Below are 228,607 nucleotides of genomic sequence, written 5' to 3'. Positions count from 1 at the left end.
GCACGACATGGAAGATCGGCTGGCCGCTGCCGGCGCGCAGCGGCGCGCCGTCGGGTCCGGGGTATTCGGCGGCGCCGATGAAGGTCACCTTCTGCTGGGCGTGGTCGGCCCGGGTCTGCTCCAGGATCAGTTCGTAGCGCTCCGGCTGCAGCCACAGCCGCTGCCGCGACTTGCGCACGAAGCGCTCGACCCGTTCGCGCTCGCCCTGGTCGGCCCACACCGCCGCGCTGCCCGGCTCGACCACGTAGGGGATGTAGCGGTCGGGCCGGCGCGCCTTGCGCCCTTCCATCTCCCACAGCTGCGAGCGGGTCAGCCGCAGCGGACGTTGCAGCCGGTAGCGTTCGGACAGCACCCGGTTCACGTCGATCGGGGGAAGCTCGAAACGGGTGTTGCGCGGGTCGTTCCAGGCCTGCGCGAAGACGGGTTCGTGGTCCACGTTCGGGTATGCAATGCTCATGACGTCGCTCCGGGGGAAGGGTTCGCAAACCGCCGCGCCCGGATCCGTTGCGGATCGCCGCGGGCGGCGGATGCGCTCACGGTATGACCTCAAGCTAAGTCGAGGTCAATGCGCGAACAGGCGAACGCACAGTTCCAGATCGGCAACTGCCGTTGCGACAACTGAACGATGCTTGCGCGCGCGTGCAAACCCCTCGCGCCGATCGGCCGGGCGCTAGGCCCCGGTCTGCCGGTGCGGCGCGCGCACCGGCTTGGATTCGGGCGACTTGTCCTGGCGCAGGAAGATCGACAGCACCACGATCGACAGCACTGCGAGGAATTCGCTCTGCCAGTTCTGGAACGATTCGAACCAGAAATCGGAACTGCCCAGGTGCTCGCTCAGCTCGACCGGCGCGCGCCCCTGCAGCCGGCGCTCGTCGTTGTGGTGGCGCCAGCTGCCGTAACCGTGCAGCACGAACGAGCCCAGGAACAGCAGCAAGAACGCGGCCGTCAGCGAGTGCGAATACAGCCGCCGCCACAGCCCGCCGCGGCGCACCGGCCACGGCGCCGGGCCGGGGTCGATGTGCTCGGGCCGCGGCTCGAACGGGCGCGACTCGGCCGAGCCCAGCTGGCGCAGCCACACCGTCAGCAGCACGTACATGCCCATCTGCAGGAATTCGCTTTCCCAGTTCTCGAACGTGGCCGAGATGAAGTGGCCGCTGTCGAGATAGGCCCGCAACGTCAGCGGCGCCTGGCCTTCGCGCACGATTTCCTCGTTCCACGCGGCCTGGCCGGTCAGCACCTGGCCGACCAGGAACGCCAGGAAGATCGCGCTCAGCACCAGGCTCAGGCCGTTGCGTCGCCAGAAGGACGGTTCGCCTCGCATCGCTGCTTGCATCGCACTGCGCGCTCCGTGAACAGGATCGCGAGCACGATCCGCCGGCCGGCGTTAGCGCGATGTTCACGCCGGCGTTCACTCGCGCTGAATCGTGCGCGTTCTACGTTGCCCGCACGCCAGCAATCGACACCGGAGGACACGATGGCCAGCAAGCGGCACGACCGCGCCCAGTTGAACGAACTGCTCTACCAGGCGCTGGAAACCGAAAAAGGCGGCATCCGCATCTACCAGACCGCGCTGGAATGCGCGGTCAACCGAGACCTGCGCGAGGAATGGCAGGGCTACCTGGACGAAACCCGCCGCCACCACGAGATCCTGACCGGCGTGCTCGCCGAACTGGGCCTGGACCCGCAGGCGGCGTCGCCGGGCCGCGAAGTCGTCGCCCACATCGGCGCGTCGCTGGTGAAGGCGATGCAGATGGCGCTCGAGGCCGGCGATGCGCAGGCCGCCGAGTTGGTCGCGGCCGAGTGCGTGGTGCTGGCCGAGACCAAGGACCACCAGAACTGGGAACTGATCGGCCATGTCGCCAAGAACACCAGCGGCAAGGAAGCCGCGACGCTGATGGAGGCCTACGAACAGGTCGAGAAGGAAGAGGATCACCACCTCTACCACACCCAGGGTTGGGGCCGCGAACTGTGGATCGCCAGCCTCGGCTTCAAGGCGGTGCTGCCGCCGCCGGAAGAGATCAAGCACGTCGAGACCGCGATCGGCGCGTCGCGCGCCGAGCAAGCGCGCGAGCAGATGTTGAAGAAGAACTGAGCCGACATGGCCACCCGCGCCGACCCGTTCCCCTCGCACATCCAAGCGCGCACGCATGTCGAGGCCGGCGCCGGCCTCGACATGCCCGCACGCGCCGGCGAGCGGCCGCCGGCCGCGCGCAGCGGCGCCGGGCGCGGCATCGCCGCATGGGTCCGGCGCAAGCCGGCGCACGCCTTCGCCCTGGCCGTGGCCGCGGGCTGGCTGTTGGGCAAGATCAGCCGCGTCGCCCAGGGCCGGCGGCCGCGCTAGGCCGTCGCGCGGCGCGGCCGGCGCGTCGCCTCACGGCTGCATGTGTTCGCCGACGACGACCACGATCCGGTCCGGCACCAACGGGTCGTTGGCGTAGACCCGGACCAGCGATTGGGTCCGCCGCGTCACCACCGCCGCGAAGGTCTCCAGCAATACCGAGGTGACCACCACTGCGCGGTTGGGCGTGGTCAATCGCCGCGTACACACCAGTTCGCCCGGACGGGCCACGAACTCGTCGCTGACCAGCAGGCGCACCGGCAGGCCGTTGGCGGTGGCGTTGCGGATCGCGATGCAGGCGTCGGTGACCTGGATCGGCAGCTTGCCGCTCAAGGGCGGCAGGTTCAACGCGCCGGAGTCGCACACGAGCAGGACCGGGTTGTACTGGGTGATCCGGGCGAAGACCTTCATGCAGCGGAGCATCGTTCCCTGGTCGGCGGGGCCCGTATCTGACCATTGCGCGGGCGCGTCGGCCAGCGAAGCGCGAGGACAAGCTGAACCAGTCAGCTTGGTGGCGAGAACTCGAACGCAACGGCGCGTTCGCGCGTCCGTCCCGGCCGCGGGAAACGGCATCGCGCGAGGGCGCCGCAGCGCCGCCCTCGCCTGCCGTTGGCGCCAGCGCATCGGCCGATGCCGGCCGCATCGCCCGGCCGACGCGCGGCCGATCCGGCGCGGCGCACGTCGGCATCCGCAGCGCGGCCACGCGTGTACGCGCGGGCAACATCGCCTGCGCTAGCGTCGCCGGAATGTCCAGCGCACTGCGCCCCGACGATCCGCTGATCCTGCGCCCGCAAGGGCTGTATTGCGCGGCCGGCGATTTCTACATCGATCCGCTGCAGCCGGTCGCGCGCGCGCTGATCACCCACGGCCACGGCGACCACGCCCGCGCCGGCATGGGCCGATACCACACCAGCGCCGCCGGCCTGCCGGTGCTGCGCTGGCGGCTGGGCGAGCGAGGCTACGTCGCCCACGACTACGGCGAGCCTTTCGACCTGGGCGCGGCGCGCATATCGCTGCATCCGGCCGGGCACGTGCTCGGTTCGGCCCAGGTGCGCATCGAGGTCGGCGGCCGGGTGTGGGTGGTGTCGGGCGACTACAAGCGCCAGCCCGATCCCACCTGCGCGCCGTTCCAGCCGGTGCGCTGCGATGTCTTCGTCACCGAAGCCACCTTCGCCCTGCCGGTCTACCGCTGGCCGGACACCGCCGCGGAGGTGGCGCAGATCGAGCGATGGCGGCAGCGCTGCGGCGAACGCGGCGAAGCGGCCGTGCTGTTCTGCTACGCGCTGGGCAAGGCGCAACGCCTGCTCGCCGAACTGCGCGCGTTCGGCGAACGGCCGGTGTTCGTGCACGGCGCGATCGAGGCCGGGGTGCGGGTCTACCGCGAGGCCGGCGTGGCGATGGTCGAGACCCGTCCGCTCGAGGACGGCCGCGACGCGCACGCCGGCGAACTGGTGCTGGCGCCGCCCTCGGCGCTGGGCTCGGCGTGGATGCGGCGCTTGCGCCGGGCCCAGACCGCGCTGGCCTCGGGCTGGATGCGCGTGCGCGGCAACCGCCGCCGGCGCAACGTCGACCGCGGCTTCGTGATCTCCGACCACGCCGACTGGCCCGCGCTGCTGGCCAGCATCGACGACAGCGGCGCCGGCCGCGTGCTCGCCACCCACGGCCGCAGCGAGGCGCTGGTGCGGGCCTTGCGCGAACGCGGACTCGATGCGCACTCGCTGCCGGCGCCGCAGGCGTCCTCCGAACCGCCCGCGTCCACGGCCCCGCCGGACGGCGACGCATGAAGGCCTTCGCCGCGCTGTACCGCGAACTCGACCGCACCACCGCGACCTCGGACAAACGCGCCGCGCTGATCGCCTATTTCCAGGCCGCGCCGCCGCGCGACCTGGCCTGGGCGCTGTGGCTGCTGTCGGGCGGCAAGCTCGCCAGCATCGCCAATCAGCGCGAGCTGCGCGAATGGATCGCGCAGGAATCCGGGCTGCCGGATTGGCTGGTCGGCGAGTGCTACGACGAAGTCGGCGACCTCGCCGAAACCTTGAACCTGCTGCTGCCCGAACCCGCGGCGCCGACGCCGGAGCGGCCGCTGCACGAATGGATCGAACGGCACCTGGCGCCGGTCGCCAAGGGCGCGCCGCAACTGCGTCGCGAGGCGGTGCTGGCCGGCTGGCGCGGGCTGCCGTCCGCGCAGCGCTTCGTGTTCGACAAACTGCTGACCGGCGCGCTGCGCGTGGGCGTGTCGCAACGCGCGGTGCAGCAGGCGCTGGCGGCGTGGTCGGGGGTGGACATCGCCCTGATCGCCCAGCGCATGCTCGGCGCGTGGACGCCGTCGCCGCAATTCGTCGAACGCCTGCTGTCGGCGCAGGCGCAGGCCAGCGATCGCGAGCAACCCTACCCGTTCTTCCTCGCCTCGCCGCTGGAACACCCGCCGGACGCCCTGGGCGCGGCCGGCGAGTGGCTGCTGGAATGGAAATGGGACGGCATCCGCCTGCAGCTGATCCGCCGGCGCGGCGCGGTCGCGCTGTGGTCGCGCGGCGAGGAACGCCTGGACGGGCGCTTTCCCGAGATCGAAGCGGCGGCGCGGCAACTGCCGCGCGATTGCGTGCTCGACGGCGAACTGCTGGCCTGGCGCGCGGACGAGCCGGCGCCGCTGCCGTTCGCGGCGCTGCAGACGCGCATCCAGCGGCGCAAGCCCGGGCCCAAGAGCCTGGCGCAGGCGCCCGCGCGCATGCAGGTCTACGACCTGCTCGAACTCGACGGCGAAGACTGGCGCGAACGGCCGCTGCAGCAGCGCCGCGACGCGCTCGCCGAGCTGCTCGCGGCGCAGCCCGGGGCGCCATCGGTGCTGGCGCTGTCGCCGCAGCTCGCGGCGGACGACTGGGCCCAGGCTTCGGCGCAGCGCGCGACCTCGCGCGGACGCGGCGTGGAAGGCCTGATGCTCAAGCGCCGCGATTCGCCGTACCGGGTCGGCCGCCGCCGCGGCGACTGGTGGAAATGGAAGATCGATCCGCTCAGCATCGATGCGGTGCTGATCTACGCCCAGGCCGGGCACGGCCGCCGCAGCACGCTCTACACCGACTACACCTTCGGCCTGTGGCGCGAGGGCGAACTGGTGCCGGTGGCCAAGGCATATTCGGGCCTGGACGATGCCGAAATCCTGGAACTGGACCGCTGGGTCCGCGCCCATACCCTGGAGCGTTTCGGCCCGGTGCGCGCGGTGGCGCCGGTACAGGTGTTCGAGCTCGGTTTCGAAGCGGTCAACCGCTCGACCCGGCACAAGTCCGGGGTCGCCGTGCGCTTTCCACGCATCCTGCGCTGGCGGCGCGACAAACCCGCGGCGCAGGCCGACACCCTGCAAGCGCTGGAATCGCTGGCGCGCTGAGCGCGCGGCGGCGCTCAGCCGGCGTTCGCGTGTTCGGCGCAGAGTTCGCGAAAGCGCAGCGCATCGGCCACCGCATGGCCGGCGGCGGTGTTGTCGAAGATGCACCAGCTCTGCGCGCCGGATTCGCCGACGCGTGCGCGCACCGCTTCGGCCAGGGCGCGCAGGCGGGTTTCGCCATATTCGCTGTAATAGGTGCGCGGCGAGCCGTGCCAGCGCCAGTAGCGCACCCGGCCGTGCGGCGAAGGTTCGGCCGCGGCGGCCAGCGGCAGCGCCGGGTCGACGCCGGCGCGCTGCACGCCGTAGCGCTGCAATACCGCGTCGGCGCGTGGATGGAACCAACTGCGATGGCGCGGCTCGCACACCACCGGCGTCCGGCTGCGCCGGGCCAGCATGGCGAAGAAACGCGCGGCCACGGCGGCGTCGAACCGCAGGCTCGGCGGCAACTGCACCAACAGCGCGCCGAGCGTGTCGCCCAGCCCGCCGGCCTGGCCGAGGAATTCGTCGAGCATCGGCCCGGCGCCGCACAGCCCGGCTTCGTGGGTGATGGCGCGCGGCAGCTTGACGCTGAAAGCGAAGCCCGCCGGCACGCTGTCGGCCCAGCGCTCGTACGTGGCGCGGCGGTGCGGGCGGTAGAACGAGGAATTGATCTCGACCGCATCCAGCCGGCTGGCATAGGCTGCCAGCACGCTGGCGCCCGCGCCGAAGCGCGCGCGCTGCGCGGCCGGCAGCGACCAGCCGGCGCAGCCGATGCGGATGCGCTCGGCCGCTGCCGGCGGCGCGGCGCGGTCGCCGGGCTCGGGCTGCGCCATCGGTTGCGGATTCGACGGGAACGGATTCGACGGGAGCGGATTCGAGCTGTGCGGGTCGGAAGCGTGCATGGCTTCGATGGTCCCGGCGCGCGCATGGCACCGGCGTGAACGCATCCTTCGCCAACGTTCACGCGCCGTGGCGCCGCGCTTAACGCGATCTTGCCCAAGCTGCGGCGACCGCCACCGCCATGGAGATCGCCATGCAGCACCAGCGCCTGCGTTTCGGCCGCGGCTTCCGCGTCGCGCTGCGAGTGCGGCGCGTGCAGGCCGCGCAAATGACCCTCGCGCCCGGCGCCAGCGAGGGCGGGCCCGACAATCGCCATCGCGGCGCCGAGCAATGGCTGTATGTCGTCGCCGGCAGCGGCCTGGCCATCGTCGAGGGCCGCCGCCAGCGGCTCGCGCCCGGCAGCCTGCTGGTGATCGAGCGCGGCGAGCGGCACGAGATCCGCAACACCGGCCGCACCGCGTTGAAGACGCTCAATCTGTACTCGCCGCCGGCCTACGACGACGACGGCGAACCGCTGGGGCCGGGCAAGCGCTGAGCCCGCGGCGGCGCGGCGCGAAGTTCAGTACGCCGGTGCGCGGTGCCAGCGCCAGGCGCTGGCGATGATGTCCTCGATCGCGCCGTGCCGCGGCGTCCAGCCCAGGCGCTCGCGCGCCGCGGCGCTGGACGCGACCAGCACCGCCGGGTCGCCTTCGCGGCGCGGCGCCACCCGGTAGTCGATCTCGCGGCCGGTCACCCGCGCCGCGGCGCGCACGATCTGCAGCACGCTGAAGCCGGTGCCGTTGCCGAGGTTGAAGCAGTGCGCGCCGGCGTTGGCGTCCATCCAGTCCAGGGCGCGCACGTGCGCGTCGGCCAGGTCGAGCACGTGCACGTAGTCGCGCACGCAGGTGCCGTCGGCGGTGTCGTAGTCGTCGCCGAACACCTGCAGCGGCGCGCCCTGCCCCAGCGCCGCGCGCAGCACGTTCGGGATCAGGTGGGTCTCCGGCGTGTGCGACTCGCCGATGCCGGCCTCGGCCGCGGCGCCGGCGGCGTTGAAGTAGCGCAGCGACACCGAACGCAGGCCGTAGGCGCGCGCGGCATCGGCGAGGATGCGCTCGACCATCAGCTTGCTGGCGCCGTAGGGATTGATCGGCGCGGTCGGGTGGTCTTCGTCGATGCGCGGCGCCTGCGGCCGGCCGAACACCGCGGCCGAGGACGAGAACACCAGCCGGCCGACGCCGTGCGCGCGCATCGCGCGCAGCAGGTTGAGGCTGCCGGCGACGTTGTTGAGGTAATAGTCGTAAGGCTCGGCCACCGACTCGCCGACCAGCGAGCGCGCGCAGAAGTGCATCACCGCGTCGACCGGTTCGGCGAACGCCGCCTCCAGGCTGGCCGGATCGAGCAGGTCCGCGTCGATCCAGCGGCCCCAGCGCAAGGCCTGGCGATGGCCGGTGCTGAGGTTGTCGAGCACGCTGACGCGCACGCCGCGTTGGGCCAGCGCATAAGCCGCATGCGCGCCGACGTAACCGGCGCCGCCGCAGACCAGCACGTGCGGCGAATGCGTACGCGGCGCAGCGGCGACGAAGCCCTTGCGGTCTACCGTCCGTGGTGAAGGCAACGTCAAGAAAATCCCCGCTAACTGAAGCCGTTCGGCATTCGCGCCGGGCGATGCTTGTGGCTGCGCGGCATTGCATGGGAGTATGCGTCACGCACCGTTTTGTGATGCAAATCACTTTAATCGCGCCATATTTCTGAATGAACCGACTGAACAAGGACGCGCGTCGGCATTGCGGCGACGACGGCACGAGCCTGCGCGCCCGGCCCGCCGCAACGCAGCCCAGGGACCGGGCATGCTGATCCGCCAGACCGCGCTGTACCTGCCGGCGCAATTGCTCGGGCCGCTGGCGCAACTGGCGGCGATCGTGCTGTGGACGCACTGGCTGGATCCGGGCGAGTTCGGCGCCTTCACCCTGGCGCTGGCCGCGCAGGAAGCGATCTATCTGCTGTTCCTGGCGTTCTGGTCGTACTACCTGTTGCGCTTCCTGCCCGGCGCCGACGCGCCGGCGCGCGAGCGCATGGATACGTTCGAGAGCTGGGTGTTGCTGGCCAACCTCGCGCTGCAGGCGGCGGCGCTGGGGCTGGTGCTGCGCTACCTCGCCGGCACGCCGCCGGGCGCGGCCGCGTTCGCGGTGCTGTTCGCCTTCGCCTTCACCCGCTCGTACTGCACCCATCTCGCCGAACGGGCCAAGGCCGGCAACGACATCCTCGCCTACACCGCGCTGCAATGCGGCGGCCCGATCGGCGGGCTGGCGCTGGGCTGGCTGTGGGCGCACCTGACCCGCGACGGCGCGGCGCGGATCGGCCCGCTGCAGGTGCTCGGCGCCTATGCGATCGCGCAGGCCGCCTCGCTGCTGTTCGCGCTGCTGCGGCTGCCGCTGCGCTGGCGCCTGCGGCGCGCGGATCGCGGCCTGTTGCGCGCGGTCGCGCTGTACGGATTGCCGCTGGCCTTGAGCGGCGCGCTGGCGTGGGTGCCCGGCAACGGCATCCGCTTCGTGGTCGAACACGGGCTCGGCCTGGCCGCGGTCGGCCTGTTCGCCGCCGGCTGGACCCTGGGCCAGCGCGCCTGCGCGTTCGCCGCGATGCTGGTGACCGCCGCCGCCTTCCCGATCGCCCTGCGCCTGGAAGCCAGCGGCGAACGCGGCCGCGCGCTGCAGCAACTGGCCGACAACGGCGCGCTGCTGTGCGCGGTGCTGCTGCCGAGCGCGGCCGGCTTGATCGCGCTGTCGGCGCCGTTGTCGCAACTGGCGGTGTCGGCGCCGTACGTGGCCGACACCCTGGTCATCCTGCCCATCGCCACCCTCGCCGGGCTGGTCAAGAACCTGCGCAGCCATTTCGCCAACCAGGCCTTCCTGCTCGCGCGTAAGACCGGCTGGACGCTCGCCATCGACGCGCTGGAGACCGCGCTGTTCCTGATCGGCGCCGCGCTCGGCCTGCGCGCGCTCGGGCTCGCCGGCGCCGCCTGGGGCGCGCTGGCGGCGGTGAGCGTCGGCGCCGCGCTGTCGTTCTTCGTCGCCGTGCGCCGCCTGGACATGCCGCTGCCGTCCGCGCACCTGGCGCGCATCGTGCTGGCCAGCGCGGCGATGTCGGCGGCGCTGGCGCTGTTGCCGCCGCTCGCCGGCTGGCCCGCGCTGGCCCTGGCCACCGCGTTCGGCGGCGCCGTCTACGCCGGCGTGCTGGCGCTGTGCTACCGCGGCCATCTGCGCGAACTGCGCGGCCGTATCCCTTTCCTGTCCCGATGACTTCGCCATGGATCGCATCGCCCCCGGCGCGCTGAGCGCCTTGACTCCGCAATCGCCGGCGCAGTGGCAAACCGCGCCGCTGCTGTTCCAGCACCGCCTGCACGCCGATCCGCGTTTCGCCAAGGACGCGATCGCCGGCCTGATCGACCGCTATCCGCGCCGCGGCTATTCCATCGTGCACATGGGCGAGCAAGGCGCCGGCGGCCGGCGGGTGTGGCGCGAAGGCGACTTCGGCGGGCTCGACGGCGCGCGCGTGCTCGACGCGATCGAGCGCGGCCGCCTGTGGCTCAACCTGCGCGACGGACACGAGCACGACGCCGACCTCGACGCGGCCATGCGCGGCGTGTTCGCCGAGGCCGGCGCGCTGGCGCCGCCGGTGTCGAGCTACGGCCACCGCCTGGGCGTGCTGGTGTCCTCGCCGGGCGCGCAGGTGTACTACCACGCCGACCTGCCCGGCCAGGGGCTGCTGCAGCTGCACGGCCGCAAGCGCATCTACATCTATCCGCCGCGGCTGCCGTTCCTGAGCGAGCAGGGCCTGGAGAACATCGCCCTGAGCCAGCTCGAAGTCGGCCTGGAATACCGCCCGGAGTTCGACCGCGACGCGCAGGTGTTCGACCTGGAACCGGGCCAGGGCCTGTTCTGGCCGCTGAACTCGCCGCACCGGATCGAGAACCACGACAGCCTCAACGTGTCGATGACGCTGGAGTACTGGACCCAGCAGATACGCCGCAGCCAGATGATCAACGTGGCCAACGGCATCCTGCGCAACCACTACGGCGTCGCGCCGCGCTCGCGCCGGCTCGGCGGCCCCGCGTTCTACGCCAAGGCCGCGCTGCAGTCGCTGTGGCGCCGCAGCGGCCGCCTCGACGGCTTGCGCCGTGCCGCGCGGCCGATCGATTTCCGGCTCGATCCCGACCGCCCCGGCGCGATCCTCGACCTCGGCGCGCCCACGCCGCGCGACGGCCGGGACGCATGAACCGGGCCGACGACTACCAGGTGACCATCGAGCGCGAACTCGCGCCGGCGCTGGCGCGTTGGCGCGGCTGGGAACGCGACGGCGCCGCGGTCGGCCTGTTCCAGCGCGAACATTGGCTGCGCGCCTGGTACGCGACGCTGGGCGCGCAGGCCGGACGCGAGCCGCTGCTGGCCAGCATCGAGCGCCGCGCCGACGGCCGCGCGCTGCTGGCGCTGCCGCTGGTGCGCGAGCGTCGCGGCGGCCTGCGCTGCATCGCCTTCGCCGACGCCGGCGTCAGCGACTACGCCGCGCCGATCTGCGCGCCCGACTGCCCCGCCGACCCGGCCGCGGTGCGGGCGATGTTCGCCGCGCTGCGCCGCGCCCTGCCGGGCGCCGACCTGTGGTCGCTGGAGAAGATGCCCGCGCGCATCGGCGAACGCGACAATCCGCTGCTGCAGCTGCCGGGCACGCGCGCCAGCGCCTTGTTCGGCAACCCGGTGACCGTCGGCGAGGATTTCGAGGCCTGGCGCTTCAGCCGCGAGAAGACCCACCGCAAGGAACTGGAGCGCTCCTGGCGGGTGTTCTCGCGCCATCCGCAGGCGCGCTGGGAGCGGATCGAAGACCCGGCCCAGGCGCTGCCGGTCATGGACGCGCTGGAAGCGCTGCAGCGCGAGGCGATCCGCGGCAAGGGCTGGGCCTATCTGCTGGACGAGCCGGGCTACCGCGCGTTCTATCGCGAACTGATCGCGCAGGGACTGGCCGGCGGCGAAACCGTGCTGACCGCTTTGCGGGCCGGCGAGGAAGTCGTCGCCGCCCTGCTCGGCCTGCGCCGCGGCGACGAGTACGCGATGATCCGGATCGGCAACGCCGCCGGCGAATGGCGCAACTGCTCGCCCGGCCGGCTGGTGATCGAGCGCACCATGGCCGCGCTGCACGCGCAGGGCGTGCGCCGTTTCGATTTCACCATCGGCGACTACGCCTACAAGCGCGGCTTCCAGCCCGAGCGCCTGGACCTGTTCGATTCGACCGTGGCGCTGTCGTGGAAGGGGCGGCCGCACAGCCTGCGCGCCGGGCTGCGGCATCGCGCGCGCGCCTGGCTGGCGGACCGGCCGGAGCTGAAGCGGCGCCTGTCGGCGCTGCGCGCGCGCGCCGACGACGCCGGCTAGCGGCGCTCAGCCGCGCGCGTCGCCGCCGTCCAGCAGCCGCTCGAACAACTGCAGGTAGCGTTCGGCGCTGCGTTCGACGGTGAACTGCAGGGCGTGCTCGCGCGCGGCGGCCAGCACCTGCGGGTCGGCGTGGCGCACCTGGCGTTCGATCGCCTCGGCCAGCGCGCCGGGATCGTCCGGCGGCACCAGCAGGCCGTAGCGCCCGCCGGCCAGCACTTCGCGCGGCCCCACCGGGCAATCGGTGCTGACCACCGGCGCGCCGCAGGCCATCGCCTCGACCAGCACGTTGCCGAAGCCCTCGAATTGCGAGGCCAGCGCGAACACCCGCGCGCGCCGCATGTAGGCGTAGGGGTTGTCGCGCTGGCCGAGCAGGCGTACCACCCGGCCCAGGCCGAGCTCGTCGATCAGCGCCTGCAGCGCGGCGCGCTGCGGGCCCTCGCCGACGATCGCCAGGCGCAGCCGCATCGGCGTGCGCAGGCGGGCGAAGGCGCGGATCAGCCCGGCGAAGTTCTTTTCCTCGCTCAGGCGTCCGACCGAGAGGATCACCGGCGCGCCGTCGGCGCCGTAGCCGTCCTCGGCCACCGGCGCCTCGGCGCGCTCGCGCCAGTCCTGCGCCAGCACCGGGTTGGCGATGACGTGCAGGCGCCGGCGCTGCCGCGGGTGCAGGTGCGCGGCGATGTCCTCGCGCACGCCCTCGGACACCGCGACGATGGCGTCGGCGCAGCGGTACGCCCACGGCATCAGCGCCACGGTCGCGCGGTAGCGGCGCGAGCGGTCGAGCCGGCGCATCGAGGCGATCGGCGCGTGCTCGGTCAGCACCGTGCGCACGCCGGTGCCGCGCGCGGCCAGCGCGGCGACGATGTTGCTGTGGGTCAGCGCCGAGACCAGCACGTCGGGCCGGCGCTGGCGCAGCAACTGCGCCAGCCGGCGCGGCACCGCCAGGGTGCGGTCGGCGTCGAGCGACAGCAGTTCGATGTCGCCGGCCAGCGCCCGCGATGCCGGGTCGGCGCGATGCACCGCCAGCGCCACCGCGACGCCGCGCGCCTGCAGCCCTTGCGCCAGGCGCAGGATCGAGATCTCGGCGCCGCCGAGCTTGAGCTGCGGCAGGTACAGCAGCACCGAGCGCACCGCGCCCGCGCGCCCGGCCGCGACGGCGCTCAAACGCCCACCGGCTGCGCCGCCTCGTAGCGGCGCCGCAACTTGCGCCCGAGCTCACGCAGGTTGAACACATAGCGCTTGCCGTCGACCAGGGTGCGCCCGCCCCAGGCCGAGACGGTGTGCAGCCCGTGCGGGTTGCGTCCGCGCGGATCGGGCCGGCAATGCGCCACGACGTCCTCGCGATAACGCTGCGGCGTGCACAGCCGCACCCGGTTCAGCGCGACCGCCTGGCCGTAGCCGCCGGTGCAGTCCTGCGCCGGGCGGTACAGCGCGCCGTCGTGGACGAACGGCGTGCCGGCCGGGCGCGAGCTGCGGTGGTCGAGCTTGACCGGATGGCGCGCATGCCGCCGCCACGGGCCGTGCAAGTCGTCGGCGTAGCTCAGGCACAGATTGTCGAACGCGCCCCACGACAGATCGGTGTAGGCCAGCCAGAAGCGGCCCTCCCAGACGAACAGGCTGGCGTCGGCGGCGGCCACGTCTTCGAGCAAGGTGGCGACGAAGCGCCACTGGCCGTGCGCGTCGATCTCGTACAACTCGCAGCAGCGGCGCTGCGCGGTCTCCGGAATCGCATAGGCGCGCCCGGCGTGCTCGAACACATACGGATAGGAGACGTGGCCGGGCCGCTGCGGCCCGGCCGGGTGCGCCTGGGCGACCGTATCGTCGGCGTCCAGGCGCAGCAGTTCGAGCCGGCCGACGCCGTCGCGGTAATCGTAGGTTTCGCAGTACAGCAGGCGGTCCTCGCCCGGCAGGCCGAACGGATCGGCGCGGTACTGCTGCGCATCGCGCCCGCCCAGCCAGCGGATGCGCTCGGCGAAGCGGCCCTCGAGCATGCGTTCGATCGGCGCGTCGACCACGCCGATCATCCAGCTTTCGCTGAGCCACTGGCTGCGCCAGCGGCGCAGCTGCGAACGCCAGCGCCCGCGCAGGCCGGCCACGGCGCGGCGCCAGCGCGGCCGCGGCGCCTGCGGCGCGAACGCGTCGGCCGCCGGTTCGCCGCCGTGGGCGAGTTCGAGCAGGCCGGCGGCCAGCAGGTACAGCAGCCCCAGGTAGGCGCGGCCGAGCGCGCGCGGATAATGCGGGTCGGCGTAATAACGCATGGTTTCCACCGCGGTCGCGCCGTCGCGCACCAGCGCCAGCTCGCCGCCGCCGCCGGACACGATCGAGGCGTGCACCGCGTACGGCGCGGCCAGGTGCAGGCCCTGCGCATCCAGCGGCTGCCACACGCCGAAGCGGCTGCGCGCGCGCCACGGCCCGGGATCGGCGATCCCGGCCAGGTCGATCACCGCATCCCAGGCGCCGGCCGCATCGGCCAAGGCGGCCGCATCGTTCTCGTCGTCGACGCGCAGCTCCTGCAGCTCCGGATGCGATCCGGCCCAGCGCCGCCACTGCGCGTCGTCCTCGCGCCGCGCCGCGCGCACCCGCACGACGTCGCAGGCCACGCCGGGCAGCCCGGCCAGCGCCAGCGCGGCGCGTTCCTGCCAGACCCGGCTGCGCCCGGCCGGCAGCAGGACCGCCGCGCGCACCGGCGCGGCGGCACGGTCACAGTCGCTCGTGCAAGGCATGCGGAAGATGCGAACGGTATTTGTTGAGGACGGTGCCGATCACCCGCGCGTCGACCGCGGCCAGTTCGTCGAGCAGTTTGCGCACCAGCGCGGCGCGGGTGGCCTCGGCCTCGACCACCACCACCACGCCGGACGCGTGCCTGGCCGCGGCCAGCGCATACGGCGCCTGCGCGTCGACCACCACTTCGTCGAAGTCGCGCGCCAGCGCCTGCCACGCCGCGGCCTCGTCCAGCGCCGCGTAGTTGTCGCGGAACTCGCGCTGCGGGTCGGTCAGCCGGGCCAGCACCAGGCCCGGCGCGGCCGGCGCGCCGACCTGCGGAAAACCGGCGACCTCGCCCTGCGCATCGTCGGACAGCAGCAGCACCCGGCGCCTGCGCAGCTGCGCCGACGCGGCGGCGTAGCTGTGCGCCAGCGCGGTCGCGCCCTCGCCCGCGCGCGCGGCGACGAACTGGACGATGCGGCCGTCGCCGCCGCCGGCGCTGGCGTCGAGCCGCTGCACCAGTTGGGTCATGCGCGCCTCGTCGATGCCGAACAGGGCCGGCGTATCGGCTTTCATGGTCGATGCCTCGAGCAGGGGCGCGCGGCCGGCGGCCGGCGGCGGCGGATCCGCGGCCAGGCGCAGCGCGCGCGCGATGAAGACGACGCCGCCGAGCAGGTAGCGCCGCCACAGCCGGCGCGGCTCGCGGCCGAGCCGGTACAACCATTCCAGGCGCGCGCGCCGCATCCACGCGGGCGCGCGGGCGACGCGGCCGGCGATGAAATCGGCGATCGCGCCGCCGTTGACGATCAGCAGCCGGTGTCCGGCCTGCCGCGCCCACTGCGCCAGTTCCGCGGCGACGCGTTCCTGCCGCGGCATGCCCATGGCCAGCACGACCAGCTCCGGGCGTTCGCGCGCGACCGCTTCGAGGTAGGCCGCGGCGTCGCCGAAGCCGTCCAGGGCGCAGGCCACCTGGATGCCGTAGTCCTCGCCCAGGCGCTGCGCGGCGCGCTGCAGGTACGGTTCGCGGGTCCCGATCAACACCGCGCGGCGTCCGCCGAAGGCGGCCAGCAGCTGCGGAATCAGGTCGGTGCCGTTGGCGTTGAGGCCCGGATCGCGCGCCAGCAGGCGCAGGCAGGCGGCGACGCCGACACCGTCGCGCAGCAGCACGTCGCTGCGGCGCAGGTCCTCGGCGAAGGCCGGATCGGTCCAGGCCAGGTTGAAGGCGTGCTGGTTGAAGAACGACAGCACGGTCGGGGCGACCGGATCGGCGAGCCGCTGCAGCAAGGCGCGATGCTGCTGCGCATCGCGGACGATGCGCAGCCGGCCGAGCAGTTCCAGCAGCCGCCGCGGCGGCGCATCGCGCGAGGGCGCGGCGGCGCTCATCGCTGCGCCTCCTGCAGCACTTCCTCGTACACCGCCGCGACCTGGCGCGCCATCGCCACGTCCGAATAACGCTCGCGCTGGCGCTGCAGGCCGCGAGCGGCCAACGTTGCGGCGCGCTCGGGATCGTCCATCAGCGCGGCGATGGCGGCCGCCATCGCGGTCGCGTTGCCCGCCGGCACCAGCGCGCCGGCGCGGCCGTCGGCGAGGACTTCGGGGATGCCTTCGTTGGCGGTCGCCACCACCGGCAGCCCCCGCGCCAGCGCTTCGATCAGCACCATCGGCAGGCCTTCGCCGTACAGGCTCGGCAGCGCGAACAGGTCGATCCTGCCCAGTTCGGCCGCGACCTCGCGGGTGAAGCCGGTCCAGTGGATCAGCTCGGCCACGCCGCGTGCCTGCGCATGCGCCAGCACCTGTTCGCGATAGGCCGGGCTCTCGAAACCGCCGACCGCGCGCAGGCTCACGTCCCTGCCCTGCGCGCGCAATTGCGCCAGCGCGTCGATCAGGACTTCCACGCCCTTGCGCGGCCGGAACAGCGCGACCATGCCCAGCGTCCAGGTCCCGTCCGGCTCGATCCACGGCCGCGGCGCCGGGTTCACCGGCACCCCGTTGGGCACGACCCGCACCACTTCGTCGTCGTAGCCGAGCCCGCGCAGGTAGTGCGCGGTGCCGTGCGAGACCGCCACCAGGCGCGCGGCGCGGGCCGCGCCGAAGCGCTGGATCGCGCTGTTGACGCGGTTGCGCAGCGCGTTCTCGGTGTCTTGGTCGGTGCGGCTGTGGACGTGGTGCAGCAGCGGCCGGCGCGCGCGCCGCGCGGCGAAGCGGCCGACCAGCAGCGAGCGCACGGTGTGGGTGTGCAGCAGGTCGTAGCCGCCGCGTTCGAGCAGCTCGGCGACCCGGCGCACCGGCCCCAGGTCCAGGCGCGAGCGCATCGGCACCACCACCACGCGGCTGTCGCGGGCGCTGCGTTCGCGTTCGAACGCGCCGGGCTTGAGGCAGGCGAAGTCCACGTCCCAGCCGAACCGCGGCAACTGCTGGGCGAGCAGGTCCTGCACCCGTTCGGCGCCGGCGTAGTGTTCGCCGTTGATCAGGTGCAGCGCGCGGCGCGGCTGCGGCGGCAGCAATTCCCAGCCGCGGTGGGCGCTGGTGACGGAGGCTCGGGTCATGCGGTCGCTCCAGTGCGCATGGCGATGCGGCGCGGCGGCGCCGGCCGCGGTTGCGGCGACGGCAGGCGCCGGCCGCGGTAAGCGCGCACGCAGCACAGCAGCGCGAACAACAAGGTCAGCGCGCTGGTCTTGGACGCCAGCGAGTTGGTGGTGGACGCGGTGGCCAGGAACACCAGCAGCGCCCAGCGCGCGCCGCCGCCGGCGCGGCGCCACAGCCAATACAATCCGCAGCCCAGCCCGGCGGCGAAGGCGAGGAAACCGAACGCGCCCAGCTGCAGCAGCATGAACAGCCAGAAGTTCTCGATCGCCTCCAGGTTCTGCGACAGGCCGATGCGCAGCGACAGTTCCTGGATCTGTTGCGGGGGAATGCCGAACAGCAGGTCGAAGCCGTCGAGATGGTCGAACACCTCGAAGATGCGCAGCCGCACCGCGGCGCTGTCGTCCAGGTACAGGCCCTGGAAGATGCGCGCGCCCAGGCCGCTCTTCCACACCGCCGCGGCGGCGACCGGCAGGGCGATCAACGCCGCCAGCGACGCGCCGACGATGTGCAGGTAGCCGTAGCGGCCCGCGCGCAGGCCTTCGCGCGCGCGCAGCGCGGCCCACGCCGCCAGCGCCGCGACGCTGAGCAGGAAGCTGGCGCGCCCGCCGAACGCCAGCAGCGCCAGCACCAGCAAGGCGCACAGCGCCCAGCGCCGGCGCGGCGGCATCGGCAGGTCCAGCGCGGCCAGCAGGGCGATGCCGGTCAACATCGCGTTCTCCAGCGGATGGCCGTGCAGCGCGGTGGCGCGGAACTTGTCCTCGATCACCGCCACGCCGCCGGCCACGGTGTACGGCACCAGGTGCCGCTGCAACGCCGCTTCGGCCAGGCCGATCGCGGCGTTGACCGCGACCGCGGCCAGCAGCAGGCGCAACAGCCGGCGCAGGTCCGCCTCGTCCAGCGCGACCAGCACCAGCGCCATCGCCGCCGGCATCATCAGCGTGTCGATGAAGAACGCCGAACCCGACGGCCCGTGGCGCAGCAGCGAGTAGGCGAAGATCAGCGCCATCGCCGTCAGGTAAGCGGCGAGCAGCGGCTGCGCGCGCAACCGGCGCAGCGCTTCGACCAGCGGATTGCCGCAGGCCGCCAGCGAACACGCCAGCGCCAGCAGCAGCGGGTAGTCGCCCGGATGCAGCTTGAACCAGAACGCGCCGTAGGGCGCGTCGTAGGGAATGCCGAGCACCGTCAGCAGCGCCGGCGACAGCGCCAGGTAGGCGATCAGCGCCAGCCCCGCCAGCGCGGCCGCGGCGCGTTGCAAGCCGGGCTGGGGCCGGGCCGCGGGGTTCATCGCGCGCCCTGCCTGGGTTCGCGCGTAGCCGGTTCGCCGCGCTGGCGCGCTGCGGCCGGGCTGCCCTGCCCCCGCGCGCCCTGCCCGTGCGCGTCCAGGCCGAGCGCGCGCAGCGCCGCCGGCTCCAGCGCCCCGCGCGGCGCGCCGCTGGTGTTGCTGTTCGCGGTCAGGCCGAAGTCGTCGGCGTAGTTCCACACCGACCAGCCCCAGCCTTCGGCCTCGGCCAGCGCGCGCACGTCGCCGATCCAGCGATAGCGCGAGGCCGGGTCCACGCCCTCGCGGATCGTCCCGAACTCGCCGCAGTGCACCCGCACCTTGTGCCGCGCGGCCCACTCGCGCAGCGGCTTCCATTGCGCGGCGATGCGTTCGCGGTCCCAGCCGTCGCGGAAGTAATCGGCGATCTCCGCGCGCGCGCGGTCGCGGCCGACCCCGCCGTCGGTGTGCGGCAAGCGCGCCTGCGCGGCCTTGGCCGGGTAGCGCACGCTGCGCCAGTGCCCGGCGGTGGTCCACTCGTCGCCGCGCATCCAGCTCGCGCCCTGGTGGGTGAACACGTACGGCAGGTAGTAATGGAAGCTGTAGACCAGCTTGTCGTCGTCGAGCGGCGCCAGTTCGACCAGCCCTTCCAGGCTGCCGCCCTTGCGGCCGCTGACGATCAGCACGCGCTCGCGGTCGACGCCGCGCACCGCCGCGACCAGGCGCTGCTGGTAGCGGCTCCAGGCCAGGCCGCCGGTCCAGCCGTAGAAGCCGGGCTCGTTGTACAGCTCGAACGCTACCCGCTGCGCCGGCAGCGCTTTCCATTTCGTCGCCAGCGCTTTCCACAACGCGACATAGCCGTCGGCCCATTCGCCGCCGCGCTCGATCGCCTGCTTGGTCTGCTCGCGCGGATGCAGGTCCACGATCGCGTCCAGCCCGGCCGCGAGCGTCGCGTCGATGGCCGCGCGCAGGCGCGCATCGTCCAGCGTAGGCCCGCGCTGCGGCGACCAGCCCAGGCTCACCGGATCGACCGGAATACGCACGTGGTCGAAACCGGCCGCGCGCAGCGCGCGCAGTTCCGCCGCGCTCACCGGCGCGCCGGCGCTGGCTTCGAACCAGCGGCTCAACGCCACCCCGCGGCGCAACGGCAGCGCCTGCGCGACGGCGCCGGCCAGCAGCCACAGCGCCAGCACGGCGCCCAACCCGAGTCCGCGGCGGCGCATCGCCCTCAACCCGGCACCTGCGGCAAGCTCGCCAGCACCGGCAGGCCGAACGCGCGTTCCAGCTGCTCGGGCGACTGGAAGCTGCTGCGCAGCGCTTGGCTGAGGAAGGCCGTCAGCAAGGCCGCGGCGATGCTCAGGCACAGGCCGATGGCCAGGATCGGCAGGCGCGCGCTCTTGGCCTTGAGCGGCCAGCTGGCGGCCTGCAACACGCTGACCGTGGTGCGCTGCTTCTGCTCGCGCGCCTCGGTGATGCGCGCGGCCTCGAGCTTGCGCGCGTAGTTGCCGTAGCTGTCCTCCAGCAGTTTCTGCTCGCGGCTCAGCGCGGACAGCTCGATCTGCTGCCGGCTCAGTTCGTCGGCGCGCCGGCGCAGCTGCTGCAGCTTGTCCTGCAGCGCCTTGCGGCTGCCGGCCAGCGCCGATTCGTCCGAGCGCGCGCGCAGCAGGTCCAGTTCGGCGGCCTCGCGCACCGGGTTGCGGCCGGTGCGCACCGTGGTCGGCGGCGCCTTGCGCTGGTCGCGGATGAACGCCTCGGCGGTGGCCACGTCGTTGCCGGCGTTGACCACCAGCGGGTTGCCGTCGACGTAGCGCGAGCGCAGCCCCTGCTCTTTCAACCGCAGTTCCAACAACTGCCGCGGCACCTGCGGGTCGCCCAGGCTTTCGCTGAACTGCACCAGGTTGGCCGGGGTCGCCTTGGCCAGCCGGGTCAGGGTCTTGGCCCGCTCGCTGGCGGTGCGCGCCTGCTGGTCGGTGTCGTTGAGGCGCGATTCCAGCTCGTTGCCCTGCTGCAGCAACAGGCCGATCTGCTGGCCGTAGTCGACGATGCCGTGGGCGCGCTTGAACCGGCTCAGGTCCTGCTCGGCGCGTTGCAGGCGCCGGTCGACCGCGCCGACCTGGCCTTCGAGGAACCGCACCTGGCCGTCGGAGAACACCGCCGCGCGGCGCGCCAGGTAGGTCTGCAGCAAGGTGCGCAGCGCGGCCTGGGCCAGGGCCGGGTCGCGGTGCGAGAAACCGATCTGGATCACCGTCGCGCCCTTGAGCAGTTGCGCGTCCAGGCCCTGGCGGAAACGCTCCACCGCCTGGTCGAGCTTGGGCCGGCCCGGATCCTCGCGCTGGCGGGCGATGTCGGGGTACAGCCGGCCCAGGCCGACATGCCGCACCACCTCGGCGATCAGGTCGCGGCTGGCCAGGATCTGGGTCTCGGCGCTGAGCGCCTCGGTGCGGTCGAACATCAGCGGCATGGCGCCGCTGCTGCTGCCGTCGGTGTTGTCGGCGACGTACACGTACTCGTGGCCCAGCCGCACCAGCACGCTGGCCTCGGACTGGTAGCGCGCGGTCGGCAGCAATGCGGCCAGCAGGGTCAGGCCGAAGCACAGCGCGAACGCGGCGGCGATGCGGCGCTTGTCGCGGAAGCCGATCTCCAGCCATTCGCGCAGCGCCGACACGGGCGACGGCGCGGGCATGGGCCGGGCGGCGGGATCGAAGTCCTGGTCCATTCAATCGCCCCGGCGGTTGTTGTCGTTGAGGTCGTAGGAGAACCCCACGTTGACCGGCAGGTTGCGGCGCACGTATTGGTCGATCCACTTGTTGACCCGCGAGATCCGCGACGGCACCGCCAGCACCACGTCGAAGGGCTGCAGCGGCGGATCGTTGCCGTCGTCGGCGCCGCGGCGCGCCTGCGAGGCGGCGTCGACGCGGATCACCCGGGTGGCGCCGGACTCGTCGCGGCGCAGGATCGCCACCCGATTGAGCGCGGCGCGGTCGGTCGGGCCCTGGGCCACGATCAGCGCGCGCATCACCGTCAGCCCCGGCAGCAGCGGCTGCGCGCCGGGCCGGCCGACTTCGCCGCCGACGAACACCTGCTGGCGGGCGAAGCCCTTCTCCACCTCCACCGACACTTCCGGATAGCGCAGGCTGCCGGCGTAGGCGCGCTTGAGCGCGTCGGCCAGCTGCTGCGGGGTCTGCCCGGCGGCGCGGACCTCGCCGACCAGTTGCAGGTGGATGCGGCCGTCGGGCCGCACGGTGGCGGTCTCGTTGAGCTCGGGCGCGTAGAAGAACTTGAGCGCGAGTTCGTCGCCGGCGGCGATGCGGTACTCGGCGCCGGCGGCCGCCGCGGCCGGCGCGGGCGCCTGGGCGAATGCCGGCGCCGCGATCGGGCCCAGCAGGCACAACGCCGCCAGCAACAGCGACCGGGCCAACGCGGCCGGCCATCGCCGCACCGGCGCCGCGGCCGCGCCGTGTCCGTCCTGGGCAGGGCGGACCGGCCGCCTCCTGCGAACCCCGTGGCTCATCGCTGCGTCCCGCCTCGCTTGGCTAATGAAAAAGATCGCGCAACGCCCTGATTCACAAGGCGTCCGATACCTTCCAGGCATACCTGCCCGGTGTCGGCGGCGCGATCAAATATGAGATTTAGATCACAGTTTATCGGTTGCCGGCGCGGCCGCTCCGTCGTCGCGCACGCATCGCCGGCGCGACCGCTGAACCGCCTGAATGCGTCCGCGTCCGAGCCCCACAGGCCCGACCCGACCGGCCCCGGCCGGCGCCGGCCCGGCGCGCACGCGCTGGCGGCGCGCCGGTTCAATACGCCGCCTGCGCCGACAGCACCGCCGGCAGCGTGCGCAGCAGGATCGACAGGTCCAGCCATAGCGACCAGTTCTCGATGTATTCCAGGTCGTACTCGACCCGGCGCTGGATCTTCTCGATCGTGTCGGTCTCGCCGCGATAGCCGTTGACCTGGGCCAGCCCGGTGATGCCCGGCTTGACCCGGTGGCGCGCCACGTACTCCTGCACCGCGTCCTCGAACAGCACGTTGGCAGCCTTGGTCGCGGTCGCGTGCGGGCGCGGGCCGACCAGCGACATGCTGCCGGCGAGCACGTTGAACAGCTGCGGCAGCTCGTCCAGGCTGGTCTTGCGGATGAAACGCCCGACCCGGGTCACCCGCGGGTCGGTGCGCGCGGTCTGCTGCGCGGCGTGCTCGTCGCGCAGGTGGTGGTGCATCGAGCGGAACTTGAACACCTCGATCAGACGCTGGTTGTAGCCATAGCGCTTCTGCCGGAACAGCACCGGCCCGGGCGAATCCAGCTTCACCGCCAGCGCGATCAAGGCCATCAGCGGCGCCAGCGCCAGCAGCGCCAGCGCCGACAGGACCAGATCCTCGGCGCGCTTGAGCACCGGCGCCCAGCCCTGCAGCGGCGGCTCGGCGATCACGAACATCGGCACCCCGGCCACCGGCACCAGCTTGCGGTGGGCGAAATGGAAGCTGCCCATGTCCGGCACCAGCAGCACCTGCACCGGCAGGCGGCGCAGGCGCTGGGCCAGGTCCTCGTTGCGCCCGCGCGCCTGCGCCGGCAGCGCCACCAGCACCTGGTCGACGCCGCCGTCGCGGATCAGCCGCTCCAGGTCGTCGATGTCGCCCAGCCGCGGCAGCGAGGACGGCGGCGGTTCGCTGAGCCGGTGGGTGCGGCGGTCGTCGATGTAGCCGACCAGGCCGGAGACGACGTCGGCGCGATGGTGGATCTGCTCGGCCAGGCGCAGCGCGTTGTCGGTCATCCCCAGGATCACCGAGCGCTGGATGAAGGCGCCCTGGCGGATCCGCCGCTGGAACAGCCACAGCATCACCAGCCGCCCGCCCACGAACAGCACGAAGCTCAGCGCGAACCACAGCGCCAGCGAGCCGTCCGGCAGCGGCCGCAGGAACCGGAACAGCAGGTGCAGGGTCATCACCAGCCCGAACGCGGCGCCCCAGGCCAGCAGGGTGCGGCGGATCAGCAGGCGGCTGCCGAACATGTCGTGGCCGTACAGGCCGAAGCTGTGGAACACCAGCACGCACAGCGCCCCGGCCAGGGCCGACAGCGCCAGGTAGTGCTCGCTGGCGCGCAGCGGGCCGGCCTGCAGGGCGTGCAGCGCCAGCGCGCCGGCCGCGAACACGATCAGGAAATGCGCCAGCCGGGCCAGCGCAACGATATTGCGCAAGGCCGAAGGACGAGCGAACGCGAACAGCGCACTGGAGAACCCCGACCTCATGGATGCCTTGCCTACCGTCCCTAGCGCGCGATCGGGAAAAATGTGATTGAAGTCACATCAAGGCTGGGTGAGTTTTGGTGAGCGAAAGTGAAGCCGATGAACACCGGCAGGTCGGTGCTGCGAGCACATGTGGCACCCAATGGCGCGCCCGGCTGCATATGAAGTGCGTCACGACGCCGCACCCGGCCGGCAGCCGACGCCGCACGTGCGGCCGCGCGGCGCGGCGCCCGCGGGGCTTGGCCCCCAAGCCTGCCCGTCCGCCACGGCCCACGCCCACGGTCGTCGCGCAAGCCAACCCGGCCGCCCGCGCCGCGACCGGCCCGGCCCGTCGCCGAGCGCGGCCGGCGGGCCGCCGGCCGGCACGAAGTCTCACCCGCCCACGGCCGATTCGCCGGTACCGAGGGCGCAAACCGCCACCGATTCCCGGTAGCGACAATTGTGAGTCCAGGGGCTTTTACATATGCTCTGTTTTACTCAAATAACCACATTGCGGGTCTAGTTGGACCGAGCGCGGCAGCACTGGATCGAACCTGGCCGGACAGGGGACGCCGGCACTGCCCGCCGCGGCACCGGGACGCGTGCCGCAGGGCGCGCCGCGCCGCGGCCGCCCGGTCCGGGCCCGTGCCGTTGCGCCGCCTCCGTCCCATCCGTGCATGTCCGTTCCATGCATGCCGTACCGATACCCGCTGCCCCGATGCCCGTTCCGCCGATGACTGTCTGCGCCCGCGCGCCGGCGTCCCGCACCGCGCGCCCGCGCCGCACCGCCGCGGGCGCTGCGCGCCGGCGGCCGACGGCCTCCCCAGAGAACCGACCATGATCAACCTCTCCATTCGCCAACGGATCCTGCTGAGCCTGGCCGTGACCTTCGGCGTGCTCGCGCTGATGGGCGGCATCGCCTGGCAGCGCCTGCTGCACATCGAGACCGAGGAAGCGGCGCTGCGCGACGACTCCATCCCCGGCACCTACGCGGCCTCGAAGATGCAGTCCTCGTGGATGACCTACCACGCCAACGTGCGCGCGATGACCATCGCCGGCGGCGACGACCTCGCCCGCCTGGAGGAACTGGTGCGCACCCGCCGCAGCCAGTTCGAGGCCGCGTCCGTGGATTACGACCGCACCATCCGCCGCGCCGACGACCGCGCCCAGTTCGCCGAACTGATGCGTCAGGCCCAGGCCGCGTTCGCGCTGCAGACCGAACTCTCGCGGCTGGCGCGCGAGCGCTCGCCGGCGCTGGCCACGGCCTGGCGCGAGCGCGCCGCGCCGGTGTTCGAGCGCAACAACGCCGCGCTCGACAAGATGCTCGACTACAACCGCCGCTACTCCTCCGAATCGGTGGCGCGCATCGACGAGGCGATCGCCGCGGCCAAGACCGGAATCGCGGTCTCGTTCTTCATCGCCGTGGTCCTGTCCGGCCTGGTCGGCTTCTTCCTGTGGCGCGCCATCACCGTGCCGCTGCGGCAGCTGTCCGGCGCGGTCCAGACCCTGGCCAAGGGCGACTTCAGCAAGCGCCTGGCGCTGGGCCGCAACGACGAGTTCGGCACCCTCGGCCAGGGCTACGACCGCATGACCGACGACCTGTCGGAGCTGGTCGGCCAGGTCCAGTCCTCCGGCATCCAGGTCAATTCCTCGATCAACGAGATCACCGCCACCCTGCGCGAACAGCAGGCCTCGGCCGCGCAGATCGCCGCCACCACCACCGAGATCGGCGCGACCTCGCGCGAGATCGCCGCCACCTCCAAGGAACTGGTGCGGACCATGGACACCGTCGCCGCCGCGGCCGAGCAGACCTCGTCGCTGGCCGGCAACGGCCAGGCCGGGCTGTCGGAGATGGAGCAATCGATGCGGCGCATGATCGAGGCCACCGCCGCGATCAGCGCCAAGCTGTCGGTGCTGGCCGACAAGGCCAACAACATCAGCCAGGTCGTCACCACCATCACCAAGGTCGCCGACCAGACCAACCTGCTCTCGCTCAACGCCGCGATCGAGGCCGAGAAGGCCGGCGAATACGGCCGCGGCTTCTCGGTGGTCGCCAACGAGATCCGCCGCCTCGCCGACCAGACCGCGGTCGCCACGCTCGACATCGAGCAGATGGTGCGCGAGATCCAGTCGGCGGTCTCCGCCGGCGTGATGGGCATGGACAAGTTCTCCGAGGAGGTGCGCCGCGGCACCCACGACGTCCAGCAGGTCGGCGGCCAGCTGTCGCAGGTGATCGACAACGTGCAGGCGATGGTGCCGCGCTTCGAGGCGGTCAACGAAGGCGTGCAGGCGCAGTCGGCCGGCGCCGAGCAGATCAACCTGGCGCTGAGCCAGCTCAGCGAGGCCGCCCAGCAGACGGTGGAAGCGCTGCGCCAGTCCAACCAGGCCATCGACGAACTGCACCACGTCAGCGCCGGACTGCGCGACGGCGTGGTCAAGTTCAAGCTGCTGGCCTGAGCCGGCGGAGCCGCGCGCGTGCTGTTCCTGGTCTTCCAGCTCGATGCCGAACGCTACGCGATCGACGCGGCGACGGTGGCGGCGGTGTTGCCGCAGGTCGAGCTGCGGCGGCTGCCGCAGGCGCACCCCGCGGTGGCCGGCGTGTTCGACTACCGCGGCGAGGTGGTGCCCTTGATCGACCTGTGCCGGCTGGCGCTGGCGCGCCCGGCGCGCGCGGCGATGAGCACGCGCATCGTGCTGGTGGATTACCGCGACCGCGCCGGCCAGCCGCGCCGGCTCGGCCTGCTGGCCGAGCGCGTGCTCGACACCGCGCGCCTGGAGCCGCAGGCCTTCGCCCCCAGCGGCGTGGACCAGCCGCAGGCGCGTTACCTCGGCCCGGTCGCGCGCGACGCGCACGGCCTGCTGCAATGGATCGGCGTGCGCGAACTGCTGCCCGACGACGTCCACGAGCTGTTGTTCCAACAGGCGGCGCAGGCCTGATGGACGCCGCCGCCTTCAAACGCTGGCTCAAGACCACGATGGGCCTGGACGCCGAAGCGGTCGGCCCGGGCGTGATCGAACGCGCCATCGCCGGACGCATGCGCGCGGTCGCCGCCGCCGACGCCGACGCCTATTGGCGGCGGTTGCAGGCGCAGCCGCTGGAGCAACAGGAACTGATCGAAGCGGTGGTGGTGCCGGAGACCTGGTTCTTCCGCGGCGTGGAAGCCTTCGACGCGCTGGCGCGCGCGTTCGCGCCGCGCCTGGGCGAGCCCGGCGCCGCGCCGGTGCGGCTGCTGAGCCTGCCGTGCTCGACCGGCGAGGAACCCTACACCCTGGCGATGGCCCTGCTCGACGCCGGCTGGCCGCCGCAGCGCCTGCGCATCGACGCCTACGACATCAGCGAGCGCGCCCTGGCCAAGGCCGGGCACGCGGTGTACGGCGCCAACTCGTTCCGCGGCGGCGACCTGCGCTACCGCGAACGCCACTTCCGCGCGCTCGGCCACGGCCGCTGGCAGCTGTCCGACGCGGTGCGCGGCTGCGTGCGCTTGCACCGCGCCAACGTGCTCGACATCGATTTCCTGCCCGACGCGGCCAGCTTCGATGCGGTGTTCTGCCGCAACCTGCTGATCTATTTCGACCAGGACACCCAGGTGCGCACGGTCGGCGTGCTGGCGCGCGCGCTCGCCGCCGACGGCCTGCTGTTCGTCGGCGCGGCCGAGACCGGCCTGCTGCTGTCGCTGGGCTACGCCTCGGCGCAGATCCCGATGGCCGCCGCGTTCCGCAACCAACGCGGCGCGCCCGCACCGCCGCCGGCGACGCCCTCGCCCTGGCGCGCGCCGGCGCTGGCGCCGCTGCCCGCAGCCGCCGCGCGTGCGCGCCCGTTCGCCGCCGCCGCGCTGGCGGCGCGGCCTGCGCCGACCGCGCCCGCCGCGGCCGCCGCGCCCGCGCAGGCCGCCGACGACTCGCTGCAACAGGCCCGCCGCCTCGCCGACAACGGCGACTTCGCCCAGGCCGAGCGGCTGTGCCAGGCGCACCTGCGCGCGCACGGCCCCAACGCCGAAGCGCTGTGCCTGCTCGGCGTGATCTACGGCGCCGACGGCGCCGACGCCCGCGCCGAAGACGCCTTTCGCAAGGCGCTGTACCTGCAACCCGACCACGCGGAAAGCCTGATGCACCTGGCCTTGCTGCTCGATTCCAAAGGCGACGCGGCCGGCGCCCGGCTGATGCGCCAGCGCGCCGCGCGCCATCGCGGCAGGAACGCCTGAGATGAGCGCGTCCGACATCCGCGATGCGGCAAACGGCGACGAACCCGTCCGTGGCGGTGCGGCCGGCTCGGCCGTCGCCCGCCTGCTGGAACGCACGCCGGCGCGCGAAGACCTCGTCGCGGCCGCCGCGCGGCTGGCCGCGGGCGCGACGCCGCAGCGCGGCGACGACGCCAGCGCCTTCGTGTTCCGCCTCGGCGAGGAATGGCTGGGCCTGGCCACCGCGCTGGTCGACGAAGTGCTGGAACTGCGCCCGGTCCACCGCCTACCGCACCGGCGCGACGCCGCGCTGCGCGGCCTGGTCAACGTGCGCGGCCGCCTGACCGTGTGCGTGGCGCTGCCGGCGCTGCTGCAGACCGGCCCGGCCCCGGCCGCGCGCGGCGGCGCGCGCCGGCTGGTGGTGCTGGCCGCGCCGGAAGGCGCGCTCGCGTTCGAAGCCGACGAAGTCCACGGCAGCCTGCGCTACCCGCTCGAAGACGTGCGCGCGGTGCCGTCCACCGTCGCCCACGCGGTCGCGCGCTTCGCCACCGGCGTGCTGCCCTGGGGCGAGCGCCGCATCGGCCTGCTCGACGCCGACCTGCTGCTGCACGCGCTGGACCGGCGGATTTCATGAGCGAGGACCGCATGAGCCACGACTCGCTGCGCGATCGCTCGCTGCACGACCTGTTCCGGATGGAGGCCGAGGCCCAGCGCCAGGTGCTGACCGAAGGCCTGCTCGCGCTGGAGCGCAACCCGACCGCGGCGGCGACGCTCGAAGAGTGCATGCGCGCGGCGCATTCGCTCAAGGGCGCGGCGCGCATCGTCGGCCTCGGCGCGGCGGTCGCGGTCGCCCATTCGATGGAAGATTGCCTGGTCGAGGCCCAACACGACCGCCTGCACCTGCACCGCGCGATCATCGACGTGCTGCTGCGCGGCGTCGACCTGCTCGGCCGCATCGGCGACACCCCGGCCGAGGCCGCCGCGGCCTGGGCCAGCGAAGAGATCGAGCCGGTGCTGGAGTTCCGCGCCGCGCTCGACGCCGCGCTGGCCGCGCCCGCGCCGGCGGCCGAGGCGCTGGAGCCGGCCGGCGAAGCCGCGCCGGCCGACGCCGGCGACGAAGCCGAAGAACGCGTGCTGCGCATCGCCGCGCGCAACCTGCACCGCATGCTCGGCCTGGCCAGCGAGGCGCTGGTGGAATCGCGCTGGCTCGACCCCTACATCCGCTCGCTGGCGCGGGTAAAGGAACTGCAACGGCGCTCGGCGCTGGCGCTGGACCAACTGGCCGAACGCAACGCCGGCCTCGCCGCCGAGCCGGCCTCGGCCGAACTGCTGGCGCGCGCCCAGGCCGACCTCGCCGAAGGCCAGCGCCTGCTCGGCGAACGCGTGGCCGCGCTGGACGCGTTCGACCGGCGCCTGGCCGGCGTCGCCCACGGCCTCTACGACGAAGCCCTGGCCAGCCACATGCGCCCGTTCGCCGACGGCACCCGCGGCTTCAAGCGCATGGTCCGCGACCTCGCCCGCGAATTGGGCAAGGAAGCGCGGCTGGAGATCGTCGGCAACCGCACCCCGGTCGACCGCGACGTGCTGTCGCGGCTGGAAGCGCCGCTGGGCCACCTGCTGCGCAACGCGGTCGATCACGGCATCGAGGCGCCGGCGCAGCGGCTGGCGCGCGGCAAGCCGGCCGAGGGCGAGATCCGACTGGAAGCGCGCCACGTCTCCGGCCGCCTGGAAATCCGCATCGGCGACGACGGCCAGGGCATCGACGCCGAACGCATCCGCCGCGCGGTGATCGCGCGCGGGCTGGCCGACGCCGACACCGCGGCGCGCTTCGATCACGAGGAACTGCTGGAATTCCTGTTCCTGCCCGGCTTCACCCTGCGCGAGACCGTCACCGAGATCTCCGGCCGCGGCGTCGGCCTGGACGCGGTGCAGAACATGGCCAAGCAGCTGCACGGCAACGTGCGGGTGTTCTCGCAACCCGACCAGGGCACCCGCTTCCAGCTGCAACTGCCGCTGACCACCTCAGTGCTGCGCGCGCTGTCGGTCGACATCGGCGGCGAGGCCTACGCCTTCCCGCTCGCGCGCATCGTCGCCACCGCGCTGGTCTCGCGCGAACAGGTGCGCTCGCTGGAAGGCCGCCAATACTTCGAACTGGGCGGCCGCGAGATCGGCCTGGTCGCCGCGCAACAGGTGCTGGAAGGCAACGACAGCGCCGCGGCCGGCGCGCAATTGCCGGTGGTGGTGATCGGCGGCGCCCACGGCGAACACCTCTACGGCCTGGCGGTGGACCGCTTCGGTTCGGTGATCGAACTGGTGGTGCAGCCGCTGGACCCGCGCCTGGGCAAGGTCAAGGACATCGCCGCCGGCGCCCTGCTCGACGACGGCACGCCGGTGCTGATCGTCGACATCGACGACCTGCTGCGCTCGATCGAGCGCCTGGTCGCGGCCGGCCACCTCGCCCAGGTCCGCCACGAAGACAGCGCCGGCGCCGCCGAGCGCAAGCGCGTGCTGGTGGTCGACGATTCGCTGACCGTACGCGAGCTGCAACGCAAGCTGATCGAAGCCGGCGGCTACGCGGTGGAAGTCGCGGTCGACGGCATGGACGGCTGGAACGCGGTGCGGCTGGGCCGCTTCGACCTGGTGGTCACCGACATCGACATGCCGCGCATGGACGGCATCGAGCTGGTCGAGCTGATCAAGAAAGACCCGCGCCTGCGCGAGCTGCCGGTGATGATCGTGTCCTACAAGGACCGCGAGGAAGACCGCCGCCGCGGCCTCGACGCCGGCGCCGACTTCTACCTGAGCAAGGCCGGCTTCGACGAGGACGCGCTGATGCAGGCGGTGGTCGACCTGATCGGAGCGCCGCTGGAATGAACCACGCACTACCGCGGCCGTGCGCCGCCCCAAGGACCGCGCAGTGAGGATCGGCATCGTCAACGACCTGGGCATCGCCACCGAGGCGCTGCGGCGCGTGCTCGCGCGGCGCCCGGATTTCCGCGTGGCCTGGGCCGCCGCCAGCGGCGAGGACGCGGTCGCGCACTGCGCGCGCGACACCCCCGACCTGGTGCTGATGGACCTGGTCATGCCCGGCATGAACGGCGTGGAAGCCACCCGCCGGATCATGGCCGCCAGCCCGTGCCCGATCCTGGTGGTGACCGTCAGCGTCGGCGCCAACGCGGCGATGGTGTTCGAAGCGATGGGCCACGGCGCGCTCGACGCCACCGACATGCCCTCGCTCGGCGGCGAGGAGAACGGCGGCGCCGACAAGCTGCTGGCCAAGATCGACCTGATCGGCCGCCTGACCGCGGCGCCGCAACGGCCGCTGCCGGCGCACGCGCCGGCGTCGGGTTCCGCGCACAAGCTGCTGGCGATCGGCGCCTCCGCCGGCGGCCCGTCGGCGGTCGCGCGGTTGCTGGAAGGCCTGCCGGCGGACTTCGCCGGCGCGGTCGCGGTGATCCAGCACATCGACGAAAAATTCGCCCCCGGCATGGCCGACTGGCTCGGCCGCTATTCGCGCCTGCCGGTGCGCATCGCCCAGACCGGCGACACCCTGCAGCCCGGCCGGGTGCTGCTGGCGGCGACCAACGACCATCTGTCGCTGCGCGCCGACGCGCGCCTGGAGTACGTGCGCGAACCCGCGCAACTTCCCTACCGCCCCTCGGTCGACGTGTTCTACAAGAGCGTCGCCGACCACTGGCGCGGCCCCATCGTCGGCGTGCTGCTGACCGGCATGGGCCGCGACGGCGCCGCCGGCCTGCGCCTGCTGCGCGACCAAGGCCACCACACCATCGCCCAGGACCGCGCCACCAGCGCGGTCTACGGCATGCCCAAGGCCGCCGCCGAACTCGATGCCGCGGTCGAGATCCTGCCGCTGGACCGCATCGCCGCGCGCGTGCGCGACCTATTCGCCCGGACCCAGAGCGCTTCCCCATGAGCGAACCCACCTTCCCCACTCCCAGCGACCTGCCCGCGCACCTGCGCCAACACCGATTGGTGGTGCTGCTGGTCGACGACCAGCCGATCATCGGCGAGGCCGTGCGCCGCGCCCTGGCCAGCGAGAGCGACATCGAGTTCCACTACTGCGCCCAGGCCCTGGATGCGGTCGCCGCCGCCGAAGCGCTGCAGCCGAACGTGATCATGCAGGACCTGGTCATGCCCGGCGTCGACGGCATGACCTTGCTGCACCACTACCGCATCCACCCCAAGCTCAAGAACGTGCCGGTGATCGTGCTGTCGAGCAAAGAGGACGCACTGGTCAAGAGCCAGGCCTTCTCCACCGGCGCCACCGATTATCTGGTCAAGCTGCCCGACTCGATCGAACTGATCGCGCGGGTGCGCCACCACGCCCGCGCCTACCTCAACCAGATCCAGCGCGACGAGGCCTATCGCGTGCTCAGCGAGCACCAAAAGCGCCTGCTCGAACTCAACGAGACCCTGCGCCGGCTCAGCGACGTCGACGGCCTGACCGGGCTCAACAACCGCCGCTACCTCGACTCCTACCTGGAGAACGAATGGCGGCGCGCGGTGCGCCAGGGCGACGACTTCTCGGTGCTGATGCTCGATGTCGACAACTTCAAGCGCTACAACGACTACTACGGCCACCTCGCCGGCGACGAAGTGCTCAAGGACGTGGCCACGGTGATGCGCCAGCACGCGCTGCGCCCGGCCGACCTGACCGCGCGCTACGGCGGCGAAGAGTTCACCGTGGTGCTGCCGGCGACCTCGGCCGAAGGCGCGCTGCGCATCGCCGAACGCATTTGCGACGGCGTGCGCGAACTCGCCCTGCCGCACCGCGCCGCGCCGCAGGAAACCGTGACCATCAGCGTCGGCGCCGCCACCGCCTCGCCCGCGCTCGGCGACAGCCACGCCTCGCTGCTGCGCGCCGCCGACATGGCGCTGTACGAGGCCAAGCGCGGCGGCAAGGATCGCGCGGTGTATCGGGCGTATCTGCGCGGCGAAGAATGAAACGCAGGCCCGTCCGGCCGACCCCACAGACACCCAGGAAACGCAGATGGCCACAATCATTACGGACAAAGACATTCTCTCAGCGTTCCACGCCTCCGATCCGCGCCTGTGGCTGCGCGAGCACGTGGCCGGACTGACCCGGCGCGCGTGCTACTACTACGAAGCGCCGATCTCGCAGTCCGACGACACGATCATCAGGCACATGGTGCTGATCACTCATGCCGACCCCTTCGCGCCAACCGCCCACTCCAAGGTGGAGATCAGTTCCTCGGACGTGACGGGCGGTCTCAGCTTCTCGTTGTTCCGTCGGGAATACGACGTGGAGATTTCCCCTGCCGAGGAATCCGTGCAGCGTGGTACGTGGTCGCGGCTGGACGATGCGATGATCAAGAAGGCCCACGACATCGCCCAAGCGGCCAGCGATTACCGGCCTGAGGCGCGCAGCCTCAGCTAGCCCGCCCGCATGCGGATCGCCTTCGACATCGACGGCACCCTGACCCCGCTCGGCGCCGGCCAGTTTCCCGCCGCGCCGCTGCCGTTCCCGCTGCGCCTGCTGTGGCGCGAACCGCTGCGCGAAGGCGCGGCCGCGCTGATGCGCGAACTGCAGGCGCAAGGCCACGAAGTCTGGGTCTACACCTCCTCGCTGCGCTCGCCGGCCTACCTGCGCCTGTGGCTGCGCTGCGCCGGCATCCGCCTGGCCGGCGTGGTCAACGGCGACGCCCATGCGCAAGCGCTGCGCGGCCGCGCTGTCGCGCCGTCCAAGTTTCCGCCCGCGTTCGGCATCGATGTGCTGGTGGACGATGCGGCCGGCGTGGCGATGGAGGGCGAGGCGCATGGGTTTCGCGTGGTGTTGGTGGACCCCGCAGACCAGGCCTGGGCCGACAAGGTCCGCGCCGCATGCCGGGCGGCGCCGGCGCGCTGAGCGTCGCGCCCAGCGATCTGTTTCGACGCCTTCAGCGGCTGGCTTGCGCGACGCCTTGTCGCTATGCCCCACGCCTGGCCCGAAGCCGCCGGCCGTCCCAACCATTGAGACACCCGCATGCTCTAGTGCGCGCCACCGCGCGGCCGAACCGATACCGCAGCGCACTCGCCCCCTCGCCACCGCGGCTTGCCCGAGCGCAAGCCTTAAGACCGCCACGCCATGCCCTCTATCGACCCCGCGCTCGTTCTCGCCTGGCAGACCGCGCACTGCATCGCCCGCAACGCCCCCGCGCCCGTCCCCGACCGCGGCGGCTGGCGCGTGGACACGCATTCGGACAAGGAAACCAAGCGCTGGTTGTTCGCCCGACCCTGCGACGGGCTGCGCGAAATCGCTGAGGAAATTACGGCGCCGCTGCATTACCTGAAACTGGCCGGCACCGCGGAAGAACTGCGCAGCGCACTGCCGCCGCGCTGGGAAATCCAGCCGGCGAACTACTTCATGATCGCGACCGCGGCCGCGACCGGCCCCCGGCCGTTGCCGCCGGGCTACACGCTGGAACTGCATCGAGCCGGTGCCGTCGTTCGAGCCTGCATCCTCGCCCCGACCGGCGAACTGGCCGCGAGCGGAAACGCCGCGCAGACCGCAGACGCCTTCGTCTACGACCGGATCGAAACCGCCGCCGACCACCGGCGCAAGGGCCTGGGCCTTTCGGTGATGGCCGCCCTGAGCGCTGCGAAACAGTCCGCCGCGACCCCGCAACTGTTGGTCGCGACGGATGAGGGCCGCAGCCTGTACGCGCGCCTGGGCTGGACCGTGCTCGGGCCGTTCGCCGCGGCGGTCATTCCGACCGTCGAGTAAGGCTCGACGGGCGTGCGAACGCTGCTCTTTCCGGTTCCTGCGGAAGCTCCGCTCGGGCCTAAGGCCAGAGCGTGCGGCTCAGGTCGCGCGAGGCCTTCGTCGAGCCACCCTTGCGGGCGTTGAGGATGCCGGTGACATGGATCGTGCGCAGGAACGCCGTCTCCTTGCTGTTCTTGAGCTTTTGGTTGCGCTCAAGCGCCGCGGCGATCAGCCACCGTTCCAGAAAGTCCAGCGCATGGATGCGGCCCACACCTTTCGGCCGCTTGCGGAGCTTTCCGGACGGAGTGCGCAGCGGGAGGAAGAACAGGACGGGACTGCCCTTCGCATCCAGCACCGTGTTGTATTTCTCGCGATTGGAGGGATTCAGCGCCTCTGCCGCCAACGGCCGCTTGCACGCCTGCCCCACATACCACGGCATCAGCCCCTTGCCGGTCTGCTTGGCGAACACGTAGCAACCGCAAGCCTCCGACAACCCCTCTTCCTTGCTTTCCAGCTCCTCGATCAGCTCTTTTATCGAATCCGCGGTAATCAACCGCTTCTTGCCGTGCCGGCTGAGCTTGATCGGGCCAATGACGCCGAAGTCCATGTTTCCCCCTGTTCGATTGGAATTCCATTCCGCAGGCGCTCTGATCCCCTGCGATGAGAAGAGTAACCAGAAAGGCGGGGCCGGCGCAGCGTGCCGCGCCGCGACAATTCGTTCGGCCCCGGGGATGCGGCCGTTCGGCGCCCTTAAGCCGCCCCGCCCCCTATCGAGCAGTGACCGGCCCGGTCGGCCGCGCAAACCGCGCGGCCGCTCGCCTCGACGCTCAGGCGCCCGCGATGCGCGAGACCATATCCAACGCAACGGCCTCGGCCGTACGAATCCCATCCACACCAGCCGACAAAATGCCGCCCGCGTAACCCGCGCCCTCGCCCGCCGGAAACAGGCCGCGGGTGTTGAGGCTATGGCCGTCCTCGCCGCGGGTGATGCGCACCGGCGAGGAGGTGCGGGTCTCGACCCCGGTCAGCACCGCGTCGCGCATCGCGAAGCCGCGGATCTGCTTGTCGAACGCCGGCAGCGCTTCGCGGATCGCGGCGATCGCGTACTCGGGCAGCGACGGGGCCAGGTCGCCCAGGCGCACACCGGGCTTGTAGGAGGGCTGCACCGTGCCGAATCCGCTCGACGCCTGGCCCTTGAGGAAATCGCCGACCAACTGCCCCGGCGCCTCGTACTCGCCGCCGCCGAGCTCGAACGCGCGCGCTTCCCAGTACCGTTGCAGCTCGATGCCGGCGAGCGGGCCCTCGCCGTAGGGCGCGAAATCCTCCGGCGTGATGCCGCAGACGATCGCTGCATTGGCGTTGCGCTCGTTGCGCGAATACTGGCTCATGCCGTTGGTGACCACCCGCCCCGGCTCGCTGGCCGCGGCGACCACGGTGCCGCCCGGGCACATGCAGAAGCTGTACACCGAACGGCCGTTGCGGCAGTGGTGGACCAGCTTGTAATCGGCCGCGCCGAGCAGCGCATGTCCGGCCTGCGTGCCGAACCGCGCGGTGTCGATCAGCGACTGCGGATGCTCGATGCGGAAGCCGATCGAGAACGGCTTGGCTTCGACGAACACGCCGCGCGCATGCAGCATCGCGAACGTGTCGCGCGCGCTGTGGCCCAGCGCCAGGACCACGTGATCGGCGCGCAGCTGCTCGCCGCTGTCCAGCGTCACCCCGCGCACATGCCGCACGCCGTCGCCGTCGGTTTCGACCAGCAGATCGTCGACGCGGTGGCTGAAGCGGATTTCGCCGCCCAGCGACTCGATGGTGGCGCGCATCTCCTCAACCATCGACACCAGCCGGAAGGTGCCGATGTGCGGCTTGCTGACGTAAGCGATCTCCTCCGGCGCGCCGGCGCGGACGAACTCGTCGATCACCTTGCGCCCGTAGTGCTTCGGGTCGCTGATCTGGCTCCACAGCTTGCCGTCGGAGAACGTGCCCGCCCCGCCCTCGCCGAACTGCACGTTCGATTCCGGGTTCAGCGTCTTCTTGCGCCACAGCCCCCAGGTGTCCTTGGTCCGCTCGCGCACGGCCTTGCCGCGCTCCAGGATGATCGGCTTAAAGCCCATCTGCGCGAGCACCAGGCCCGCGAACAGGCCGCACGGCCCCATGCCGATGACGAGCGGACGCAGCGGCAACTCGCTCGGCGCGCGCGCTACGAATTTGTAACTCGTGTCCGGCGTGCGCATCACCTTGCCACCGTCGCCGGCCTTCGCGAACTCCGCGGCCTCGGCGTCCAGCTGCAGGCGCCGCAGGATGTCGGCCTCGCGCGGGGTATCCACATCGACCGAATAGATCAGCACGATCGCGCCGCGCCGGCGCGCGTCGTAGCTGCGCTTGGCGATGGTGTAACCAGTCAATTCATCGGCGGCGATGCCCAGCCGCGCCACGATCGCCTCGCGCAGCGCCGCCTCGGGGTGGTCCAACGGCAATTTGAGGTCGGTCAGTCGAAGCATGCGATACATCCGATGGCGCGGTCGGGCGCCGTGTCTGGGGAACGGGGGAACACGCGGCCGGCGCAGGAACGCGGCCGGTTTGCGGGGGGACCGGGGCATTGTAAGAGTTCGGGGCCGCGGACCGAACCTCCCCGCCGGGCCAACGGGCGGTTTAAACCCTCGCCCCGCCCGGCACATCCACCCACCGGGCTGGCTGCGGGCATCGCCCGGCCAGGGTCGGACATCACCTCATCGGCGGATACGCCACAGGGAACTGCATGCTGCTTAAGAAGCCCCACGCCGCCGCGATCGTCGCCGCGGCACTACTGTCGTTCCCGTGTCTGGCCCTTGCGGCCACCACGCTGCAAGACGCCAACCGACAGGCCCGCAAGTACGTGCAGCAAACCATGGCGCAACAGCGCATCCCGGGCCTGCAACTCGCCGTCGTCAAGGATGGCCGGGTCGTTTTGTCGGAGAGCTACGGCTACGCCAACGTCGAAAACAAAGTGCCGGCGACGCCCAAGACCCTGTTCCCGATCAACTCCGCGACCAAATCCTTCACCGGCGTCGCCCTGATGCAACTCGCGCAGGCCGGGCACGTGGACCCCGACGCCCCGGCCTCGCGCTACCTCGACGACCTGCCCGCCGCCTGGCGGCCGATCCGCGTGCGCCAACTGCTCGGCCACACCTCCGGCCTGCCCGACATCGTCGACCAACGCGGGCTGATCGGCGGCGGCAACGAAGCCGCCGCATGGAACGCCGTCAAGGCCCTGCCCCTGGACGCCCCCATCGGCGAGCGCTTCGCCTACAACCAGACCAACTACGGCCTGCTGGCGCAGATCATCGTCAAACAGACCGGCATGCCCTACGAGCAATACCTCGCGCAGCGCCAGTTCGCCGTGGTGGGCATGCCGCTGACCACCTTCGGCGACAGCTACGACCTCGTGCCCAACGCCGCGACCATCTACAGCCACACCCCGCGCGGCACCCTGGCCAAGAACGACAGCGACCGCCTGTCGCGCTGGATCTACGACATGCCCTACAGCCTGTGGGCCGGCGGCGGCATCCAGACCACGGCCGAAGAGCTGTCGCACTGGCTCATCGCCGTGTCGAACGGCCGCCTGATCCCCAAGGACGCCGTGCAACGCATGTGGACGCCGGAGAAGTTGAACGACGGCAGCGACAGCGCCTGGGGCGCCGGCTGGCCGGTGCTGCAGGCCGCGCCGCCGCGGCAAGTGGCCGGCATCGGCGGCGCCCGTGCGGCCTTCATCGTCTATCCGGACGACGGCTTGGCTATCGTGGTGTTGACCAATCTTGCGGGGGCGAATCCGCAGCGATTCATTCCGAAGATCGCCGAGTTCTACGTATCGCCGGGGCCTGCTGCCAAGCGATAACTCGACCGCGGCCTGGGCTCGCGCCCGCGACACGCGCCGGCCCGGTCGCAAGGCGTGCGGGGCCGCGAACGAGGCTTCATGGCTTGCGCGCAAGCCGCCGAGACCCGGCCGCAACACTTCGCGGACCGGCCGCAGCCTATTCGGCTTGCGTGCAACGCTCAGCTTGTTGCGTTCGCAAGCCAAAATGCCTCGTGCGCGAGGCGTTTTGCTCCAAACGTAAAGCACCGAGCCTTGCGCGCAAGCCAGAAGGCTCGCGCGCAAGGCGATTGGCGTTGCGAACGCAAGGAATGAACCGTGGCGCGCAAGTCTTCGCGGCCCAAGCGCGAAGCAAATTGGCTTGCGGCCGGGATACGCAGGATTGCGGCCCGGCCGGCGCGGCTCGCGACCGAGGGAAATTGGCTCAACCGCCAAGCAGATTGCTTTGCGCGCAACGCTTTTCGGCTTGCGCGCAAGGCATTTTGGCTTGCGGTTGGCGCTTCTCGGGCCGTAACCGGGCTCCAGCGGCCCGTTTCCGGGGCTTGGCGACCGGTTGACGCCCTGACGTCGCCAAACCGGGACCTCGCGCCCTCAGTGCAGGCGCCTCGCCCCCGCCGCCCCGGCGGCCTCATCCCCCGTGGGCGTCCAGACACAGGCCTCCATGACCGGGTCCAGGCGCCGGGCCAGCGCCTGGAAGACCTCGCGCAACAAACGGTGATCCTGCCCGGCCGGGTAGCCGATTTCGATCAACACCTCGGGCTGCAGGGTTCGCACGATGCCCTGCAGTTCCTGCTGGAAGGCGGAGAGGGCTTTGAACGCCTCAACGGGCATCACCACTCCCTCCTGCGGAGGCGTGAGATCGGGCTTGCGGGGCATACGCGGTACTCCTGTCCTTGGCGGGGAACCCGCCGGACGCGGACGCGCCGGCGGGGTGTCGGGAGGCTCTAAACCGCACACAGACGGCGGGCGTATTCCCCTTGCGGGTGTTGTATTAGCCGCCCTCCCGACGCAGGTACACGCGTCGCCATGCCTAGACGTCAGGCACGAAAAACCCACCAATGACGGGGTGGGTGCCGCTGTGTGGGGAGTTTAGAGGCTCCGTGCACGCAAATTTGCAGGCATTCTCTATGAGTGTCAATCAGACATGTCCGACTTCAAGGCTTTATTACGTTTACAAGCATTCAAAGAGTTGCCCCCTGCAATTGGTGCACACATGTCGATTCCGAAAGTACAGGTATTCGTAGATGGCGAGAACCTTGTCATGAGATATCAAGCTCTATTGGAGGCTGGGCGGAAACCTCGGAAGGGGGTAGTCCACATCAAAGATGCCTTTGTATGGCATCCGGGCCTTACGACTTGGTCATGCATGGACATACAGCGAGTCACCTATTACACCAGCACTACTGGAGACCAGACAAAACTAAGGGAACTGAAAACCAAAATTGCCAGCACTAGTTTCGAGTTCGAACACGAATTCGACCATCAAATCCCCAAAGGTTCCGCGCAGATCCTCCCGCGCGTCTATCACAAGCCATCCAAAAGCCGGAAAACAAGAAATGTCGACATTAACATCGTGATAGATATGATGCGAGCAGCCCATACAAATAGTGTTGAACTTCTACTCTTGTACAGCGGGGATGGCGATTACATACCTGTCATTGAAGAGTGTATGCGGCAAGGTAAAATAGTATGGTGCTGCTCATTCTCCTCCGGACTCAACCCAGACTTATCCTCTGCCGTAGACCTTTATGAGTTTCTTGACGAAACTTTCTTTGTCAAAGAGAAGCAGAACGCATAGCCATCAACCCAGACCAAATTCACCTCTACCTTTCGACCTCACAGCCCACTAAAAATCCATCAAGATGATTTCATCTGCAAACCAACCCTCATCACTGACATAGCTAAAGCCCCGATTTGATCCGCACCCATCTAGGCTTCCATCGTGTCGCGACACAGCTCGACTCAGACTTTAGACCACAAACATAGAATCGAGATCCTTACATGCCCCCTCCCCAACTTACTCTCACTGGCAATGTGTACCCCGCGAAAGACATGCTTGCCTCTACAGGAGACGTCGCGGTTCTCCCTGGCGCAGGCAGAACTGCCTTTATAGATGCAACTGTTTTTGATGGCAGCTCTTGGCGGGCGTTGGATCTATCCAGCTTTGGCTTCTCTAAATCACACCGGAGTTTTGGAAGCCCAAGTGAAATTGGACCACTGATGCGTCGAATTGAACAGTCAATCGCGGGGTGCAAAGGTGCGACCGTTCACTACGAAGTTCCCGCCGGCGGAAGAAATAGAAAATACGTCTACCGATGAAATTATTTTGCATCAAATAGCCGCGACTTCTTTTAGAACATGAGCCACCCCATCAACTCATTGATAATGGCACTGCTCGACAGCACAACTCAATTCAGGCATCGGCTATTTCTCGGCAAGTTTTTCATGCTGATTAGCTAAGAAACTATCACTTACCCCTAACTCTGATAACAAAAACGAAACCACCCCACACCCCGGATGCAACCGATTCAACCCATGAATCGCCCCCGCCAGCCCGGTCATCAACCCCGGCGTAAACGCTCGCCGGGTAATCCCGCCGACGATCCCATGCTCCTCAATCGCCGACACCACCTGCGCGGTCGCTTCTTCGAGGTCGGCCGCGCACTCGTCCGGATCGAGCTTCGCCCCACGCGCCAACAACTCCCATAACGAAAAATCGCCATGGCACAGGGTATGGGTGAATCCCCACTGCCCCCGCGACACCGCCACCGCGCGGCGCATATCTCGTAACGCAGCGGCGTCGCCAGTGCGGGCATAGAGATCGGCCGCGGCAAGCCCAATGCCAACGCCGCCGTTGCACCAAGTCGGAAAGTTGATCGTGTTGACCATACGCACATCGCGCCAGTTGCCGACGGCGGCGTCATACATCGAATCCTGAAACGCGAAAGCGCCGTCGGCGAGCGCTCGCCAGCGCTGGCGGTCTTCGGCCCTACCGGCGTCGCTCAGCGCCAGGCGCGCCAGGGCCCAGCCGATGCCGTAGGCGCCGTGGGCGAAGCCGCCAATGGGGTCGTCGTAGCCCGGAAGGCGCCAGTAGACCAAGCCGTGTTCGTCGCGTTGGGCCAGGGTTTCCAGGCGTTCGCCGGCGCGCGCGGCCAGGGCCAGCCAGCGCGGGTCGCCGCTGGCGCGGGCGAGTTCGATCAGCGGGACGATGGCGCCGCTGCTGCCGTCGGACAGGTCCAGGCTCGGGTCGCTGTCGAAGCCTTTGCGTTCCAGGGTTTCGGCGCTCTTTACGGCGTTGGCGAGCAGTTGCGGGCGGTCGAGCAGGCCGTGCAGAACCAACCACGCCCAGATGCGGCTGCCGTCGCCGCTGAGGCCGCCGACCGTCGGCGGGGTGTCGACTTCGGTCAGGGTGTGGAAGGAGTGGATCGCGCCTTCCAGCGCTTCGTCGAGGCCGGCGACGGGGTCGGCGCGGCCGGCGTGCACTTCGTGGCGGTAGCCGGCCAGGGCGACGGCGATGCCGCCGAGGCCGAAGTAGGCGTCGCCGCCGAGCGGTTGTACGTGCCAGCCGGAGCCGCCGAAGCTTTCCGGCGAGATCCAGGTCACCGAGCCGTCGTCGCCGCGCACGGACACGCGTAGCAGGCGTTCGACGATGTCGGCGGCGAGCGCGCGCCGGCGTGGTTCGAGGTTGTCGCGGCGGACGTTGCGGGCGTAATGCGAGCGGCTGTCGCGTTCGCCGGGGCCGTCGGCGCCGCTGTTGAGCTGGGTCACCACCAGCGAGCTGCGGATGGTCATGTCTTCCAGTTCGATCCGCATCCGGCGCCAGCCGTCGAGGGTCTGGGCGATGCGCGCGGCGCTCAGCGGGGCGACGAACAGCGGGATGTCGCCGTGGCGCAGGTCGTCGATTTCGCTGGCGATCTGTTCGGGCGTCGGCGGCGGGCCGCCGGCGCTGGCCGCGAACAGTTTGCGCGCGCGTTCGATGGCCTTGTCTTCTTCGTGCAGCGAGGCCGGGTGCCAGAGCATGCGCCCGACTTCGACGTAGAGCTGGGTGGTGCGGCGCACGTCGCGCACCTGGCAGCCTTCGAACGCGGACAGCCACTGCGCGAGGCGGCCGTCGGCGTCGAGCTCGCGCAGGCGCTGCGAGGCTTCGAGGAAGCCGTCGCTGATCTCGTCCCAGTAACGCGACACCTCGGGGTTCGGGCTGGGATGGTTCTGCGAGATGTCCATCGATGTCTCGACCATCTGCACGCGCGCGTCGGTGGTGCCGTCGCCGACGATCACCGGGACCTGCAGCTGCGGCTGTTCGCCCGGCAGCGAGCCGGCGGCGGACAGGTCGGCCTGGCCGGCGCCCATCACCCGCGAGCGGAACGGGACGATGCCGGTGCGCAGCACCGAGTTCTGGATCAGGTCCTGGGCGCGGTCGTAGGCCTGGCCGAAGCGCGAGGCCGCGGCCGGGCGTTCCGGGGCGAACAGGCTTTCGACGTCGACCACCACCGGCACCGGGCCGGCGGCGATCAGGTTTTCCAGGTGGATGTCGGTACCGCCGAGCAGGCGCAGCAGCGCCAGCCAGTGGCCGAGACCGCGGTAGAAGTTGCGCAGTTCGGCCTCGCCGTCGCAGTAACGGTGTTGCACGAACGCGGCCCAGCCGTAGTCGCCGCGGTCGAGCACGGCGGGCACGCGGATGCGGCCGTCGTGTTCGAACACTTGGCCGAGGAAGCCGTCGGTAATCGCATCGATGACCAGCGAGCGCGGCTTGTACATCGCCTGCCCGCCTTCGAACGCGAGCTTGGCCACGGTCTGGCCGCCGGCGTGCAGGTCGCCCTCGCCGAGCTTGATCGACAGCAGCCGGCCGGGCGCGCGGCCGATCAGCGCCGCGAGCGCGTCGCGGTCGGCGTGGATGCGCGCGGCCAGGGTCGCGATGGCGGCGCCTTGCTGGCGCAGCGAGCGTTGCAGGCGCTGCGACAGCGGCGGGTAGCGCTGTTCGACGGTCTGCGCGAACTGCGGGCTCAGCGCCTTGGCGACGAACTGGGCGAAGCGGCCGGGTTCGTCGGCGGCGGTGAGTTCGCCCAGGTGCTTGGCGGCGTGCAGTTCCAGCAGCAGCACGCGGTTGAGCTTGAGCCGCGCGCTGGCGTAGAAGGCGTGCGCGCCGGCGGCGCGGATCAGTTCGGTTTCGCGCGGATCGAGGTCGCCGCAACGCGCGGCGAGTTCGGCGTCGAGCGCGGCGCGCGCGGCGGCGGTGAAGTGGTCGATGATCGGGCCGAAGCCCTCCTGAATCTCGGGTTCGGCCATCGTGTCGACGATCCTTGGCAGACGGTATGGAAGATTGCGGTTGGTGCGGTGCGCGCGACACGCATCGCCGCGGCGCGTCGTGAACGCGGCGCGGTGTCGGTGAATGTCGGATTCGCAGCGGATGCGGCGGCGTGGCGGGTTCGGGCGCGAAGCGAGCTCGTCGCCGAGGCGGCGCCGAAACGACGCGCAGCCCGCGAAGGCTGCGCGCCGAAACTAGCGACCGGCGGGGACGAACCGTCGGATCAGACCGGACCCCAGCCGGTTCCGATCCGGCTTACATGCAGCAGTAGCAGCGGCCGGTCGGGCAGGTCGAGATCGAGGTGGAGTGGGTGATCGGCGCGCGCGCCGCGTCTTCGACCGCGTTCTCGCCTTCCAGGTAGAGCGGGCCGGCCGGGTTGTCGAAGCCCATGACCGTTTCGGCGCCGGTGAGCCAGCCCGACACCAGATCGTTGCTTTGCATTGCTGTTCCTCCCTGAGTACTGGATGTCGCCCAGACAGCGGTGTCGCATGCATCGAAATCCGCCGTGCCAGGCCTCGATTTCAAGCGTCGTGGCCGCTGTGCCGCGGGCGCCCCGCACGGGCGGGACTACTGCGAACGACCACCGCCCGACTCTAGACAGCGCTCTCGATGGCTGTCAAATGCATATCGGCACACGCCGGTCACGATCTTCATCGCGAGCCGCGGCGCGCGGCCGGTAGTACCAATAGGCTATCGGCGCGGCCGCCGGCTGCGCCTACAACTGCGCTGTCGCGATCACCCGCCGGAGACGCCGCCCGATGAAAACCGCGCTCGCCTGGACTTGCGCCGTCGCTGTGTTCCTCGCGCTCGCGGCGGGACCTGCGCGCGCCGCGCCGCCGGCGCCCGAAGTTGTCCCGTTGTGGCCGGCCGACCGATGGCCATCGCCGGTGCGCGGCCCCGAGCGCACCGGACGCGACGGCAGCGCCAGCGGCGCGGTGTCGAACATTTCGCAGCCGCGCATGGAGATCTACCGCCCCGAACGCCCCAACGGCAGCGCCGCGGTGATCTTCGGCGGCGGCGGCTATTTCCGCATCCAGATCGGCGGCGCGGCGCGGCCGACCGCGCTGTGGCTGCAGTCCATCGGCGTGACCGCGGCGGTGGTGTATTACCGCCTGCCCGGCGACGGCTGGAGCCCGGTGTCGCCGTTCCAGGACGGACAGCGGGCGGTGCGGCTGATGCGGGCGCGCGCGGCGGAGCTGGGCGTGGACCCGCAGCGTATCGGCGTCGTCGGGTTCTCGGCCGGCGGCAATCTTGCCGGCATCACCGGCACCCGCTTCGACGCGCCGCTGTACCCGCCGCTGGACGCGGCCGACCGCGAATCCGCGCGGCCGGACTTCCTGGCGATGATCTATCCGGTGGTGTCGCTGAAGCCGCCGCTGGACACCACGCGTTCGCGCCGCGAACTCGGCAAACAGGCCGACGCGGTCGAGGCGTATTCGGTCGAAGCGCACGTGCGCCGCGACATGCCGCCGGTGTTCCTGGCCCAGGCGGCGGACGACCCGATCGCCGACATCGGCCACAGCCTGGCGATGTTCCAGGCGACGCGCGCCATCGGCGTGCCGGTGGAACTGCACGCATTCGAGCGCGGCGGCCACAGTTGGGGACTGGGCGCGCCGGGGACGCTGGTCGCGCAGTGGCCGCGCTTGTTCGCGCACTGGGCGCGCAGCCATGGCTTCTTCGGTGCGGCGGCCGCTGCGCCCGCGCAAGACCACGCCACGAAACCGAAGCCGGCCGCGCGCCGCGACGACGCGGACGGGGACTGACACCGCACCACACCGCCATCGGCGCGCCGCGGTGACGGCGGCGCGCCGCGATCCTGGGGAGGCATCGCCATGAACCACACCGACCGGGCCGCGTTCGCGCTGGCCCTGAGCCTGGCTGCGTACGCCGCGCCTGCGTGCGCCGCCGATGCCGCAGGCCGCGGCAGCGCCGACACCACCGACGACGCGGACCTGCGCGCGCTGGTGCGGCAGCAGGCCGAGCAGATCCGCGAACTGAGCCGGCGCCTGTCGGACCTCGAACGCCGCCCGCCCGCGGCTGCGGCCGCGGCCGATCCGGTCCAGGCGCAGGTCGCCGCCGCCGTCGCCGATACCCGCGACGACGAGCTGGCGATATTGCAGGCGCAAGTCGCGCAGCAAGCGGCGACCGGCCGCGGCAGCGGCGACGGCGCGCGCATGAACTGGCGCAAGGGCGCGCCGGAATTCGCCAGCGGCGACGGCCGGATGACGTTCCGCCCGCGCGGCCGCCTGTTGCTCGACCAGACCTTCACCCGCGGCTCCGCGTTCGCCGCGCGCAACCTGTCCGGCAGCGACCTGGCCAGCGCGCGCCTGGGCGCGGAAGGCGAATTCGGGCCGCTGGGTTACAAGGTCGAGGCCGACTTCGCCGGCAACGAAGTCACGCTCAAGGACGCTTACCTGTCCTACGACACCCGCCTGGGCGGGCACGCGGTCGAGTTCTATCTCGGCAACAAGCTCAAGGACCGCAGCCTCGACGGCGCCACCAGCGGCGTCGCCACCCCGTTTATGGAACGCAACGCGGTGGCCTCGGTCGGCGGCATGCAGAGCGGTTACTTCGGCCTGGGCCTGAGCGCCAAGGTGTTCGGCGACGGCTGGCACGCCAGCCTGGCGGTGACCGGCGACGACGTCGGCAATGCGGGCGATACCAGCGACACCGTCGCCTACCTCGCCCGCGCGCACTGGAACCCGCTCAGGGGTGGCGACGGTTTCGTCCATCTCGGCGGTTGGTATTGGTACGAGAAACTCGGCGCCGACGTCGCCAGCATCAACAAGACCTCGCCGGTCGCGCTGGGCTGGAACGATCAGGTGCGGGTCTCGGCCAGCAGCATCGCCAACGTCGACAACGACCGCGCCTGGGGCGCGGAACTCGGCGCGGTCTACCGCAGCGGCTGGCTGTTCGGCGAACGCACGCTGCGCACGATCGAGTCCGATACAGTCGGCGAGGTGCGGCACAAGGCCAGTTCGGTCTACGCCGGCTGGCTGTTGACCGGCGAGAAACCCGGCTTCAGCCGCCGCTCGGGCGTGTGGACCGCGACGCGCGTGCTGCAGCCGGTCGACCAGGGCGGCATCGGCGCGTTCGAACTGGCGCTGCGCTACGACCGCTACGACTTCACCGACGCCGCCCGCGGCGGCGACGGCGATGCCTGGACGCTGGGCCTGAACTGGTATCTCAACGACTGGTCGCGGCTGATGCTCAACTACGTGTTCTGGAAGACCGACAACAAGGTCGGCGCGTTCCAGGGCCCGGATTCGGGCCGCACCCTCGGCCTGCGCGCGCAGGTCGCGTTCTAGCGCGGCCGGCGCTCAGGACGGCGGCGCGGCGCGGCCGGCGGTCGCCTGCACCGGCTCGGACACCCGCAGGATCCGCTGCAACTCGCGCGCTTCCTCCAGCGGCGGCCGGCCGAACATGCGCTTGAACTCGCGGTTGAACTGCGACGCGCTCTCGTAGCCGACTCGGCGCGCCGCGTCGGCCGCGGCGCAGCCGTTGCGGATCATCAGCAGGCGCGCCTGATGCAGGCGCATGGCCTTGATGTACTGGATCGGCGAGGCGGCGGTGACCGCCTTGAAGCGCGCATGGAAGGCCGGCACGCTCATGCTCGCTTCGCCGGCGAGGCTGGCGACGTCGAGCTTGCGGTCGTACTGGTCGTGGATGCGCCGCAGCGCGCGGGCGATGCGGCCGAAATGGCCGCCCTGCGCCATCGCCGCGCGCAGGCTGCCGCCCTGTTCGCCAGTCAGCGCCAGGAACGCGATCTCGCGCGCGATCGCCGGCGCCAGCAGCGCGCTTTCGGCCGGATCGCACAGCGCTTCGAGCAGGCGCACGGCGGCGTCGCTCATGCGCTCGTCCATCGGCGAGGCCACCATCGTCGCCGGCGGCACCTCGCTGTCGGGGCGCATCCGGTCCAGCGACAACGCCAGTTCGGCGATCGCGGCCGGGTCGATGCGCAGGGCGATGCCGAACATCGGTTCGTCGGCGCTGGCCTCGGTCTCGGTCTCGAACGGCAGCGGCACCGCCAGCGCGAGGTAATGCTGGGCGTCGTAGACGTAAGCGCGGTCGTTGTGGAACGCGCGCTTGCGGCCCTGCACCACGATCACGATGCTCGGCTCGTACAGCGCCGGGGTGCGCTGCACCGGCCGCTCGCAGCGCATCAGGCTGACCGCGTCCAGGCGCGAGCGGGTGTAGCCCTCGCCGGGCGCGAGCCGGGCGACGAGTTCGACCATGCGCGCGCGGCGCGCGGCGTCATCGGGTGCGGACATGGCGGTCGGGAGGTTATGCGGAACAGGCAAGGACTATAGCGCCGCCGCACCGGCCGGCGCGGGGCGCCGGCGCCGGCTCGATAGGAATGGGCAAGGACCGGCCAGGATCGGGTCTTAGCCCGCCCTCGCCCGCTGCCTAGCATGTGCGTCACCGCAGCGCTGCTGCCTCCCCCGCAGGACTTTCGCCATGAATTCCATTACCGCCACCCCGAAAACCATACTCGTCACCGGCGCCAGCAGCGGCATCGGCGAGGCCACCGCACGCGAACTGGCCCGGCGCGGCCACCGCGTCGTGGTCGGCGCCCGCCGCGGCGAGCGCCTGGACGCGCTGTGCCGCGAGCTCGCTGGCGCGGGCGCCCAGGTCGCCTGGCGCGAACTCGACGTGACCCGCCCGGAAGACATGCAGGCCCTCGTCGCCTTCGCCGAGGAACGCTTCGGCCCGGTCGAGGTGCTGGTCAACAACGCCGGCATCATGCCGCTGTCGCCGCTGCGCGCGCTCAAGATCGACGAGTGGGACCGCATGCTCGACGTCAACGTGCGCGGCGTGCTGCACGGCATCGCCGCGGTGTTGCCGGGCATGGAAGCCCGCGGCCGCGGCCAGATCGTCAACGTGTCCTCGATTGGCGGCCACGCGGTGTGGCCCAACGCCGCGGTGTATTGCGCGACCAAGTACGCGGTGCGGGCGATCTCCGACGGCCTGCGCCAGGAGACCGACACGATCCGCGTCACCATCGTCTCGCCAGGCGTGGTCGAGTCGGAACTGGCCGACACCATCACCGACGCCGGCGCGCGCGAGGCGATGAAGGCCTTCCGCGAGGTCGCCCTGCCCGCGCAGGCCATCGCCGACACGGTGGCCTATGCGGTCGAGCAGCCCGCGCACGTGGACGTCAGCGAGCTGATCGTGCGTCCGACCGCGAGCCCGTACTGACCGCCGCCGCTCAGCGCAGGCCGAACAGCCGCCGCGCGTTGCCGATCCGGATCTTCTCCTTCTCCTGATCGGTCAGGTCCAGGCGGTCGAGCGCATCGACCGCCTTGGCCAGCGGCAGCTGCGGATAGTCCGAGCCCAGCAGCACTTGGCCGATGCCGACGTTGCGCAGGGTCCAGACGAACTCCTTCTCGACCGGCGAATCGGCCATCAGCACCGCGGTGGCGGAAATGTCGAAGAAGATGTTGTCGGCGAAGAAGTCGTCGGCGGTGCGCGCCAGCGCCAGTATGTTCCAGAAGCGGAAGTTCATGCCGCCGATATGGGCGAAGATGAAGCGGGTCTTGGGCGCCTGGATGGCTACGTTGAACAGGCGCTCGCTGTCGCCGGGCAGGATGTTGGCGTTGTCGAACAGCACCACCACGCCCAGTTCGCCGGCCTTGCGCACCAACGGCAGCACGCGCGGGTCGGCGGCGTCGAATTGCTGCGTATGCGGATGCAGCTTGAGCACCTTGACCCCGAGGCCGGCGACGCGCGCCAGTTCGTCGAGCGCGGCCTGGCCGTCGTAGGGGTGCACGGTCGCCACCGCCAGCATTTCCGGGTGCTTGGCGGCGAGCGCGAGATGGGCGTCGTTGGCGCGGCGGATCGCCTCGGGATCGCCTTGCAGCGCCTGGTGCGGGCCGCCGAACCACATGCCGGCGAAACCGGCCAGTTTCAGCTTGGCGTCGGCGACTTCGCTCTCGTAGGTCTTGAGCGAGGCCTCGCCTTCGCGCAGATGGACGTGGACGTCGAACACCGGCTGCGGCGCCGACGGCTGCGCGGCGGCGGCGGCGAACGACGCGGCGGCGAGCGACAACGGGAGGATGGCGAGTAGACGGCGCATCGGTTCGGTTCCTGCCTGCGTGGGCGCACAGGATAGCGGCTGCGCGCCCTCGCCGCCGCTTGCGTGGCCGGCCGGCGGCGCTTTGCGCGTAAAGCCTCACGTCGATGGCCGCGCCGGACCGCATGCGCGCGCCGCCCGGCGCCGCGCGCGCCGTCAACGGGAGCAACCTCATGGGCTTCACCCTCGAAGAGAAGACGCTGAAAAGCGGCGAAACCGTCACCCTGGTGCATTGGGAAGACCTGTCGCCTACCCGCCACGGCAAGGCCCTGCAGGAGCGCGACTGGGACGGCAGCGGCAACCGCAAGGGCTTGAGCTTCTACGACTCCACCTCCGAGTACATGCACAACAGCTGGGCCAGCGAGCACATGGCGCCGCAGGGCGCGACCTTGCCCGGCAAGGGCTCGCTGATGCTCTATCACCACGCCCAGACCGGCACCTGGCACAGCGCCGACGCGCTCGACATCGACCACGTCGCGCAGTGGAAGGACCACTTCGTCGAACGCGGGGTGAAAAGCCAGGCCGAGGCGATGATGGCCTACAACGACGTCGACAACCTGCGCCTGCTGCCGGCGCCGGTGAACCGCGCGCGCGACGCCGCGTTCCGCGTGCTGGATACGCACGGCGCGGATTCGCCGGAATGGAAGCAGTGGGTCGAGGACCGCTTCGCGTTCGATCCCAAGACCAACCGGCCCGGTTTCGATCCGGACGTGGACGGCAGCGTGCGCAAGCGCACCACCATGGAGCAGCCGTGGAAGCCCGAGGACGGCCGCACGGGCCTGAGCTTCGATGCGGCGGTGCTGGGCAAGTGGTACCAGGCCAAGCTGCAGGAGTGCTATGCCGGCGAAGTTGAAGTGCGCCATCCGGACACCGGCGACAAGAGCAAGGTGCCGCTGTTCTTCTGCCAGGCCTCGGGCCAGCTGTGCACCCGCGACGCCTTCGACATCGACCACGAGATTCCGTTCGAACTGCTGGGCCCGGAGATGGCCAAGCACGCCGGGCGCGGCGGCCTGAGCAAGGCCGATGCGCTGGACGGCTACAACGACACCAGCAACCTGCGACTGGTCGCGCGCGGGGTCAACAGCTCGCACGATTTCGAGGTCCAGGCCTCCGGCGAGTACCGCGACGAGAAGATCGCGCCGGAAAAGCGCGGCGAGTTCAACCGCTTCCTCGGCGAGGACGGCGGCCTGCTGTCGCCGCAACTCAAGCAGCAGTTGCGCGAACTCGGCCGCAACTATCCTTCGCCGCAACAGCTCATGAGCGACTTCGGCCAGCCCGGCTACGGCCCCTACACCCAGGCGCTGGGCAAGCTGGAGCAAACCGGCTTCGGCCAGGCGATGACCTCGCAGGAGCGCAGCAACGTCGCCGGCACCCTGGCGGTGGCCGCGACCCACTATCGCCTCACCATCGACCACGTCGCCCAAAGCGACGACGGCAGCCGGGTGTTCGCGATCCAGGGCGATCCGAAGAACAATCAGTTCGTCTGGGCCGATGCGCAGGGCGCCAAGCAGCAATCGCTGGCCCAGAGCACGATCGACCTGAACCGGCTGGTGCACGAACAAGGCAATCCGTCGGGGCCGCAACTCAACCAGCACCGCAACGCGACGATGCAATAGCCCCGCCGCGGCGCCCGCGTCCGCGCGGGCGCCGCGCGCGAACGCGGTCTGGCCGCCGGATCGCGCGAACTGCGAAACCCTGCGCAGGGTCGGCGCCGCCGCGCGGCTGGACGCGGCGCGCGCGGCGTGGCTATCATTCCCGCGCCTGAGTACGCACCGTGTCCGTCACGCAAAGGGCCCCTTGTCACCGAGGAGCCGCCCATGCGTACTCGATCTCCGCCCGCCTCGCCCGCGCCCGATCCATCCGCGCCGGCGCCAGAGCCAGCCTGCGCCACCGAACACACCGCCGCGCGCGACGCCCTCGCGCAGTGGCGCGAACTCACCCGCCAGGCCAACGCCGCGTTCGACCGGCGCCAGCTCGCCCATGCCCAGCGCCTGTACCGGCACGCCCTGCGCATCGTCGATGCGCCGGCCTGGCGTGCGGCGCTCGCCGCTGCGCCCGACGAATTGCTCGCCGCGCGCGTGGTGTCGCACCACAACCTCGCCGAAACCCATCGCCGCCAGCGCGATCCCGAGCGCGCGCGCGAACAGCTGTGCCTGGCGCACGAGGCGCTGACCGGCATCGCCTGCGACCTGCGCGCCGGCGACGCGGTGCGGCGCTGCGCGCTGCGCCATCTCGGCCGCACCCGCCTGGCCCTGCTCGACTGGCAGAGCGCGCGCGGCGTCTGCGCCCGCACCCAGGTCGCCTTGCGCGAGAGCGCGGCGGCGCTGGCGCGCAGCGAAGCCGGCCTCGCCGCGCACTGATCTCCCTCACCCCCACGGATACCGACCATGCCGCACCAGCTTCCCGCCCTGCCCTACGCCTACGACGCGCTGGAACCGCACATCGACGCGCAGACCATGGAGATCCACCACAGCCGCCACCACCAGACCTACATCGCCAACCTCAATGCCGCGGTGCAAGGCGGCCAGTACCAGGACGTGCCGGCCGAGACCTTGATCGCCGACATCGACGCCCTGCCCGAAGCGCTGCGCCTGCCGGTGCGCAACAACGGCGGCGGCCACGCCAACCACAGCCTGTTCTGGACGGTGATGGCGCCGCCCGAGCGCGGCGGCGGCGGCGCGCCCGACGGCGCGTTGGCGCAGGCGATCGATGCGCAACTGGGCGGGCTGCAAGCGTTCAAGGACGCCTTCACCAAGGCCGCGCTGACCCGCTTCGGCAGCGGCTGGGCGTGGCTGACGGTCGATGCCGGCGGACGCCTGGCGGTGGAAAGCAGCGGCAACCAGGACAGCCCGCTGATGCGCGGGATCGGCTCCGGCGCCACCCCGATCCTCGGCCTGGACGTGTGGGAGCACGCCTATTACCTGAAGTACCAGAACCGGCGCCCGGACTACATCGCCGCGTTCTACAACGTGGTGCATTGGCCGGAAGTGGCGAGACGTCATGCCGCGGCGCAGCGCTGAGCACGGGCGCGCCGCGGCCGATCGCGACGGCCCGCGCCGGCTGAGCCCGGCGCAGTGGTGCGGCGTGGCGATCCTGGCGCTGGGCGCGGCGGCGATGCTGTCGGACCTGTGGCGCTGGCTGGGCAGCGCGCCGGCGGTGCGCGAGGCCTTCGTCGGCGGCTCGGTCGCCGCCGCCGCGACCGCGCTGGGCGCGTTGCCGGTGTGGTTCTCGCAGCGCCTGTCCGAACGCACCCAGGACACCCTGTTCGGCTTCGGCGCCGGGGTGATGCTGGCCGCGTGCGCGTTCTCGCTGATCATCCCCGGCCTCGCCGCGGCGCAGACGACGACCTGGTTCGGCGGCGGCGAGCGCGGCGCCAGCCTGGTGATCGGCGCGGCGGTGCTGCTGGGCGGCGCGGCCTTGATGCTGGTCGACCGGCTGGTCCCGCACGAGCACTTCATCAAGGGCCGCGAAGGCCAGGCGCCGGGCACCTTGCGCCGGACCTGGCTGTTCGTGTTCGCCGTCGCCCTGCACAACCTGCCCGAGGGCCTGGCCATCGGCGTGGGCTACGCCGGCAACGAGGGCGCGGTGCGGGCCAACGCGCTGGCCATCGGCATCGCCATCCAGGACGTGCCCGAAGGCCTGGTGGTGGCGGTGGCGTTGCTGGCGGCCGGCTACGGACGCGGGCTGGCGGTGTTCATCGGCGCGGCCAGCGGCCTGGTCGAACCGGTCGGGGCAGTGCTCGGCGCGGCCGTGGTCGGGCACTCGCAGGCGTTGCTGCCGTGGGGCCTGGGCTTCGCCGCCGGCGCGATGCTGTTCGTGATCAGCCACGAGATCATTCCCGAGTCGCACCGCAAGGGCCATGAGCGCTTCGCCACCGCCGGGCTGATGCTCGGATTCGTGCTGATGATGGTGCTCGATACCGCGCTGGGGTGAGGCCGGCGGGGCCGCAGGCGTGGGTGCGATGCGGCCTGCGCGCAGGCATGCGCCGGTGCTCCCAGGCCGCCGCCGGGCGCTCCCGGCGCGGCCGCCGAAGCGCTTTCTCCACGCATCTTCCGTGCATGTTTTGCGTATTTATCGCGAGGATCGGGCTGCCATGTCCGGATAGTCGCCGCAATCTCGATTAGCTTGGGAAAGCACACCGGACGTGACGTAAAGCGTTGATTTAGATCACGCCTATGCCGCCCAAAGTGCTCCCCCTGAGCATAAAAATTGAGCCGACCGACTACTTTGGACCGCACCAGAAACAGTGCCGCGGCGCACGCCGCGGCCCGCGAGGCTCCCCTGCACGGCGCGGACGACGGCGCGCCGGACCCGCGAGAACCCACATCGGCAGGCCCCCGGCCGCCCGCGGCGGCGGCCTGCCCGCAAGCAGCGCCGCCGCCCGGCGCTGCCCACCCGGACGACCCCGACGCCGAGGCGCTCACCGAACTGCTGGCCCACGCCCAGGGCGGCGCCCCGCAGGCCTGGGACCGCATCTACGCCGCGGTCTACCGGGAACTGCACATGCTGGCCCGGCACCAGATCCGCCGGCACTGGGCCGGCCCGGAGCGCTCGCCGACCTCGCTGCTCAGCCGCACCTGGCTGCGCTTGAACCAGAGCGGCATGGCCTACAAGAACCGCCGGCACCTGATCGCGATCCTGGTGCGGGCGATGCGCTTCGCCCTGATCGACGAAGCGCGCCGGACCTTCTCCACCCGCCGCCAGCGCGGCGAGCGCGAGCCGCTGGTCAGCTACGAGCCCGACCCCGACGCGGCCTACGACTCGGGCATCGCCGAGCTGCTGGCCATCCACCAGGGCCTGGACACGCTCGGCGAACACGAGCCGCGGCTGGCGCAGGTGGTGGAGATGCGTTACTTCGGCGGCCTCAGCGACGCCGAGATCGCCGACGCGCTCGGCGTTACCACCCGCACCGTGCACCGCGACTGGGTGCGCGCGCGCGCGTTCCTGTCCAGCGCGCTCGGCGCGGCCGCGGCCGGCGACGGCTGAGCGGCGCAGGCCGATGCCGTCCGCCGCCAGGCCGCCCGACACGATGCCGGAGCGCGCGCGCCGATGAGCGAGATCCGGTTGCGCGCGCTGGCGCTGTTCGACCGCTACCTGGATCTGTCCGAAGCCGGGCGCAGCGGCCTGCGCACGGACCTGGCCCGGCGCGACCCGGACCTGCTGGCGGCGCTGACCGCCCTGGCCGAGGCGGCGCAGGCGCCCAGCCCGCTGGACGTCCCGGCGCTGGACGCCCTCGCGCGCCGGCGGCCGCGCGATTGGCCGGCCGCGGCCGCGGACGGGCCGGCCGCCGACCCGCGCATCGGCGCCCAGCTCGGCCCCTGGCGCATCGTCGAGGTGATCGCCGAAGGCGGCATGGGCACGGTCTACGAGGCCCGCCGCGCCGACGGCCATTACCAGCAGCGCGTGGCGCTCAAGTGCGTGCGCGCGAAACTGCGCTCGCCGGTGCTGGTCGAGGCGTTCCTGGCCGAACGCGGCCACCTCGCCGCGCTCGACCATCCCGGCATCGCGGTGCTGATCGACGGCGGCGTCGAGGCCGACGGCCAGCCCTGGTTCGCGATGCGCCTGGTCGAGGGCACCGCCATCGACCTGTGGTGCGACGCGCGCGACATCGACACCGCCGGCCGCGTGCGCCTGCTGCTGCAGGCCTGCGAAGCGGTCGCCTACGCGCATGCGCGCGGGGTGCTGCACCGCGACCTCAAGCCCGCCAACCTGCTGGTCAACGACGACGGCCGCGTGCACCTGGTCGACTTCGGCATCGCCTCGGCCTTCACCGGCGAGCGCGCGAGCGCGCCGCAGATCGCGTTCTCGCGCGACTACGCCGCGCCGGAACTGCTGGCCGGCGGCGGCCACGGCGCGACCGGCGACGTCTACGCCATGGGCATGCTGATGCACCGGTTGCTGTGCGGCGCGCTGCCGGCGTCCGCCGCACGGCCGTGGCCGGGCGCCGTCGATGCCGCGGCCGCCGCGCGATCGCCAGGCGACCGGCGACCCGGGCGCGGACCGCTGTCGCGGCTGGCGCTCGCCGCCAGCGCGCAGCGCGCGCGCCTGCACGGCGAGCGCGACCCGGCGGCGCTGGCGCGCCGGCTCGCCGGCGACCTCGACGCGATCGCGCGCAAGGCGGTCGCCTCGCGGCCGGAATGCCGCTACCCGAGCATGCGCGAGTTCGCCGACGACCTGCGCCGCTGGCTGCAGCTGCGGCCGGTCCACGCCCAGCGCAGCGGCGGCCGATTCGCGGCCGGCCTGTACCGGGCCTGCACGTTCCTGCGCCGCCACCGCTCGGCCGCGGCGCTGGCGACGCCCTTGCTGCTGGCGCTGGCGCTCGCCGCCGGCGCCTGGTCGTGGCAGCAGCACCGGCGCGCCGAGGAAGCCCGCGCCGCCGAAGCGGTCGGGCAGTTGTTCGCCTCCACCCTCGGCACCGCCACCCTGGCGGGCCTGGGCAGCGCGCCGTTCTCGTCCGAACGCCTGTTGCAACACACCGAAGCGCAACTGCGCGAGCTGCGCCTGCACCGGCATCCGGCGCTGTACGCGCGCAGCCTGGCGACGCTGGCGCGCAGCCGCGCGGTGATCGGCGACTACGACCGCGCCCAGGCGCTGGCCGAGCAAGCGCGCCAGGCCCTGGGCGAGACCGTCGACGAAAGCGGCTACGTCGCCGCCACCCGCCTGTCCTTGCTCAACACCATGGCCCGCTACGCCCAGGCCGCGGCGCTGGCGCGGCAATCGCTGCGGCGCCCGCACCGGCGCGAAGACGCCGACGAGCGCGCGGCGCTGATGGCGCAGCTGGCGACCGCGCAATGGGGCATGGGCGAGGTGTATCCGGCGCTGGACACGCTCGGCGCCGCGCTGTCGCAGGTGCGGGCGCTGGGGCCGGCGCACGACGAACTGCAGGCGCAGATGCTGATCCAGCGCAGCGGCCTGCGCGCCCAGCTCTACCGTTATCCCGGCGCCGACGACGACGCGCGGCGCGCGATCGCGCTGGCCGAAGGGCGCAATCCGATCCTGGCCGACGACGGCCGCCAGCAACTGCTCGACGTGCTGCTGACCCGCGGCGGCCAGGTCGACGTCGCCATCGCCAAACGCCTGCTCGCCGGCCGCCGGCGCAGCCTCGGCGAGCGCCATCCCAAGACCGGCATGGCCTGGATCATGCTGGGATCGGCCGAATACGCCGGCGGCCGGATCGTCAGCGCCAAGGCGCGCAACGCGACCGGCCGCGAGCTGATCCTCGCCGCCTACGGCCGCGACCACCCGGCCTACGCGCGCGCGCTGACCCTGCAGTCGTACATCGACAGCCGCGATTCGCGCGACAACCTCGCCGCCCTGCGCGAGGCGCTGGCGATCTACCGGCGCACGCTCGGGCCGGCCCACGACAGCACCCTGGGCGCCAAGCAGCGCCTGGCCGCGCGCCTGAGCGACCTGCCGCACGCGCAGCAACGCAGCGGCGACTTCGCCGAGATCGTCGCGCTGCACCGCGACAACCTGCGGCTCAAGCGCCGCGCCAACCTGCCCACGCCATGGGAAGACCTGTACCTGGGCCGGGCGTGGATGCGTTCCGGCGGCCGCGCCGGCCTGGCCCGCGCCGAACCGCTGCTGCGCTCCAGCCGGCTGCAGGCGCAACGCTACTTCGCACGCGAGGACCGCTACAGCCTGCTGGCCCAGGACACCTGGGCCAGTTTCCTTTACCTCAACGGCGACAAGGCCCGCGCCGCCGGCGAGTTCGCGCGCATTCTCGAACGACAGCTCGACCGCCGCTCCTACGTCAGCGTGGTGCTGGTGCACTCCGCGCTGCTGCACCGCGCGGCCTACGCGCTGGAGAACTGCGACCGGCGCCAGGCCAGGGAACTGCTCGAACGCGCCTACGCCTACGACCTGCGGCGCATGGGCGCGGCCAACTTCCTGACCCAGGACGCGCGCACCTACCTCGACAGCCTGCGCCGGCACGGCGTGCTGCTCAACCAGGACCGTTCGTCCCTGCTCCACCCCGCGCTGGCCGCGACCAACGCCGTCGCGCGGCGCTGCCCGCGACGGGCCCCGGCCGCTTCCGCGCACCGCCCGCGCTAGAGCAGTTCCAGCAGCGGCCGCGGCCGCGCCACCGCATAGCCCTGCGCGTACTCGATGCCGGCCCGGCGCAGCAGCTCCAGGCTGCGCTCGTCCTCGACCTGCTCGGCGATCGCGGCGCAGCCCATGCTGCGGCAGATGCGGCCGATCGACTCGACGATGGTCTGGCCGACCGCGCTGCCGGCCATCCTGCGCACCAGCCCGCCGTCGATCTTGACGCTGTCGACCTCGAACTGGCCCAGGCACGCGAACGAGCCCACGCCCTTGCCGAAATCGTCGAGGCTGACCCGGCAACCGGCGCGGCGCGCGACCGCGGCGAACCGCGCCGCGCTGGCCAGGTCCTGGGCCAGCGCGGCTTCGCCGATCTCGAAATGGATACGGCCGCAGGCCACGCCCGAGGCCGCCAGTTCCTGCTGCAGGAACGGCCACAGCGCCGGGTCGCGCAGCGAGGCGACGGACAGGTTCAGGCGGATCGAGACATCGCCGGCCTCGCGCAGCCGCGGGCCATGGCCGCGCAGCGCGGCGCGGATCACCCAGCGGTCGATGCCGCCCATCAGGTCGTAGGCCTGGGCGGCGGGAATGAACACCTCCGGCTCGATCAGTTCGCCGCCTTCGCCGATCATCCGCACCAGGATTTCCAGTTGCCGCCCGTCGTCGCCGTCGCCGCCAGCGCCGCCGATGCGGCGGATCTCCTGCGCGAACAGGCAGAAACGGTCGGCCTCGATGGCGTTGCGCAGGCCCGCGGCGATCCGCACGGCGCTGTCGTGGGCGCGGCCGCCGTCGCCGGGCGCGTAGACCGAAACCCGGTTGCGCCCGCCGGCCTTGGCCGCGTAGCAGGCCAGGTCGGCGCGGTCGATGGCTTCGGCCGGCGCCAGCGGTTGCGGCCCGAGCTGCACCAGCCCGATGCTGGCGCCGACGTAGTACGCCTTGCCGTCCCAGACGAAGCGCATGCGCTCCATCTCCTGGCAGATCTGGCGGGCGATGTGTTCGCCGCTGCCGATCGCGCAATCCAGCAGCACCAGCGCGAACTCGTCGCCGCCGATGCGCGCGACGGTGTCGTGGGCGCGGCTCTTGCGCCGCAGCAGCGCGGCCACTTCGCGCAACAGCGCGTCGCCGGCGGAATGGCCGGCGCCGTCGTTGACCAGCTTGAAGCGGTCCAGGTCGACGAAGCACAGGGTATGCGCGCGGCCTTCCTGGTCGGCCGAGGCGATGGCGCGGCGCAAGTCGCGTTCGAACGCGACCCGGTTCGCCAGGCCGGTCAGGCCGTCGTGGCTGGCCGAGTGCTCCAGCGCCTGGCGCAGCCGGCGCGCCTGGGTGACGTCCTGGAACGCGAGCACCGCGCCTTCGACCGCGCCGTCGGCGGCGCGCATCGGCGAGACGCAGTGGCGGATGTGCCGGTGCCGGCCGCCGCGCTCCAGCAACGCCGCCTCGCCGTCCGCCGGCTCGCCCTCTTGCCGGCGCAGGCACGCGTGCACCGGATGCGGCGCGACCGCGCCGGCTTCGTCGCTCAGCGCCAACACCTGCGCGACCGGCGCGCCCATCGCCTCGCCCGAGGACCAGCCGGTCATGCGCTCGGCGGCCGGATTGAGGAACAGCACGCACGCGCGTTCGTCGGTGGCGACCACGCCGTCGCCGATGGCGTGCACGATCGCGCGCCAACGCTGCGCCTGCGCGGCCAGCGCCTGCCGGCGCGCGGCCTCGGCGCTGACGTCCCAGCCCAGGCCGACGATCTGCGCGACGTCGCCGGCACCGTCGCGGACCGCGCGCACCGCGCAGCGCAGCCGCCGCGGCGCGCGGCCCGGCTCGATGCGCAGGCGGAATTCCAGTTCGATCCGGCCATGCCGGCGCAGGCCGCGGCCGAGCCGCTCCAGCACCGCGGCGGTATCGTCGGGGTGGATGCGCGCGGCCCAGCCCGCCAACGTGCCGTCGTAGCTGCCCGGGGCGAGATCGTGCAGGCGGTGCATCTGCGCGTCCCATTCGCAGCGGTGATCGCGCAGGTCGAAGCTGAAGACGCCGGCGCCGGCGGCCTCCACCGCGGCCTGCAGGCGCCGCTGGCGCGCCCGTTCGCGCCGCTGGCTGCGCTGGCGCGCGTCGATGTCCGCGCATACCGCCAGCACCCGCAGCGCGCTGCCGTCGGCGGCGCGTTCGACCGCGCGGCCGCGCGCGTGGACCCAGCGCCAGCCGCCGTCGGCGGTGCGCAGCCGGTGTTCCAGCGAAAACGTCGCCGTCGCGCCGCGCAGGTGCCGCTGCAACCCGGCCCAGCAACCCGCCAGGTCGCTGCCGTGGACGCGTCCCAGCCAGTGGCCGATGCCGCCGGCGACGGCCGCGTCGGGCTCGCCGAGCATGGCGCTCCAGCGCGGCGAATAACGCACCTCGCCGGTGCGCAGGTCCCAGTCCCAGGCGCCGTCGCCGATGCCGTCGAACGCCTGCGGCCAGCGCTGCGCCGGCTCGCCGGCGGCGTGCGCGCGCGCCGCCGGCGCGGTTTCGGATTCGGGTTCGGGTTCGGGACTCAACGCCGCCGCCAGCCGGGCGGTCGCGGCCGCAGGGCCGCCGCGCGTGCAGCTTCGCGGCGGGCGGCGCGGGCCCGCGCCGGCGCTGCGCCCGCTTGAATCGCCGATCGGTGGAACCGCCATGACAGCATTGCGCGAGAGGAAGGTCTTTGCCTTTGCAATCGACCGGCCGGCCCGCGCGCAGACATGCGCCGCGCGCCGCCCCTGCGCCCTGCCCGCCGACGCCGGCCCGCACCGCCTGCGCGGCGCGGATCGGCGCCGCGGCGCGGAAACGACGAAGCCGCCCGGCGGCGCCGGACGGCTTCGTCGCGAGCGGATCCGCCGCGGCCTTACATGACGCAGCCGGCGACCACCTTGTACTTGTTGGTCACCTGCCCGTAGCCGGTGTCGCCGCAGCTGGCGGGCTGGCGCACGCCGACGGTGTTGCCGGCGGCATCGTAGTAGATGGTCGAGCAGAAACAGCCCTGGGTCTGAGTGGCCGCGCCGGTGCCGGCGGACGCCGCCAACAGCGCGCCCAACACGATCAGCTTGAGTCGTTGCATCGCAATCCTCCCTACGGCTCGCGGCGGTTCGCCGCGCGGGAACCTTACAACGCGATCGTCGGCGCAGCCGCGCGAGGCGGCATCGCGAGCGCGGGAAAATGCAACGAAGTTTCGAATGCGCGACCGCGGCGCAGATGAACTGTGCGCGCGGTCATGCGGCCGGCGGTTCGGCGTCCGGACTCGGACCGACCGAGCCACGCGCCCCGCACTTGCGCGGGAACCGGCGGGTCTGGGATGGTCGCGGCACCGCGCTCCCAACCCGGACTCCCGCCATGCCCGCTCCCCAGGCCGACGCCAGGCTCGTCGAAATCAGGACCTACCGGCTCAAGCCCGGGCATGCCGCCCGCTTCGAAGCGGCGATGGCGCAGGCGCTGCCGATGGTGCGCGCCAGCGGCATGGACGTGATCGCGTTCGGCCGCAGCGATCACGAACACGAGAGCTATTACCTCATCCGCGCCTACGCCGACCGCGCGCAACTGGACGCGCAACAGCAGGCGTTCTATTCCTCCGCGGCCTGGCGCCAGGGCCCGCGCCAGGGCTTGGTCGACTGCCTGCAGGATTACCTCAACACCCTGCTGTGGCTGGCGCCGGGCAGCATCGAGGATCTGCGCGCGCGCAACGGCCTGTAGCCGCCGCGGGCGAACACAACCCAGTGTCGATGGCGCGACCGCGGCGCGGCGCGACCGCGCGCGATCAGGCGTCCTCGCCGCACCGCCGCAGGCGCCGGTTGCGCATCATTGCGCAGCCTCCGGCAACGGCGGCAGCACCGGATGGAAATCCGGATACGGCGGCGTCGGCGGAAACGCTTGCGGCGGTCGCTCGCGCAACTGCTGCATCAGGTGCTGCACCGCGCGCTCGAGCTGCGGATCGCCGCCGGCGCGGGCCTCGCGCGGGGTGTCGTCGATCTCGATGTCCGGCGCGACCCCGCGGTTCTCTACCTCCCAACTGCCCTGCAACCCGCCCAGCGCCAGGCGCGGCGAGGTGACCGTGCTGCCGTCGATCATCGCCGGATAACCGTAGATGCCGACCAGCCCGCCCCAGGTACGCTTGCCGATCAGCGGCCCCAGGCTCAGGCGCTTGAAGTACCACGGCAGCGCGTCGCCGCCGGAGCCGGATAGCTCGTTGATCAGCATCGCCTTGGGCCCGGGCATCGCCTGCATCGGCGACAGCGAGGGCTCTCCCTCGCGGGTCACCACCAGGGTCATCGGCTTGCGCGCAAGATAGTCGACGATGTAGTCGGCGAGCATGCCGCCGCGGTTGTAGCGCGCGTCGATCACCGCGCCGAGCTTGTCGGTCTGGGCGAAGAAATAACGATTGAAGCTGGCGTAGCCGGCTTCGGCGGTGTCGGGCAGGTGCACGTAGGCGAGCTTGCCGCCGCTGAGCCGCTCGACCTTGCGCCGGTTGTCTTCGATCCACGCCAAGCGGCGCAAGCCCTGCTCGTCCTTGACCGGCACCACCGCGACCTCGCGCGCGCCGGCGCCGGACGCGTCGGCGGACACGCGCAGGACCGTGCGCTTGCCCGCGGTCTCTTCGAACCAGGCGTACAGGTCGTCGCTGGCGCGCAACTCGCGCCCGTTCACCGCCAGCAGATGGTCGCCGACGCGCACGCCCACGCCCGGCGCGGTCAGCGGCGCGCGCAGTTCCGGGTTCCAGTTCTCGCCGTCGTAGATGTGGGCGAAGCGGTAGCGTCCCGCGGCGATGTCGTAGTCGGCGCCGAGCAGGCCGACGCCGGCGCGGGCGTCGTCGGCGTCGCGCAGCGGAATCACGTACATGTGCCCGACCGAGAGATAGCTCAGCATGCGCCGGAACAGCACGTCCAGGTCGTGGCGGCTGCCGATGCCGGCCAGGAACGGCTCGAAATGGCGCTGCGCCGCGGCCAGGTCGAGGCCGTGATAACCGGGGTCGTAGAAATAATCGCGCTGCAGCCGCCAGGCCTCGCGGTACATCTGCGCCCATTCCTGGCGCGGGTCCACCCGCAGCGAGATCGCATCGACGCCGATCCGGCCCTCGCCCGGCTTGGGCGCCGCGTCGGTCGCGGCGATGAACCAGTCCTTGTCGCGCCGGTACAGCATCCTGCCGCCGTCGAAGGACAGCCTGAAGCTGGCGACGTCCGCCAGCAGCTCGTCGGTCTTGCGCGTGGCCAGGACGAACTTTTGCACCTTCACCGGCAGCTTGACGAAATCGTCCTCGATCCCGGGCAGCACCGACGGCGCCTGCTGCAGGAACAATTCGCCGCTCTTGCCCGCGCTCATGCCCACGTAGTTCGCCGCCGCCAGCGGCAGCGCCAGGGTGCGCTGGCCGATGCCGTCGAAGTCGATGCGCATCGGCGCCGCCTTCGCATCGGCCTTCGCATCGGCGGCGGGCGCCGCGGCGGCCGGCTCTTCGTCGCTTTGCGGCGCCAGCGGCGAAGGCAGGTCGCGGCGCAACACCGCCACGTACACCGCGCGCGTCACCGGATGCGCCAGGCTGCTCATATCCAGCCAGCCCGGGGTCAGGCCCAGGTCGGTGCTGGCGGCGAAGTACAGATGACGGCCGTCGCGGTCGAATTGCGGATAACGGCAATCGCTCGCGCCGTCGGTGATCCGCACCGACTTGCGCGTGGCCAGCGAGTACACGAACACCGCGTTCAAGTGATTCGGCAACTGCCGGGTGTAGGCGATCCAACGGCTGTCCGGCGACCACGCCACGTCCATCGACGGCAGCGGCGTGTCGAAGCGATCGCGGTCGATCCTGACCGGCGTCGGCGCGGCCAGGTCCAGCAGCCACAGGTTCAGGCGCTTGTCGCGATAGGCGATGCGGCGGCTGTCGGGCGACCATTGCGGCGAATGGAAGAACGACGGCGGCTGGCCCAGGGCGAACACCCGCGGCGCGGCCAGCCTGTCCTGGTCGCGCACGTGCAGCGCGTACTCGCCGGACGCATCGGAAAAATACGCGACCGATTTGCCGTCCGGCGACCACGCCGGATCGCGCTCGGCCGCGCCGGGCGTGGCGGTGAGATTGCGCGGATCGCCCTTGGACGCCGGCACGGTGACGATGTCGCCGCGCGCCTCGAACGCCGCGCGCGCGCCGGTCGGCGACAGCGCGGCGTTGAGGATGCGCTTGCCGCCCTTCTCGAAGTACGGCTGCAGGCGCGCGCCGTCGTCGACCACCCGCAGCGGCACGCGCCGGCTGCGGCGGCTGGCCGGGTCGAACAGATGGATCGCGCCCATCTGCGAATAGACGATCGCGCCCGGCCCGGCGGACGCCGAATCGATCTGGAAGCCGGTGTTGTCCAGCGCCCGCGTCACCTGCCCGGTGTGGGTGTCGTAGGCGTACAGCGTGCTCGGGCCGTCGCGGTCGGAGAGGAAATAGACCGTGTCGCCGACCCACATCGGGTTGCGGTCGGTGGCATCCTCGTGCGGGATGCGCACGATCGACGAGTCGGCCAGGGCGGCGATCCAGATCGGCGCGGTCTGGCCGCCGCGGTAGCCGTTCCAGTCCGGCTGCGATTGGTATTGGGGCTCATAGGCGATGCGGGCGGCATCGGGCGAATACGCGCCGCCCTCGGCGCGCGAAAGCGGCAGCGCCTGCTGCGGGCCGCCGTCGACGGACACGGTATAGAGCCGGCCGGTGCCGTTGGCCGAGTCGCGGCGCGAAACGAACAGCACGCGGCTGCCGTCCGGCGTCCAGCCGACCACCGCGTCGTCGCCGGGATGCGCGGTCAGGCGCTTGGGCTCGCCGCCTTCGCTGGCGATCACGTAGACATCCAGATTGCCGTCGCGCACCGCGCTGTAGGCGATGCGGCGGCCGTCGGGCGAGAAGCGCGGGCCGCTGGCGCGCGCCCGCCGCCACGGCCCGCCGTCGCGCAGGTCGGTGCGCACCAGCAGGCGCGCATCGCCGCCGGCGCGGTCGGCGATCCACAGATCGTCGGCATAGACGAAGGCGATCCGGTCCTGCGAGACGGTCGGCGCCTGCAGCAGCAACGGCGGCGGCGCGGCGGCGCCCGCGACGAACGCGACGCACAGCAGCGAACCGGCCAGCAGCCGCGCGGCGCCGGTCCGCACGCGCACCGGAAGCGGGCGCGGCCGCGGCGGACAGGCCGGGCCGAAGGCGGGACTGCGCATGCGTATGCTCCGTATCCTTGGGATCCCAACCCGCCATATAGCAGCCGCCGCTGGGGCGCGGCCCCTGCCGGAAGTAGCAGCAGCGCCTGCCAGAAGCAGCAGCGGACCGGGCCGAAAGTAGCAGCGGGCCACGAGCGCGCGGTGAGCGCCCGCCCGCGGACCTTGCCGGATCGGCCGGCAACCGCCGCGCGCGGCGGCGTGGGTTGGGAGCCTGGGCGCGGACGACGTCCTGATGGGTATGTCCCCCTTTTCGCCGCCGACGCGGCGCCCTGCCCGACCCTCGCCATGGCCGCCCACGACTTCGCCGACGACGCCCCCGACCTGCCGCGCAGCCAGCGCCTGAAAGCCGCGACCCGCACCACCCACGATCGGCTCGACCGCCGCATCATGGCCGGCGACATCTTCGCCAGCCGCGAGCGCTACGCCCGTTTCGTACGCGTGCAGTACCGCTTCCATCGCGATATCGACGCGCTGTACGCGCACCCGGCCCTGGACGAGCTGCTGCCCGACCTCGCCGGCCGCCGGCGCCTGGATCAGATCGCGCTGGACTTGCACGACCTCGGCCAGGCCCTGCCCGCGCCCGCGCAGGCCGAGGCAACGCAGCGCGCGCGCGCCGCCCTGCCGCTGGCGCAGGCGCTGGGCTGGCTGTACGTCGCCGAAGGCTCCAACCTCGGCGGCAGCGTGCTGTACAAACTGGCGGCGAAGCTGGGACTGGACCGCGCCTTCGGCGCCCGCCACCTCGCCGCGCACCCCGACGGCGTGGCCCGGCACTGGCGCGAGTTCACCGCCGCGCTGGATTCGGCGACGCTGAGCGCAGCGCAGGAGCGCGAACTGGTCGCCGGCGCCGAAGCCGCGTTCGCCAGCGTGCGCGGCCATGTCGAGGACGAATTGGCGTGAGCGCGCCCGCGCGCGGCGGCGGGCGGACGGCGCCGGGCTGATGCGCTGGCTGTGGTTCGGGCTGGGCTGGCTGATGGTCGCGCTGGGCGTGATCGGCGCGCTGTTGCCGGTGATGCCGACCACGATCTTCCTGATCCTCGCGGTGGCCTGCTTCGCCCGCAGTTCGCCGAAGTTCGAACGGCGCCTGCTGGAACACCCGCGCTACGGCCCGGCGCTGCGGCTGTGGCGCGAACAAGGCGCGGTCTCGCGCCGCGGCAAATGTTTCGCCAGCGCCGGCATGGCGCTGGGCTTCGCGCTGTTCTGCTGGGGCGCGCACCCGTCGCGGACGCTGCTGCTGGCGGTCGGCCTGGGCTTCGCCGCGAGCGCGGCGTATGTGCTGTCGCGGCCGGCGCCGCGCGCGGCAAGCCCGAACCCGCTGGATTGATGCGGGTCCGCGCCGCGGACGGCGCGCTACTGGTTCTTGAAATACACCGCCGACACCGCCGCCAGCCTGCCGGCGGCATCGAAGGAAAAACGCATCACCACCGAGCGCGCGGCCGGATCGAGCATGGCCCGGCCGCGGTCGTCGCGCACCACCAGCGTATCGGCCGAATCCTCGACGATCCTGGCGCCGGGCGAGGCCTCGAACACGCCGGCGACCGTCGCCCGGTCGCTGCCCAGCGGCAGGTGTCTGCGCACGATCGCGGCGACGTCGCGCTGTTCGAACTGCGCCGGTTGCGGCGACGCGTGGATCTCGTCGAGCATCCGCGCGATGTCGGCCGGCGCGGCCGCGGCGCGAGCCGGCGCGCCATCGCGCGGGCCCGCCGCCACGGCGGACGCCGGCGACGAGGCCGCGGCGGCCAGTGCCAGGGCCATCGCCGCGGCGGCGAATCCTGCCTGGGTCGGAAACATGCGCGCCTCCAGCGGTCCTTCGAATCCCGGGCGCGGCCGTTCGCCGCTCAAGCCCGCTGTCGCTGCGCGGCCGCGGCGATGCCGCCGACCGCGCCGGCGGCTCACAAATCCGGCACCCAGACGAAGCTCTCGCCCTGCGCCTTGATCCGGCCCAGCCCCGGGAACGGGAAATGCACGGCGTACACGTGCAGGTTGCCGTCGGCGATGCGCTTGAGCAGCGCGTAGCGGCTGGCCTCGGCCTTGGCCGCGTCGCCGTCGAACTGGATCGTCCACTGCGGGCGCTGCACCGAAACGATCGAGCTGTGCGCGGAATCGCCGATGTACAGCAGGCGTTCCTGGCCCGAGGCGATCTCGTAGGCGCTGTGGCCCGGCGTGTGCCCGTCCACCGCGACCGCCTTGACCGTGCCCGGCACCAGTTCGGCGTTCGGCGCGAACGCCTGCACCTTCGGCGCGATCGCGGCGACGAGCGTGGCGTTGTCCTTATTCGCCTGCAGCCAGGCCCACTCCGGCGCGGACAGGTGGATGGTCGCATTCGGGAACGCCAGCGCGCCCGCAGGCGTCAGCAGGCCGCCGATGTGGTCGGGATGGGCGTGGGAGATGAAGATGTCGGTGACCTGGCCCGGCTCGCTGCCGCTGGCCCGCAGCGCGTCCTGCAGGCGTCCGGCGCGGGCGAAGGAGGCGTTGCCGGCGCCGGTGTCGAACAGCAGCGTGCGTTCGCCGCTGCGCACCAACAACGGCTGGATGCTCAGGTGCACCGCGTCGGTCGGCTGGCCGTTGGCGCTGAGCAGCGCCGCCACCTCGGCCGGCGGGCGGCCGACGGCGAAGGTCTTGCCGTCGTTGGCGACGTCGATGTCGCCGTCCTTGAGCGCCGCGGCCGAGAGCTGGCCGATCTTGAACGCCACGAACGCCTTGCCGGCTTCGGGCTGCGCCGAAGCGGCGGAGGCGGCATCGGCCGCATGCGTTTGGGCGGGCGCGGCGGCCGCGGGCGCTTCGGCGGATGCGGCGCCCGCCGCAGCGTCGGCTTGCGGGCGCGAACAGGCCGCGAGCGCCGCGCTGGCGAGCGCGGCGGCGATGAGCAGGGACAGCGAGTGGCGGGTCATGGGGGTTCCGGTGTGCGTAGGCGGCCGGCGGTTGCCGGATGCACAGGCGCGCTGCGGGGGCGGCGCCGGGTCCGGCGAGCTTATGCCCGGGCGCGGCAGGCAACAAGCCGGCGCCCGTCCTGCCTCGGTGTTGCATCCGCGAGGTCGCCGAAGCGGCGGATCAATGCGGCTCGACCTGCCCGGCCTCGCAGGCTCGCGCCGGATCGCCCGCCATCGCCAGCGCCGCCGCGCGCACCGAGGCGCGCAGCATCGGGCCGTGGCCCAGTTCGGCGAATTCGCGATAGCAGGCGTGCAGCCCCGGCTTGGCGTGCAAGCGCAGCGCCAGTTGTTGCGCGGCATCGGCCGGCACCGCGGCGATGCGGGCGCGGTGCGCGGCCACGCGCGGATCGTGGTTGCCCGCGCCGTCGTTGCCGGCGTCGGGACTGCGCGGCTGGCGCTCGCGTCCGCCCTGCATGATCGCCACGCTCGCCGGGCGCGGCAGTTCGGCCTGCAGGAACCGCCGCTCCGGCTCGCCGAGTTCGCGGCCGTTGTCCCACCACAGCGACGGGCTGGCCGGGAACCACTGCGCGAACGCATCGGCGCGGGTATAGAGCAGATCGAGCACGAACAGGCCGCCGAGCGAATGTCCCCACAGCGCCTCGCGCGCGCGGTCGATGCGGACGCGGCGGCGCACCTGCGGCCCGATGCGTTCGACCAGCGCCGCCGCGAACGCGGCCGCGCCGCCGCCGCGCGGCCCCTGCCCCAGGCCGTCGTCGACCGCGCTGGGGGTGTAGTCGCGGGTGCGCGCGGCGCCGTCGATGCGCAGTTCGTTGTCGTAGCCGACGAACACCAGCACCGGCGCCCGCCCGCGCGCGAGTTGCGCCAGCAGCGGCGCGTCGAACTCCATCAGCGCGGCATTGCCGTCGAGCATGTACAGCGCCGCGAATCCGTCCCGGCCGGCGCGCTGGCGCGGAATGCCGAGCTGGATGCGCCAGTGCCGCTGGCCGTCGGCGGAGGCGACCACGAAGCGCTCGAAGCGATAGTGCGGCGACGGCGCGTCGGCCACGGTCGCGCCGATGCGCTGGTTCGGATCGGGCTGCGCGACCGCCGTCGGCGCGGCCAGGCACAGTGCGAGCGCGGCGATGCCGGCCAACGCGCGCAGGCTTGCGCGAAAACGACGCACCGATACAGGTTCGGGGAAAGGCATGGCGGACTCGCTTACGAAGACGGAACCGGCGCGCCCTCGCGCGCCGACCAGATGCTGTCGGCATGCCCGCGCTGCATGCGCCGGCGCGTGCGCAGCGCGATCAGCGCGAACGCCGGCACCGCGGCCAGCGCGGCGCAGTCGATCACCACGCCGGCGCCGGCATGGTTCCAGGCGCCGCCGAGGCCGCAGACGCCGGCCAGGCTCGACAGCGGGATCGCCAGGGTCAGCGCCGCGCACAGCCACGCCAGCTCGACCGCAGAGCGTGCCGCGCCGCGCGCGAACGCCCAGGCCACCGCGGCGACGAAGACCGCGTAGTAGATGCCTTCGTGCCACGCCGCCAGATCGCCGACCCGGCCCGGCAGCCACTTGGTCGCCGCGAGCGTGGCCGAAATGCCCGCCACGCAGCCCAAGCTCACCCCGACGGTGAGCGCGCCGAGCGCGCGCGAGGCGCGCGTCTGCACCGCCGCGCCCTGGCCGCGGTCCTTCTTGCGCCGCGATTCGATCCACAGCAGGTTGCCGGTGTAGAACAGCATCGCGCCGGCCAGGCCCAGCAGCAGATACATCCAGCGCACGCTGTTGCCGCCGAAGCTGCCGAAGTGAAGCATGAAGAAGGTATTCACTGCCGAATCCCAGCCGCCGAGGTGGCCCGGCAGGTCGTGCGGATCGACCTGCCCGGTGTAGGGGTCCAGGTGGGTCGAGGCATAGGTGCGCGCGCGGGTGCCGTAACGCGTGTCCAGGCCGGTCACCTGCGCTTCCAGGCGGCCGTCGCGCTGCTCGAACCCGAAACCGAACACGCGAAAGCCGGGCAGTTGCGCGTTGACCCGCCGCAGCAGTTCCTGCGCAGGCAGCGGCGTCGCGCCGGGCGCCGGCGGCGGCGCGGCTTCTTCGCGGCCCCACTGGATGCCCTGCGGGTAAATCGCTTTGTCCTGCGCGTCGTAGAACTCGTCGTGGAAGGCGAACACCACGCAGGTCAGCGCCATGATCAGGTGGAACGGCAGGCTGACGATGCCCAGCGCGTTGTGCACGTCCAGCCACAGGCGCTTGATGTTCTTGCCGATGCGCAGCGCGAACAGGTCCTTGAGCAGGGTCGGCAGCAGCACGATCAGTCCCGAGACCAGAGCCAGCGCGTACAGCAGCGACACCGCGCCCATGATCCAGCGCGCGGCCGGATCGGGCAGCGGCAGGCCGACCTTCTGGTGCAGGGTGTCGATCAACTGCGCCACCGGCGCCTTGGCCAGGCGCTGGGTCTGCAGTTCGCCGTCTGGACCGAAGCTGGCGCCGTGGTCGACGAATTCGCGGCGGCGCGCGCCGGGCTCGCGCCAGATCACCCGCGCGGGCTGGTCGGCCGCGGTCTCGACCATCACCAGATAGTGTTTGGCCGCCTGCGGATGCGCGGCGATGGTCGCCGCGACCAGTTCGTCCGCGCGCGCCAGCGGCACCGGCGGCGCCAGCGCGGCCGGCGGCGTGGCCCAGCGCTCCAGCGGCTTCTCGAACATGGTGATCGCGCCGCCGTAGAACGCCACGAACAGCATCAGGCCGGCGACGATGCCGACCCAGATGTGCACGTCCTTGTAGACCTTGACGATGTCGCTGCGGATCTTCATCGCGCCTGCCCGCCTTAGCCCGCCTGCGCCCGCAGCGCGGCCAGCGCGGCGAACGCGAGCGCGTTGGCCGCGCCCAGCCACAGCCACGCGCGCAGGCTGCTGCGGAACAGGAACACCAGCGAGAACACCGCGCACCACAGCGGCGCGACCAGCCACATCACGAACTGGATCTTGCCGCCGCCTCCGCCGTCGATGCCGTCCGGGCCGAGCCAGGCGAACCATCCCGACAGCGCCAGGGCCAGCCCGAAACCCAGGATCAGCCCGGCCGAGCCCTTGCCCAGCCAGTGCCGGCTCTGCAGGCGCTCGCCTCTCACCGCGCCGCCTCGCGGCGACGCGCGCGCCACGCGCCGAGGAACGGCGCCAGCGTCGCCACCAGCATCAGCACGGTCAGCCACATCGCCACCGCCGCGGCCGCGCCCATCGCCGGCCACAGCAACGCCAGCGACAACGCTGCGCACGCGGCGCCGGGCCACACGCGCAACGGCGCGGGGCGCCAAAGTTGCTGCGGCGATGCGAGATACAGCAACCACGCGCCGACGACGCCGAACGCCATCGCCGGCGCCGCCCACCACGGATTCATCGCGCCGCCCCCTGTAGGAGCGGCGCGAGCCGCGACGCGGTAAGGACAGGCGCCGAGGAAATGCACGCGGGCGGCCGTGCCATCCGTCCTGCGCCGCAGGTTTCGCCGCGAACGGACGCTCTGCGGTCGCGGCTTGCGCCGCTCCTACAGAGGGCAACCGCAACGTTCGCGGCGAAACCGGTCACCAGCTCAACCGCACGCTGGCGACCACGGTGCGGCCGGTGCCGTAGTAGCACGAGGCGACGCTGCCGCAGGTGGAGATGTAGGTCTTGTCGCTGAGGTTGCCGATGTTGATCGCGAACTGGGTCGCCGGGCCCGTGCCGGTATCGACGCGGTAGCGGATCGCGGCGTCGAACACGGTATAGGACGCGATGCGGTAGAGGTTGGCGCTGTCGCCGTAGCTTTCGCCGTTGTAGCGCACGCCCGCGGCCAGGCCCAGGCCTTCCAGCGCGCCGGCGTGGAAGGTGTAGTCCAGCCACGCGGTCGCGGTCCATTCCGGCACCTGCGCCAATTGCTTGCCGCGCAGTTCCGGCGCGCCCTTGGTCACTTCCGAATCCATGCGCGAGGCCGCGCCGATCACGCTGAAGCCTTCCAGCGGGGTCACCCGCGCTTCCAGCTCCAGCCCGCGCACGCGGCCTTCGCCGCTCTGCGCCTGGCAGCGCAGCGCGCCGCTGGCGCCGCAGTTGACGTGGCTCGGGTCGGGATCGTCGACCAGGATGTTCTCCTGGCGCAGGTCGTAGGCCGACAGCGTGATCAGGCCGTCGAAGCCCGACGGCTGGAACTTCACCCCGCCCTCCCACTGCTTGCCGGTGATCGGGTCGAACGGCGTGCGGGTGTAGCTCTGGTTGATGTCGGTGGTGGCCGGCTGGAACGACTCGGCGTAGCTCAGGTACGGCGACCAGCCGCCGGGCGCGGCGTAGAGCACGCCGGCGCGGCCGGTGAAGGCGTCGTTCTTCAAGCGCGTGCGCACCCACGGCGTGACGACGCCGGTGGCGACGGTTCGGGTCGCGGTGGCGGTGTCGTCGTCGGTGCGGTCGTAGCGGCCGCCGAGCAGCACGCGCCAGTTGCCGAACGCCATCTGGTCCTGCAAGTAGGCGCCGGTCTGCTCGTTGGTGCCGCGCGACAGCCCGACCGAACGCACCACCGGGGTGTAGCCGGTGTAGACCGGATGGAAGATGTCGATCGGCGCCGGGTTGCTCATCGCGCCGCGGCCGCCGACCCAATCGGCCTTCTGCCAGTCCACGCCGAACAGCAGCGTGTGCGCGACCGCGCCGGTGACGAACTTGCCCTGGATGCGGGTGTCGACGGTATCGCCGTCGGAGTCGCCGTCGCCGTAGGTGGCGCGGCGATTCTGGGTGCGGCCGTCCGCGCTCAGCGCGCCGAGGGTGATCACGCCGCGATACAGCGAATCGACGTGGGTGCGGCGCGCGCTCTGGCTCAGGGTCCAGTTCTCGTCGAAGCTGTGCTCGAACAGCCAGCCCGCGGTCCAGATGGTGCGGTCGTAGGTGTTCCAGCCCGGCTCGCCGATGAAGGTGGTGTTCTTCATCCGGCCGTAGCGGGTCGGGCGCAGGGTGCCGTCCATCGGCAGGAACTGGTAGGTCGAGCCGCCGTCGTCCTTCTGGTACAGGCCGAGCAGAGTCAGGCGGGTGCGCTCGGCGATCTGCCAGGTGTAACTGGGCGCGAGGAACCAGTGCTTCTGCTCGGTGTGCTTGATCTGGGTGTCGCCGTCGCGGTACAGGCCGACCAGGCGCACCAGGTGGGCGTCGTCGTCGGTCCCGGTGCCGACGTCGAAGGCCGCGCTGTACTGGCCGTGGCCGTCCAGGCCCAGCTGCAGCGCCTGCTGCTGGCCCGGCGTCGGCGTCTTGCTGACCTGGTTGACCATGCCACCGGGGGCGACCTGGCCGTACATCACCGCCGACGGGCCCTTGAGCACCTCCACCCGCTCCAGGTTCCAGGTGTCGAACATGGTCCGGTTCCACTGCCCGCCCTGCGGCGCGCGCAGGCCGTCGAGGGTGACGTTGTTGCTCCAGCTGCCGGCGTCGTAGCCGCGGATGCGGAAGTCGTCGACGCGGTTGTCGATGCCGCTGCTCTCCAGCGACACGCCGGCGACGTAGCGCATGGCGTCGTTGAGGCTCTGCACGCCGCGGGCGTCGAGTTCCTCGCGCGCGATCACCGCGATCGACTGCGGCGTCTGCGCGATCGACGCGTCGGTCTTGGTCGCGCCCTGGGAATGGGTGGCGGTGCGGTAGGCGTTGACCCGCACGGTGTCGAGGGTCTGCGCGTCGGCAGCCTCCGCCGGCGCGGCGGCGGATTCGGCGTCGCCCGCGTGCGCGGCGACCGGCAGCAGCAGCGCCAGGGCGAGGGAAAGGGAAAGCGGAGAGCGCGCGAAAGCGCGCAGAGATCCTTCTGCGTACACGAGAGTCGGCCCGATGGAATCGTTTGGCTGACTGCAGGTGCAGCGGCTGACGCGGCACATCATAGCAAATGAGAACGGATCGCAATAGCAGGCCCGGCCCGGAGCCGTGCCGGCATTTCGACGGCTGCGCATCTGCGCGAGCGAAAGACGCAAATCGCGGCGGCCGTTTCCGGTTTCTTGCTGCCGCGTTGACGCGCCACCCCGTATCAAAGACCCATGACCTCCTCCCCGCCCGCCGATCCCGACGCCCGCGGCGCCGGCCTGCGCTACGTCGACGACGACGAGCCCGGTTTCAGCCGCCGCCGCGCCGGCCGCGGCTTCGCCTACCGCGACGCGCGCGGGCGTCCGCTGCGCGCGCCGCGCCAGCTCGAGCGCATCCGCGCGCTGGCGATCCCGCCGGCCTACACCGAGGTGTGGATCTGCGCCGATCCGCGCGGCCACCTGCAAGCCACCGGCCGCGATGCGCGCGGGCGCAAGCAGTACCGCTATCACCCGCGCTGGCGCGCGTTGCGCGATCGCGGCAAGTTCGACCGCACCGTCGCCTTCGCCGCCGCCCTGCCCGCGCTGCGCCGGCGGGTGCGCGCCGACCTCGCCCAATCCGGGCTGCCGCGGACCAAGGTGCTGGCGATCGTGGTGGCGGTGATGGCGCACACGCTGGTGCGGGTCGGCAACGACGAATACCAGCGCAGCAACGGCTCGTTCGGCCTGACCACGCTGCGCAAGCGCCATCTGCAGCTGCTGCGCGGCGGCCGCGCGCAGCTGGCGTTCCGCGGCAAGGGCGGACTGCGCCAGCAGATAGCGCTCGACGACGCGCGGCTGGTGCGGCTGGTGCGCCGTTGCCGGCAACTGCCGGGCCAGGCGTTGTTCCAGTACATCGACGAGGACGGCGGCCGCCAGGCGGTGGACTCCGGCGACGTCAACGATTACCTGCGCGAGGCGATGGGGGCGGACTTCACCGCCAAGGACTTCCGCACCTGGGGCGCGACCGCGGCCGCGTTCCGCCGCTTCGCCCTGACCGAGCTGCCGCCGCCGCGGCGCGACGGCCGCCGCAACGAACGCGCGATCGCGCGGATCGAGAACCAGGCCGTGGCCGAAGTCGCGCAGTTGCTGCGCAATACCCCGGCGATCTGCCGCAAGTCCTACATCCACCCCGCGGTGCTCGAAGGCTGGCGCGAAGGCCGGCTGGCGTTGCCGGCGCGCAGGCCGTCGAGCGGCCGGCAATGGGAAAGCGCCGCGCTGGCGTTCCTGCGCAAGCGCCGGCGCTGAGGCTCAGCGTGGGTCCGATCCGGACCCTGATCGAGATTCGGATTCGGATTCGGCCGCAATCTTGGACTTGAGACCGGGTCCGCGCTCGGCGCGCTTGAGCGCAACCAGCACCAACAGGGTCAACGCGGTCGCCGCCAGCGCCAGCACGTGGTAACGCAATCCGGCGCAGGCGCCGATCACCGCCGCCATCAGCAGGGAGGCGGCGGTGGTGATGCCGGCGATGTCGCGACCGCCGCGCCAGGCGAAGATGGTGCCGGCGCCGATGAACGACACCCCCGCCACCACCGCCTCGACCAGGCGCATCGGGTCCATGTTGACCAGGAACGGCGCGCGAAAGCGCGGATCGTTCAGCGCCAGCAGGCCCATGCCGATCAGCAGCGAGGACGCGCCGGCCACCAGCATGTGGGTGCGGAATCCCGCGGGCCGGTTCTTCAACTCGCGTTCGAATCCGATCGCGCCGCCGAGCAGCATCGCATAGGCCGCACCGCCGACCACCCACAGTTGCTCGTTCCAGTCCATGCGTCGGTTCCTTTCGGTCCTTTTCATTACGTGTAACCGGCGACGCGTAATCCGCCGGTGATGCGCGCCGCCCGTGCAGCCAAGTCGATGCGCGGTAAACAACGCGTTAGCGCGCGGTGAGCGCGAGGCGATTGCGTCCGCGCCGTCCTCACCCGCAGGTCACGGCTGTTTAATGGCGAGGCCGCGATAGTCGGGTCAACCGATGCGCGCAGCGTCGGCCTACCTTCCCCATCGTCATCCAGGAGACGGCAATGACCGACAAGAAGACCGAGCACAGCCTCAACGACCTGATCCAGATCGCCCGCGACGGCGAGCATTTCTATTCCGAAGCGGCCAAGAAGGTCGGCGACACCGAACTGGCCGGCGCGTTCCTGCGCATGTCCACCGCCAAGGGCGCGATCGTGTCCCAGCTCAGCGCCGAAGTCGCCGCCGCCGGCGGCAAGCCGGCCGAGAGCGGCACCTTCGTCGGCACCATGCAGGAAGTCTACGGCCGCGTGCGCGCCGCGCTCGGCGACACCCGCTACGGCTACGTGGCCGAGTTGGAGGAATCCGAGGATCGCCTGCTCAAGGCGTTCAACGAGGTCCAGGGCGATCCCAACGTCGCGCCGTCCGCGCGCGCGGCGGTGGAACGGCTGATGCCGCAGGTACGCGAGAGCCACCGCGAGATGAGCCAGCGCAAGCACGCGATGAAGCACTGATCCCTGGCGCATCGCGCCAGGCGGGACGACGAGGACGCCGGCTTCGCAGCCGGCGTTCTCGTTCATGGGTTCGCTCGGCGCGGCTGCGCCGCGATCGCGGGTTTGCGCGCGTGCCTTGGCGCGGCCGCGACTTGCCTGGCCGCTACAACCAGCGTCGCAACAGTGCGGTGGCGACCTGCGGCCGCTCCATCGTCGGCAGGTGCCCGCATTGGGCGATGCGTTCGAGCACCGAGCCGGCGATGCCGCGGTGCATCTCCTCGGCCGCGGCCGGCGGCGTCAGCCGGTCGTCCTCGCCCACCGCGACCAGGGTCGGCACGTCGATGGACGCCAGCAGCGGGCGCGAATCCGGCCGTTCCAGGATCGCGATCTGCTGGCGCCGGTACGCCTGTGCGCCGACCCGCTGCGCCATCGCCCGGACCTCGGCGCCGACCGGCCCATCGACATGCTGCGCATGCACCAGGCTCGGCAACAGCTGTTGGGTGACGCCGGCGAAACGGCCGCGATCGAGCAGGCGCAGGCCGGCGCGGCGCTGCATCGCCCGCAGCGGCGAATCCGGGGCGGCGCTGGTATCGAACAAGGCCAGCCGGCTCACGCGTTGGGGCTGTTGCCGCAGGATCTCGAAGGCGACGTAGCCGCCCATCGACAGGCCGGCCAGGGCGAAGCGCGGCGGCGCCTGCGCCAGCACCCGCGCGGCCATGCCGGCGACGCTGTCGTCCTGAGTCAGGTCGGGCACCTGGATGTCGGCGAGGTCGGCCAGGCCGCGGATCTGCTCGCGCCACAGGCGCTCGTCGCACAGCAATCCCGGCAGCAACAGCAAGGCGGGCTTGTCGCTCATGCGCGCGGCTCCGGCGGCGCCGCGCCGCGGTCCACCTGCAAGGCCAGCACGACGCCCGCCGCGGCCAGGCTCGCGGTCAAGGCCACTTCGCCGCCCCAGCCGCCGTGCTGCCAGGCCCAGCCGCCGAGCGCGCCGGTGATGCTGGAACCGAAGTAGTAGAACAGCAGGTACAGCGACGAGGCATGGCCCTTGTCGCTGCGCGCCAGCCGCCCGACCCAGGCGCTGGCGACCGAGTGGCCGACGAAATAGCCGAAGGTGATCAGGCTGATGCCGACCACGATCGCCGCCAGCGATTGCGCCAGGGTCGCCAGCGCGCCCACCGCCATCAGCGCCAGCCCCGCCGCCAACGGCCAGCGCCCGCCGAAGCGGTCGGCCAGGCGCCCGGCCAGCGGCGAAGCGAACATGCCAAATACATAGGTCAGGAAGATCAGGCTGATCTGCGCCGGGCCCAGGTCGTAGGGCGCGCCGGCGAGACGGAAACCGACATAGTTGAACAAGGCCACGAACACGCTGGTCAGCACGAAGCCGATCGCGAACAGCCGCAGCAGCCCCGGATGGCGCAGGTGCGCGGCCCACGCGCGCAGGTGGCGCTGCAGCACGAAGCCGGGCTGCGGCGCGAACCGGCGCGACGGCGGCAGCAGCGCGGCGAAGCCGAACGCCGCCATCAGGCCGGTGCCGCCGATGATCGCCATCGCCGTGCGCCAGTCGCCGATCTCCACCAGCAGGCCCATGCCGACCCGCCCCATCATTCCGCCGAACGCGGTGCCGGCCACGTACAGGCCCATCGCGCCGCTGAGATGGCGCAGGTCCATTTCCTCGGCCAGGTAGGCCATCGCCACCGCCGGCACGCCGCCGAGCAAGGCGCCTTCGGCCAACCGCGCCAGCAGCAGCCAGGGCCAGCTCGGCGCGACCGCGGCCAGCAGGTTGCAGGCCGCGGCCAGCGCCATCGAGCCGAACATCAACCGGCGCCGCGAGACCTGTTGCGACAGCGCGCCGGCGGCGAAGATCGCCAGCGCCAGCGCGGCGGTGCTCAGCGACAGCGCCAGCGAGGCCGAAGCCGGGCTCAGGCGGAAGTCGCGGGCGAACTCCGGCAGCAACGGCTGCACGCAGTACAGCAGCGAGAAGGTCGAGCAGCCGGCCAGGAACAGAGCCAGGTTGGCGCGGCGATAGGCCGCGGTGCCGCGCTCCAGGCCGCGTTCGGACGGTGCGGCGGCGGCCAGGGCGGAAGCAGCGTTCATGGCGCCAGCATGGCGCCGCCGATTTCATTCGTCCAATATATGAAACGATAGCCATCCATATCTTTTAAGGATAACGGCGGCACGCCGCGCCGATCCGGAGGCCGCCATGGAGCTGCGCCACATCCGCTACTTCCTCGCCGTCGCCGAGGAAGCCAACTTCACCCGCGCCGCGCAGCGCCTGGGCATCGCCCAACCGCCGCTGAGCCAGCAAATCCGCGACCTCGAGAACGAGATCGGCGCGCGCCTGTTCCACCGCGTGCCGCATGGGGCCGAGCTCACCGAAGCCGGCCGCGCCTTCCGCGAGCGCGTGCGCAGCCTGCCCGAGCAGGCCGGCGCGGCGGTGCGCCAGGCCCAGCGCGCCGCCCGCGGCGAGACCGGCGCGCTGCGCCTGGGCTTCACCTCCTCGGCCATCCTCACCCCGCTCACCACCCAGGCCATCCGCGAGTTCCGCCGCCGTTATGCCGAGGTCGAGCTGACCCTGGAAGAGAGCAACAGCGCGCATCTGTCGGCCAAGCTGCGCGACGGCAGCCTCGACCTCGCCTTCCTGCGCCACGACGGCAGCGAGAACGAGGGCGTGCTGCTGCACGCGCTGCTGGAGGAACCGATGATCGCGGCGCTGCCGCTCGGCCATGCCGCGGTGCGCGACGGCCGGCGCAAATCGGTGCGGTTGGAGGAACTGCGCGACGACGCGCTGATCCTGACCCCGCGCAACGTCGGCCCGACCCTGCACGAAGCCATCCTCGGCGCCTGCCGCCGCGCCGGTTTCGAGCCGCGCATCGGCCAGCACGCGCCGCAGTTGGCCTCGTCGCTGGCGCTGGTGGCGGCCGAACTGGGCGTGGCGATCGTGCCCGAGGCGATGCGCCGCTTCGCCCTGCCCGGCATCGTTTACCGCGACATCGCCGGGTTGCAGCCGATCGCGCGGCTGGCGCTGGCGCAGTTGCCGGAGCTGGATTCGGCGCCGGCGCGCAACTTCGTCGAACTGGTGCGCCGGTTGCCGCGCTGAGCCGGCCTTGCCGCGGCGGCCTGGCCGAACCTGCCGCGCCGCAACGCCGTTGCGCGCAGCGGATCGCCGCGCCGGCGCTGCGTTCGCGCGCGCAAGTCAGCCCGGCGCGTCCTCGGCGGCCACGTCGATCGCCTCGCCGATCGCGTAGAAGTGCCCGCCGGCGATGTAGTGCAGGCTGCGCAATGCGGGATCGGCGTGCTCGAAGCGCCAGTGCCCGTCGGCGAACGCGCGCGGATCGGACCAGGCGCCGACGATCTCGCCGATGAACAGATCGTAGGTGTCCTGGTTGTGCGGTTCGCGAATCAGCCGGCAGGCCATCCACGCCGAGCAACCGGCCACGAACGGCAAATCGTGGCCGTCGATGGCGAACAGGCCGACGCCGGCGCGGGCCAGCTTGTCGGGCTCGTCCGAGCCACTGTGGGTGCCGACGCGGTGGGTCATCGCCGCCTGCGCCGCGGTCGGCACCTGCACCGCGAACGCGCCGCTGCGCTCGATCAGGCCGCGCGTGCGGGTGGCCTTGTCGATCACCACGGTCAGCTTGGGCGGGTCGTAGTCCAGCGCGCAGGCCCAGGCCGCGGCCATAACGTTGTCGACGCCGCCGTGGCGGGCCGAGACCAGCACGGTCGGGCCGTGGTTGATCAGGCGCGAGGCCTTGGCCAGGGCGACCGGTGCGAGGATGGGGGACATGCGGGCTCCGCGTTGGCTGTCGGACGGATCGGGCCGGCGCGCGCCGGACCACGCAGGATCGGAGCGGCGCGCGCTCAAATCAAGCGTTCGGAGCCGATCGCGTGCACGCCGGGCGCCGCGCCCAGCGCCGCATCGAGCAAGGCCTGGGCGATGCGCGGGGCGGGATTGATCCGCCAGCGCCGCGGCAGCGCCGGCCCGAGCGCGCGCAGCAGCACGGTCGCGGCGGCCTCGCCGGGACGCGACTGCTGCCGCTCGCCGCCGATCAGCCCCGGGCGCACATAGGTCAGCGAGTCGAAGCCGACGCCGGCCAGCGCCTGCTCCAGCTCGCCCTTGACCCGGTTGTAGAACACGCGCGAGCCGGCGTCGGCGCCGAGCGCGGAATTGAGCGCATAGGCGCGCGCGCCGGCGCGGTGCGCGGCGCGCGCGAGCGCCAGCGGGTAATCGAAGTCGACCTTGCGGAAGGCCTCGCGCGAACCGGCCGCGCGCATCGTGGTGCCGAGCGCGCAGACCACCGCATCGACCCGCCACCACGGCGCATCGGCCGGCAACGCGTCCCAGTCCACCTGCGGCGCCTGCAGCCGCGGATGCGGCGGCAACGCGCTGCGCGTCGGCGCGATCACCTGCTCGATCGCCGGATCGGCTAGCGCCAGCCGCAGCGCATGGCGTCCGACCAATCCGGTCGCGCCGGCCAGCAGCAGTTTCATCGGTGTCCTCCTGCGCCCGTCGCAACGCGTGCGCGCGCCGATCATCGCAGAATCGCCGGCGCGCGCGCGGCCTGCCGCCGGATCGCCGCGTGCGCGTCACCTCGCGTGAACGCCGCGGCGGTTTAGCTGGCCGCTCCCCCCTTCGTTCGCTACGCCATGGATCTCAAAAGCGGCTATCCGTTCTGGGCGATCCGCAACGGCCTGATGCACGCCTTCCCGCGCCTGGGCGAGGACCTGGACTGCGAGGTCGCGGTGATCGGCGGCGGCATCAGCGGCGCGCTGATCGCCGACGAGTTGGCCGCGCACGGCCACGACGTGGCGGTGCTGGAGCAACGCGACATCGCCTGGGGCAGCACCGCGGCCAGCACCGCCTTGCTGCAGTACGAGATCGACACCCACCTGGTCGAGCTCAGCCGCAGGTACGGCGAGCGCCGCGCGGCGCTGGCGTACCGCGCCTGCGCCGCGGCGGTGGAGCGGCTGGGCGAGGTCGCCGCGGGCTTGCGCGAGGTCGACTTCCGCCGCCAGCGCAGCCTCTACTACGCCAGCCGCGCCGGCCACGTACCGCTGTTGCGCGAGGAAGCCGCGCTGCGCGCGCGCCACGGGCTGAAACTGCGCTGGCTCGAAGCGGACGAACTGGCCGCGGACTACGGCCTGCGCGCGCCCGGCGCGATCCTCAGCGACTGCGCCGCCGCGGTCGATCCCTACCGGATGACCTCGCGCCTGCTCGCGCGCCTGCGCCGGCGCGGCGCCGGCGTCTACGACCGCACCCGCGTCCAGGCGCTGCACGCGACCTCGCGCAAGGTCGAGCTGCGCACCGCCGAGGGCCTGCGCGTGCGCGCCGACCGCGTCGTCGTCGCCGCCGGCTATGCCGGCCAGCACTGGATCGACCAGCGCCTGGCGCGCAACCGCAGCAGCTATGCGTTCGTCACCGATCCGCTCGATCCGGACGAGCTGCAGGCCTTGCGCCAGACCCTGGTGTGGGAATCCGCGCGGCCGTATCTGTACCTGCGCAGCACCGGCGACGGACGCCTGGTGGTCGGCGGTTGCGACGACGCCATCGACCTGCCGGCGCGGCGCGACCGCCGCGTGCAATCGCGCGCGCAGCGCCTGGTCCGGCAGGTGCAGCAGCGTTTCCCGCGCCTGCGCCTGCAGCCGGCCTTCGCCTGGGCCGGCACCTTCGCCGAGACCGCCGACGGCCTGCCCTGGTTCGGCCCGCACCCGCAGCACGGCCCGCGCGTGCTGTTCGCGATGGCCTACGGCGGCAACGGCATCACCTACAGCATGATCGGCGCGCAGTTGCTGCGGGCGCGGATCGAGCGGCGCGCGCATCCGCTGGCGCGACTGTTCTCGTTCGAGCGGCCGATCGACTGAGGCTGCGCGGCGGCGGTTGCGATCAGTCGCCGCATGAACACAGGTTGACTCGTTCATCTTCGACTGAGACGATAATCACAGCGAGCAACAAGGGGCTTTCGCAGTTCTCACGCCAGCGGCACCGACTTCCGACCGGAAGCCGGCAACTCCACCGTGAGAACTCGATGAATCGCCTGACCCTGGCCATCGGCCTGGCCCTGTCGGCTGGATCGCTGCACGCCGAAGAACGCTCCGCCGCCGCTCCGCCCTCCGCTACCGCCGACGCATCCGCCGCCGCGGCGCCGTCGATCTACACCTACGACCCGCTCAAGGTCATCGGCCAGCGCCTGTTCCCGTACCAGGAAGGCATGACCATGGACCGCCGCTACATCGACGAGCAGATCCGCGGCAACGGCGACATCGGCACCTTGCTGCGGATCAACCCCAGCGTGCAGTTCGACGAAACCGCGACGACCTCGCGCAACATGGGCGAGATCCGCCCGGCCGACATCAGCATCAACGGCGGCCTGTACTACCAGAACGCGTTCGTGCTCGACGGCGCCGGCTTCAACAACGACACCGCGCCCGGCGGCTCGACCCTGCCGGCGAGCATCATCGACGTCCCCAGCCACACCCAGGGCATCGCCCTGGACGCCAGCCAGATCGGCACGCTGACCGTCTACGACAGCAACGTGCCGGCCTCCTACGGCGGCTTCAACGGCGGCGTGGTCGAGGCCGAGAGCCGGCGCGCGCGCGACGCGTTCTCCGGCAGCGTGGTCATGCGCATGCAGCGCTCGGTCTGGAACGAGATGCACATCGCCGCGCCGGCGCAGCAGAACTTCGAGGAGTCCTCGACCGAATCGCTGCAGCCGCGCTACGACAAGTACCAACTGCGCGCCACCCTGGAAGGCCGCACCCGCAACGGCCTGGGCCTGTCGGGCACGGTGTCGCGGCTGCGCTCGGTGATCCCGTTGCGCGGCTATACCTCCGGCCGCAACAGCGCCAGCGACGAGAACGAAAAAGAGCAGGTGCGCGAGAACACCAGCGCCAGCCTGCGCGCGGACTGGAGCGACGGCGAAGGCCTGGAGCTGAGCGCCAGCGTCAACTACGCGCCCACCGACGAGCGCTATTTCATCGTCAACGCCAAGGACGGCTACTACGACCTGGAACAGGGCGGCCCGGTCGCCAGCCTGCGGGTCAATTACCAGCGCGGCGACTGGACCTGGCGCAACACCCTGAGCTACAGCGACCTGGACAGCTCGCGCCGCAGCCAGACCGACTATTGGAAGTCCTGGGCGCGCTCGAGCGAGATGGACTGGGGCGTGACCACGCTCAGCGGCGAAGGCAGCTGGGGCAACATCGACCAGCGCAACCGCAACCTCGGCTACAAGCTGATGCTCGACCGCGAGCCGGCGCGGCTGGGCCGCAGCGAGCACCGCCTGCAATTCGGCCTGGAGTACCGCGACCGCAGCGCCGACTACCACCGCCTCAACGACCACTACAGCTACCTCAGCCCGGCCGCCATCACCACTTGCACCGCGCGCGACGGCACCCTGGACCGCGACGGCTGCTCGCTGGCGCCGGTGGACGCCACCGGCAGCGGCGTGATCAAGGGCCGCGGCCAGTACTTCACCCGCCGCAACGTCTATCGCGAGGGCGCATTCAGCGTCGACAACCGCGAGTGGGCGCTGTTCGCCCAGGACGACATCCGCCTGGGCCGCTGGAGCCTGCGTCCGGGCGTGCGCGTGGACGGCGACAGCCTGATGGGCCGCACCACCGTCGCCCCGCGCCTGGCGACCTCCTGGGACGTGTTCGGCGACCGCGACACCCTGCTCACCGCCGGCGTCAACCGCTACTACGGCCGCAACCTGTTCGCCTACAAACTGCGCGAGGGCCGCGAACGCCTGCAGCTGGAACAGCGGCGCGGCGCCGACCTGGTCTGGCGCGACGTGCGCACCTCGCCCGCCGATTACCGCTTCGACCGCTTGCGCGTGCCCTACAGCGACGAACTGGCGCTGGGCTGGAACCAGCGCTGGGCCGGATTGGACCTGAGCCTGAAGTACGTGCGCCGCGAGAACCGCGACGAAGTGCTGCGCGAGACCGTGCTCAACCTCGACGACAGCGGCTTCTACGACACCCGCGTCAACCGCTATACCAACCGCGGCCGCAGCCGCAGCCAGACCTACACCGCCAGCGCGTCGCCGACCCGGCCGCTGCGCTGGGGCAGCGTGACCACCACCGCCGAGGCCGCGCTGGACTACACCGACGTGCGCCGCAACTACAGCGACTACGAAACCGCCTACACCGAAGCCCTCGAGGACTGGGTGCGCTACCAGGGCAAGCTGCTGCGCGCCAACGAACTGCCGGCGACCTCGTTCAACCGGCCGTGGAGCGCGCGCCTGGCCAGCCAGACCCGGTTCGAATCGATCGGGCTGCTGTGGAGCAACTTCCTGCGCTACCGCAGCGGCTACCGCGGGCGCCAGTCGCTCGGCCGCGAAGTGTTCGAGGGCAAGAGCATCTCGGTGCTCGACGAAGTCGCCTATCCCGACACCTGGACCTGGGACAGCAGCGTGGAATGGACCCTGCGCCTGCCGCACGAACAACAGGCCTACGCGCGGGTGGAGGCGCAGAACCTCACCAACCGCTCCAACCTGATCAGCAGCGCGACCGCCACCACCACCGTGTACGAACCCGGACGCTCGTACTGGCTGGAACTGGGCTACCGGTTCTGAGCGCGATGCGCAGCAAGCGTTGGCTGGCGAACCTGGCGGTGGCGGCGGCGTCCGCGCTGCTGTTCGCCGCCGCGTTCGCCGGCCTGCTGTGGGCCGGCGCGAGCGCGGCACAAACCACGCCGACCGGCGAGGCCGCCGACCTCGATCTCGATCTGTGCCGCCGGCGCCTGGACGCCGGCGGCGCGCAGATCGACCGCGACTGCCTGCGCCGCGTCTACGCCCTGCCGATCGAACAATGGCCGCGGCCGCTGACCGATCCGGGCGCGCGCTGGTCGGAGCTGGCGCCGTTGCCCCGGCAGGCGCCGCACCCGCCCGGCGATCCGCCGGACCCGGCCCGGATCGCGCTGGGCAAGCGCTTGTTCGAGGACCCGCGCCTGTCCGGCTCGGGCCAGATCGCCTGCGCCAACTGCCACGATTCCGAACTGGGCTGGGGCGACGGCCGCAGCGTGCCGTTCGGCCACGACCGCCAGCGCGGCCGCCGCAACGCGCCGTCGGTGGCGATGAGCGGCTTCGCCGCCCACCTGTTCTGGGACGGGCGCGCGTCCACGCTGGAACAACAGGTGCTGCATCCGCTGACCGATCCGCGCGAGATGGCCGCGCGCCCGGCCGCGGCGCTGCGCGCCCTGCGCCGCGACGAGAGCTACCGCCGCGACTACGCGCAGGCCTTCGGTTCGCCCGGCATCGACCTGGCCCGCACCGCCCGGGCGCTGGCCAGCTTCCAGCGCAGCCTGGTGCCGCGCTTCAACCGTTTCGACCGTTTCCTGGAAGGCGACCGCCGCGCGCTTGACGACCGGCAACTGTGGGGGCTGCACCTGTTCCGCACCCGCGCGCGCTGCATGAACTGCCACAGCGGCGCGACCCTCAGCGACGACGGCTTCCACAACCTCGGCCTGCATTTCTACGGGCGCAAGCTGCAGGACCTGGGCCGCTACGAAGTCACCGCCGACCCGGCCGACGCCGGCAAGTTCAAGACGCCCTCGCTGCGCAACGTCGCCAAGACCGGGCCGTGGATGCACAACGGCCGTTTCGCCACGCTGCGCGGCGTGGTCAATCTCTACAACGCCGGGATGCCGCGCCCGCAACCCACGCCGCAGCAGGTCGGCGACCCGTTGTTCCCGCAGCCCGACCCGCTGTTGCATCCGCTGGATCTGCATCGCACCGAACTCGAAGCGATCACCGCGTTCCTGGAAACCCTGTAGCGCGCCGGTGCGGTCGCCGCAGCCCGCAAATCAGAGATAGCGACCATCGCGGCAAAGCCTGCGTTGCGATAGTGCGCAACCGGTTGCGGCCTGCCCGCGCTTTCACGCAGCCATGACGGTGCTGGGATCATCTACGGGGGGCCGTTCGCGCGCGCCGACCCAGGCGCGCCGCGAGCGGCCGCCCCCTCCCCCGCGCGTGCCACGCTCATGAAGAAATTCCGCAAAACCCTGTTGCTGCTGGTCGTCGCGCTCGCCGTCGGCGGCGGCCTGTTCCTGTACTGGCCGCTGTGGCAACGCTCGGTGCCCGCGGCCGCGAACGACAAGCCGGTCGATGTGGTTCTGGTCGGCGCCGGCATCATGAGCGTGACCCTGGCCACCTACCTGCAGGAGCTGCAGCCGGATTGGACGCTGCAGATGTACGAGCGCCGCGACGGCGTGGCCGAGGAAAGCTCCGACGGTTGGAACAACGCCGGCACCGGCCATTCGGGCTTCGCCGAACTCAACTACACCCCGCAGCTGCCCGACGGCAGCGTCGAGACCAAGCGCGCGGTGGAGATCGCCGAACAATTCGAGGTCGCGCGCCAGTTCTGGTCGCACCAGGTGCGCGAAGGCCGGCTCGGCGCGCCGGGCGAGTTCATCAACGCGACCCCGCACATGAGCTTCGTCTGGGGCGAGGACAACATCGACTACCTGCGCAAGCGCCGCGACGCGCTGGTCAAGAACCCGCTGTTCTACGGCATGCAGTTCTCCGACGACGCGGCCCAGATCAAGGCCTGGGCGCCGCTGCTGATGGAAGGCCGCGACCCCAAGCAGCACGTCGCCGCCACCTACATGCCGCTGGGCACCGACGTCAATTTCGGCGTGATCACCCGCCAGCTGACCCAGGGCCTGCAGCGCAGCCCGAACTTCGGCCTGAGCCTCGGCCACGAAGTCACCGCGCTGCGCCGCAACGCCGACAAGACCTGGAACGTCACCGTCAAGGACCTCAAGTCCGGCAAGGAAAACACGGTCAAGAGCCGCTTCGTGTTCATCGGCGCCGGCGGCGCCGCGCTCAAGCTGCTGCAGCTGTCGGGCATCGCCGAAGCGGAAAACTACGCCGGCTTCCCGGTCGGCGGCCAGTTCCTGGCCTTCACCGCGCCGGCCATCGCCGACCGCCATCGGGTCAAGGCCTACGGCATGGCCGAGACCGGTTCGCCGCCGATGTCGGTGCCGCACCTGGACGCGCGCAAGCTCGACGGCAAGCCGGTGATCCTGTTCGGCCCGTTCGCGCTGTACAGCACCAAGTTCCTCAAGCACGGTTCCTGGTTCGACCTGTATTCCTCGGTCAACCACGACAACGTCGGCGAGATGCTCAGCGTCGGCTCGGAGAACCTGGACCTGGTGAAGTACCTGATGAGCCAGGCGCAGTTGAACGACGACGACCGCCACGCCGAGCTGTTGAAGTATTTCCCCACCGCCAAGCGCAGCGACTGGACCCTGGTCACCGCCGGCCAGCGCGTGCAGGTGATCAAGCGCGATCCGGTCAAGGGCCCGGTGCTGCAGTTCGGCACCGAGATCGTCATCGACCAGGACCGCAGCATCGCCGCGCTGCTCGGCGCCTCGCCGGGCGCTTCGACCTCGCCGCCGATCATGCTCGACCTGATGGCCAAGGCCTTCCCGCAACAGGTCGCCGGCGGCTGGGGCGAGAAGCTCAAGCAGATCGTGCCCTCGTATGGGCGCAAGCTCAACGACAGCGCGGCGCTGACCAACGAGATCCGGCGCATGACCAGCCAGACCCTGCAACTGCCGTACCTGGAGGTGCCGGTCGACGGCGTCCCGCCGGGCTTGCCGCCGCCGGCCGTCGCGCCGCCCGTGCCGGTGCCCGCAAACAAGAACCAGAACGCCGAACTGCAGGCGATGTGAAACCCGCCCCGGTGCGGCGTCTGCGGCTCGCCCAAGCCCCGCGCCGCCGATTCGACCGGTTCGCGCAACAAACCTGTTCGCCGCACGGGCTATGCCCGCCACCGCCGCCGGCCTAGCCTGATGCCGCCCCTGCCTGGAGTTTTGCCATGTCCGCCTTCCCTACCCTGCGCCTGCTGCTCGCACTCGGCGTCGTCGCCGCTCTCGGCGGCCCCGCGGCGGCGGCCGCGCCGCTGCGCATCGAGGTCTACAACCCCGGCGAGAAAGGCGTGTTCCCGGTGTCGTCGGAACTGGTGATCGGCGAGCGCGAAGCGCTGTTGATCGACGCCCAGTTCCAGCGCGCCGACGCGCAGGCGCTGGTCGAGAAGATCCGCGCCACCGGCAAGAAGCTCACCGCCGTCTACATCAGCCAGAGCGATCCGGACTATTACTTCGGCCTGGACGTGATCCGCGACGCGTTCCCCGACGCGCGCATCCTCGCCACGCCGCAGACGGTGGCGGCGATCCGCAAGACCATGGACGGCAAGCTCGCGTACTGGGGACCGGTGCTCAAGGACAACGCGCCCAAGCGCCTGGTCGCGCCCGAACCGCTGCACGGCGATACGCTGACGCTGGAAGGCCGCACGCTCAAGATCGAAGGCCTGCGCGGCCCCGACCCGGCGCGCACCTACCTGTGGATTCCCTCGCTCAAGACCGTCGCCGGCGGCGTGGTGGTGTCCAGCGGCGGCCACGTGTTCATGGCCGACACCGCCACCGCCGCTTCGCGCGCGGCCTGGTTGCAGACCCTGCGCGGCATCCGCGCGCTCAAGCCGGCCAAGGTGATCCCCGGCCACTTCCTCGGCCCGATGCCCAAGGGCCTGGACGCGGTCGACTTCACCGCCGCGTATGTCGAACGCTTCGAGCGCGAGGCGGCCAAGGCCAGCGATTCCAAGCAGTTGATCGCGGCGATGCAGGCCGCCTACCCCAAGCTCGGCGAGGCCGCGTCGCTGGAACTCAGCGCCAAGGTGGTCAAGGGCGAGATGCAGTGGCCGGCGCCGCAGCCTTGAACGACGGCGCCGTCGGCATCGACTCGAAACGGCCGCAGGTTCGGCGGCGCTGATCCGCCGGCAGCGGCAGGCCGCGATCCCGCTGCGGCGCGTCGCCGAAACGCGCGCCCAGCAAGCCCAGGGTCGCCGCGGGTATCGCCCGCGCACAATCTCTTTGCCCAATCCATCGACAGACGACGGCCGCCGGGTTTTGCCGGCCGCCGTCGCAACCCGCGCCTGCGTCCCGTCACTACGATCCGGACGGCGCGATGGAACGCCAGCGCATCGCTCCTGCAACCCGAGGCCATCGCACCGAGGTCCGAATTTCCCTCGCAGACCCTGAGACAGGGGTATGAAACCGCTAGCGTTCGCCGTCGTTCTATCGATGCCGCTGTTGTCGCTGTCGACCTCGGCCCTCGCGCAGGCCCGGTCCCCCGCATCCGTCGCGACCGTGCAAGGCCCGGTGAGCTGGACCGACGCTCAAGGCCAGCGCCTCACCGCCGTGCAGACGTTGATCCGCCGCAACGACGGTTCGTTGATCTACCGCTACGCAGACCAGTCGCCCGCGGCCAAACGCTATCACCAGCAGTTGTGCAAGCTCAGCGGCGGCGCGCCGTCCCATGCCGACGCCGTCGTCGGCAGCGTCGACGCCATCGGCAGCGTCGGCTGCGCGATGCCCGCGCGCGCGCCGGCACGCGGCGGCACGATCGTGGACGGCGTGTTCCTGCCGAACCCGAACCCGCCGGCCGAGGCCAGCAGCGGCGCGGCCAAGGCCGGCACGTCGCGTCCGGACTTCGTCTATGCCCACGCGCCGATAGGCGCGGCGCCGGCCGGACAGAACTTTCCCGCGGTCGGCGGCGGCGGCTACTACAGCCAGGCCGGCGGCACGGGTTCGCTGAAGGTCTCGCTCGACAACGATCGCTGCACGCTGGAGCAATCCCAGGCCGTCGCGCCGGGCGAGGACACGGCCGCGACCCTGGTGGTCGTGTGCATCGAAAACGCCGTGCGCACCCTGCCCACATACACCCGCGCCTGCCTCAACGGCACCTGCGTGACCGAGCGCGGCTCCATCGACGTGGTCGACATAAGCCGTTGATGCCGCCCGCCGTGCCCCGGCGCGGACGGCTGCTTCAGCGGCGGCAACCGCACAGGCGGCAACGCGGCGCGGCCTGCAGCGCAGGCTCGCCGCGGACTTTGCCGAATCCCGCCTCCGCCCGGGTTCGCGACCGGCGCACGCAACGCCGCGCACCGCAGTCACGCTTGCGCGCGGCCGGCGGCTGTTACGGTCGGGCGGCATCGTGCGCGCGCTCGACGACGACGGGCGGCGATGCGGACAGCACGTCCTCCCCCAGCCCCAAAAGGAGACAGGGCCATGAAAACGCTCGCATTCGCTACGCTCGTGATGTTCCCGCTGTTCGCCGCGGCCCAGGCCGGCGCGGCGCCCTCCGCCGCGCCGTTGCAACGCGATGTGCGCTGGATCGACGCGCACGATCGCAGTCTCGTCGCGACCCAGCTCCTGACCCGCCGCGGCGACGGCGCGCTGGTCTACCGTTACGACCGCCAAGCCACGCCGGCCCGGCGCTACCACGAACGCATGTGCGAACTCGTCGGCGGCGCGCCGGCGGCCGGCGAAACCGTCCTCGGCAGCGCGGACGCCGCCGGCAGCCTGGCCTGCACCCTGCCGGCGGCCGCGGCCGGCACGCCCGGCGTCATCGTCGACGGCCTGTTCCATCCCAGCCCGCGGCCGCCGGCGAACGCCGCCGCCCAAGCCGGACACGCGGCGCGCGCCGACGCCTCCGACGACTTCGCCCATGCCGCCGCGCCCGGCGGCGCCGCGCCGCGCGGAGAAAACTTCCAGGCCGTGGGCGGCGCCGGCTATTCCAGCGAAACCGGCGGCACCGGTTCGGCCAAGACCTCGCTCGACAACGATCGCTGCACGATCGAACAGACCACGCCGGTCCCCGCCGGCGGGAGCGAATCGGTGATCCTGCTGGTCACGTGCATCGAGCAGAACGTGCGCGCCTTGCCGACCTACACCCGCGCCTGCATGAATACCACCTGCGTGACCGAAACCGGCTTCATCGACGTGCTCGACCTTTCGCCGCCGACGCGCTGATCGCGCCGCACCGGCGGCGCGGGCGCGTCCCGCGCCGCCGGTGTGCGCTCAGAACCGGTACGTCACCGACACCCGCACGCTGCGCGGTTCGCCCCAGGTGTAGGTGCTGTAGACGTCGAAGATCGTGTAGTAGCGCTTGTCGAGCAGGTTGTCGAGGTTGAGCGACGCGGAAACCTTTTCGTCGAAGCGATAGGCGAGCATCGCATCGAGCAGCCAGTACGGCCGGGTGCGATGCTCGAGGGTGCCGCCGCCGGGCGCGCCGACCGGGCCGAAGCTGCTGCTCTGCCAGCGCGCGCCGCCGCCGACGGTCAGGCCGTCGAGCGCGCCGTCGAAGCGGTAGCTGCTGTGCGCGCTGAACTGGTCTTCCGGCTCCAGCGTGGACACCTTGGCGCCGTTCTGGCGCGCGAGCTTGTGCGCATAGCCGGCCTGGATCTGCCAGCCCGGCCGCAACTCGCCGGACAGCTCCAGTTCGTAGCCTTGCGTGCGCACGCCCTGCAGGGCGCGATAGGCGTCGCCGCCGGCGGGGGTCTTGCCGCCGCTGGGCACCGGGTAGTTGTCCTGGTCCAGGCGGAACACCGCGGCACTGGCGTTGAGCCGGCCGTCGAAGAACTCGCCTTTCAGGCCCACCTCGTAGTTCTCGCCTTCGCGCGGGTCGAGCGCGCGGCCGCGCTCGTCCTGCTCGGCCTGCGGCTTGAAGATGGTGCCGTAGCTGGCGTAGGCCGACAGATAGCCATTGAGGTCGTAGACCGCGCCGGCGTACGGCACCACCACCCCGCTCTCGTCGATGCCGTAGGTCTTGTAGTTGGCGATGCGGCTGCCGAGGATCAGCTTGAACGGATCGGCCAGGTCGAAGCGGCCGACCACGTAGGCGCCGCTCTCGCGGGTCACCTGGTCGTTGTCGAAGCCGTGTTGCCAGGCCGGTTCGGGAATGTCGCCGTTCCAGCGCCGGTAGTCGGCGACCTGTTGCGGATAGTCGGCCGGAGCGAAATAGCCGGTGCCGGTCCAGTGCTTGCGCGAAACGCTGGCGCCGACCACCACCTCGTGTTCGCGCCCGAACCAGCCGAAGCGGCCGCTGAGGTAGGCGTCGGCTGCGTTGGCGACGGTCTCGCCGACGTACTTGCCCAGCCACAGCGACACGCCGCTGCCGTCGCGCGGGTCCGGGTGGCCGGCGGCGGCGGCGCCGAGCGCGGCGTCGTAGCCGTTGACCTGATGGTTGAGCTGCAGCTTGGCGACCCAGCCGTCGCCGAAGCGGTGCTCCAACGTGGCGAAACCGGTGCGGGTGTACTGGCGCCAACGGCTCCAGTCGGCGCCGTTGTTGAACGAGCGCGGCACCCGGTAGAACCCGCCGTCGGCATCGAGCAAGGGAATGCCGCCCCAGCTGGAGCCGCGCGGGTCGCTGTTCTGGTAATCGGCGCCGAGCGTGAGCAGGCTGTCGTCGCTCAGATCGGCCTCGAGGATGCCGTACAGCACCTCGGTGCTGCGCTGGTAGCGCTCGCCGTAGCCGTGCTTGTCCTGGCGCACCGCCACCGCCCGCCCGCGCACCCGCCCGCTTTCGCTGAGCGGGCCGGACACGTCGAGCTCGCCGCGGTATTCGTCCCACAAGCCCGCGCCCAGGCCGAGCTGGCCCTTGAACGCACGCGTGGGTTTCTTGCGGATCAGGTTGATGGTCGCGCCGGGATCGCCGACGCCGGTCAGCAGGCCGGTCGCGCCCTTGAGCACTTCGATGCGGTCGTAGATCGCGGTGTCGCTGAGCGTGTTGCCGGCCGAGAACGCCGAATCGCGCTGCATCGGGATGCCGTCGTACTGGAAGTTCTGGATCGCGAAGCCGCGCGCGTAATACTCGGTGCGCTCGCTGTCGTAGGTGACGATGCTGATGCCGGGGGTGACGCGCATGACGTCGTCGATGCCGGTCAGGCCGAAGTCGTCCATCTCCTGGCGGCCGATCACGCTGATCGACTGCGGCGTCTGCCGCGGCGTCAGCACCAGCCGGGTCGCGGTGGCGATGGTGCCCGGCGTGTAGGAGCCGCTGCCTTCGGTGAGGCTGCCGAGCTGGTTGGATTTGACTTCGACCGTATCGAGGTCGGTCGGATCGGGCCGGCGCGCATCGCGCGCGCGGTTGGCGGCCGTGTCCTGGGCGCGGACGGCGACGGGCGCGGCGAGCGCGAGCGCGCCGGCCAGGGCGGCGGCGAGCGCAGTGCACGGCAGGCCGCGCGCATGCGGCGGGAACACGGGGGCAAGGGGGGATTCGACGTGCACGGCGAGCGCTTCCGGCAGAGGGAGGAGGACTCCTCTGGCGGCGGCTTGAGGCGGACGAGGCGCGCGGCGGGGCCGGCGCGGGCGATCAGTATAGGCCAGCGCCGGCGCGATTCGGCCGTGTCGCGACCGAAGGCGCCGGGCCGGCAAGGACAACGGTGTTTACGGCGGGAATCCGCCGTTGCCGACGCGGCCATCCGTTCGAAGAGCGTGGGGCCTGAAGGCCTTACCACTGGGCCTCACCACTCGGCGGTATCGCCCGATCGCAGGGCATCGGGCTTGACCGCCCGCCCTCCCGCCCAGCCGCCGAGCATTGCCCGCCGACTAGCGCGCGGCGGGCTTGACCGCCTTGCGGATCTCGCCGGCGACCTTCCTGGCGATCACGCCGGGTTCGCTGAGGCCCGGCCCGGAGTAGTCGAACGCCTGCACCACCCACGCGGTCTGGGTCCCGGCGGCGAGGCAGTACGCCACCAGCGAGCGGCCTTCCTGGCGCGGTCCGGACACGTGCAGGGTCAGGGTCTTCTGGTCCTGGTTGGCGCGCACGGCGTAACCCAGCGCGGCCGCGCCGCGGCCGATCGCCGCATTGCAGGCCTGCACGCTCAGTTGCGCCGCCGGCACCCGGTCGACGTCGTAGCCCAGGCTGAAATCCGCGGCCGCGCCGCTCACCGGCAGGGCCAGGCCGATGCACACGACCGATACGCTGGCGATTTTCATGCTCACCTCGTTGCTGGTTGCGGGGAAGTCGTCGCGATGCGCCGTGGATCGACGGCGCCGGGGCTCACGTCCGCACGAAGATCTCGACCCGGCGGTTGAGCTGGCGCCCGCCCGGATTGTCCTGGCCGCCGATCTCGTTCGGCGCCACCGGCCGCGCTTCGCCGTAGCCCTTGGCCGTGGCCTGCTGCGCCGCGCCGCGCTCGCGCAAGGCCGCCACCACCGCCTGCGCACGCCGGTCCGACAGCGCCTGGTTGTAGTCGTCGCTGCCCTTGGCGTCGGTGTGGCCGCCGACTTCCATGCCCGCGCTGCGCACGTCCTTGAGCGCGGCGGCCAGCGTATCGAGCACCTTGGCCGCATCGCTGCGGATGTCGGACTTGTCGAAGTCGAACAGCACCCGGTCGTTGAGGGTGATCAGGTAACCGCAGGGCGCGCCGGGCGGCGCGAACTTCTTCATCGGCGGGAACCGGCCGGCCGGCGCGACCTTCGGCAACGGCGGCAGCTTGACCGCCTGCGCCGGCGCGCCGATGCGGCCGGTGCCGTCGCCGTTGACCACCACCAGGCCGAGCGGGCCGTTCCAGGTGCCGCTGCCGTCGCTGTCGATCTTCACCAGCCCCTGCGGCCCGTTCCAGCTGCCGCTGCCGTCGCCGTTGTTGCGGATCAGGCCGCTGTCGCCGTTCCAGGTGCCGCCACCCTTGCCGTCCAGGGTGATGACGCCGGCCGGGCCGTTGTAGGACCCCGAGCCGTCGGCCTCCACCCGCACCAGCGCGCCGCCCTCGCCGTCTTCGTCGCCGCCATCGCCGTTGATGCTGCCGCTGCCGTCGGCGTTGACCGTGATCAGGCCGCCTTCGTAGTTGGCGGTGCCGCTGCCGTCGGCGGCGATCTTGAAGATGCCTTGATCGCCGTTGCGGCTGACATTGCCCTGCGCATCGACGCTGGTGATGCCGGCGTCGTTCAACAACGCGCCGTCGGTGCTGCAGCGCGCGGGCGAGACGCTGACGCCGGCGATGGGATCGAGCACCGGCGCCATCGCCGATTCCAGCGCGCGCTGCGCCGGCGACACGCCGAGGATTTCCGGAACCACGATCACCGGGATCGCCGGAAACTGCGCGGCGATCGCATCGGCTTGTTTCTGCGCGTCGGTGTCGGTGTCGGCGTCGGCCGCATCGTGCGCGGACGCCGGCGCGGACGCGGCCGGTTCGCCGGCGGGCGCCGCGGCGGATCCGGGCGGCGCGTCGCCGCGGCCGCAGCCGCCGGCCGCGGCGATCAGCAAAGCGAGAGGAAGAATGCGGGAAGCAAGAACGCAGGGACGCACGAGAGCTCCTTATCCATAGGCGACGACAGACATCCATGACCGCGACGCGGCGACGCGATCGACAGACCGCGGCGCCCCCCCTGCGCGCCCGACGCCGACACTTGTACCCGATGCCGGCGACGAGGAAAAGACCGCCGCGCCGAATCCGTTCGCGCGTTCGTTCAGCGTTCGCCTGCTCGCTGCGTGCGGATCCGCTACGCCGCCAGGCGTTCGTCGCTGGGCCCGAAGAACTCGTAGTGCACGCGTTCGTCCGCCACGCCGGCGCGCGCCAGCGCCGGCACCAGCGCGCGCAGGAACGGGCGCGGCCCGCACAGATAAATGTCGGCCTCCAGCAACGGCACGTTGGCGCGCAGCCAGTCGGTATCGATCAGGCCCTCGCGCTGGTGGCTGCGGCCGAGCGCGTCGCCGGCGCCGGGTTGCGCGTAGAACGTATCGACGCGGATGCCGCCGTGGGCCTGCGCCAGCGCGCGCACGTGCGCGGCCATCGCGTGGCTGGCGCCGTCGGCGGTGCCGTGCACGTAGTGCGCCTGCAGTTGCGGATGCCGCGCGGCGATGGCTTCGAGCATGCTCACCATCGGGGTCAGGCCGACGCCGCCGGACAGCAGCACCACCGGCCGCGGCGGCGCGTCGGGCAGGAAGAAATCGCCGGCCGGCGGCGTCAGCTCGATGCGCTCGCCGATGCCCATCGCATCGTGCAGGTGGCGCGAACCGCCGTGGCCGTGCGCCTCGCGCTTGACCGTGATGCGGTAGGCCTCGCGATTGGGCCCGCACGAAATCGAGTAGTTGCGCTTGATCCGGCCCTGCCCCGGCACCGGGTAGCGCAGGGTCAGGTATTGGCCGGGCCGGTGCGCGATCACCGCGCCGCCGTCGACCGGACGCAGTTCGAACGAGGCGATCGGCGCGGCGGCGGCGGCGTTCTCGATCCGCTTGCCGGCGACGACGAACTCGCGCCAGCCGCTCCAGCCGCCGACCGCCTGCGCCAGTTCGCCGCGCAGTTCGGCTTCGCGCTGCTTGAGCAGGTCGGCCAGCCGCCAGTAGGCCTCGCCCCACGCCGCCAGCACCTGCGGCGTGGCGGCGTCGCCGAGCACTTCCTGGATCGCGCCGAGCAAGGCGCGGGCCACGAACGGATAGTGCTCGGGCAGGATGTGGTAGCCGACGTGCTTCTGGGCGATGCGCTCCAGCGCCGCCGACAGCGCGCCGAGGTCGTCGATGTGCTGCGCGTAGGCCAGGATCGCGCCGGCCAGCGCATGCGCCTGGGGGTTGTCGCCGCCCTGGTTGGCGTGGTTGAACAGCGCGGCGATGCGCTCGTCCTGGAACAGCCGGCGGTACATCGCGGTGGTGACGGCGGGGCCGTGCGCGGCCAGCGCGGGCACGGTGGCGCGGACGACGGCCACGGTGGCCTCGCTCAACGGGGTGCTCATGGTTCGGATTCCTTGGCTTGGAAAAGATTCGGGCGGCGCGCTCAGGCCTGCGCCAGCAGGCGCTGCAGGTGCGCGCCGATGCGGCCGGCGCGTTCTTGCACGGCGGCGGCCTGGGCCGGCGGCAGCAGTTCGTCGCTGCAGCGCGTCCACAGCGCCAGCCAGCGCGCGAACAGTTCAGGGCGGATGCGGCCGGCGTGATCGAGGTGCGACTGCGCCGGATTGCCGCGGTAGCGGCCGCTGCCGAGCATCAGCGAGGTCCAGAAATCGACCAGCCGGCGCTCGTGCTCGTCCCAGTCGCGGACCGCGGCGGCGAACACCGGGCCGAGCTCGGCGTCGGCGCGCACCGCCGTGTAGAAACGCCGGACCAACGCCGCCAGGGCGGCCTCGTCCAGTCCTTCGAAGCTGCGCATCGCGCGCCCCTCCCGCCGTTCGGCTTAAACATTCATCACGAATGCATGATATTGCGCGCCGCTAAAACATGCAAAGAAAATGACTGTTATCATGCTGCGACCGGTTGCCGCACCCCGCCGCGCCGTCCGCCGACGACACTGTGCCGATGAAGCTGAGCCTGTACACCGACTATTCCCTGCGCGTGCTGATCCACCTGGGCACCCACGCCGGCGAGTTGGTCTCCATCGCCCAGGTCGCCCAGGCCTACGGCATTTCCCACAGCCACCTGACCAAGGTGGTGCAGGACCTGGCCGCGGCCGGGTTCGTCGAGAGCGTGCGCGGACGCAACGGCGGCATCCGCCTGGGCCGGCCGGCCGAACGCATCGGCCTGGGCGAGGTGGTGCGGCATACCGAAGCGCATTTCGATCTGGTCGACTGCGGCGACTGCCTGATCGCGCCGGCCTGCGGCCTGCCGCCGATCCTCGGCCGGGCGATGCGCGCGTTCTTCGAGGTGCTCGACGGATACACGGTGGCGGATCTGCTGGGCAAGCAGCGTTCGCTGCAGCGGTTGTTCGCTGAGGCGGGGTGAGCGCGGGCGGCGTTTCGATGGTGGGGCTTCTGCCGTAGCCGCGGGTTCGCGGTCGCGGCTTGCGCCGCTCCTACAAGCGGCGGCGAGCAGTTTCATATCCGACTGTAGGAGCGGCGCAAGCCGCGACCGCGAAAACGCGCCAACGCCGCACGCCCGAAGCCGAGCCGCCGCCCAGCCGCGCAACGAGTCCGCATCCAGCGGCTCCGTAGCCGGCTGAACACCAGAAGTGCCGATACGCCACGGCGTCCTACGCCAACCGGCACGCCCACGGCATGAACCAAAACCGTCACTGCGTCGCGAAACACACACGCGGCACGTCTTTTGTCACGCATCCGTTCCCTGGACGTGGAATTTTTGTCCCGCCTCCCGCCCCTGATCGGATTACCCGCCATGCAACCGGTTGCCCGCTTCGCCACCGCGCTCGCGCTCGCCCTCGCCGCCCCGGCCGCCTTCGCCGCGACCTGCACCAGCGCCCACAACGATCAGTACCCCAGCGGCCGCAAGCCGGTGCTGAGCAACGCCGACCTCAACCAGCAGACCGTGTCGATCTGCTACCAGGACTACAACCTGTACGCGTCCAAGGTCACCGGCACCAACCTGTGGTCGGCCCAGCATCTGACCCGGGCCAAGGTGATCGGCGCCGAGTCGATCAGCCGCATCGACTCCAGCTTCTTCAGCGAGCCGGGCTTTCCGACCAAGCACGCCAGCTACACCAACAGCGGCTACGACCGCGGCCACATGATGCCGGCCGGCGACGCCTCGACCACGCCGGCGCAGAAGGAGACCTTCTCGGTCGCCAACATCGTCCCGCAGACCGGCAAGCTCAACCGCGGCAGCTGGGCCAAGATCGAGAACATCGTGCGCACCGTGGCCAAGGAGTGGGACGCGGCCTACATCGTCACCGGCCCGGACTTCGACAACATGGACACCACCATCGCCAGCGGCGCGGTGGTGGTGCCGACCCAGACCTGGAAGGCGGTGTACGTGCCCTCGGCCGGCGTCGCCGGCGCCTACTGGTGCGTCAACAGCACCGCCCCGACCTGCTCGCTGATCTCGCTCAACGAGCTCAAGCGCCGCGCGTTCGTCGATCCGTTCCCGAGCCTGGGCGCGGCGCTGCGCGCGCAGAGCGCCTCGGATTGGACCGACATCCTGGTCCTGCCCTGAACCCAGGCCGGGCGCCGCGCGCGCCCATTGCGGCCCCTCGTGCGCCGCCCGCGCGGCGCGCAGCGATGCTGCGCGACCGGCCGGCGCCGAGGGGCCCGTCCAGGACGCATTAACGTCCTGAGCCATCGGGCGTCCGTGACCTGCGCGCAGGCTCGGGCGGATGCGGCCGCGCGCCGCCGCTGCCGGCGGCGGTCAGGCCTTGCCGGCCTGGGCCAGGCGATAGGCCACCAGCGCGTTAGCATGGCCGTGGCCGAGGCCGTGCGCGCGCTTGAGTTCGGCCACCAGATCCATGTGCTTGCGCGCGCCGAGGCCGTCGATCAGCGCGAACCAGTGCGCGACCGGCTTGCCGTAGGTCTTCTCGATCGAGGGGAAATAAGAGGCCGGGCCCTTGACCTTGTCGGCGGCGGCCGGCGCCTTCGCGCGAGCCGGCTTGGCGGCCGCAGCGGGCTTCGCGGCCGCGGGCTTGGCCTTGGCGGTCTTGGCGACAGCGGCCTTGGCGACGGCCGGCTTGGCCGGCGCGGTCTTGCCGGCCGCGGACGCGGCGCCGGCCGAGGCCTTCTTCGCTACGGTCTTGGCCGCAGCCGGCTTCTTCGCCGCAGTTTGCTTCGTCGCAGGTTTCTTCGCCGCGGTCTTCGCGGCGACGGTCTTGGATCGGCTGGCGGTGGCCATGCGCATCTCTCCGGGAGGAAGGCCGATAGTGCGGCAAGCGCGGCGCCGATGGACGTGACAAATGTGAGTTCGAAGCGCGCTTGCGCACGGCCAGGGCGAGAAGACGCCGATCCGGCCCGCCGCCTGCGCACCGCGCCCGGCAGCAGCAGCAGCAGCGGCGCGCCCCCCGGCGCAGGGCACGCGGCGCGGCGACGTAGCGCCGCCCTCACGGCGGCGCGGCGTCGACGATGTCGAAGCTCAGGCTGGTGAACGCCGTTTCGAAGTCGACCTCGGCGCCGGCCGGCAGCGGCTGGGTCCAGATCGCGTTCAACAGCCAGGTGCCGGCGCCCGGCACGGCGAACTCGGCGCGGCCCTGGGCATCGGTACGACGCTGCTCCAGCGGCCGGGCGTCGTCTTCCAGCCGGGTCAGCTTGACCAGCGCGCCGGCCAGCGGCCGTCCCTGCCACAGCACCCGCAGCGGCAGCCGCGGTGCGCGCGCCTGCGGGTCGGCGTCGAGCACGATCTCCAGCGGCAGCCCCAGCGGCTGCGCCAGCAGCGCGGCGACGCCGGCCGCGGCCGCGGACGCGCCCGCGCGCACCAGCGCCTTGCTGTGGCGGCTGTAGCGCTCCGAGCCGTCGGCATCGCTTCGCCCCTGCGCGCTGCGCGCCTGCAGCGCCGGGGTCAGGCCCTCGGCGCGCAGGTAGTCGTTGAAACGCGGCGCCGGCAAGCGGCTCTGCGCGCCGGCGTCGGTGTCCAGCGCCAGCAGCCAGGCGCCCGCGGGCAGCGCGAAGCGGGCGTCGGCCGCGGCCTGCGGGTCCGGCCGCAGTTGCGCGCGCAGGTCCAGGCGGCGGCCGTCGGCGGCGAACGCCTGCAAACGCTGGATGCGACGCAGGGCGATCGCCGAACGCTGGCGGTCGCGGCCGTGGCCGACCTGCAGCGTCAGCGCGATGCCGTCGTGCCCGGCCGGGCGGTAACGGTCGGGCTGGATCCAGAAATCGTGCGCGGCGGCCGGCGCCGACGACGCCGCCAGCAGCGTCCACGCGAGAATGCTCCTGTACGTCATCGCAGGCTCCTATTGCAGGTGATCGGGAACATCGCCGGCCAATGCCGGCGCCGCCGACAGCGCCAGCAGCGCCACGGCCAGCAGCCAGCTGGCCGCGACCTTGATCGCGACGGCCGCGCCGCGCGCGACCAGCCAATGCGCGGGCGCGGCCAGCGCGAGCAGCAGCGGCGACCACGCCGGCGCGGCCGCGGTCGACGCCGCCGCAGGCAAGCACACCGCCGCTGCGGCGCTGGCGCCCGCAGTGCGGCAGGCCCGCCGCGGCTCACGGCGAATACCCCGCCGCGTCCGCCGGGGCCAGGAACGGGAAGCGATCGACCGACGGCGTTTTCTCGTCGCGCTGCAAACCGTCGCTGACGCCGTCGACGCTGGCGTCCACCAGCAGCGAGCGGTAGACGTTGATCGCCGCCTGCAACGGCGTGCGCCCGCCGCAATCGCCGCGATCCGCGCGGCGGCCCGCGGCCTGGGCCAGCTCCACCGCGAACGGGCGCTGGCAACGGCGCCGGCGGCTGTCGACCCACAGGCGGTCGTCGGCGAGCAACCGCGCCAGCGCGCGATAGCGCCGGGCCGGTTCGGACGCGGCCAGCAAGGCGTTGCCGCAGCGGCCATCGAAGGCGTCGTATAGCGCCAGCCCGCGCTCGATCTGCGGCGCGAACTCGGCGCCGTCGGCCGGCGCGCCGGCGTTGTAGCGCTCCTTGAGCCGGTCGCTGGCCTCTTCGCCGTCGAGCGTGCCGAGCAGCGCGTTGCCGGTCAGCACGCGCCCGGCGCGGTCGATGCGGCGCTCGGAAGATTCCACCGCCGCCCACACCGCCAACAGCGGGCCGCCGCGGTCGACCGCCTTGCGCTCGATCTGCACCACCAGCGCGGCCGGCGTCCAGCCGGCGAGGAAGTTGCGCGCCGGGTCGCCGTCGGTGTGGCGCCATTGTTCGGCGATGGCCCGCACGGTGGCCGGTTCGAAGCGGGCGCAGCGCGCGGCGTCGAGCGGCGCGCCGGCAGCCAGCGCCGCGGCGGCGACCTGGTAGGCGGCGCGGGTGCCGCGCACGTTGTTGTAGAACGGGTCGTCGCGCAGGCCGGCGAACACCCGCAGGCGATGGCGCTCGCCCCACAGCCCGGCCTCGCCGCGGGCGTCGCCGCGCGCCGCGTCGATCCCGTCGGCGCTGCATTCGACGCGCTCGGCGGCGGGGACGCGGCAGACGATCTCGACGCTGGCGTCGGCGCCGCCGAAGCGGCGCGCGCTGTCGATCCGGAACACGTAGCGCAAGCGGTCGGAGAAGCCGTGGCCGACCACGGTCATCGCCAGGTTCAGGCGGCGCCCGTCGGGCTGCATCCAGGCGTAGAGATCGCCGATGTCGGCGCGCGGGTCGGCGATGACGGTGGGCGAATCCAGGTGGTCGGACGCGCGCGCCGGCGCCGGCAAGGCGGCCAGCATCAGGGGCAGCGCCAACGCCAGCCGGCGCGGCGGACGGTACGAAACGGCAGTGCGGGCGGACATGCGGGCGGCGCCTGGCGAAGGAGGCGCCAGTACAGCGGCGCGGCGGCGGCCGCGCTGTCGGAATCTTTAGCGATGCGCGGCACCGGCTGGCCGCCCGCGCACGCGGTCGAAATCGCCGCCAGCGCACAGCCGCCGGCGCGGCCGATGCCGCATGATGTCGCCTCTCCCCTGTCCCGGCGCCCGCATGCCGCATCTGCGCGATCTGTCCTTGTCCGCCGTCGTCGCCGGATTCGTCGCGGTGCTGGTCGGTTTCACCAGTTCGGCCGCGATCGTGTTCTCCGCCGCCCAGGCCAGCGGCGCCGACGAGGCCGAGATCGCTTCGTGGATGTGGGCGCTCGGGCTCGGCATGGCCGCCACCTGCATCGGCCTGTCGCTGCGCTACAAGGTCCCGGTGGTCACCGCCTGGTCCACGCCCGGCGCGGCGATGCTGATCACCGGCGCGGCCGGGCTGCCGCTGGCCGAGGCGATCGGCGCGTTCGTGATCAGCGCCGCGCTGACCGTCGCGCTGGGCTTCAGCGGCTGGCTCGAACGGGCGCTGGCGCGGCTGCCGGCGAGCCTGGCCGCGGGCATGCTGGCCGGGGTGCTGCTGCGTTTCGGGCTCAACGTGTTCACTTCGATGCAGCACAGCTTCGCCCTGGTGTTGGCGATGCTGCTGGGCTTCCTGCTGGCGCGGCGCTGGCTGCCGCGCTATGCGGTGCTGGTCGCGCTCGCGGTCGGCATCGCGGTGGCGGCGCTGCAGGGCGGGCTGCACCTGGACAAGCTGCAACTGGCGGTGGCGTTGCCGGTGTGGACCACGCCTCGGTTCTCGCTCGCCGCCACCGTCGGCGTCGCCATTCCGTTGTTCGTGGTGACCATGGCCTCGCAGAACGTGCCCGGGATCGCGATCCTGCGCGCGCACGGCTACCGCGACACGCCGGCCTCGCCGCTGATCGGCTGGACCGGCCTGGCCAACCTGCTGCTCGCCCCGTTCGGCGCGTTCGCGCTGTGCCTGGCGGCGATCACCGCCGCGATCTGCATGGGCGAGGACGCGCACGAAGATCCGCGCAAGCGCTACTTCGCCTCGGTCGCGGCCGGCGGGTTCTACCTGCTCACCGGCGTGTTCGGCGCGACCGTGGCGGCCGCGTTCGCGGCGTTCCCGCAGGCGCTGGTGCTGGCCATCGCCGGCATCGCCCTGCTCGCCACCATCGGCAACGCCCTGGCCGCGGCGCTGGCCGACCCGCAGGAACGCGATCCGGCGCTGATCACCTTCCTGGTCACCGCCTCGGGCTTCACCGCGTTGCAGATCGGCTCGGTGTTCTGGGGCATGGTCGCCGGGGTGGTCGCCACGCTGGTGCTGCGGCTGCGCAAGCCGCGGGCGGCGGCGGACGCGGTGCGCTGAGGCGGTTGTGGCGAGGCTGCGGCCGCGTCGAAACGCCATCGGACCGGATCGGAAAGCGTAGGGCCTGGAGGACGTCCCACAGGTTGTCGTGGCGTTTGTGGCGGGGGCTTCAGTCCCGACGCTGTCGGGTCCGCTCGCCGCCAAGCCGCATCGCCGCGCAGCGGCAAACATCGGGCCCGCCCCCTTGCGCTGGCGCGCCCGTCCGGCGGGTATGCTCGGCCCCACCCCACCACGGAAACCCGCCGCATGGATGCCCGCCGCGAACCGCTGCCGGACCCGGCCCGCCTGCGCGCCCTGCTCAGCCCCAGCGTGATCGTGAGCCTGGCGCTGGCGCTGACCGCCGCGGTCCTGGCCCTGGCCTATCTGTTCCAGGCGCGCGCACCGGCCGCGCGCGGCGCCGCGCCCGCGCATACCGTGCCCGGCCGCGCCGGCGCGCCGGCCGGCAGCGCCGCGGCGCTGCCGGCACCGGTGCCCGAACCGGTCGAGTTCCGCTGCGTCGACGGCCTGCGCGTGCGCAAGCAAGGCAGCAGCTACACCGGCGACGGCCGCTGCTGAGCCGCCCGCGCCGCGCCGCCGCCGGCCCGCGCTGTGGGTCGGCCGCGCCCGCGCCGCCGCACGCGCGCAGGACGCGGCACGCCCGCCATGACGCCGCCGCCGCTTTGGGCTAGCGTAGGCGGCCTGTTCCTTCCGCCCCCGGATCGCCGCTTCGATGCGCATCGCCGACGCCAGCTACGGTTCCAACGAAGACGGCCTGATCTGGGGCTATCGCTTCGTCCCGGGCCAGCCGGCGCAGCCGATCAGCACCGACGCGGTCGCCGCCTTCCTCGCCGCGCCCGCCGACGGCGACGGCCGCGGCTTCCTGTGGCTGCACTTCTCCCTGTCCAACACCGGCAGCGAACGCTACCTGCGCCGCGCGCTGCGGATGCCCGACGCGTTCTACGACAGCCTGCGCAGCGAGGTCGGCTCGACCCGGCTGGAGCTGGACGACAACGCGCTGATCGCGGTGGTCCACGACGTGCTGTTCGATTCCAGCTTCGACGCCTCCGAGGTCGGCACCACCAGCCTGTGCATCGGCCCGCGCCTGCTGGTCAGCGCGCGGCTGCGCCCGTTGCGCTCGGTCGACCAGCTGCGCGCGGCGGTGCGCTCGGGCCAGGTGTTCCGCTCGCCGGTGGAGCTGCTGGCCCACCTGCTGCGCGACCAGGCCAGCGTGCTCGGCGAGATCCTGCGCAAGTGCACCGTGCAGGTCGACCGGATCGAGGACCGCCTGCTCGACAACCGCATCGCCACCGACCGCAAGCAGCTCGGCGCGCTGCGCCGCAGCCTGGTGCGCCTGCAGCGGCTGCTGGCGCCGGAGCCGACCGCGCTGTTCCGGCTGCTCAACCGCCCGCCGGACTGGATCGGCCGCGACGACATCGGCGACCTGCAACAGGCCGCCGAAGAGTTCTCCACCGCGATCGGCGACTCCGCCGCGCTGGTCGAGCGGGTCAAGCTGATCCAGGAAGAACTGGCGGCGCTGGTCAACGAGCAGACCGGGCGCACCCTGTTCGTGCTGACCGTGGTCACCGTAGTGGCCCTGCCGATCAACCTGGTCGCCGGCCTGTTCGGCATGAACGTCGGCGGCATCCCGCTGGCCGACAACCCGCACGGCTTCCTCAGCGTGGTGATCGGGCTGTGCGTGCTGACCGCGGTCCTGGCCTACGCCGCGTTCGGCCGCCGCCGCGACTGACATCACATCCCGCGCGCAGCTGAATGCGCGCGCCGATCACGCACTGCGCCCTTGCATCACAAATCCCGCGGTCCGCCCCGCAGGCCGCGGGCGGCTTTGGTATAGAGGAGCGGCAGCCGCCGGGAGGGCGCAGGCCCGCAACGGTCCGCTGCGCTGAGGCACGAAGGAACAACCCATCGACCATTGGAGGGAGCACACCATGAAGAAGACCATCGATATGCCGCTGATCGTGAAGAGCGGCGTGCGTCTGATCGAGCCGACCTCGACCCTGGAAGCCCACGACGTCCAGCCGGAAATCACCGCCGACGAACTGGATTTCCTGGAAGCGCACGCCAAGTAAGCCGCAACAGCGCGACCGGCGCAGGCCGGCGCGGCGACGGCATGCAGGCGCGCCTGCGTGCCGTCGCACCGCCGCCGCGGGCCGGGCGCGCGGCGAATCCAGCGCGAGGGAGAGCGCAACCGATGATTCCCCTGGAACGAGAACGCAGCCTCGATGAGGCCGAGCGCGCGCTGCGCGACTTCCTCGACGCGCAAGGCTGGCGCGCGGACGTGCAGCGCGTCGGCGCGCCGTTCGCGGCGACGATCTGCTCGCTCTACGACCAGGCCGACGGGCGCCTGCTCGGCAACGGCTTCGGCAAGGGCGAGGCGGACCCGGCGCGGGTCGGCGCGCTGTTCGAAGCGGTCGAACACCTGTTCACCGGCAAGGCGCCCGCGCACGCGGTGCTGAGCCTGCGCAGCGGCGCCGACTGCCTGGCCGATCCGCTGCTGGCGGCGCTGCCGTTCCGCGCCGCCTTCGCCCAGCAGCCCGAGCGCCGGCTCGCCTGCCGCCGCTACCGCGCCTTCGCCGCGGGCGAACCGGATGCGACCTTGCCGCTGTTCCTGTCCTACCCCACCTATCTCGACTGGCGTCCGCCGCAGGACGATTTCGACTATGCCAGCGCCCTGCGCTTCGGCTCCAACAACGGCACCGCGATCGGCAGCAGCCTGGCCGAGGCCGCGGTGCACGCGATCGGCGAACTGATCGAGCGCGACGCCTGGTCGCTGTTCCTGACCGCGCATTTCCTCGGCGATCCGGCCGCCCACGGCTACCTGCTGGCGCCGGACGAACTGCCGGCGCCGCTGGCCCGGCGCCTGGGCGAGGCCGAGGCGCAGCTGCAGCGCCGGATCGCCCTGATCGACGCCACCAGCGACCTCGGCGTGCCCTGCTTCATCGCCACCGCGACCGACCTGCCCGACGGCGAGTCGATCCATCCCTGCGGCTACGGCGCCTCGCTGTACCCCGAACACGCGGCCATGCGCGCGATCACCGAACTGGTGCAGGCGCTGGAACTGCCGCGCCTGCAGCCGCGGCTCGCCGGCTATTCGCAGGCGGTGCTGGGCGCCTTGTCGGATTATCCGAAGCTGCGCGACTGCGCGGTGTTCGCGCTCGACCGCGCGCGCCTGCGCCGCCGCCGCTGGGACTTCCAGACGCCGCCGCCGCTGCCGCCGGCCGCGTTGCTGGAACGGCTGACCGCGCGCCTGCGCGCGCGCGGCATCGACCTGCACTACGCGATCAACCACGACGAACCCGGACGTTTCTGCGTGGTCAACGTGGTGTCGCTGGCGCTGGAGCGGTTCTTCCTGGTCTGCTCCGGCATCGTCATGGCGCCGGGCCAGCGCGGGCGCGAGTTGCTGGCCGGGCGCCTGCCGGTGCCGGGCAGCGCCGCGGCGCCGGACTGCGAGGCGTCGTTGGCGCTGGCGTGAAGCCGGCACGACAAGCCCGCCTGCGGGGCTGTTGTGGGAGGGGCGTCAGCCCCGACGCTTTTGTGTCCGCGCTCGGCGACCGGATCGAAAAGCGTCGGGGCTGAAGCCCCTCCCACAACGGCCTAGCCGCGCTGCGCATCCGTCGCGGCCCGCCCGCAACCACGACATCGCCAACTGCGCTCAGCGCGCGAACTCGATCACCGCGTTGGACTCGGGCAACTCGTTGCGGCGCTGCGCCGCGACGTCGTCGGCGCGCGCCTGCCACGGACGCTCGCCGAGCCCCGCCGCGCCGGGGTAATGCCCGAGCAGGCCGAACGCCTCGAAGGCATAGCCCACGCCTTCGCCGGCCAATGGCGCGGGCGCGTCGGCGACGTGGAAATGCAGGTGCGGCCCGGTCGAGTCGCCGGTGAAGCCGAGTTCGCCGATGACCTGGCCGCGGCGCACGCGTTCGCCGGCACGCACGCTCAGGCTGCCGGGCCGCAGGTGTTCGTACACCGCATAGCGGCCGTCGGCGAGCGCCAGCGCCACGTAGTTGCCGGGCGCCCGGTCGAAATCGTGGCGCGGATGCGCGGACACGCGCGCGCTCTCGCCGATGCCGTCGCGCGCCGCGGCGACCACCGCATCGGCCACCGCCAGCACCGGCTCGCCGTAGCCCAGCGCGTTGGCGGCGAGGTCGGCGTCGCCGCGCGCGGTGCGGCCTTGCGCGTCGACGCGGACGAAGTCGATGGCGTAGCGGCCGGGCAGGCGCGCGCGGCCGTCGAGGGCGTAGAACACCCGCCGGTGCCCGCGCGGCCAGTGCGGCGCGTACACCGCCGCCCACGGCCCGCCGCGCAGCGGCGCCGCCAACGGCAGCGCGGCCGCCGGCCGCGGCGCCACCTGCCCGCCTTCCACTTGGCCGCCTTCCACCTGCGCGCCTTCTGCACGGCCGGTATCGGCCGGGCCTGGCGCGGCGGCGGCGCTGGAAAACTCGACCCGATGGCGCAGCGCCTTCGGCATCGGCGCCGGCAGGTCCAGTTCCAGGAACACGACGGCGCGCTGGCCGGGCTGCAGCGCATCGCCCAGCGCCGCGTCGCGCGCGCCGACGATGCGGCCGCGCGCGGCCAGCGCCTCGCCGCGCCAGCCCGCCAGCACCGCGCCGCTGCCCGCGTCGAGCACGCTCACCGCCTGCAGCCGCAGCGGCGCGGCGCCGAAATTGGTCAGGTGCAGTTCGTACAGCAGGCGCTGGCGCCCTTCCACCACGACCGCGGCCGGGACCTGCGGTACCGCCAGGTCGAGCGTGTCCACCGGTGCGGCGCGCGCGGGCGCGGCGGCGAGGACCAACGCGGCCCAGATCAGGGCGGAAGCGAACGGGCGAGGCAACATGCGTAGGGTCCAGGCCGGGCGCGGATCGGCGAGGCAGCTTCCGCCAGCGCGGCCGTCGGCGTCCCCTGCCGATTGTCATCCGCGCGCGCGGCGGTCCGCATTCGCGCTGCGCGCGGGCGGTCCGGACGCCGCGCGCAACGCTCGTTGCGCAGCGCTCGGCGCCCGCCGCTGCGCAACCCGACAACGTCGCCGGGCGCACCGCCCGGCCTCGGCCCGAAGCGCCGCGCGCGCAGCGTTCGTTGCCCAGCGATCGGCGCCGCCGCGACGGAATCCGGCCGCGACTCCGGCCACCCGCGGCCGCCCTCGCGGCGCTTCGCCGCAACGCCGGCGAAAGCGCGAACGCCGTCGTGCGATCCGGCCCTGCGGCGCGCTTGCGTTCCCCGCGCGCATCGCGAATGATCGCCTTCCCGCGGCCAGGGAGGCCGCTTCCGCTGTGCGCCCGACATGGACCGTCGCCACCTCCGCGTCCCACCCGGCCTCGCCCGCCCGCTCGCCGCCGCGCTGGCCTGCATCGCCGCGCTCGCCGCGTGCAAGCCCAGCGTGTCCGAGCGCCAGGTGCGCGAAGACTTCGCCACCTTGCAGGCAACCGGCACGGTTCCGGGCAAGGCCCGGCTGCAGCGCATCGAGTTCACCGACGGCTGGAGCGACGGCGCCGACTTCGAAGTCTATTTCTGCCTGCCCGCGAGCGACGGCCCCGGCCGCGGCTGCGAGCAGCGCAACATCGGCTTGTCGTACCAGCAGCGCGAAGGCCGTTGGCGTTTGTTTTCGGTGCAGGCCGAGCAAGCGGTCGAGTAGCCCCGAGCTGCCGCGCCCCTTCGCCGGCCGCGCCGGCCTGCGACGCAGGCACCAGCCGCGCTTGGGCGCCGTCGTGCCGAACGAGCTGACCTCCCGCACGCCGCACGGACCGCCGCGTCTTGCGCCACCGCGCCGGGATCGAGAACCGAACGCACCGCAGGTCCCGGCCGCATGCCGCCGTTGGCGGCATCGCCGCGCCGCTTGAGTGCATGCGACAAGTGTCGTATGTTGGCGACACAACCTCCACACCCATCTGCCGCCATGCCGCCACGTCCGTCCAACGCCGAACTGGAACTGCTCAAATGCCTGTGGCGGCAACAGCCGCTGAGCGCGCGCGAACTGCACAACGCGGTCGGCGAGCAACTGCAGTGGTCGTACTCCTCGACCCGCAAGACGCTCGAACGCATGCTCGAGAAGGGCCTGGTCGCCAGCGCCGACCACCACGGCCTGATGGTGTTCCGCGCCGCGGTCGCCAAGCTGCCGACCCTGGCCGCGCTCAGCGCCGACTTCGCCCGGCGGGTGCTGGAGATCGACGGGCCGCTGCCGGTGCAGGCCTTCGCCGACAGCCGCCTGCTCGACCAGGGCGAACTCGAACAACTCGAAGCGATGCTGCGCGACGCCGACCCGGAGCGGCCGCGATGAGCGCGGCGGACGTCGCGTTCTGGCTGGCGCAGGCCGGCGCGCAGGTGCTCGCCGGCGCGCTGGCGTGGTTCGTGGGCGGCGCCGCGCACCGGCGCCTGCGCATTTCCCACGCCGCGTTCGGCTACTGGCTGGCGCTGTGGCTGCTGGCGCTCGCGCCGAGCGTCGCCGCATCGGTCTGGCACGCCAGCGGCGCCGCCGCACCGGCGTGGCCGTTGCCGTCCGGCCTGCCGTTGCCGCGGCTGGACGCGTTCGCCGCCGACGCCGCGCCGGCGCACGCGGCCGAGGCCGTCGCGACGCAACCGGTCGTGGACCTGGCTGGCGCTTTGCTCGCGCTCTACCTCGCCGGCGTCGCCTGCAGCCTGGCGCGCTGGCTGCGCGGCGGCGTCGCGCTGCGCGGGCTGTTGCGCGCCGCGCGCGACGCCGGCGAGCGCCTGCCCGGCGCGCACAGCCGGCGCGAACTGCAGGCGCTGCGCGCGCGCGGCGTGCAGGTGGTGTTGAGCCGCGAGGCCGCCACCGCCTTCGCCGTGGGCTGGCCGCGCCGCCGCGTGGTCGTGCCCGAGGCGCTGGCCGCGCACCTGGACGACGCGCAGCTCGCGCTGGTGCTGCGCCACGAAGCCGCGCACCTGCGCCGCCTGGACCCGGAACGCGACGCGCTGATGCGGCTCGCGCAGGCGGCGCTGTGGTTCAACCCGTTCCTGCGCATGCTGGCCGCACGCGTGCAACTGGCCGCGGAACTGCGCTGCGATGCCGCGGCGATCGGCGCCGATCCCGGCCGCCGCAGGCCCTGCGCGCAGGCCTATCTCGCCACCCTGCGCCTGGCCGCCGGCCGCGCCGCGCCGGCCGGCGCCAGCGCGTTCGCCCGTCGCCGCGACCCGGGCCAGCACCAATTGCGCATGCAGCACATGCTGCACGGCGACGACCGGCCGCGCCTGCGCCGCGGCGCGCGCCTGGCGCTGCTGGCGTTGGCGCTGGGCGGCAGCGCCGCGTTGGCCGCGGCGCAGGCCGCCGGCGGCGGCGATCCGGCGCGGATCGCCGCGCCCGTCGCCGCTCCCACGAACCACGAGGACACCGGCACGGCTTCGACCAAGCCCGCCGCCGACGTGCGCCGCCTTGCGTCGCCGCAGGCCGCGGCGAACGCGGCACCCGCGCCCATCGCCCTCGCCGTCCCACTCGCCGATACCCGCATCACCAGCCGCTACGGCGTCAGCGGCGGCATCCGCATCCGCCCGCACCGTGGCATCGACTTCGCCGCGCGCCGCGGCACCCGCGTGTACGCGCCGGCCGCCGCGCTCGTGGTCGCCGCCACCGACCGTTATCCCGAAGGCGAGCGCTACGGCAAGGTGGTGGTGCTCGACCACGGCGACGGTTGGCAGACGCTGTACGCGCATCTGCAGGACTTCGACGTGCACGAAGGCCAGCGCATCGCCGCCGGCGCGCCGATCGGTAGCTCCGGCGCCAGCGGCCAGGCCACCGGGCCGCACCTGCACATGGAAGTCCTGCACGACGGCCAGCGCGTGGATCCCGAACCGCTGCTGCGCTGAGCGCACCGCTCCTACCTCAATCCGTCTTTCGTTCGCCCGCCGTCGCGGGAGGGCGGCGGCTTGCCCGCCGCCGGCCCCGCGCAGCCCACCGGATCGCCCACCGATGCCCGTACCCCGCCCCACCGCCGCCCTGCGCCGCACCGCCCTGTGCAGCGCGCTCGCCCTCGCCTCGGCCGCCGCCGCGGCCGCGCAACCGCCGTCCCAGGACGCCGCCGCCGACGCGCCCACCCGGCTGGACACCGTCACCGTACAGGCGCGCGACTACGACCCGCGCCGCGACGACACCGCCTCGCGCATCGTCGTCTCCAGCGACGAGTTGACCCGCTTCGGCGACGACACCCTGGCCGACGCGCTCAAGCGCCTGCCCGGCGTGTCGCTGTCCGACGGCGCCGGCGGCGGCGCGATCGCCCTGCGCGGGCTCGGCAAGGGCTACACCCAGGTATTGATCGACGGCCGCGCCGCGCCGCCGGGCTTCGACCCGGCCACGCTGCGGCCGGATCAGGTCGAGCGCATCGAACTGCTGCGCACCACCACCGCCGACCTGCGCGGCGAAGCCATCGCCGGCACGATCAACATCGTCCTGGCCAAGCAGGCGCGCCGCGACCGCGACCGGCTCAGCTTCGCGCTCAAGCACAGCGGCAACGGCTTCAAGCCCAGCGCGGCCTGGAGCCGCACCCGCCGCGGCGACCGCTCCAGCAGCAGCCTCGACGCCAGCGTGCTGCGCAACGATCACCAGGTCGACGAACGCGGCATCGAGCAGGCCTTCGACGACGCCGGCGCGCAAACATTGGCGCGCCGCACCGGCCTGCGCGCGCGCAGCGTGCGCGAGCAACTATCGCTGGCCCCGGCGGCCGAACGCACCCTCGCCAACGGCGACCGCATCGCCTGGCGCAGCGGCGTGGAGGCCCGCCGCCAGCGCAAGCGCGGCGACATCCATTGGGCGACCTCGCTGGGACCCGAGCTGGATCACACCGACTACCGCCAGCGCACCGACCTGCGCCTGCTGCAACTGCGCAACGAACTGGCCTGGACCCACGGCTTCGCCAGCGGCGCGCGCCTGGAAACCAAGCTCAACCTCGACGGCAACCGCGAACGCACCCGCTATCGCGAGGACGCCGACGGCGCAGACGGCGTGCGCAACCTGGAGGAAGCCACCGACAGCCGCCTGGACGTGCGCAACTACGCGCTCAGCGGCAAGTACTCCTTCGCCGTGCGCGGCGCGCATACGCTGCAAGCCGGCTGGGACCTGGGCCAGGACCGCCGCAGCGAGCACCGGGTGCAGCGCTTCGCCGACTTCCCCGGCTTCCCCGGCGCGCTGACCGACCAGTCCTTCGACGCGCGCATCCGCCGCAGCGCGGCCTATCTGCAGGACGAGTGGTCGCCGACGCCGCGCTGGTCGCTGTACCTGGGCGCGCGCTGGGAGCGCATCGCCATCCGCAGCGCCGGCAGCGATTTCGCCGCGCTGCGCAACGACGCGCAACTGTTGACCCCGGTGCTGCAATCGCTGTGGAAACTGGCCGCGGACCGGCGCCTGCGCCTGGGCCTGAGCCGCAGCTACCGCGCGCCGGAACTGCGCGAGCTGACGCCGCGGCCATACACCTCGACCAACAACCGCGCGCTCGATCCCGACCGGCAGGGCAACCCCGCGCTGCGACCGGAACTGGCGACCGGACTGGACCTGGCCTACGAACGCGACTGGGGCGAAGCGGCCACGCTCAGCGTCGGCGGCTATGTGCGCCGGATCGAGGATTTCATCGGCGAGAGCACCCGGCTGACCGACGGACGCTGGGTGGCGTCGCCGTTCAATACCGGCGACGCCTCGTCGCACGGCCTGGAGCTCGACGGCAAGCTGTCGCTGGCCAAGCTGCGCGCGCACGCGCCCGACCTGGACATCGGCCTGCAGTTCAACCGCCACTGGTCGCGCGTGGACGCCATCCCCGGCCCCGACAACCGCATCGACCGCCAGCCGCGCTACACCGGCGGCCTCAGCCTGGACTACCGCCCCGCGCCGCACTGGACCCTCGGCGCCTCCTACACCCACCGCAGCGGCGGCCCGGTGCGCACCGCGGCGCGCGAGATCGAAACGCAGACGCCCAAGCGCGAACTCGACGCCTACGCGCTGTGGAAACGCAGCGACGATGCGCAGCTGCGCCTGACCCTGACCAACCTGCTGCGCCAGGACGGCGGCGATACCTTCGAATATCTCGACGACGGGCAACGGCTGCGGCAACAGCGCTGGCGCAAGAGCACACTGGGCGTCCGGCTGGAGTGGCAACTGGGGTTCTGAAGCGGCGGCGGGCCGGGGCGCTGCGCACGCCCGCGCCATCGGCTCGCCGCGCGCTTATCATCCGCGGCAGGCGCCCGCATAAATGCGGGCCTGCCGCCACGGAGCGAGGCATGAAGCAGCTTGCGCACTACCGCGACGACGACGAGGTTCCGGTCGCCAACGGCTTCCTGTTCGCCGACGGCACCGTCTTCGCGGTGGACGCGGTCGCGATCCGCGCCTTGCCGCAGTCGTTGCCGATCCGCCACGACGCCGCGACATGGCTGGACGAGGCCACCCCGTGGACCGCGACCACCGCCGTCGCCACCGCGGTCGATGCCGATGCCGGGCTGATCGCCATCGCCGGCGAAGGCGCGATGGGCGCGGACGGCTTCGTCGCGCTGTGCGACTTGCGCAGCCGCGCGCTCAAGTGGCTGCTGTTCCTGGATTTCAGCAATCCTTTCGAGACCGTCGAATTCGCGCCCGGCCGGATCGTGGCGAGCAACAACCTGCACGAGCGATGGTCGATTCCCATCGATGCGCGCGATGCGATAGAGGTCGCGCCCCTGCGCGGACGCTGAGGCCGACTTTGCGGGAGGGACGTCAGTCCCGACGCTCTTGTTCAAGTTCGCGGCGATCCGGGACAACAGCGTCGAGACTGAAGTCTCTCCTACGAACGCGGCGGCAGCCACACGGCTGCCATCCGCGCCGGTTACCCTCGGGCATCCCCGCTGCAGCGCCGCCGCCATGCACGATTACGACGCCTCCCGCCGCCGCTTCCTGCTGCAATCGGGCAGCGCCCTGGGCCTGGGCGCACTCGGCGGCGCCCTGCCCGCGCTCGCCGCGCCGGCGCTGGTCCCGGCCGAATCGGCGCGGCCGACGCTGCCCAGCGGCCTGCAGTTCGGCGACGTCGGCGACGGCGGCGCCACGGTGTGGGCGCGCGCCGACCGCGCCGCGCGGCTGTGGGTCGAGATCGGCGACGAAGACGGCTTCCGCCGCGCCCTGCGCCTGCGCGGCCCGCTGGTCACCGCCGCCAGCGACTTCACCGCGCGCCTGGACGTGCCGCTGTCCGGCAGCGCCGCGCGGCGCGTGCGCGTGGCTTTCGAAGACGCCCACAGCGGCGTGCGCAGCGCCTGGAGCGAAGGCCGCCTGCGCCCGGCGCCGTCGGGCGCGCTCGCGCGCACCCGCCCGGTCCGCTTGGTCTGGGGCGGCGACGTCGCCGGCCAGGGCTGGGGCATCAATCCCGACATCGGCGGCATGCGCATCTTCGAAGCGATGCGCCGACGCGATCCGGACTTCTTCCTGCATTCGGGCGATGCCATCTACGCCGACGGCCCGATCGCCGAACACGCCACCGCCGAGGACGGCCGGGCCTGGCGCAACCTGGTCGCCGAGGGCGTGCACAAGGTCGCCGAGACCCTGGACGAGTACCGCGGCCGCTACCGCTACAACCTGCTCGACGACAACCTGCGCCGCTTCGCCGCGCAGGTGCCGCAAATCTGGCAATGGGACGACCACGAAGTGGTCAACAACTGGTCGCCCAGCAAGGACCTGTCGGCCGACCCGCGCTATACGGTCAAGGACATCGACGTGCTGGTGCGGCGCGCGCGCCAGGCCTTCCTGGAGTACTCGCCGCAACGCCGCGCGCGCGGCCGCGACGGCGACGGCCGGCGCACGCGCATCGACCGGGTCGTGCGTTACGGCCCGTTGCTGGACGTGTTCGTGCTCGACATGCGCAGCTACCGCGGCGGCAACGGCGCCAACCTGCAGTCGACGGCGGACGCGGACAGCGCCTTCCTCGGCCGCCGCCAGCTGCGCGAACTGGCGGCGAACCTGCGCGGTTCGCGCGCGCTGTGGAAGATCGTCGCCGCCGACATGCCGCTGGGCCTGCAGGTGCCCGACGGCAACGACGCGCAGGGCCGGCCGCGCTGGGAGGCGGTGGCCAACGGCGATCCGGGCCTGCCGCGCGGGCGCGAGCTGGAGTTCGCCGAACTGCTGCACGCGATCCGCGCCGTCGACAACGTGGTCTGGCTCACCGCCGACGTGCACTACTGCGCCGCGCATTACTACGACCCGGGCCGCGCCGCGTTCCAGGACTTCTCGCCGTTCTGGGAATTCGTCGCCGGCCCGCTCAACGCCGGCGCGTTCGGGCCCAACGCGCTCGACGCCAGCTTCGGCCCGCAGGTGGTGTTCCAGAAGGCGCCGCCGGCGCCGAACGCTTCGCCGCTGGCCGGCTTCCAGTTCTTCGGCGAGGTCAACATCGATCCGGACAGCCGCGCGTTGCGCGTGGACCTGCGCGACATCGACGGCCACAGCGTGTTCGCCAAGACCCTCGCCGCCGCTTGAGCCGGGTGCGGCCGCCCGGACCGCCGGCGTCGCCGCAGCGATCGCGCGGGCGACGTGCGCTCGCGTACGTCGTTCGCGGCGGCGTCGCGTGCGCGTCGTCGCATGCCGCCGGCGCGCCGGGTTTGCGCGATCGGTCCATTCGACGCTGCAACGCGCGCTGCCCAACCCGGCGCCGCGCCAGCGCGACGCGCGTTTTCCCCTCGCTCCAGGATGTTTCGTATACCGCTATTTTCGCGGGGTTTTGCGCGACCTCGCGCGACGCGGTCGCGATCATGAACGCTGCACGCATCGCGGCGCCCACGCAATTGTGTGATCGTCCGCGCCGCGCAATGCGATAACCATCGCTACTTGGGCAGCGCGGCGGGCGCCGGCGTTGACCGCGCCGACACTGCGACGTAACACTGTCTTGGCAGTTTCGATTCCCGTATTGCGTCGCACCGGCGCCGCGCCCGGACCAGAACAACAACGACCTCGTCCGGCGCCGGCCGCCGGATCGCGCAGGGCACGCCCGCACGCGGCACGCAGCTGCGCGACACGTCCGGCACGACACCGCCCGCCACACGAATTATTTCTTCGCGACACGGAGCCAGTCTTTTGAAGAATCCGACCGCCTCGCGCCGACCGGCGCGTCCCTCGCCCTTGCCTGCACGGCGATCGCCGCGGCCGCCGCAACGCGCCGCGCACCGATACGGCACCGCGTCGCCCGCCGGGTGCGAACCCCGAGGCATTCGCTAAGCGCAACCGGTCACGCCGCGCCGCGCGCTCTGGCCGCAGCGGCGCGCGCGCCGCGATAACGCGAAGCCGATCCCATCCGCGCCTCGATACCGCGCACACCCGCGCCGGCACCGCCGGCGCGGCGCCCGCGCTTTGCCGCTCTCCCCCGTTGTCCCCCACCGCCGTTCCCACCCCCCACCGACCTGAGAACCGCGCCGATGATGCCTTCCTTCACCGTCCAAGGACGCAAGACCCTGCCCGCCCGCGGCCAACCCTGGAGCGAACTGCAGCAAGCCCTGTCGGCCTTGCGCAGCGCCGACACCGACTGGCGCCAGGGCCGCGCCTCGCTCGACGTCTACTACGCCGGCGAGGACGTGCTCGACGTCGCCCGCCGCGCCTATGCGATGTTCATCAGCGAGAACGCGCGCGCGCCGCACCTGTTCCCGAGCCTGCAGCGCATGCAGGAGGACCTGGTGCAGATCTCGCTGTCGCTGCTCGGCGGCGGGCGCGAGGCCGCCGGCACGGTCACCTGCGGCAGCGCCGAGAGCGCGATGCTGGCGGTGTGCAGCGCCTACCGCGCGTTCCGCGCGCGCCGCCCGCACGTGCGCCGGCCGCACCTGCTGCTGCCGGCCAGCGCCCATCCGGTGTATGAGCAGGCCGCCGAGATCATGGGCCTGGACCTGATCCGGGTCGCCATCGGCGGCGACTACCGCGCCAGCGTCGAAACCTTGGGCCAGTGCATCGAGCCGGAGACGATGATGATCGTCGCCTCGGCGCCGTCGCAGCCGTTCGGCGCGATCGACCCGGTCGAGGCGATCGGCCGGATCGCCCGCGAACGCGACGTGTGGCTGCACGTGGACGCCTGCATCGGCGGCTTCCTCGCCCCGCACGTGGCGCGCTTCGTCGCCGGCGTACCGCGCTTCGACCTGGCCCTGCCCGGGGTGCGTTCGCTCTCGGCCGACCTGCACACCTTCGGCTACGCCGCCAACGGCGTGTCGGTGCTGCTGCATGCCGATCCCGACGACCACGCCCACCAGACCTTCGAATACAACCAATGGCCCAAGGGCACCTGGCGCAGCCAGACCCTGTCGGGCACCCTCGCCGGCGGCGCGGTCGCCGCGGCCTGGGCGGTCATGCACTACCTGGGCGAAACCGGCTACCGCGCGCTGGCGCAGCGGGTGATGCACCTGCGCGACCGCTACATCGAAGGGATCGAGCGCATCGGCGGCCTGCACGTGCTGGGCAAGCCGGACCTGAGCGTGATCGCGTTCGGCTCCGACGAGTTCGACATCCACGCCGTCGGCGACGCGATGCAGCAGCGCGGCTGGCACATCAGCCGGCTGTCGAATCCGGCCGCGCTGCACATGACGGTGACGCCGGTGCACGACCAGGGCGTGGAGGCGTACCTGGAAGACCTGGGGCGCTGCGTGTTCGCGGTCAGGAAATAACCCACGGCAGCCGGAGCGGGCCGCTGCCGGCCCGCATCCGCGCCGCAAAAAAAGCGAGGAGCGGCTTGCGGCCGCTCCTCGCTCGTGTGCGCCGGCCGCCGCGTTCGTCAGCTGCGTAGCTTGAGCATCCGGTTCACGCCCAGCGCCGCCATCGTGCAGACCGCGCCCGACAGCAGGTACACGCCGACGAAGCCCAGGCCGAAGTGCGCGCACAGGCCCAGCGCCACCAGCGGCGCGAACGCGGCGCCGATCAGCCAGGCCAGGTCGGAGGTCAGCGCCGCGCCGGTGTAGCGGTACTTGGCGCCGAAGTTGGCGGTGACCGAACCGGCGGCCTGGCCGTAGGACAGGCCCAGCAGGATGAAGCCGACCAGGATGAAGACGTCCTGGCCGATCCGGCCCGAACCCAGCAGGGTCGGGGCGAAGCCGCTGAACATCGCGATCGCCGCCGCCAGCGCGGCCAGGGTACGCGGACGGCCGAACTTGTCGGCGACCCAGCCCGAAGCCACCACCGCGACGGCGGCGAGGCCGGCGCCGATGATCTGCACCACCAGGAACTGCGGCACCGACTGGTCGGAATACAGCACGATCCACGACAACGGGAAGATCGTGACGATGTGGAACAGCGCGTAGCTGGCCAACGCGGCGAACGCGCCGATGACGACGTGGCGGCCCTTGGCCCGGAACAGCTCCATCACCGGCGTGGGTTCGAGCTGCTGCTCGCCGAGCTCGCGCTCGTACTCGTGGGTCACCACCAGGCGCAGGCGCGCGAACAGCGCGACCACGTTGAGCGCGAACGCGGCGAAGAACGGATAGCGCCAGCCCCAGTCGAGGAAGTCCTGACGCGACAGCGCGGTGCTGAGGTAGGCGAACAGCGCCGCGGCGATCATGAAGCCGACCGGCGCGCCGAGCTGGCCGAGCATGGCGTACCAGCCGCGGCGTTCCTTCGGCGCGTTGAGCGCCAGCAGCGACGGCAGGCCGTCCCAGCTGCCGCCCAGGGCCACGCCCTGGCCGAGGCGGAACACCGACAGCAACACCAGCGACAGCGCGCCGATCTTGGCGAAGCCCGGCAGGAAGGCGATGCCGGCGGTGCAGGTGCCGAGCAGGAACAAGGCGATGGTGAGCTTGGTGCTGCGGTCCCAGCGGCGCTGGATCCACATGAACAACACGGTGCCGAACGGGCGCGAGACGAACGCCAGGGCGAAGATCGCGAACGACCACAGCGTGCCTTCGAGCTTGCCCAGGTGCGGGAAGAACACCGATGGGAACACCAGCGCCGAGGCGATGCCGTAGACGAAGAAGTCGAAATATTCCGAAGCGCGGCCGATGACCACGCCGACCGCGATGTCGCCCGGCGCGACTTCGGCGTGCGAGTCGGTGCCGTGCACCGAGACGGTCATGGAATCGGGGTTTGCGTGATTTGGCGTTTGCATCGTCTGCTGCAGCTCGGTGCGTGGTGCGGGAAAGAAAGTGCGCAATGCCGCGGGGCGCTGCGGGCCGTGCCGAACGTGCCGACTTGGGCGGATCGGTTCATCCGGCCACGCCGACACCTTACTCCTGGCCGCGCCGCCGCGCCGTTCGCGAACGGGCGCCATGCTCCCGACGAACGGGCCGCAAGGCCCGAAAACACGGGGTTTCCCCGGTTTTCGCGCCGCTGCCGCGGCGGCCGGAGGCGGCGGAAACCGCGCACGGGCCTGCGCCCCGAAGATCGGGACGGCGTAAGCTTCCCATCCGGATTGCTGCACTGCCATAGGACAAAACGTCCAATCGTCCCGGCTCTCGCTGCGGCGCACAATTGCGCGGTCGCCGCGAGCCTCGCGGCCTTGTCGTGTTTAAGCGTCAGGTTGATGAACGCAATCAAGTCCCTACTCCGTCCCCTGCTCCTGGCCGGCGCGCTGCTGCCGCTGGCGGGCTGCAATACGCTCCTGCTCAACGCGCCCGGCGACGTGGCCCGTCAGCAGGGCGACCTGATCATCGTCTCCACCGTGCTGATGCTGCTGATCATCGTGCCGGTGATCGCGCTGACTCTGTTCTTCGCCTGGCGCTACCGCGCCTCCAACACCCAGGCGACCTACAAGCCCGATTGGGACCACTCGACCCAGCTCGAGCTGCTGATCTGGGCCGCGCCGCTGCTGATCATCATCGTGCTCGGCGCGATCACCTGGGTCAGCACCCACACCCTGGACCCGTACCGCCCGCTCGACCGGATCAAGGCCGGCCAACCGGTCGCGGCCGACGTCAAGCCGCTGGAGATCGAGGTGGTGGCGCTGGACTGGAAGTGGCTGTTCCTCTACCCCGAGCAGAACATCGCCACGGTCAACGAGATCGCCGCGCCGGTCGACCGCCCGATCAAGTTCAAGATCACCGCCTCGTCGGTCATGAACTCGTTCTACATCCCCGCCCTGGCCGGCCAGATCTACGCCATGCCGGGCATGGAAACCCAGCTGCACGCGGTGATGAACCACCCGGGCGAGTACGAGGGTTTCTCGGCCAACTACAGCGGCCACGGCTTCTCGCACATGCGCTTCAAGTTCCACGGCATGGACCAGGCCGGCTTCGACCGGTGGGTCGAAAGCAACCGCGCCGCCGGCCAGACCCTGGAACGCGCCGGCTACCTGGAGCTGGAAAAGCCCAGCGAGAAGGAGCCGGTGCGGCGCTATTCCGCGGTCGCCCCGGGCCTGTACCACGCCATCCTCAACCGCTGCGTCGACGCCTCGAAGATGTGCATGGACGAGATGATGATGATCGACGCCAACGGCGGCCTGGGCAACAGCGCCAACGCGCTGGCCCCGCGCCGGCGCGGCGACCTGCGCGGCGGCCCGGTGGTGCTCTCGGCGATGTGCGTCACCGAACCGTCCGCCTCCCCGAACTGGGGCGTCGCCAACCTGGCGCCCTGAGCGCCCAGCGCAAGCATTCAACCGCGCGCCTCGCGCGCGCAGGTCCGTACGCGGACTCCGGAGCGAAGATGTCTGACCAATCCAACCTCGCCAAGCTGATCTTCGGCCGGCTCACGTGGGACTCGATCCCGCTGCACGAACCGATCCTGCTCGCCACCTTCGCCATGGTCGCGATCGGCGGCATCGCCACGGTCGCGCTGCTGACCCGCTACAAGCTCTGGGGCTATCTCTGGAGCGAGTGGTTCACCAGCATCGACCACAAGAAGATCGGCATCATGTACATCGTGCTGGGGCTGGTCATGCTCATGCGCGGCTTCGCCGACGCGATCATGATGCGCATGCAGCAGGCGATGGCCTTCGGCGACAACGCCGGCTACCTGCCGCCGCACCACTACGACCAGATCTTCACCGCCCACGGCGTGATCATGATCTTCTTCGTGGCGATGCCGCTGGTGACGGGCTTCATGAACTACGTGGTGCCGCTGCAGATCGGCGCGCGCGACGTGGCGTTCCCGTTCCTCAACAACTTCAGCTTCTGGATGACCGCCTGCGGCGCCGGCCTGGTGATGGCCTCGCTGTTCATCGGCGAGTTCTCCACCGCCGGCTGGCTGGCCTACCCGCCGCTGTCGGGCATCGCCTACAGTCCCAGCGTCGGCGTCGACTACTACATATGGGCGCTGCAGATAGCCGGCGTCGGCACATTGCTATCGGGCGTCAACCTGATCGCGACCATCGTCAAGATGCGCGCGCCGGGCATGAGCATGATGAAGATGCCGGTGTTCACCTGGACCTCGCTGTGCACCAACGTGCTGATCGTGGCCGCGTTCCCGGTGCTGACCGCGGTGCTGGTGCTGCTCTCGCTCGACCGCTACGCCGGCACCAACTTCTTCACGAACGACCTGGGCGGCAACCCCATGATGTACGTGAACCTGATCTGGATCTGGGGCCATCCGGAGGTCTACATCCTGATCCTGCCGTGCTTCGGCATCTTCTCCGAGATCGTCGCCACCTACAGCGGCAAACGCCTGTTCGGCTACGCCTCGATGGTGTACGCGACCGTGGTGATCACGATCCTGTCCTACCTGGTGTGGCTGCACCACTTCTTCACCATGGGTTCGGGCGCGAGCGTCAACTCGTTCTTCGGCATCACCACGATGATCATCTCGATCCCGACCGGCGCGAAGATCTTCAACTGGCTATTCACCATGTACCGCGGCCGCATCCGCTTCGAGGTGCCGATGCTGTGGACGGTGGGCTTCATGGTCACCTTCACCATCGGCGGCATGACCGGCGTGCTGCTGGCGGTGCCGCCGGCCGACTTCGTCCTGCACAACAGCCTGTTCCTGATCGCCCACTTCCACAACGTGATCATCGGCGGCGTGCTGTTCGGCCTGTTCGCCGGCATCAACTTCTGGTGGCCCAAGGCCTTCGGCTTCAAGCTCGATCCGTTCTGGGGCAAGTGCTCGTTCTGGTTCTGGCAGATCGGCTTCTTCTTCGCCTTCATGCCGCTGTACGTGCTCGGCCTGATGGGCGTGACCCGGCGCATGAGCCACTTCGACGACCCCTCGCTGCAGATCTGGTTCGTCATCGCCGCCTTCGGCGCGGCGCTGATCGCGATCGGCATCGCCTGCATGCTGATCCAGATCTTCGTCAGCATCCGCAACCGCGAGAAGCTGCGCGACCCGACCGGCGACCCGTGGCAGGGCCGCACCCTGGAGTGGTCGACCTCCTCGCCGCCGCCGGCCTACAACTTCGCCTTCACCCCGGTGGTGCACGACAACGACGCCTGGCACGACATGAAGCACAACGGCTTCCAGCGTCCGACCTCGGGCTTCCTGTCGATCCACATGCCCAAGAACACCGCCGCCGGCCTGGTCATCGCCCTGCTCAGCACCGTCTGCGCGTTCGCCATGATCTGGCAGATGTGGCTGGTCGCCGGCGTGTTCTTCGTCGCGATGCTGGTCGCCGCGATCGTCCACACCTTCAACTACAAGCGCGACTACTACATCCCGGCGGACGAAGTCACCGCCACGGAGAACCAGCGCACGCAACAACTGGCCGCCGCCCATGTCTGACGCCACCGCCATCCTGACCCACGCCCAGGCGCAGCCGGCCTCCTCGGCCGCGCGCTTCCTGGACCTCAAGGGCAAGCACCATCCGCAGAACGGCACCCTGCTGGGGTTCTGGCTCTACCTGATGAGCGACTGCCTGGTGTTCGCGGTGCTGTTCGCCACCTACGGCGTGCTCGGCCGCAGCTACGCGGCCGGCCCGTCGGGCGCGGACCTGTTTGACCTGCAGCTGGTGGCGATCAACACCTCGATGCTGCTGCTGTCGTCGATCACCTACGGCTTCGCCATGATCGCGATGACCAAGCGCAAGCTGGCCGCGGTGCAGGGCTGGCTGGCGATCACCGGCCTGTTCGGCCTGGCCTTCATCGGCCTGGAGCTGTACGAGTTCGCCCACCTGATCCACGAGGGCGCCGGCCCGCAGCGCAGCGCGTTCCTGTCCTCGTTCTTCGCCCTGGTCGCCACCCACGGCCTGCACGTGACCTTCGGCATCGTCTGGCTGGTGGTGCTGATGGTGCAGCTGGGCAAGCACGGCCTGACCGCGCCGAACCGCCGCCGCCTGCTGTGCCTGTCGATGTTCTGGCACTTCCTCGACGTCGTCTGGATCGGCGTCTTCACCTTCGTCTACCTGATGGGAGTGCTGCCGTGACCCAGTCCGCGCAACACCACGACAACGCTCACGGCCACGATCACGATCACGATCACGACGACCACGGCCACGAAGAGCACGACGACTACCACGGCACCGTAGGCGGCTACACCGTCGGCTTCCTGCTGTCGCTGGTGCTGACCGCGATTCCGTTCTGGCTGGTCATGGCCAAGGTGCTGCCGTCCTCGGGCGTCACCGCGGCGGTGATCCTCGCCTTCGCCGTGGTCCAGATCGTCGTGCACATGGTCTATTTCCTGCACATGAACACGAAGTCGGAAGGCGGCTGGAACATGCTGGCGCTGATCTTCACCATCGTGATCGTGGTGATCACCCTGGCCGGTTCGTTGTGGGTCATGCACCACTTGAACGTGAACATGATGCCGATGCCGCACGAGATGCGGAACATGCCGTAAAACCAGGAGACAGCGCTTCTCTTCGCGGTTTCCCGATGTTGGCGGCGAGTGCGGTTTCGCACTCGCCGCGTTCCGCCACCGCGTCGTCCCCGCGAACGCGGGGATCCAGAGACTTCAGCCGGCCCTGTCCCGGCGTCCCGCGCGCAGACCGCGCGACCTCCACCCCGCCCCGGTCCACGCAGGGCTATCATCCCCACGCAACCGGCTCGCCCCTCTCGTCTTCACGCACGAGGCCACGTCATGGCGACCAGCGTCAAACCGCCGCGCAGTTCCTTCGTCCTCGGGCTCATCGGCGCCGTGTTCCTGGCGCTGTTCGCCGGCTTGATCGCGCTGGGCGCGTGGCAGCTGCAGCGTCGCGGCTGGAAGCACGACCTGATCCAGCGGGTCGACTCGCGCGTGCACGCGCCGCCCGCCGCCGCGCCGGGCCCGGCCGAGTGGCCGGCGGTGAGCGCGGCGCGCGACGAATACCGCCACGTGCGGCTGCGCGGCCGCTGGCTGCCCGGCGCCGACACCCGCGTGCAGGCGGTGACCGACCTGGGCCCGGGCTTCTGGCTGTTGAGCCCGCTGCGCACCGACGCCGGCTACACCGTGCTGGTCAACCGCGGCTACGTGCCCGACGCGCGCACCGCCGCCGCGGCCGTCGCGCCCACGGGCGACATCGAGGTCGCCGGCCTGCTGCGGCTCAGCGAGCCCGGCGGCGGCTTCCTGCGCCAGAACCAGCCGGCGCAGGACCGCTGGTTCTCGCGCGACGTGGCCGCGATCGCCGCTGCACGCGGGCTCGACGGCGCGGTCGCGCCGTACTTCGTCGACGCCGAGCGCGGCGCGCCGCTGCCCGGCGACCTGCGCACCGCGCCGCAATGGCCGGTCGGCGGACTCACGGTGATAAAGTTCCCCGACAACCACTTGCAATACGCCCTGACCTGGTTCGCCCTGGCGCTGATGGTGCTGTGGGCGGGCTGGCGGGTATGGCGGGAAGAAGCCCGGCGGCGCGCCGCGGCCGGATAGCCGGGCCGCGACCCGAGCCTGCGTCCGATCCCGCCCCGCCCGCTTCCCCGCCGCCGCGCCGTGTCCTACTCGATCCCCGTCCCCCTCCACTCTTTCCTGGCTTCCCTGCCCCGACGCATGCAGTTCGCCCCGCCCCTCCCGGCCTCGCGCGACGGTACCGGGGTCAAGAACATGCACCAGCTGATCCAGCTGCGCTGGATCGCGGTGATCGGCCAGGTCGCCACCATCGTCTTCGTCCACTACGGCTTCGGCATCAAGCTGCCGTTGATGCCGATGGCGATCGTGCTGGCCTGCCTGGCCGCGTTCAACCTGGTCAGCTCGCTGCGCTGGCGCAAGCGCGAGGAAGTGACCAACGGCGCGCTGTTCCTGGCCCTGCTGGTCGACATCCTGACCCTGACCGCGCAGCTCTACCTCAGCGGCGGCGCGGCCAATCCGTTCGTGTTCCTGTACCTGCTGCAGGTCGCGCTGGCCTGCGTGCTGCTGCGCACCTGGGCCAGCTGCGCGGTGGTGGTGGTGACCACCGCCTGCTTCATCGCCCTGACCGCGTTCGCGGGCCCGGTGGTGATCCCGGCCGACCCGACCCGCGGCCTGCGCGATCCCTACGTGCAGGGCCTGCTGCTGTGCTTCGCCCTCAACGCGACCTTGCTGGTGGTGTTCATCACCCGCATCGGCCGCAACCTGCGCGCGCGCGACCAACGCCTGGCCGACCTGCGCCAGCGCGCGGCCGAGGAAGAGCACATCGTGCGCATGGGCCTGCTCGCCTCCGGCGCCGCGCACGAGTTGGGCACGCCGCTGGCGACGCTGTCGGTGATCCTCGGCGACTGGCGGCGGATGCCGCCGTTCACCCAGCAGCCCGAACTGCTGCAGGAACTCGACGAAATGCAGACCCAGCTGACCCGCTGCAAGAGCATCGTCACCGGCATCCTGCTGTCGGCCGGCGAAGCGCGCGGCGAGGCGCCGGCGATCACCACCGTGGCCGAGTTCCTCGACGATCTGGTCGGCGAATGGCGCAGCACCCGCCCGGTGCGCGGATTCGACTACGAGAACGGCTTCGGCGAGGATGTGGCGATCATTTCCGACTCGGGCCTCAAGCAGATGATCTGCAACGTCCTCGACAACGCGCTGGAGGCCTCGCCCGGCTGGGTCGGGCTGGAATCCTGGCGCGACGAGGAGCGGCTGGTGCTGCGGGTCAGCGACGCCGGCCCGGGGTTCGCCCCGGCGATGCTGTCGCATTTCGGCAAGCCGTATCAGTCCAGCAAGGGCCGTCCCGGCGGCGGCCTGGGCCTGTTCCTCGCCCTCAACGTCGCCCGCCAGTTCGGCGGCGGCATGGTCGCGCGCAACCGCGAACCCAGCGGCGCGGTGGTGACCATGAGCCTGCCGCTGGCCGCGCTGACGCCGCCGGAGTCCGCCGATGAGTGAAGACCTGCCGCCGCTGCCGCCCGGCTTCGACGACGACGACGACGAACCGCGCCGGCTGCTGATCGTCGAGGACGACGCCGCGTTCGCGCGCACGCTGACGCGCTCGTTCGAGCGCCGCGGCTACCTGGTGCACAACGCCAGCAACCTCGCCGAGGTGCAGGCGCTGCTCGGCGAATACACGCCGGGCTACGCGGTGGTCGACCTCAAGCTCGCCGGCGGCGACTCGGGCCTGGCCTGCGTGCAGGCGCTGCACGCCCACGACGAGGACATGCTGATCGTGGTGCTGACCGGCTACGCCAGCATCGCCACCGCGGTCGAGGCGATCAAGCTCGGCGCCCTGCACTACCTGGCCAAGCCGTCCAACACCGACGACATCGAAGCCGCCTTCGGCCGCGCGCAGGGCGACGTCACCGTCGAGCTGACCGAACGCCAGACCTCGATCAAGACGCTGGAATGGGAACGCATCCACGAGATGCTCGCCGCCACCGACTTCAACATCTCCGAAACCGCGCGGCGGCTGGGCATGCACCGGCGCACGCTGGCGCGCAAGTTGGGCAAGCATCGGATCAAGTGAGGCTGCCGTTTCTGCCGTCATCCCCGCGAAAGCGGGGATCCAGGGATTTATCGCGACAACACTTCGAAGTCTCTGGATTCCCGCCTTCGCCGAAATGACGGGATGGAGGAATCGCAGCGATCCGCGCCCTTCCCGCACGGCGTCCGATCTTCGCGCTGTGACCCGCATCCGCCCGCCTCGCGTGAATACGATTGCAGCCCGCCATGCTGCGCTGCGGCTTGCTCCTAAAGTCGTCGCAGATGCCCGCGACCCTCGCGGCGCGCGCGATCACGGAGAACGGCGACGATGGACCTGCACCGACCGAGCAAGCGGCGACCCGCCGGCGCCGCATTGCGCGACCTCGCCCTGGCCGCACTGGCCTGCGCGCTGAGCCCCGCCCACGCCGCCATCGACGCGCAGCAGCTCGGCGCGCGCTACGACGCCACCCAGGCCAATCTCGCCTTCCGCGTCTATTCCTCGCGCGCTACCCGCATCGAAGTGTTCCTGTACAAGAACCCGACCGGTTCGCAGGAAGTCGCGCGCCTGGCGCTGAGCAAGGACCCGACCACCCAGGTGTGGTCGCTGTCGCTGCCGACCGCGACGATCAAGAACACCTACGGCATCGCCGGCGCCGTCTACTACGGCTACCGCGCCTGGGGCCCGAACTGGCCTTACGACGCGAGCTGGACCAAAGGCAGCGCCACCGGCTTCGTCAGCGACGTCGACAACGCCGGCAACCGTTTCAATCCCAACAAGCTGCTGATCGACCCGTACGCGCGCGAAATCAGCCAGGACCCCAACACCGCCGCCTGCGCCGACGGCACGATCTACGCCAGCGGCGCCGCGCATCGCGCCAAGGACAGCGGCCTGTGCGCGAGCAAGGGCATCGCGCTGGCCGCGGACGCCACCGCCATCGGCAGCAAGCCGACCCGCGCGCTCAAGGACGAGGTGATCTATGAGGTGCACGTGCGCGGCCTGACCCGCAACGACGACGCCGTGCCCGCGGCCGAGCGCGGCACCTACAAGGGCGCCGCGCGCAAGGCCGCGGCGCTGGCCGCGCTGGGCGTCACCGCGGTCGAGTTCCTGCCGGTGCAGGAAGCGCAGAACGACCAGAACGACGTCGATCCGAATTCGACCGCGGGCGACAACTACTGGGGCTACATGACCCTCAACTACTTCGCCCCGGACCGCCGCTACGCCTACGACAAGACCGCCGGCGGGCCGACCCGCGAATGGAAGGCGATGGTCAAGGCCTTCCACGACGCCGGCATCAAGGTCTACATCGACGTGGTCTACAACCACACCGGCGAAGGCGGCCCGTGGGGCGGCAGCGACGGACTCACGGTCTACAACCTGCTCTCGTTCCGCGGCCTCGACAACCCGGCCTATTACTCGCTCAGCAGCGACTACAAATATCCCTGGGACAACACCGGCGTCGGCGGCAACTACAACACCCGCCATCCCGTCGCCCAGAACCTGATCGTCGATTCGCTGGCCTACTGGCGCGACGCGCTCGGCGTCGACGGCTTCCGCTTCGACCTGGCCTCGGTGCTCGGCAACAGCTGCCAGCACGGCTGCTTCAACTTCGACAGGAACGACAGCGGCAACGCGCTCAACCGCATCGTCGCCGAACTGCCGCCGCGTCCGGCCGCCGGCGGCGCCGGCCTGGACCTGATCGCCGAGCCCTGGGCGATCGGCGGCAATTCGTATCAGGTCGGCAACTTCCCCGCCGGCTGGGCCGAATGGAACGGCCTCTACCGCGACGCGCTGCGCAAGAAGCAGAACAAGCTCGGCGTGGAGACGGTCACGCCCGGCACCCTGGCCACGCGCCTGGCCGGCTCCAACGACCTGTACGGCGACGACGGCCGCAAGCCCTGGCATTCGATCAACTTCGTGGTCGCCCACGACGGCTTCACCCTCAACGACCTGTACGCCTACAACGACAAGCAGAACAACCAGGCCTGGCCGTACGGCCCGTCCGACGGCGGCGAGGACCATAACTTGAGCTGGAACCAGGGCGGCATCGTCGCCGACCAGCGCAAGGCCGCGCGCACCGGGCTGGGCCTGCTGATGCTCAGCGCCGGCGTGCCGATGATCACCGGCGGCGACGAGGCGCTGCGCACCCAGTTCGGCAACAACAACACCTACAACCTCGATTCGGCGGCCAACTGGCTGTACTGGACCCGCAGCGCGGTCGAGGCCGACCACGAGACCTACACCAAGCGCCTGATCGCGTTCCGCAAGGCGCATCCGGCGCTGCGCCCGGCCGGGTTCTATTCGGCCGTCGACAACAACGGCAACGTCATGGAGCAACTGCGTTGGTTCAAGCCCGACGGCGCGCCCGCCGACAGCGCCTACTTCAACGGCGCCGACAACCACGCCCTGGCCTGGCGCATCGACGGCAGCGAATTCGGCGACAGCGCCAGCGCGATCTACGTCGCCTACAACGGCTGGTCCGGCGCGGTGGACTTCAAGCTGCCGTGGCCGGGCAACGGCAAACAGTGGTACCGCGTCGCCGACACCGCGACCTGGAACGAAGGGCCCAATGCGGTGGCGTTGCCGGGCAGCGAGACGCTGATCGGCGGCGAGAACGCCAGCTACGGCATGCAGGCCCGTTCTTTGCTGCTGCTGATCGCCAAGTGACGCGGCGTCCCGCACAGCGCCGTCTTGTGGGATGGCCTCCAGGCCCGACGCTCTTGTTTCAGACCGCGGCGACCCAACAGCGCCGAAACTGAAGCCGCTCCCGCAGCGCTAAACCGCGCCGCCGCGTTCGCGCGCCGATGCGCGGTACTGGCTCGGCGACATCCCGAATTCGCGCCGGAAGCTGCGCGCCAGCGCGGCTTCGGAGGCATAGCCCACGCGCTCGGCGACCTGCGCGACCAGCAGGTGGCTGCGCGCCAATGCGTCCGCAGCCAACTGCATGCGCCAGCGCCCCAGGTAGCGCATCGGCGGCTCGCCGACCTCGCGGGCGAAGCGCTGGGCCAGGCCCGAACGCGACTGATGCAGCCGCGCGGCCAGTGCTTCCACGCTCCAGCCGTGCGCAGGCTCGGCGTGCAGCAAGGCCAGCGCGCGGCCGACCAACGGATCGCGCAGCGCGCCGAGCCAACCCGGCGGCCCCGGCGGCGCCGACGCCAGCCAATGCCGCACCGACCAGATGAACACCATGTCGATCAACCGCGCCAACATGATCCGGCTGCCGATGCTCGGCTCGCGGGTCTCCTTGCGCATCGCGGCGAAAGTCAGCGCCAGCCATTGCGCCGCGCCGTCCGCGCCGGCGCGCTCGCACGCGGCGCTGCGCGCGTGCAGGGTCGGCGGCAACGCCCGCATCAGCGCTTCGCCGCCGACGCCCTCGATCGCGAATACGCCGCTGGTGAGTTCGGCGGCGGCGCCGCGCGCCGGCAGCGCGATCCGGTGCGGATGGCCATGCGGCAGGATCAGCAGTTCGTCCGGCTGCAACCGCAACCGCACGCTTCGCCCGCGCGCGCCGGGCAGCGGCTCGATCGTCGCCTCGCAGGCGGCCTCGCGGACGAAATGGAACATCGCCCGGCCGCCACCGTAGCGTCGCCCCGCGCCGGCGCGCAGCGGCCCGTCGCCCAGCAGTTCGCCGTGCAGGCGCGCGAGCCGGAAGACCTGGAAGAAGACCTCGTCCTGGGCGCTCGCGAGCGGATCGGGTGCGGCAGCGGCGGTCTGGCGTTTGGGCATGGGATGACGGTGTCCGGGAACGGTGGAGGACGCGGCGGCCGCCTAGTCTGGGCGCCTGGCGACGACTGCGCGAGCGCTCGCGGCGTTCGCGTTTGCACCGGCGAAACGCCGAAGCCGGCGCGCTTCAGACACATTAAAGAGCGCTCGCCGCCAATTCACGTGGCTTAGTTTGCGGCTGTGGAAATCTCGGCTTCCCGCGGTCTCGGGCTCTTTCCCGACTGCGGCCCGGCACGGCCCGCCGACGCCAACCGGCGGCCGCGCGCAAGGCGTTGGCGCACTCACCCATCTGGAAACCATCCTCATGAGCGGCAAACCCACCATCGTTCTCGTACACGGCTTCTGGGGCGGCGCGGCGCACTGGGCCAAGACCATCGTCGAACTCTCGCGCAAGGGCTACACCGACCTGCGGGCGGTGGAAATCCCGCTCACCTCGCTGGCCGACGACGCCGCGCGCACCCGCAAGATGATCGACCAGGCGCCGGGCCCGGTGCTGCTGGTCGGCCACTCCTACGGCGGCGCGGTGATCACCGAAGCCGGCAACCACGACAAGGTCGCCGGACTGGTCTACATCGCCGCGTTCGCGCCCGACGGCGGCGAGAGCCCCGGCGGCATCACCCAGGAACACCTGCCCGAGGCGGCGCCCAACCTCGCCCCCGACAGCGACGGCTATCTGTGGCTGAAGGCCGACAAGTTCCACGAGAGCTTCTGCCAGGACCTCAGCGCCGAGGAAGGCCTGGTGATGGCGGTGACCCAGAAAGCGCCGCTGGCGAGCACCTTCGGCGACGCCATCTCGACGCCGGCCTGGAAGTCCAAGCCGAGTTGGTACCAGATCTCCGCCCACGACCGCATGATCGCGCCGCAGAACCAGCAGCGCATGTCGGCGCGGATGAATCCGAACAAGACGATCACGCTCGAGGCCAGCCATGCCTCGCTGGCTTCGAGGCCGGCCGAAGTGGCGGCGTTGATCGACGAAGCGGCCAAGGCGCTGGGCTGACGTGTTCGCAGGTCGGCTCGACGGGAGGGGCGCTCGCTGCGGCGACGCAGTTGCGTTGACGCATCCGCCGTAAACGAACCATCGCGGTCGCGACTCGCGTCGCTCCTACAGTCGCTGCGTTGCGGCGATGCGCTACCTGTAGGAGCGACGCGAGTCGGGACCACGGCAACGCAACCACGACGAAGCCTGCCTCGCAAGCGACGTATCGCGGTCGCGGCTCGCGCCGCTCCTACAGTCGCTGCGTTGCGGCGGCGCGCTCGGCCGGCGGCGCATACGCCCGCGCCGTCGCCAGGTAACGGCTCGGCGGCATTCCGATCAGCCGCTTGAACATGGTCGTGAACGCCGACGCGCTTTCGTAGCCCAGGTCCAGCGCCAGGCTGGTGATCGGCTCGCCGGCGGCCAGCCGCGGCAACGCGGCGAAGATCGCCGCCTGCCGGCACCACTGGGCGAAACTGCTGCCGGTCTGGGCGCGGAAGCGGCGGGTGAAGGTGCGCCGGCTCATCGCCAGGTCGCGGCACCATTCGTCGATGCCGTCGTGCGGCGACGGCTGCGCGAGATAGGCGCGGCAGCGCGCGGCCAGGCGCGGCTCGGCCGGGAACGGAATGTCCAGCGGCAGCACCGGCGCACGCTCGATCTCGCGCACGATCAGCGAATAGATCAAATCCGGGCGCGAACCGCCGGCGGTCTGCGCCTGCAGCGGCAGGTCCAGCGTCTCCAGCAGCAACTCGCGCATCAGCGCCGACACCCCGATCACCCGGCAATCGCCCGGCAAGGCCGCGCTGACCTCGGGTTCGACATAGACGCTGCGCGTGCTGATCTGCGCCAGCACGTGCACGTCGTGGGCCATGCCGGCCGGAATCCAGGCGGCGCGCTCGGGCGGCACCATCCAGCGCCCGGCCTGGGTGCCGACCACCATGATCCCGTGCGCGCCGTACAACAGCTGCGAGCGGCGGTGGCTGTGGCGGGCGATGCGGTGGCCGCTCGGGTACTCGTTCGAGGTCGCCACGATCCGCCCGGGCAACTGGTCGGCCTGGCCGGCCAGGACATTGCGCATTGGCCCGATCTCGAAGAATGTTGACCCGAACTATAACGCGGGCAAGCCCGCGCAGGCGTTTACTGAATGCGCCATCGCGCCCGCCACGCCGGGCACGCCCCCTCCCCGCCCGCCTTCCGCCATGACCTCCCTGGACAACTCCTCTTCCGCACCCGCCGACAGCGCGGTCGCTCCCGCCGTTCCCGACTTCCAGGCCGCGCCCGCACCCGCCGGCGAGACCGCCAACAAGATCGCCCTGCCGATCCTGGCCATGCTCAGCGTCTGCCACCTGCTCAACGACATGATCCAGTCGTTGCTGCCGGCGATCTATCCGCTGCTCAAGGAGTCCTTCCGCCTGGATTTCGGCCAGATCGGCCTGATCACCCTGACCTTCCAGGTCACCGCCTCGCTGCTGCAGCCGCTGGTGGGCATCTACACCGACAAGCGGCCGATGCCATGGTCGCTGGCGATCGGCATGGGCTTCACCTTGAGCGGGCTGTTGTTGCTCTCGCGCGCGACCACCTTCCCTGTGCTGCTGCTGGCCGCGGCGCTGGTCGGTTCGGGTTCCTCGGTGTTCCATCCCGAGTCCTCGCGGGTGGCGCGCATGGCCTCCGGCGGCCGCCACGGCCTGGCGCAATCGCTGTTCCAGGTCGGCGGCAACCTCGGCTCGGCGCTGGGGCCGCTGTTGGCGGCCTACATCGTCATGCCGCGCGGCCAGGGCAGCGTGGCCTGGTTCGCGTTCGCGGCGCTGGCGGCGATGCTGATCCTCAGCCGCATCGGCCTGTGGTATCGCGACCAGATCCCGGCCCAGCGCAAGGCCGGCGCCAAGGCCGCCGGCGCGCCGCCACTACCGCGCCGCACCATCGTCGCGACCATGACGGTGCTGGGCCTGCTGATCTTCAGCAAGTACTTCTACATGGCCAGCCTGTCGAGCTATTACACCTTCTACCTGATGCACAAGTTCGGCGTGAGCGCGCAGAGCGCGCAGGTGCACCTGTTCGTGTTCCTCGGCGCGGTCGCGCTGGGCACGCTGGCCGGCGGCCCGATCGGCGACCGCATCGGCCGCCGCTACGTCATCTGGTTCTCGATCCTGGGCGTGCTGCCGTTCACCCTGCTGCTGCCGCACGCCGACCTGGCCTGGACCACGGTGCTGACGGTGATCATCGGCCTGATCCTGTCCTCGGCGTTCTCGGCGATCCTGGTCTACGCGCAGGAGTTGGTGCCGGGCCGCACCGGCGTGATCGCCGGCCTGTTCTTCGGCTTCGCCTTCGGCATGGGCGGGTTGGGCGCGGCGGCGCTGGGGCAGTTGGCCGACCATATCGGCATCGAGGCGGTCTACCGGCTGTGCGCCTACCTGCCGGCGATCGGCTTGCTGGCCTGGTTCCTGCCGAAGCTGGAAAAGCGGCCCAAGACCGCTTGACCCGGCGCGCGCCGGCCGCGCCGGGGTGTGCTCGCGGCGCGGTCTCGCAGACTGAGACCGCGCCGGCGCAGACTGCGCCGATGCACCAGGCCTCGCTGTTCGCCGCGCAACCGCAGCACCCCATCCGCGACGCCGAAGGCGGCGTGCGCTACCTGCCCGGCGTGTTCGCGCCGGACTGGTGCGAGCGCTTGTTCGCGCAGCTGTGGGACGGCGCCGACTGGAACGGCGAACAACGGCTGATGTACGAGCGCTTGGTCGAAGTGCCGCGCCGGGTCGCGCGCTACCGCATCGGCCGCGATCCGCTGCCGCCGTTGCTGGACGCCGCCGCGGCGCGGGTGCGCGACGTGCTCGACGCGCCGTTCGACAGCATCGGCCTGAATCTCTACCGCGACGGCCGCGACAGCGTCGCCCCGCACAACGACAAGCTGCACGACCTCGTCCGCGGCCAGCCCATCGCGGTGCTGTCGCTCGGCGCGACCCGGCGCATGACCATCCGGGCCAAGCGCCGGCCGCACGCCACCTGGCATATCGAACTCGAACCCGGCAGCCTGCTGGTGATGAGCCACGCTTCGCAGCATCACTACGACCACGGCATCCCCAAGGATCCGGGCGTGGTCGATGCGCGCATCAGCGCGGCGTTCCGGGTGCGTGGCGACTGAAGATCGGCTGCCGGCCGCGATGGCTGCGGCGCAGTTTCGATGCAGCCGCCGATTCGCGGTCGCGGCTTGCGCCGCTCCTACAAGGGGAAGCGTGGCCGGGCGCAGCGACTGTAGGAGCGGCGCGAGCCGCGACTGCGACCCAGCGGCTACGCCGAAAGCTGCGGCGCAGCTGCGCTTACGTGGTCGCGGCTTGCGCCGCTCCTACAGTCGGGTTGCCGATTCCGCCGGTTACTGCGGCGGCGGCGCCTGCGCCGCGGCGTCGTCGCCGGAGGCCAGCGCCGACCAACGCAGTTCGACGCCGTTGCGCCGGCCTTTTTCGGTCAGTTTCAGTCCGTCGGGATCGACGGTCAGGGTGTAGGCCTTGCCGTCGATGTCCAGTTCGCGCCGCAGCGGTTTGTCGAGTTTGGTCATGGTGCACTCCTGAGCGTTGGGCCTAGGGAACGGGGCGGCCGGCGCGCCGGTACCAGTCCAGCAGCGCGGTCGGAAGGCGCCGGTCGAGATCGCCGGCGAGCGCGCGATGCGCGTCGAGGGTGTCGAGCAGGTTGCGCCGCAACGGCGCCAGCGCGGTGTCGTCGAGCAGCGCGGTGTCGCCCTGCAGTTGCGACAGCAGTTCTTCGGCGCGGGCGTATAGCGCATCGCCCTGCCCGGCCAGTTCGCGCGCGAACCAGGCCGCCAGCGGCCGGTGCAGGCGATGGCCCTGCGCCTGCCATCGCTCGGATTCGTCCTGCAGTTGCGCATAGGCGCCGCGATACCACTCGCCCAGGCCGGCGGCCTGCGCGCGCACGGTCAGCGGCGCGGGCGCGTTGTGCGCGCGCAAGCGCGCGTGCAAGGCGTGTTCGAGCGCGCGCGCCTCGCGCACCTTGTCCACTTCCAGGGCGAAGGCGCGGTCGAGATCGAAGAATTCGAAATAGCGCGGCTGCAGCGCCTGTGCGCGTTGCAGCGGATTGCGCGAGTGGCCGATCTTGAGCAGGTCCTCGTAGGCGCACGGCAGCACGTAGAGGAAGCAGCGGCCCTCGCTGGCGCCGGCAGGGCGTTCGGGTTCGCGGCTGCGCAGGAAGGACATGGCCCGATCATCCCTCAGCGCTTGCGAGCGCGGTGTGCAGAGCGCGTTCACATCGGCCGCGATGAGGCCTGGTTCACGTTCGCTCACGGCCGCCCGTCGCACCGCCGCCCCCGGCCGTCAATCGGTGAAGCGGCGATGCGACGAATGGAGCGGACGCACCTGGGCGAGTTCGTCGACCCACAGGTAGTCGCTGCGGCCGGTGCGCGGGTCGTCGATGCGCAGCACCGCATTGATGCCCTCGCGGCCGTCGCGGTCGAGAAAGGTCTGCAGGCTCGGGCGCGTGGTCACGACCGCCGCGCGCCAACTGCCGTCGATCAATTGCAGGTCCACCAATCCTTCGTCGGGCAGTTGCTCGACCAACGCGGTGAGGCGGCGCAGGTCGGCAGGATCGCGGTAGACGCGGTCGGCGAGTCTGGTCATGAGCTTCGCTCCGCCGCGCGGCCGGCCGGCGCGTCCGCGGCGCGGGGCGCGAGGCGCGTTTTACGCGCCGCACCCCGCACCGCCCCGGCGGCCGCGAGGGATCAGCGGGCCTTCGACGCCATCAGGCCGCTGGTATCGACCTTCTTGACCCCGTCGATGTTGCGCGCGATGGACGCGGCCTTGTCGGCCTGGGTCTTGTTCACGCTGCCCGACAGCTTGACCACGCCGTTGACGGTCTCGACCTTGATGTCGGTGCCCGGCACGCCGCCGGTGGCCATCAGTTCGGTCTTGACCTTGGTGGTGATCCAGGTATCGCTGACCGGCTGCTGCGAGTCGCCGCTGGCGGTCGCGGCCGGGTCCTGCATGGTATCGGCGCGGGTGCCGGCGGTCTGCGCGCCGGCGGCGGCGGAAAGCGCCAGGCCGAGCGCGGCGGCGGCGATAAGGACGGTCTTCATATGCGGTTCCTCCGAAAAAGCAGCGCGGGCGCTGCGGGTAAGCGGCGATGCGGCGACGGCCTCAATGCGAATCCTTGCGACCGGCGCCGGACTTCTTGCCGCCGTGGTCCTGCTTGTTGACGGTGCGCCAGGCGCGCTCCTCGGCTTCCTTCTTCGACACGCCTTCCTTGCGATAGCCCTCCTCGATGTGTTCGGCCTGGCGTTTTTGCTTGTCGGTGTAGGACGACTTGTCGCCGCGGGGCATGTTCGGTCTCCGATCAGGGGCCGGTTCGCCCGGCTCGGCGGAAGGCGCGGTTCGCGTTCGCTCGGCCGGCGAGCAGCGCCCGCCGAAAAGAACTGCGCCGTGTGTTGTCGGACTCCACGCTAGCGGCGAGGGAGTTAAGCGCGGACCTGCGCAACGTTAAGGCGAGGTGGCGGGTTCATGCGCGCGGCGTCATGGCGGCCGGATCGGGCGCGAGCGCATGAACGCGCGATGAGGAAACAATGTGGGAGGTCCCTCGGGTCCGGCTGCGTTGCGCCCGATCGTCGCGATCGCCGCACAACAGCGTCGGGCCAGAAAGCCCTCCCACGGGGAACGCGCAGGCAGCGCGCGCGGGTGGTTGGTTGTCTCAGCCGCCGCGTTCGTCTTCGCGTTCTACGCGCAGCTCGCGCAACGCGCGCTTTTCCTGCGCACGGGGCCGCTCGCGCGCGTCGCGCCGCGGACCGGCGTCGCCGTCCGCCCCGCGCCGGCCGGCCTCCTCGCGCGCCTTGCAGGCGAGGTCTTCGTAGCGCTTGCGGAAGCGCTCCAGCGCGTCCTCGTCGAGTTCCTCCAGGTCCAGCAGCGCGTTCTCGGCCTCGCGGGTGGCGCGGATGAGTTCGTCGAGCTTGATCTGCACCGCCGCCGCGTCGCGGTTCTGCGAGTTCTGGATCAGGAACACCATCAGGAAGGTGACGATGGTCGTGCCGGTGTTGATCACCAGCTGCCAGGTATCGGAAAAACCGAACAACGGCCCGGACACCACCCAGGCCACCACCACCGCCACCGCCAGGCCGAAGCACAGCGGATGGCCGGCGAAGCGCGACGCCGCCTTGGCGCCGCGCTCGAAGCCGCGGTGCAGCGCGCTCATCGCCCGGCGCGTTCGCGCTGGATGCGTTCGCAGGCGGCCACGGCCACCGCGCGCGCATCGTTCCAGTCCAGGCGCGAGGCGCCGTGCACGCGGCGATAGCGGTCGCGCAGTTGTTCTTCGAGTTCGGGCCCGCCCTCGACCTGGCCGCGCACGTACGCGTCCAGGCCGAGCTTCACCGCCGGCTCGTAGTCGCTGAAGCGCAGCCCCGGGCGGCCGAACAGTACGCGGTAGTTGGCGCGCCAGTAGCTCAGTTCCGAGTCCAGGTCGACCGCATCGGGCGACATCGGCGAAGGCGCGGATTCGATCGCCTGGGCGGCGATGGCGGAACGGCGGTGGCTGGCGATTTGCAAGGATTCAAGACGCATTGCGGGTCCTCGAAGAATGCGGCGCGCGTACCGGACCGTCGCGCCGATGCAGGAGGCGAATGCTGCGAACGTTGGAGCGGACGCGTCGTCGGTCTCGCGTGCGCATTCGCGCTTTCGCTTCGATCACGGCCCCCTGCAGCCACCATGCCACTACGCCGCGCGAAGGCGACGTAGATGGACTGGGTGCGCATTTTTTCCACGTTCAGATTCGCGCCAACGGATATGGCGCAGCCGACAATGCGACTGCGCCGAATCGCCGCGATGCATGGAGATTGCGCTCATCGGCGCGCGCATCGCCGGCGTCGCTTTGCAGGTTTTGTCGCGGCGGCGGAACTGCGTCGCGGTTCCGCGCTGAATCGCTCAGGCTGCGCCGCCGGTCGTTTCAGCGCGCGCCCAAGCCCAGAGTGCGCATGACCTCGTCGATGCGCGTGTCGGCCGCCGCCGCAGCGCCGCCGGGACGGCGCTGCAGCAGCCGCTGCACCTCGCGCTGCGCGTCCGCCGGCAGTTCCTCGATCCATTCCACCTGCCCGGCCAGCAGGCTCGCCACCGCGACGCCGTCGCGGAAGGCGATGCGCGCGCCGGGGATGCGCGGCACCTTGGTCCCGGCGAGCACGCCGCCGGTGAGGTTGAGCGGATCGGCCGCCGACACGCAGACGATGTCGCCGTCGCGCTCGCGTTGGCGCACCAGGCGCAGCGCGGCCACCGCATCGGGCAGCGCGTACTGTTCGCCGGTCATGCCGCTGACGAAACGGCCACCGCGGATCTCGCCGCGCGCCTCCAGCCGCCGGTACACCCGCAGCAGGTCGCGCCACGGCGGCAGCCACGCCGCCTCGCGCTGGATCAACCGCCAGAACACCACGCCGTAGCGTTCGAGCAGGCGCCAGGCGATGTGCTCGACCGATTCGGCGGCCGCGGCGGCGGCCTGCGCGGGGTCGGCCGGCGGCGCCTCGTCCGGCCGCGTCAGCGACCAGCGCCCGGCGTCCTGCAGTTCGGTCAGCAACGCGCGGCGGCGGCGCTGGCCGTGGCTGCTGGCGCGCTTGGACGGCGGCACCAGCAGCGCGCGCAGGCCGGCGTAGCTGTCGCAGGTGATGCGCCCGCGCACCACCAGCTCGCCCAGCGCTTCTTCCAGCTCGGTGCGCAGCAGGTGCGCGGAGCGTTCGAGTTCGTCGAAGAACGACGCGCCGCGCGCGGCCAGCGCGTCGAGCACGCGCTGCGCGCGCGAGGACACCGGCGCCGGGTCGGCGTTGCGGCCGGCGGCCCATTGCCAATCCGCCAGCGCGCGCCGCGGCAGCAGCACGATCGGGGTCTGGCGCACGCTCGGCACGCCATGCGGCGGCGCGGGCTCGGCGCCGGCCTCGACGCTGGCGTTGCTGGGGCGCAGCCGCGCCCAGGTGACCCGGCCGGCGCCGCACAGTTCGTCGAGCCAGCCCGATTCGTAGTCGCCGATGCGCGCCGGCAGCAGTTCGCTCTCCCACACCGAGGCCGGCGCCTCGAAGCCTTCCAACTGCCCCAGCACCGCCTGCAGCGCCTGCGGCCCGCTCATGCGCGCGCGTGGCGACAGCTTCTGCCAGTCGAACAGGAAGCGCGCGTAGTCGCGCGGCGCCACCGGCTCGATCTCGCGGCGCAGGCGGCCGACCGTGTAGCGATGGATGCGCGCGAGCAGATGCCGCTCGCACCATTGCTCGTCGCCGCCGAGCAGGCTCTCGGGCTCGAAGCGGCCGCGCATGACGTAGCCCTCCGACTCCAGCCGCAGCAGCGCCAGCTCGGCCTCGAACGGCTCGCGCCGCGCATCGCCCGCCAGGCGCGCGGCCGTGGTCGGGCCCAGCCCGGTCAGGCGCGCGCGCAGCAGTTCCACCAGCGCGGTTTCGGGGTTCCATTCGACCCGCGCGTATTCCTGCGGCACGCGCACCGCCGGCGCCGCCGCGGCGTGCGCGAACAGCGCCATGGCCTGCGGCAGGTTCTCGGTGGCGATCCACCAGGCCGGCGCGGCGTCGTCGGCGCGCAGGCGCAGCGCGGTCGCGCGGCCGTTCGCCGCGAGTTCGCCCAGCCAGCCGTTCCAGCCGTACGCGTCGGCTTCCTCGGCGGTGGCGAAGCCCAGGCCCATCAGCGCCTCGTGCATCTCGTCGGCATCGCGCACATCCGGCCAGGCTTCCTCGCGCACCGCCTGGATCGCCTGCGGATCGAGCCGGCCGAGATCGTCGGCGCTGTCGGCGTCGCCGTAGCGGCGCGCCATCACCGCCTGGGTGCGGCGCTCTTCGATCGGCGCGTCGTCGAGGAAGGCGTACGGCTTGGCGTTGAGCGCTTCGGCGGCGATCGGCGACGGGCCGGTGACGTCGCGGCCGACCACGCGGATCTCGCCGGCCTCCAGCCGCCGCAGCATGCGCAGCCAGCCTTCGCTGTCCATCGCCTCGTACAGGCAATCGTGCAGGGTCTGCTCGACCAGCGGATGCTCCGGCACTTCGCGCTCGCCGGCCAGGTTCTCGGCGCAGGCGACCTGGTCGGGGAACACGGTCGCCAGCAGGTCCTCGCTCTTCATCCGCTGCAGTTGCGGCGCGACCTTCTTGCCGCCGGCGAAGCGCGGCAGCGCCAGCGCGGTGGTCGCGACCCAGCGCCAGCGCGCGCCGAACAGCGGCGCGTCGAGCAGGGCCTGGACCAGCACGTCCAGCGCCGAGGCCGAGTGCAGGTAGCGCGCCACGTCCTCGAGCGGGAAGCTGTGGCTGGTGGACAGCGACAGCACGATCGCGTCCTCGGTCGCCGCGGCCTGCAGTTCGAAGTTGAACTTGCGGCAGAAACGCTTGCGCAGGGCCAGGCCCCAGGCCTTGTTGATGCGGCTGCCGTAGGGCGAATGGATGACCAGTTGGGTGCCGCCGGATTCGTCGAAGAAGCGCTCGAACACCAGCACGTCCTGGGTCGGCACCAGGCCCAGCGCCTGGCGGGTGCGGCCGAGGTAGTCGGCCAACTGCAAGGCGCTGGCCGGATCGAGCGCGAACTCGTCGGCGAGCAGCCGCGCCGCGCCGGCGCTGTCGCCGGCGCGCTCGAACGCCGCGCCCGTGGCCGCGCGCAGGCGCGACACGCTGAGCGAGAGTTCGTCGCTGCGGCCCGGCGCCTCGCCGAGCCAGAACGGGATGTTCGGCGGCTGGCCCTGCGCGTCCTCCACCCGCACCCGGCCCGGCTCGACCCGCAGGATGCGGTAGCTGGCGTTGCCGAGCTGGAACACGTCGCCGCCCAGGCTCTCGACCGCGAAATCCTCGTTGACGCTGCCGATGACCGTCGCCTCCGGCTCCAGCACCACCGCGTAGTCGCCGGTGTCGGGGATGGTGCCGCCGGACATCACCGCGGTCATGCGCGCGCCGCGCCGTGCGCGCAGGCGCCGGTGCACGGCGTCGCGGTGCAGGTAGGCCGCGCGCGGCCCGCGCCGGGTGGCGAAGCCGTCGGCGAGCATGCGCACCAGCGCGTCGAACTGCGCGCGCTGCAACTGCGCGTACGGCCAGGCGCGGCGCATGCAGGCGAACAGTTCGTCCTCGCCGCAGTCGCGCATCGCCGCCTCGGCGACGATCTGCTGGGCCAGCACGTCCAGCGGCGCCGGCGGGATGCGCAGCGCGTCGAGTTCGCCGCGGCGCACGCTGTCGAGCAGCGCCGCGCATTCGACCAGGTCGTCGCGCGAGGACGGGAACAGGCGGCCCTTGGGCACGCCGCCGACATGATGGCCGGCGCGGCCCACGCGCTGCAGGAACGCGGCGATCGCGCGCGGCGAACCGAGCTGGCAGACCAGGTCGACATCGCCGATGTCGATGCCCAGTTCCAGCGACGCGGTCGCCACCAGCACCCGCAACTGGCCGCGCTTGAGCCGTTGCTCAGCGTCCAGGCGCAGTTCGCGCGACAGGCTGCCGTGGTGCGCGGCCACGACGTCCTTGCCGAGCCGGTCGGCCAGGTGCTTGGCCGCGCGCTCGGCCATCCGCCGGGTGTTGACGAACACCAGCGTGGTGCGGTGTTCGCCGACCAGCGCCGCCAGGCGCTCATAGACCTCGTCCCATTGGTCGTGCGACATCACCGCGGTCAGGGTCGAGCCGGGCAGCTCCAGGGCGAGGTCGCGGCGCTTGTCGTAGCCGATGTCGACGATGGCGCAATCGGGCGTGCCGTCGGCGGCGACCGCCTCGCTGCCGACCAGGAAGCGCGCGACCTCGTCGATCGGCTTCTGCGTCGCCGACAGGCCGATCCGCACCGGCGGCGCCGGGCACAGTTCGCGCAGGCGCTCCAGGCTCAGGCTCAGGTGGCTGCCGCGCTTGTCGTCGGCGACCGCGTGGATTTCGTCGACGATCACCGAGCGCACGTTCGCCAGCATCGCCCGCCCCGATTCGGAGCCGAGCAGCACGTACAGCGATTCGGGCGTGGTCACCAGGATGTGCGGCGGGCGCTTGCGCATCGCGGTGCGCTCGCCGGCCGGGGTGTCGCCGGTGCGCACCGCGGCGCGGATGCCCGGGTCGGGCAGGCCCATGCGCCGCAGCTGTTCGGCGATGCCCGCCAGCGGCGCTTCCAGGTTGAGGTGGATGTCGTTGGACAGCGCCTTCAGCGCCGAGACGTAGACCACCTGGGTCTCGTCGCCCAGGCCCCGTTCCAGGCCTTCGCGCACCAGCGCGTCGATCGCGGCCAGGAACGCGGTCAGGGTCTTGCCCGAGCCGGTCGGCGCGGCGACCAGGGTGTTGCGGCCGGCGCGGATGTTCGGCCAGGCCAGCTCCTGCGCCCGGGTCGGCGCCGCGAAGGCGGCGCGGAACCACGCGGCGATGGCGGGATGGAAGGCGTCGAGTGCGTCTGGGGCCATGGCGAGCGGCCTGCCGGAAGGCGATGCGGGGATCGTGTGGATATGGGGGCGATTGTGGCACCGGCCAGCCTGGGGCCGGGCGGTCTCAGCCGGTGCGACTGAACCCTTCAGCGCGGCTTCGCCCGGATCGGCCGTCCCGGAGCGGCGCGCGCCTGCAGACCGGCCCCGCGACAGCCGCCCGGCTCACGCCGCACGATCAACCTTGACCTTACCATCATGGCAAGCCCCAGCCTGTGCGGCGTCTAGCCAACCAGGACTTGTCCATGAACGCGACCGCTGTTCCCTCCCCCGCCCTGCAACGCCTGCGCCTCGACGTCGAAGGCATGACCTGCGGCTCCTGCGTGGGCCGGATCGAGAAGGCCTTGCGCGCCCTGCCCGGGGTCGCCGAGGCCACCGTCAACCTCGCCACCGAAAGCGCCGAGGTCGCCTACGAGGCGCCGCTCGCGCCGGCCGCGATCGTCGCCGCGGTCGCCGCGGCCGGCTACACCGTGCCGACCCGCGAGACCACCCTGGAAGTGAGCGGCATGACCTGCGGCTCCTGCGTGGGCCGGATCGAGAAGGCGCTGCGCGCGGTGCCCGGGGTGATCGCGGCCACGGTCAACCTGGCGACCGAACGCGCCCGGATCGAAGCGCTCGGCTCGGTCGAGCCGGCGGCGCTGATCGAGGCGGTCGCCCGCGCCGGCTACCAGGCGCAGTTGCCGGGCGGCGACGGCCCGGGCGACGGCGGCGGCGGCTCGGCCGCGCAGCAGGACGCCGCCGCCGACCCCGCCCACGCCGGCCACATCGACGCGCGCGAAGCCCAGGCCCAGGCCGCGCTGGCGCGCCAGACCCGGCACCTGCTGATCGCCGCGGCGCTGACCCTGCCGCTGGTCGCGCCGATGATCGGCCTGCTGTTCGGCAAGCACTGGATGCTGCCCGGCTGGGTCCAGTTCGCCCTGGCCACGCCGGTGCAGTTCTGGCTCGGCGCGCGCTTCTACCGCGCCGGCTGGGCGGCGCTGCGCGCCGGCAGCGGCAACATGGACCTGCTGGTCGCGCTGGGCACCAGCGCCGGCTACGGGTTGAGCCTGTACCACCTGCTGCGCGGCGAGACGATGGCGCTGTACTTCGAGACTTCGGCCGCGATCGTCACCCTGATCCTGCTCGGCAAGTGGCTGGAAGCGCGGGCCAAGCGCCAGACCACCGCGGCGATCCGCGCGCTGCAGGCGCTGCGGCCGGCGCGGGCGCGGGTGCTCAAGGACGGGGTCGAGCGCGAGATCGCCATCGCCCAGCTGCAGGTCGGCGACCGGGTCGTGGTCCTGCCCGGCGAACGCATCCCCGCCGACGGCCGCATCCGCGAGGGCCGCACCCACGCCGACGAATCGCTGATCACCGGCGAATCGCTGCCGGTGGCGCGCGGCGAAGGCGACACCGTCACCGGCGGCGCGGTCAACGGCGAAGGCCGGATCGTGGTCGAGACCCTGGCGGTCGGCGCGGAGAGCGCGCTGGCGCGGATCATCCGCCTGGTCGAGGACGCGCAGGCCAAGAAGGCGCCGATCCAGCGCCTGGTCGACCAGGTCAGCGCGGTGTTCGTGCCGGTGGTGATCGGCCTGGCGCTGCTGACCCTGATCGGCTGGGGCCTGTACAGCGGCGACTGGAGCCAGGCGTTGCTGCACGCGGTGGCGGTGCTGGTGATCGCCTGCCCGTGCGCGCTGGGCCTGGCCACGCCGACCGCGATCATGGCCGGCACCGGCGTGGCCGCGCGCTACGGCATCCTGATCAAGGACGCCGAAGCGCTGGAGAACGCGCACCGCATCGGCATCGTCGCCTTCGACAAGACCGGCACCCTGACCGAGGGCAAGCCGGTGCTGGCGCAATGGATCGCCGCCGACGGCGACCGCGCCGGCCTGCTGGCGCGCGCCGCCGCGCTGCAATCGGGCAGCGAGCATCCGCTGGCCAAGGCGGTGCTGGTCGCCGCCGCGGCCGAACGCGCCGCGCCGCTCGGCGCCGCCCAGTTGCGCGCCGTGCCGGGCCGCGGCGTGCGCGGCAACGTCGCCGGCGAAGCGCTGGCGCTGGGCAGCACGCGCATGCTCGACGAAGCCGGCGCCGACCTGGGCGCGCTGCGCGAACAGGCGCAGGCGCTGGGCGACAGCGGCCACAGCGTGTCGTGGCTGGCGCGCGAGCGCCTGGGCGCCGCGCCGCAGCTGCTGGGCCTGCTCGCCTTCCGCGACGCGCCGCGCCCCGGCGCGCGCGCGGCGATCGCGCGCCTGCACGCGCTGGGCCTGCGCACGGCGATGATCTCCGGCGACCACGCCGGCGCCGCCAACGCGATCGCGCAGCAGCTCGGCATCGACGACGTGCGCGCCGACGTGCTGCCCGAGCAGAAGGCCGCGGCGGTGACCGACCTGGCCCGCGGCGGCGCCGTGGCGATGGTCGGCGACGGCGTCAACGACGCGCCCGCGCTGGCCGCGGCCGACGTCGGCATCGCCATGGGCAGCGGCACCGACGTGGCGATGCAGGCCGCCGGCATCACCCTGATGCGCACCGAGCCGACCCTGGTCGCCGACGCCATCGCCATTTCCCGCCGCACCACCCGCAAGATCCGCCAGAACCTGTTCTGGGCCTTCGGCTACAACGTCGTGGGCATCCCGCTGGCCGCGTTCGGCCTGCTCGACCCGGTGTTCGCCGCCGCGGCGATGGCGTTCTCCAGCGTCAGCGTATTGGGCAATACTCTGCTGCTGCGCCGCTGGAAGCCGGCATGAACGCCAGCGCCCGTTCGTTGAGGAGCCACCTGCCGATGAACCGCCACGCATCCGCGCCCGAACTGGCCCAGGCCAAGGCCGAGGGCCTGCACAACATCGGCGAGGCCGCCCAGCTCAGCGGGGTCAGCGCGAAGATGATCCGCCACTACGAGAGCATCCGCCTGATCCCCGAGGCCGGGCGCAGCATCGCCGGCTACCGCCTCTACAGCGACGCCGACCTGCACCGGCTGCGCTTCATCAAGCGCTCGCGCTCGCTGGGGTTTTCGATCAAGCAGATCGAGACCTTGCTTGGGCTGTGGGACAACCGCTCGCGCGAGAGCGCCGAGGTCAAGCGCCTGGCCCTGGACCACGCCCACGAACTGGCGGAGAAGATCCGCGAGATGCAGACGATGCAGCGCACGCTGGAAGACCTGGCGCAACGCTGCCACGGCGACGACCGCCCGGACTGCCCGATCCTGCAGGACCTGGCGGCGGAGTGTTGCGACGGCGACCGGGCCGGGCACGTCTAATCGGAGCGGCGCGGAACACTCTGTCTTCTCAGGGGACCTCCCGCCCGTCATTGCGGCGAAGGCCGGAATTCATTTGCTGTTGCTGTTGCTATTGCCGTTGCCGTTGCCGTTGCCGTTGCCGTTGCCGTTGCTCCCAGCTTGGACGCAACCTCGCCCGAGGCCCATGTTCCGCAGCCCCGAAGGGCGCGCGCATGGATGCGCGCGTGCGCCATGGGACAGGATGTCCCTTATGGCGCAGCCCCGCGCCCGGTGCTGGACTTTGTGGCTGGTGACTTTAGACCAGCGTTTTTCTTTGGTTACTTTCTTTTGGCGCGCTGCCAAAAGAAAGTAACTCGGCCGCTTGCGGACGAAAGCCCTTGATCTTTGCCGGTCGTCGCGCGACACAGCGATAACGGCGAAAGCAACCGCAAGATCAACCGGAATGACGGCAATGGAGTCGCGTATCCAACTGTAGGAGCGGCGCGAGCCGCGACCGCGACAACGCAACTACGACGAAACCTTCGCAACCGCTGTGGTGGCGCGGTCGCGGCTTGCGCCGCTCCTACAGGGGGCGTGCCGCGGAAGGGTCAACCTTTGTCGTGGTGGCGAGTGAAGACAAGCCGCCATCCAAAGCTTCCGTCCGCAAGCGGCCGGGTCACTTTCTTTGTCCAAAGCCACAAAGAAAGTAACCAAAGAAAAGGCATTGCTGTTTCGAATCAAGAGCCACTATGGCTCACAGCGGCGCGGGGCCGCGCCATAAGGGGCATCCTGCCCCATGGCGCGCGTGCGCATCCATGCGCACGCCCTGCGGGGCTGCGGAACATGTGCTTCGCGTGGGGTTGCGTCCGGGCGAACAGCAACGGCCAGAGCAACTACAACGGCAAAATGGATTCCGGCGTTCGCCGGAACAACGATAAGTGGGCGGCCCTAGCCCCTGTAGGAGCGGCGCAAGCCGCGACCGCGAATCAACGGCTACGACGCACCTTGCGCCGCAATGGATTGTCGCAGTCGCGACTCGAACCGCACCTACAAAAAGCAAGCGAACCGACACCCGTTCAGTTGAGCCGCGCCACCCACGACAACGGCGCGCGCTTCATCCACCACCCCAGCGGCGCCCACGGCCACCACGGCACATAGGCCTTGTTCTTTTCCTTCTCGATCGCTTGCGCCAGCAAGCGGCAACCGGTGGCCTCGTCGATGATGAAGGGCGTGTGCGCCGCTGGCGCGCCGTCGTTCATCTCGGTGCGGATGTAGCCGGGAAACACCGTGCTGACCCGGATCGCGGGCTTGCGCAGCATGTCGGTGCGGATGCCTTCGGCCAATGCGGCCACGCCGGCCTTGCTCGCGGCGTAAGCGGTCAGGCCGCCGCGCAGGCCGCGCATCGCGCTCATCGAGGAAATCAGCACCAGGTGGCCCTGCCCGGCCGCGCGGAAGGTCTCCATCGCCGCTTCGCATTGGGCCAGCGCGGCAAGGAAGTTGGTCTCGACGATGGCGCGGTTCAGCGCGAACTGGCCCTTGCCGACCGGCGCGCCTTGGCCGATGCCGGCGTTGACCACCACCCGGTCGAGGCCGCCGAGTTCGTCGCGCAGTTCCGCGAACACGCGGAACACCGCGTCGTGGTCGGTCACATCCAGGCTGCGCACGGCCACGCGGATGCCCGGATGCTCGGCTTCGAGCTCGGCCTTGAGCGCGTCCAGCCGGTCCAGCCGGCGCGCGCACAGCGCAAGGTCGCGGCCCATGCGGGCGAATTCGCGGGCCATGCCGCGGCCCAGGCCGGAGCTGGCGCCGGTGATGAGAATGCGCTTGCGCATGACGGTCGGCCTCAGCGGTAAGTGATCAGGCCCGCGCGCGGGTACAGGTGCGCGTGGCCGTTGAAGGTGGACAGGCGCAGGCCGCCGCGGGCGGCGTGCACCTGGGTGTGGCTGGCGTTGACCAGGGTCCAGCTCAACCGCAACGCCTGCGCGTCGGGCGCGTCGAGCAACGACTGGGCGATCGCCGCGATCGGGCCGCCGGAGGTGAACACCCAGACGTTGCGCGCGTCGCCGGCCTGCGCCGCGACGGCCTGCAGCGCGGCGCTGCAGCGCGCGCGGAACGCCGGCCACGGCTCGTCGTAGTCGGCGTCGAATTCGCCGCCGGCCCAGCGCTGCATCGCCGCGGCGAACAGGGTCTGGAACGCGCGGTGCGGGTCGGGCTGGGCGCGCAGGTCCGCGCTCAGGCGGGCGTGGTCGGCGTACTCGGGGCGGTGCCGGGCGAGGATCTGGACGTGGTCGAATTCGTTCCAGCGTTGGTCGCAGGCGGGGGCCCTCGCCCCAACCCCGCTCGCGCCCGTGGGAGACGCACTCAGCATCGCGGCGAGGCATTCCTCGGCGGTCTCGCGGTGTCGGCGCATGCCGCCGCAGATCGCCAGATCGCCCTCGCCCGCCAGCGGCGCCAGCGCGGCGCCGAGCAGACGCGACTGCTCGCGGCCCAGGTCGCTGAGCTGGTCGTAGTCGGCGGCGCCGAACGCGGCCTGGCCGTGGCGGATCAGGTGGATGGTCGTACTCATGCGCTGCGCCCTGCTTGCGCGATCGCCCGGCGGCAGCGCCAGTGCAGGTAGTTCACCGACAGCCAGAAGCGTTTGAACGCCGGGTTGCGGGTTTGGCCGTGGTGGTAGCGGTAATAGATCTGCTGGGCGATGGCCGAGAGCCGGAACAGGCCGTAGACCTCGTAGAACGCCCAGCTGCGCGGACGCCAGCCGGTGCGCTGGCTGTAGTAGTCCATGACCTCGCGCCGGCTCGGCATGCCGGCCAGGTGGGTCGGCTGGCGACGGGTGTCGCGGGCGATGAAGTCGTCGTCGGCCTGCACCCAGTAGGCCAGCAGGTTGCCCACGTCCATCAACGGATCGCCGAGCGTGGCCAGTTCCCAGTCGAGCACGCCGACGATGCGGGTCGGGTCGTCGCGGTCGAGCACGACGTTGTCGAAACGGAAGTCGTTGTGGGTCAGGCGGATGATTTCCTCCTGCGGCAGGCGCTCGCGCAGCCAGGCCATGATCTTGCCGCCGCGCGGGACGTTCCAGGTGCGCGCGTCGGCGTAGCGCTTGCTCCAGCCCTCGATCTGCCGCTGCGCGTAGCCCGCGCCCGGCGCCAGCCCGTCCAGGCCGGCGGCGCGGTAGTCGACCTGGTGCAGCGCGACCAGCGTATCGAGCACGTTGTGCGCGAGCGCGGCGACCCGCTCGCGCGGCAGTTCGAAACCGGGCGGCGGGTTCTTGCGCAGGATCAGCCCGTCCAGGCGCTGCATCACGTAGAACTCCGCGCCGATCACCGACTCGTCGGCGCAGTGCGCATACATCTTCGGCACGAACGCGAACACCGGTTCCAACGCCTGCTGGATGCGGTATTCGCGGCCCATGTCGTGCGCCGAGCGGGCCTTCTTGCCGGCCGGCGGACGGCGCAGGATCAGGTCGTCGTTGGCGTAGCGCAGGCGATAGGTCCAGTTGGACGCGCCGCCGGCGTACTGGGCGATTTCGGGCGCGCCCTGCAGATGCGGCAGGCGCGGCTTGAGCCAGGCGTCGACCGCGGCCGCGTCGAGTTCCTCGCCCGCGCGCACCGGCCGCGCATCGTCGCGCGCGGCCGCGGTCATGCCGAACGCGGCCCGTTGGCCGGCTGCGAACGCGAGCGCCCGCGCTGGCCGGCGCGGCGCATCGCCGCCTCGTACAGGCGGTACGGCAGCAACCGCTTGAGCAGCCAGAAGCGCTTGGCCGCGGGATGGGTGAGGATGCGGAACTCGCCGCGCGCCACGCCTTCGCGGATGCGCCGCGCGACCTGGTCCGCGTCGACCTTGGACTCCTCGACCAGCTTCTTCATCCAGCGCGCATAGCGCGGATCGCGGGTGCGCAGGCTTTCGCCGAGGTTGGTGCGGAAGAACGCCGGACACGCCACGCTGACCCGCACGCCGTCGGGCTCCAGTTCGGCCTTGAGCGTTTCCGACAGCGCCACCACCGCGGCCTTGGTCGCGTTGTAGGCGCCGGCGAACGGCGGATGCACCAGCCCGGCCATCGAGGCGATGTTGAGCAGGCCGCCGCCGCGTTGGCGCTTGAGCATCGGGATGAAGGCCTTGCAGCCGCGGACCACGCCGAGCAGGTTGATCTGCACCATCCACTCCCAGTCCGCCAGCGGCATCGCCTCGACCGGGCCCATGTCGGCGACGCCGGCGTTGTTGATCACCAGGTCGGCGCCGCCCCAGTTCGCCTGCATCCACTCGGCCGCGGCCTGCAGATCGTCTTCGCGGGTCACGTCGCAGTGCAGGTAATGCGCTTCGGGCTGCAGCGCGCGCAAGGCCGCCAGCGCCTCTTCGCCGCGCGCGGCGTTGACGTCGCCGACCAGCACCCGCGCGCCTTCGCGCGCATAGCCTTCGGCCAGCGCGCGGCCGAGCCCGGAGGCGCCGCCGGTGACGAACACGCGTAGCCCGGCGCTCATGCGGCGGCCTCGCGCTTGCGGCCGATGCCGTACTTGGCCAGTTCCACCCGCGCCACCATCGCCCGGTGCACCTCGTCGGGGCCGTCGGCGATGCGCAGCGCGCGCGCCAGCGCGAACAGGCCGGTCAGCGGCGTGTCGTGGCTGACGCCGGCGCCGCCGTGGACCTGGATCGCCTGGTCGACGATCTCCTGCAGCATGTTCGGCGCGACCACCTTGATCGCGGAGATTTCGCTCATCGCCTGTTTCACCCCGAAGCGTTCGATCTTCCAGGCAGCGTACAAGGTCAGCAGGCGGGCCTGGTCGATGGCCATGCGCGCCTGCGCCACCCGTTCCAGATTGCCGCCCAGGCGCAGGATCGGCTGGCCGAAGGCCTCGCGCCCGGCGCCGCGGCGGATGGTCAGCTCCAGCGCGCGCTCGGCCGCGCCGATCGCGCGCATGCAGTGGTGGATGCGGCCCGGCCCGAGCCGGCCCTGGGCGATGGCGAAGCCCTGCCCCGGGCCCTGGATCAGATGATCGCGCGGCAGCCGCACCTGCTCGAAACTCACCTCGCCGTGGCCGTAGGGCGGGTCGTATTCGCCGAAGGTCGGCAGCATGCGTTCGATCCGCACGCCCGGCGCGTCCAGCGGCACCAGCGCCATGCTGTGGCGCGCGTGCGGCGCGGCGTCGGGATCGGACAGGCCCATGAAGATCGCGACCCGCGCATCGGGATGGCCGATCCCGGTGGACCACCATTTGCGCCCGCGCACGACGATCTCGTCGCCCTCGATGCGGATCTGCGCGCGCATGTTGGTGGCGTCGGAGGACGCCACGTCCGGCTCGGTCATGCAGAACACCGAGCGGATCTCGCCGTCCAGCAGCGGCCGCAGCCAACGGCGCTTCTGCGCGTCGCTGCCGTAGTGGTATAGCACTTCCATGTTGCCGGTGTCGGGCGCGTTGCAGTTGAAGATCTCGGCGCAGAACTCGTAGCGCCCCATCGCTTCGGCCAGCGGCGCGTAGTCGAGCACCGACAGCCCGGCGCCGAGTTCGGGATCGGGCAGGAACAGGTTCCACAGGCCGGCCTCGCGCGCCATCGCCTTGAGTTCGCCGATGCGCGGATGCACGCGCCAGCGGCGCCAGTCGGCGCCGGCGTTGAGTTCGGCGTTCTCGCGCCGGTAGCGCTCGTCGAACGGGGCGACGTATTCGTCGAGGAAGGCTTGCAGGCGCTGCAGACAGTCCTGGCTGCGCGCGCTGGGGGCGAAGTCCATGGCGGAAGGTTCCCGGCGCCGGAACGCTCCGGCCTGCCTGCATCCTAGGCGCGCGCCCGGAATGAATGAAGTGATATTTGCTAACGTCATGGCATGAACCAGATTCATAGCCGCAGCGACCCGCTCGATCTCAACCTGCTCAAGGTGTTCGAGGCGATCCACCGCGAGCGCAACCTCAGCCTCGCCGCGCGCGCCCTGCACCTCACGCCCTCGGCGGTCAGCCATGCGCTGGCGCGGCTGCGCAGCCAGCTCGACGACCCGCTGTTCGTGCGCAACGGTCGCCGCATGCGCCCGACCGCCGCCTGCCAGCGCCTCGCCCCGCCGCTGCTGGAGACGCTGGCGCGGCTGCGCGAACTGCTGCGCCAGCGCGACCGCTTCGAGCCGGCCGCCAGCCGCCAGGCGTTCCGCATCGGCCTGCCCGAAGCCACCGAGACCGTGCTACTGCCGGCCCTGGTGCAGGCGCTGCGCACGCTGGCGCCGGCGGCGACCCTGGCCAGCGTGGCCTTGCCGCGGCGCGACCTGGGCCGCGAACTCGCCGCCGGCCAGGTCGACCTGGCCGTGGACGTGGCCCTGCCGATCCGCGAACCGGTGCGGCACCGGCCGCTGTTCCAGGACGGCTTCTGCGTACTGCTGCGCGCCGGCCACCCGCTGGCGCGGCGGCTGAGCCTGAAGCACTACCTGCAGGCGCAGCACGTGGCGGTGTCCACGCGCGCGAGCGGCCAGGTGATCGAAGACCTCGCCTTGCTCAACCTCGGCGTGCAGCGGCAGGTCGCGTTGCGCTGCCAGGGCTACCACGCCGCCTGCGCGGTGGTCGCGCAATCGGACCTGCTGTTGACCATGCCGGCGGGACTGGCGACGCGCACCGCCGCCTACGCGGACCTGGTGCGGATGAAACCGCCGTTCGCGCTGCCCGCAGCGCAGCTGCACCTGTACTGGCATGCCGACAGCGAATCCGACCCCGCCAACGCCTGGTTGCGCGGCGTGGTCGAGCGGGTGTGCGGGCAGGATGCGGTCGGGTGAGGCAGCGGGCGCGAGGTGCTCACGGATGTGCGGGACGGGCCTGCAGTTGGCAGAGCAACGTGGCGCGTAGTGGCTTCGGGAGGCGACGGCGGGGCTGCGTCGCTGCGGTTGGTCGCGGCTTGCGCCGCTCCTACAGGGGCTTCGGACCGTGCAACCGCGCCTCACCCTTCGTCGCTGCGGCGAAGCCGGAATCGACCTCGATCGACCGCACGCGAGAGCAGCGTCTGCCGCGGCACGCCCCGGTAGGAGCGGCGCGAGCCGCGACCGCGCCATCGCGGCGATTGCGAGGGTTTCGTCGTAGTTGCGTCGGCGTGGTCGCGGCTCGCGCCGCTCCTACAGTCGGAAACGCAACGCCACCGCCGTCATTCCGGCGAAAGCCGGAATCCATTTTGCCGTTGCCGTTGCCATTGCCGTTCGCCCGGACGCAACCCCACGCGAAGCACACGTCTCGCAGCCCCGAAGGGCGTGCGCATGGATGCGCACGCGCGCCATGGGGCAGGATGCCCCTTATGGCGCGGCCCCGCGTCCGGTGCTGGACCTAGTGGCTCTTGATTCGAAACAGCAATGCCTTTTCTTTGGTTACTTTCTTTGTGGCTTTGGACAAAGAAAGTGACCCGGCCGCTTGCGGACGGAAGCTTTGGATGGTGGCTTGTCGTCACTCGTTGCTGCGCTAAAGGCAGGAGCAACAGCAAAGTCAAAATGGATTCCGGCTTTCGCCGGAATGACGGCAAGCGGGATTCGCAGTTTCAGGAGGACGGATTCGCGGTTTCAGGAGCGTGGCAACGTAGCCGCGTCGTCGCGGCTGCCCCGCCGCCCGCACACCCCCACACGAAATCAGAACGTCCACCCCACCAACACCGCCACCTTGCCATCCGCCAGCTTCTTGTCGTCCAACCCCTCCGAAATCTTCGGCCCGTAGCTCGAGGTGGTGGTGTACTGCAGCTCCGCATGCAGCGGCCCGAACTCTCGCGTCAGCGCCAGCAGATAATCGTTGTAGCTGTCGCCCAACGGGTCCTGCAGGTCGTAGTAGCCGACCTGCGCCTTGAGCCCGAAGCCGCTCTCGCCGAGCGGCCATTCGCCGCCCGCGTTCCAGTAATAACCCTTGCCGCCGAGGCCGAAGATGTCCGGCGAATAGGCCAGGCCGACGTGGTAGTGCTCGGCGAAACTCAGGGTGCCTTCCAGCTCGGTGTAGTCGTAGTCGTAGCCGCGCTTGGCGCCCGGGTACGCGGCACGGGTCAGGACCACGTCCAGTTCCAGGCCCGGGCGCAGTTCTCCCGACCAGCCCAGGTAGCCGTCGAGTTCGTAGTGGACGCCGTCGCTGTCCTCGCCCGGTGCGGTGAAGTCGATGCTCGAGACCCAGGCGCCGGCGTAGAAGCCGCTGCGGTGTTCCAGGTTGATCTCGGCCTGCAGCGCCGGGTCTTCCTGGGTCTGGGAAACGCCGCGCCAGACGTAATCGCTCATCGCGGTGACGCCGCCGCGGACGTTCCAGTCGCGCTCGCTGTCGCCGCTCTCCTCGGCCCAGGCCGAAGGCGCGGCCGTGGCCAGGGCGGCGGCCAACAACAGTTGCGGGGCGCGCAGGCGCGCTGGCTGGCGACGGTCGGACATCTGCAATCTCCCTGGAAAACGTGCGGCGCGACGTCCCGGCGGGACGCGGCGCCGCGCTCGAAGCGGCGGCGAAACGATCGGACGGCGCGGGGCCGGCCGGTGGCCGCGGCGGCCTGGGCCGGCGGACCGGAGCGCGACGATACCGCACGTCGCGCCGGCGCGCGCGTCGGCCGTGGCCGCGTCCGCGACGACCGCCCCGCGCCGGTGCGGGCCGACGCCGCCCCAAGACCCGCCCCGACCGGGCCGGCCCCGAGCCGCCGGGTTCGCCGTCTCCCGTCCGCCTGCGCGCCGCCGTCGCCTCGCCGCAACCCGGCGAGGTCCGCGCGAACGCGGCGTAGACCTGGGCAATCGCATAATCCGTTGACACCGCGCGGCCCGTTTCCGAACATCCCCGCCAACGCCCCGCCGCCGTTGCGTCCGCGCCGGGCCGCCCGTCTTCCCAGGAGATTCCCGTGACCCTGCGCCTCGCCCCGCTCGCCTGCGCCGTCCTCATGCTCGCCGCCTGCGGCGGCAAGCCCGCCGCCGACGCCAACGGCCCCGCCGCCAAGCCCGGCGCCGAGGAGAAGGTGCTCAACGTCTACAACTGGTCGGACTACGTCGCCGACGACACGGTCAAGAACTTCGAGGCGGCCAGCGGCGTCAAGGTCAACTACGACGTCTACGACGCCAACGAAACCCTGGAAAGCAAGCTCAGCGCCGGCGCCTCCGGCTACGACGCGGTGTTCCCGTCGGCGCGCCCGTTCGCCCAGCGCCAGGTCAAGGCCGGCATGTACGCCAAGCTCGACAAGAGCAAGCTGCCGAACTGGACTCATCTGGACCCGCAACTGCTGCAGAACCTGGCCTCGATCGATCCGGGCAACGAGCACCTGGTGCCGTACATGTGGGGCACCACCGGCCTGGGCCTCAACGTCGACAAGATCAAGCAGGCGCTGGGCGAGGACGCGCCGCTGGATTCGTGGTCGCTGCTGTTCGATCCGGCCAACGCGGCCAAGCTCGGCAAGTGCGGCATCACCGTGCTCGACGACGACCAGGAAGCCTTCGGCGCGGCGCTGCTGTGGCTCGGCCGCGATCCCAACGCCGGCGCCGCCGACGAGATCGACGCGGTCAAGAAGGTCTACGCGGCGATCCGCCCGTATGTGCGCACCTTCAACAACGCCGAGTACAAGGACGCCTTCGCCAACGGCGACGCCTGCATCGTGATGGGCTATTCCGGCGACATCGCCCAGGCCAGCACCGCCGCGTTCGACGCGGCCAAGAAGGCCGGCAAGCCGGCGCCGAACCTGCGCTTCGCGATCCCGAAGGAAGGCGCGATCCGCTGGGTCGACGTGATCGCGATCCCCAAGGACAGCAAGCACATCGGCAACGCCCACGCCTTCATCGATTACCTGCTCGATCCCAAGGTGGCCGCGGCGATCAGCAACCACGTCGCCTACGCCAGCGCCAACAAGGGCGCCGCGCCGCTGGTCGATCCGGCCATCGCCCAGGACCCGGGCGTGTACCCGCCCGAAGCCGTGCGCGCCAAGCTGGTCGATCCGCGCTCGCTGCCCGAGGACGTGCAGCGCCAGCGCGTGCGCGCGTGGACCAGCATCAAGAGCGGGCACTGAGCGCGTGAGCGTCCCCGTCCGCAGCCCCGCGCTGGAGCCCTGGCGCGACCCCGCCGCGCAGCCGTTCGTGCGCATCGAAGGGGTCACCAAGACCTTCGGCAAGGTCTACGCCTGCGACGACATCTCGCTGGACGTCTACCGCGGCGAGTTCTTCGCCCTGCTCGGCGGCTCGGGCTCGGGCAAGAGCACCCTGCTGCGGGTGCTGGCCGGGTTCGAATCGCCCGACCGCGGCCGGGTGCTGATCGACGGCATCGACGTCACCGACCTGCCGCCGTACCAGCGGCCGGTCAACATGATGTTCCAAAGCTATGCGCTGTTCCCGCACATGAGCGTGGCGCAGAACATCGCCTTCGGCCTCAAGCATTCCAGCGGCGGCGCCAAGCCCGGCGCCGGCGAGATCCGCGACCGCGTGCAGCAGATGCTGGAACTGGTGCGCATGCCGCAGCTCGGCAACCGCAAGCCCGACCAGCTCTCCGGCGGCCAGCGCCAGCGCGTGGCGCTGGCGCGCGCGCTGGCCAAGCAGCCCAAGCTGTTGCTGCTGGACGAGCCGCTGGGCGCGCTGGACAAGAAGCTGCGCGAGCACACCCAGTTCGAACTGGTGAGCATCCAGGAACGCGTCGGCACCACCTTCATCATGGTCACCCACGACCAGGAAGAGGCGATGACCATGTCCTCGCGCATCGCGGTCATGGACGCCGGCCGCATCGTCCAGGTCTCCACCCCGGCGGTGCTGTACGAATACCCGTCCACGCGCTTCGTCGCCGAGTTCATCGGCGGCATCAACCTGCTCGAAGGCCGCGTGCTCGGCCAGGACGGCGACGGCGACCTGCGCATCCAGTGCGACGGGGTCGGCGGCGAACTGCTCGCGCGCCATCCCGATCCGCTGCCGGAAGGCACCGCGGTCGGCATCGCGGTGCGGCCGGAGAAGATCGACGTGCACGAGACCCGGCCCGAGGGCTTCGACAACGCGGTGATGGGCAAGGTCCGCGACATCGCGTATCTGGGCGACGTGTCGATCTACCACGTGCAGACCGAGGCCGGCGCGGTGCTGCGGGTGCAGGAGACGCACGTGGCGCGCAGCTCGCAGCCGCATTACGACTGGGACGACACCTTGTGGCTGTCGTGGGATGCGACCAGCGCGGTGGTGTTGACGTCGTGAGCGGCGGATCTTCGCATTCGGGTTTTGCGGCCGTCGTCGCGGGAGGTCGGTCGTGAGCGTGCAGGAGCGCAGGCAAGGCTCGGGAATTTGGGGGTTCTGGGCGGATGTCGTTTATAACCTTTTCGGTTGGTTCCGCTCGGTAGGCGACGAATTCCGCACCCGCCGCGGACGCTTGCTCGTCACCGCGGTCCCGATGCTGTGGCTGGCGCTGTTCTTCTGCGTACCGTTCCTGATCGTGCTGAAGATCAGCTTCGCCCAGTCGGTGTTCGGCCAGGTGCCGCCGTACACGCCGCTGCTGGAGACCGCCGAGAACGGCGGCACCACCCTGCGCCTGCACGCGGCCAACTACGCCGCGCTGCTGGCCGACCCGCTGTACGTGGCGGCGTACCTGAAGTCGCTGCTGTTCGCCGGCGTCTCCACCTTGTGCTGCCTGCTGCTGGGCTACCCGATCGCCTACGGCATCGCGCGCGCGCCGCGGCTGTGGCGGTTGTTGCTGCTGGTGCTGGTGATCCTGCCGTTCTGGACCAGCTCGCTGCTGCGCACCTACGCGCTGATCGGCCTGCTGCGCGCCAACGGCTGGCTCAGCCAGACCTTGGTCGGCCTGGGCCTGCTCGAACCCGGCCAGGCGGTGCTGCACAGCAACCTCGCCGTGTACATCGGCATCACCTACAACTACCTGCCCTTCATGATCCTGCCGCTAGCGGCGACCCTGATCCGCCTGGACTTCACCCTGCTCGAAGCCGCCGCCGACCTCGGCGCGAAGCCGTGGCAGGCGTTCCGGCGGGTGACCCTGCCGCTGTCGTTCCCCGGCATCCTCGCCGGCAGCCTGCTGGTGTTCATTCCGGCGGTCGGCGAGTTCGTGATTCCCGACGTGCTCGGCGGCCCGGATGCGCTGACCATCGGCCGGGTGCTGTGGACCGAGTTCTTCACCAACCGCGACTGGCCGCTGTCGGCGGCGATCGCGGTGGCGATGCTGCTGCTGATCGTGCTGCCGACCCTGCTGTTCGAATACATCGAGAACCGCCGCGTCGCGCGCGAGGCGCAGTCGTGAAGCGGCGGCCGTTCGCGCTGTACACGATGATGGCGCTGGGCTACGCCTTCCTGTACCTGCCCATCGTCTCGGTGATCGTCTATTCCTTCAGCGGCTCCGACCGCGCCACCACCTGGGGCGGGTTTTCGCTGAAGTGGTACGCCGCGCTGGCGCAGAACGAGCAGATCCTGGAAGCGGCGCAGCGCAGCCTGATCATCGCCGCGATCTCGGCCACCGCCGCGGTCGCGCTGGGCACCGCCAGCGGCCTGGCGCTGTCGCGCTTCGGCAAGTTCCCCGGGCGCGGCATCCTGAGCCTGATGAACTCGGCGCCGATGGTGATGCCCGACGTGATGCTCGGCCTGTCCTCGCTGCTGCTGTTCGTCGGCCTGCAGCAGTTGTTCGGCTGGCCCGAGCGCGGCATGACCACGATCACCCTGGCCCACATCACCCTGACCGCGTGCTACGTCACCGTGGTGGTGCGCTCGCGCATGACCTCGATGGACGCCAGCCTGGAAGAGGCGGCGATGGACCTGGGCGCGAAGCCGTGGCGGGTGTTCTTCGTCATCACCCTGCCGTTGATCGCGCCGGCGCTGCTGGCCGGCTGGCTGCTGGCCTTCACCCTGTCGCTGGACGACCTGGTCATCGCCAGCTTCACCTCCGGCCCCGGCTCGACCACGCTGCCGATGCTGGTCTATTCCAAGGTCAAGCTTGGCGTCACCCCCGAGATCAACGCGCTGACCACGATCATCGTGGTGCTGGTGGCGATCGGCGTCAGCGTCGCCGGCGTGCTGATGCACCGGCGCGAACGCAAGCTCGCGCGCAGCGAGAGTTGAGACTCGCCAGCCGCCGCGCCACGTGCGCGGCGACACGCGCATTCATGCGCGCGTTCACACCCGTGCAACCGCGCCGACACGTGGTTTTGTTCTCCTAGCGCGCGGGGACAAGCACGCCCACGACGCTGCGCACTACCGGCCGACGCCCACCGGCGCGATCCGGCCATTGGTCTTTCACCTGCACTCTCCTCGCGGCCGCGCGATGCGGCCGTTGCTGTACGCCCTGCCTCGGCGTGCTCGTCCGCGTCCCCGGATGCCGCGCATCCGCGCCGGTTCCATCCAACCTTCAAGGAGACAACTCATGGACTACGCAATCCGCGCCAAGCTGTTCGCGGCCGTCGCCGCGCTCGGCCTCGGCCTGCTCGCCGCCCCGCACGCCGACGCCGCCAGCCAGTGCAAGACGCTCAAGCTGCTGCCGGGCGTGGTGCAGGTCTACGCCACGGTCGACGGCGCCGCCGCCGGCGACAGCGCGTTCTGCACCGCCGACTTCGCCTGCCCGACCGGTTCGACCAAGGTCGAAGTGTTCGGCACCGCGCTGGCCACCACCCGCGACGCGGTCGTCGCCGTCGACAACACCGCCAACCTCAGCAGCGGCGAGCAGGTTTCGTCGAACTGCATCGCCACCGTGGTCGGCAACGGCAAGCGCGTCACCGTCAGCACCTGCAACGCCAAGGCCCAGGCGCCGGCCAACAAGGGCACCGCCGACGCCTCGGCCTGCTCGGTCTACGCCGAAAGCCCGGCCGGCGCGCGCGTCGGCGCCAACGCCACCTGCTTCTGCGGTACCTGATCCAAGTCCGCTCGATTCACGCTCGCCCGATTCACGCTGGATTGATCCACGCACGACCGATTCACGCCTGACCCAAGGCGCCGCCAGGCGAACGGGCAAGAAAAAAGCTCCCCGATGCGACCGGGGAGCTTTTCTTTTTTGCGGCGTTGCTTTTGCAGCGTTTCTTTATCGATGCGTTTGTTCAGAACGTTCTTTCGAACCTGCCGCCATGCGCGGCGGCGGCAATCCATGCCGCCGCCACGCCCGCGATCAGTTGATGCAGCTGTTGATCGAACCGACCGCCGAGCTGCGGAACAGCGCGTTGCCGTCGATGTAGGCATAGCCGGTCGGCAGCGAGACGCGCGTATCCGGCGGGGTGACGCCGCCGACGGGCAGCGGGGCGTAGAACTGCTTGAACAGGTTCTTGAGCGCGGTGGCCTTGGTGCCGTTGCCGGCGTTGTAAGCGGCCAGGTAGGTCACCGCGGCGATCGGGTAAGCGCCCGAGATCACGGCGGTCGGGTTGACCAGGCGGGTGCAGTTGCGCGCCGGGGCGGCGACGCTGGCCGGCACGTCGGCGACGGTGGCGCCGTCGAGCACCTTGCCCGACAGCAGCGCGGCCGGAGCCAGGCTGACCGCACCGGTCGAACCGAACAGGGCCGGGTCGTTGCCGTTGACCGAGGCGTACATCACGCCCTGGCTCAGCACTTCGGCGATGTCGGCGTAGCCGAACGCGTCGGTGGTGGACTTGACCTTGGAGACCACGCCGTTGTTGCCGGCCTGGGCCGAGGAGGCCGAGTAGTTCGGCAGCGCCAGAGCGGCGGCGGTGGCGAAGCTCTGGTTCGGCTTGAAGAAGTCGGCGGCCAGGCCGAACTTGCCGTTGCACTGCGCGGCCAGGTAGCTGGTGAAGGCGAACGAGGTGCCGCTGCCTTCCGAACGGTAGACGATGGTGATCGGGTGCGAACCGGCCACCGGCGAGGTCAGGCGCGAATCGTTCCAGTTCTTGATGTCGCCGGCGAAGATGCGGCAGACCTGCTCGGTGTTCAGCGCGACCGAGGTCAGGCCGCCGGTGGTGTCCTTGAACGGCAGGGCGATGGCGCCGGCCAGGACCGGGATCTGCACGATCGCGGTGCGGGTGGACGCCATGTTGGTGATGAAGGTGTTGTAGTCGGCGGTGGCGATCGGCGCGTCGGTGCCGATGAAGTCCGGAGCCGACTGGCCCGAGACCGAGCTGAAGCCGGTGATGCCGGCCGGCGAGCAGGCGCCGTTGGCGAAGATGCCGTCGTTGTTGAGGATCTTCTTGCCGGTGCCGCTGCCGGTCTGGCAGTAGGAGACGGCATCGGCCGAGTAGCGGGTGTGGAAGTCCTTGAACACCGGAACCTTGGTGCCGGTGGAGTTGCCCAGGCCGGCGACGCTGAAGGTCACGGCCGGCAGGGTGATGGCGGAATCGCGCGACAGCTTGGCGACCGGCGAGGTGCCGTTGTACAGGTCGCCGACATAAGCCGGGGCCGGGAAGGTGGCGCCGCCGCCGTACAGATCGGCCGCGTTGGCCGAACCAGCGAAGACCAGGACAGCGGTAGCGGCCAGCAGGCCGACATGAAGCTTGTTGCGATGCACGAGACGTCTCCTTTTGAGGGTGCGGGCCGAATGCCCGCGGATCAATCCGTATCTGTTCGTTGCAAGGCGCCGACGCGTTGCCTCAACGGGCTGCGTTGGCGCGGCGACAGAATGGGCGCGGCGTGTGCAAGCGCAACGACCATGCGGGTAAGTATTTATTACATGCTTCAAGTTACTAATCGGCTGGGATTTAGCGCGATCTAAATCGTGTTTTCGTAAGCGATGCGAAGGTTTTGTGTCTGCGCGCGATCGCGTGGTTACACAGATGACAGCGTGCGCGCGCACTGCGTCACGGTCGCGCGCGATGAGTCCGGAGCTTGTTTGCGACGCGGATCAATTGTCATCTGCGTAGAAATCGACGCGGCCAGTGCGTTCGCCCGCGCGGCCTCGCTGGCTCGCAATCGGCGTTGCGAAAGGCGGGCACGGTTCTCAGCGATTCGCAACGAAGCGGAGACTCGTTGGCGATGGAGATGGAGATGGAGATGGTGTTGCGTGCGGATGCGGCGTCGCTGTCTGCATTCGCGGTTCGTGCGGTTTGCTTGCGTCGCGACGCAATGGACGCCGCGATGTCGCACGGGCGTTTGCGCGGGAATGAACGCTGGGCAGCCGCCGTGCTTTCGATAATGCGGCGATGAAGGGTGCGGCGTTGTTTGGTTTTCGCGCTCGCCGCTTGCGCAGCTCCTGCAGGCAGGCGATGCGGCGGCGGTCCGCGACGGCGCGGGCGATCGCTGGCTTGGCCGTCCAGGCGGCTCAGCGCTGATCGGGTCGTTGCCGCCCACGAAAAAGGGCGGCCTGTCGGCCGCCCCGTTTCATTCCCCTGCCCTTCGCGCCGACGCTTCGGCGCGCGGCGTTACGGCGAGTTCGCGCAGCGCGGGTTGCTGGCCTGGCATTGGCCGAAGCCGATCACCTGCACCGAGATCACCGCCGGCAGGTCGCGGCCGCCCATCGCCGGGCGCCTTTCCGCCATCTGCTCGGCCACTGCGTTCACGCCCGAGCTGGCCGACGAGGCCGCGCTGAGCGCGCCGGTGTCGACGTTGCGCGCGACCGGGATGCCGAGGGAGTCGCCGTCGACCTGGATGTTGTCGGCGTTGGCGATGGTCTGCGCGGCGACGATCAGGTTGCCGCCGATGCGGATGCCGGCGTCGCCGGCATCGATGGTGCCGCGCGGGGCGACCAGCACCGCGTCGCCGGCCTTGCCGGCCGCGGCGGTCTGCAAGGTGGCGATGCCGGCGCCGGTGACCAGGCCGCGCGCGTCGATCCGGCAGTACTGGTCGACGTCGCAGACGTAGCGCACCGGCGGTTTGTCCGACGAGGTCTTGGCGCCCTTGCCGGCGTTGATGTCGCCGTTCGAGCTCCAGATCGTCAGGTCGCCGCCGCGCTGGGTGAAGATGCGGCTCTGCGCGAGCAGCACGCTGCGGTCGGTGAAGATGCCGATGTCGCCGACATCCAGCGTCAACACGCCTTGCTGGTTGGGGCCGATCACGGTCTCGCCGCGGTTGTTGGTCACCAGCGGCGGCGCGGCCACGCTGCCGACCAGCACTTCGCCGCCGGGGCCGAGAATGCGCACGTCGCCGCCCTGCTGGGTCTGCACGGTCGAACCGCGCATGTCCATGCGCCCGGTCGCGACCGGTGCGTCGGCGCCGTTGGCGCCGCCGTCGAGGCGGTTGGCGGTGTAGCCCAACGCCTGCGGGAACAAGGTGTTGATCGCGCGGTAGCCGGCGGCGTACTTGCCGAACTCGGGGCTGGCCGGGTTCTTGTTGTCGCGGCCGGCGCGTTCGAGCAGGTCCAGGAACACCTTGTCGACCAGGCGCTGCTGCGCCGCTTCGGGCAGTTGCGCGAATTCGGCCCAGGCCTGTTGCGGCGACAGCGCGCCGTCGCCTTGGCCCTCGCCGTCGCCGCCGGCGTCGCGGCGCTGCTGGCGCACGTAGGCGGCGAGCCAGCCCGCATAGGCCGCGGATTCTTCGCCGGCCGGATCGAGATAGCGCGCGGCGAACGCGCGCGTGTCGATGCCCGGCGCGACGCCGAAGCGCACCACCAGGTCGGCGCCGTCGTAGCCCAGCCCGGCGTTGTCGCGATTGCCGATGGTGCGGATGCCGCCGCCTTCGGCGCGCAGCTGATTGAACGCGTAGGCCTCGTTGGCCGAAGTGAACGGGCCCAGGTCGCGCCCGGCCTGGATTTCGAAGCTGCCCGGCCCGCCCAGTTCCATCCAGTTGTAGCGGCTGACCCGGCCGGTGATGCTGCGGCCGAGCGGGCGGTAGTACAGATCGCGTCCGGCCAGCACGCGGGTGGCGTCGCTGGCGCGGTAGTTCTGTCCGCGCAGGTCCAGGTCGACGATGTCGCGGCCGGCGCGGATCGTCGCCGGCTTGGGCAGTTCCAGGGTCAGGGTGTTGAAGCTCTGGCGCTGGTCCGGCTGGCCGTTGACGATGTCGCCCAGCGCGTACACCCGCACCGGCTCGCGGTCGTCGCGGTGCAGGTTGGCGCGCTGGTCGCGGCTGGCGATGAACACGTCCAGGCGCGAGAAGTCGAACGCGGTCTGTTCCGGCAGGCTCGACAGCGGTTGCAGCGGCGACGGCATCCAGGCCGGGTCGATGTCGAGCAGGCGCAGCGTGTCCAGGCGCGGGAACGTGTCGGCGTACAGCAGCACGTCGCCGCCGGCGAGCAGGCTCAGGCCGCCGCGCGCGGACGGGAACAACTGGCCGCCGTTGCGCACGCGCACGTCGCCGGCGATCGCGACCAGGCTCAGCGAACCCGGCAGCACCTGCGCGAACAGCGAGCTGCTGCCGATGTTGTACGGCGCTTGCGGACGATTCGGGTCGCGGCCGCCGTAGGCGAACAGCGCGTCGCCGAGCAGCAGGCTGCCGAGCTGCACGTCGCCGGTGGTCGAGGTCGCATTGAGCGCAGCGTCGGCACCGAAGGTCTGCGAATCGACTTCGCGCTCGCTCAGCCGCGCGTACGAGGGATTCAGCACCCGGCCGATGTCGACGTCGCCGCTGGCGCCGACGTTCCAGCGCGCGTCCTGCATCGCCAGGATCGGCGCCACGCCCGAGTTCATCGTCGTGGTCTGGCTGCTGACGTTCTCGATGAACACCGGCACGCTCAGCTCGTACGCCGAACCGATGCGGCCGCCGGCGTTGAGCGAACCCTCGCCCTGGGACACGAAGAAATCGCCGCCGAGCACGTCGCGGCCGGCGCTGGCGCGCAGGTCGCCGCCGCCGAAGCGGCGCAGGCCGCCGGCGCCGTCGCGCTGCCACGTGGTCGGCGAGGACGCCGACACTTCGACCAGGTCGCGGCCGGCATCGAGGCGGATGTCGCCGCCGACGCTGAGCAGGCCCTGGGCGAAACCGCCGAAGTTGATCGAGGTCGAGACCAGGCGGCCGTCGGCGTCGACGAGGTTGCCGGTCTGCATCCACGGCCACCAGTACTGGACCAGATAGCTGCCGGCGACGCCGCTGCGGCGGCCGTCGCTGTCGCGGATCTGGCGGTTGCCGACGATATCGCGGCCGGCGCGCAGGCTGAGGTCGCCGGCCGCTTCCGGATTGACCGCGCCGGTGACCGCGACCAGCGGGCCGCCCAGATTCTGCGGCGAGGCCGCGCCTTCGACCCGCGGCCGCGAGGTATCGGCGCTGGTGCCCGCGCCCGGGCGGCCGGCGGTGTAGACGCTAGCCGGCGCGTCGCGGTCGGCGAAGCGCACGTCGCGCGCGGCGACCAGTTCGATCTCGCCGGTGCCGGTGCGCAGCACGTTCGGCAACAGCAGATCGCTCTGGCCGGGCTTGCGCAAGGTGGTGTGGCCGTCGAACACGATGTCGGCCGCGCCGCTGCCGGCGCGGTCGGGCGCGACGCTGGCGAAATCGGCGCCGGCGACGAAGCGGTAGCGGCTGCTGTCGCCGCCGGCGAGCTGCTGCTCCAGCCACGGCGTCGGCCGTTCGACCGTGGCCTGCAGCGTCGGCGTGCGGTCGGCGGCCGGCGGCACCGGGCCGAGCACCGGCAGGCGCGCCACCCAGGTCATCGGCGGCGCTTCGCCGTTGGCGATGCGGTTGGCCAGATCGAGCACGTAGCTGCGGTAACGGTCCAGATAACCGGCGTAGTCGCCCGGGCCGCTCGGCGGCGTCGGTTCGGCGATGCCGGCATCGCCGGTGCCGGCGATCGAGATCAGCAGGTCGATGAAGCCCATCAACGAGGTGCCGGGGCCGACGATGTTGTCGAGCGCGCTGTCGGGCTTGGTCATCATGCCGAACAGTTCGTCGTACTGGCCGTAGTACTGGCCGGATTCGTCGTTCGGATCGTAAGGCTGCGGCGCGGGCAGGAACTGCTCGCTGTCGGGCATGCTCAGCGGATTGTTCTGCAGCCAGGTCATGCGCGCGGCGGCCGAGCCGTCGTAGTTGCCGACCGCGCCGCTGCCGGCGGCGTTGTAGTTGTAGAACCCGTCGCTGATGCTGGCGTTGACCTGCACTTCGCCGGCCGCGCGCAAGGTCAGCACCGGCGCGGCGCCCTGGTAGCGGAAGTCGGGCGCGTTGCGGTCGCCGGAGTTGAGGTTCCAGTTGGTCAGCACCCGGATCGCGCCGCCGTCGCGGCCCGCATCGGGATTTTGCAGCTCGATGCCGGGACGCGCGCGGAACTGGGCGATGCCGGCGAAGCGCTCGCCGAAAGCGAAGCCCGGGGCCTGGGCGAAACGCATCAGGGTACCGGCCTGATGCTCGACGCTGTCGCCGTTGAGATAGCCGTAGAAACCCTGGTGCGCGGCGTTGGCCGCCTCAGGGGTGAAGTAATGGGTCTTGAGATACAGCGCGAGCTGCTCCGGCGTCTGCGGCGCGGCCAGTTCGGCGCCGCTGGCGTCGCGCCACTTGCCGGCGACGAGCTTGCCGTCGGCAGCGTACCAGCCGGCCGGATCGACGATGCCGTCGAAGTGCCGTTCGGGATGCGCCGGGTCGATCGCGTCGCTTGCGCTCCACACCGCATACGCTTCCAGCCCGACCTCGCGCGCGCCGACGAACGCCGCCGGGTTGTCGACTTCGATGTTGACGTCGCCGCCGACCAGCAGCGGCGCGCGCAGTTCGACCTTGCCGCCGGCCAGGCCGCCGACACTGCCGCCGCGCACGTCGATCAGCGCGTCGCGGCCGATGCGGATGACGCCGGCCGCGTCGCCGGCGATGTTCTGATAGCCGAAGAATTCGTTGAGGCTGCCGTCGCTGCGGCCGCTGGTGCCGATGCGTACGGTGCCGCCGCGCTTGCCGGCGTCGCTGCCGTTGGCCAGCAGGCGGCCTTGCAGGTCCACGCCGTGGCGGCCGTACAGATCGATCCGGCCGCCGGCGCTGCCGGAGGCGTCGATGTCGCCGAGGACGCGCACGTTGCCGTTGGCCGCGTCGCGCAGCAGCGCGTCGCTGCCGCCGTCGGCGATCAGGCTGACCTCGCGCGCCTTCAAGGTCTGGCCGGCGCCGAGCTGCAGGTTGCCGCTGCGGCTGCGCACCGCGATGCTGCGGTCGATGCCGCTTTGCGCCAGCCGCTGCGCCAGCGCGTCCAGGTCCAGCGCTGCGCCGCTGTCGAGTTCGATGCGGCCGCCCTGCCCCTTCGGCGCCGCCCCCTTGAGCGTGCCGTCGAGCGCGATCGCGCCCTGCGGCGCGAGCAGGCGCAGTTCGCCGGCGTCGCCGCCGCCGGCCGCGGCCGATACGTCGAGCTGCGCGCCGTTGGCCAGCGCGATGCCGCCGCGCTCGGCGCGCAGTTCGATCCGTCCGCCCGGCGCGTACACCGGCTGGTCGAAGATCGCTTTCGGCAATGCCGACACGTCGATCGCGCTGCCCGCGTCCAGGCGCACGTCGCCCTGGGTCGCGACCAAGCTCGCGCGGCCTGAGTTGGCCCGGATCAGCGCGCTGCCGGCGATGCTGGCGCCGCGCAGTTCCAGCGCCCCGCCCTGCGGCCGCGCGGCGTCGGCCGCGGCGTCGCCGACGCGCACGAGCGCGATCGCGCCGCTGCTGCGAAGGCTCTGCTCGGCCCCGCCTTCGGCCTGGAGCAGCGGCGCCTGCAGGCGCAGATCAGCGGCGCCGAAATCGACGCTGCCGCGGCCGCCGGCAGAGATTTGCCTGGTCGCTTCAACCGACACCTTGGCGAAACCGGCGAACTGCGAATCGCCGCCGCTGAAGGCGACCGAATCGCCATGCAGCTGCAGGCTGCCACGCCCGGCCGACGCGTCGCCGGCGGGGCCGCCCTGCACGCCGAGTTCGTTGCCCAGGCTCAGCCGCTGCGCGCTCAGCCGCACCGTGCCGCCGTCGCCGCCGAAGCGGCGCGCGCTGAGGTTGAGTTCGCGGTCGCTGTCGACGTCGATATCGCCGTAGAACGCCATCTCGCCGTAGCTGCGCAGACTCACCCGCTGGGCCTGGCCGAACTGGGCCAGGGTGTTGCGGCCGACCACGAAGCCGTCGTAGCGCGCGTGCGGATCGGCGCTGAACACCACCCGCCCGCTGCTGGCCTGGATGTCGCGCCCGGCCAGCACCGCGCTGGCGTCAACGCGGGCGTTGCCGGAGGCGTCGAGCATCAGCGACGCGCCGCCGTCCAGGCGCGCTCCGGCGCCGACGTCGAGCAGGCCGCGCGATTGTTCGAACGCCGGCAGGCCGCGCCGTTGCAAGGTCGCCGCGCCGGCGTTGGACACCCGCAGCAGCGCGCCGTCGCCGCTGATCGCGGGGCGGTTGCTGGCGGCGTCGGCGTTCTGGCCGACGACCAGTTGCAGATCGCCGGCGCCGGCCAGGGTGCCGCGCGCCTGGATCACGCTGCCGTCCTCGATCCGAACGCCCTGGCTGCCGTCGCCGGCCTTGGCCACCAGCACGATTTCCGGGCCCTGCAGCGGCGAGGCGGCGTCGTTGGACACCAGCACGTCGCGCGCGCGCACCGAGATCGCGGTGCCGTCGCCGCCGCGTTCGCGCACGCCGCCGATCAGCAGGCTGCCGGCGCCCAGCGCGCTGAGCTGGCCGGCATCGAGCTGCACATAGCCTTCGAGCGCGGCCTGGTTGCGGCCGCGGATCTGGATCGCGTCGGCGACCACGTCGATCTGCGCCGCGGCGCCGCCGTCGGCGGCGGCCACGTCCAGACGCGCGGCCAGTTCCAGCGCGCGCTGCGCGCTGAGCACCAGTTGGCCGCCGTCGCGCGGCAGCTGCGGCGCGAACCGGCCGGCCTTGCCCGCCTGTTCGGAGAAGAACTTGTTGGCTCGGCTGAGCTGGTATTGCGAGTACTGGCCCCACACCGCCGCCGACTGCACGTCGAACAGTTGGCTGCGCGCATCGCGCGCGCCGCTGAGCGAGTCGACGTAGTAACCGGCGACGCGGTGGGTGCCGTCCGGCGCGGTCAGGTTCTGGCTGGCCAGCGCGTCCTTTCCGCCGCTGCGCTGGACCACGCGGAACGCGCCCGGCAGGGTCGCGTAGCGGCCCGGCAGCAAGGTGTAGACGCCGTCGGCCAGCCCCGGCACGCCGGACAGGTACACCGACTTGCCGATCTGGCTGGGGCCGGCGCCCTGGCTCAATAGCGGGTCGCTCGCCGCCAGCGGCGACTGCGCGCCCGGCACGATCGCATAGACTTCGCGGCCGTCGGCATACAGCGGCGCGCGCGTGCCGCTGCCGCCGTCGGCGTAGCTCACCGCGAAGCTCGACAGCAGGTCGCGGCTGCCGCCGGTGCCGGCCACCCATTCGAACGCCTGCAGATCGCCGCCACCGGACAGGTCGACGCGCGCGCCGGCCTGCAGCGACAACTCGACGCCGTCGAGCGAGATGCGATTGAGCGGCGGCGCGGTCAAGCGCTGCTCGACCTCGTTGCCGTCCCATTGCAGCGAATCCACGGTCTTGCCGTAGGGCAGCACGCGGCCGTCGAGCGAGACCGAGGTCAGGCTGCCGGGCGCCAGGGTCACCTTGCGCGTCGGCGTCAGCGCGAGCTGATTGAACAGCGCGCGGGTGGCCGGGTCGTCGGCGTTGCCGGCGCCGAGCACGATCTGCCCGGCCGGCGCGCGCAGCGTACCGGCCTGTTCGATTTCGCTCGCGTCCAGCAGCAGCTTGCCGCCGGCCGACAACGGCAGCGGCGCGGCCGCGCCGTTGCCGGCGATGCGGATCGCGGTGTCGGCGCGCTGGCCGGCCGCGTCCTTGGCGCCGAGCGCGCGCACGATGAAGGTCTCGCCGCTGGCCGGATACAACTGGGCCGCGCGGAACGACAGGTTGCCGCCGCTGAGCAGTTCGCCCGGCACCAGCCGCACTTCGTTGTTGATCGTCGCGCTCTGGTAGAGGCTGGGCGTGTGGAAGCGGATGTCGCCGCGGCTGTCGAAGGCGGCGTCGGCGAAGTTGCGCAACGCCACGCGTCCGCCGATGTCGATGAAGCCGGCCTCGACCTTCAGCGTCGCCGCGCCGGGCTTGCCGGGTTCCGCCAGCGCGGTCGCGGCGTCGCCGCCAAGGCCTTGCAGCGACACGTAGGCCGAACGCAGCGTGGCCGCGCCGCGCTCGCCGCCGGCCTGGAACGCGCGCGCGTTGATCATCAGCGCGCGCGCCGGCGACAGGGTCACATCGCCGTCGAACACCACCGGCGCCACGCCGGGGCCGCGGATCAGGCCGTCTTCGCCGATCCCGACCAACAAGGTATCGATGCCGGAACCGTCGAGCGAGTCGGCCTGGAAATGCATGGTCCCCGAAGGCGCGTCGCGGCCCGGCTCGATCGTCCCGCCGGCGCGCGCCGACGGATCCAGTCGGCTGCCGCTTTGGTGGAACACGATCTGCGACGTCGCCAACGGCGCGCGTCCGCCGCTGACGTCCAGCGGCCGCACGCTCTGCGCGGTCAACAGCTGCACGCTGCCGCCGCGCGCCTTGGCGTCGCCGCCGGCGGCCTGGATGCGGCCGTCGAAGAACAGGCCGCCAGCCGCGGCCAGCACCAGCTCGCCGCCGTCGCTCCACACCGTGCGCGCCTGCAGCGGCGCCTGGCCGATCGCGCCGCTGTCGGCCGGCAGGTCGAACACCGCTCGTGCGCCGGACAGGTCCAGGCGCGCGCCCTGCTCGACCACCACATAACCGCCGTCGTTGCTCAGGCCGATGCGGCCGCCGTCGAGCAGCTTGCCGTCGCGCGGCACCGCGCCGCCGTTGGGCAGCGGCGCCTTGAACGGATTGAGCAGCGCCACGCCGGACACGTCGAGCACCGCCTCCGCGCCGACCCACACCGATTTGTCCGCGCGCCAGTAATCCACCTGCGCCGGGCTGTGCGACGGCGACAGCGCCGTGCTCGACGTATCGCCGGACAGATCGATGCTGCCGCCGTGCGCGATCACCGACCCAAGCACCGTCAGCTGCCCGCGCGACCCCAGGCGCACCGCGCCGCCGGCGTCGACCTGCAGCTGCGCGCCGCGTTCCAGGGTCAGCGTGTCGCGCACCTGGTCGAGCCCCGCCACGTTCGGCAGGGTGCGGCCGGTGGCCGCGCCGGCTTCCAGGAAGAAATCGGCGGCGTCGCGGTGATAGTCGTCGAGGCGGCCGAACGCGCCGTATTGGCCCGCGCCGCCGGCGTTCAAGCCGGCGTAGAGATCGCCGCCGCTGGCCAGCCCGCGCAACGCGTCGAGGTTCGGCAGGAAATTGCGCTGCGACACGCTCAGCTGGGTGCCGGCAAGGATGCGCGCGTCGTGGCGCGCGACCAGGTCGTAAGCGCCGAAATCGCCGTCGTGGAAGAAGCCGGCGTCCAGGCGCAGCGTGCGCGCATCGCCGGCGAGCGGATCGGCCGCCGACGCGCCGATCAGGATGTCGCGCGCGTGCAGGCTCAGCGTGCCGCCGCCGGCGAGGCCGCCGCCGCGCAGGTTCTGCGCGCTGAAGCGCAGCTCGCCGGCGCCGGGCTCGGCGGCGTACGCCGACGCGGGCAGGAACGGATTCAGCGACTGGGTGCCTTCGCGCGGTTGGTACAGCTTCAAGGCGATATCGCCGCCGCGGCCCAGCGGCACGCCGTCCTTGGCCGCAAGCTGGCCGTTGGGCAGGATCCGGCCGCCGCCGGACACGTCCAGCAGCGCGCCCGGATCGAGCACGATCGAGCCGCTGGCGTCGCGGCCGCCGCCGGCGCCGTCCTGCTCCCCGCCGTTCAAGAGCGGATACTCGGACACGCTCAGGCTGATGCGGCCGCCGTCGATGTGCGCGCCGCCCTGGCGCTGGTCGGCGACGCGGTCGCGGTCGTTGACCCATTGTCCGCGCGCGAGCAAGCGGCCGCCGGAGCGCACGGCGATGCCGCGGCGCGCGCCATCTTGCGGATCCGGGTCGTTCTCGCTGGTCGCGCTTAGCGCGATCTCGCCCGAATCGGCCTGCAAGGTGCCGGCCACGTCGACCCGTGCGCCGCTCAGGGCGATGCGGCCGCCGGCGTCGACTTGCAGGTGCGCGTCGCTGGCCACCTCGATGCGCGAAAGCTTGTCGCTGAGCTCGACCGTGCCGAAGCCGGCCCGATTCAACGCCTGTGCGGACAACGCGCCGCCCTGCTCCTGGGTCAGGCGCTGCTGCATCGAAAAGTCCGCGGCCACATCGGGCACAGCGCCGTTCTGCAAGGTCCAATGGCCGTAACCCGCGCCACCGACCGAGACGCTGAACTTGCCTCCCAGCGCCGGCGCGCCGCGCTCGCGCTGGTCGCGCCCGGATTCGGCGTTGCCGCGCAGTTCGCCGGCCAGCACCAACCCGGTGTCGACGCGGGTGGCATCGACGCCGGCGTCCTGGCGCAACACGATGTTGAGCTCGCCGCCGGCGCCGCCCTGCACGTAGTCGGATTCGTAGTAGCGGTCCGAACGCGCGAACCCGGAATAGAAGTACTCGCGCACGTTCCAGCGCTGGTGGTCGAGCGAGAACTGGCCGGCGAAGCCGAGGTAGGACTGCGACGGGTCGGCCCCGGCCAGGCGGTAGGTGCGCCCGTCCGCGCCGATCACCCGCGGGGTTTCGACCATGCCGCCCTGGTAATGCAGGAAGCCGCCGCTGACGTCGATCACCGAGCCGCCGCGGGCGACGAATTCGCGCGCGCTGACGTTGATGGTGCCGCCGTCGACCAGCAACTGGTCGATGCCGCGCGGGCGCTGGTCGGCGTAGCCGGCGGCGTTGAACAGCGGGCTGCCGACCCAGGCGCGGCCGTCGTCGGTCACGCCGCGCTCGCGCGCGTCGAGCACGACCTTCTTGCGGTAGAACGCGCCGCCGCGCAGCAGCGGCGAATCGGCCAGCTCGTTCTCGCCGACGCGTTCGATGGTGATGAAGTGGTCGGACATCGGCCGCTGCACGTCGGCCAGGCCGGCGACGTTGATCTGCGCGCCGCGGTCGATCTGGATGCGCGCGACGTCGGGCTTGCTGCTGCCGTCGCGCAGCGGCTCCATGCCGACCAGATCGAGCCTGGCGCCGGGCATCAGCACCAGCGAGCTTTCCTGCAGGCGCATCTGCGCTGCGGCCAGCACCGCATTGGGCGCCTGGAACGCCTTGTCCGCGGTCGCCGCCGAGGTGGTGGTCTCGCCGTCGCGCTCGGGCAGGATCGCGGTGACCGAACCGCTGCCGAAACTGAGCTTGCCGCCGGTGCTGGCGCTCAGATCGCCCGGCTTGTCGACGCCGGCCGAACGCGCGTGGTTGGCGGCCACTATAGAGATCCGCCCCGGCCGGCTGACCGAGGTGGTGGTGCCGACATAGCCGTCCTGGCGCAGGTCGTAGCCGGTCAGGGTGACGGTGCCGCGCTTGCTGGCGACGATGCCGGTGTTGTCCAGGCGGCCGTAGCCGACGTTGGGCGCGCTGGCCTGCGGCGCCACGCCGCTGTAGCGCAGGCTCAGTTCGTTGCTGGCGCCGGCCGGCGCCGGGGTCGAGAACGCGCCGACCACCGCGGCCAACTGCGCGTGGCCGTCTTCGGCGATCACGCTGCCGGCGTTGCTGAGGTTCGGCGCGGCGATCAGGGCATAACCGCCGGAACCGGTCTTGATCTGCGCGCCGGCATCGATGCGGATGTCGCCGGAGGCCTGCGGCCGCGTCGCGGCGCCGCCGACGAATTCGGCCAGTTCCGAGGTCAGCACCGCCACGTCGGCCTTGGCCCGGCGCACGCCTTCGCCGATGAAGATGCGGTTGCTCTGGGCGACGTCGTTGCTGAACAGATTCAACGAAGACACCAGCAGCGAGCGGGTGTTGACCTGGCTGGTGCCGCCGAACATCACGCCGTTGCGGTTGAGCAGATACACGCTGCCTTCGGCCTTGATCTGGCCGAAGATCTGGCTGGGCCGGCCGCTGGGATCGTCGACCCGGTTGAGCGCGATCCAGTCGTTGCCGCCGCCGGCCTGGTTGCCGGCGCGCTGGTCGAAATGGACCGTGGTGCGGCGGCCGACGTTGAAGCTTTCCCAGCTCAGGATCGCCTTCTTCTGGGTCTGCTCGATGGTGACGGTGACGTTGTCGCCGTCCTTGCTCTGGCTCGGGCCCTTGGCGCCGAGCCACAGCTTGGACTGGTTCAGGCGCGGGTCTTCGACCGCGATCGCGCCGGGCTCGAAGCGCACCCCCGCGGCGACCTTGAGGCCGCCCTCGGCCAGGCCGTCGGGAATCTGGTTGGCGGCCGCCGAGGCCGCCGCCGCGGCGCGCGCGGCCACCTGCGCGGCGTCGAGCGCGGAGCGCACGCGCGCAGCCTGGGCGAACGCGGCCAGCGAGCGCTGCGCCATCTGCTGCGCCTGCACCGACTGCTGGCCCTGCTGCTGCACGTTGCGCGCGGCCTGCGCGGCCGGATCGGCGCCGCGGCGCGCGAACGGATTGGGATCGGCATACGCGGCGCCGCCGACCAGCGCCAGCGAAATCGCCGCGCTCAGCGCGAACAGGCGCAAGCGCGCGGGCGAAGGACGGCCAGAGACGTTACCGGCGAGGGGCTTGCGGGTCATGACGGCTTCCTTTGCGCTGGCAGCGTGGCCGCGGCGGAGGCATCGCGCAGCGCGGCGACGCGGTGGAATGGGAAAAGGGCTTCGGCCGCGCGTGCGCGCATCTCAGCGCACCGGCGGCCGCGACAGCGGCGTAGCGGGAAAACTGCGGTCGGGCCGTTGCGGCACGACCGACTTGCCGTACTGGTCGCCGAGCCGCTGGCGCGTCGCCGCCGGCACCGCCAGGCCCTGCCCGATCGGCGCCAGCCGTTCGCCCGGCGAATCGGCGGCGACGACCGGCGCGACCTTGTCGACTTCGCTCTTGATCGCGTCGTTGACGCAATCCCAGCGCCCGGCCTCGTCGTGGCCGATGCGCACCTGCACGCACGGCGGCGGCGGCGGCTTCGAGGCCGGCAGGATCCGCCGCTGCGCCGGCAGCGCCGCGGCCGCGCACAGCAACGCGGCAGCCAGCGCCGCGCGCGCGCCGCCGTGGCGCGCACGCACGCCCACGCGCGCAGGCGCCGCGCGCGCGACCGCACGCAACGCAACGACTACGACGCGGGCGCGCGCAGCGTCCATCACCCGTTCGGGGTCGTGCCGGCGGTGCGCGCGGCGCCCTCGCCGGCGCCGCACTGGGCGCTCTTGGCGCGCTCGTCCTCGAGCCGGCCTTCGAGCTCGCGCGCGCGGTTCTCGCGCTCGACCTGGCCGAACCCGAGCAGGGTCACGCGCCTGCCTTTGGAATACGCCGGATCGCGGTACAACTGCGCCAGCTCGCGGCCGGCGCGGTACAGCGCCTCGCTGCCGGCGGCGCATTCGGCCGCGCGCGCCTGCGCCGCCTGCAACTGCTGCGCCAGTTCGGCGCGTTCGCGCTCCTTGTGCTGAGCGTTCTGCGCGGCCTGCTCCTGCGCGCTGCGCCACTTGAGCGCCTCGCCGCGCGCCTGCTCGGCCGAGGCCGAAGCCTGGCCCAGGCGTTGCTGCAGCGCCGCCAGTTGCGCGCCGTCGGCGGCCGGCGCGGGCTTGGCCGCGCGGCCCTTGAGCTCGTCGCGCTCGCGCTCGGCCGCGGCGGTGGCGGACTGCTGCTGGGCCAGCGCGGCCTCGGCGGTGCGCAGGCGCGAGGCGGTATCGCGCAGCGCGTCGCGCAGGCGGGTTTCGTTGGCGCTCTGCGCGTGCGCGGCGGAGGCGGCGAACCACAGCGCCGCCAGCAGCGGCGCGCTGCGCAGGGCGGCGTGGCGAATCGAAGGCAGGCTCATACGCTAGGCGTCCTTCCCGGTCAGAACTGGGTGTTGAGATCGAGCTGGATCACATCGACCGAGTACGGCTGGCCGGTGACTTCGTTGGCGCTGAGCCAGCGCAGGCCCAGCCAGGTGTTGCGCGCCAGGCCCAGCGAGCCGCCGACGATGAAGCCGCGCGCGTTGGTCCCGCCGAGGTGGAAGTCCGAATCGGTGAAGGCATCGGGCACCGCATCGGATTCGAGCCGCTTGTAGCCGATGCTCGCGTTCCAGTCCCAGGCCTTCTCGATCTTGGGCTGGCCGACCAGCAGATTGACGTAGTAGCCCATGTCGCCGCCGTCGAAGATCGCGGTGGTGTCGGCCGGATCCAGGGTCGGCTTGAAGTTGTTGAGCGGCCCCAGCGCGCGGATGCGCCCGGCGTCGTACTTGGTGTTCTTGACCACGTCGGCCTCGAGCACGATCTTGACCGGATCGAAGCGGGCGATCTCCAGCGCCGCGTGCAGGTTGGCCACGCCGAATTCGCTGGCGTAGCCGAAGTACTGCAGCTGCGGGCCGTTCGGCGCGCCCTGCGCCGGCACGATGTTGCGGATCGCGAACATGGTGTTGCCGAACTGCTGGAACTGCGGGCGCGACAGGTCGGTGTCGCACACGTCCTTGGCGGTCGGCGCCAGGCACGCCGAGGAGAACTGGCCGTTGAGCTTGTCGAACAGGAAATAGCCCAGCCCCAGCTTGAGCGACATGGCGTCGGCGAAGTTCCAGTCCAGCCCGGCCTGGGCGCCGTACAGCCACTTGTCGCGGCTGGATTCCTTGTCGATCTTCTGGGTCGAGCCGAAGTCGAAGTCGGTGTTGAACACCGGGAACGCGCCGACGTTGACGAAGGTCTTGAAATCCGGGTCGTGCGCGAACTGGGTCTTCACCGCCACGCCGTCGAAGTTGAGATCGTTGTCGAACAGCAGCTCGCTGGTCCAGAACGGATTGGGCGTGCGGCCGATGTCGGCGCTGAGCCAGGAGGTCGGCTTGAGCCGGACGTAGGCGCGGTCCAGCCACAACGAATACTTGGACAGGTTGCCGCCGGCGCCGAGGGTCTGGTTGGTCGAGACCGGGCTGCGGTCGCTGCCGGTGGCCAGGCGCAGGTCGGCCTCGACCCAGTCGGCGATCTGCGCGTGCACGCCCAGGCGCGCGCGCAGGCGCATGCGGCCGCGGTTCTTGGTGGTGTTGACGTACGGCACCGGGTTGGCGACCGGATCGGCGACGTCGTAACCCGAACCGCTGTTGAGCGCGGCGAAGTTGGGGAACTCGCGGTAGTTCTCGCCGTCGTTGAGCACGTCTTCGGCGCGCGCGCGCAGGTCGCCGTAGACGCTGATGCGCTGGGTCCATTCCGGCAGCGCGTTCGGCGTCGCCCAGCCCTCGCTCTTGGCCTGCTGGACCACCTCGGCGCGCAGTTCGTCCTTGATCTGCTGGCGCACCACTTCCGGCACGTACGGCACCACCACCGCGCCCGGCGCGGTCTGGTAGGCCGGCTGCGCCGCGGCCGTTGCGGCCGGACGGGCGGCCGCGCTGGCGCTGGCTTCGGCGATCAAGTCGTCGGCCTGGCCGCGGGTCAGCACGCCCTTCGCCACCAGCAGGTCGATCAGCTTGAGGGTCACCTCGGGACTGATCTTGGCGGCGTCCGCCGGCGCGGCGGCCAGCGCCGGCGCGGCGCAGGCCGCCAGCAGCGCGAGCGCCAGCGCGCGCACGCGCAGGCGGGGACGAAGACGGCGGCGGAGTTGGATCGAAGCGGTCATGCGTGGCCTTCCTGAAGTTGAAGTCGTATCGAGGCGCGCCGCGGTCAGCCCGGCGACGACGCGCCGATGCGCAAGTTGATCGGTTGCGGCATCTCCGCCGGCGGCGGCTGCGGCAGCGCGCGGCCCTGCAGCGCGGCGACGATGGCCGCGTCGAGTTCGGGCTTGCCGGTGCCGGCGATCACCTGCGAGCGCTGGATCGTCCCGTCGGGGTTCAGCCACATCGCCACCGTGGCGCTGTAGCGGCCCTTGCGGGTCTTCTCGGCCTGCTGCAGGTACTGCTGCACCGTGCGTTGCACCATCGCGGCGTAGCCGGCATACGGATTGCCGCCGCCGCCGTTGCCGCCGATGCGGGTGCCGCCACCGCCGGTGCCGGCCTGCAGGCCGAACTCGTTGCTGCCCGGGCCGGCGTCGGCGGTCAGCGGATCGCCCGGCGGTTCGGCCGCGTCGTCCTTGGGCGGCTCGATCGATTCGAACGGCGTGTTCTCCACCGGCGTGGGCTCGTCGGGCACCTTGTCCGGCTCGGGCGGCGGCGGGGGCGGAGGCGGCGGCGGCAGGATCACCTGGGTGATGCGCGGCGGCTGGCGCTTGACGGTGGGGCCGGCGCCCTGCATCAGCGACCACACCAGCCACGCCATCACCGCGACGACGCCGATGGCGCCGATCACGCCGAGCGCGCGCGAGAACTTGGAACCGCGGCCGTAGGTCTCGGACACGTGCAGGCCCCCTGCCCTAGCCCGCGGCCTGGCGCTGCGAGGCCAGGCCGATCGAGGAAATGCCGAGCTTGCTGCACAGGTCCAGCACCGCCATGACCTTGTCGTACTGCACGGCGCGGTCGCCGCGCAGGATCACCGGCAGTTCGGCGTCGTTGGCCAGCGCGTTGCGCAATTGCTGCTCCAGCTCGCTCATGCTGACCGGCACCGCGTCGATGCTGACCTGGCCGGCGTTGTCGATGGCGATGACCTTGGTCTTGGGCTGCGACAGCGGCTGCGCCGCGCTGGCCTTGGGCAGGTCGACCTTGATGCCCTGCACCGCCGCGGTGGTCATGATGATGAAGATCACCAGCAGCACGTACGCCAGGTCCAGCATCGGGGTGATGTTGATGTCGTCGTAAGGCTTCTTGCCCTGCACCTTCACGGCAGCGTCTCCGTCGACACGCTGCGGGCCAGGTGCGCCGGCAGCGGCGCGTCGCCGGCGTAGTCCTCGGCGATGCGCTTCTCCAGCTCGTCGACGAACACCTGCATGTCCGCACCGATGGCCTCGGTGCGGCTGAGCAGGTAGTTGTAGCCGAACAGCGCCGGGATCGCGACGGCCAGGCCGGCCACCGTGGCCAGCAGCGCCGCGGCGATGCCCGGCGCGATCGCGTTGATGTTGACGTCGCCGGCCGCGGCCACCGCGGCGAAGGTGATCATCACGCCGACCACGGTGCCGAGCAGGCCCAGGAACGGGCCGCCGGAGATGGCGATGGTCAGCATCACCATCAGCTTGTTGAGGCGCTGGCCTTCGCGCACCGCGGCGGCGTCCAGCGCCGAGCGGATCGCGGCGATCGACTGCGGCCGCACCACCTGGCGGCCGCCGGCGGCGGCGACGCGGTTGCGCAGCTCGTCCAGGCCGATCGCGAGCAGGCGCGCGAGGTTGGACTTCTCGCCGTTGAGCGGGCCGTTGCCCTCGGCCGCGCGCACCCAGGCCGCGTCGTGCAGCGGGTATTCGGCGGCGTGCTTGCGGAACGCGAGCAGGAAGCGCTCGTTGGCCTTGGCGGTGGCGCCGACGAACAGGCCCTTGCCGATCATCACCCACCACGAGATCGCGGCCATGAAGCCGAGGATCACGATCACCACCCAGGCGTCGACGGTGAGCGCGCTGAACAGGATGCCGAAGTAGTTGTGGCCGCCGTCGCCGGAGCGCTGCTCGACCGGCTGGAAGGTCAGCAGCTTGGCGTCCAGGCCCTGGCTGTGCGCGGCGGCCTGGATCAGGCCGAGCGGGCGGGCGACCTTGGACAGCTGCAGTTCGTCGATCTGGCCGATGAAGTTCGGCCGCGCCGCGCCGTCCTCGCCGCCGACCAGCAGGCCCGCGGCCGCCGCCGGCAGCGCCGCCGCGGCGTCGCCGGCCGGCGCGCCGTTGACGTAGACGCTGAGCTTGCCGGCGTCGGCGCGCACCGCGATGTGCGCCCAGCCCTCGCCGACCAGCGGCGCGCCCGCGGCGGTGCGCACGCCGCCGGCTTCGGCGTACACCACGCCCTGCTCGAGCAGCACGGTCAGCGCGCCCGGCAGCGAGGCGATCACGCCGCTGGCGCCGGCGCCGGCCGGCTTGATCCACGCGCTCAGCGTCAGCGGCTGGCCGGCGGCGAGGTTGAGCGAGGACGAAGCCGGCACCTTGACCGGCGCCTTGCCGTCGAGCTGCAGGCCCGAACCGATCAGCGCGGTCTGCGCCAGCGCCAGCGGCGCCTGCGCGTTGTTGCCGTAGGCGGTGCTGTCGTTGCCGGCCGCGCCCTGGTCGGCGAAGTGGAACACCGCGACGCTGTCGGCGTCGAAGCTGCCTTTCGGGTCGCTGCCCGGCGTGGCCTCGGGATTGCCGAAATAGACGTACACCGACGAAGCCGCGTTGGCGTCGAGCTTGGGCACGTCCACCCAGGCCAGCGCGACCTGGTCGACCAGGCCGTCGTATTTCTCGAAGTGGTACTTCAGCGGCGTGCGGTCGTCGGCGGCGAGGAAGCGCACGTCGCTGCCGTCCTCCTTGGCGTCGGCGAAGTTGAAGTTGCCCGAATGCAGGCGCACCAGCACTTGCGCGCGGCCGCCCGGCTCGGTCATCGCCGCGCCGGTGGAGGTGGTGTTGAGATCGATCTTGGCCCGGTAGTTCCACTTGCCGTCCCACCACGAGGCCGCCGTGGCCGGAGCCGACAGCAGCGACAACAGCAGCAACAGCGAACAGGCCAACAGCACGCGCAATTGAGTCACGACACTTTCCCCAAGAGATGTTCGGTACTGGTGGGAGGGCCTTGAGGCCCGATGCCTTCCTGACCGGTCGCGACGAGCGCTGCCGGCGATCTGCGACAAAAGCGTCGGGGCTGAAGCCCCTCCCACACTCAAGACTTCAGATTTCGGACTTCGTCAGAACTCGCCCCACAGCCGCACGCCCACCTCGACCGAGTCGGATTTGCGTTCGCGTCCGCCGGGGCTGGACAACGGATGGGCCACATCGATGGAACCGTTGAGATGGCCGAAGGCTTTGATGGTCGCGCCGAGCCCGGCGCTGACCAGGGTCTCGCTGCGCGACTGCTCGGGCAGCGGATCGTTGATGCGGGCGTAGCCGGCGTCGACGAACGCGCGCAGGCGCAGTTCCTGGAACGCGTCGCCGAGCGAATCGGCGAAAGACGGCGTGCGCGCCTCCAGCGTCGCCGCCGCGCCCATGTCGCCGAGCGATTCGGATTCGTAGTAGCCGCGCACGCTGTCCAGGCCGCCGATGCTGAATTGCTCGTTGCTGATCAGCGGCTCGCCGGCGAACTGGCTCTGCAGGCGCAGCATCAACTGCGCGTCGCGCTGCGACTTCCAGGTGTAGGAGCCCGATGCGCGCAGGTAGAAGAAATTCGGCTGCGCCTGGTAGCGCTTGGCGTCGAACGCCGCGCGCCCGTCGCCGACGCCGCGCAGGTTGAACACCGCCGACAGCGCCAGGTCGGCGACCGAGCGTTCCTTCACCCAGTCGGCGTTGTAGTTGACGCTGAGCGGGAAATACTCGATCGGCACCGCGCCGCGGTCGGCGCCCTGGATCAGCGACTCGGTGAAGTCCTTGTAGTCCACGCCGACGCTGAGCGAATGATAGAAGCCCTCGCCGGCGGCGAACGAACGCATCAGCCGCACGCCGGCCAGGGTGCCGTTGCCGATCACGTTGAGGTCGCCGACCACGGCGATGTCGCTCTTGCTGCGCACCGCATAGCCCAGCAGCGACCACGGCGAAGCGCCGAAGCGCGCCAGGTAGGAGGCCGAATAGACCTGCGCGTCGGAGCTGCGCTGCGGCGCGACCTGCGCCGACAGGCTGACGCTGTGGCCGCGCTGCCACAGATTGTCGTAGCGCACGCTCGCGGCCAGGCGCTGGTCGGTGGTGTTGGCGCTGTTGCGGTTGTTGAGTTCCAGCGAGCCGTGCAGCGGCAGCTTGTCCTCGACGTTGAGGTCCACGTCCACCGTGTTGGGCGTGGTCCCGGCCTTGATTTCCGGGGTGACGCGGCGGTCCGGCAACTGGTTCAGCGCGACGATGTCGCGCTGCACGTCCTTGAAGTTCGGCACCGCGCCTTGCGCCAGCGACGGCGCGGCGCGCTCGATGTCGTCGGGCGAGAAATAGTCGGCGCCGTTGACCCGCAGCCGGCCGATCTTCTGCTCGTTGACCTGCAAGGTCACCAGGCCCGTGGCGACGTCCTGCTCGGGAATGGCGACGCTGACGGTGGGATAGCCGCGGCTGTCGTACAGCGACTGCAGCGCCGCCCGCGCGTTCTCTACGTCCTCTTCGCTGCGCTTGGGCCCCAGGTGCGGATAGACCACCTTCTCGATGTCCAGGGTGCTCAGCTTGCTGTTGCCGAGCACCTGGTAGGCGAGGATGTCGAAGCGCGCCGCCGCGGCCGGCGCGGCGCCGGCCTGCGGGGCGGTTTGCTGCGCATGGAGAACCGTCGGTCCGAACATGGTCAGACCGACGGCTGCGATGAGGCGTAGATGCATCGACCCGAAACCATCCCTGTTGCGCCGGCCCCGCGATCGGGGGGCGGCAGACCGCGCCAAGGTAGGTTCGCTATATGACGATGTTTGAACTGCTACATGACAACGCACACGGAAGACGTCACAGATGTATCGCCGCTGCAACGCATCGCTCACAAGTCTGACGGATGACACGAGAACTACGCGTTCGGTCACGCGACATCTCATCCGTAGTTGAGCTATATCACACAGGTAAGAAATGCAGCGATTTTTAGTTGCGTCGTTGGCGGAACGATCTCAGGGACTCGCGATTCTTTTGTCGCAGCGATAAGTGCGAAGCGCGTGGAATTCTGTCGATGTGCGCAGCGACAAGCGTGCATGCGTCGCGAAGCGCGATGCGAACGGCGCGCTCGCATCGCGCGCGGCGGGGCCGTTCGCGGCGGCGTCGCGCTGTCGGCCCAGCAAGCCGAATGCGCGCATGCAATGCCTGCGCGACATGGCAACGTGCCTGCATGCGGCTGGGTTCTCGCGTCTGGCGATGAGAAGCGATGCGATGGCGATCGCGGCACTGTTGACGCCGCGATATTTCGTCTTGGCAACATCGACGACGGCGGCTGGCGCTTGTGGCAGGGCCTTCAGGCCCGATGTTTTTCTCTCAGGCCGATGCGATCTGAAAGGAAAGCATCGGCCCTGAAGGCCCTCCCACAAAAGCCGGGCGGCATAGGATCGGGAGCCTGCGGCCCTCGCCGGCCAGAGGCCGATAGATCGCATCGGTCTGAGAGAAAAGCATTGGGCCTGAACGCCCTCCCACAAAGGCCGGCTGACTTCGCTTCGACAGCGGACGACTATCGCCGGGCGAGCGCCGGACCGGTTACCGGCCAGGCGGCGCGCAAAAAGAAAGGGCGGCCGAAGCCGCCCTTGCGGGAACCGCGCCGACGCCGCCGGCTCAGTTCGCCGGCTCGCCCTGCGGCGCGTTCGCCGCGACGTTGGCCGGCGCCTGCTGCGCCAGTTCCGACAGCCGCTCCAGGTTGCGCATCGACAGCAGGTGGGTGTAGATCAGCCCCAGCACGCCGGTGCGGAACAGCTCCGGCAGCTGCGCGTCGGTAAGCTTCATCAGCTTCTCTTCCGACACCGCGTAGACGCCGTTCAACTCGGCCTGCGGCTGGTCGGGATTGCCGAACCGGATCACCTTCTCTTCCAGCAGGTCCAGTTCCTTGATCTTGGCCGCGAACGCCGCGGTACGCTTGAACTCGCCGTGCAGCTCCTGCAGGAAGTTCACCGCCCGGGTCAGGCTCTCGGTGTCGGCGCCATCCTCGCCGAACAGCGGCTCGCCCTCGTCCTCCGACAGGCCGTCGTAGGCCATGTCCACGCACACCGTGACCGTGCCGGTGTCGGCGTCTTCGGCCAGCACGAACGGGTACTGGCGCAGGAACGCCGGCACGTAGCCGCGGCGCCAACGGGCGTTCTCGTCCACGTACAGGTTCTGCTGGCTGCGCAGGCCGACCAGCACCGCCGGCAGGAAGTCGCCGTTGGCGAGCTTGGCGAACACGATCGCGTACTCGTTGGCCGCGGCCGGGAACTCGATGGTCGCCACCGGCACCGAGTTGAGGGACGCGGCGAAACGGGCGTTGTGCTGCGCGGTGCGGATGCGCAGGCGGCGGTGGGTTTCGCGGTTGAGCGGGACGACGCGGTCGTAGATCAGCATGGAATTCCGATTCCTGGTGGCGACCGCCGGCAGGAGCACCGGCGTGAGCGGCGAAGATGCGCCATCGGCGTGACAGTTACAACGCGTCCGGCCGCCGGCGATCCGGCGCGCGCCGGCTACCGTACCCCGGCGGCGGCGTGAACGCCACTTTCACCTGCACGGGTGCGAGTCAAAAATGTCATCACATGCGATCCCATATCGTGATTACAGGCACATATAAAGCACTACGTGCCGGGTGCGCCCAGGGGACTATCGCTTTGTTCAAGGTGTCGTTGCGGGAACATGCTCTGCTGAGCGTGCTGGTCGGGCTGCAGCGCGGCGTCCAGCCGGAAACCAGCCATATGAAGCACGCCCTGATCGAGGACGGACTGGCGCTGAGCGCGGACGGCCGGCTGAGCCTGTCGGAGGCCGGCAACACCCTGCTGCAGGCCCTGCAGCACATGGTCTGGGCCGAGGTCGAATCGCTCCAGCAGGTGCTGGTCAACAAGTCCAGCGCGCCCAGCGACGAGGTGCTGCGGATGACCCGGCTGCCGGCGTCGTACCAGCCCGAGTAAGCGTCGCCGCGGCGGCCCTTGGTAGGAGCGGCGCGAGCCGCGACCGCGCCACCTCAGCTACGCCGAAAGTGTCGTCATCGTTGAGTTGCCGCGGTCGCGGCTCGCGCCGCTCCTACAGGAGGCCGTCGCGACGCCGCCGCCGCTGCGGTCACTCTGCGGTCACTCTGCGGCCGCGTCCGCCGCCGGGTCCACGTCCTCGCCGCGCGCCTGCGCGCGCAGCGCCCGCAGCCGTTGCAGCTTCTCGCCGAGCTTGATCTCCAGCCCGCGCGCCACCGGCTGGTAGTACACCCGCTCGCCCATCGCGTCGGGGAAGCCGGTCTGGTCCAGCGCCACCCCGCCCTGCGCATCGTGGTCGTACTGGTAGCCCTGGGCGTAGCCGAGTTGCTTCATCAGCTTGGTCGGCGCGTTGCGCAGGTGCAGCGGCACGTCCTGGGTGCCGTATTCGGCCACGTCGGCCTTGGCCTGGTTGAACGCGGCGTAGGCGGCGTTGGATTTGGCGGTGCTGGCCAGGTAGATCACCACCTGGGCCAGGGCCAGGTCGCCCTCGGGGCTGCCGAGGCGGTCGTAGGTGTCCCAGGCGTCCACCGCCATCTGCAGCGCGCGCGGGTCGGCCAGGCCGATGTCCTCGACCGCCATGCGGGTCAGCCGCCGCGCCAGGTAGTGCGGGTCGCAGCCGCCGTCGAGCATGCGCGCGAACCAGTACAGCGCCGAATCGGGATTGGAGCTGCGCACGGACTTGTGCAGCGCCGAGATCTGGTCGTAGAACTGCTCGCCGCCCTTGTCGAAGCGGCGGGTGCGGTCGGCCAGGACCTGGGCCAGGGTCGCCGGGGTGATCTCGCCGTCCTCGTCCTGGGCCAGTTCGGCGGCGATCTCCAGCAAAGTCAGCGCGCGGCGCACGTCGCCGTCGGCGGCGGTGGCGATCTGCAACAGCAGTTCGTCGTCCACGCGCACCTGCTGGGCGCCCAGGCCGTGTTCGGCGTCGTCCAGCGCGCGCCGCAAGGTCGTCCGCACGTCCTGCGGCGAGACCGCCTCCATCACGTGCACGCGGCAGCGCGAGAGCAGCGCGGAGTTGAGTTCGAACGAGGGGTTCTCGGTGGTGGCGCCGACGAAGATGATGGTGCCGCGCTCGATATGCGGCAGGAACGCGTCCTGCTGGGTCTTGTTGAAGCGGTGCACCTCGTCGACGAACAACACCGTGCGCCGGCCCTCGGCGAAGCGGTGGGCGGCCTCGGCCAGCACCTGGCGCACCTCCGGCAGGCCCGAGAGCACCGCGGAAATGGCGCGGAAGTCGGCGTCGGCGTAGCGCGCCAGCAGCAGCGCCAGGGTGGTCTTGCCGCAACCCGGCGGGCCCCACAGGATCATCGAGTGCACGCGCCCGGACTCGACCGCGCGGCGCAGCGCCGAACCCGGCGCGAGCAGCCGGCGCTGGCCGACCATCTCGTCGAGCGAGCGCGGACGCATGCGCTCGGCCAGCGGGCGCAGGCCCTCGCGGTCGACGCTGAGCAGGTCGGGCATGTCCCCGGAAGGTGAGGCGGTTTTGCGGGCCACTGCGGCGGATCGGGCTGAAACAGAAGGACCGCCACGATAACAAGATCGCGCCGCGACGGCTGTCGACAAGGCCCGCGGCGGCCCGGCGCGCGCGCATACGGCGGGACCCGGCAAACCGGGTGCGCGCAGCGGACGTCCCCGCCGGCGCCGGCCCGGCCTGCGCCGGCGCTCACAAGACCGCGCCGCCGGCGTTCGCACAGGTACCGGCGCCGCGCGCGCCCTGGCCCATTGCGTCACGTCCGGAGTCGCCCATGTCCCCTCGCCCGTCCCTGCCCCGTCCCTTCCGCCGCGTCCTGGCCGCGCTGGCGCTGCTGCTCGCCGCCGGCGGCGCCCAGGCCGCCTGCCCCGACAGTTCGCCGTGCGAGACCATCGCGGTCTATCGCGTACAGACCTGGCCGGCCCTGCTGACCGACGCCGCCGGCCGCGACTCCCTGTCGCTGCAGGAAGCCAACGGCACCAGCAAGGCCTCGTTCGAGCCGGTCATCAAGGGCTATGCCGGCGGCCCCAAGACCCTGGCCATCCGCTTCAGCGTGACCCGCATCGCGATCGCGCCGAACGCCTACTGCAACTGCAACTTCGAACTCGGCAACAAGGCCTGCAAGACCGACGACCTCGACCTGCTCAAGCAGTGCAAGCGGGTCTGCCTCAACAGCGGCCAGGCCTGCACCGCCACCGGCAAGGACGACAAGAGCGACGGCGGCGCCTGGTACGCCTTCCCGGCCTCGACCCGCTGCGTGACCCGCAACGCCGCGCCGACCCAGGTCTGGAAGAAGAACGCGTTCGAAGTGAACCCGAAGAACTGCGACTGGTACCAGGCGTCCAGCTCGATCAAGCGCGCCACCTGCGTGGCCGAGGCGATCAAGCTCGATCCCAGCCTGGACCTGGACCGCTTGTTCGCCAGCGAAGCGCCCTGCGCCACCGTCGACAACGCCACCCTGCAGCACGAAGCCATTCCACGCTGAGCGGCCGGCAACCGCGCCGCCGACCGCGGCGGCGCGATCCGCGGCTCAATCGGCCGTTCGATCGGCGACGCGCGCGCCGCGCATCCGCGCGCGCCGCGCTTTGCCCGGCCGCGCGCGGCGGCGACAATGGCGCCCTCGCCCGCCGTCGTCGCCCTCCCATGTCCGCCGCCGCCCCGCTGATCCGTTTCGCCGGCACCGACGACCGCGCCACCGTGCTCGCCCTGCTCGAAGAAACCTTCCTCGACACCTGGCAGCCGCAACTGACCGGACAGGCCATCGCCGACTACCGCCGCAACCGCGTCGCCGAGCGCTACATCGACGCGCAACTGGCGCAGTTGCTGGTCGCCGAACTCGACGGCGCCGTGCTCGGCTTCGCCGGCCGCGACGGCGGGTTCGTCGACTCCCTGCACGTCAGCGCGCGCGGCCGCCGCCGCGGCATCGCCCGCGCGCTGATGCAGGCGCTGGAAACCGCGATGCGCGAGGACGGCCTGGCCCTGGCGAGCCTGGAGACCGACACCTTCAATACCGGCAGCCAGGCGCTGTACCTGGCCCTGGGCTACCGCGAAACCGCGCGCTACCCAGACGAAGAGTGGAACAGCGGGCTGACCACGATCCGCTACGAAAAGGCGCTGTAAGCCCGATCATCGCCCCGCGGCCCGGCGCCGGGCGCATACGCCATGGCCTGACGCGACGGCGCAAGCCGCGACCGCGACACTGTGCCTGTGCCTGTGCCTGCGCCGCCGGCCGCATGCGTCGCACGCGGCGGCGCGCGAGCCGCGCGCGCGCCCGTACCGATACCGGCCCCGCACCGCTACCCGCGATCGACAGCGCAAGCCCGTGGCACATTCAATCCATAGGTTTTTTTCTTGATGTGCTCGCAGGCGAAGTCCGCGCGCGCGCAGCGCACACGATTCCCGATTCCTTCCCTGCGCATCCCCGAATCGCCCCGCGCCGACCGTATTCGCACCCGGTTTCGCCCTGTACGCCGCCAGCGCGCCGACGCAGTTTCATCGCCGGCCGGAACGCCGCGTCTCGCTCGCCGGACGCAGCCACACCCCATTCGACCCGCCGCGCCCGGCCCGCGGCGCGCGACGCGAACGCGGTCAGCACCGCGCTGCGTCCGGTCACCCCAGGAGACGTATGCGATGAAGCTTTCCCATGCCCTGCTCGGCGCCGGTTTCGCCGGCCCCGCTTCGGCCGCCTGCTACGACTACCAAGGCACGCCCGCCAACGACCTGCGCTGGGTCGTCGGCCTCGACAACGCCACCGGCACCGCCGACGACTATTCGCTGCAGATCGACAACGCCCTGCTGCGCAACATCCGGCCCGCGCATTGTTCCGGCACTTACGGCTGCGACATCATCTCCTACCGCATCCAGTGGTTCGGCGGGTCGTGGACCACGCCGTACCTCCCCGGCAACAACGATTTCCACACCCGCGGCGACGGCAGCGTGGTCAAGGCCTGGGCGATGATCAACGATCACAACTACCAGATCAGCTACTGCAACTGAGCCGGCGCCGCATCGTCGGCGCCGCGCAAAACGAAGAACGCGAGCCGGGGCTCGCGTTCTTCGGTCGTAGATGCGGCGGCGGCGCTTCGCCGCGCCGAAACTCAACCCTCGCCGATCACATCCACGCCCTTGCCCGGCGCGTACTTGAAGGTGCTGGCGGGGAAGCTCGGGTTGCGCTTCCAGCCGGAGAAGCTGATCTCGGTCTTCTGCCCCAGCGCGTCGACGATCTCCATCTTGCTCAGCGTGCCGCCGCTGAAGCCCAGGCGCGCGCTGCGGAAGCTGGCCTCGCCCTGGCTCTTGGGCGTCAGCAGCAGCCAGCTCAGGCCGCCGTCGCCGGGCAGTTCCCGGACCGCGAACATCGCGTCGAGCTTGCTCGGGTCGACCAGAGCCGCCAGCGGGCTGTTCTGCTCTTCGGCGCCCTGCGGCCGCACGCTGACCTGCTGCAGGTCCGGCTCGTACACCCACACTTTCTTGCCGTCGGCGACGATCAGCTGCGGATACGGCTTGGCGTATTCCCAGCGGAACAGCCGCGGCGCCGACAGCGCGACCTGGCCGGTCGAGGATTCCTTGAGCTTGCCGTTGGGGTCGTAGACCTGCTGGGCGAACTGGCCGTCCAGGCCCTTGAGGCCGCGGGTGAAGGCGTTGAGGTCGTCGCGCGCGCCGGCGCTGGCGGCGCCGGCGAACAGCGTCGCCGACAGCGACAACGCGAGGGCGGCTTGGCGGACGAAACGGGTCACGGGGCGACTCCTGGATGAGATGGCGGCAGTGTGCTGGGACGAAACTGAACGGGCTTGCGACGGCCGCATCGGGGTTCACCGCGTAGTTTGCCACGCCGCCTGCGCCGACCGGCCGCGCACCACCGCGGGCCGGCCGCCGGCAAGGCCTCGATGGCTGCGCCGGCGCGACGCCGGGCGACTGCGGAAACCCGCCGATACCCCACGGATGCGCGAGACAGCGACGGCGCCGCGACCCGCAGCGCGTCGGCTTACTTCGGCGGCGGCGGCGCCAGCACGCTGCGGTCGCCGTTGTGCTCCGGCGGCGTCACCACGCCGGCCGCTTCCATCGCCTCGATCAGGCGCGCGGCGCGGTTGTAGCCGATCTTGAGCCGGCGCTGCACGCCGGAAATCGAGGCGCGGCGGGTCTCGGTGACGATGCGCACGGCCTCGTCGTAGAGCGGGTCGGATTCGTCGCCGCCCGAGCTGGCCGTCTCCGGCAGGCCGGTCGCGCCGACCACGGTGCCGTCGCCCATCGTCTGCATCTCGTCGAGCACGCCCTCGATGTAGTCCGGGCCGCCGCCGATCTGCTTGAGGTGCTCGACCACGCGATGCACTTCTTCGTCGGACACGAACGCGCCATGCACGCGCTCGGGCATCGCCGTGCCCGGCGGCAGGTACAGCATGTCGCCGTGGCCGAGCAGCGTCTCCGCGCCGGACTGGTCGAGGATGGTGCGCGAGTCGATCTTGCTCGACACCTGGAAGGCGATGCGGGTCGGGATGTTGGCCTTGATCAGGCCGGTGATCACGTCCACCGACGGCCGCTGGGTCGCCAGGATCAGGTGGATACCGGCCGCACGCGCCTTCTGCGCCAGCCGCGCGATCAGTTCCTCGACCTTCTTGCCGACGATCATCATCATGTCGGCGAATTCGTCGATGAAGATGACGATGAACGGCAGCGTCTCCAGCGGACGCGGCACCTCGCCGAGCTCGGCGTTGGGCTTGAACAGCGGGTCCATCATCGGCTGCCCGGCGTCCTGCGCGTCCTTGACCTTCTTGTTGAAGCCGGCCAGGTTGCGCACGCCGACCGCCGACATCAGCTTGTAGCGCCGCTCCATCTCGGCCACGCACCAGCGCAGGCCGTTGGCGGCCTCCTTCATGTCGGTGACCACCGGCGCCAGCAGGTGCGGGATGCCTTCGTAGACCGACAGCTCCAGCATCTTCGGGTCGATCATCAGCATCCGCAGGTCCTTCGCGGAGGCCTTGTACAGCAGGCTCAGCACCATCGCGTTGACCGCGACCGACTTGCCCGAGCCGGTGGTGCCGGCGACCAGCAAGTGCGGCATGCGCGCCAGGTCGGCGACCGTCGGCCGGCCGGCGATGTCCTTGCCCAGCGCCAACGTCAGCGGGCTGCCGGACTTGTCGTACTCCTTCGAGCGCAGCAGCTCGGACAGGAAGATCATCTCGCGCGAGGTGTTCGGCGTTTCCAGGCCGATCACCGACTTGCCCGGGATCACGTCGACCACGCGCACCGACTTGACCGACAGGCCGCGGGCGATGTCCTTGTCCAGCGAGGAGATCTGGCTGACCTTGACGCCCGGCGCGGGCTGCACTTCGAAGCGGGTGATGACCGGGCCCGGGTAGGCGCCGACCACCTGCGCGTCGATGCGGAAGTCCTTGAGCTTGAACTCGATCTGCCGCGACAGGGTTTCCAGCGTCTCCTCGCTGTAGCCCTTGGGCTGCGGCTTGGGATCGTCGAGCAGCGCCAGCGGCGGCACGCCGCTGCCGTCGGCGGTGTGGAACAGCGGAATCTGGGTCTCGCGCTTGGCGCGCTCGCTCTTTTCCACCACCGGCGCCGGCGGCGGCTCGATCTTGACCTTCTCGCGCTTGGCGCGCAGCTCGGTGTCGGCCTTGCGCGCTTCCTCGCGCTCCTCGCGCATGACCTGGGTCTGGCGCCATTCGGTCGCCTGCTGGCTGCCGCGGCGGAACAGCTTGCTCGCGACCGGGCCGAGGGTCAGCACGCGCTGGCCGATCCAGTCCATCACCGCGAACCACGACACCCCGGTGGCCAGGGTGAACGAGATCAGCAGCAAGGCCGCGAGGAACAGGTTGCCGCCGACCGGCCCGAAACCGGAGTACAGCGAACGCCCGACCAGTTGGCCGAGGATGCCGCCGGCGCCGGCGGAGAAGTTGTCGACCCCGCCGATGCGCAACTGCAGCAGGCCGGCGGACGACACCAGGAAACCGACGATGCCGACCAGGCGCAACGCCGGGCCGAGGTCGGCCTCGCCGTCGCCGTCGGTGTCCATGCCGAACAGCGCGATCCAGGCGATCGCGCCGAGCATGAAGGGCAACAGGAAGGCGACGTAGCCGCACAGGTACAGCAGCACGTCGGCGATCCAAGCGCCGACCCGGCCGCCGAGATTGTGCAGCGGCGCGGTGATCGAGCCCGAATGCGACCAGCCCGGATCGGTCGGCGAGAAGGTGAACAGACTGGCCAGCAAGTACAGCAGCAACGGCGCGATCACGATCAGCGAAATGTCGCGCATCAACCGCTGCCGCTTCGGCGACGGCGGCGACGACGCGGCCGCGCGCGGCGCGGCCTCGGCTGGAGCCTTGGCCTTCTTGCGACTGGCTGTGGGAGCGGACGCCACCGTGATGTGCTGCCTTAGCTAGATTCCGTTAGTCGTTGAATATACAGGAAGAGCGATGAGGTAGTAATCAACCGCCGCAAACCCGCCGGGCGAGCTGGACCGGCGGCCCGTTCAGTGAGTCGGGACGAATCCGCAACCGCTGCGGCCCGAATCGGCCGGGTCGCGGGCGCGATTCCCACCATAAAAGCACAAAGGGCCGGACGGAATACTCCGTCCGGCCCCACGCGGCCTCGCAGCAGGACCGCAACCGCCCCGGCAGGGCCGGCCGCGAGTCCCGGATCGGGCGGTTAGAGCTTCATGTCCTGCAACGCCGGATGCACGATCTTGCCGCCCTCGACATTGATGCCGCGCACCAGCGCCGGGTTGTTGCGCCAGTCGCTGCCGGCGGCAAGCTTGTTGACCCACGGCAGGATCGCCGCGCAGATGGCCTGCGAGGAGGTCTGCGGCACCGCGCCGGGCATGTTGGTCACGCAGAAGTGGGTCACGCCCTCTTCGACGTAGGTCGGCTCCTTCCAGGTGGTCGGGCGCGAGGTCTCGAAGCAGCCGCCCTGGTCGATGGCGATGTCGACCACGACGCTGCCGTCTTCCATGTCGCGCAGCATTTCGCGGGTCATCACGTGCGGGGCCTTGGCGCCGGTGATCAGCACCGCGCCGATCACCAGGTCGGCCGAGGCGACTTCGCGCGCGACCACGTCGTGGTACGGATACAGCGCGGTGACGTTGTTGCCCAGGCGCATCATCTCGTCCATGCGGTCCTGGCGCATCTCGAACACGGTGACGTTGGCGCCGGCCGCGGCGGCCAGCGCGGCGGACGCGCCGCCGGCCTTGCCCGCGCCGAACACCACCACCTTGCCGCGCTCGGTCGAGGGCAGGCCGCCGAGCAGCTTGCCCTTGCCCGACATCGGCTGGTGCAGCAGGTGGGTGCCGACCTGCACGCCGATCTTGCCGGCGATGACCGACATCGGCGCCAGCAGCGGCAGGTCGCCGTTGGGCAGCTCGACGGTCTCGAAGGCGATGCCGGTCAGGCCGATGTCGAGCAGGTGCTTGGTCAGCGCCGGTTCGGCGGCCAGGTGCAGGTAGCAGAACAGCAGGTGATCGCGGCGCAGGTGCTGCAGGTCGCCGGCGATCGGCTCCTTGACCTTCACGATCAGCTCGCCCTTCTCGTACAGGCCGGCCGCGTCCGGCGCGATCTTCACGCCCAGACGGGTGTAGTCGGCGTCCTTGAAGCCGCTCTTGACGCCCGCGTCCTGCTCCAGCCAGACCTCGTGGCCGCGCTTGACCAGGTCGCCCGCGGCGGCGGGGACGAGCGCGACGCGCCCTTCGAGAGTCTTGGTTTCCTTCGGTACGCCGATACGCATTGCTGTCTCCAGTGCGGCCCAGAAAAAACGCCGCATTCGCGGCGCGCCGAGCCAGGTTGTGTTGTCTGTGAGCGGTGTGGGGTGGAACGTTCGGAACGTGGCGGCGGGCGGCGACGGTGGCGAGGTGCGGCGCCGCACCATCCGCGACCGTCCGGAGCGCAGCGTGACGCGGTTCCGTCCGGCGGGGATGGCCCGCACACGCGGCTTTTTACTCTCACCCCGGCCGCAATGCCAGTTGCGGTTTGGCGGTTCGCGCCGCGCGTCGCGTCGCGCAACGTTGCGTCCGCGCGCCACGCCTTGTTTTGCCGGGACGGCGCCTCCAAGCTATGCCCTGCTCCGGAATCTTCTACACGCCGGCGTATGGGTCGATGAACCGTTTACAGGGCCCGGCGTCGCGCGAACTTGCGTCGATTCCTCTCTGCGCGCAGCGCACTCCTTACAGCCCGCGATTATATACATGAGCCCAACCAAGCACTCCCGCGTCGTCATCCTCGGTTCCGGCCCGGCCGGCTGGACCGCCGCCGTCTACGCCGCCCGCGCCAACCTCAAGCCGCTGGTGATCACGGGCCTGCAGCAGGGCGGCCAGCTGATGACCACCACCGAGGTCGACAACTGGCCCGGCGACGCGCACGGCCTGATGGGCCCGGACCTGATGACGCGCATGCAGGCGCACGCCGAACGCTTCGACACCGAAGTGCAGTTCGACCACATCCACACCGCCGACCTGTCCAAGCGTCCGTTCCGGCTGATCGGCGACAGCGGCGAGTACACCGCCGATGCGCTGATCATCGCCACCGGCGCCACCGCCAAGTACCTGGGCCTGCCCTCGGAAGACGAATACAAGGGCCGCGGCGTGTCCGCCTGCGCGACCTGCGACGGCTTCTTCTACAAGGACCAGGACGTGGCCGTGGTCGGCGGCGGCAACACCGCGGTCGAGGAAGCGCTGTACCTGTCCAACATCGCGCGCAAGGTCTACCTGGTGCACCGCCGCGACAGCCTGCGCGCCGAGAAGATCATGCAGGACAAGCTGCAGGCCAAGATCCAGGCCGGCAAGATCGAGCCGGTGTGGCACCACACCGTCGACGAGGTGATCGGCAACGACGTCGGCGTGACCGGGCTCAAGCTCAAGTCGGTGCTCGACGGCTCCTCGCGCGAACTGGCGATCCACGGCCTGTTCGTCGCCATCGGCCACACCCCGAACACCAGCCTGTTCGACGGCCAGCTGGAGATGAAGAACGGTTACCTGACCATCCGCACCGGCCTGGACGGCAACGCCACCCAGACCTCGGTGGAGGGCGTGTTCGCCGCCGGCGACGTCGCCGACCAGGTCTACCGCCAGGCGATCACCTCGGCCGGTTTCGGCTGCATGGCCGCGCTGGACGCCGAGAAGTACCTCGACAAGGACGCCTGAGCGCGCGCGCCGGGCGGGCCGTTCGCCGACCCGCCGGTCCCCTCGCCCGCCGTCTGCCGGCCCGCCGCGACAGCGGCGGGCCCTCCGGCACCGCCGCGTGTCCGCTGCTTCCGCCCGATGGCCGCCACGATGCTGAGCTTCCGCGACGACGCGTTGTCCGATGCCGATTTCGCCGTGATCCACGGCTTTCTCTCGCAAACCTACTGGGCCGCCGGCATCCCCGCCGACACCCTGCGCCGCGCGCTGGACGGCTCGCTGTGCTACCGCGGCTACCTCGACGGCGAGCTTGTCGCCTTCGCCCGCGCGGTCACCGACCAGGCCACGTTCGCCTACCTCGCCGACGTGTTCGTGGTTGCGCGGCAGCGCGGCCGCGGCTACGGCCGCGCAGTCGTTGAAGCCCTGATGGCCGACCCGCGCGTGCAGGGCCTGCGCCGCTGGCTGCTGGTCACCAGCGACATGCAGCCGCTGTACGCCAAGCTCGGCTTCACTGCGTTGCCGCGGCCGGAGCAGCACATGCACAAGCACGACCCCGACGTGTACCTGCGCGCCCGCGAAGCCGCGCCCGCACCGTGAGCGAGGCCGGCGACGCCTACGCGATCCGCCTGCTCGGCGCGCTCGCCGAGGTGCCCGCGGCGCAGTGGGACGCGCTGCACGACGGCGCCAACCCGTTCGTCGCCCACGCCTTCCTGCACGGGCTGGAAGCCACCGGCTGCCTGCGCGCGGACTGGGGCTGGACGCCGCATCACCTCACCGTCTGGCAAGGCGACCGCCTGGTCGCGGCGATGCCGGCCTATCTGAAGCAGAACTCGCACGGCGAGTTCGTGTTCGACCACGCCTGGGCCCACGCCTACGAGCAGCACGGCCTGGACTACTTCCCCAAGTGGCTGGCCGCGGTGCCCTACTCGCCGGTGACCGGCCCGCGCCTGCTCGCGCGCGAACCCGCGCACCGGCGCTTGCTGCTGCAGGCGATGAGGCAATTGTGCGAGCGCCAGGAGCTGTCCTCGGCGCACGTGAACTTCCATCCGGAGGACGAAGACGCCGCCTTCGCCGCCGAAGGCGACGACGCCTGGCTGCAGCGCTTGGACGTGCAGTACCACTGGCGCAACCCGGCCGACCCGCACGGCCGGCGCTGGCAGGACTTCGACCAGTTCCTCGCCGCGTTCGACCACAAGCACCGCAAGAACATCCGCCAGGAACGGGCCAAGGTCGCGCGCGCCGGGGTGAGTTTCCGCACCGTCGAAGGCGCGCAGGCCAGCGACGCCGACCTGGCGACGATGTACGGCTTCTACCGCAGTACCTTCGACCAGTACGGCAACCACGCCGCGCTGACCCTGGACTTCCTGCGCCACCTGGCGCGGACGATGCCGCAGGCGCTGGTGATGTTCCTGGCCGAATACGCCGGCGAGCCGGTCGCCGGCGCCTTGTGCCTGCGCGGCGGCGACACGCTCTACGGCCGCTACTGGGGCGCGCGCGCCGAACTGCCGGGCCTGCACTTCGAGACCTGCTACTACCAGGGCATCGAGTACTGCCTGCGCGAAGGCCTGCACGCGTTCGAGCCCGGCGCCCAGGGCGAGCACAAGCTGGCCCGCGGCTTCCTGCCGGCCCAGGTGCGCAGCCGCCACTGGATCGCCCACCCGGCGTTCCGCGACGCGCTGCGGCCGTGGTGCCGCGAGGAGGCGGCCTCGATCCGGCGCTACGCCGCGACCCTGCGCGCGCATTCGCCGTTCAAGGCCGATGCCGCCGACGCCGGCGCGCCGCCGGATCGGCCATCATCGGACCCATGAAGCGCCTGCCGTTCCTTTTGCCCAGCGACCCCGAGGCACCGTTCCCGCCCGGCGACCGCGCCCTGATCGAGCCCGACGGACTGCTCGCGGTCGGCGGCGACCTCGGCCCGGCGCGCCTGCTCAACGCCTACCGCAGCGGCGTGTTTCCCTGGCCCAGCGAGGGCTATCCGCTGCTGTGGTGGTGCCCGGACCCGCGCACGGTGTTCCACACCGACGCGGTGCGGCTGGCCTCCAAGTTCCGCCGCGGCCTGCGCCGCAGCGCCTGGACGGTGCGCGCCGACACCGCGTTCGAGGCGGTCATCGACGCCTGCGCGGCGGCGCCGCGGCCGGGCCAGGACGGCACCTGGATCGTACCGGCGATGATCGAGGCCTACACCCGCATGCACCGGCTCGGCCACGCCCACTCGGTCGAGGTGTTCGACGGCGAGGCCTTGGTCGGCGGCATCTACGGCATCGCCATCGGCCGCATGTTCTATGGCGAGAGCATGTTCAGCGCGGCCTCCGGCGGCTCCAAGGTGGCGCTGGCGGCGCTGGCGCGGCGCCTGCACGGCTGGGGCTGGCCGCTGCTCGACGCCCAGGTCGAGAACCCGCACCTGGCCAGTCTGGGCGCCCAGGCCATGCCGCGCGCCCGGTTCCTGGCCCGGGCCGGCGAACTGGCGGCCCTGCCCGGCTTCGAACCCGGCCCCTGGACCGCGCGCTTCGGCACCATGGCCGCGGCGGAACTGGCCGAGCCCCTGCCCGCGCCCGCGCCAGGCTGAGACGCCCGCCGGCGCCCCCGCTGGGCCCCCTGGCGGCCCGACGGCCATCTCATTAACGATTTTTTGCGCCCAGGCCGCAGCCGTGGCAAAATGCTCGGCTTCGCGGGCGCGCGACGCCCACACACCCGACTCCAGGACTCCTCTGCGAGTCCACCTTCCTGGGAAGCACATGGCAAAAGACGACGTGATCGAATTCGAGGGCACGGTGGCGGAAACCCTTCCGAACACCATGTTCCGCGTGCGTCTCGAAAACGGGCACGAAATCATCGCCCACATCTCGGGTCGCATGCGCAAGAACTACATCCGCATCCTGACCGGCGACAAGGTCAAGGTAGAGATGACGCCCTACGATCTGACCAAGGGCCGGATTACGTACCGCATGAAGTAATGGCGGTAACCTGTTGAAAAAGGCGGCCAATGGCCGCCTTTTTCGTTTCCGGCGTGGCGACGGCGCTGCCGCCGCCGAGGTGGAGCGCGCGGGCCTGTGCCGGCCCGCGCCCGGGGCTCACTCCAGCGGGCAGCCGGCGGCGATCAGGCAAACGCTGAACGGCGTTTCGCAATCGCGGGTACCGTCCCAGCCGCCGTTGTTCATGCAGGCCTGGTACTCGGTACGGCATTGCTTGCAGGCACCGCCCGGGGCGGCGATCGCCGCGGCCGAGAACGCGAACACGAACGCGGCCAGCGCCACGAACGGGGTGTGGCGAGACTTCATACAACCTCCTTATCCATGACTTCGGAAGGCGCGCGCCTCAGCCGCGCCCGATGATGCGAGCGCGACTCACCACGGCGGGTTCGGGCAGCCGTTGCTCTTCAGGCAGTTCTCGACCTGGTACTCGCAGGTCTGCACATCCATCACGGCCACGCACTTGTTGTAACGCTGCCAGCAGGTCTGGCAGGCGTCGGCGGCCATCGCCGTGGTCACCACCGCGCAACCGAACACGAACGCGGCCACGGCCGCGAGAGAACGCTTCTTCATGGGATCGGACTCCTCTTCCTGGTGAGGCGGCGTCGCCGCCGCCGCCCGCAGCCCGCGGGCGAGCGGACGCTAGCATCGGCGCCCGGACGCGCCGGCGGCCCCTGGCAAAACCGACAGGGCGCACGCCGCAACGCACGCCGCGGATGCGACGCGCAGCGCGTTTCGCGGGTCCGCGCGCGCTGCATCGTTGCGCAGCGCAGCAAGGCGACGCGTTCGGCGAAGGCCGCGACCAATGCGCTCGCGCGCCTCGCCGATAGCGCGCATCCATCCGCGCGCACCGAAACGCTGCGCGCGCAACGCTGCGGCTCGGCTCCACTGCCGCGACGCAACGACGACGCCATCGCATCGCGATGCGCACGCATCATCTCGCCGCGCGTCGCCCGCGCCGGCACGGCACCGACGCATCGCAGCGCGGCATAGCACGCCGCGCGAACGACGCGCACCGGCGCTGCAACCATCGCGCCCGCGGCCGCATCCATGGATCGAACGCACTTCTGGCGACGAAGCGGCATCCGCACCACGGATGCCGCAGCGACGCCGCGCGTGTGGGCCAAAGGTCATGCCGTGACGAAGGTCACCGCGACTTTTTCCAGATTTGGCCGACGCGCGCCATCGCTAGATTTGCGCATACGCCGACCACTCCAACTCAAGGATACGAAGCATGAAGCTGTTGTCCGCCATCGCCGTCGCCACCGCGCTCGCCGCCGCCTGCGCACCTGCGCTCGCCGCCGAGCCCTTGCAGGACTGCATCGACCTGGGCGCCGAGCACAGCGTGCGCCGCGCCGGCGACGGCGCCATCGCGATCCGCGACGGCGAACAGTACTACCGCGCACAGGCGCGCCAGGGCTGCAGCGATCTGAGCTATACCGGCAAGCTGTCGATCTCCACCGACGAGCAGAACGCGCGCCTGTGCCCGCAGGGCACGAAGCTGACCACCGAGCGCGACTATTGCTCGATCACGCGGGTGGAGAAGATCGACGCGCAGGCGTACAAGCGCTACACCCGGCGCTGAGACGGCCGCCTCGCGAAAACGCGAGCGCGCGGACACTGTCCGCGTCGGCGAGGCGCCAGCGGATACGCAGCCGTCGGCACAGCGCACTCACTCCGGCCCTGCGCATCCGCATGCTGACGGCGCGATCCATGTCCAAAGAATGGATCGACGCCGGCGAGCCCGTGGCAAACGAAAAAGGCGGCCCGCAGGCCGCCTTTTCCGTTGCGCCGCAATCGCGGCCGACGATCACACCGTCGCCGGCAACAGCCTCTCCGGTTCGGCCTGGGCATCGACCACGAGCCGGTCGTCCTTGACGTCGATGCTGACCCGGCCGCCGCCGACCAGCTTGCCGAACAGCAGCTCGTCTGCCAGCGGGCGCTTGATCTGGTCCTGGATCACCCGCGCCATCGGCCGCGCGCCCATCAGCGGGTCGAAGCCGTGCTGGGCCAGCCAGTCGCGCGCGCTCGGGGTCGCCGAGAGCGAGACGTTCTTCTCGTGCAGCTGGGTCTCCAGCTCGATCAGGAACTTGTCGACCACGCGCAGGATGTGGTCGAAGCCCAGCGCCTGGAACTGCACCACCGCGTCGAGGCGGTTGCGGAATTCCGGCGAGAAGCCCTTGCGGATGACTTCCATCGCGTCGGTGGAGTGGTCCTGCTTGGTGAAGCCGATCGAGCGCCGCGAGGCCTGGGCCGCGCCGGCGTTGGTGGTCATCACCACGATCACGTTCTTGAAGTTCGCCTCGCGCCCGTTGGTGTCGGTGAGGGTGCCGCGGTCCATGACCTGCAACAGGATGTTGAAGATGTCCGGATGCGCCTTCTCGACCTCGTCCAGCAGCAGCACGCAGTGCGGGGTCTTGACGATCTTCTCGGTCAGCAGGCCGCCCTGGTCGAAGCCGACGTAGCCCGGAGGCGCGCCGATCAGGCGGCTGACCGAATGCGGCTCCATGTATTCGGACATGTCGAAGCGCACCAGCTCGATGCCCAGCTGCAGCGCGAGCTGCTTGGTGACCTCGGTCTTGCCCACGCCGGTGGGGCCGGCGAACAGGAAGTTGCCGATCGGCTTGTCCGGATTGCCCAGGCCCGAGCGCGCGAGCTTGATCGCCGAGGCCAGGGTCTCGATCGCCGGGTCCTGGCCGAAGATCACCATCTTGAGGTTGCGCTCGAGGTTCTTGAGCACGTCCTTGTCGCTGGCCGAGACCTGCTTGGTCGGGATGCGCGCCATCTTGGCCACGATCGTCTCGATTTCCTCGATGTCGATCAGGCTCTTGCGCGCGCTCTCCGGCAGCAGGCGCTGGCGCGCGCCGGCCTCGTCGATGACGTCGATGGCCTTGTCCGGCAGCAGGCGGTCGCCGATGTGCTTGACCGACAGGTCCACCGCCGCCTGCAGCGCCTCGTCGGCGTAGGTGACGCCGTGGTGCGACTCGTACTTGGGCTTGAGGCCCTGCAGGATCTGGTAGGTCTCGCCGACGGTCGGCTCGACGATGTCGATCTTCTGGAAGCGCCGCGCCAGCGCGCGATCCTTCTCGAAGATGCCGCGGTATTCCTGGAAGGTGGTCGAGCCGATGCAGCGCAGCTCGCCGGAGGACAGCGCCGGCTTGATCAGGTTGCTGGCGTCCATGGTGCCGCCGCTGGCCGAGCCGGCGCCGATGATGGTGTGGATCTCATCGACGAACAGGATCGACTCGGGCTGCTTCTTGAGCTGGGCCAGCACCGCCTTGAGCCGCTTCTCGAAATCGCCGCGGTACTTGGTGCCGGCCACCAGCGCGCCCAGGTCCAGGGCGAAGATGGTGGCGCCGCGCAGCACCTCGGGCACCTCGCCGTCGACGATGCGCTTGGCCAGGCCCTCGGCGATCGCGGTCTTGCCCACGCCGGCCTCGCCGACGTAGAGCGGGTTGTTCTTGCGCCGCCGGCACAGCACCTGGATGGTCCGCTCGACTTCGTCGGCGCGGCCGACCAGCGGGTCGATCTTGCCGTCGCGGGCGAGCTGGTTGAGGTTGCTGGCGAACTCGGCCAGGGCGTCGGACTTGCCGTCCGCGTCCATGCCCTCGGCCGGCTTGGCCTCTTCCTCGTGGTGGGCGTGGCCTTCTTCCCCACCCTGCTTGACGATGCCGTGGGACAGGTAATTGACCACGTCCAGGCGGGCCACGTCCTGCTGGTTGAGGAAGTAGACCGCGTGCGAGTCCTTCTCGCCGAAGATCGCGACCAGCACGTTGGCGCCGGTGACTTCCTTCTTGCCCGAGGACTGGACGTGGTAGACCGCGCGCTGCAGCACGCGCTGGAAGCCCAGGGTGGGCTGGGTGTCGCGGTCGACATCGTCGGGCAGGACCTGGACCGAGGTCGCGATGGCCTGCTCCAGGTCGCTGCGCAATCGCGCGAAGTCGACGCCGGTGGCCTTGAGGACGGCCTCGGCGGACGGGTTGTCGAGTAGTGCGAGCAGCAGGTGTTCGACCGTCATGTACTCGTGGCGCGCCTCGCGGGCGCGCTTGTAGCACTGGCCGATGCTGTATTCGAGATCCTTGCTGAACATGGGGACGGAGCCTCCAGGACGTATGCTCGCTACGTGGGGGCGCTCGCCGGCTTTTCCATGCCCCGCCCCAGGGGGATGCTTCAGCTCCCTTTTAGGCCTTTTCCATCGTGCACAGCAAGGGGTGCTGATGCATCCTTGAAAATTCGTTCACCTGCGCTACCTTGGATTCGGCGACTTCGCGCGTGAAGACGCCGCATACGCCGCGGCCGCGGGTATGCACGTGCAGCATGATCTGGGTGGCTTTTTCGACGTTCATCGGGAAAAAGCGCATCAACACCTCGATCACGAAGTCCATCGGGGTGTAGTCGTCGTTGAGCAGCATTACGGAGTACAGCGGCGGGCGGGCGAGCTCGGGCTTGCCGGCTTCCACCAGGACCCCGTGGCTGTGTTCGTGGTCGGTCTGTTTGGCCATGCGAAGATTATAGACTCCTGCCCTCTGGGGACGCGGCCCCGGTCACGCGGGAAGCGGTCGCGGCGCGGCGTTGGACGCATCCACGGCCGCATTGCAAAATGCCGCAGCGCCGCCATCTGTAGCGGTGCCGTCGGTGCAGATTGCGCCGATGCCAGCGAATTCAAGGACCCGCATGCGCCCCATCCCCGGCTTTCCGACCGGCTCCACGTTCCGCCTCGCCGGCGCCGCGCTGCTCGCCGCGCTGGCCGCCGCGCCCGCGTGGGCGAACCCGGCCCGGTCCGGCGCGCCGGCCGCGCCCGCCGCCGACGCGGCCAAGGCCGCCGCCAAGCCGGCCCGCGACGGCGACGCCGCCGCGTCCAAGGACGGCGATCCGGCCTTGCGCGCGCACTTGCAGGCGCTGGGCTACAAGTACGAGGTCGACGAGGACGGCGATTTCGTCCTCACCTTCGCCCTGGACGAACAACGCAGCCAGATGGCCTACGTGCTCTCGCGCACCCAGCGCTACGGCTCGCTCAAGGTGCGCGAGATCTGGTCGCCGGCCTACCGCAGCGCCGACCGCGGCGCGCTGCCGGCGGCGGTCGCCAACCGCCTGCTCGAGGACGGCCAGCTCAGCAAGCTCGGCGGCTGGGTCAGCCAGGACGGGGTCGCGGTGTTCGTGGTCAAGCTCGACGCCGACGCCTCGCAGCAGACCCTGGACGACGCCATCGACTACGCAGTGCGCGCGGCGGATCAAATGGAAGCCGAACTCACTCCCGGCCAGGACGAATTCTGACGTGAGCTACCGCGAAGGCCGTTTCTGGCAACCCGACGTGACCGTGGCCACCGTGGTGGTCGACGGCGGCCGCCTGCTGATGGTCGAGGAGACCGTCGGCGGGCGCCTGGTGCTCAACCAGCCGGCCGGCCACCTGGAGCCGGACGAGAGCCTGCTCGAGGCGGCGCTGCGCGAGACCCTCGAGGAGACCGGCTGGCACGTGCGCCTGACCGCCTTCGTCGGGGCCTACCAATGGAAGGCGCCGGACGCCTCGGCCGGCGGCAGCGGCCGCCACTACCTGCGCTTCGCCTTCGCCGCCGAGCCGGTCCGCCACGATCCGCAACGCCCGCTCGACGAAGGCATCGTCCAGGCGCTATGGCTGACCCCGGCCGAGCTGCAGGCGCGCGCCGACCAGCACCGCAGCCCGCTGGTGTGGCAGGTCGCCGCCGATTACCTCGGCGGGCGCCGCCATTCGCTCGACCTGGTCCAGCACTTCGCGGACGCCGCAGCGCCGGTGTGAGGTCATGACGAGGTCGGCGGACACCATCGTGGGCATGTCGGGCGGGGTCGATTCCTCGGTCGCCGCGCTGTTGCTGCGCGACTCCGGGCAGGCCTTGTCGGGATTGTTCATGCAGAACTGGGCCGACGACGGCAGCGGCGACTGCCGCGCCGAGGACGACCGCCGCGACGCGGTCGCGGTGTCCGGCCGGCTCGGCCTGCCGATCCACTTCCGCGATTTCTCCGGCGAGTACTGGGCCGGGGTGTTCGAGCACTTCGTCGCCGAATATGCGGCCGGGCGCACGCCCAATCCCGACGTGCTGTGCAACCGCGAGATCAAGTTCAAGCATTTCCTCGACGCCGCGCGCGAATTGGGCGCCGACTACATCGCCACCGGCCACTACGCCCGGGTCGACCGCGCCGGCGATCGCTTCCGCCTGCTCAAGGCGCTGGACCGCAGCAAGGACCAGAGCTACTTCCTGCACCAGCTCGGCCAGGCCCAGCTCGGCGCCACCCGCTTCCCGCTGGGCGAGTTGCTCAAGCGCGACGTGCGCGAGATGGCGCGCGCGGCGAACCTGCCGACCGCGGCCAAGAAGGACTCCACCGGCATCTGTTTCATCGGCGAACGCGACTTCCGCGAGTTCCTGGCCCGCTACCTGCCCGCGCGCGAAGGCGAGATCCGCGCCGTCGACGGCCGCGCCGTCGGCCGCCATCCGGGCGTGTTCTATTTCACCCTGGGCCAGCGCGAAGGCCTCGCCATCGGCGGCGTGCGCGGCTTCGAGCAGGCGCCGTGGTACGTGGTCGGCAAGGACGTCGCCGGCAACGTGCTGTACGTGGACCAGGGCAGCGATACGCCGTGGCTGCGGTCGCAGGCGCTGGTCACCGAGGCCGCGCACTGGATCGCCGGCGCGCCGCCCGGCCGCCGCTTCGCCTGCGCCGCGCAGACCCGCTACCGCCAGCCCGACCAGTCGTGCGAGGTCGAGGTCGGCGAGGACGGTACCCTGTCGGTGCGCTTCGCCCAGCCGCAGCGCGCGGTCACTCCCGGCCAGTCGCTGGTGCTGTACGCCGGCGAGGAATGCCTCGGCGGTGCGGTGATCGCCGCCACCGACGCGCCGGTGCCGGGCCTGCGCGCGGCCTCCCCTTCCCTGACGACTTTGACGACGAATCCGTAATGGCCGAACTTTCCGAACGCGTCCTCGCCCTCGCCGGCCTCGCCCAGGCGCTGGCCCAGGTGCGGCGCATCGCCGACACCGGCCAGGCCAACGCCAGCGTGCTGGAAACCGCGCTGGAGTCGGTGTTCCGCATCGACGCCTCCTCGCCCTCGGCGGTGTACGGCAACGTCGCCCAGCTGCGCCCGGGGCTGGTGCTGGTGCAGGACTACTTCACCAGCCGCAGCCACGACGAGCACCTGCCGCGGCTGGCGCTGGCGGTGCTGCAATTGGAGCGCCGCTTCGTCCAGGACGCGGCGATGGCCGACAAGGTCCTCGGCGGCATCCGCGCGCAAGCCGACCAGGCCCAGCGCCTGGGCAGCAGCCACCCCGACGTGATCGCCGCGCTCGGCACGCTCTACGCCGATACCTTGAGCCACCTGCGCCCGCGGGTGCTGGTGCAGGGCAACCCGCATTACCTGGGCCAGCCCGGAGTGGTCGCCGAGGTCCGCGCGGTGTTGCTGGCGGCGGTGCGCTCGGCGGTGCTGTGGCGCCAGCTCGGCGGCAGCTACTGGGACTTCCTGCTGCGCAAGCGGGCGATGGTGGATGCGACCGAGGCGCGGTTGGATTGAACCGCGAACGGGTCGAACGGCGTCGGGCCTGAAGGCCCTCCCACAAAAGCAGGCGCCCCAAAAGAAAGCGGCCTCGCAAGAGGCCGCTTTCTTTGTTTTTGTGGGAGGGCCTTCAGGCCCGACGCCGTTCGATCAGGCCGCCCCCCACCGCCGGCTCAGTAGCTCATCCGGTACTCGCAGCCGACCATGGTCTTGCCCGGGTGGCTGGTGATGGTGCTGACCGTCTGCACGATCTTGACCGCGACGCCGTCGCCGAGGTCTTCGCTGCGCACCTGGCGCACGCGGATGTGCCCGGCCAGCGGCTCGTCGGCCGGCGCGAGCTTGAGTTCGCCGGCCAGCTTGTCGGCGATGTCGCCGTCGAGCACGGCCAGGATGCCCTCGCCGGCCATCATCAGCTGGCGGGTCGGACGGCCGTGCACGGTCACCGCCTCGGGCAGGTCGAACATGGCCACGAACGCGTTGTCGTCCTTGGCCTTGCTCCAGCCCTTGAGCGCCGGCTGCGCGGGCTTGTCGTAGTAGATCTCGGTGACCGCGTTGGCCAGGCGCAGGTAGTCGGCGCGGCTGGCCTGGCAGCCCAGCACCTTGACCAGTTCGCTGCGCACTTCGGCGGCGTCGCGGTACGGCGCCTCGTCGGCGGCGCTGGCCAGCGCGGTGAACAACGCGGCGGCGAGCGAGGCGGCGGCGAGGCGCAGGGGGAATCGGGTCATGCGCAAGTCCTTGTCGGTGGTGCGGTGAGGAAGAAACGTCGCCGCGGCGAAGCGCGGGATCGGGCGGCACCGTAAGCCAGTGGGCGGGCCGCGGCAAGCAGCCAATCGGGCGGTCGGAGCGAAAGGCGTCGGGCCTGAAGGCCCTCCCACAAGGGCCGGCCTGGGTCCATGCAAGCAGGCACGATCTTGTGAGAGGGCCTTCAGGCCCGATGCTTTGCGCTCAGGTCGCCGCGCAAGCGCCAACGAAAAACCCCGGCCGGAGCCGGGGTTCTTCGTCGACGCAACCTCGAACCTCAGGCCGCGACGGTGTCGGCGACCTGCTTGTAGTCCTCGATCTGGTCGAAGTTCATGTAGCGGTAGATCTTGTCGCCGTTGGCGTTGATCACGCCGATGTCGGCCATGTACTCCTCGCGGGTCGGGATCCGGCCCAGGCGCGAGCAGATCGCGGCCAGTTCGGCCGAACCCAGGTACACGTTGGTGTTGCGGCCCAGGCGGTTGGGGAAGTTGCGGGTGCTGGTGGAGAACACCGTCGCGCCCTCGCGCGCCTGCGCCTGGTTGCCCATGCACAGCGAGCAGCCCGGCATTTCCATGCGCGCGCCGGCGGTGCCGAAGGTGCCGTAGTGGCCTTCCTTGGTCAGCTCGCTGGCGTCCATCTTGGTCGGCGGCGCGACCCACAAACGGGTCGGGATGTCGCGCTTGCCTTCCAGCAGCTTGGCAGCGGCGCGGAAGTGGCCGATGTTCGTCATGCACGAACCGATGAACACTTCGTCGATGACCGCGCCGGCGACGTCGGACAGGGTCTTGACGTCGTCGGGATCGTTCGGGCACGCCACGATCGGCTCGACGATCTCGTTGAGATCGATCTCGATCACCGCCGCGTACTCGGCATCGGCGTCGCCTTCCAGCAACTGCGGGTTGGCCAGCCAGCCTTCCATCGCCTTGATCCGGCGCTGCAGCGAACGCGGGTCGGCGTAGCCTTCGGCGATCATCCACTTCAGCAGGGTGATGTTGCTGGTCAGGTACTCGATGATCGGTTCCTTATCCAGCTTGACCGTGCAGCCGGCGGCGGAACGTTCGGCCGAGGCGTCGGACAGCTCGAACGCCTGCTCGACCTTGAGCTGCGGCAGGCCTTCGATCTCGAGGATGCGGCCGGAGAAGATGTTCTTCTTGCCCTGCTTGGCGACGGTCAGCAGGCCGCTCTTGATCGCGGCCAGCGGAATCGCGTTGACCAGGTCGCGCAGGGTCACGCCGGGCTGCATCTCGCCCTTGAAGCGCACCAGCACCGACTCGGGCATGTCCAGCGGCATGACGCCGGTGGCCGCGGCGAACGCGACCAGACCGGAGCCGGCCGGGAACGAGATGCCGACCGGGAAGCGGGTGTGCGAGTCGCCGCCGGTGCCGACGGTGTCGGGCATCAGCATGCGGTTGAGCCACGAGTGGATCACGCCGTCGCCCGGACGCAGGGCGATGCCGCCGCGGTTGCTGATGAAGGCCGGCAGGTCGTGGTGGGTCTTGACGTCGACGGGCTTGGGATACGCCGCGGTGTGGCAGAACGACTGCATCACCAGGTCGGCCGAGAAGCCCAGGCAGGCCAGGTCCTTCAATTCGTCGCGGGTCATCGGGCCGGTGGTGTCCTGCGAACCCACCGAGGTCATCTTCGGCTCGCAGTAGGTGCCCGGGCGGATGCCCTGGCCTTCGGCGAGGCCGCAGGCGCGGCCGACCATCTTCTGCGCCAGCGAGTAGCCCTTGCCGCTGTCGGCCGGGTTCTGCGGCAGGCGGAACAGGCTCGACGGCGCCAGGCCCAGCGCTTCGCGCGCCTTGGCGGTGAGGCCGCGGCCGACGATCAGCGGGATGCGGCCGCCGGCGCGGACTTCGTCCAGCAGCACGTCGGACTTCAGCGCGAATTCGGCGATCAGCTCGCCGTTCTTGAACGCCTTGCCTTCGTACGGACGCAGCTCGACCACGTCGCCCATGTCCATCTGCGACACGTCCAGTTCGATCGGCAGCGCGCCGGCGTCTTCCATGGTGTTGTAGAAGATCGGCGCGATCTTCGAACCCAGGCACACGCCGCCGAAGCGCTTGTTCGGGATGAAGGGGATGTCTTCGCCGGTGAACCACAGCACCGAGTTGGTCGCCGACTTGCGGCTGGAGCCGGTGCCGACTACGTCGCCGACGTAGGCGACCAGGTGGCCCTTGTCCTTCAGCGATTCGATGAAGGCGATCGGGCCGCGCTTGCCGTCCTCTTCCGGCTCGATGCCGTCGCGCTTGTTCTTCAGCATCGCCAGCGCGTGCAGCGGGATGTCCGGGCGGGTGGTCGCGTCGGGCGCAGGCGACAGGTCGTCGGTGTTGGTCTCGCCAGTCACCTTGAACACGGTGACGGTCATCGACTGCGGCACTTCCGGCTTGCTGGTGAACCATTCCGCGTCGGCCCAGCTGTGCAAGACGGCCTTGGCGTTGGCGTTGCCCTTCTCGGCCTTTTCCTGCACGTCGTGGAAGGCGTCGAACATCAGCAGGGTGTGCTTGAGCGCGTCGGCGGCGACGGTGCCGACTTCGGCGTCGTCGAGCAGTTCGATCAGCGGATGGATGTTGTAGCCGCCGAGCATGGTGCCCAGCAGTTCGGTGGCGCGGGCGCGCGAAATCAGCGCGTTCTTCTGCGTGCCGAAGGCGACCGCGGCCAGGTACGAGGCCTTGACCTTGGCGGCGTCGTCGACGCCGGCGGGGACGCGGTAGGTGATGAGGTCCAGCAGGAACTCGCCCTCGCCGGTCGGCGGGGCCTTCAGCAGTTCGATGACGTCGGCGGTCTGCTGGGCGGTCAGGGGCAGCGGCGGAATGCCCAGCGCGGCGCGCTCGGCAACGTGGTGGCGATAGGCTTCCAACATAAAATTCTCCGCGTGGATCTGGGTAGAAAACATCTGGATGAAGACGGTGGGGTAAAACGGGCCGGGCGACGCGCCCGGCCGGGGCCGGAGCGATCGCGGCGACCGGATGTCGCAGGGGCTCAGGCTTGCGGCACGATCAGCTTCAGGCCCTTGAAGTAGTCGCGGTAAAACGTGTCGTTCCAGGTGATCAGGCCGTCGCACTGCAGCAAGGCGTGGGCGCCGACCAGGAAACCGCCGAAGCCGCGCGGCTCGCCGCCGCGCTGGCGCTGGCGCCGGTGCATCTCGCCCGCGCGCAACGCCGACTTGGCTTCCAGCGCGCTGAAGTGGATGCCCATTTCCTCCAGCGCTTCCTGCGCCTGCGCGCCGCCGCGCAACGCCGCGCAGATCTCGGCCAGGCTGACGTCGCACACCACCACGCGGCCGCCGACCAGGCTCTGGCGCAGGCACGACTCGACCGCGTCGGCCTGCGGGCCGTCGCTGAGCAGTTCGATCAGGACCGGCGAGTCGACCGCGATCACCGGCTCATTCCTCGTCGCGCATCGCGCGGGCGGCGTCCTCGCCGGAGTCGAAGCCGTCCAGGGCGAACTTGCCGCGCGCCTTGGAGATCGCATCGTCCACGCTCTTGCGCAGGATGATCCGGCTGCCGTCCAGCTCGACCTTCAGCAGCGTGCCCTTGGTCAGGCCGAGCGCATCGCGCACCGCTTTGGGGAGGGTGATCTGACCCCGCTCGGCGACGGTGGCTTCCATGAGTACGCTCCAGAAAGTATGTACTCATTATACATACCTGGGCCGCGCTCAGGGGCCGGGACTGTAGCGCTGGCCGGTGGCCGTGGGCCGCCGAGCGCTCGGCCGAAGCGTCGCGAGCCGAGGCGAAAATCCATATTTTACAGAAAGTTATCCCGCCCCAAGCCCCTAGACTGCGGGCCGCCGTCGCCCGCTGCGCGGGACCGCGCGGCGGCTGCGGTTCAGCCGCCGGTCCATACCGATACGCCCGCCCTCGCCCCCGGCAGCAAACTTCCAGGCCTGCGCTACCGCGGACGGACCGGTCCGATTCCCGGCGCGCTGCCCTGCGTTGCCGCGGCTCGGGATCGAATCGGCGCCGCCGGCGTTCGTTCCTGGGGCGGCGCGCGCGGCGAGCCGCCGTCGCCGGCGCAGGGCGGATCGGCGGCCGGCCCTGTTCGCACGACGTGGCTACTCCGACCGCGCTGCCGATCCGCGACCGGCCCGCCGCGCGCATCGCCGATGCCGGGACCGCAGTGCGCGCGCCCTTTGCCGAAGCGCAACAAAACGCGGGCATCCTCGTTCGATGCGCGGCGAGGCGGCGCGAACACCGAACGGGTCGCTCGCCGCCGCGCCCGCGCAACGCTGTGTTGTCCGCGGCGCCGGACCGGCTCGCGGGAAAAACCCGAGGCGAACGAAATGCGCGGCAAAAGCCGCAGGACCGTCGTGCATCGCCGAACCGCAACCGCCGTCGCGATCGAATCGCCTCGACACCCCGTGCACATCCGCTCATCGGCAACTGGTGGATAATCGCCCCACAGACCCCGCCACGCACTGCGCCGCCCGGTCCACCGCAAGCAGATCCTCGCCCGGCGCGAGGCGCGAGCCAGCACCTCACAGGAGTTCAACGCATGAGCGACTCGTTTTCCACCCGCCGCCAGTTGTCCGTCAACGGCCGCGACTACACCTATTTCAGCCTGCCGGTGCTGGGCGAGCGCTTCGACATCGCCCGCCTGCCCTATTCGATGAAGATCCTGCTGGAGAACCTGCTGCGCCATGAAGACGGCGGCGCCACGGTCGGCAAGGAGCACATCGAAGCGGTCGCGCACTGGGACGCCAGGAAGGAGCCCGACACCGAGATCGCCTTCATGCCGGCGCGCGTGGTCCTGCAGGACTTCACCGGCGTGCCCTGCGTGGTCGACCTGGCGGCGATGCGCGACGCGGTCGGCAAGCTCGGCGGCAACGCCAAGCAGATCAACCCGCTGATTCCGTCCGAACTGGTCATCGACCACTCCGTGCAGGTCGACGTGTTCGGCCGCCCGGATGCGCTCGACCTCAACGGCAAGATCGAGTTCGAACGCAACAAGGAACGCTACAGCTTCCTGCGCTGGGGCCAGAAGTCGTTCGAGAACTTCAAGGTGGTGCCGCCGAACACCGGCATCGTCCACCAGGTGAACCTGGAAAACCTGGCCCGCGTGGTCATGGGCCGCGAGGTCGAAGGCGAACTGCTGGCCTTCCCCGACACCGTGTTCGGCACCGACAGCCACACCACGATGATCAACGGCATCGGCGTGCTCGGCTGGGGCGTGGGCGGCATCGAGGCCGAGGCGGCGATGCTCGGCCAGCCCTCGTCGATGCTGATTCCGCAGGTGGTCGGCTTCAAGCTGACCGGCAAGCTGCCCGAAGGCAGCACCGCCACCGACCTGGTGCTGACCGTCACCCAGATGCTGCGCAAGCACGGCGTGGTCGGCAAGTTCGTCGAGTTCTACGGCGACGGCCTGCAGCACCTGCCGCTGGCCGACCGCGCCACCATCGCCAACATGGCGCCCGAGTACGGCGCGACCTGCGGCATCTTCCCGATCGACGCCGAATCGCTGACTTACCTGCGTTTGTCGGGCCGCAGCGACGAGCAGATCGCGCTGGTGGAGGCCTACGCCAAGGCCCAGGGCCTGTGGCACGAGCCGGGCCAGCCGCACGCCGAATACTCGGCCACGCTCGAACTCGACCTGGGCGACGTCAAGCCGTCGCTGGCCGGGCCCAAGCGCCCGCAGGACCGGGTGCTGCTGGAGAACGTGCACGCCAACTTCCAGGAGAACCTCGGCCCGCTGGTCGCCAACCGCAAGCCCCGCGGCGTGGGCTGCGCGATCGAGGAACTCAACGGCGAAGGCGGCGACCAGCCGCAGGCGAGCCAGCTCGCGGCCAAGCCGGTGTCGAAGATCCGCATCCAGGAACAGGACGCCGAGCTGTCCGACGGCTCGGTGGTGATCGCCGCGATCACCTCCTGCACCAACACCTCCAACCCGGCGGTGATGCTCGGCGCCGGCCTGCTCGCGCGCAACGCCGCAAAGCTGGGCCTGAAGTCCAAGCCGTGGGTCAAGACCTCGCTCGGCCCGGGTTCGCTGGTGGTGACCGACTACCTCAAGAAGGCCGGCGTGCTCGACGACCTGGAGAAGCTCGGCTTCTACGTGGTCGGCTACGGCTGCACCACCTGCATCGGCAACTCCGGCCCGCTGCCGGACGAAGTGTCCAAGGGCATCGCCGAGAACGAACTGGTGGTCGCCTCGGTGCTGTCGGGCAACCGCAACTTCGAAGGCCGCGTGCATCCGGAAGTGAAGGCCAACTACCTGGCCTCGCCGCCGCTGGTGGTGGCGTACGCGATCGCCGGCACGGTCAACATCGACCTGACCCAGGAGCCGATCGGCAAGGACAACGACGGCAACGACGTGTTCCTGCGCGACATCTGGCCGTCGAACAAGGAAATCGGCGACACCATCGCCGCGACGGTCGGCCCGGAGCTGTTCGCGCAGAACTACGCCGACGTGTTCAAGGGCGACACCCGCTGGAACCAGATCGCCTCGCCGGACGGCGAGTCGTTCCAGTGGGAGGAATCCTCGACCTACATCAAGAACCCGCCCTACTTCGACGGCATGACCATGCAGGTCGGCAGCATCGACGACGTGCACGGCGCGCGGGTGATGGGCCTGTTCGGCGACTCGATCACCACCGACCACATCTCGCCGGCCGGCAACATCAAGAAGGACTCGCCGGCGGGCCGCTTCCTGATCTCGCGCGGCGTGCAGCCGGTGGACTTCAACAGCTACGGTTCGCGCCGCGGCAACGACGATGTGATGGTGCGCGGCACCTTCGCCAACATCCGCATCAAGAACCTGATGTTCGGCGGCGAGGAAGGCGGCAACACCTTGTACTACGGCAAGGACGGCGCGGCGCCGGAAAAGCTGGCGATCTTCGACGCGGCGATGAAGTACAAGGCCGACGGCGTGCCGCTGGTGGTGTTCGCCGGCAAGGAGTACGGCACCGGCTCCTCGCGCGACTGGGCGGCCAAGGGCACCAACCTGCTCGGGGTCAAGGCGGTCATCGCCGAGAGCTTCGAGCGCATCCACCGCTCCAACCTGGTCGGCATGGGCGTGCTGCCGCTGCAGTTCAAGGACGGCGAGAACGCGCAGAGCCTGGGCCTGGACGGTTCGGAAGTGGTCAGCGTGACCGGGCTCGACGACGGCAAGGCCAAGACCGCGACGGTGACGGCGAAGAAGGCCGACGGCAGCGAGAAGACGTTCGAGGCGAAGGTGCTGTTGCTGACGCCGAAGGAAGTGGAGTACTTCCGCCACGGCGGCATCCTGCACTACGTGCTGCGGCAGTTGGCGGCGAAGAAGGCGGGCTGACAGGCGGCTTCGCGCTGCCCTCATCCGCCCCTGCCTTCGCAGGGGCAGGCCCTTCGGGCGCCTTCTCCCGTAAACGGGAGAAGGAACGGCTCACGACGCTGCTGCTTGGGCCCCTCTCCCGCTTGCGGGGTGAGGGGCCGCGCTGCGAGCCATTGGCTCGCGCGGACCCGGTCGCCCGAACGCTATGCGTTCGGGCCGGGGCGGGGCTGGTGATGGCCTCCACTGGCCGACTCGCTTACCCTCTCGCAGGATCCTCTCCCGCTTGAGGCAAACGGACGGCGCCTGCAGCGCCGCCGACATGGAGCCGCCGCATGCTGTTTCGTTCCATCGCTTCTGCCGGTGCGCTCTGCCTCACCCTGGCCGCCTGCGCCGGCAGCGCGGAGCGCGACCGCAACAGCCGTTGGTACGGCCGCACCGCCGGCGTGGTCGAAATCGAATTGCAGCACGCAACCGCGCAACTGCGCGCAGGCTGGCTGGAAAAGAGCACGCAGGCACGCGCGGACGGCCATCTGCGCTACGCCAGGTCCAGCGAGGACGGCAACGGCTCCGCAGAAGAAGGCTGGTACCGGCTGCGCAAGCACATGCGCGTGGGGCCGCATTACTACGGCCGCATCGCGACCGACGACGGCGCTTTCGAGTTTTGCGCGCTCAGTTCGCGCCGCAGTGGGTCCTGCGAGAACGGCGAGTGCACCACCGTGATTCGCTGGGACGACTGCACCGCGCTGGCGCCGCGCTGAGCGCGCGCGGCGCGGCGAGCGCACGCTCGCGCCCTACCCCTCCGCCCGCGTCGGCACCAACCCGTTCCCCGCCGCCCACTGGTTGACGTCGTCGCGGCGAATCGCCGCCGCCATCAATCCCGGAAACGCATCCGGCGTGCACGCGAACGAAGGCACGCCCAGCGCCGCCAGCTTCGCCGCCAGCGCTTGATCGTAGGCCGGGCGGCCTTCGTCGCTGAGCGCCAGCAGCACGATGAACTGCACGCCGGCCTCGACCAATTCCTGCGCGCGCGCCAGCAGCTTGGCCTCGACCCCGCCTTCGTACAGGTCCGAGATCAGCACCAGGATGCTGTTGCGCGGCTCGCGGATCAGGCCCTGGCAATAGGCCACCGCGCCGTGGATGTCGGTGCCGCCGCCGAGCTGCACGCCGAACAGCAGGTCGACCGGGTCGTCGAGTTGCTCGGTCATGTCGACCACCGCGGTGTCGAACACCACCAGCCGGGTCGATACCGCCGGCAGCGAGGCCATCACCGCGCCGAAGATGCTCGAATACACCACCGAGGCCGCCATCGAGCCGCTTTGGTCGATGCACAGGGTGATCTCGCGCTGCGGCCGCCGCGACTTGCGGCCGAAGCCGATCAGCTGCTGCGGGATCACGGTCTTGTACTCGGGCTGCCAATGCTTGAGGTTGGCGCGGATGGTGCGGTTCCAGTCGATCTCGGCGTGGCGCGGCCGCCGGGTGCGGCGGGCGCGGTCGAGCGCGCCGGTCACCGCCGAGCGCATCGGCTCTTCGAGCTTGCGCATCAGTTCCTCGACCACGCGCCGCACCACCATGCGCGCGGTCTGCTTGGTCTCGGCCGGGATCACGCCCGACAGCGACACCAGGTTGGCGACCATGTGCACGTCGGGCTGGATGCCCTCGAGCATCTCCTTTTCCAGCAGCATCTGGCGCAGGTCCAGGCGCTGCAGGGCGTCGCGCTGCATCACCTGGACCACGCTGGTCGGGAAGTACTTGCGGATGTCGCCGAGCCAGCGCGCCACGTTCGGCGCCGAACCGCCGCGGCCGCCGCGCCGCGACAGGCCGCCCGGACCGCTGGGTTCGTACAGCGCGGCCAGGGCCGCGTCCATCGGCGACAGGCCCGCGCCGAGCGCGCCGCAGCTGTCCTGGGCTTCGCTGCCCAGGACCATGCGCCAGCGCTCCTCGCGCGTGCTCGGCGTCGCCGCATCGCTGGGCAGGCCGGTATCGGCGTTGTCCGTAGCCGCGCTCATCGCGCATCTCCCATAGGCTCGAGGCCGAACAGTTCGCGCAGCAACGGCAGCGCACGCGCCGCGCGGGCGGCGTCCCAGGACGATCGCGCCGCCGATGCCGGCGCCGCGCCCGGCGGGCGCTTGACCCGCTGGCCGAGGTCGCGCCGGTCGGCGGCCTCGAACTCGGCGAAGCTGCGCCGCAACAACGGCACCACGCGCAGGAAATGCTCGTGGCCCAGGTTCGAGACCCAAGCGTCGATCAATCCCCACACCGCGTCGTCGTGCAGCAGCACCGCGGCGTTGCGGTTGAGGAAGCCGTCCAGCCAGTGCGCCGCGTCCAGCGGCTCGGCGCCGAGCGACAGGTTCAGGCCCAGCTCGCGCGCCACCGCTTCGCCGTCGAAGCCGCCGGCGTCGAACAGCAGGCGCGTGGCCACGCCGCGCAGCAGCGGCGTGGCGCTCAGCGCCAGCGCGAGTTGGCGCAGGGCGCCGCGCCAGGTCGCGGTCTGGGCGTCGTCCTCGCGCAGCGCCACGGCGCGGTCGGCGGCGAGCAAAGTCTCGCGCGCGTCGCCGGCGGCCTCTTCGTCGAGCCCGCCCAGGGCGATGGTCAGGCCGATGCAGGCGCGCGCGAGCATGCCGTCGAACAGGTGCCGCACCTGCGCCGCATCGGTATTGCGCACGTTGCCGTAGCGCTGCACGTTGGCCAGCGCCGGCAGCGCCGCCAGCAGCGACAGCGGATCGGCGTCGACCGCGGCGCGCGCCTGCAGTTCGGCCGCCACCGCCTGCACCGCATCGGGCAGGTTCGCCAGCAGCACCCGGTCGATCAGGCGCGAGAGGTCCGGCAAGCGCTCGGCCCGGCGCGCGGATTCGATCGCGCGCGCGGTCGCGGCCTGCGCCACCGTCTGGCCGTAGCGGCTGGCGACGATCAGCTCGATCTCGAAACCCGGCTGCCAGGCCAGTTCCCACACTTCGCGGAAGCTGCCGCGCGAACGCCCGGCGCCGCCGAGGCGGCCCCAGCCGATGTCGAGCAGCAGCAGCCGGTGCAGTAGTTCGCTGCGCTGCAGGTCGGTGTCGTTGCGCAGGTCCAGTTCCAGCGGCTTGCTCAACGCTTCGGCCTTGAGCCGCAGGCGCTTGCGCTGGGCTTCCAGGTCGCGCTGCAGCGGCACCGTGGGCACCGCTTCGGGCACCGAGCCGATCCGCTCGCCGATCATCAGCGCCTGCTCGATCAGCCGCATCGGCGCGTCGTCGCCGTTGCACAGGATGCTCAAGGTGGCCTGGTTGAGTTCCTCCAGGCTCGGCGCCGGCCGGTCGCGCAATGCGGCCAGGGTGTCGGCCAGGCGCGTGGCTTCGATCAGGTGCGCGGAGGAGCAGTCCAGCGCGTGTTCGCGCAGCACCCGCGCGACCCTTGCGAACCAGCCGACCGTGCGGCCCTGGCTGCCGCCGTGCCGCCACAGGTGTTCGTACCAGCCCGGCGAATCGATGCCGGCGCCGTAACCGCTGGCGCTGCTCAGGTGCCGGTACGTCCACGGCACCCAGGTCGCGGCGGCCTTGAGCTTGGGCAAGTCCTTGAGCAGGGCCTTGTCGGCCGCGGCGGTGGCCTTGCCGGCCAGCGCCGGCACGTGCCAGGCGCCGCAGACCACGGCGATGCGCTCGAAGCCCTGCTTGATCGCGTCGCGGATGCCGCTGCGCATGTGCGCCTCGCGCAGCGCTTCCTCGTGCGGATCCAGGCCGTTGCGCAGCTCGGCGTGGTCGCGCAGTTCGCCCATGGCCGCGGCGATCGCCTCGAACAGGCCTTCGCCGTCGCCGCGTTCCTCGACCATGTGGTTCCACCAGCTCTCGCCGTCGGCGTAGCCGGCGGCGTGGGCGAGCCAGTCGAGCGGATCGCGGTGCTCGGCGTGGCGCTCGGCGTCGGCGGTCGCGGCGCTGGCGTCGCTGCCGGCGTCGTCGGCCGGGTGTGCGGACGCGGATTCGGCGGCGTCTTCACCGGCCGTCTGCGGCGCCGCAGGGGCCTCGGCGCGCGCCGCGTCGTCGGCGAGTTCCTGCGGCGACGGCGCCTCGCCCTCGCCCGCTTGCGTCTGCGCGGCCGCATCGCCCGCCAAGCGTTCGCGCCGCGCCCGCTGCCAGGCCAGGCTGGCCCCGGCCGGCACGTCGATGAAGCGCACCGTCGCGCCGTGCTCCACCGCCCAGCGCATCGCCTGCCACTCGGGCGAGAACTCGGCGTAGGGATGGAACACGGCCAGTTGCGGATCGTCGACGCCATAGGACAGCAGCGCCACCGGCGGCTGCAGTTGCGCGTCGCGCAGGTGCTCGACCAGGGCCTCGGCACCAGCCGGGCCCTCGATCAGCACGCAGTCCGGGCGCAGCGCGTCCAGCGCCTTGCGCAGGCTGCGCGCGCAGCCCGGGCCGTGGTGGCGGATGCCGAAGTAACCGAGCGTGGCGCTCATGCGCGGCTCAGAGCTGTTCGCGGAAGGCGCGGTAGAGGTCCTTCCACTCGGCGCGTTCCTTGACCACGGTTTCCAGATACTCCGTCCACACCACCTGGTCCTGCACCGGGTCCTTGACCACCGCGCCGATCATGCCCGCGGCCATGTCGGCCGGACGCAGCACGCCGTCGCCGAAGTGCCCGGCCAGGGCCATGCCGTTGTTGATCACCGAGATCGCCTCGGCGGTGGACAGGGTCGAGCTCGGCGTCTTGAGCTTGGACTTGCCGTCCTCGGTCTGGCCGTTGCGCAGTTCGCGGAAGATGCGCACGATCCGCGCCACTTCCTTCAGCGCCGGCGGCTCGGCCGGCAGTTCCAGCGCGCGGCCGAGTTCGTGCACGCGCTTGACCACGATCGAGACCTCTTCCTCCTCGCTGGCCGGCACCGGCAGGATCACCGTGTTGAAGCGGCGCTTGAGCGCGCTGGACAGTTCGTTGACGCCCTTGTCGCGGTTGTTGGCGGTGGCGATCACGCTGAAGCCGCGCGCGGCCTGCACTTCGCTGCCCAGCTCGGGCACCGGCAGGGTCTTCTCCGACAGCACCGTGATCAGGGTGTCCTGGACGTCGGCGGGAATGCGGGTGAGTTCCTCGACCCGGGCGATCTTGCCGAGCTTCATCGCGTTCATCATCGGGCTGGGCACCAGCGCGTTCTCGCTCGGGCCGTGCGCGAGCAACTGCGCGTAGTTCCAGCCGTAGCGGATCTGCTCTTCGCTGGTGCCGGCGGTGCCCTGGATCAGCATGGTCGAATCGCCGCTGATCGCCGCGCTCAGGTGCTCGGACACCCACGACTTGGCCGTGCCCGGCACGCCGAACAGCAACAGCGCGCGGTCGGTGGCGACGGTGGCCACCGCGATTTCCATCAAGCGGCGGTTGCCGATGTACTTGGGGCTGACCTCGAAACCGTTGTCGAGCTTGCCGCCGATCAGGTAGGTCACCACCGCCCACGGCGACAGCTTCCAGTTGGCGGGACGCTGGCGGTCGTCGGCCTTGGCCAGTTGTTCGAGCTCTTCGGCGAACTGGATTTCGGCGTGTTGGCGCAGGACGGCGGTCATCGGAACTCCGTGTAGATGAGGTTTGATTCGAATATTCGGGGCTGCGCGGCTCAGGCGTGCAGCAGCCGGCGCAGGTGCGCGGTGCGCTCCAGGCCGGCCAAGCAGTCGGCCAGCGCCGGGGTGTCGTCGGGCGCGCGCGGCGGCGCCTGCCAGCCCTGCAGGGCCTGCGGGTGCAGCGCTTCCAGCAGCGACTGGGCGTTCTGGCGCAAGCTCCAGTCCTGGCGCAGGGTGTCGCCGGCCTGCTGCAGGCCGGCGCCGACCAGGCGCGAGTAGTCCAGCGGCAGCCACTGCCCCGGCGCGCAGGAGCCGAGCACTTCGTCGATGCGGCCGCTGCGGCACAGGTCGGCGAAGCTGCGCGGCCAGTGGCGCACGCGCTGCGCCGGCGGCAGCAGCGCCAGCAGTTCGCCGTGATGGCCGCCGAAGGCGCGGCCGGGCGCGTCGAGCATGGCCTCGGCCCAGTCGGCGTCGTCGCGGTGGATGCGCTCGATCCAGCCGCGATGCAGCGCCTGCTTCCAGTCGCTCTTGCCGGCCCAGGCCAGCAGCGCGGCCGCGTCCATGCCGGTGCGCTCGCGCCACCAGCGCAGCGGCACCTGGCGCACGAGTTGATACAGCCACCACGCGCGCTCGCCGAGCGCGTCGTTCTGCGGGCGCACGGCGTCGATGGCCGCGGCGGCCCAGTCGGGGTCGGCGGCCTGCGGCGCGTCGAGGGTCCAACGCTTGAGCAGCAGTGCGCGTTCCTGGGTCACCAGCGGCGCCAGCCAGGCGATCAATCGCTGCGCGTGCGCGGACTGCGGCAGGCGCGCGAGCAGGCTCGCGGCGAGCCGGCGCACTTCGCGCCCGCGGTCCTTGAGCAGGCCGGCCAGCAAGGCCTCGTCGTCCGCGCCCAGCCCGGTATCGAACTCGGCGACGAACGCGGCGCGCTCCTTGGCCGGCAGCTCGCCGAGCTGCGCCTGCAGCATCTGCCGCGCGCGCGCCGGCTCGGCCGCGCGGATCCGCGCGAACAGGGCCAGGCGCTGTTCGAAGCTGCCTTCCTGCCACAGGCGCGCGGCTTCGTCGGCCGAATCGCCGGATTCGCCGTCGTCCGCACCGCTCTGGCCTTCCACGCCCGCGCCGGCCGCGCCGCGATCGGCGTAGCGCCAATCCGGATTGAGCCGGGCCAGCCACAGGCCGCGTTCGCCGAGCACCGGCAGCAGCGGCGGGCGCAGCCGCGCGCGCTGGCGGCCGGCGTCGAGCGCGGACGCCAGCGCCCCTGCCGGCAGCGCGCGGCCGAGCGCGGCCAGGCGCTGGCAGGCTTCGTGGTGCAGGCGTTCGCTGTCGCCGCGGAAGATCGCGGCCAGCGCCGGCGCCAACGGTTCGCCCTCGCCGATCATGCGCGCGTCGTCCGGCGCGGCCGGCGGCGGCGCGATCTCGGCCGACGCGACCTCGACCGCGGCCAGGCGGCACGCCGCCATCGCCGCGGCGCCGCGGGCGTAGCGCGCCAGCGCGTCGTCGCCGTCGATCTGTTCGAGCCATTCGCCGACCGGCGCAGGAAACGCCGTCGCGCGCGCGCCGTCGATGCCGACCAGGGCCGGCTTGATCCAGTCGCCGCCGGCGCCGGGCTCGGGGTTCGCGCTCATGCCGCCAGGCTCCAGTTGTGCGCCGCATCGGCGCCGCGCCATGCGCTCAGCGGCCGCAGTTCGCGGCCGTCCCATTCGCCCATCACCTGCAGTTCGCGGCCGCCGCTGTGCGCGAGCAGGTTCCAGCCGGCGGCCTCGCCCAGCGCCAGCGGCACGCGCCCAGCCGGGGTGTGCAGCCACCAGCGTTCGTTCTCGCGCAGCGGCACCGCATCGGCCAGCGCCAGCGGCCACCATTGCAGCCATGGGTTCGCGGCGAACGCGAGCGATGCCGCGTCGATGGCCTCGGCCGCCGGCTGCGACCAGCGCGGCGCCGGTTGCGCCGCGCCCTGCTCCAGCGCCAGCGCGCGCAGCGGCGCGCTGCCGGGGAAGAAGCGCAGGGTCGCCTCGACGCTGCGCCCGTCCAGCCATTGCTGCTCCCAGCCGCGGCCGCCGTAGGCGTAGTCGTGCAGCAGCGCGTCGCGGCCGCTGGCCTGCCCGCGCAGCCACACCCGGCGCTCGAACAAACGGTCGTCGCGTTCGTCGATGCGCTGGCCCTGCACGATCCAGCGATCGCCCACGCTTTCGCCGAGCGTGGCCAGATCGTCCTTGTCGTAGACCCAGCCCAGCGCGGTGCGCACGTCGGCCAGGCGTTGCGGCGACAACGACGCGCGCCGGACCACCGCTTCGCGCAGCAGCCAGATCAGGCCGAAGCGCTCGACCACCGCCGGCGCGCCGGCGATGCCGGCGGCCATGGCCTCGGTCGCGGCCAGCAACTGCGCCGACAACGCCGGCGCCTGCGCATCGACCATGCGCGCCGCCATCGCCGTCCACTCCGCGCGCTGCTGCGCGCCGAACGAGGCCAGCCCGCGACGCAACTGGTCGCCGATCCAGCGCTGCAGTTCGGCGCTGCCCTGGTCGATGCGTTTCCAGCGCGCGGCTTCGCGCTTGGCCGCCGACGCCGCGGCGGTTTCCGGATCGGCCGCCTGCACAGCGGCGGCCTTGGCCGCGGCCTGTTCCTTCTTTTCGGCGCGGTCGCGGCGCGAGTTCAGCCATTCCTCGACCCAGGCCGGCCGCGCATCCGCGGCGATGCCGCCGCGCGCATGCATCAACAGCAGCGCCAGCGCGTGCTTGCACGGAAACTTGCGGCTGGGGCAGGAGCAGCGGGTGACCAGCGCGCTCAGGTCGACCTGGGCCTGGTACGGCTTCGCGCCGCTGCCCTTGCATTCGCCCCACAAGGCCTCGGCGTCGCCGCCCAGGCTCAGCCAATGTCGGTCGGAGGCCAGGCCGGTGGCGGCCTTGGCCGAAGCGCCGTCGGGCGCCAACGCGAGCGCCTGTTCGGCGGTCAGGGCAGATTCCATTGCGAACCGGTCCCCACCGGTAGCGTCCTTGTGTTGCCGGCAAGCATAGCCGAGCAGCGGGCAACCGGCGACGCGCACTGCGCAGCGGGCAAACGCAGCGGGCAAACGCGGCAAGCGCGCCGTCGATTGCGCGCGCGCGCGTTCGCCCGCCGCGCGCGCCGCCGAGCCGCTACAACCGCGGCGTCCACTCCGCCGAAATCATCCGCCACTCGCCGTCGCGCTCGCGCCAGCCGGTGCGCACCTGGTAGAGCTGCGCGGCCTCGGGCAGGGCGCTGCCGCCACCGCCGCCGAGCGCGGCCTCGAACTCGACCGTGGCGCGGTCGCCCTCGACCTTGTAGCGCGGCGCGGCCACGCGCACCCACACATCGCGATAGCGCAGGAAGCTGGCCGCGGCCAGCCGGCGCGCGCCTTCGCGGTCCAGGCCCTGCGGGCCGACGAAGTCGTCGGCCAGTTGCGCCCGCACCGCCTTGGCGTCGCGCGCCTGGATCGCCTCCTGCAGTTGCGTCATCGACTCGCGCAGGCGTTGTTCCGGCGAACCGCCGCTGCATGCGGCCAGGGCCAGCAGCGCCGCCGCCAGCCACCACGCGCGCGCGCCCGCGGCGGCGTCCCGCAAAGGCTGCGCCTGGCTGATCGCGAACATCCTGAACATGGCTGATTTCCCCTTCAAAGCGCTGCATCCCGCGTATTCGCACGACCGTTCGCCCACTCGGCCGGCGGCCTGCCGCCGTTCGGTCCGCGCCGGAGCCGGGCCCGGCTCCCGCCGATCCTGACAGGTCCGCAGCGCCCGCCACAACGCCGCCGGGCACCGCCTTGCCACCTGCTAGAGCCTATGCTCCAATCGAGAAAACACACCGTACGCCGGCGCACTTCGCGGCAAGCGGACAGAACGTCGACGAGCGATTAACGAGGGGATCGCGATGAGTTTGAACCGTCCGTGGCTTGCCCACTATCCGCAAGGCGTGCCGGCCCAGATCGACGTGGAGGAATTTCCCTCCGTGGTCTCGGTGCTGGAAAACGCGATCGAGAAGTTCCGCGACCGCCCCGCCTTCCGCAACTTCGGCAAGACACTGACCTACGGCGACATCGACCGGCTCAGCGCGCAATTCGCCGCCTACCTGCTCGGCGAGCTCAAGCTCAAGAAGGGCGATCGCGTCGCGATCATGATGCCCAACTGCCTGCAGTACCCGATCGCGACCTTCGGCGTGCTGCGCGCCGGCCTGACCGTGGTCAACACCAATCCGATGTACACCCCGCGCGAGCTCAAGCACCAGCTCGACGACTCCGGCGCGAAGGTGATCTTCGTGCTCGACAACTTCGGCAAGACCGTGCAGGACGTGGTCGCCGGCAGCTCGGTGCAGGTGATCGGCACCGGCCTGGGCGACATGGTCGGCGGGCTCAAGGGCCCGGTGATGAACTTCGTGCTGAAGTACGTCAAGAAGATGGTGCCCGACTACGACATCCCGGGCCTGGTGCGCTTCCGCGACACCCTCACCCTGGGGCAGATGCACAAGCTGCCGCAGGTGGACATCGCGCCGGACGACATCGCGTTCCTGCAATACACCGGCGGCACCACCGGCGTGGCCAAGGGCGCCATGCTGACCCACCGCAACCTGGTCGCGAACATGCAGCAGGCCGCGGCGTGGATCGGCACCAACGCGCGCATGGGCGAAGAGATCATCATCACCGCGCTGCCGCTGTACCACATCTTCGCGCTGACCGCGAACGGCCTGGTGTTCATGAAGTTCGGCGGCCTCAACCACATGATCACCAACCCGCGCGACATGCCGGCGTTCGTGAAGGAGCTGCAGGAAAACCGCTTCACCGCGATCACCGGCGTCAACACGCTCTTCAACGGCCTGCTCAACACGCCCGGCTTCGACAAGGTCGACTTCTCCGGCCTGCACCTGACCCTGGGCGGCGGCATGGCCGTGCAGCGCTCGGTCGCCGAGCGCTGGAAGCAGGTCACCGGGGTGACCCTGGTCGAGGCCTACGGCCTCACCGAGACCTCGCCGGCGGCGTGCATCAACCCGATGGACCTGGCCGAGTACAACGGCGCGATCGGCCTGCCGATCTCCTCCACCGACGCCTGCGTCAAGGACGAGGACGGCAACATCCTGGCGATGGGCGAAGTCGGCGAGCTGTGCATCAAGGGCCCGCAGGTGATGAAGGGCTATTGGCAAAAGCCCGAGGAAACCGCCAAGGTCATCGACGACGACGGCTGGCTGCACACCGGCGACATGGCCAAGATGGACGAGCAAGGTTTCTTCTATATCGTCGATCGCAAGAAGGACATGATCCTGGTCTCGGGCTTCAATGTGTACCCGAACGAAATCGAGGACGTGATCGCGCTCATGCCCGGCGTGCTGGAAGTGGCCGCGGTCGGCGTTCCCGACGAGAAGTCGGGCGAGGCGGTCAAGGTGGTGATCGTCAAGAAGGATCCGGCGCTGACCGCCGAGGACGTCAAGGCGCACGCGCGCGCCAACCTCACCGGCTACAAGCACCCCAAGTTCGTCGAGTTCCGCAAGGAACTGCCCAAGACCAACGTCGGCAAGATCCTGCGCCGCGAGCTGCGCGACCCGCCGCCGGCGGCGTGAAGACGCGTGAGCATGGGTGGGCCCTGGTGCGGGTAAAATAGCCCGCGCAACGCCCCGGTCCTGCAGCCAACAACGCAAGAAGCCGCGCAAGCCCCTCTCCGGAGGGGCTTTTATTTTTGCGGCGGAATCGGGGTGTAGCATCGATGCGTGGGCTCCAACCATCGCCGCTCGCGGCCCACCGCACCCTGCCCTGCGGGCGGCCATCGCCGAGGACCGCATCCATGAGCACCATCGAAAAACTGCACCGCGCACGCGCCTACCCCACCCTGCGCATCGAGTCCGCCCCCGACGGACTGGCGCACTGGCTGTACATGCACGAGGACGTCGGCCTCGGCGTGCGTCCGTGCTTCCGCACCCCGCTCATGGAAGACATGTGGGCGTTCCTGTCCTCGATCAGCCTGCGCGAAGGCCAGGCGCCGAGCGAACTGCGCCATGTGGTGCTGGCCTCGTCGGCGCCGGCGTTCAACCTGGGCGGCGACCTGGAACTGTTCGCGCGCCTGATCCGCAGCCAGGACCGCGAGCGCCTGCTTTCGTATGCGCGCCGCTGCGTCGACGGCGTCCACCACATCCACGGCGGGCTCGGCGGCGACGTGCACACCATCGCCCTGGTCCAGGGCGACGCGCTCGGCGGCGGCCTGGAGCTGGCGCTGTCGTGCCACACCATCGTCGCCGAGGAAGGCGTCGACATGGGCCTGCCTGAGGTGGTGTTCGACCTGTTCCCGGGCATGGGCGCGTACTCGTACCTGTGCAAGCGGGTCAGCCCGCGCGTGGCCGAGAAGCTGATCATGGACGGCGCGCTGCTCAGCAGCCAGGAGATGCACCGGCTGGGCGTGGTCGACGTGCTGGTGCCGCGCGGCCAGGGCGAGGCGGCGGTGGCCGACCTGATCCGCCGCCAGCAGCGCTCGCCGCACTCGCAGCTGGCGATGAACAAGATGCGCCAGATCGCCCAGCCGACCAGCTACCAGGAACTGATGGCGATCACCGAGCTGTGGGTCGACACCGCGCTGGCGCTGCCGGACAAGGCGCTGCGGACCATGGACCGGATCGTGCGCGCGCAGGAACGCCGGGCCGTGGCGGCGTAACCGCCATGTCCGCCCCGACGGCGTTTCAGGGGGAGCGCTCGTCGCCGTCACGCGCGTGGCGTTGCCGCTCGCGTGCTTCGAGCGCTTCCCGGCCCTGGGCCAGACGCTCGTTCAACGCACTCTGCCGGGACCGCCACTCGGCAGCGACCTGCCAGTCCGGCAGCCGCATCAGCTCGCCGGCCGCGCCCGCGAGCCGGACCAACCCCAGATTGCTCGCCACGCCCTTGAGCGCGTGGCCGTGTTCGCGCACGCGTTCCCACTGGCCGCGCTCGCCCGCGTCGGCCAGGGCGACGATGCAGCCGTCGGCGTCGCGCAGGCACTGGGCGACGAATTCGCGCTCGAAGCCCTCGCCCATGCCGAGGCTGCCGAGCTCGTCGAGCACCGAAGGATCGAAGCCGTTGTCCTGAGCCCCGGACGACGCGGCCTCCGCGCGCACCGGCATCGGCGCAGCGGCGGCGATGCGGCCGGTGGCCGCGATCTCGGCCAGCGTATCGAGCAGGCGCACGGTCGACACCGGCTTGGCCAGAAACGCGCGCGCCCCGGCCTGCTGGCAGGCCTGGATCGAATCGGGCGTGACGTCGGCGCTGAGCACCACCACCGGCGTGCGCCGGCCGCTGCCGGCTTCCATCACCCGCAGTTCGCGCAGCAGGTCCAGGCCGCTGATGCCGGGCATGTGCAGGTCGGCGACCACCGCGTCGTAGTCGCTGACCGCCAGCGCGTTCAACACATCCTCGCCGCCATCGACGCAGACCGCGCGATGGCCGGCCTTCTGCAACAACCGTTGCAGCACCATGCGGTTGGCGGCGTGGTCGTCGGCGACCAGCACCTGTAGGCTGCGCACCCGCGCGCGATGGCGCAGGAACGGATCGGAGAACGCGATGACGTTTTCCGGATCGTTGCGCGGAGTCCGCTCGACCGCGTCGGCCGCGGCCAGCGCCGGCTCGGGCACCACCGCCACGCGCTGGAACGGCAGCTCCACCCAGAACCGGCTGCCGCGCTGTTCGGTGCTCTCGAAGCCGATGCTGCCGCCCATGGCCTCGGTCAGGCCCTTGGCGATGGTGGTGCCCAGGCCGGTGCCGCCGTAGCGGCGCGCCAGGCTGACGTCGGCCTGCTCGAAGGCTTCGAACAGGCGCTGGCGCATCGCCAGCGGAATGCCGATGCCGGTATCGGTCACGGTGAAGCGCAGGCGCACGCCGCCGTCGGCCTGGCCGACCACGCCCAGCTCCAGCCGCACGCTGCCGTGGTCGGTGAACTTGACCGCGTTGCCGGTGAGGTTGAGCAGGACCTGGCGCAGATGGCCGACATCGCCGCGCAGCAGCGCCGGCACGTCGGCGGCGACGCTGGTCTCGTAGCGCAGTTGCTTGGCCCGCGCCTGCGGCTGCAGGATCAGGCCGATGCCGTCGATGAGTTCGCGCGGCGAGAACTCGGCGAGGTTCAGCTTGAGCTTGCCGGCCTCGATCGCGGAGATGTCGAGCACGTCCTCGACCAGCGCCAGCAGGCTGCGGGTCGAGGCCTGGATGGTGTTGAGGCACTCGCGCTGCTCGGCGTCCAGGCGCGTGGTCGCCAGCAGTTCGGACATGCCGGCCAGGCCGTTGAGCGGGGTGCGGAACTCATGGCTCATGTTGGCCAGGAACCGGCTCTTGGCTTCGTTGGCGCGCTTGGCCTCATCGGTCGCGCGCACCAGCGCGCGCAGCAGGCCGGTGAGGTACAGCGGGATCGCCGCCAGGCCCAGCTCCAGGCCGATGCCGAGCACCGGGTTGCCGCGCCAGTAGTCGCTGAACCACAACACCGAGCCGAAGCTGGCCAGGGCCATCGCGACCGCGCCGAACAGGTAGCCGGTGCCGAAGCGCAGGCCGTTGCCGATGGTCACCCACATCAGGATCACGTAGACCCAGGCCAGCGGCTCGCCGATGTGGATCATCGCCGCGGCCATCAGGCCGTAGTCCGAGCACATGCCGATGATCCGGCGCAGGTGCGAGCGGCCGGGCGCGGCCAGGATCCAGCCGATCAGGACCACGCCGACGCTGAAGCCGGTGACCACCATCAGCAGCACGTTGTTGTACTGGTAGACCGGCATGCCGCCGCCGCTGCCGCGCGCCAGCATGTAGGCCAGCACCACGAACAGCACGGCGATGCGGACGAAGGCCTGGCCGTGCTCGCTGTCCGCGCGTTGGGACAGCGTGGACCGGAACCAGTTCAGCAGGCGGATCATCGGTTTACTCCAGGCCGGGCCTGTTCGGTACCGTGGAAAAACGCGCGCACAGTTCGTCCAGGCGGGTACGGCTGCGGATCAGGGCGTCGACGCAGCGCGGGTCGAACAGGCGGCCGCGCTGGGCGTACAGGTAACCCAGCGCCGCGTCCACGTCCCAGGCCTTCTTGTACGGACGCGGCGAGATCAGCGCGTCGAACACGTCGGCCACCGCCACGATACGCGCTTCCAGCGGAATTTCCTCGCCGACCAGCCCGTCCGGGTAGCCCGAGCCGTCGTAGCGTTCGTGATGGCGCAGCGCGATCAGCGCGCCGGCCTGGATGAAGCGGTTCTGGCTGCCGCTGAGCAGTTCGTAGCCGATCTTGGGATGGCGGCGCATGATCGCCGTCTCCTCCTCGGTCAGCGGGCCGGGTTTCATCAGCACCGCGTCGGGGATGGCGATCTTGCCGATGTCGTGCAGCGGCGCGGCCATCTCGATGACCCGGATCTCGTCCTCGAACATGCCCAGCTGCTCGGCGATCAGGCCGGCGATGTGGGCCATGCGCTCCAGGTAGGCGCTGGTGCCGGCGTCGCGGAACTCGATCGCCCGCGCCAGCCGCGAGAGGGTCTCGCGTTCGCGCTCCTCGACCTCGTGCATGCTCGACAGCAGCCGCTGCTCCAGCGACAGCGCGCGCTGCTTGACGTTCTCGGACTGCTGGCGCAGCGCCAGCAGGTTGCGGCAACGCGCGCGCAGTTCGCGCGGACGCACCGGCTTGACCAGGAAGTCGATCACCCCGGCTTCCAGCGCGGCCTGGCGCACCGGCTCGTCGCCGACCACGGTCACCAGGATGATCGGGATGTCGCGATGCATCGGCAGGCGGCGGAAACGGCGGGCGAACTCCAGGCCGTCGATGCCGGGCATGCGGTAATCGAGCAGCAACAGGTCCGGCTGGTGGCTCTCGCACCACGCCAGCGCGGCTTCGGGCTCGCCGAAGTCGTGCACCTGCAGTTCGGACGCAATGTCCTCGATGATGTGGCGCAGCATCGTCCTGGCGGACGCTTGGTCATCGACGATAACGACGTTCACTCAACGGTACCCGTAGTGAGGCCGCCCCCTGCGGCTGCCGGTCTGCGAGCATACTCCGCCGCGCCGTGCCGGAGCAGCCGCCGAAAGTCCCGGCACACCCCGCGTGGGCCGGCATTCACCTGAAGCCATGAGCGATTGCGCGGCATTCATCACGCTTTGTACGCAAACCCGATAAGCGAACGGCCAGCGGGGGCTGGCCGTTGTCGATAGTGCACGACGTGGCGGCCGGGCGCCCTGGGCCGCATCGGCT

187 protein-coding genes and 1 pseudogene (1 of these 188 running past the window's edge) are annotated in these 228,607 nt (G+C 71.2%); 95 read left to right on the top strand and 93 right to left on the bottom strand.

Going from position 1 to position 228,607, the window contains the following annotated elements:
- Together BLV01_RS08145 and BLV01_RS08140 are read right to left on the bottom strand one after the other, a co-directional pair.
- Positions 1 to 457, bottom strand: the 5' portion of a protein-coding gene (locus BLV01_RS08145; protein ID WP_091796375.1) for a hypothetical protein. Its footprint begins 182 nt before the window's first position; the window shows 457 of its 639 coding nt (coding positions 1-457); the start codon lies at positions 455 to 457; its stop codon lies beyond the left edge, outside the window.
- 213 nt (positions 458 to 670) lie between these two features.
- Positions 671 to 1,321: a DUF6766 family protein gene (locus BLV01_RS08140; protein WP_091796373.1), complete on the bottom strand. Its 651-nt coding sequence runs from the start codon at positions 1,319 to 1,321 to the stop codon at positions 671 to 673.
- A 153-nt stretch (positions 1,322 to 1,474) separates the two neighbouring features.
- On the opposite strand from BLV01_RS08140, the gene BLV01_RS08135 reads away from it, so the two are divergent.
- Together BLV01_RS08135 and BLV01_RS08130 are read left to right on the top strand one after the other, a co-directional pair.
- Positions 1,475 to 2,092 carry a ferritin-like domain-containing protein gene (locus BLV01_RS08135; RefSeq protein WP_091796371.1) on the top strand — a complete coding sequence of 206 codons (618 nt, stop codon included), beginning with the start codon at positions 1,475 to 1,477 and terminating at the stop codon, positions 2,090 to 2,092.
- A 6-nt stretch (positions 2,093 to 2,098) separates the two neighbouring features.
- Positions 2,099 to 2,341 carry a hypothetical protein gene (locus tag BLV01_RS08130; RefSeq protein ID WP_091796370.1) on the top strand — a complete coding sequence of 81 codons (243 nt, stop codon included), beginning with the start codon at positions 2,099 to 2,101 and terminating at the stop codon, positions 2,339 to 2,341.
- Positions 2,342 to 2,371: 30 nt separating this feature from the next.
- Here the strand turns inward: BLV01_RS08130 and BLV01_RS08125 are convergent, their stop codons facing one another.
- Positions 2,372 to 2,749 (bottom strand): hypothetical protein, encoded by a 378-nt coding sequence (locus BLV01_RS08125; protein ID WP_091796368.1) that lies wholly within the window; start codon positions 2,747 to 2,749, stop codon positions 2,372 to 2,374.
- A gap of 335 nt (positions 2,750 to 3,084) precedes the next feature.
- Here BLV01_RS08125 and BLV01_RS08120 point away from each other — a divergent pair, with 335 nt between their 5' ends.
- Positions 3,085 to 4,122: a ligase-associated DNA damage response exonuclease gene (locus BLV01_RS08120; protein WP_091796366.1), complete on the top strand. Its 1,038-nt coding sequence runs from the start codon at positions 3,085 to 3,087 to the stop codon at positions 4,120 to 4,122.
- A complete protein-coding gene (locus BLV01_RS08115) occupies positions 4,119 to 5,717 on the top strand; it encodes an ATP-dependent DNA ligase (protein WP_091796364.1) in 1,599 nt (532 codons plus the stop codon). Before BLV01_RS08120 ends, BLV01_RS08115 begins: the two co-directional genes overlap by 4 nt.
- A gap of 14 nt (positions 5,718 to 5,731) precedes the next feature.
- Here BLV01_RS08115 and BLV01_RS08110 read toward each other — a convergent pair whose 3' ends face one another.
- A complete protein-coding gene (locus BLV01_RS08110; RefSeq protein WP_091797388.1) occupies positions 5,732 to 6,526 on the bottom strand; it encodes a DUF72 domain-containing protein in 795 nt (264 codons plus the stop codon).
- Between the two features lie 200 nt (positions 6,527 to 6,726).
- Between BLV01_RS08110 and BLV01_RS08105 the strand changes: the two genes are divergently transcribed.
- A complete protein-coding gene (locus tag BLV01_RS08105; protein WP_091797385.1) occupies positions 6,727 to 7,068 on the top strand; it encodes a cupin domain-containing protein in 342 nt (113 codons plus the stop codon).
- Positions 7,069 to 7,092: 24 nt separating this feature from the next.
- On the opposite strand, the gene galE is transcribed toward BLV01_RS08105, so the two are convergent.
- A complete protein-coding gene (gene galE, locus BLV01_RS08100; RefSeq protein WP_217633474.1) occupies positions 7,093 to 8,058 on the bottom strand; it encodes a UDP-glucose 4-epimerase GalE in 966 nt (321 codons plus the stop codon).
- 301 nt (positions 8,059 to 8,359) lie between these two features.
- Here galE and BLV01_RS08095 point away from each other — a divergent pair, with 301 nt between their 5' ends.
- The 3 genes from BLV01_RS08095 to BLV01_RS08085 are packed head-to-tail and all read left to right on the top strand — an operon-like array spanning position 8,360 to position 11,929.
- Positions 8,360 to 9,808, top strand: a complete 1,449-nt coding sequence (locus BLV01_RS08095; RefSeq protein WP_091796360.1) for a lipopolysaccharide biosynthesis protein — start codon at positions 8,360 to 8,362, stop codon at positions 9,806 to 9,808.
- 7 nt (positions 9,809 to 9,815) lie between these two features.
- Complete coding sequence (locus tag BLV01_RS08090; protein WP_217633467.1) at positions 9,816 to 10,784, top strand: cupin domain-containing protein; 969 nt, start codon at positions 9,816 to 9,818, stop codon at positions 10,782 to 10,784.
- Positions 10,781 to 11,929 (top strand): GNAT family N-acetyltransferase, encoded by a 1,149-nt coding sequence (locus tag BLV01_RS08085; RefSeq protein WP_091796358.1) that lies wholly within the window; start codon positions 10,781 to 10,783, stop codon positions 11,927 to 11,929. The genes BLV01_RS08090 and BLV01_RS08085 overlap by 4 nt, the downstream gene beginning before the upstream one ends.
- Positions 11,930 to 11,935: 6 nt before the next feature.
- Here the strand turns inward: BLV01_RS08085 and BLV01_RS08080 are convergent, their stop codons facing one another.
- The 9 genes from BLV01_RS08080 to BLV01_RS08045 form a co-directional block, all read right to left on the bottom strand.
- Positions 11,936 to 13,090: a glycosyltransferase gene (locus tag BLV01_RS08080; RefSeq protein WP_091796356.1), complete on the bottom strand. Its 1,155-nt coding sequence runs from the start codon at positions 13,088 to 13,090 to the stop codon at positions 11,936 to 11,938.
- Positions 13,087 to 14,649, bottom strand: coding sequence for a glucosamine inositolphosphorylceramide transferase family protein (locus BLV01_RS08075; RefSeq protein WP_139178559.1), 1,563 nt, complete (start codon positions 14,647 to 14,649; stop codon positions 13,087 to 13,089). The genes BLV01_RS08080 and BLV01_RS08075 overlap by 4 nt, the downstream gene beginning before the upstream one ends.
- Complete coding sequence (locus tag BLV01_RS26575) at positions 14,627 to 16,012, bottom strand: WecB/TagA/CpsF family glycosyltransferase (protein WP_091796352.1); 1,386 nt, start codon at positions 16,010 to 16,012, stop codon at positions 14,627 to 14,629. Before BLV01_RS26575 ends, BLV01_RS08075 begins: the two co-directional genes overlap by 23 nt.
- Complete coding sequence (locus tag BLV01_RS08065) at positions 16,009 to 17,175, bottom strand: glycosyltransferase family 4 protein (RefSeq protein ID WP_091797380.1); 1,167 nt, start codon at positions 17,173 to 17,175, stop codon at positions 16,009 to 16,011. Before BLV01_RS08065 ends, BLV01_RS26575 begins: the two co-directional genes overlap by 4 nt.
- The gene (locus tag BLV01_RS08060; RefSeq protein ID WP_139178558.1) at positions 17,172 to 18,500 is read right to left on the bottom strand and encodes a VpsF family polysaccharide biosynthesis protein; all 1,329 of its coding nucleotides are present in this window, start codon (positions 18,498 to 18,500) and stop codon (positions 17,172 to 17,174) included. Before BLV01_RS08060 ends, BLV01_RS08065 begins: the two co-directional genes overlap by 4 nt.
- The gene (locus tag BLV01_RS25285; RefSeq protein WP_139178557.1) at positions 18,497 to 19,696 is read right to left on the bottom strand and encodes a glycoside hydrolase family 5 protein; all 1,200 of its coding nucleotides are present in this window, start codon (positions 19,694 to 19,696) and stop codon (positions 18,497 to 18,499) included. Before BLV01_RS25285 ends, BLV01_RS08060 begins: the two co-directional genes overlap by 4 nt.
- 5 nt (positions 19,697 to 19,701) lie before the next feature.
- Positions 19,702 to 21,189 carry a GumC family protein gene (locus BLV01_RS25280; protein WP_139178556.1) on the bottom strand — a complete coding sequence of 496 codons (1,488 nt, stop codon included), beginning with the start codon at positions 21,187 to 21,189 and terminating at the stop codon, positions 19,702 to 19,704.
- Positions 21,190 to 21,891 (bottom strand): polysaccharide biosynthesis/export family protein, encoded by a 702-nt coding sequence (locus tag BLV01_RS08050; RefSeq protein WP_175485817.1) that lies wholly within the window; start codon positions 21,889 to 21,891, stop codon positions 21,190 to 21,192.
- 379 nt (positions 21,892 to 22,270) lie between these two features.
- A complete protein-coding gene (locus BLV01_RS08045) occupies positions 22,271 to 23,665 on the bottom strand; it encodes an undecaprenyl-phosphate glucose phosphotransferase (protein ID WP_217633466.1) in 1,395 nt (464 codons plus the stop codon).
- An 864-nt stretch (positions 23,666 to 24,529) separates the two neighbouring features.
- Between BLV01_RS08045 and BLV01_RS08040 the strand changes: the two genes are divergently transcribed.
- The 10 genes from BLV01_RS08040 to BLV01_RS07995 all read left to right on the top strand — a co-directional run bounded on the left by BLV01_RS08040 (position 24,530) and on the right by BLV01_RS07995 (position 34,615).
- Positions 24,530 to 26,149, top strand: coding sequence for a methyl-accepting chemotaxis protein (locus BLV01_RS08040; protein WP_091796344.1), 1,620 nt, complete (start codon positions 24,530 to 24,532; stop codon positions 26,147 to 26,149).
- Positions 26,150 to 26,167: 18 nt separating this feature from the next.
- Positions 26,168 to 26,629 (top strand): chemotaxis protein CheW, encoded by a 462-nt coding sequence (locus BLV01_RS08035; protein ID WP_091796342.1) that lies wholly within the window; start codon positions 26,168 to 26,170, stop codon positions 26,627 to 26,629.
- Positions 26,629 to 27,894 (top strand): CheR family methyltransferase, encoded by a 1,266-nt coding sequence (locus tag BLV01_RS08030; protein ID WP_091796340.1) that lies wholly within the window; start codon positions 26,629 to 26,631, stop codon positions 27,892 to 27,894. Before BLV01_RS08035 ends, BLV01_RS08030 begins: the two co-directional genes overlap by 1 nt.
- Before the next feature lies 1 nt (position 27,895).
- A complete protein-coding gene (locus BLV01_RS08025) occupies positions 27,896 to 28,504 on the top strand; it encodes a chemotaxis protein CheW (RefSeq protein WP_091796338.1) in 609 nt (202 codons plus the stop codon).
- Entirely contained in the window at positions 28,501 to 30,744 is a 2,244-nt protein-coding gene (locus BLV01_RS08020) for a hybrid sensor histidine kinase/response regulator (protein WP_254782554.1), read from the top strand. The genes BLV01_RS08025 and BLV01_RS08020 overlap by 4 nt, the downstream gene beginning before the upstream one ends.
- Before the next feature lie 43 nt (positions 30,745 to 30,787).
- Complete coding sequence (locus BLV01_RS08015; protein ID WP_091796336.1) at positions 30,788 to 31,804, top strand: chemotaxis response regulator protein-glutamate methylesterase; 1,017 nt, start codon at positions 30,788 to 30,790, stop codon at positions 31,802 to 31,804.
- Entirely contained in the window at positions 31,801 to 32,835 is a 1,035-nt protein-coding gene (locus tag BLV01_RS08010; protein WP_091796334.1) for a diguanylate cyclase domain-containing protein, read from the top strand. The genes BLV01_RS08015 and BLV01_RS08010 overlap by 4 nt, the downstream gene beginning before the upstream one ends.
- Before the next feature lie 46 nt (positions 32,836 to 32,881).
- The gene (locus BLV01_RS08005; RefSeq protein WP_091796332.1) at positions 32,882 to 33,289 is read left to right on the top strand and encodes a hypothetical protein; all 408 of its coding nucleotides are present in this window, start codon (positions 32,882 to 32,884) and stop codon (positions 33,287 to 33,289) included.
- Between the two features lie 9 nt (positions 33,290 to 33,298).
- Positions 33,299 to 33,757 carry a hypothetical protein gene (locus BLV01_RS08000; protein ID WP_091796330.1) on the top strand — a complete coding sequence of 153 codons (459 nt, stop codon included), beginning with the start codon at positions 33,299 to 33,301 and terminating at the stop codon, positions 33,755 to 33,757.
- Between the two features lie 219 nt (positions 33,758 to 33,976).
- Entirely contained in the window at positions 33,977 to 34,615 is a 639-nt protein-coding gene (locus BLV01_RS07995; RefSeq protein WP_091796328.1) for a GNAT family N-acetyltransferase, read from the top strand.
- A 58-nt stretch (positions 34,616 to 34,673) separates the two neighbouring features.
- Here BLV01_RS07995 and BLV01_RS07990 read toward each other — a convergent pair whose 3' ends face one another.
- Both BLV01_RS07990 and BLV01_RS07985 read right to left on the bottom strand, forming a co-directional pair.
- A complete protein-coding gene (locus tag BLV01_RS07990; RefSeq protein ID WP_091796326.1) occupies positions 34,674 to 35,201 on the bottom strand; it encodes a hypothetical protein in 528 nt (175 codons plus the stop codon).
- A gap of 220 nt (positions 35,202 to 35,421) precedes the next feature.
- The gene (locus BLV01_RS07985; protein WP_091797370.1) at positions 35,422 to 37,095 is read right to left on the bottom strand and encodes an NAD(P)/FAD-dependent oxidoreductase; all 1,674 of its coding nucleotides are present in this window, start codon (positions 37,093 to 37,095) and stop codon (positions 35,422 to 35,424) included.
- A 257-nt stretch (positions 37,096 to 37,352) separates the two neighbouring features.
- Here BLV01_RS07985 and BLV01_RS07980 point away from each other — a divergent pair, with 257 nt between their 5' ends.
- The gene (locus BLV01_RS07980) at positions 37,353 to 38,468 is read left to right on the top strand and encodes a serine hydrolase domain-containing protein (RefSeq protein WP_091796324.1); all 1,116 of its coding nucleotides are present in this window, start codon (positions 37,353 to 37,355) and stop codon (positions 38,466 to 38,468) included.
- A gap of 567 nt (positions 38,469 to 39,035) precedes the next feature.
- On the opposite strand, the gene BLV01_RS07975 is transcribed toward BLV01_RS07980, so the two are convergent.
- Positions 39,036 to 39,320, bottom strand: coding sequence for a hypothetical protein (locus BLV01_RS07975; protein ID WP_139178555.1), 285 nt, complete (start codon positions 39,318 to 39,320; stop codon positions 39,036 to 39,038).
- A gap of 268 nt (positions 39,321 to 39,588) precedes the next feature.
- Here BLV01_RS07975 and BLV01_RS07965 point away from each other — a divergent pair, with 268 nt between their 5' ends.
- A complete protein-coding gene (locus BLV01_RS07965) occupies positions 39,589 to 40,242 on the top strand; it encodes an NYN domain-containing protein (RefSeq protein ID WP_091796320.1) in 654 nt (217 codons plus the stop codon).
- 626 nt (positions 40,243 to 40,868) lie between these two features.
- Here BLV01_RS07965 and BLV01_RS07960 read toward each other — a convergent pair.
- A complete protein-coding gene (locus BLV01_RS07960; protein WP_091796319.1) occupies positions 40,869 to 43,730 on the bottom strand; it encodes a type 2 lanthipeptide synthetase LanM family protein in 2,862 nt (953 codons plus the stop codon).
- 274 nt (positions 43,731 to 44,004) lie between these two features.
- Positions 44,005 to 44,190 (bottom strand): DUF6229 family protein, encoded by a 186-nt coding sequence (locus BLV01_RS07955; protein ID WP_057947538.1) that lies wholly within the window; start codon positions 44,188 to 44,190, stop codon positions 44,005 to 44,007.
- Positions 44,191 to 44,636: 446 nt separating this feature from the next.
- On the opposite strand from BLV01_RS07955, the gene BLV01_RS07950 reads away from it, so the two are divergent.
- Together BLV01_RS07950 and BLV01_RS07945 are read left to right on the top strand one after the other, a co-directional pair.
- Complete coding sequence (locus BLV01_RS07950; RefSeq protein ID WP_254782553.1) at positions 44,637 to 45,512, top strand: alpha/beta hydrolase; 876 nt, start codon at positions 44,637 to 44,639, stop codon at positions 45,510 to 45,512.
- A 69-nt stretch (positions 45,513 to 45,581) separates the two neighbouring features.
- Complete coding sequence (locus BLV01_RS07945) at positions 45,582 to 47,057, top strand: OprO/OprP family phosphate-selective porin (protein ID WP_091796316.1); 1,476 nt, start codon at positions 45,582 to 45,584, stop codon at positions 47,055 to 47,057.
- 12 nt (positions 47,058 to 47,069) lie between these two features.
- Here the strand turns inward: BLV01_RS07945 and BLV01_RS07940 are convergent, their stop codons facing one another.
- A complete protein-coding gene (locus BLV01_RS07940; protein WP_217633465.1) occupies positions 47,070 to 48,020 on the bottom strand; it encodes an AraC family transcriptional regulator in 951 nt (316 codons plus the stop codon).
- Positions 48,021 to 48,207: 187 nt separating this feature from the next.
- On the opposite strand from BLV01_RS07940, the gene BLV01_RS07935 reads away from it, so the two are divergent.
- Positions 48,208 to 48,948, top strand: coding sequence for an SDR family oxidoreductase (locus BLV01_RS07935; protein ID WP_091796314.1), 741 nt, complete (start codon positions 48,208 to 48,210; stop codon positions 48,946 to 48,948).
- Between the two features lie 10 nt (positions 48,949 to 48,958).
- Here the strand turns inward: BLV01_RS07935 and BLV01_RS07930 are convergent, their stop codons facing one another.
- The gene (locus BLV01_RS07930) at positions 48,959 to 49,825 is read right to left on the bottom strand and encodes an amidohydrolase family protein (protein WP_217633464.1); all 867 of its coding nucleotides are present in this window, start codon (positions 49,823 to 49,825) and stop codon (positions 48,959 to 48,961) included.
- Between the two features lie 170 nt (positions 49,826 to 49,995).
- Between BLV01_RS07930 and BLV01_RS07925 the strand changes: the two genes are divergently transcribed.
- The 6 genes from BLV01_RS07925 to BLV01_RS07900 all read left to right on the top strand — a co-directional run bounded on the left by BLV01_RS07925 (position 49,996) and on the right by BLV01_RS07900 (position 57,877).
- Complete coding sequence (locus tag BLV01_RS07925; RefSeq protein WP_139178553.1) at positions 49,996 to 51,438, top strand: XVIPCD domain-containing protein; 1,443 nt, start codon at positions 49,996 to 49,998, stop codon at positions 51,436 to 51,438.
- Between the two features lie 201 nt (positions 51,439 to 51,639).
- Complete coding sequence (locus BLV01_RS07920; protein WP_091796310.1) at positions 51,640 to 52,182, top strand: hypothetical protein; 543 nt, start codon at positions 51,640 to 51,642, stop codon at positions 52,180 to 52,182.
- A 27-nt stretch (positions 52,183 to 52,209) separates the two neighbouring features.
- Entirely contained in the window at positions 52,210 to 52,842 is a 633-nt protein-coding gene (locus BLV01_RS07915) for a superoxide dismutase (RefSeq protein ID WP_091796309.1), read from the top strand.
- Positions 52,823 to 53,755: a ZIP family metal transporter gene (locus BLV01_RS07910; protein ID WP_091796307.1), complete on the top strand. Its 933-nt coding sequence runs from the start codon at positions 52,823 to 52,825 to the stop codon at positions 53,753 to 53,755. The genes BLV01_RS07915 and BLV01_RS07910 overlap by 20 nt, the downstream gene beginning before the upstream one ends.
- A 294-nt stretch (positions 53,756 to 54,049) precedes the next feature.
- Positions 54,050 to 54,808 carry an ECF-type sigma factor gene (locus BLV01_RS07905; protein WP_175485816.1) on the top strand — a complete coding sequence of 253 codons (759 nt, stop codon included), beginning with the start codon at positions 54,050 to 54,052 and terminating at the stop codon, positions 54,806 to 54,808.
- 63 nt (positions 54,809 to 54,871) lie between these two features.
- A complete protein-coding gene (locus BLV01_RS07900) occupies positions 54,872 to 57,877 on the top strand; it encodes a serine/threonine-protein kinase (protein ID WP_091796303.1) in 3,006 nt (1,001 codons plus the stop codon).
- Here BLV01_RS07900 and BLV01_RS07895 read toward each other — a convergent pair.
- Complete coding sequence (locus tag BLV01_RS07895; RefSeq protein WP_175485815.1) at positions 57,874 to 60,387, bottom strand: EAL domain-containing protein; 2,514 nt, start codon at positions 60,385 to 60,387, stop codon at positions 57,874 to 57,876. The two genes, BLV01_RS07900 and BLV01_RS07895, sit on opposite strands and share 4 nt — an antisense overlap.
- Positions 60,388 to 60,505: 118 nt before the next feature.
- Between BLV01_RS07895 and BLV01_RS25270 the strand changes: the two genes are divergently transcribed.
- Positions 60,506 to 60,721, top strand: a complete 216-nt coding sequence (locus tag BLV01_RS25270) for a hypothetical protein (protein WP_139178552.1) — start codon at positions 60,506 to 60,508, stop codon at positions 60,719 to 60,721.
- Here the strand turns inward: BLV01_RS25270 and BLV01_RS07890 are convergent.
- A complete protein-coding gene (locus BLV01_RS07890; protein WP_091796299.1) occupies positions 60,714 to 60,926 on the bottom strand; it encodes a DUF6289 family protein in 213 nt (70 codons plus the stop codon). The two genes, BLV01_RS25270 and BLV01_RS07890, sit on opposite strands and share 8 nt — an antisense overlap.
- A 272-nt stretch (positions 60,927 to 61,198) precedes the next feature.
- Here BLV01_RS07890 and BLV01_RS07885 point away from each other — a divergent pair, with 272 nt between their 5' ends.
- Positions 61,199 to 61,555: a putative quinol monooxygenase gene (locus BLV01_RS07885; protein WP_091796297.1), complete on the top strand. Its 357-nt coding sequence runs from the start codon at positions 61,199 to 61,201 to the stop codon at positions 61,553 to 61,555.
- A gap of 105 nt (positions 61,556 to 61,660) precedes the next feature.
- Here the strand turns inward: BLV01_RS07885 and BLV01_RS07880 are convergent, their stop codons facing one another.
- Positions 61,661 to 65,029, bottom strand: coding sequence for a S41 family peptidase (locus BLV01_RS07880; protein WP_091796296.1), 3,369 nt, complete (start codon positions 65,027 to 65,029; stop codon positions 61,661 to 61,663).
- A gap of 285 nt (positions 65,030 to 65,314) precedes the next feature.
- Between BLV01_RS07880 and BLV01_RS07875 the strand changes: the two genes are divergently transcribed.
- Both BLV01_RS07875 and BLV01_RS07870 read left to right on the top strand, forming a co-directional pair.
- The gene (locus BLV01_RS07875) at positions 65,315 to 65,926 is read left to right on the top strand and encodes a biliverdin-producing heme oxygenase (RefSeq protein ID WP_091796294.1); all 612 of its coding nucleotides are present in this window, start codon (positions 65,315 to 65,317) and stop codon (positions 65,924 to 65,926) included.
- 40 nt (positions 65,927 to 65,966) lie between these two features.
- Positions 65,967 to 66,350, top strand: coding sequence for a YbaN family protein (locus tag BLV01_RS07870; RefSeq protein ID WP_091796292.1), 384 nt, complete (start codon positions 65,967 to 65,969; stop codon positions 66,348 to 66,350).
- 26 nt (positions 66,351 to 66,376) lie between these two features.
- On the opposite strand, the gene BLV01_RS07865 is transcribed toward BLV01_RS07870, so the two are convergent.
- The 7 genes from BLV01_RS07865 to BLV01_RS07835 form a co-directional block, all read right to left on the bottom strand.
- A complete protein-coding gene (locus tag BLV01_RS07865; protein ID WP_254782552.1) occupies positions 66,377 to 66,817 on the bottom strand; it encodes a DUF6393 family protein in 441 nt (146 codons plus the stop codon).
- Positions 66,818 to 66,918: 101 nt separating this feature from the next.
- Complete coding sequence (locus BLV01_RS07860) at positions 66,919 to 67,917, bottom strand: MBL fold metallo-hydrolase (protein WP_091796291.1); 999 nt, start codon at positions 67,915 to 67,917, stop codon at positions 66,919 to 66,921.
- Between the two features lie 160 nt (positions 67,918 to 68,077).
- Positions 68,078 to 69,103, bottom strand: coding sequence for an alpha/beta hydrolase (locus BLV01_RS07855; protein WP_091796289.1), 1,026 nt, complete (start codon positions 69,101 to 69,103; stop codon positions 68,078 to 68,080).
- 11 nt (positions 69,104 to 69,114) lie between these two features.
- Entirely contained in the window at positions 69,115 to 70,707 is a 1,593-nt protein-coding gene (locus tag BLV01_RS07850; protein ID WP_091796288.1) for a PepSY-associated TM helix domain-containing protein, read from the bottom strand.
- 14 nt (positions 70,708 to 70,721) lie between these two features.
- Complete coding sequence (locus BLV01_RS07845; RefSeq protein WP_254782551.1) at positions 70,722 to 71,021, bottom strand: hypothetical protein; 300 nt, start codon at positions 71,019 to 71,021, stop codon at positions 70,722 to 70,724.
- The gene (locus tag BLV01_RS07840) at positions 71,018 to 71,287 is read right to left on the bottom strand and encodes a hypothetical protein (RefSeq protein WP_217633463.1); all 270 of its coding nucleotides are present in this window, start codon (positions 71,285 to 71,287) and stop codon (positions 71,018 to 71,020) included. Before BLV01_RS07840 ends, BLV01_RS07845 begins: the two co-directional genes overlap by 4 nt.
- Positions 71,288 to 71,468: 181 nt before the next feature.
- On the bottom strand, positions 71,469 to 73,703 hold the full coding sequence (locus tag BLV01_RS07835) for a TonB-dependent siderophore receptor (RefSeq protein ID WP_254782550.1): 2,235 nt from the start codon (positions 73,701 to 73,703) through the stop codon (positions 71,469 to 71,471).
- Positions 73,704 to 73,919: 216 nt separating this feature from the next.
- On the opposite strand from BLV01_RS07835, the gene BLV01_RS07830 reads away from it, so the two are divergent.
- A complete protein-coding gene (locus tag BLV01_RS07830; RefSeq protein ID WP_091796284.1) occupies positions 73,920 to 74,969 on the top strand; it encodes a DNA topoisomerase IB in 1,050 nt (349 codons plus the stop codon).
- 3 nt (positions 74,970 to 74,972) lie between these two features.
- Here BLV01_RS07830 and BLV01_RS07825 read toward each other — a convergent pair whose 3' ends face one another.
- A complete protein-coding gene (locus tag BLV01_RS07825) occupies positions 74,973 to 75,488 on the bottom strand; it encodes an MgtC/SapB family protein (protein WP_091796282.1) in 516 nt (171 codons plus the stop codon).
- A 251-nt stretch (positions 75,489 to 75,739) separates the two neighbouring features.
- On the opposite strand from BLV01_RS07825, the gene BLV01_RS07820 reads away from it, so the two are divergent.
- Positions 75,740 to 76,186 carry a PA2169 family four-helix-bundle protein gene (locus tag BLV01_RS07820; protein ID WP_091796280.1) on the top strand — a complete coding sequence of 149 codons (447 nt, stop codon included), beginning with the start codon at positions 75,740 to 75,742 and terminating at the stop codon, positions 76,184 to 76,186.
- Positions 76,187 to 76,328: 142 nt separating this feature from the next.
- On the opposite strand, the gene BLV01_RS07815 is transcribed toward BLV01_RS07820, so the two are convergent.
- The gene (locus tag BLV01_RS07815; RefSeq protein ID WP_091796278.1) at positions 76,329 to 77,021 is read right to left on the bottom strand and encodes an alpha/beta fold hydrolase; all 693 of its coding nucleotides are present in this window, start codon (positions 77,019 to 77,021) and stop codon (positions 76,329 to 76,331) included.
- On the bottom strand, positions 77,018 to 78,259 hold the full coding sequence (locus tag BLV01_RS07810) for an MFS transporter (RefSeq protein WP_091796276.1): 1,242 nt from the start codon (positions 78,257 to 78,259) through the stop codon (positions 77,018 to 77,020). Before BLV01_RS07810 ends, BLV01_RS07815 begins: the two co-directional genes overlap by 4 nt.
- A gap of 106 nt (positions 78,260 to 78,365) precedes the next feature.
- On the opposite strand from BLV01_RS07810, the gene BLV01_RS07805 reads away from it, so the two are divergent.
- Positions 78,366 to 79,262 carry a LysR family transcriptional regulator gene (locus BLV01_RS07805; protein ID WP_091796274.1) on the top strand — a complete coding sequence of 299 codons (897 nt, stop codon included), beginning with the start codon at positions 78,366 to 78,368 and terminating at the stop codon, positions 79,260 to 79,262.
- Positions 79,263 to 79,358: 96 nt separating this feature from the next.
- On the opposite strand, the gene BLV01_RS07800 is transcribed toward BLV01_RS07805, so the two are convergent.
- Positions 79,359 to 79,949: a flavin reductase family protein gene (locus tag BLV01_RS07800; RefSeq protein ID WP_091796272.1), complete on the bottom strand. Its 591-nt coding sequence runs from the start codon at positions 79,947 to 79,949 to the stop codon at positions 79,359 to 79,361.
- 74 nt (positions 79,950 to 80,023) lie between these two features.
- A complete protein-coding gene (locus BLV01_RS07795) occupies positions 80,024 to 80,653 on the bottom strand; it encodes an NAD-dependent epimerase/dehydratase family protein (RefSeq protein WP_091796270.1) in 630 nt (209 codons plus the stop codon).
- Between the two features lie 156 nt (positions 80,654 to 80,809).
- On the opposite strand from BLV01_RS07795, the gene BLV01_RS07790 reads away from it, so the two are divergent.
- From BLV01_RS07790 to BLV01_RS07760, 7 genes are all read left to right on the top strand, one after another.
- Positions 80,810 to 82,024: an NAD(P)/FAD-dependent oxidoreductase gene (locus tag BLV01_RS07790; RefSeq protein WP_091796269.1), complete on the top strand. Its 1,215-nt coding sequence runs from the start codon at positions 80,810 to 80,812 to the stop codon at positions 82,022 to 82,024.
- A 164-nt stretch (positions 82,025 to 82,188) separates the two neighbouring features.
- Positions 82,189 to 84,735 carry a TonB-dependent receptor gene (locus tag BLV01_RS07785; RefSeq protein WP_091796267.1) on the top strand — a complete coding sequence of 849 codons (2,547 nt, stop codon included), beginning with the start codon at positions 82,189 to 82,191 and terminating at the stop codon, positions 84,733 to 84,735.
- A gap of 5 nt (positions 84,736 to 84,740) precedes the next feature.
- Entirely contained in the window at positions 84,741 to 85,934 is a 1,194-nt protein-coding gene (locus BLV01_RS07780) for a cytochrome-c peroxidase (protein ID WP_091796265.1), read from the top strand.
- Between the two features lie 207 nt (positions 85,935 to 86,141).
- Positions 86,142 to 87,836 (top strand): malate dehydrogenase (quinone), encoded by a 1,695-nt coding sequence (mqo, locus tag BLV01_RS07775; RefSeq protein ID WP_091796262.1) that lies wholly within the window; start codon positions 86,142 to 86,144, stop codon positions 87,834 to 87,836.
- 146 nt (positions 87,837 to 87,982) lie between these two features.
- Complete coding sequence (locus BLV01_RS07770; RefSeq protein ID WP_091796260.1) at positions 87,983 to 88,879, top strand: MBL fold metallo-hydrolase; 897 nt, start codon at positions 87,983 to 87,985, stop codon at positions 88,877 to 88,879.
- A 331-nt stretch (positions 88,880 to 89,210) separates the two neighbouring features.
- Positions 89,211 to 89,954: a hypothetical protein gene (locus BLV01_RS07765; RefSeq protein ID WP_139178551.1), complete on the top strand. Its 744-nt coding sequence runs from the start codon at positions 89,211 to 89,213 to the stop codon at positions 89,952 to 89,954.
- A gap of 276 nt (positions 89,955 to 90,230) precedes the next feature.
- Positions 90,231 to 90,974 (top strand): hypothetical protein, encoded by a 744-nt coding sequence (locus BLV01_RS07760; RefSeq protein WP_139178550.1) that lies wholly within the window; start codon positions 90,231 to 90,233, stop codon positions 90,972 to 90,974.
- Positions 90,975 to 91,022: 48 nt separating this feature from the next.
- Here BLV01_RS07760 and BLV01_RS07755 read toward each other — a convergent pair whose 3' ends face one another.
- The 5 genes from BLV01_RS07755 to BLV01_RS07735 all read right to left on the bottom strand — a co-directional run bounded on the left by BLV01_RS07755 (position 91,023) and on the right by BLV01_RS07735 (position 97,084).
- Positions 91,023 to 93,152 (bottom strand): TonB-dependent siderophore receptor, encoded by a 2,130-nt coding sequence (locus tag BLV01_RS07755; RefSeq protein ID WP_217633471.1) that lies wholly within the window; start codon positions 93,150 to 93,152, stop codon positions 91,023 to 91,025.
- A gap of 399 nt (positions 93,153 to 93,551) precedes the next feature.
- Positions 93,552 to 93,941 (bottom strand): DUF6180 family protein, encoded by a 390-nt coding sequence (locus BLV01_RS07750; RefSeq protein ID WP_091796254.1) that lies wholly within the window; start codon positions 93,939 to 93,941, stop codon positions 93,552 to 93,554.
- A 64-nt stretch (positions 93,942 to 94,005) separates the two neighbouring features.
- Entirely contained in the window at positions 94,006 to 95,253 is a 1,248-nt protein-coding gene (locus tag BLV01_RS07745; RefSeq protein ID WP_091796252.1) for an OmpA family protein, read from the bottom strand.
- Between the two features lie 194 nt (positions 95,254 to 95,447).
- Positions 95,448 to 96,674 (bottom strand): NO-inducible flavohemoprotein, encoded by a 1,227-nt coding sequence (hmpA, locus tag BLV01_RS07740; RefSeq protein WP_091796250.1) that lies wholly within the window; start codon positions 96,672 to 96,674, stop codon positions 95,448 to 95,450.
- Positions 96,675 to 96,715: 41 nt separating this feature from the next.
- On the bottom strand, positions 96,716 to 97,084 hold the full coding sequence (locus tag BLV01_RS07735; RefSeq protein WP_091796248.1) for a group III truncated hemoglobin: 369 nt from the start codon (positions 97,082 to 97,084) through the stop codon (positions 96,716 to 96,718).
- A gap of 146 nt (positions 97,085 to 97,230) precedes the next feature.
- On the opposite strand from BLV01_RS07735, the gene BLV01_RS07730 reads away from it, so the two are divergent.
- Together BLV01_RS07730 and BLV01_RS07725 are read left to right on the top strand one after the other, a co-directional pair.
- Positions 97,231 to 97,653 carry an Rrf2 family transcriptional regulator gene (locus BLV01_RS07730; RefSeq protein ID WP_091797349.1) on the top strand — a complete coding sequence of 141 codons (423 nt, stop codon included), beginning with the start codon at positions 97,231 to 97,233 and terminating at the stop codon, positions 97,651 to 97,653.
- Positions 97,654 to 98,043: 390 nt separating this feature from the next.
- Positions 98,044 to 98,817 carry a DNA/RNA non-specific endonuclease gene (locus BLV01_RS07725; protein WP_091796246.1) on the top strand — a complete coding sequence of 258 codons (774 nt, stop codon included), beginning with the start codon at positions 98,044 to 98,046 and terminating at the stop codon, positions 98,815 to 98,817.
- Positions 98,818 to 99,009: 192 nt separating this feature from the next.
- Here the strand turns inward: BLV01_RS07725 and BLV01_RS26785 are convergent.
- The 4 genes and pseudogenes from BLV01_RS26785 to BLV01_RS07705 all read right to left on the bottom strand — a co-directional run.
- A pseudogene (locus BLV01_RS26785) lies at positions 99,010 to 99,213 on the bottom strand (DUF4287 domain-containing protein); the annotation flags it as partial.
- Between the two features lie 478 nt (positions 99,214 to 99,691).
- Positions 99,692 to 100,528, bottom strand: a complete 837-nt coding sequence (locus tag BLV01_RS07715; RefSeq protein WP_091796243.1) for a DUF4198 domain-containing protein — start codon at positions 100,526 to 100,528, stop codon at positions 99,692 to 99,694.
- Between the two features lie 9 nt (positions 100,529 to 100,537).
- Positions 100,538 to 100,744: a hypothetical protein gene (locus BLV01_RS07710; RefSeq protein WP_139178549.1), complete on the bottom strand. Its 207-nt coding sequence runs from the start codon at positions 100,742 to 100,744 to the stop codon at positions 100,538 to 100,540.
- Between the two features lie 46 nt (positions 100,745 to 100,790).
- A complete protein-coding gene (locus tag BLV01_RS07705) occupies positions 100,791 to 102,017 on the bottom strand; it encodes a hypothetical protein (RefSeq protein WP_091796239.1) in 1,227 nt (408 codons plus the stop codon).
- A 184-nt stretch (positions 102,018 to 102,201) separates the two neighbouring features.
- Here BLV01_RS07705 and BLV01_RS07700 point away from each other — a divergent pair, with 184 nt between their 5' ends.
- The 5 genes from BLV01_RS07700 (at position 102,202) to BLV01_RS07685 (ending at position 106,864) form a co-directional block, all read left to right on the top strand.
- A complete protein-coding gene (locus BLV01_RS07700; RefSeq protein WP_091796237.1) occupies positions 102,202 to 103,395 on the top strand; it encodes a benzoate/H(+) symporter BenE family transporter in 1,194 nt (397 codons plus the stop codon).
- Positions 103,396 to 103,641: 246 nt separating this feature from the next.
- The gene (locus BLV01_RS07695; RefSeq protein WP_091796235.1) at positions 103,642 to 103,950 is read left to right on the top strand and encodes a hypothetical protein; all 309 of its coding nucleotides are present in this window, start codon (positions 103,642 to 103,644) and stop codon (positions 103,948 to 103,950) included.
- Positions 103,951 to 104,104: 154 nt separating this feature from the next.
- Positions 104,105 to 105,121 (top strand): transporter, encoded by a 1,017-nt coding sequence (locus tag BLV01_RS07690; RefSeq protein WP_091796233.1) that lies wholly within the window; start codon positions 104,105 to 104,107, stop codon positions 105,119 to 105,121.
- Positions 105,122 to 105,320: 199 nt separating this feature from the next.
- Positions 105,321 to 105,461, top strand: coding sequence for a hypothetical protein (locus BLV01_RS26185; RefSeq protein ID WP_157490371.1), 141 nt, complete (start codon positions 105,321 to 105,323; stop codon positions 105,459 to 105,461).
- A gap of 122 nt (positions 105,462 to 105,583) precedes the next feature.
- Positions 105,584 to 106,864 (top strand): YcaO-like family protein, encoded by a 1,281-nt coding sequence (locus BLV01_RS07685; RefSeq protein ID WP_175485814.1) that lies wholly within the window; start codon positions 105,584 to 105,586, stop codon positions 106,862 to 106,864.
- 180 nt (positions 106,865 to 107,044) lie between these two features.
- On the opposite strand, the gene BLV01_RS07680 is transcribed toward BLV01_RS07685, so the two are convergent.
- Complete coding sequence (locus BLV01_RS07680) at positions 107,045 to 108,226, bottom strand: M23 family metallopeptidase (protein WP_091796229.1); 1,182 nt, start codon at positions 108,224 to 108,226, stop codon at positions 107,045 to 107,047.
- Between the two features lie 444 nt (positions 108,227 to 108,670).
- Here BLV01_RS07680 and BLV01_RS07675 point away from each other — a divergent pair, with 444 nt between their 5' ends.
- The 7 genes from BLV01_RS07675 (at position 108,671) to BLV01_RS07645 (ending at position 117,975) form a co-directional block, all read left to right on the top strand.
- Positions 108,671 to 109,021: a hypothetical protein gene (locus BLV01_RS07675; RefSeq protein ID WP_091796227.1), complete on the top strand. Its 351-nt coding sequence runs from the start codon at positions 108,671 to 108,673 to the stop codon at positions 109,019 to 109,021.
- Positions 109,022 to 109,282: 261 nt separating this feature from the next.
- A complete protein-coding gene (locus BLV01_RS07670) occupies positions 109,283 to 109,663 on the top strand; it encodes a BlaI/MecI/CopY family transcriptional regulator (RefSeq protein WP_091796225.1) in 381 nt (126 codons plus the stop codon).
- Entirely contained in the window at positions 109,660 to 111,204 is a 1,545-nt protein-coding gene (locus tag BLV01_RS07665; RefSeq protein ID WP_091796223.1) for a M23/M56 family metallopeptidase, read from the top strand. The genes BLV01_RS07670 and BLV01_RS07665 overlap by 4 nt, the downstream gene beginning before the upstream one ends.
- 103 nt (positions 111,205 to 111,307) lie before the next feature.
- Positions 111,308 to 113,491: a TonB-dependent receptor plug domain-containing protein gene (locus BLV01_RS07660; protein WP_091796221.1), complete on the top strand. Its 2,184-nt coding sequence runs from the start codon at positions 111,308 to 111,310 to the stop codon at positions 113,489 to 113,491.
- Between the two features lie 110 nt (positions 113,492 to 113,601).
- A complete protein-coding gene (locus tag BLV01_RS07655) occupies positions 113,602 to 114,048 on the top strand; it encodes a hypothetical protein (protein ID WP_091796219.1) in 447 nt (148 codons plus the stop codon).
- A gap of 166 nt (positions 114,049 to 114,214) precedes the next feature.
- Positions 114,215 to 115,813 (top strand): alkaline phosphatase D family protein, encoded by a 1,599-nt coding sequence (locus BLV01_RS07650; protein ID WP_091796217.1) that lies wholly within the window; start codon positions 114,215 to 114,217, stop codon positions 115,811 to 115,813.
- A 932-nt stretch (positions 115,814 to 116,745) separates the two neighbouring features.
- On the top strand, positions 116,746 to 117,975 hold the full coding sequence (locus BLV01_RS07645) for a pyridoxal phosphate-dependent decarboxylase family protein (protein WP_091796215.1): 1,230 nt from the start codon (positions 116,746 to 116,748) through the stop codon (positions 117,973 to 117,975).
- A gap of 107 nt (positions 117,976 to 118,082) precedes the next feature.
- Here the strand turns inward: BLV01_RS07645 and BLV01_RS07640 are convergent, their stop codons facing one another.
- A complete protein-coding gene (locus BLV01_RS07640) occupies positions 118,083 to 119,372 on the bottom strand; it encodes an MFS transporter (RefSeq protein ID WP_254782549.1) in 1,290 nt (429 codons plus the stop codon).
- Positions 119,373 to 119,819: 447 nt separating this feature from the next.
- Between BLV01_RS07640 and cyoA the strand changes: the two genes are divergently transcribed.
- The 8 genes from cyoA to BLV01_RS07600 all read left to right on the top strand — a co-directional run bounded on the left by cyoA (position 119,820) and on the right by BLV01_RS07600 (position 129,617).
- Positions 119,820 to 120,869: a ubiquinol oxidase subunit II gene (gene cyoA, locus BLV01_RS07635; protein WP_091796210.1), complete on the top strand. Its 1,050-nt coding sequence runs from the start codon at positions 119,820 to 119,822 to the stop codon at positions 120,867 to 120,869.
- 68 nt (positions 120,870 to 120,937) lie between these two features.
- Positions 120,938 to 122,944: a cytochrome o ubiquinol oxidase subunit I gene (cyoB, locus tag BLV01_RS07630; RefSeq protein WP_091796208.1), complete on the top strand. Its 2,007-nt coding sequence runs from the start codon at positions 120,938 to 120,940 to the stop codon at positions 122,942 to 122,944.
- Complete coding sequence (gene cyoC, locus BLV01_RS07625; RefSeq protein WP_091796206.1) at positions 122,937 to 123,584, top strand: cytochrome o ubiquinol oxidase subunit III; 648 nt, start codon at positions 122,937 to 122,939, stop codon at positions 123,582 to 123,584. Before cyoB ends, cyoC begins: the two co-directional genes overlap by 8 nt.
- On the top strand, positions 123,581 to 123,997 hold the full coding sequence (gene cyoD / locus BLV01_RS07620; RefSeq protein ID WP_091796204.1) for a cytochrome o ubiquinol oxidase subunit IV: 417 nt from the start codon (positions 123,581 to 123,583) through the stop codon (positions 123,995 to 123,997). The genes cyoC and cyoD overlap by 4 nt, the downstream gene beginning before the upstream one ends.
- 240 nt (positions 123,998 to 124,237) lie before the next feature.
- Positions 124,238 to 125,002 carry an SURF1 family protein gene (locus tag BLV01_RS07615; RefSeq protein ID WP_091796202.1) on the top strand — a complete coding sequence of 255 codons (765 nt, stop codon included), beginning with the start codon at positions 124,238 to 124,240 and terminating at the stop codon, positions 125,000 to 125,002.
- Between the two features lie 171 nt (positions 125,003 to 125,173).
- Entirely contained in the window at positions 125,174 to 126,421 is a 1,248-nt protein-coding gene (locus BLV01_RS07610; protein ID WP_091797343.1) for an ATP-binding protein, read from the top strand.
- Positions 126,414 to 126,995 carry a response regulator transcription factor gene (locus BLV01_RS07605; RefSeq protein WP_091796201.1) on the top strand — a complete coding sequence of 194 codons (582 nt, stop codon included), beginning with the start codon at positions 126,414 to 126,416 and terminating at the stop codon, positions 126,993 to 126,995. Before BLV01_RS07610 ends, BLV01_RS07605 begins: the two co-directional genes overlap by 8 nt.
- A gap of 285 nt (positions 126,996 to 127,280) precedes the next feature.
- Complete coding sequence (locus BLV01_RS07600) at positions 127,281 to 129,617, top strand: glycogen debranching protein (protein WP_091796199.1); 2,337 nt, start codon at positions 127,281 to 127,283, stop codon at positions 129,615 to 129,617.
- Between the two features lie 108 nt (positions 129,618 to 129,725).
- Here BLV01_RS07600 and BLV01_RS07595 read toward each other — a convergent pair whose 3' ends face one another.
- On the bottom strand, positions 129,726 to 130,676 hold the full coding sequence (locus BLV01_RS07595) for a helix-turn-helix transcriptional regulator (RefSeq protein WP_091796197.1): 951 nt from the start codon (positions 130,674 to 130,676) through the stop codon (positions 129,726 to 129,728).
- A 301-nt stretch (positions 130,677 to 130,977) separates the two neighbouring features.
- Between BLV01_RS07595 and BLV01_RS07590 the strand changes: the two genes are divergently transcribed.
- The gene (locus BLV01_RS07590; protein WP_091796195.1) at positions 130,978 to 131,670 is read left to right on the top strand and encodes an alpha/beta hydrolase; all 693 of its coding nucleotides are present in this window, start codon (positions 130,978 to 130,980) and stop codon (positions 131,668 to 131,670) included.
- Positions 131,671 to 131,899: 229 nt separating this feature from the next.
- Here BLV01_RS07590 and BLV01_RS07585 read toward each other — a convergent pair whose 3' ends face one another.
- Complete coding sequence (locus BLV01_RS07585) at positions 131,900 to 132,724, bottom strand: AraC family transcriptional regulator (protein WP_091796193.1); 825 nt, start codon at positions 132,722 to 132,724, stop codon at positions 131,900 to 131,902.
- A gap of 250 nt (positions 132,725 to 132,974) precedes the next feature.
- On the opposite strand from BLV01_RS07585, the gene BLV01_RS07580 reads away from it, so the two are divergent.
- Positions 132,975 to 134,123: an MFS transporter gene (locus tag BLV01_RS07580; protein WP_254782560.1), complete on the top strand. Its 1,149-nt coding sequence runs from the start codon at positions 132,975 to 132,977 to the stop codon at positions 134,121 to 134,123.
- An 80-nt stretch (positions 134,124 to 134,203) separates the two neighbouring features.
- Positions 134,204 to 134,782 (top strand): alpha-ketoglutarate-dependent dioxygenase AlkB, encoded by a 579-nt coding sequence (locus tag BLV01_RS07575; RefSeq protein WP_091796188.1) that lies wholly within the window; start codon positions 134,204 to 134,206, stop codon positions 134,780 to 134,782.
- A gap of 228 nt (positions 134,783 to 135,010) precedes the next feature.
- On the opposite strand, the gene BLV01_RS07570 is transcribed toward BLV01_RS07575, so the two are convergent.
- The 8 genes from BLV01_RS07570 to BLV01_RS07535 all read right to left on the bottom strand — a co-directional run bounded on the left by BLV01_RS07570 (position 135,011) and on the right by BLV01_RS07535 (position 143,010).
- Positions 135,011 to 135,193: a hypothetical protein gene (locus BLV01_RS07570; protein ID WP_091796185.1), complete on the bottom strand. Its 183-nt coding sequence runs from the start codon at positions 135,191 to 135,193 to the stop codon at positions 135,011 to 135,013.
- A 22-nt stretch (positions 135,194 to 135,215) separates the two neighbouring features.
- Positions 135,216 to 135,845 (bottom strand): GIY-YIG nuclease family protein, encoded by a 630-nt coding sequence (locus BLV01_RS07565; RefSeq protein WP_091796183.1) that lies wholly within the window; start codon positions 135,843 to 135,845, stop codon positions 135,216 to 135,218.
- A 117-nt stretch (positions 135,846 to 135,962) separates the two neighbouring features.
- A complete protein-coding gene (locus BLV01_RS07560; protein WP_091796181.1) occupies positions 135,963 to 136,265 on the bottom strand; it encodes a DUF3247 family protein in 303 nt (100 codons plus the stop codon).
- 101 nt (positions 136,266 to 136,366) lie between these two features.
- A complete protein-coding gene (locus BLV01_RS07555; RefSeq protein ID WP_091796179.1) occupies positions 136,367 to 136,720 on the bottom strand; it encodes a BON domain-containing protein in 354 nt (117 codons plus the stop codon).
- Between the two features lie 61 nt (positions 136,721 to 136,781).
- Entirely contained in the window at positions 136,782 to 136,964 is a 183-nt protein-coding gene (locus tag BLV01_RS07550; RefSeq protein ID WP_091796177.1) for a hypothetical protein, read from the bottom strand.
- Positions 136,965 to 137,328: 364 nt separating this feature from the next.
- On the bottom strand, positions 137,329 to 137,826 hold the full coding sequence (locus BLV01_RS07545; protein ID WP_091796175.1) for a low affinity iron permease family protein: 498 nt from the start codon (positions 137,824 to 137,826) through the stop codon (positions 137,329 to 137,331).
- Positions 137,823 to 138,191, bottom strand: coding sequence for a hypothetical protein (locus BLV01_RS07540; RefSeq protein ID WP_139178547.1), 369 nt, complete (start codon positions 138,189 to 138,191; stop codon positions 137,823 to 137,825). Before BLV01_RS07540 ends, BLV01_RS07545 begins: the two co-directional genes overlap by 4 nt.
- A gap of 382 nt (positions 138,192 to 138,573) precedes the next feature.
- Positions 138,574 to 143,010 carry a DEAD/DEAH box helicase gene (locus tag BLV01_RS07535; RefSeq protein ID WP_091796171.1) on the bottom strand — a complete coding sequence of 1,479 codons (4,437 nt, stop codon included), beginning with the start codon at positions 143,008 to 143,010 and terminating at the stop codon, positions 138,574 to 138,576.
- Positions 143,011 to 143,273: 263 nt separating this feature from the next.
- On the opposite strand from BLV01_RS07535, the gene BLV01_RS07530 reads away from it, so the two are divergent.
- Positions 143,274 to 145,748, top strand: a complete 2,475-nt coding sequence (locus BLV01_RS07530; RefSeq protein WP_091796169.1) for a heavy metal translocating P-type ATPase — start codon at positions 143,274 to 143,276, stop codon at positions 145,746 to 145,748.
- Entirely contained in the window at positions 145,745 to 146,257 is a 513-nt protein-coding gene (cueR, locus tag BLV01_RS07525; RefSeq protein WP_254782548.1) for a Cu(I)-responsive transcriptional regulator, read from the top strand. The genes BLV01_RS07530 and cueR overlap by 4 nt, the downstream gene beginning before the upstream one ends.
- Positions 146,258 to 147,291: 1,034 nt before the next feature.
- Here cueR and BLV01_RS07520 read toward each other — a convergent pair.
- From BLV01_RS07520 to BLV01_RS07500, 5 genes are read right to left on the bottom strand one after another with little or no spacing between them, the layout of a single operon-like run.
- Complete coding sequence (locus BLV01_RS07520; RefSeq protein WP_091796165.1) at positions 147,292 to 148,047, bottom strand: SDR family oxidoreductase; 756 nt, start codon at positions 148,045 to 148,047, stop codon at positions 147,292 to 147,294.
- Positions 148,048 to 148,058: 11 nt separating this feature from the next.
- Entirely contained in the window at positions 148,059 to 148,781 is a 723-nt protein-coding gene (locus BLV01_RS07515; RefSeq protein ID WP_091796163.1) for a histidine phosphatase family protein, read from the bottom strand.
- Positions 148,778 to 149,854, bottom strand: a complete 1,077-nt coding sequence (locus tag BLV01_RS07510) for a phosphotransferase family protein (RefSeq protein ID WP_091796161.1) — start codon at positions 149,852 to 149,854, stop codon at positions 148,778 to 148,780. Before BLV01_RS07510 ends, BLV01_RS07515 begins: the two co-directional genes overlap by 4 nt.
- The gene (locus tag BLV01_RS07505) at positions 149,851 to 150,690 is read right to left on the bottom strand and encodes an SDR family oxidoreductase (RefSeq protein WP_091796159.1); all 840 of its coding nucleotides are present in this window, start codon (positions 150,688 to 150,690) and stop codon (positions 149,851 to 149,853) included. The genes BLV01_RS07510 and BLV01_RS07505 overlap by 4 nt, the downstream gene beginning before the upstream one ends.
- Positions 150,687 to 151,934, bottom strand: a complete 1,248-nt coding sequence (locus BLV01_RS07500; protein ID WP_091796157.1) for an acyl-CoA dehydrogenase family protein — start codon at positions 151,932 to 151,934, stop codon at positions 150,687 to 150,689. The genes BLV01_RS07505 and BLV01_RS07500 overlap by 4 nt, the downstream gene beginning before the upstream one ends.
- Positions 151,935 to 152,027: 93 nt before the next feature.
- On the opposite strand from BLV01_RS07500, the gene BLV01_RS07495 reads away from it, so the two are divergent.
- Positions 152,028 to 152,954: a LysR family transcriptional regulator gene (locus BLV01_RS07495; protein WP_091796155.1), complete on the top strand. Its 927-nt coding sequence runs from the start codon at positions 152,028 to 152,030 to the stop codon at positions 152,952 to 152,954.
- Between the two features lie 834 nt (positions 152,955 to 153,788).
- On the opposite strand, the gene BLV01_RS07490 is transcribed toward BLV01_RS07495, so the two are convergent.
- Positions 153,789 to 154,559, bottom strand: a complete 771-nt coding sequence (locus tag BLV01_RS07490; RefSeq protein ID WP_139178546.1) for a TorF family putative porin — start codon at positions 154,557 to 154,559, stop codon at positions 153,789 to 153,791.
- Positions 154,560 to 155,011: 452 nt separating this feature from the next.
- Here BLV01_RS07490 and BLV01_RS07485 point away from each other — a divergent pair, with 452 nt between their 5' ends.
- The 5 genes from BLV01_RS07485 to BLV01_RS07465 all read left to right on the top strand — a co-directional run bounded on the left by BLV01_RS07485 (position 155,012) and on the right by BLV01_RS07465 (position 159,972).
- Positions 155,012 to 156,163, top strand: coding sequence for a polyamine ABC transporter substrate-binding protein (locus tag BLV01_RS07485; RefSeq protein WP_217633461.1), 1,152 nt, complete (start codon positions 155,012 to 155,014; stop codon positions 156,161 to 156,163).
- A 4-nt stretch (positions 156,164 to 156,167) separates the two neighbouring features.
- On the top strand, positions 156,168 to 157,322 hold the full coding sequence (locus BLV01_RS07480) for an ABC transporter ATP-binding protein (RefSeq protein WP_091796151.1): 1,155 nt from the start codon (positions 156,168 to 156,170) through the stop codon (positions 157,320 to 157,322).
- 193 nt (positions 157,323 to 157,515) lie between these two features.
- A complete protein-coding gene (locus BLV01_RS07475) occupies positions 157,516 to 158,373 on the top strand; it encodes an ABC transporter permease subunit (protein WP_091797337.1) in 858 nt (285 codons plus the stop codon).
- The gene (locus BLV01_RS07470; protein WP_254782547.1) at positions 158,370 to 159,185 is read left to right on the top strand and encodes an ABC transporter permease subunit; all 816 of its coding nucleotides are present in this window, start codon (positions 158,370 to 158,372) and stop codon (positions 159,183 to 159,185) included. The genes BLV01_RS07475 and BLV01_RS07470 overlap by 4 nt, the downstream gene beginning before the upstream one ends.
- A 301-nt stretch (positions 159,186 to 159,486) precedes the next feature.
- Positions 159,487 to 159,972: a hypothetical protein gene (locus BLV01_RS07465; protein WP_091796149.1), complete on the top strand. Its 486-nt coding sequence runs from the start codon at positions 159,487 to 159,489 to the stop codon at positions 159,970 to 159,972.
- 249 nt (positions 159,973 to 160,221) lie between these two features.
- Here the strand turns inward: BLV01_RS07465 and BLV01_RS07460 are convergent, their stop codons facing one another.
- The 9 genes from BLV01_RS07460 to BLV01_RS07420 all read right to left on the bottom strand — a co-directional run bounded on the left by BLV01_RS07460 (position 160,222) and on the right by BLV01_RS07420 (position 182,071).
- Positions 160,222 to 161,565: a PstS family phosphate ABC transporter substrate-binding protein gene (locus BLV01_RS07460; RefSeq protein WP_175485813.1), complete on the bottom strand. Its 1,344-nt coding sequence runs from the start codon at positions 161,563 to 161,565 to the stop codon at positions 160,222 to 160,224.
- Positions 161,566 to 162,415: 850 nt separating this feature from the next.
- A complete protein-coding gene (locus BLV01_RS07455; RefSeq protein WP_091796145.1) occupies positions 162,416 to 174,418 on the bottom strand; it encodes a filamentous haemagglutinin family protein in 12,003 nt (4,000 codons plus the stop codon).
- Between the two features lie 102 nt (positions 174,419 to 174,520).
- On the bottom strand, positions 174,521 to 174,973 hold the full coding sequence (locus BLV01_RS07450; RefSeq protein ID WP_139178545.1) for a hypothetical protein: 453 nt from the start codon (positions 174,971 to 174,973) through the stop codon (positions 174,521 to 174,523).
- Positions 174,973 to 175,644: a hypothetical protein gene (locus BLV01_RS07445; protein ID WP_091796143.1), complete on the bottom strand. Its 672-nt coding sequence runs from the start codon at positions 175,642 to 175,644 to the stop codon at positions 174,973 to 174,975. The genes BLV01_RS07450 and BLV01_RS07445 overlap by 1 nt, the downstream gene beginning before the upstream one ends.
- A gap of 20 nt (positions 175,645 to 175,664) precedes the next feature.
- Entirely contained in the window at positions 175,665 to 177,407 is a 1,743-nt protein-coding gene (locus BLV01_RS07440) for a putative porin (protein WP_091796142.1), read from the bottom strand.
- Positions 177,408 to 177,451: 44 nt separating this feature from the next.
- A complete protein-coding gene (locus BLV01_RS07435; protein WP_091796140.1) occupies positions 177,452 to 178,120 on the bottom strand; it encodes a TonB family protein in 669 nt (222 codons plus the stop codon).
- Positions 178,121 to 178,136: 16 nt separating this feature from the next.
- Positions 178,137 to 178,541: an ExbD/TolR family protein gene (locus BLV01_RS07430; protein ID WP_057947457.1), complete on the bottom strand. Its 405-nt coding sequence runs from the start codon at positions 178,539 to 178,541 to the stop codon at positions 178,137 to 178,139.
- Positions 178,538 to 180,358 carry a DUF2341 domain-containing protein gene (locus tag BLV01_RS07425; protein ID WP_217633460.1) on the bottom strand — a complete coding sequence of 607 codons (1,821 nt, stop codon included), beginning with the start codon at positions 180,356 to 180,358 and terminating at the stop codon, positions 178,538 to 178,540. The genes BLV01_RS07430 and BLV01_RS07425 overlap by 4 nt, the downstream gene beginning before the upstream one ends.
- 153 nt (positions 180,359 to 180,511) lie before the next feature.
- Complete coding sequence (locus BLV01_RS07420) at positions 180,512 to 182,071, bottom strand: ShlB/FhaC/HecB family hemolysin secretion/activation protein (RefSeq protein ID WP_091796138.1); 1,560 nt, start codon at positions 182,069 to 182,071, stop codon at positions 180,512 to 180,514.
- A 370-nt stretch (positions 182,072 to 182,441) separates the two neighbouring features.
- Between BLV01_RS07420 and BLV01_RS25265 the strand changes: the two genes are divergently transcribed.
- Positions 182,442 to 182,777, top strand: a complete 336-nt coding sequence (locus tag BLV01_RS25265) for a hypothetical protein (protein WP_139178544.1) — start codon at positions 182,442 to 182,444, stop codon at positions 182,775 to 182,777.
- A gap of 252 nt (positions 182,778 to 183,029) precedes the next feature.
- Here the strand turns inward: BLV01_RS25265 and BLV01_RS07415 are convergent, their stop codons facing one another.
- Complete coding sequence (locus tag BLV01_RS07415) at positions 183,030 to 183,788, bottom strand: SapC family protein (protein ID WP_091796136.1); 759 nt, start codon at positions 183,786 to 183,788, stop codon at positions 183,030 to 183,032.
- A gap of 272 nt (positions 183,789 to 184,060) precedes the next feature.
- Between BLV01_RS07415 and BLV01_RS07410 the strand changes: the two genes are divergently transcribed.
- On the top strand, positions 184,061 to 184,342 hold the full coding sequence (locus BLV01_RS07410; RefSeq protein ID WP_139178543.1) for a hypothetical protein: 282 nt from the start codon (positions 184,061 to 184,063) through the stop codon (positions 184,340 to 184,342).
- A gap of 159 nt (positions 184,343 to 184,501) precedes the next feature.
- Here BLV01_RS07410 and BLV01_RS07405 read toward each other — a convergent pair whose 3' ends face one another.
- Complete coding sequence (locus tag BLV01_RS07405) at positions 184,502 to 185,857, bottom strand: replication-associated recombination protein A (RefSeq protein WP_091796131.1); 1,356 nt, start codon at positions 185,855 to 185,857, stop codon at positions 184,502 to 184,504.
- A gap of 284 nt (positions 185,858 to 186,141) precedes the next feature.
- Between BLV01_RS07405 and BLV01_RS07400 the strand changes: the two genes are divergently transcribed.
- The 3 genes from BLV01_RS07400 (at position 186,142) to BLV01_RS07390 (ending at position 188,363) form a co-directional block, all read left to right on the top strand.
- On the top strand, positions 186,142 to 186,852 hold the full coding sequence (locus tag BLV01_RS07400; RefSeq protein ID WP_091796129.1) for a hypothetical protein: 711 nt from the start codon (positions 186,142 to 186,144) through the stop codon (positions 186,850 to 186,852).
- A gap of 158 nt (positions 186,853 to 187,010) precedes the next feature.
- A complete protein-coding gene (locus tag BLV01_RS07395) occupies positions 187,011 to 187,487 on the top strand; it encodes a GNAT family N-acetyltransferase (protein WP_091796127.1) in 477 nt (158 codons plus the stop codon).
- A gap of 510 nt (positions 187,488 to 187,997) precedes the next feature.
- Positions 187,998 to 188,363 (top strand): hypothetical protein, encoded by a 366-nt coding sequence (locus BLV01_RS07390; RefSeq protein WP_091796125.1) that lies wholly within the window; start codon positions 187,998 to 188,000, stop codon positions 188,361 to 188,363.
- 101 nt (positions 188,364 to 188,464) lie between these two features.
- Here BLV01_RS07390 and lolA read toward each other — a convergent pair whose 3' ends face one another.
- From lolA to BLV01_RS07375, 3 genes are all read right to left on the bottom strand, one after another.
- Complete coding sequence (lolA, locus tag BLV01_RS07385; RefSeq protein WP_254782546.1) at positions 188,465 to 189,100, bottom strand: outer membrane lipoprotein periplasmic chaperone LolA; 636 nt, start codon at positions 189,098 to 189,100, stop codon at positions 188,465 to 188,467.
- 248 nt (positions 189,101 to 189,348) lie between these two features.
- Positions 189,349 to 191,730: a DNA translocase FtsK gene (locus tag BLV01_RS07380; protein WP_254782545.1), complete on the bottom strand. Its 2,382-nt coding sequence runs from the start codon at positions 191,728 to 191,730 to the stop codon at positions 189,349 to 189,351.
- A 287-nt stretch (positions 191,731 to 192,017) separates the two neighbouring features.
- On the bottom strand, positions 192,018 to 193,088 hold the full coding sequence (locus tag BLV01_RS07375) for an alanine dehydrogenase (RefSeq protein WP_091796117.1): 1,071 nt from the start codon (positions 193,086 to 193,088) through the stop codon (positions 192,018 to 192,020).
- A gap of 457 nt (positions 193,089 to 193,545) precedes the next feature.
- Between BLV01_RS07375 and trxB the strand changes: the two genes are divergently transcribed.
- The 5 genes from trxB (at position 193,546) to infA (ending at position 197,429) form a co-directional block, all read left to right on the top strand.
- Complete coding sequence (gene trxB, locus BLV01_RS07370) at positions 193,546 to 194,499, top strand: thioredoxin-disulfide reductase (protein WP_091796115.1); 954 nt, start codon at positions 193,546 to 193,548, stop codon at positions 194,497 to 194,499.
- Between the two features lie 117 nt (positions 194,500 to 194,616).
- Entirely contained in the window at positions 194,617 to 195,072 is a 456-nt protein-coding gene (locus BLV01_RS07365; protein WP_254782544.1) for a GNAT family N-acetyltransferase, read from the top strand.
- Between the two features lie 23 nt (positions 195,073 to 195,095).
- Positions 195,096 to 196,283, top strand: coding sequence for a GNAT family N-acetyltransferase (locus BLV01_RS07360; RefSeq protein WP_091797323.1), 1,188 nt, complete (start codon positions 195,096 to 195,098; stop codon positions 196,281 to 196,283).
- On the top strand, positions 196,280 to 197,041 hold the full coding sequence (gene aat / locus BLV01_RS07355; protein ID WP_091796113.1) for a leucyl/phenylalanyl-tRNA--protein transferase: 762 nt from the start codon (positions 196,280 to 196,282) through the stop codon (positions 197,039 to 197,041). Before BLV01_RS07360 ends, aat begins: the two co-directional genes overlap by 4 nt.
- A 169-nt stretch (positions 197,042 to 197,210) precedes the next feature.
- The gene (gene infA / locus BLV01_RS07350; RefSeq protein ID WP_031372296.1) at positions 197,211 to 197,429 is read left to right on the top strand and encodes a translation initiation factor IF-1; all 219 of its coding nucleotides are present in this window, start codon (positions 197,211 to 197,213) and stop codon (positions 197,427 to 197,429) included.
- 117 nt (positions 197,430 to 197,546) lie between these two features.
- Here infA and BLV01_RS07345 read toward each other — a convergent pair whose 3' ends face one another.
- Positions 197,547 to 197,753, bottom strand: a complete 207-nt coding sequence (locus BLV01_RS07345) for a hypothetical protein (RefSeq protein ID WP_091796112.1) — start codon at positions 197,751 to 197,753, stop codon at positions 197,547 to 197,549.
- A gap of 66 nt (positions 197,754 to 197,819) precedes the next feature.
- Positions 197,820 to 198,017: a hypothetical protein gene (locus tag BLV01_RS07340; protein WP_091796111.1), complete on the bottom strand. Its 198-nt coding sequence runs from the start codon at positions 198,015 to 198,017 to the stop codon at positions 197,820 to 197,822.
- A gap of 661 nt (positions 198,018 to 198,678) precedes the next feature.
- Here BLV01_RS07340 and BLV01_RS07335 point away from each other — a divergent pair.
- Complete coding sequence (locus tag BLV01_RS07335) at positions 198,679 to 199,029, top strand: hypothetical protein (protein WP_091796108.1); 351 nt, start codon at positions 198,679 to 198,681, stop codon at positions 199,027 to 199,029.
- 225 nt (positions 199,030 to 199,254) lie between these two features.
- On the opposite strand, the gene clpA is transcribed toward BLV01_RS07335, so the two are convergent.
- Both clpA and clpS read right to left on the bottom strand, forming a co-directional pair.
- Positions 199,255 to 201,534 (bottom strand): ATP-dependent Clp protease ATP-binding subunit ClpA, encoded by a 2,280-nt coding sequence (gene clpA, locus BLV01_RS07330; protein ID WP_091796104.1) that lies wholly within the window; start codon positions 201,532 to 201,534, stop codon positions 199,255 to 199,257.
- Positions 201,535 to 201,625: 91 nt separating this feature from the next.
- On the bottom strand, positions 201,626 to 201,946 hold the full coding sequence (gene clpS / locus BLV01_RS07325; RefSeq protein ID WP_091796102.1) for an ATP-dependent Clp protease adapter ClpS: 321 nt from the start codon (positions 201,944 to 201,946) through the stop codon (positions 201,626 to 201,628).
- Between the two features lie 172 nt (positions 201,947 to 202,118).
- Between clpS and BLV01_RS07320 the strand changes: the two genes are divergently transcribed.
- From BLV01_RS07320 to hflD, 4 genes are read left to right on the top strand one after another with little or no spacing between them, the layout of a single operon-like run.
- Positions 202,119 to 202,718, top strand: coding sequence for a type III secretion system chaperone family protein (locus BLV01_RS07320; protein WP_175485812.1), 600 nt, complete (start codon positions 202,119 to 202,121; stop codon positions 202,716 to 202,718).
- Between the two features lies 1 nt (position 202,719).
- The gene (locus tag BLV01_RS07315) at positions 202,720 to 203,217 is read left to right on the top strand and encodes an NUDIX hydrolase (protein WP_091796099.1); all 498 of its coding nucleotides are present in this window, start codon (positions 202,720 to 202,722) and stop codon (positions 203,215 to 203,217) included.
- 4 nt (positions 203,218 to 203,221) lie between these two features.
- The gene (gene mnmA, locus BLV01_RS07310; protein WP_091796096.1) at positions 203,222 to 204,367 is read left to right on the top strand and encodes a tRNA 2-thiouridine(34) synthase MnmA; all 1,146 of its coding nucleotides are present in this window, start codon (positions 203,222 to 203,224) and stop codon (positions 204,365 to 204,367) included.
- Positions 204,367 to 204,975, top strand: a complete 609-nt coding sequence (hflD, locus tag BLV01_RS07305) for a high frequency lysogenization protein HflD (protein WP_091796093.1) — start codon at positions 204,367 to 204,369, stop codon at positions 204,973 to 204,975. Before mnmA ends, hflD begins: the two co-directional genes overlap by 1 nt.
- Before the next feature lie 155 nt (positions 204,976 to 205,130).
- On the opposite strand, the gene BLV01_RS07300 is transcribed toward hflD, so the two are convergent.
- The 4 genes from BLV01_RS07300 to BLV01_RS07285 form a co-directional block, all read right to left on the bottom strand.
- Positions 205,131 to 205,682, bottom strand: coding sequence for a hypothetical protein (locus tag BLV01_RS07300; RefSeq protein ID WP_091796090.1), 552 nt, complete (start codon positions 205,680 to 205,682; stop codon positions 205,131 to 205,133).
- A 293-nt stretch (positions 205,683 to 205,975) separates the two neighbouring features.
- Positions 205,976 to 208,561: a bifunctional aconitate hydratase 2/2-methylisocitrate dehydratase gene (gene acnB / locus BLV01_RS07295; protein ID WP_091796087.1), complete on the bottom strand. Its 2,586-nt coding sequence runs from the start codon at positions 208,559 to 208,561 to the stop codon at positions 205,976 to 205,978.
- Between the two features lie 119 nt (positions 208,562 to 208,680).
- Positions 208,681 to 209,079, bottom strand: a complete 399-nt coding sequence (locus BLV01_RS07290) for a type II toxin-antitoxin system VapC family toxin (RefSeq protein WP_091796084.1) — start codon at positions 209,077 to 209,079, stop codon at positions 208,681 to 208,683.
- A 4-nt stretch (positions 209,080 to 209,083) separates the two neighbouring features.
- Positions 209,084 to 209,308 carry an AbrB/MazE/SpoVT family DNA-binding domain-containing protein gene (locus BLV01_RS07285; protein ID WP_074868802.1) on the bottom strand — a complete coding sequence of 75 codons (225 nt, stop codon included), beginning with the start codon at positions 209,306 to 209,308 and terminating at the stop codon, positions 209,084 to 209,086.
- 884 nt (positions 209,309 to 210,192) lie between these two features.
- Here BLV01_RS07285 and acnA point away from each other — a divergent pair.
- Complete coding sequence (gene acnA / locus BLV01_RS07280; RefSeq protein WP_091796081.1) at positions 210,193 to 212,961, top strand: aconitate hydratase AcnA; 2,769 nt, start codon at positions 210,193 to 210,195, stop codon at positions 212,959 to 212,961.
- Between the two features lie 311 nt (positions 212,962 to 213,272).
- A complete protein-coding gene (locus tag BLV01_RS07275; RefSeq protein ID WP_091796078.1) occupies positions 213,273 to 213,698 on the top strand; it encodes a hypothetical protein in 426 nt (141 codons plus the stop codon).
- A gap of 33 nt (positions 213,699 to 213,731) precedes the next feature.
- On the opposite strand, the gene BLV01_RS07270 is transcribed toward BLV01_RS07275, so the two are convergent.
- The 6 genes from BLV01_RS07270 to BLV01_RS07245 all read right to left on the bottom strand — a co-directional run bounded on the left by BLV01_RS07270 (position 213,732) and on the right by BLV01_RS07245 (position 222,055).
- The gene (locus BLV01_RS07270; RefSeq protein ID WP_091796075.1) at positions 213,732 to 214,946 is read right to left on the bottom strand and encodes a vWA domain-containing protein; all 1,215 of its coding nucleotides are present in this window, start codon (positions 214,944 to 214,946) and stop codon (positions 213,732 to 213,734) included.
- Positions 214,943 to 217,366, bottom strand: coding sequence for a DUF5682 family protein (locus BLV01_RS07265; RefSeq protein WP_091796072.1), 2,424 nt, complete (start codon positions 217,364 to 217,366; stop codon positions 214,943 to 214,945). Before BLV01_RS07265 ends, BLV01_RS07270 begins: the two co-directional genes overlap by 4 nt.
- Before the next feature lie 7 nt (positions 217,367 to 217,373).
- A complete protein-coding gene (locus BLV01_RS07260; RefSeq protein ID WP_091796069.1) occupies positions 217,374 to 218,453 on the bottom strand; it encodes an ATP-binding protein in 1,080 nt (359 codons plus the stop codon).
- 50 nt (positions 218,454 to 218,503) lie between these two features.
- Positions 218,504 to 220,069 carry a DUF5691 domain-containing protein gene (locus tag BLV01_RS07255; RefSeq protein WP_091796066.1) on the bottom strand — a complete coding sequence of 522 codons (1,566 nt, stop codon included), beginning with the start codon at positions 220,067 to 220,069 and terminating at the stop codon, positions 218,504 to 218,506.
- Positions 220,066 to 221,406: an SWIM zinc finger family protein gene (locus tag BLV01_RS07250; protein WP_091796063.1), complete on the bottom strand. Its 1,341-nt coding sequence runs from the start codon at positions 221,404 to 221,406 to the stop codon at positions 220,066 to 220,068. The genes BLV01_RS07255 and BLV01_RS07250 overlap by 4 nt, the downstream gene beginning before the upstream one ends.
- Positions 221,407 to 221,575: 169 nt before the next feature.
- Positions 221,576 to 222,055: a DUF4440 domain-containing protein gene (locus tag BLV01_RS07245; RefSeq protein ID WP_091796060.1), complete on the bottom strand. Its 480-nt coding sequence runs from the start codon at positions 222,053 to 222,055 to the stop codon at positions 221,576 to 221,578.
- Positions 222,056 to 222,323: 268 nt separating this feature from the next.
- Between BLV01_RS07245 and BLV01_RS07240 the strand changes: the two genes are divergently transcribed.
- Both BLV01_RS07240 and BLV01_RS07235 read left to right on the top strand, forming a co-directional pair.
- On the top strand, positions 222,324 to 224,000 hold the full coding sequence (locus BLV01_RS07240) for a long-chain fatty acid--CoA ligase (RefSeq protein WP_091796057.1): 1,677 nt from the start codon (positions 222,324 to 222,326) through the stop codon (positions 223,998 to 224,000).
- A gap of 221 nt (positions 224,001 to 224,221) precedes the next feature.
- The gene (locus tag BLV01_RS07235; protein WP_091796054.1) at positions 224,222 to 225,082 is read left to right on the top strand and encodes a crotonase/enoyl-CoA hydratase family protein; all 861 of its coding nucleotides are present in this window, start codon (positions 224,222 to 224,224) and stop codon (positions 225,080 to 225,082) included.
- A gap of 25 nt (positions 225,083 to 225,107) precedes the next feature.
- On the opposite strand, the gene BLV01_RS07230 is transcribed toward BLV01_RS07235, so the two are convergent.
- Positions 225,108 to 227,294 carry an ATP-binding protein gene (locus tag BLV01_RS07230; protein WP_091796050.1) on the bottom strand — a complete coding sequence of 729 codons (2,187 nt, stop codon included), beginning with the start codon at positions 227,292 to 227,294 and terminating at the stop codon, positions 225,108 to 225,110.
- Positions 227,295 to 227,298: 4 nt separating this feature from the next.
- A complete protein-coding gene (locus BLV01_RS07225; protein WP_091796048.1) occupies positions 227,299 to 228,357 on the bottom strand; it encodes a cyclic di-GMP phosphodiesterase response regulator RpfG in 1,059 nt (352 codons plus the stop codon).
- Positions 228,358 to 228,607: the final 250 nt, after the last annotated feature.

The organism is Lysobacter sp. yr284 (genome assembly GCF_900107375.1).
GTDB lineage: Bacteria > Pseudomonadota > Gammaproteobacteria > Xanthomonadales > Xanthomonadaceae > Lysobacter.
The sequence above is the reverse complement of the archived record's forward strand: the minus strand, read 5'-3'. Positions and strand labels throughout refer to the sequence as shown.

What these genes read in the sequence shown, in the direction of transcription:
- BLV01_RS08140 (WP_091796373.1), bottom strand. Translation starts at nt 1,321, where the DNA reads ATGCGAGGCGAACCGTCCTTCTGGCGACGCAACGGCCTGAGCCTGGTG.
- BLV01_RS08135 (WP_091796371.1), top strand. Translation starts at nt 1,475, where the DNA reads ATGGCCAGCAAGCGGCACGACCGCGCCCAGTTGAACGAACTGCTCTAC.
- BLV01_RS08130 (WP_091796370.1), top strand. Translation starts at nt 2,099, where the DNA reads ATGGCCACCCGCGCCGACCCGTTCCCCTCGCACATCCAAGCGCGCACG.
- BLV01_RS08125 (WP_091796368.1), bottom strand. Translation starts at nt 2,749, where the DNA reads ATGAAGGTCTTCGCCCGGATCACCCAGTACAACCCGGTCCTGCTCGTG.
- BLV01_RS08120 (WP_091796366.1), top strand. Translation starts at nt 3,085, where the DNA reads ATGTCCAGCGCACTGCGCCCCGACGATCCGCTGATCCTGCGCCCGCAA.
- BLV01_RS08115 (WP_091796364.1), top strand. Translation starts at nt 4,119, where the DNA reads ATGAAGGCCTTCGCCGCGCTGTACCGCGAACTCGACCGCACCACCGCG.
- BLV01_RS08110 (WP_091797388.1), bottom strand. Translation starts at nt 6,526, where the DNA reads ATGGCGCAGCCCGAGCCCGGCGACCGCGCCGCGCCGCCGGCAGCGGCC.
- BLV01_RS08105 (WP_091797385.1), top strand. Translation starts at nt 6,727, where the DNA reads ATGCAGCACCAGCGCCTGCGTTTCGGCCGCGGCTTCCGCGTCGCGCTG.
- BLV01_RS08095 (WP_091796360.1), top strand. Translation starts at nt 8,360, where the DNA reads ATGCTGATCCGCCAGACCGCGCTGTACCTGCCGGCGCAATTGCTCGGG.
- BLV01_RS08090 (WP_217633467.1), top strand. Translation starts at nt 9,816, where the DNA reads ATGGATCGCATCGCCCCCGGCGCGCTGAGCGCCTTGACTCCGCAATCG.
- BLV01_RS08085 (WP_091796358.1), top strand. Translation starts at nt 10,781, where the DNA reads ATGAACCGGGCCGACGACTACCAGGTGACCATCGAGCGCGAACTCGCG.
- BLV01_RS08075 (WP_139178559.1), bottom strand. Translation starts at nt 14,649, where the DNA reads ATGCCTTGCACGAGCGACTGTGACCGTGCCGCCGCGCCGGTGCGCGCG.
- BLV01_RS26575 (WP_091796352.1), bottom strand. Translation starts at nt 16,012, where the DNA reads ATGAGCGCCGCCGCGCCCTCGCGCGATGCGCCGCCGCGGCGGCTGCTG.
- BLV01_RS08065 (WP_091797380.1), bottom strand. Translation starts at nt 17,175, where the DNA reads ATGACCCGAGCCTCCGTCACCAGCGCCCACCGCGGCTGGGAATTGCTG.
- BLV01_RS08060 (WP_139178558.1), bottom strand. Translation starts at nt 18,500, where the DNA reads ATGAACCCCGCGGCCCGGCCCCAGCCCGGCTTGCAACGCGCCGCGGCC.
- BLV01_RS25285 (WP_139178557.1), bottom strand. Translation starts at nt 19,696, where the DNA reads ATGCGCCGCCGCGGACTCGGGTTGGGCGCCGTGCTGGCGCTGTGGCTG.
- BLV01_RS25280 (WP_139178556.1), bottom strand. Translation starts at nt 21,189, where the DNA reads ATGGACCAGGACTTCGATCCCGCCGCCCGGCCCATGCCCGCGCCGTCG.
- BLV01_RS08040 (WP_091796344.1), top strand. Translation starts at nt 24,530, where the DNA reads ATGATCAACCTCTCCATTCGCCAACGGATCCTGCTGAGCCTGGCCGTG.
- BLV01_RS08030 (WP_091796340.1), top strand. Translation starts at nt 26,629, where the DNA reads ATGGACGCCGCCGCCTTCAAACGCTGGCTCAAGACCACGATGGGCCTG.
- BLV01_RS08025 (WP_091796338.1), top strand. Translation starts at nt 27,896, where the DNA reads ATGAGCGCGTCCGACATCCGCGATGCGGCAAACGGCGACGAACCCGTC.
- BLV01_RS08020 (WP_254782554.1), top strand. Translation starts at nt 28,501, where the DNA reads ATGAGCGAGGACCGCATGAGCCACGACTCGCTGCGCGATCGCTCGCTG.
- BLV01_RS08010 (WP_091796334.1), top strand. Translation starts at nt 31,801, where the DNA reads ATGAGCGAACCCACCTTCCCCACTCCCAGCGACCTGCCCGCGCACCTG.
- BLV01_RS08005 (WP_091796332.1), top strand. Translation starts at nt 32,882, where the DNA reads ATGGCCACAATCATTACGGACAAAGACATTCTCTCAGCGTTCCACGCC.
- BLV01_RS08000 (WP_091796330.1), top strand. Translation starts at nt 33,299, where the DNA reads ATGCGGATCGCCTTCGACATCGACGGCACCCTGACCCCGCTCGGCGCC.
- BLV01_RS07995 (WP_091796328.1), top strand. Translation starts at nt 33,977, where the DNA reads ATGCCCTCTATCGACCCCGCGCTCGTTCTCGCCTGGCAGACCGCGCAC.
- BLV01_RS07990 (WP_091796326.1), bottom strand. Translation starts at nt 35,201, where the DNA reads ATGGACTTCGGCGTCATTGGCCCGATCAAGCTCAGCCGGCACGGCAAG.
- BLV01_RS07985 (WP_091797370.1), bottom strand. Translation starts at nt 37,095, where the DNA reads ATGCTTCGACTGACCGACCTCAAATTGCCGTTGGACCACCCCGAGGCG.
- BLV01_RS07980 (WP_091796324.1), top strand. Translation starts at nt 37,353, where the DNA reads ATGCTGCTTAAGAAGCCCCACGCCGCCGCGATCGTCGCCGCGGCACTA.
- BLV01_RS07975 (WP_139178555.1), bottom strand. Translation starts at nt 39,320, where the DNA reads ATGCCCCGCAAGCCCGATCTCACGCCTCCGCAGGAGGGAGTGGTGATG.
- BLV01_RS07965 (WP_091796320.1), top strand. Translation starts at nt 39,589, where the DNA reads ATGTCCGACTTCAAGGCTTTATTACGTTTACAAGCATTCAAAGAGTTG.
- BLV01_RS07960 (WP_091796319.1), bottom strand. Translation starts at nt 43,730, where the DNA reads ATGGCCGAACCCGAGATTCAGGAGGGCTTCGGCCCGATCATCGACCAC.
- BLV01_RS07955 (WP_057947538.1), bottom strand. Translation starts at nt 44,190, where the DNA reads ATGCAAAGCAACGATCTGGTGTCGGGCTGGCTCACCGGCGCCGAAACG.
- BLV01_RS07945 (WP_091796316.1), top strand. Translation starts at nt 45,582, where the DNA reads ATGAACCACACCGACCGGGCCGCGTTCGCGCTGGCCCTGAGCCTGGCT.
- BLV01_RS07940 (WP_217633465.1), bottom strand. Translation starts at nt 48,020, where the DNA reads ATGTCCGCACCCGATGACGCCGCGCGCCGCGCGCGCATGGTCGAACTC.
- BLV01_RS07935 (WP_091796314.1), top strand. Translation starts at nt 48,208, where the DNA reads ATGAATTCCATTACCGCCACCCCGAAAACCATACTCGTCACCGGCGCC.
- BLV01_RS07930 (WP_217633464.1), bottom strand. Translation starts at nt 49,825, where the DNA reads ATGCGCCGTCTACTCGCCATCCTCCCGTTGTCGCTCGCCGCCGCGTCG.
- BLV01_RS07925 (WP_139178553.1), top strand. Translation starts at nt 49,996, where the DNA reads ATGGGCTTCACCCTCGAAGAGAAGACGCTGAAAAGCGGCGAAACCGTC.
- BLV01_RS07920 (WP_091796310.1), top strand. Translation starts at nt 51,640, where the DNA reads ATGCGTACTCGATCTCCGCCCGCCTCGCCCGCGCCCGATCCATCCGCG.
- BLV01_RS07915 (WP_091796309.1), top strand. Translation starts at nt 52,210, where the DNA reads ATGCCGCACCAGCTTCCCGCCCTGCCCTACGCCTACGACGCGCTGGAA.
- BLV01_RS07910 (WP_091796307.1), top strand. Translation starts at nt 52,823, where the DNA reads ATGCCGCGGCGCAGCGCTGAGCACGGGCGCGCCGCGGCCGATCGCGAC.
- BLV01_RS07900 (WP_091796303.1), top strand. Translation starts at nt 54,872, where the DNA reads ATGAGCGAGATCCGGTTGCGCGCGCTGGCGCTGTTCGACCGCTACCTG.
- BLV01_RS25270 (WP_139178552.1), top strand. Translation starts at nt 60,506, where the DNA reads ATGACAGCATTGCGCGAGAGGAAGGTCTTTGCCTTTGCAATCGACCGG.
- BLV01_RS07890 (WP_091796299.1), bottom strand. Translation starts at nt 60,926, where the DNA reads ATGCAACGACTCAAGCTGATCGTGTTGGGCGCGCTGTTGGCGGCGTCC.
- BLV01_RS07885 (WP_091796297.1), top strand. Translation starts at nt 61,199, where the DNA reads ATGCCCGCTCCCCAGGCCGACGCCAGGCTCGTCGAAATCAGGACCTAC.
- BLV01_RS07880 (WP_091796296.1), bottom strand. Translation starts at nt 65,029, where the DNA reads ATGCGCAGTCCCGCCTTCGGCCCGGCCTGTCCGCCGCGGCCGCGCCCG.
- BLV01_RS07875 (WP_091796294.1), top strand. Translation starts at nt 65,315, where the DNA reads ATGGCCGCCCACGACTTCGCCGACGACGCCCCCGACCTGCCGCGCAGC.
- BLV01_RS07870 (WP_091796292.1), top strand. Translation starts at nt 65,967, where the DNA reads ATGCGCTGGCTGTGGTTCGGGCTGGGCTGGCTGATGGTCGCGCTGGGC.
- BLV01_RS07865 (WP_254782552.1), bottom strand. Translation starts at nt 66,817, where the DNA reads ATGTTTCCGACCCAGGCAGGATTCGCCGCCGCGGCGATGGCCCTGGCA.
- BLV01_RS07860 (WP_091796291.1), bottom strand. Translation starts at nt 67,917, where the DNA reads ATGACCCGCCACTCGCTGTCCCTGCTCATCGCCGCCGCGCTCGCCAGC.
- BLV01_RS07855 (WP_091796289.1), bottom strand. Translation starts at nt 69,103, where the DNA reads ATGCCTTTCCCCGAACCTGTATCGGTGCGTCGTTTTCGCGCAAGCCTG.
- BLV01_RS07850 (WP_091796288.1), bottom strand. Translation starts at nt 70,707, where the DNA reads ATGAAGATCCGCAGCGACATCGTCAAGGTCTACAAGGACGTGCACATC.
- BLV01_RS07840 (WP_217633463.1), bottom strand. Translation starts at nt 71,287, where the DNA reads ATGAATCCGTGGTGGGCGGCGCCGGCGATGGCGTTCGGCGTCGTCGGC.
- BLV01_RS07830 (WP_091796284.1), top strand. Translation starts at nt 73,920, where the DNA reads ATGACCTCCTCCCCGCCCGCCGATCCCGACGCCCGCGGCGCCGGCCTG.
- BLV01_RS07825 (WP_091796282.1), bottom strand. Translation starts at nt 75,488, where the DNA reads ATGGACTGGAACGAGCAACTGTGGGTGGTCGGCGGTGCGGCCTATGCG.
- BLV01_RS07820 (WP_091796280.1), top strand. Translation starts at nt 75,740, where the DNA reads ATGACCGACAAGAAGACCGAGCACAGCCTCAACGACCTGATCCAGATC.
- BLV01_RS07815 (WP_091796278.1), bottom strand. Translation starts at nt 77,021, where the DNA reads ATGAGCGACAAGCCCGCCTTGCTGTTGCTGCCGGGATTGCTGTGCGAC.
- BLV01_RS07810 (WP_091796276.1), bottom strand. Translation starts at nt 78,259, where the DNA reads ATGAACGCTGCTTCCGCCCTGGCCGCCGCCGCACCGTCCGAACGCGGC.
- BLV01_RS07805 (WP_091796274.1), top strand. Translation starts at nt 78,366, where the DNA reads ATGGAGCTGCGCCACATCCGCTACTTCCTCGCCGTCGCCGAGGAAGCC.
- BLV01_RS07800 (WP_091796272.1), bottom strand. Translation starts at nt 79,949, where the DNA reads ATGTCCCCCATCCTCGCACCGGTCGCCCTGGCCAAGGCCTCGCGCCTG.
- BLV01_RS07795 (WP_091796270.1), bottom strand. Translation starts at nt 80,653, where the DNA reads ATGAAACTGCTGCTGGCCGGCGCGACCGGATTGGTCGGACGCCATGCG.
- BLV01_RS07790 (WP_091796269.1), top strand. Translation starts at nt 80,810, where the DNA reads ATGGATCTCAAAAGCGGCTATCCGTTCTGGGCGATCCGCAACGGCCTG.
- BLV01_RS07785 (WP_091796267.1), top strand. Translation starts at nt 82,189, where the DNA reads ATGAATCGCCTGACCCTGGCCATCGGCCTGGCCCTGTCGGCTGGATCG.
- BLV01_RS07780 (WP_091796265.1), top strand. Translation starts at nt 84,741, where the DNA reads ATGCGCAGCAAGCGTTGGCTGGCGAACCTGGCGGTGGCGGCGGCGTCC.
- mqo (WP_091796262.1), top strand. Translation starts at nt 86,142, where the DNA reads ATGAAGAAATTCCGCAAAACCCTGTTGCTGCTGGTCGTCGCGCTCGCC.
- BLV01_RS07770 (WP_091796260.1), top strand. Translation starts at nt 87,983, where the DNA reads ATGTCCGCCTTCCCTACCCTGCGCCTGCTGCTCGCACTCGGCGTCGTC.
- BLV01_RS07765 (WP_139178551.1), top strand. Translation starts at nt 89,211, where the DNA reads ATGAAACCGCTAGCGTTCGCCGTCGTTCTATCGATGCCGCTGTTGTCG.
- BLV01_RS07760 (WP_139178550.1), top strand. Translation starts at nt 90,231, where the DNA reads ATGAAAACGCTCGCATTCGCTACGCTCGTGATGTTCCCGCTGTTCGCC.
- BLV01_RS07750 (WP_091796254.1), bottom strand. Translation starts at nt 93,941, where the DNA reads ATGAAAATCGCCAGCGTATCGGTCGTGTGCATCGGCCTGGCCCTGCCG.
- hmpA (WP_091796250.1), bottom strand. Translation starts at nt 96,674, where the DNA reads ATGAGCACCCCGTTGAGCGAGGCCACCGTGGCCGTCGTCCGCGCCACC.
- BLV01_RS07735 (WP_091796248.1), bottom strand. Translation starts at nt 97,084, where the DNA reads ATGCGCAGCTTCGAAGGACTGGACGAGGCCGCCCTGGCGGCGTTGGTC.
- BLV01_RS07730 (WP_091797349.1), top strand. Translation starts at nt 97,231, where the DNA reads ATGAAGCTGAGCCTGTACACCGACTATTCCCTGCGCGTGCTGATCCAC.
- BLV01_RS07725 (WP_091796246.1), top strand. Translation starts at nt 98,044, where the DNA reads ATGCAACCGGTTGCCCGCTTCGCCACCGCGCTCGCGCTCGCCCTCGCC.
- BLV01_RS07715 (WP_091796243.1), bottom strand. Translation starts at nt 100,528, where the DNA reads ATGACGTACAGGAGCATTCTCGCGTGGACGCTGCTGGCGGCGTCGTCG.
- BLV01_RS07705 (WP_091796239.1), bottom strand. Translation starts at nt 102,017, where the DNA reads ATGTCCGCCCGCACTGCCGTTTCGTACCGTCCGCCGCGCCGGCTGGCG.
- BLV01_RS07700 (WP_091796237.1), top strand. Translation starts at nt 102,202, where the DNA reads ATGCCGCATCTGCGCGATCTGTCCTTGTCCGCCGTCGTCGCCGGATTC.
- BLV01_RS07695 (WP_091796235.1), top strand. Translation starts at nt 103,642, where the DNA reads ATGGATGCCCGCCGCGAACCGCTGCCGGACCCGGCCCGCCTGCGCGCC.
- BLV01_RS07690 (WP_091796233.1), top strand. Translation starts at nt 104,105, where the DNA reads ATGCGCATCGCCGACGCCAGCTACGGTTCCAACGAAGACGGCCTGATC.
- BLV01_RS26185 (WP_157490371.1), top strand. Translation starts at nt 105,321, where the DNA reads ATGAAGAAGACCATCGATATGCCGCTGATCGTGAAGAGCGGCGTGCGT.
- BLV01_RS07685 (WP_175485814.1), top strand. Translation starts at nt 105,584, where the DNA reads ATGATTCCCCTGGAACGAGAACGCAGCCTCGATGAGGCCGAGCGCGCG.
- BLV01_RS07680 (WP_091796229.1), bottom strand. Translation starts at nt 108,226, where the DNA reads ATGTTGCCTCGCCCGTTCGCTTCCGCCCTGATCTGGGCCGCGTTGGTC.
- BLV01_RS07675 (WP_091796227.1), top strand. Translation starts at nt 108,671, where the DNA reads ATGGACCGTCGCCACCTCCGCGTCCCACCCGGCCTCGCCCGCCCGCTC.
- BLV01_RS07670 (WP_091796225.1), top strand. Translation starts at nt 109,283, where the DNA reads ATGCCGCCACGTCCGTCCAACGCCGAACTGGAACTGCTCAAATGCCTG.
- BLV01_RS07665 (WP_091796223.1), top strand. Translation starts at nt 109,660, where the DNA reads ATGAGCGCGGCGGACGTCGCGTTCTGGCTGGCGCAGGCCGGCGCGCAG.
- BLV01_RS07660 (WP_091796221.1), top strand. Translation starts at nt 111,308, where the DNA reads ATGCCCGTACCCCGCCCCACCGCCGCCCTGCGCCGCACCGCCCTGTGC.
- BLV01_RS07655 (WP_091796219.1), top strand. Translation starts at nt 113,602, where the DNA reads ATGAAGCAGCTTGCGCACTACCGCGACGACGACGAGGTTCCGGTCGCC.
- BLV01_RS07650 (WP_091796217.1), top strand. Translation starts at nt 114,215, where the DNA reads ATGCACGATTACGACGCCTCCCGCCGCCGCTTCCTGCTGCAATCGGGC.
- BLV01_RS07645 (WP_091796215.1), top strand. Translation starts at nt 116,746, where the DNA reads ATGATGCCTTCCTTCACCGTCCAAGGACGCAAGACCCTGCCCGCCCGC.
- BLV01_RS07640 (WP_254782549.1), bottom strand. Translation starts at nt 119,372, where the DNA reads ATGACCGTCTCGGTGCACGGCACCGACTCGCACGCCGAAGTCGCGCCG.
- cyoA (WP_091796210.1), top strand. Translation starts at nt 119,820, where the DNA reads ATGAACGCAATCAAGTCCCTACTCCGTCCCCTGCTCCTGGCCGGCGCG.
- cyoB (WP_091796208.1), top strand. Translation starts at nt 120,938, where the DNA reads ATGTCTGACCAATCCAACCTCGCCAAGCTGATCTTCGGCCGGCTCACG.
- cyoC (WP_091796206.1), top strand. Translation starts at nt 122,937, where the DNA reads ATGTCTGACGCCACCGCCATCCTGACCCACGCCCAGGCGCAGCCGGCC.
- BLV01_RS07615 (WP_091796202.1), top strand. Translation starts at nt 124,238, where the DNA reads ATGGCGACCAGCGTCAAACCGCCGCGCAGTTCCTTCGTCCTCGGGCTC.
- BLV01_RS07610 (WP_091797343.1), top strand. Translation starts at nt 125,174, where the DNA reads ATGCACCAGCTGATCCAGCTGCGCTGGATCGCGGTGATCGGCCAGGTC.
- BLV01_RS07605 (WP_091796201.1), top strand. Translation starts at nt 126,414, where the DNA reads ATGAGTGAAGACCTGCCGCCGCTGCCGCCCGGCTTCGACGACGACGAC.
- BLV01_RS07600 (WP_091796199.1), top strand. Translation starts at nt 127,281, where the DNA reads ATGGACCTGCACCGACCGAGCAAGCGGCGACCCGCCGGCGCCGCATTG.
- BLV01_RS07595 (WP_091796197.1), bottom strand. Translation starts at nt 130,676, where the DNA reads ATGCCCAAACGCCAGACCGCCGCTGCCGCACCCGATCCGCTCGCGAGC.
- BLV01_RS07590 (WP_091796195.1), top strand. Translation starts at nt 130,978, where the DNA reads ATGAGCGGCAAACCCACCATCGTTCTCGTACACGGCTTCTGGGGCGGC.
- BLV01_RS07585 (WP_091796193.1), bottom strand. Translation starts at nt 132,724, where the DNA reads ATGCGCAATGTCCTGGCCGGCCAGGCCGACCAGTTGCCCGGGCGGATC.
- BLV01_RS07580 (WP_254782560.1), top strand. Translation starts at nt 132,975, where the DNA reads ATGCTCAGCGTCTGCCACCTGCTCAACGACATGATCCAGTCGTTGCTG.
- BLV01_RS07575 (WP_091796188.1), top strand. Translation starts at nt 134,204, where the DNA reads ATGCACCAGGCCTCGCTGTTCGCCGCGCAACCGCAGCACCCCATCCGC.
- BLV01_RS07570 (WP_091796185.1), bottom strand. Translation starts at nt 135,193, where the DNA reads ATGACCAAACTCGACAAACCGCTGCGGCGCGAACTGGACATCGACGGC.
- BLV01_RS07565 (WP_091796183.1), bottom strand. Translation starts at nt 135,845, where the DNA reads ATGTCCTTCCTGCGCAGCCGCGAACCCGAACGCCCTGCCGGCGCCAGC.
- BLV01_RS07560 (WP_091796181.1), bottom strand. Translation starts at nt 136,265, where the DNA reads ATGACCAGACTCGCCGACCGCGTCTACCGCGATCCTGCCGACCTGCGC.
- BLV01_RS07555 (WP_091796179.1), bottom strand. Translation starts at nt 136,720, where the DNA reads ATGAAGACCGTCCTTATCGCCGCCGCCGCGCTCGGCCTGGCGCTTTCC.
- BLV01_RS07550 (WP_091796177.1), bottom strand. Translation starts at nt 136,964, where the DNA reads ATGCCCCGCGGCGACAAGTCGTCCTACACCGACAAGCAAAAACGCCAG.
- BLV01_RS07545 (WP_091796175.1), bottom strand. Translation starts at nt 137,826, where the DNA reads ATGAGCGCGCTGCACCGCGGCTTCGAGCGCGGCGCCAAGGCGGCGTCG.
- BLV01_RS07540 (WP_139178547.1), bottom strand. Translation starts at nt 138,191, where the DNA reads ATGCGTCTTGAATCCTTGCAAATCGCCAGCCACCGCCGTTCCGCCATC.
- BLV01_RS07535 (WP_091796171.1), bottom strand. Translation starts at nt 143,010, where the DNA reads ATGGCCCCAGACGCACTCGACGCCTTCCATCCCGCCATCGCCGCGTGG.
- BLV01_RS07530 (WP_091796169.1), top strand. Translation starts at nt 143,274, where the DNA reads ATGAACGCGACCGCTGTTCCCTCCCCCGCCCTGCAACGCCTGCGCCTC.
- cueR (WP_254782548.1), top strand. Translation starts at nt 145,745, where the DNA reads ATGAACGCCAGCGCCCGTTCGTTGAGGAGCCACCTGCCGATGAACCGC.
- BLV01_RS07520 (WP_091796165.1), bottom strand. Translation starts at nt 148,047, where the DNA reads ATGCGCAAGCGCATTCTCATCACCGGCGCCAGCTCCGGCCTGGGCCGC.
- BLV01_RS07515 (WP_091796163.1), bottom strand. Translation starts at nt 148,781, where the DNA reads ATGAGTACGACCATCCACCTGATCCGCCACGGCCAGGCCGCGTTCGGC.
- BLV01_RS07510 (WP_091796161.1), bottom strand. Translation starts at nt 149,854, where the DNA reads ATGACCGCGGCCGCGCGCGACGATGCGCGGCCGGTGCGCGCGGGCGAG.
- BLV01_RS07505 (WP_091796159.1), bottom strand. Translation starts at nt 150,690, where the DNA reads ATGAGCGCCGGGCTACGCGTGTTCGTCACCGGCGGCGCCTCCGGGCTC.
- BLV01_RS07500 (WP_091796157.1), bottom strand. Translation starts at nt 151,934, where the DNA reads ATGGACTTCGCCCCCAGCGCGCGCAGCCAGGACTGTCTGCAGCGCCTG.
- BLV01_RS07495 (WP_091796155.1), top strand. Translation starts at nt 152,028, where the DNA reads ATGAACCAGATTCATAGCCGCAGCGACCCGCTCGATCTCAACCTGCTC.
- BLV01_RS07490 (WP_139178546.1), bottom strand. Translation starts at nt 154,559, where the DNA reads ATGTCCGACCGTCGCCAGCCAGCGCGCCTGCGCGCCCCGCAACTGTTG.
- BLV01_RS07475 (WP_091797337.1), top strand. Translation starts at nt 157,516, where the DNA reads ATGCTGTGGCTGGCGCTGTTCTTCTGCGTACCGTTCCTGATCGTGCTG.
- BLV01_RS07465 (WP_091796149.1), top strand. Translation starts at nt 159,487, where the DNA reads ATGGACTACGCAATCCGCGCCAAGCTGTTCGCGGCCGTCGCCGCGCTC.
- BLV01_RS07455 (WP_091796145.1), bottom strand. Translation starts at nt 174,418, where the DNA reads ATGACCCGCAAGCCCCTCGCCGGTAACGTCTCTGGCCGTCCTTCGCCC.
- BLV01_RS07450 (WP_139178545.1), bottom strand. Translation starts at nt 174,973, where the DNA reads ATGGACGCTGCGCGCGCCCGCGTCGTAGTCGTTGCGTTGCGTGCGGTC.
- BLV01_RS07445 (WP_091796143.1), bottom strand. Translation starts at nt 175,644, where the DNA reads ATGAGCCTGCCTTCGATTCGCCACGCCGCCCTGCGCAGCGCGCCGCTG.
- BLV01_RS07440 (WP_091796142.1), bottom strand. Translation starts at nt 177,407, where the DNA reads ATGACCGCTTCGATCCAACTCCGCCGCCGTCTTCGTCCCCGCCTGCGC.
- BLV01_RS07420 (WP_091796138.1), bottom strand. Translation starts at nt 182,071, where the DNA reads ATGTTCGGACCGACGGTTCTCCATGCGCAGCAAACCGCCCCGCAGGCC.
- BLV01_RS07415 (WP_091796136.1), bottom strand. Translation starts at nt 183,788, where the DNA reads ATGCTGATCTACGACCGCGTCGTCCCGCTCAACCGCGAAACCCACCGC.
- BLV01_RS07405 (WP_091796131.1), bottom strand. Translation starts at nt 185,857, where the DNA reads ATGCCCGACCTGCTCAGCGTCGACCGCGAGGGCCTGCGCCCGCTGGCC.
- BLV01_RS07400 (WP_091796129.1), top strand. Translation starts at nt 186,142, where the DNA reads ATGTCCCCTCGCCCGTCCCTGCCCCGTCCCTTCCGCCGCGTCCTGGCC.
- BLV01_RS07395 (WP_091796127.1), top strand. Translation starts at nt 187,011, where the DNA reads ATGTCCGCCGCCGCCCCGCTGATCCGTTTCGCCGGCACCGACGACCGC.
- BLV01_RS07390 (WP_091796125.1), top strand. Translation starts at nt 187,998, where the DNA reads ATGAAGCTTTCCCATGCCCTGCTCGGCGCCGGTTTCGCCGGCCCCGCT.
- BLV01_RS07375 (WP_091796117.1), bottom strand. Translation starts at nt 193,088, where the DNA reads ATGCGTATCGGCGTACCGAAGGAAACCAAGACTCTCGAAGGGCGCGTC.
- trxB (WP_091796115.1), top strand. Translation starts at nt 193,546, where the DNA reads ATGAGCCCAACCAAGCACTCCCGCGTCGTCATCCTCGGTTCCGGCCCG.
- BLV01_RS07365 (WP_254782544.1), top strand. Translation starts at nt 194,617, where the DNA reads ATGGCCGCCACGATGCTGAGCTTCCGCGACGACGCGTTGTCCGATGCC.
- aat (WP_091796113.1), top strand. Translation starts at nt 196,280, where the DNA reads ATGAAGCGCCTGCCGTTCCTTTTGCCCAGCGACCCCGAGGCACCGTTC.
- infA (WP_031372296.1), top strand. Translation starts at nt 197,211, where the DNA reads ATGGCAAAAGACGACGTGATCGAATTCGAGGGCACGGTGGCGGAAACC.
- BLV01_RS07345 (WP_091796112.1), bottom strand. Translation starts at nt 197,753, where the DNA reads ATGAAGTCTCGCCACACCCCGTTCGTGGCGCTGGCCGCGTTCGTGTTC.
- BLV01_RS07340 (WP_091796111.1), bottom strand. Translation starts at nt 198,017, where the DNA reads ATGAAGAAGCGTTCTCTCGCGGCCGTGGCCGCGTTCGTGTTCGGTTGC.
- BLV01_RS07335 (WP_091796108.1), top strand. Translation starts at nt 198,679, where the DNA reads ATGAAGCTGTTGTCCGCCATCGCCGTCGCCACCGCGCTCGCCGCCGCC.
- clpA (WP_091796104.1), bottom strand. Translation starts at nt 201,534, where the DNA reads ATGTTCAGCAAGGATCTCGAATACAGCATCGGCCAGTGCTACAAGCGC.
- clpS (WP_091796102.1), bottom strand. Translation starts at nt 201,946, where the DNA reads ATGGCCAAACAGACCGACCACGAACACAGCCACGGGGTCCTGGTGGAA.
- BLV01_RS07320 (WP_175485812.1), top strand. Translation starts at nt 202,119, where the DNA reads ATGCGCCCCATCCCCGGCTTTCCGACCGGCTCCACGTTCCGCCTCGCC.
- mnmA (WP_091796096.1), top strand. Translation starts at nt 203,222, where the DNA reads ATGACGAGGTCGGCGGACACCATCGTGGGCATGTCGGGCGGGGTCGAT.
- hflD (WP_091796093.1), top strand. Translation starts at nt 204,367, where the DNA reads ATGGCCGAACTTTCCGAACGCGTCCTCGCCCTCGCCGGCCTCGCCCAG.
- BLV01_RS07300 (WP_091796090.1), bottom strand. Translation starts at nt 205,682, where the DNA reads ATGACCCGATTCCCCCTGCGCCTCGCCGCCGCCTCGCTCGCCGCCGCG.
- acnB (WP_091796087.1), bottom strand. Translation starts at nt 208,561, where the DNA reads ATGTTGGAAGCCTATCGCCACCACGTTGCCGAGCGCGCCGCGCTGGGC.
- BLV01_RS07285 (WP_074868802.1), bottom strand. Translation starts at nt 209,308, where the DNA reads ATGGAAGCCACCGTCGCCGAGCGGGGTCAGATCACCCTCCCCAAAGCG.
- acnA (WP_091796081.1), top strand. Translation starts at nt 210,193, where the DNA reads ATGAGCGACTCGTTTTCCACCCGCCGCCAGTTGTCCGTCAACGGCCGC.
- BLV01_RS07275 (WP_091796078.1), top strand. Translation starts at nt 213,273, where the DNA reads ATGCTGTTTCGTTCCATCGCTTCTGCCGGTGCGCTCTGCCTCACCCTG.
- BLV01_RS07270 (WP_091796075.1), bottom strand. Translation starts at nt 214,946, where the DNA reads ATGAGCGCGGCTACGGACAACGCCGATACCGGCCTGCCCAGCGATGCG.
- BLV01_RS07265 (WP_091796072.1), bottom strand. Translation starts at nt 217,366, where the DNA reads ATGAGCGCCACGCTCGGTTACTTCGGCATCCGCCACCACGGCCCGGGC.
- BLV01_RS07260 (WP_091796069.1), bottom strand. Translation starts at nt 218,453, where the DNA reads ATGACCGCCGTCCTGCGCCAACACGCCGAAATCCAGTTCGCCGAAGAG.
- BLV01_RS07255 (WP_091796066.1), bottom strand. Translation starts at nt 220,069, where the DNA reads ATGAGCGCGAACCCCGAGCCCGGCGCCGGCGGCGACTGGATCAAGCCG.
- BLV01_RS07250 (WP_091796063.1), bottom strand. Translation starts at nt 221,406, where the DNA reads ATGGAATCTGCCCTGACCGCCGAACAGGCGCTCGCGTTGGCGCCCGAC.
- BLV01_RS07245 (WP_091796060.1), bottom strand. Translation starts at nt 222,055, where the DNA reads ATGTTCAGGATGTTCGCGATCAGCCAGGCGCAGCCTTTGCGGGACGCC.
- BLV01_RS07240 (WP_091796057.1), top strand. Translation starts at nt 222,324, where the DNA reads ATGAGTTTGAACCGTCCGTGGCTTGCCCACTATCCGCAAGGCGTGCCG.
- BLV01_RS07235 (WP_091796054.1), top strand. Translation starts at nt 224,222, where the DNA reads ATGAGCACCATCGAAAAACTGCACCGCGCACGCGCCTACCCCACCCTG.
- BLV01_RS07230 (WP_091796050.1), bottom strand. Translation starts at nt 227,294, where the DNA reads ATGATCCGCCTGCTGAACTGGTTCCGGTCCACGCTGTCCCAACGCGCG.